The sequence below is a fragment of the Pseudonocardia benzenivorans CB1190 genome (assembly GCF_000196675.2).
GTDB classification, from domain to species: domain Bacteria; phylum Actinomycetota; class Actinomycetes; order Mycobacteriales; family Pseudonocardiaceae; genus Pseudonocardia; species Pseudonocardia benzenivorans.
In genome coordinates this window covers 514567-743468 of record NC_015312.1, presented here as the reverse complement: position 1 = coordinate 743468, position 228902 = coordinate 514567, and the positions used below count along the sequence as shown (strand labels likewise).

Genomic DNA, 228902 nt, shown 5'->3' with positions numbered 1-228902 from the left:
TAGCCGAGCGGCCCGACCGTCGGCGACACGAACGCGGCGACGTTGCCGGAGTTGCCCTTGCGCGCGTACCGCGCGGCGTGGACCTGGTCGTTCAGCACGACGAGCGCACCGAGCCCCCGGGCAGCGGCCGACGCCGCGGTCGCGACGGCCGCCGTCAGGTTCGCCGGGCCGTCGGCGCCGGGCTTGCTCGCGTTGCGGATCGCGCCCGTCACCACGAGCGGCACGTCGGAGTCCCACAGCAGGTCGACAGTGAACGCGACCTCCTCGAGGGTGTCCGTCCCCGACGTGACGACGACGCCGTCGAGCCGCTCGTCGCGGACGAACGCGACCAGCTCGTCGTGGAGCCGGACGGTGTCGTCGACCGTGATGTCGGGTGACGCCTTGGTCATGACGGTGCGCGCCTGCGGGTCGGCGATGTCGCGCAGCCAGGGCGCGGCGTCGAGCAGGTCGGCGGCGCCGAGCCGGGGCGTGGCCGTCCCACCGCCGTCCGCGGTGGCGGCGATGGTGCCGCCGCAGGCGGCGATCCCGATGCGGGGCAGCCCCATCACGCGTACCGGGGGCCGGTGGTGATCGCGTCGGCGATCCTCCGCGGAACGACGCGCCCACCGACCGGGTCGCCGACGAATGCACCGTCGCGCGCGACGACCTTGCCGCGCAACAGGGTCAGCTGCGGCCACGCACTGACCGTCCAGCCCTCCCAGGGCGTGTAGTCGGACTCGTGCAGGTCGGTGTGGGTGATGGTGCGTTCGACGCCGGTGCGCAGGCCGAGGATGTCGGCGTCGGACCCGACGGCCAGCAGGCCCTTGCGCGGGTAGAGGCCGTGGATCTTCGCGGCGTTGGCCGAGGTGGCCTCGACGTACTGCTGCAACGTCATGCCGCGCTTGGTGACCATCTCGGTGTAGAGCAGGGCCATCCGCGGCTCGAGGCCGGTGTTGCCGCCGACGACGTCGTCCACCCGACGGCCCTGCGTCTTCACGGCGTAGGTCGTGGCCTGCGCGTCGGTGGCGAAGCAGGACAGCACGCCCTCGCCGATCCCCGACCAGAGCCGTTCGGTGTCCTCGTGGTCCTTGAGCGACGGGTAGGTGTGGTACTTCATGCCGTCGGGCTCGCGGTAGTCGTGGTAGGTGTGCAGCGCGTACTGGTGCAGGGTCTCGCCGAACACCGGGCGGCCCTCGGCGCGCGCCTCGGCCATGGCGTCGACGCCCGTCTTCGCGCTGACGTGGGCGAAGTAGATCGGCGCGTCACCGACCTTGTGCGCCAACCGGATCGCCCGCCGGAACGACAGGTCCTCGGACAGCGAGTTGTGGACCTCGTGCAGGTTCGTGTACTCCATGCGGTCGTCCGCGAGGAGCTTGCGGTACATGTGCTGGACGATGTCGTCGTCCTCTGAGTGGATCATCGTGATGCCGCCGTTCGCGGCGGTGGTCTCCAGGACCTCCTGCAGCGACCCGAAGTCGACCATCAGCGGGATGCCGCCGATCGGGGCGCTCGGGAAGACGTTCGTGGTGAAGACCTTGAAGCTCGGGAAGCCGGCCTCGATCGCGCCCGGCATCTGGGCCAGCAGCTCACGGCCGACCTCGCCGCGCAGCACCACGTGGAACGAGAAGTCGATCGGGCTGACCTCCTCCCAGCGCCGGGAGAAGCGCTCGATCCCGTCGGGGATCGCCTCGCCGGGGTTCAGCCACACGAAGTCGATCAACGTCGTCGTGCCGCCGATGAGCGCCGCGGAGCCGACGACGTCCGGCCCGAACGAGACCGCCGGCTCGTGGCCCTCGTGCTCGATCGCGAGGTCGCAGTGCACGTGCGGGTCGATGCCGCCGGGGACGAGCGTCAGCCCGGAGACGTCGACGCTCTCGCGGGCCTCAGGGAGGCCGCCGGGTGAGGTGAGCATCGAGATGCGGCCGTCGGCGATGCCGACGTCGAGCGCGGAGGTCTCGGTCGGTCCGACGACGAGGCCGCCGGTGAGCGCGAGGTCGAGCATGGTCACTCCTTCTCGTACGGGGCCGAGCCTCGTATCGGGTCGAGTCGGTCGTGAGTGGCGATGGTCGCTCCAGCGACCATCGGCACTCACAGGGGTGTTTCGGACAGGGTCGCGTCGACGATCGCGTGCTTCTCCACGCGTGCACCGCGGAGCTCGCCGAACAGCGCGCCGTCCTTGACGATCAGCACGCGGTCGCAGAGCTCGGCCAGCTCCTCGGGCGACTCGCCCGCGGCGACGACGGCCGCGCCCCGGTCGGCGGCGTCGCGCAGCTGGCGGTAGATGTCGAAGCGGCCGCCGACGTCGACGCCCTGCGTGGGTTCGTGCAGCAGGATCAGGTCGGGGTCGCCGGCCAGCCACTTGGCGAGGACCGTCTTCTGCTGGTTGCCGCCGCTGAGGGTGTTCATCTCGCGGTCGACGCCGCCGTGCAGGACCCCGAACCCGTCGACGAGCTCGCGCACCCAGGCACGCTCGGCGCCTTCGCGCAGCAGGCCGCCCCTGAAGAACCGCTGCATCCGTGGCAACGCCACGTTCTCCCGGATGCTGACCTCGCCGATCACGCCGAGGCGGGCCCGGTCGGCGGGGATCAGCACGATCCCCGCCGCGATCGCCGCGCGCGGGTCGAGCCCGGCGACGTCGACCCGCCGGCCACCGAGGGCCACGGTTCCCGAGCCGGGCCGCGCGCCGGCCAGTACGTAGGGCAGCTCGTCGAAGCCCGATCCGGCCAGCCCGGTGACGCCGAGGATCTCCCCGCGCGCCACCGTGAACGAGATGCCGCGCAGGACGGCACCACCGATGTCGTCGAAGGTCGCGGCGACCTCACCGGTCACGTGGTGCGTGTCGGGGGCGGCCGCGGCGAGCTCGTGGCCGACGATCAACGCGACGATCCGGCGCTCGTCGAGGGCGCCGGTCGGTTCCGTCGCGACGAGCCGGCCGCCACGCAGCACCGAGATGGTGTCGGTGAGCGTGAGGACCTCGTCGATGCGGTGCGAGACGAACAGCACCGCGTCGCCGCCCGCCACGAACCCGCGGACCGCGTCGAACAGCCGCTGCACCTGGTCGCGCGGGAGGTAGACGGTCGGCTCGTCGAGCACGAGCAGCCGCCCGCCGGGTGGTCCCTCCACCGAGGCGAGGGCCCGCACGATCGCCACGATCGCCTGTTCGACGGGCGGCAGCTCGCGCACCGGGGTGTCGAGCCGGACCGAGACACCGAAGCGGGCCAGTTCCTCGCGGGCCTTGCGGGCCTCGTGGGCCCACCGGATCTGCCCGATCCGGCCGGTGTCGAACGCGACGACGGCGATGTTCTCCAGGACGCTGAGGTCCTGGGCGAGCCCGAGCCCCTGGTGGACGAACGCCAGCCCGCTCGCCCGCGCCGCCGTCGGACTCACCGGCAGCGCGAGCTCCGCACCGTTCGACGTGACCGTCCCGGACTCCGGGGTGTTCACGCCCGCGAGGGTCTTGATCAGCGTCGACTTCCCGGAGCCGTTGTGCCCCAGTAGCCCGTGCACCTCCCCGCCGTGCAGCGTCAACGAGACGCCGTCGAGCGCGGTGGTCGGGCCGAACCGCACGGTCAGGTCGGCGACCTGCAGGACGACGGTCATTCCGCGGCCTCCGGCGGGTCCAGGAAGAACGACCGCAGCCGGGCGACCTCGTCGTCGGTGAAGAACACCGAGTAGTGGGCCAGGATCGTGCGGTGGTTCATCAGGGTCGCGGCGTGCTGGCGGCCCGCCTCGATGTGGCGGACCAGCGTCTCGTGGCTCTCGATCGCCTTGGTCATGTAGTCCGACCTCCGCACCGGCGTGTCCATGTTGGTCGCGAGGTAGTTGCGCGCGGCGTTGCGCACGACGTCGTTCTGCACGGCCAGGAAGTTGCTGCCCGCCACCCGCGACACCCCCTCGTGGAACGCGGTGTCGGCCTTGAGGAAGTGCTGCATCCCGCGGGCCGCCCCGTCCTTGAGGTCCTGCACGAGCGACCAGAGCTGCGCGACGCCGTCCGGGTCGACCCCGGACCGCGTCGCGGCCAGCCCGGCGAGGCTGCCCTCCGTCACCATCCGGAAGAAGATCAGCTCGTAGAGCGTGACCTGCCCGACGTTGAGCAGCGCCTCCATCGGCCGGTGCAGCAGCTCGGTGGAGAACGCCACCACCTCCGGGCCCCGCCGGTCACCGGGCCGGGACCGGACCATCCCGTTGCTCTGCAGGACGCGCAGCGCCTCGCGCACGGTGGAGCGCCCGACCCCGAACTGCCGCATCAGCTCGCGTTCCGACGGCAGCCGGTCGCCCGGTCGGATCGCGCCGGAGCGGATCGCCTCGTCGAACTGGGCGACGATCGCCTCGTATGCTCTCACCGGCTTGACCTGGCTGAAGGGGCCCGGGTCGCTCATGCGCGTTCCTGTCCGTGTGGGGGTGCTACTCGCCGACACCCCACAGCTTCTTGTATCCGCTCTCGTAGTCGACGCCGTACCAGGTCGACTCGGGCGCGGAGAGGTCGATCCGGCCGATGTTCTGGGCCGTGAACATGCGCAGCCCGACCTTCTCGTCCTCGAGCGGCGGGTTGCCGCCGACGATGCGGATGAACTGGTCGGCGAGCGCCCAGCCCTCCCACGCCTGCGGGGAGCCGACGTCGGCGGCGACGGTGTCGCCGTCCTTGAGGTTCTGCATGATCGACTTCGTGGCGTTGAAGCTGACGAGCTTGACGTCCTTCTTGCCGGAGGTCTTGATCGCGGGGACGGCGAAGGTGGCCATGCCGTCGTAGACCGGGACGACGTACTTGATGTCCGGGTGGCTGCCCAGCGTCGAGTTGACCTGCGTCGTGATCTTCGTCTGCCAGTCGGCGACGGGCACGTCGTCGACGGTCAGCGAGCAGTTCGGACAGGCCGCCTTCAGCGTGTCCTGGAAACCGCCGACGATCGCCTTCGAGTTGCTCACGTCCGAGGCCGAGATGAACTCGACGCCGACCGCCGCACCCTTCGCGTCCGAGACGATGAAGTTCGCCATCGCGGCGCCGGCATCCGTGTAGGGGTAGGTGACCTGCGCGGCGACGTTCTTGGGCAGCTGCGCGCCCGGGTCGCCGTACTGCACGACGACCACCTTGATGCCGGCGTCGGCCGCGGCCTGGATCGGGCCGGCGACGAGGTTCGGGTCGATCGCGTACAGGGCGATGACGTCGGCCTTGTCGGCGATCGCGGCCTGGATGCCGCGGGTGTACTCGGTGACCGAGCCCTTGCCGTCGTACGTCTTGACGGTGGCGCCGACCAGCCCGAGCGCCTGGGTCGTGGCCGCGTCACTGACCTGGACGAGCGGGATCGACGACGAGATGTCGATGATCCACAGCTTCTTGCCCGCGGCACCGGCCGGATCGACCTTGTCGGCATCGGTGAGGCCGAACGTCGGCGGCGCGCTGAGCGCCGTCGTCGCATCCGTCGCCTTCTGCACCGCGGCCGGGTCGGCCGCCGCGGACGAGCCGTTGCTCGACCCGCCCTGCCCCCCGCACGCGGCGAGCACGGTCAGCGCGGCGGCGGTGGCGAGCGCCCCGAACGCCCTCGTGGCGGTGCGGCCACGCCGCGGCGGTCTCTGGATCTGCTTCATCGCTGCTCCTCACCCGGGACGCGGGACTGCGGGGACGTGCTCCGACGGACCGGCGCGGCGCCGGCGTCGGGGATCATGTGCGGCGCCTGGCGAGCAGGCTCAGTGCGACGGCGGCCAGCAGGATCGCGCCGTAGAAGACGTCCTGGACCCACGACGGCGCGCCCAGCAGCTGCATCCCGGTCACGCCGGTGATCAGGAAGTAGACGGCGATGACGGTCCCCCAGACGTTGAGCCGTCCAGGGGTGACCGCGGTGGCACCGAGGAAGATCGCCGCGAACGCGGGGAGCAGGTAGGGAGCGCCGATCGTCGGGCCGGAGGCACCGAGCGACGCGGCGAGCACGACGCCGGCGAACGCACTGACGACACCCGAGACGACCAGCGCCGTCACCCGGACCCGGGACACGCGGATGCCCGAGAGGCGGGCGACGTCCCGGTTCGACCCGACGAAGAAGAGGTACCGCCCGCCGGGTGTCCACCGCAGGACGTACCAGGCGACCAGGGCCATGCCGATCGCGACGTAGAACGGGGTCGGGATCGCGAACACCGAGCGCTGGCCCGCGGCGACGAACCCCGGGTCCAGCCCGGAGATCGTCGAGTTGGAGATCGCATAGGTGACGCCCCCGAGCAGGGTCGCCATCCCGAGCGTGGCGATCAACGACGGCACACCCGCGGCGACGATGAAGAACGCGTTGAGCAGCCCGACGACCAGGCCGACCACGAGCGCCACGAGGACCGCCACCCAGATCGGCAGGCCGAGCACGGCGTTGAAGTACCCGACGATCGTCAGGGAGAGACCGAGCATCGACCCGACCGACAGGTCCCACTCGCCCGCGATGACCGGGAACATCAGGCCCAGCGCCAGGATCAGCAGAACCGCCTGGGAACCGAAGATGTTCCCGATGTTCTGCGCGACGAGGAACCGGCCCGGGGCGAGCAACGTGAAGGCGATGATCAGGGCCACCCACACGAGGACGAGGCCGTACCGCGTCCCGATCTCACGGGCGCCGCGCAGGGCCACCGGCGCCGCACCGGCACCTCCGGTGTCCGCCGCCGGCCGCTCCGTCGTCGCGTGCGCCGCCCCACCGTCGTCCACAGGCCACTCCCGCCGTGCGATCTCGACAATGTCCACTGGTCTGACCAGTGGCCTACTATGTCGGGGTCTGCGCGGCGCCGTCACCGGCCATTCGGGTGTTTGATCCCCCGTGGCCGTCCGTCGTCGTCGAGGGTTCCGGCAGTCGGCGGCCGCCCCGGTGACCGGGCGAGCAGGATGGACGGCGAGCCATCAGCCGACCGGGACCGCCGCGGCGGGAACGACGACCTCGACCCTCCCGGTCACCACGTCGTAGACCAGTCCCGACACCAGGTGGCCGGGCCGCCGGATCGACTGCCGGGCGATCTCGACGTCGGCCCGGACCGAGGTGAACGGATCGCCGAGGGCCGACGCGTCGACCCCGTCGAGCGGGGTCTCGAAGTAGGCCGCCACCGCGTCGTCGTGCGGGTCGAGCAGGGACAGACCGCAGTGGGTGTGGTGCAGGATCACCAGGTTGAACGGTCCGCCCGGTCCGCTCGCCATGTTCGCCCTGGCGCCGACCCGGTCGAGGACCGCCATGTCGCGCAGCGCCGCCGGGGTCAGGCGCCCGCCCGCGTTGCGGATCACGACGGCCTCGCCGCGTTCGAGGCCGAGTACGCGTTCGGGATCGACGCGGGGGTCGACGCAGCCGACGACCATCAGCCGCCCCCGCGGCGCCATCGTCGGTGCGGGGCCGGCGGCGAACTCCCCGGCGGCGAAGTCGGCGTTGCGTTCGACCAGATCGGCGATGTCGGTCATGACGTCTCCAGGTGTGGTGGATGTCCAGTCGGTCCAGTTTCTGGACTGACCCGTGCCGGTACGGTAGCAGCGTGAGTCCAGATTCGATACCGACTCCGCGGGACTGCACCATGTCCGACGCGCTGGAGATCCTCGGCGACCGCTACTCGCTGCCGATCCTGCGCGAGCTGATGTACGGCTTCCACCGGTTCACCGACCTCGCCGCGCTCACCGGGGCGCCGCGCACGCTGCTCACCGGTCGGCTGCGCAGGCTGGAGGAGGCCGGCGCGATCACGCGGACGCAGTACTCGCAGCACCCGCCCCGCTTCGAGTACCACCTGACGGCCGCCGGGGCCGATCTGCTGCCGGTCATCCTCACCCTCAAGGAGTGGGGCGAGCGGCACACCGGCGATCACGAGGCCAAGACCGTGTTCGTGCACCGCTGCGGGGCGGCGCTGCATCCCGTCGTGACCTGCGGCGCGTGCCGTGAGGACGTCCGGCCCGGCGAGTTCGTCGTCGAGGACGGGCCCGGCGGTGGGCACCCTTCGGCGACCGACGGCACCGACCACTGAGGAGACGGCGACGGCGCTGCGCGCCCCGGGCCGTCCGGCCGGTTCAGGCGTCCGGTCGGACGCGCGGCGCCGGCGTCGGTGCCTGGGCGCGGGCCCGGACGTCGACGGCCGTGCGGTGCACCGTCCAGCCGAGCGCGACCAGGCTGACCACGGCGACCACGGCCGTCCAGACCAGGGAGGGCGCACTGTCCCATGCGGTGTGCAGGGCGACGGCCAGGACGAACGCGCCCACGGACATCCAGGTCCGACGGGCCGCCCACCCCGACTCGGCGGCCGCGTACAACGCCGTGGCCGTGATGCCCGTCCAGGCCATGTGCGCTGCCGGGCTCATGATCCCGCGCAGCAGCAGGACGTCGACGGTCGCCGTGACGCTGCCGTGCGACTGCACGAGCGTCGTGAAGGCGTAGCCCATCGTCTCCAGCGCGGCGAACCCGGCGCCCGCCGCGACACCGATCAGCAGGCCGTCGGCACGCGTCCGGTAGCCGGCCGCGAAGATCAGCACGAGGACCGGGACGAGCAGCTTGCTGGTCTCCTCGATCAGCCCGACCCCGGCCATCGGGACGAACCCGAAGGACCGCTGGACGTCGTACTCCAGGAGCCCGGCGACGACGGTGCCGACGACGCCACCGACGAGGGCGGAGATCCCGATCGTGGCGGCGTCGACGTCGTAGGGCAGGCGGCGGCCGTAGACGAACGCGATGAACGACGCCGGCACGATCGCCGCGCCGAGCAGGAGGGCCGACGGGACGAAGTTCGGGTTCCCGGTGGCGACGAGCGTCCGCTCGACCACGACGAACAACACGACGCCCGCCGCGAGGACGACGACCCACCCGTGCCGGCGGGCGAGCGAACCAGATGCTCCCGGACGGGTGTCCCCGCCGGCGGAGACGGACATCGGGGGTTCCTCCTCGGATCGGCACCGTGAACCGACGATCACACCAAAACGGTCCGATCCTGCTCCACACGGCACCGCCGGCAACACCCGGCCGTGCGCACCGGAATGGCCGCCCAGGCCTCTCACCTGCAGCTTCACTGCAACAGGAATGTTCTGGAGACAACGGCCGAGCCGTTCCCCCGGCGCCCGCGGGCCCCTACCGTCGACGCCACGAACCAGTCCGGCCCCCATCGACGAAGGGCGAACGATGAGCGCGACGCACTCCCACGAGCACACCCACGGCGACGCCAGCCACACCCACGAGCACGGCGCGCACGACCACCGGCACGTCGAGCACACCCACTCCCACACCCACGACGGCGAGACCCACGAGCACACCCACGTGCACGACGCCGCCGCAGAGCAGGTCCACGAGCACGCCCACTGAGCCGTGGGCGGGCCGGGCGGGCCGGGCGGTCCTCCCTCGTGAGTGGCGACCATCGCCGCTCGGACTGGTCGGGCGACCCTCGCCGCTCGCGGTGGTCCGGGCGACCGCGTCCGTCGTCGCTCGGTCACGATGAGGTGGTGACCTGGACCTCGCCCGCCCCCGCCGACGCACCTGCCGCGCCGATCACCGACGGCCCGATCACCGGCGCCGAACGGCCGATCCTGGAAGGCCTGCTGGCGCGGCAGCGCGCGTCGCTGCTCAACGTGTGCGCCGGGCTGACGGCCGAGCAGCTGGCCGAGCGCGCGCTGCCGCCGTCGACGCTGTCGCTGCTCGGTCTGGTCCGGCACCTGGCCAAGGTCGAGCGGGTGTGGCTGCGGCAGCGGCTGGCGGGCGAGGACGTCCCTGCCCTCCACGGCGGCCCCGGGGACCCGGGCGACTTCGCCGACGCGCAGCCCGCGTCCGCCGAACGCGACCTCGCGACACTCGTCGCGGAGTGGCCGCGGGCCGACGCCGCGCTGGCCCGTGTCCCGATCGACCACGAGATCGACTTCCGCGGGAGGGCGATGTCGGCGCGGGCGGTGCTGCTGCACCTGGTCACCGAGTACGCCCGCCACCTCGGGCACGCCGACCTCCTACGGGAGGCGATCGACGGCGTCACCGGCCGCTGAGCCGTTACGACACGCCCGCCCGACGGCCCAGCAGCTGCAGCGTGTCCTCCGGCGTCAGCGGGTGGAACATGCCGGCACGGACGTCGCGGTAGGCGCGCTCGAGCGGCGAGGACCGGAAGAACGCCCGGCCGCCCGCGACCTCCAGCGCGATGTCGACGATCGTCCGGGCCTCCGTGACGACGTGCCGCTTCGCGGTCATCACCGTCGCGAGCGTCTCCTCGTCGGCGGGTGGGTCGTCGCCGATCTCGGCGACGGCGGAGTGCAGCGCCCACCGCGCGACCCGCAGCCTCGCGTGCATCTCCCCCACGCCTCGCGTGGAACCGGGGCGTGCGAGGCGGGTCGCCTCCTCGACCGCACCACGGGCGACGCCCAGGTACGCGGCTGCGGCGACGGGCGCGAAGTGCATCGCGGCGACCAACAGCGGACCGGCGAGCACGCCGTACGGCCGCGTGCCGAGGACCGCCGCGGCGGGGACGAACACCCCGTCGAAGACGATGTCGTGGCTCGCGGTGCCGCGCATCCCGAGCGTGTCCCAGGTCTCGACGATGCGCACGCCCGGCGCGGACAGCGGGACGGTCGCGTGCAGGACGACGGCGTCGGCTCCCTTGCCGAGCGTCGCCGACGTGGAGATCGCGCCGGCCCCGGGGGCCTGGCTGCAGAACGTCTTGCGGCCGTCGAACCGGTAGCCGCCCTCGACCTCGACGGCCGTCGTCGACGGGCACACCCAGTCCGAGCCGCCACTGGTCGCGACCACGAGCCCGTCGGCGATGCGGCGCAGCGCGGTCTCGGCGCCGTCGGCACCGCGGCGCTGCCGCCAGCACTGCACGAGCGTGAGGTAGAGGTGCATGGCCGCGGCGAGGCCCGCCGCGCCGGACCGCGCGCCGAGCTCCTCCTCGGCGAGTACGACCTGGCGCATCGACGCGCCGAGCCCACCCAGCTCGACGGGGACGGCCAGGCGCAGGTACCCGGATTCGGCCATCTCGGCGTAGGCCTCGGTGACGAACGTGGCGTCGAGGTCGTGGGCGGCGTCGTGGGCGGCGGCGACCGCTCCGACACGGGCGGCGAGGGCGCGCACGTCGTCGTCGGTGATTGCGGTGGCAGGAGTGGTGATGGTGGTTGTCATACGGTGAGGATCGGGCGACCCCGCAACCGTCGATAGTTCCCAATCTGTACCGGTCGGAGGAGCATGTCCTCGTGTCCCGATACGGTCAGTACTGTCCGATCACCCGGTCGCTCGAGGTGCTGGGCGACCGGTGGACGCTGCTGGTGGTCCGCGACCTGCTCGTCGGCGCGACCCGGTTCAACGAGCTGGCCCGCGGCCTGCCGGGGATGTCGCGCGGCCTGCTCTCCAAGCGGCTCGACCAGCTGCAGCGGCACGGGCTCGTCGAGCACGTCGGCGGCGAGTACCGGCCGACGCCGGCCTGCGAGGAGCTCCGCCCGATCGTCTTCGGGCTCGCCGAGTGGGGCGCGCGCTGGGCGTTCGGCGAACCGCGCAGCGACGAGCTCGATCCCGTCGTCCTGATGTGGTGGATCCGCGCGGGGATCGACCCGGCGCCGTTCGACGGCCGCCGCGCGGTGCTGCACGTCCTGCTGCCCGACACGCGGCGGCAGCGGTTCTGGTTCGTCGTCGACCCGACCGACGTGTCGCTGTGCATGACCGATCCCGGTCACGACGTCGACGTGACGCTGCGGTCGTCGCTCGGGGTGCTCTACCAGGTGTGGGAGGGCCGCATCGCGCTCGACGTCGCGACCCGGACCGGGCTCGTCGAGCTCGACGGCCGCCGCGACACCGTCGCCCGCATGCGGCGCGCGCTGCGGCTGAGCCCGGTGGCGCCGTTCGTGCGCCGCGCGGCCCGGACGCCCGCCGCCCGGATCCCCGCCGATGCGGTGCCGACCGCGCGGGTGCCCGCCGACCGGTGACGACGACTCACCCCGGCCCGGACCGTGCGTGCCGGGGCGGGCGGCCACGACGTCGGCGCTTCTGCGCGTACATCGCCTCGTCGGCGGCCCGCCACGCCCCGGGGAAGCCGGTGACGATGCTGTAGGGCGCGTGCCCGAAGGAGCCGGAGATGCCTGCCGCCTCCAGCGCGCGACCGGCACGGACGACGAGGTCGGCGGCCTGGTCGGGGGTGCAGCCGACGGCGACGACGCCGAACTCGTCGCCCCCGAGCCGGGCCAGGACGTCGCCCGAACGGACGGTGCCGGCGAGTGCCCGCGCGGCCGCCCGGATGTAGCGGTCGCCCGCCTCGTGACCGAAGGTGTCGTTGATCTCCTTGAGGTTGTCCAGGTCGATCACGACGACGCTCGCCGAGTCGCCGAACCGGCGGAACCGCTCCTCCTCGTGCCCGAGGAAGCGGTCCCAGCCGCGCCGGTTGAGCAGGCCGGTGAGCGGGTCGACCTCGGCCTCCCGCCGGGCCATCTCCAGCGCGCGGGCCGCCGAGGTCGCGCCGAGATCGGCCTCCAGGACCGCCGAGAGCAGGCTCGACAGCAGGTCGAGCAGCGGCAGGTGGGCGCGCATGGCGTCGGGCTTGGGCGCCGGGTCGAACCCGCAGACCGTCCCGAACAGCGTCCCGTCGGGCCAGACGATCGGCGTCCCGACGTAGGCGCCCAGCTCGAGCGGCAGCGCGGCCGCGATCCGCGCGTAGGCGGGGACGAGGGAGACGTCGGGCGCGATCCGGGGGGCCTCGCCGGACGCCATCCGGCTGCAGAGCGTCTGCGCGAACGGCAACGACCGGCCGCCCTCGAGCTCGTAGGCCTCACCGCGTGCGGTGAGGATCAGCTGGCGGTCGTCGACCAGCCGAGTGACCACCCAGGCACCCATCGGCAACGCCGTGCACAGATAGTCGATCACGCGTGCACAGGCCGTGTCGAAGCTCCTGGTCGGCTGCAGCGGCGCCGCCACCTGCGGTGACGCGCCACTGTGCGGACCGGTGGCCATCGGCCGCCATCTAACCCGGCACGATCCCGCGGATCCACCCGGACGAGTGGCAAGCCACACCGAATGCCGTTGACCCTCGCTCCGGCGCGACCTGACCGGTGCGGCGGTGCGGTCGCGGGTCCGGCCGGCACCGGGGGTTCTCCCGGTGTTCATCGGACCGACGCCTCGTGTCCGCCGGCGGCCGGTCGCGGAGCCCCGCCGGGACCGGGAGGATCGCTCCGCGCCGGGGCCGGCCGGACGGTCGGGGGGTCCGGACGCCCGGTCCCGGCGCCCTACCGGCGCTCGTCCGCGCTGTGGATCCCGCAGTCGGGTGCCACCAGCAGATCGCCGGACGCGGTCGCCGGGCCGTTCACCAGTACCGGGCAGCGGCATCCCAGACCGAGCGCCTCCTCGGTCCCCGGCCTGGAACCGATCGGGATGCTCTTCCCATCGGCGACGAGCTCGACCGTGCTCTCGGGTATCCCCATACGGGCACAACGAGGACGTTGAGACACGCGTCACCACGAGACGCCCGATCGTGTGGCGTGTCGAGCCGTCAGCGCGACGACAGCCGCGCCTCCGGACGAGTGGGCTCGAACAGCTCCACCGGGTTGCCGGACGGGTCGTCGACCAGCACCTGACGGCCGCCGACGCCGGACACGACGTCGTTGCGGAAACCGACCCCGGCCGAGCGCAGCGACGCGACCGCCGCGTCGAGGTCCTCCACCTCGAGGGTGAACCGGTTCCAGCCACCGGGGGCGGGGACCCGGCCGTCCGGCATCGCCTGCCCGCCACCGCCCGGGCCGCCCGGGGCGCTGAGCACGAGCCGCAGCGCGCCGCGGGTCAGCATCGCGAACGTCGGAGCGGGATGCATGATCTCGGTGAACCCGAGGTGCCCGCAGTAGAAGGCGATCGCGTCGTCGACGTCGTCGACGATGTAGCGGACGCTGACGGACGCCATGGCCGTCCTCCGTTCCCGGCGGAGTGCCGACGCTAGTGACCGCCCCGCGCGACGGCAACGTCTTCTACCGTCGGCGGCATGGCCCCTGACGCGACGCCGCCGGACAGCACGACCGGACGTCCCGCCCTGGTGGCGGTCGGGCACGTCTCCTCCCCGCTGACCGACACCGACGCGGCGCCGAAGCAGGGCGACGAGGGCGGGCCGCAGGCCTGGGTCGTCCTCGACGACCGTTATCGCGAGGCCGCGCGCGACCTCGCCGCGGGCTCCGAGGTGCTGCTGCTGACGTGGTTGCACCGCGCCGACCGGGCGACGCTCGTCGTGCATCCGCGCGACGACCCCGAGGCGCCGCTGCGCGGGGTGTTCGCGACCCGTTCGGCGGACCGGCCGAACCCGATCGGCGTGCACCGGGTGACGATCACCGCCGTGGAGCCCGGCCGGTTCCGGGTCCGCGACCTCGAAGCCGTCGACGGCACGCCGGTGCTCGACGTCAAGCCGGTCCTGACCGGCGAACGCTGAGCCCCCGTGGCGCGCCCGCCGCGTCAGGGCCGGGGCCGGGGCGGGTCGGGGGCGGGGGGGGGACACAGCCGCGGTCCGGATGGCACGCTCGGGTCGCCATGACCGTTCACGCCGACCCGTCGCGCCCGCGCGCGGCGTCCGCATCCGGGGCGGGCCGGTGAGGGCGCGCACGTCGTCCGGGCTCGGCCTGGCCGTCGCGTCGGCGATCTCGTTCGGGCTGTCCGGGCCGTTCGCCAGGGCGCTGATCGACGCGGGCTGGTCGTCGGCCGGTGCCGTGCTGGTGCGCATCGGCGGGGCCGCCGTGGTGCTGCTCGTGCTGCTGGCGGTGACCCGGCCCGGCGTGCTGGCCGCGCTGCGGGCCGACGGCCCGGCGCTCGTCGTCTACGGCGTGCTGGCCGTCGCCGGCGTACAGGTGGCGTTCTTCAACGCCATCCGGTACCTGCCGGTGAGCGTCGCGCTGTTGCTGGAGTACCTCGGACCGGTACTGGTGATCGCCTGGGTGTGGCTGGTCCGCCGGACGCCGCCGGGCCGGCGCACGGTCGTCGGCGGCCTCGTCGCGATCGCCGGGCTGCTGCTCGTCGTGCAGGTGTGGTCGGGCGGTGCGCTCGACCCGGCGGGGATCGCGTGGGGGCTGGCCGCGGCGGCCTGCCAGGCGTCGTACTTCCTGCTCGCCGACCGCGCCACCCGGACACCGCCGACCGTGCTGGCAGGTGTCGGCATGACGATCGGCACGGCGGTCGTCGCGGTGCTCGGGCTGCTGGGTGTGCTGCCGGTGGTCGTCACCACCACGACCGCGGAGCCGGTGGTGCTGGCCGGGCACGACGTCGGGTGGCCGGTCGCGGCGACGCTGCTCGTCGTGGTGTCGACGGTGGTCGCCTACCTCACCGGCGTCGCCGCGATCACGCGGATCGGCGCCGCGCGCGGGTCGCTGGTGGCGCTACTGGAGGTCGTGGCCTCGACCGTCGCGTCCTGGCTGCTGCTGGGCGAGCTGCCGGGGCCGTGGCAGCTCGCGGGCGGGGTGCTGATCCTGGCCGGCATCGTCCTGACCCGGTCGGGACCGACGGCCGTCGCGGCGGACCCGCCGCCGGTCGCCGAGGCCGTCGACCGCCCCGTCCACCGGTCCGACGAGCGGGCACCCGGATGAGCCTCCGCAGCCGCACGACCACCGGCGTCGCGCTCGGACTCGTCTCGGCGCTCTCGTTCGGGGTGTCCGGGCCGGTGGCGAAGGCGTTGATCGAGGCCGGCTGGTCGCCAGCGGGCGCCGTGCTCGTCAGGATCGGCGGGGCCGCGGCGGTGCTGGTGGTCGTCCTCGCCGTCGCCCGGCCCGGGGTGCTCGCCGCGGTGCGCGCCGACGGCCCGGCGCTGCTGCTCTACGGCGCGTTCGCGGTGGCGGGGGTGCAGGTGGCGTACTTCAGCGCGATCCGCACGCTGCCGGTGAGCATCGCCCTGCTGCTGGAGTACCTCGGACCGGTGCTGGTGATCGGCTGGGTGTGGCTGGTGCGCCGCCGGCCGCCCGACCGGACGACGCTCGTCGGTGCGGTCGCCGCCGTCGTCGGGCTGGTGCTGGTGCTGCAGGTGTGGTCGGGCGGGGTGCTCGATCCGGGTGGTGTCGCCTGGGGACTGTTCGGCGCGGTGTGCTGGGCGTCGTACTTCCTCGTCGTCGACCGGGCCGGGACGCGGACCCCGCCGCTGGTCCTGACGGGCGTCGGCATGGTGGTCGGCACCGTGGCCGTCGTGCTGTGCGGGCTCGTCGGGATCACCCCGATCGTGCTGGCCGTGCCCCCGACGGCTCCCGTGCTGCTGGCCGGGGCCGACGTCGGCTGGCTCCTCCCGGCGGTGACGTTGGCGCTGGTCTGCGCCTTGATCGCCTACCTCGCCGGGGTCGGGGCGGTGTCGCGGATCGGGGCGACCCGGGGCTCGCTCGTCGCGCTGCTGGAGGTCGTCTTCTCGACGCTGATCACCTGGCTGCTGTTGGGTGAACTGCCGGGGCCGTTCCAGCTCGCGGGCGGGGCGCTGATCCTGCTGGGCGTCGTCCTGACCCGGAGCGCGCCGGTCGCCGACCGGCCCACCGTCCCCGCGGCCGGCGGCTGAGTCCGCCGCGCCACCGGTCCGGTTGACGCCTTCCCCATTCGGGTAGTCCGTGGCGCCGGTCGCCTACAGGCGGTGACCGCGGACCTGGAGGACGGAATGACCATCACCGGAATCCTGACGGCGATCGTGATCGGTCTGATCATCGGCGCCCTCGGCCGTCTCGTGCTGCCCGGCAAGCAGCGCATCCCGATCTGGCTGACGATCCTCATCGGCATCGTGGCCGCGTTCATCGGGACCGCGATCGCCCGCGCCATCGGCATCCCGACGCAGACCTCGGGGATCGACTGGCTGGAGTTGCTCGTGCAGGTCATCGTCGCCGCGCTCGGTGTGGCGCTCGCGGCGTCGCTCTACGGCCGTCGCCGCTCGCGACTGCGCTTGTGACCGCATGAACAGCACGTGAGCGAACCCTGAGCGGGCCGCCGATCCCGGGATCGGCGGCCCGCTCAGCGGATCCCGCGCCCGGCCTCGCGCGCCGCGTCCAGGAACGCCTCGACGGCCGGGAGCATCCCGTCCCGGTGGTAGGCCACGCCCAGCCCGAGCAGCGGTTTCGGCCCACGGATCGGCCGGTACACCACGCCGTCGCGGGCCAGCCGCTGTGCCTGCGACGCGATGAAGCCGATCCCGACCCCCGCACTCACCAACGCGATGATCGACTGCGCGGGATGCGCCTCCATCGCGATCGTGGGGCTGAAGCCGGCGTCCTGGCACAGCGTGACGATCGTGTCGTAGAGCTGTGGAGCGATCTGGCGCGGGAACATCACCAGCCCCTCACGGGCCAGGTCGGCGATCTCCACCTCCTCCTGCGTGCAGAGCCGGTGCCCGGCCGGCAACGCGACGTGGAACGGCGGGCGGGCGACCTCCTCCGTCGCGATCCGCGGGTCGTCCAGTGGCGGGTGCACGAGCCCGACGTCGATGTCCCCGATCCGCAGCGCGCGCTCCTGCTCCGCCGTCGTCAGCTCGCGCACGACGAGCCCCATACCGGGCAGCCGCCGCCGGAACACCGCTGCGACCTCGGGGAACATGACGTAGAGCGCCGGTGACGTGACGCCGACGGTCAGCTGCCCGATCTCCCCGCGGTCGGTGCGCTGCGCGAGCGTCACCGAGAGGTCCATCTGCCGCAGCGTGCGCCGGGCCTGCTCGAGGAAGACCTCCCCCGCCCTGGTCAGCGCGACGGACCGCTTGCTGCGGTGCGCGAGCCGGACGTCGAGCTCGCGTTCGAGCCGGACGATCTGCTGGCTCATCGCCGGCTGGCTGATGTGGCAGCGCTCGGCGGCCCGGTGGAAGTGCAGTTCCTCGGCGAGGGCGACGAAGCACTGCAGCCCGAAGCGGTCCATCCGGTCAGCATTCCCTGATAAGCAGCATGGATCAATTGATCCGAACAAAGAGTTGGAGACGATCACTGCAGGCATCTACCGTCGTCGCAACCCAGACGGACGGTGCAAAGGAGTTCAGGAATGCAGCCCGAGGACCCGGGTGCCATCACGATCACCGGCGTCGAGACGCTCGTGGTCAACGCGGAGATGCGCAACTGGATCCTGGTGAAGGTCCGCACGAACGTCGACGGCCTGTACGGCTGGGGCGAGGCGAGCCTGAACTGGAAGACCCGGTCGGTCGTCGGCGCGATCGAGGACCTGACGCCGATGATCCTCGGCCGCGACCCGCGCGACGTCGCCCAGTGCGTGCGCGTCATGACCAAGCACAGCTACTACCGGCTCGGTGTCATCGGCGCGACGGCGATCAGCGGCATCGAGCACGCGCTGTGGGACGTCTTCGGGAAGTCGGCCGGGCTGCCCGTCTGGCGGCTGCTCGGCGGCCGCACCCGCGACGCCGTCCGCGTCTACACCCACCTCGGCCTCGGCGACATGACGTCGGTCTACGACACCGTCGACATCGGGGTGATCCGGGAGAAGGCCTCGAAGGTCGTCGAGGCGGGCTACGACGCGCTCAAGGTCGTCATCGTCCCCTACGGCCACCACCTGACCGTCGCGGCCGAGCGCCGCCACGTCGACGCGATGATGTCGACGCTGCGCGACACCGTCGGCCCCGACGTCGACGTGATGATCGACTTCCACGGCCGGACGGCGTCGGTCGCCGCCGCCCTGCAGTACATCGAGGTCCTCGCGCCCTACGACCCGCTGTTCTGCGAGGAGCCCGTGCAGCCCGGTGACACCGAGGCGCTGCGGGCCGTCGCGGCGCGGTCGCCGTCACCGATCGCGACGGGCGAGCGGCTCGTCGGGCTGCGGGAGTTCCTGCCGGTGCTCGCCGCGAAGGCCGTGCACGTCGCCCAGCCCGACCTCAACCACACCGGCGGCCTGCTCGAGGGCACGCGCATCGCCGCACTGTGCGACGTCGAGGGCGTCGGCGTCGCGCCGCACAACCCCAACGGTCCCGTCGCGGGCGCGGCAGCGCTGCACTTCGACGTGGCGACCCCCAACTTCGTGATCCAGGAGGAGATGAGTGGCGCGGTGAGCTGGTACGACGACGTGGTCTCGACACCCATGCGCCGGGTGGGGAGCCACTGGCAGGTGCCGACGGCCCCCGGCTTCGGCATCGAGGTCGACGAACGGGAGGCGGCGAAGCACCCCTACCGTCCCGAGGTGCCCCACAGCAGCTCCGCCGTGCTCGCCGACGGAACGGTGGTGGACTGGTGAGGCCCGCGCCCCGCTCCTTCGCCCACCCCGGCGGCCTGCACAACCAGACGCCCAAGCGCGTCGTGTTCGGCCCGGGCAGCGTGGCCGGACTGCGCGACGAGGTGGCCCGGCTCGGCGCGTCGCGCGCGCTCGTCGTCACGACACCGGGGCGCACCGAGCTGGGCGACCGGCTGGCGGGCGAGATCGGCGACGCCTGCGCCGGGCTGCTGCCCGAGGCCGTCAGCCAGGTCCCGATCGAGCTCGCCCGCCGCGGCCGGGACAAGGCCGAGAGCATGGACGCCGACTGCCTCGTCGCCGTCGGCGGCGGCGCCGCGACCGGGCTGTGCAAGGGCATCGCCTACGAGTCCGGGCTCCCGATCATCGCCGTGCCGACGACGTACTCCGGCTCGGAGATGACCGGCTACTGCGGCATGACGATCGACGGCGTCAAGCGCATGCACGAGAGCCAGGCGATGCGCGCGTCGACGGTCGTCTACGACGCCGAGCTGTCGCTGGGCCTGCCGGCCGCGGTGAGCGCCGCCAGCGCGCTGAACGCGCTGGCGCACTGCATCGACGTGGTCCCGCTGTCCAGCGTGAGCCCGCTGATCCTGCCGGCCGCGATCGAGGGCGCACGCGTCATCACCGCGACGTTGCCGCGGCTGCTCGCCGACCCGTCGAGCCTGTGGGCGCGCAACGAGATGCTCTACGGCGCCTACCTCGGCGGGGCCGCGCTGACCGGCGGGTTCGCGTTGCAGCACGCCGTCGCGCACATGCTGGGCGGCAGCTTCGGGGTCGAGCACGGCATCGCGCACGCCGTCGTGCTGCCCTACGTCACCGCGGTGCTCGTCGAGCGCGCACCGGCCCCGCTCGCGCGGGTCGCCGAGGCCGTCGGTACCGACGACCTCGCCGGGTTCGTCTGGGACCTCGTGCACGACGTCGGGCTCCCGGTCACGCTCGCCGACGTCGGGCTCGACGCGAGCGACCGGGCCCGCGCGATCGAGATCTCCGTGTCGGCCGACGACCACTCCGACGACGCGTTCCTGCACCCCGACACGCACGACCAGAACCGCGCCGGCAACCCCGTCCCGGTCACCGGCGACGTCGTCGCCGAGATCATCGACGCCGCCGCCGCGGGCGAGCGGCCGAGGCGACGGCGATGAGGGTCCTGCTGGTCGGCGAGGCGGCCGAGCACGAGGCGGACCTGCGCCCGCACCTCGACCCCGCGGTCGAGGTCGTCGCGCTGCCCGCCGAGGCCGCCACGACGGACGCCCACGACGACGCGATCGACGTCGACGACGTCGTCGTGTCCCTCAGGCTGCGCCGGAACGGGGCGCCCCTGCCCCCGTTCCGGCTGCTGCACGTCCCCGGCGCCGGGCTCGACGGCATCGACCTCGACGCCCTCGACCCGCGCACCACCGTCGCCAACGTGTACGAGCACGAGATCCCGATCGCCGAGTTCGTGCTGGCCCGGCTGCTGGAGTGGGAGATCCGGGCCGCGGACATGCAGGCGGCGTTCGGGCCCGACACCTGGGCGCGGACCTACCGGCGCCGCGCCGAGCACGGCGAGCTGCACGGTCGCTCACTGGGCATCGCCGGCTACGGCCGCATCGGCCGCGCGATCGCGGCCAGGGCGGCGGCCTTCGGCATGCGGGTCGTCGCGGTCGACGACCACGCCGCGGGCCACGACCACGCCCAGGTGCTGCCGACCTCGCGGCTTCCCGACGTGGCCGCCGGCGCGGACCGCTTCGTCGTCGCGTGCCCGCTGACCGACGACACCCGCGGCATGGTCGACGCCGCGCTGCTGGACCGCATGCCCTCGGACGCCGTCCTCGTCAACGTCTCGCGCGCCGAGATCGTCGACGAGGACGCCCTGTGGCACGCGTTGCGCCACAACAGCATCGGCGGCGCCATCCTGGACGTCTGGTACCGCTACCCCAGCCCGGCCGACCCGACGCCCGCGCCGGCCGCGCACCCGTTCTGGGAGCTCCCCCACGCCTGGTGCACCCCGCACTCGTCGGCCTGGACCCGCTCCCTCGCGCGACGCCGCTACGCGGTGATCGCCGACAACGTCGAGCGGCTGGCGTCGGGGCGTCCGCTGCGCAACACCGTCCGCACCGGCGTGGAGGCCGACGCGGACAGGGCCTGCTCGAGGAGGAGCACATGACCACACCAGCGACGACCGCCACCCGGGAAGAGGTGTGGGCCGAGTCGCGCAGCCGGCTCATCCCCGCCACCGTCATCGGCAGCCTGATCGAGTGGTACGACATCGCGATCTACGGGCAGGCCGCGGCGCTGGTGTTCGGGACGCTGTTCTTCCCCGAGTTCTCCAGCACCGCGGGCCGCGTCGCCGCGTTCGCGACGTTCGGCGTCGGCTACTTCGCCCGCCCGCTCGGCGCGGCGATCTTCGGCCACCTCGGCGACCGGTACGGCCGCCGCGTCTCGCTCGTCGGGACGCTGCTGCTGATGGGCATCTCGACCGTCATCATCGGCTGCCTGCCCACCTACGCCTCGATCGGTCTCGCCGCGCCGATCCTGCTGGTCGTCTGCCGGCTGCTGCAGGGCGCGGGCGTCGGCGCCGAGTACGTCGGCGCGGTGACGATGGTCGCGGAGTTCGCGCCGCCCAAGCGGCGCGGCTACTACGCCTCGCTGCCGGCCTGCGGCGTGTTCCTCGGCATCGGGCTCGCGGCCGCCGTCAGCGCCGCCGTGGCGACCCTGCCCAAGGACCAGCTCATGACGTGGGGCTGGCGGATCCCGTTCCTGCTCAGCATCCTCGTCGTCGGCACCGGACTGTTCCTGCGGCTGCGGGTGCCCGAGTCGCCGGTGTTCGCCGACCTCAAGAGCGCCCGCGCCCGCACCAAGGTCCCCGCACTGACGCTGATCCGCGCGATGGGCGGCCGGCTGCTGCTGGTGATGGTCGCCAACACCGTCCTGGCGTTCAACATCTACGTGATCCAGACCTTCGCGCTGGGCTACCTCGCCGACCGCGACGTGGCCAAGAGCACGACGCTGATCGCCCTGCTGCTCGGCTGCGCCGTCGGTGCCGTGGCGATCCCGCTGGTGGGCAAGCTCTCCGACCGTGTCGGGCGCAAGCCGGTCTACCTCGTCGTCGCGGTGCTCTGCGCGCTGACCGCGTTCCCGTTCTTCTGGCTGATCGACACCGGCAACACTGTGTTGATCATGATCGGGTTCGCGCTGGCGTTCGGCAGCATCCTCGCGATGTTCGGCTCGCAGGCCGCCTACTACGCCGAGCTGTTCCCGGCCGCGTACCGGTTCAGCGGCTTCGGCCTGGGCCGCGAGATCCCCGGTGCGGTGCTCGCCGGGCCCGCACCGGTCATCGCCGTCGGGCTGCTCGCGGCCGCGGGCGGCGTGCCGTGGCTGATCGCCGGGGCGATGGCGCTGCTCGCGATCGCGACGATCGCCGCGCTCGCCGCGCTGCCCGAGACCGCCGGGATCGACCTCACCCCGATCCACGAGGCCGACGACGAGGCCGCCCACGTCTGACCGTGAGTGGCGATGGTCGCTGGAGCGACCATCGCCACTCACGGGTCAGCGCAGCTCCGGGAACGTGACCTCGGAGATCGCGACGCGGTCCGACGCCGGCTGGGTCCCGACCGGCGCGCCCGGCACCGACGACGTGATCGTCAGGGTCACGGTGTCGGTCTCGGCCGCCGGGAACCGGACGGTCTGGGCGGCGCGGCGGGTCGGCGAGGGGTCGAGCGAGACCGCGGTGGGCGGTCCGTCGCGGGTGTCGACGGTCAGGCCGCTGATCCGCCGGTTCTGGGCGTAGCGGTCCGAGCCGTCCGCCTGGTCGGTCTTCGCGTAGCCGGGCACGATCGTGAGCTGCGAGACCCGGCCGGACCGTGGCAGCCGCAGCACCAGCCGGTCGCCGACCCCGTCGCCGTCGCAGCGCCACGCGGTGTCCATCCGCCCGTCGACGGCGTTCCCCGCGTCGAACGACGTCGGCGTGCCGTCGGCGGCGCGGCTGGGCGCGGACGTGCAGGAGGCCGTCGCGACCACCCCGCCCGCGATCGCCGCCGGTCCCGTCGACACCGGACCGGCGCCGGCCCCGGCCGCGCTCGCCTCGCCGGCGACGGCCACCGTCGGGCCGCCGTCGCGCAGCAGCAGGACGCCTGCGACCGCGGCCGCCAGCACCAGCACGACGGCCACGGTGGTCGCGGCACGGACGTCGCGCGATGCGGTCACGGCGGGCTCCTGTGCGGCTCGGGGGGCGCGGCTCGGGGGGCGCTGCTCGGGGCGGCCCGACTCTACGTCTCCCACCCCCACGACGGGGTGACGACGACCACGTGACGCGGATCGGCCCCGAACGGGGCGGACAACTCCGGTGCCGCGAGGCAGGATCGGGGCAGGCGAACGACGGAGGTCACCAACGGTGAAGACCACAGCTGCCGTGCTGCACGAGGTGGGCAAGCCCCTGCAGATCGAGGAGCTCGATCTGGCCGACCCGGGCGAGCACGAGGTTCGCGTCCGCTGGACGCACACGGGCCTGTGCCATTCCGACCTGCACGTGCTGCAGGGTGATCTCGGCGCATGGCTGCCGATCGTGCTCGGGCACGAGGGCGCGGGCATCGTCGAAGAGGTCGGGCCGGGCGTCACCCGGGTCGCTCCCGGCGACCACTTCGTCGCCTCCTTCCTCCCGACCTGCGGCACGTGCCACTGGTGCGCCATCGGCCGGCAGAACCTGTGCGACATGGGCGCGGCGACGATGCGCGGCCACCTGCCCAGCGGCAACTGGCCGCTGTCGGGCAAGGCCGGGCGCTACGGCGCGATGTGCATGATCGGCGCCTTCTCGACCCACGGCGTCATCCACGAGAGCTCCGCGGTGAAGATCGCGCCCGAGTTCCCGCTGCAGGTCGCGGCGCTCGTCGGGTGCGGTGTGCCGACCGGCTGGGGCTCCGCGGTCAACTCCGCGAACGTGCGGCCGGGCGACACCGTCGTCATCTACGGCATCGGCGGCATCGGCATCAACGCGGTGCAGGGCGCGCGGCTCGCGGGCGGGCGGCACATCATCGCCGTCGACCCGGTGCAGCTCAAGCGCGACACCGCGATGAGCCTCGGGGCCACGCACGCCGTCGCGACCGCGGAGGAGGCCAAGGAGCTCGCCAAGGACCTCTCCCGCGGTGTCGGGGCGACCTCGGCGATCATCACCGTCGGCAACGTCACGTCCGACGTCGTGGACGCGGCGTTCGAGGCGATCAGCAAGGACGGGACGGTCGTCATCACCGCGCTGGCGCCGTTCGCCGACCGCACGATCACGCTGTCGGGCACCGAGGCCGTGCTGTGGCGCAAGACGATCCGCGGCAGCCTCTTCGGCGACTGCAACCCGACGACCGACATCCCCCGGCTGCTCGAGCTCTACCGCGACGGTTCCCTCAAGCTCGACGAGCTGATCACCCGCACCTACACCCTCGACCAGATCAACGAGGGCTACGAGCACCTGCTGGCCGGCGAGCTGGTCCGCGGCGTCATCGTGCACGAGCACTGAGCCGAGCACCGGGCCCGGACGGAGCCGAGATGGTGGCGGCGCCCCCGCCGCCGCCACCATCCGGCCGCCGACGACCTCAGCAGGGCATCGTCAGCAGCGCCCGGCCGTCGACCGTGCGGATCTCGACCTCGGCCAGGTCCGCCCGCTGGATCGCCGTCGCGCCGTCGACGACGGCGCGACCGCTCGGGGTGGCGCCCCAGGTCGCCGCGACCTCGGTGCGCCCGTCGCGGGACATCGCGTACGCCTGGTACGCCGCCGCTGCGGGGAGCCCCGCGAGCTCCAGGTGCAGGCTGGTCCCCCAGGTGCGCGCCGAGAGCGCGCCCGTGCCGCTGGCCCCGATGCCGGCGGCCGCCGCCATCGCCACGTTCTCGGGTCCGCCGACCATCGACGGCACCGTCGCGACACCCACGCCGACCACCGCGGCGACCGCCGCGGCCGCGGTCAGGACCTGCCAGCGCCGCACGTGGCGGCGTTCCGCCCGACGCTCGGTGCGGACGGCGTCGAGCGTGCGGCGCAACAGGTCCTCGGGCGGGGCGACGAGGCCCTCGTGGGCCTCCTCCACGGTCAGCCGGCCGAGCAGACCGGGCAGCGGCGCGAGCGAGGCGATCTCGGCGCGGCACTCCGCGCAGGTCAGCAGGTGCCGGTCGACGGCCGCGTGCTCGGCGGGCGACAGGCTTCCGAGCAGGTAGGACCCCAGCTCGATGCGGAACGGGTCGTCGTCGGTCATTGAGCCGCCCCCAACTCCTCCAGCGCCAGCCGCAGCGCCCGCAGCGCGTAGTAGGTGCGCGACTTGACCGTTCCCTGCGGGATGCCCAACCTCGCGGCCGCCTCGGCGACCGACCGTCCCTCGTAGTACGTCTCGACGAGGACCGCGCGGTGCTCGGGGGTCAGCCGGTCGAGGGCCGCGGCGACGGTCCAGCGCTGGACCGCCTGGTCGAGCGCGTCGTCACCCGGAGCCGCGACCGCCTCGAGGTACGCGTCGTCGGCGACGGTGCGCGGGCGGGCCCTGGCAGCCCGCCACTGGTCGGTGACGAGGTTGCGCGCGACGGTGAACAGCCACGCTCGCAGCGCCGCAGGCTCGGTGTCGAGGAGGTCGGCGCGCCGCCAGGCGCGCACGAGCGTCTCCTGCACGATCTCCTCGGCACGGCCGGGGTCGCCGGTGAGCTTGAGCGCGTAGCCGTGCAGCGGCCCACCGAGCTGCTCGTAGAGCGCCCGGAGGTACTCCTCCGCCGGGTCGGGCGGGCGGCGCAACGCGGTCACCTCCCCACAGACGAACAGCCGGTCCGATCGGTTCAAGCCTGCTCCCTCCCGGCCGATCCCTGGGCCCTGCCCCGGGGGAGGATGGGCGGCGTGGCCGGGGCGGGGCTGGACGAGCAGGTGGCACTGGTCGTCGACACGGTGCGCCGACGCGCCCCGCGCGCCCGGGCCGGGGTGCGGCTGGTCACCGTCGACGGGTTCTCGGGCTCCGGCAAGTCCCGGTTGGCCGACGCCGTCGGGCTCACGCTCGTCGCACCCGTGCTGAGCCTCGAGGAGCTCTACCCCGGGTGGGACGGGCTGGCGGCCGCGGTGCCGCTGGCCGTCGACTGGATCGCGCGCCCGCTGGCGCAGGGCCGTCCCGCGCGCTGGTGGCCGTGGGACTGGACGCGTGGCGCGCGCGCCGGCCCACGCGAGCTCGCGCCCGCACCGGTGGTGCTGCTCGAGGGGTGCGGTGCCGGCGCCGCGGCGCTGCGCCCGTTCACCGACACGGCGGTCTGGGTCGACGCGGCCCCCGACGTGCGCGAGCAGCGACTGCGGGCCCGCGCCGACTGGCCCGGGTACGCACCGTTCCGTGCCCGCTGGGCGGCGCAGGAGGACGCCTGGCACGCCACGGAGCGGACCGCGGAGCACGCCGACCTCGTCGTCCGTACCTGAACAGGGCACGACTGCAACCGGTCGGGCGGAAATGCGCCGGGCCCCGCCGCGGGTGCGGCACCATCCCCGCTCGTGACGACGACCGAGCGCCCGGCTCGCCTCAACTCCCTCCACGTGTTCGCGGGCCTGCTGGTGGTCGCGCTCGTCCTCCGGTCGAGGATCACCGAGGCCCTCGCGGCGCCCGTCGTGCGGACGGTCGCGACGGTGTTCGTCGCGATCTGTGTGCAGGCGCTGCCGTTCCTCGCGCTCGGTGTGCTGGTGTCGGGGGCGATCGCCGCGTTCGTGTCGCCCGCCGCGCTGCGCCGCGTGCTGCCCCGGCGCCCGGGCGCGGCCGTCCCGGTCGCCGGCCTCGCCGGGCTGGCCCTGCCGGGCTGCGAGTGTGCATCGGTCCCGGTGGCGCGCAGGCTGATCGGGCAGGGTGTGCCCGAGGCCGCGGCGCTCGCCTTCCTGCTGGCCGCGCCCGCGGTGAACCCCGTCGTCCTGGTCGCGACGGCGGTCGCGTTCCCCGGCGAACCGGGCATGGTCCTCGCGCGGGCGGCGGGGTCGCTCGCGACGGCGTGCGTCATGGGCTGGCTGTGGCAACGGGCCGGCAGGGCGGAGTGGATCGCGGCACGGGTACGGAGCCCTGCCCACGCGGGCGGCGGCCGGTGGGCGGTGTTCGCCGAGTCGGCGCGGCACGACCTCGTGTCGGCCGGCGGCCTGCTCGTCGTCGGGGCGCTGGTCGCGGCGGTCCTGTCGGTGCTGGTCCCGACGTCGTGGACGGTCGGGCTGGCCGATCGGTGGCTGCTCGCGGTGCTCGTCATGGCCGTGCTCGCGGTCGTGCTGGCGCTGTGCAGCGAGGCCGACGCGTTCGTCGCCGCGTCGCTCTCGGCGCTGCCGCTGGTGCCGCGGCTGGTGTTCCTGGTCGTCGGGCCGGCGGTCGACGTCAAGCTTGTCGCGCTGCAGGCCGGGACGTTCGGCCGGGGGTTCGCGGCCCGGTTCGCGCCGGCGACGTTCGTCGTCGCGGTGCTGTGCGGGGTCGCCGCCGGAGTGCTCACGCTCGGGGTGCGGTGATGCGTCGTGAGACCCAGCACGCCGTGCTGTTCCTGCTGGGCGGGGCGCTCGTGCGGATCGCGGCCGACGAGACGTTCCTGCGCTACGTCCGCCCCGCGCAGCGCTGGTGGCTGATCGGCGCCGGCGTCGTGATGATCGGGCTCGCGGTGGTGGCGACGGTCCGCGACGTCCGCGGCCGTACCGTCCCCGGCGCCGACGGCCACGACCACCGGACCGGCCCGTCGCCGTGGCTGCTCGTGCTGCCCGTCCTGGTCGTCGCGCTCGTCGCGCCGCCCGCCCTCGGCGCCGACGCGGTCGCCCGGCAGCCGACGACGGCCCCCGCGGACCTCGCCGCGCCCGCGTTGCCACCGGGACCGGCCGAGCTGGGGATCGGCGAGGCCGTCGCTCGCTCGATCGATGGCACACTCGGCGACGGCCGCGACCTCACCGTGACGGGGTTCCTCGCCCACCGCGACGGTGACGTCGTCGTCGCCCGGCTCACGATCTCCTGCTGCGCCGCCGACGCCCGACCGCACACGGTGCGGTTGCGCGGCCCGGGGCTGCAGGGGGCCGCGGCGCTGCCCGTCGACACCTGGGTGCGGGTGCGCGGCACGGTCGTGGCGCAGGCGGCGAAGGACAACCGCTGGTCGCCCGATCTCGAGGTCGCCGAGCTCACCGTCGTCGCCCCGCCGGACGACCCGTACGAGCTCTGATCCGGGTCAGTCGGTGCGCGCCCCGACCCGCGCCGACACCGCGGCGGCCCCGACGGCCAGCAGCGCGCCGAGCGCCACCCCGGTGACGACGACCGTGCCCGAGCCGGGGAGCCCGCCCTGGGTGATCGCCCGCACCACCGTGCCGACCGGCGGCACCCGCGACTGCGTCCCGGTCACGACGACGACCGTGCCCGCTGCCAGCAACGACCAGCCCACCTTGCCGATCAGCGGCCGCGCACACAGCAGCCCGACGGCCGTCCCGGTGAGCGCGCACGCCAGGTGGGCGCCGAACCCCAGCGCCAGGACGGACAGCGGATGCGGATAGTGCGTCGTCACCATCGGCCACACCACCGACAGCGCGGAGAGGACGACGTCGCCCGCGACCGCCAGCAGCAGCACCCCGCCGACGACGCGCCGCACCCCGCCCGCGGAGACCACGGTGACGTGCCGCTGGACCGGGTCCTCGGTGTTCGCGACGACGATCCCCAGCCAGGCCGCGATCGGGTACAGCGCGAGCGCCGACGCGGCCCAGGGCGCGGGCAACGGCCCGGGGTCGCCGCCGAAGAGCACGGCGAGGAGCACGGCCTGGCCGACGACCGGGACGATCGCCCGCTGCGACCGGTAGAGGTCCGACAGCAGGAACCGGGAGACGGCGACGGCGCTCACCGGTGCGCCTCCTGCGCGTGGCGCCCCGCGGCCACCGGCCGGTCGACGGGCTCGCGGCGCACGGCCAGCACCGTCGCCCCGCGCGCGATCGCGGCGGCCAGCACGGCGTCGCCCTCGCTCGCGGGGACCCGCAGGCGCAGCCGCCAGGACGCCGGTCCGGGGCCCGGCACGACGCGCGTCTCCGCGCCCGGCGGCAGCGTCCGGACGGCGGCGCGCGGATCACCGTCGCCCGCGAGTTCGATGACGGTGATCTCGTCGGCCACGGGCGCGGGCTCCTCCGGGCGCAGCGTCCCCGCCTCGACCCGGTACACCTGGGCGCCCGCCAGCCGCGGTCCGTGCGCGGTGTGGTCGGCGACCAGCACGACGGTGCCTGCCGCGGACATCGCGTCGAGCCGGGCGGCGAGGGCCGGCGACGCGTCGGCGTCGAGACCGGACCAGGGCTCGTCGAGCACGACGAGCCCCGCCCCGCAGGTCAGCGCCTGCGCCAGGCCGACCTTCTGCGCGTTGCCCTTCGACAGCTGCAGCATCGGCGTGGCCGCGCCCGCGGTGAAGCCGAGGACGGCGAGCAGCTCGGTGGCCTCACGGACGGCGTCGGGCCCGGCGCCGTGGATCGCGGCGAGGTGGCGCAGGTACACCCCGACGGGCATGCGCTGCTGGGCGGGGAGCCGATCGGGCACGTAGCCGACGGTCCGCGGCCGCCCGACGACACGTCCGGCCGTCGGCGACGACGCCCCCGCGGCGATGCGCAGCAGCGTGGACTTGCCCGAGCCGTTGCCCCCGCGCAGCACGACGGGACGGCCCGGCCGCAGGTGCAGGTCGATCCCTACGAGGACCTCCGACGACCGCCTGCCGTACCGCTTGCGCACCCCCTCCAGGCGCACGCCCTCGACCTCCATGACCGTCATCGTGCCCCGGGCCACACCCGGCCGGAACCGCGGAACCGCCGGGCGGGCGTCCGGTGCAGGGAACGGTCAGAGCGTGAACTGGATCCGGTCGATCGACGCGCTGATCGGCGCGAACAGCTCGCGGCGGACCCGGTTGTGCTCCTCGTCGGCGTCGTAGCGCCGGTAGGCGTCCTCATCGGGCAGGTCGACGGTGATCGCGAAGTTCGCGTTGCCGTCGCGCAGCCCGAGGTCGACGCCCGTGCGCACATCCATCTCGACCCCGTCGATCGAGAGCGCGCGGATGGCCGCGAGGGCCTCCTCGATCTGCTCGACCGTGACGCCGTCCTTGACCTTGCCGACCACCACGTTTCGGATCACCCGCTCACGGTGCCACAGCGTCCCGGGGGTGGGGACAGCCCCACCCCCGGGAGTCGGGAAGCCCGCGCCGACGACGCCTGCTGGCCCCGCTGTCCTCGCCGCTCCCCGGCGACAGGCTCGACGCATGACGACGCCCACCGCCACGCCGCCCCGCGATCGGGCCGCGGCCGCCCACGGCCGAGGTCGCGACGTGCTGCTCGACCTGATCCGCAGCGGCGCGATCGCGCTCGTCGTGGTGCAGCACTGGCTCATGCCGGTGATCACCCGTGACGGCGACGCGCTCGTCGCCGGGAACGCGCTCGCGGCGCCCGGCGCCTGGGTGTGGACGTGGGCCGGGCAGGTCATGCCGCTGGTCTTCTTCGCCTCCGGCGCGGCGGGCGCGATCTCGTGGGCGCGTACCCGCGACCGGGGTGGCGACGCCGCAGGCTGGCTCGTCGGCAGGGTCCACCGGCTGGTGCTGCCCGTCGCGGCACTGGTCGTGGTGTGGCTGCCGCTGCCGGTCCTGCTGCTCGCGCTCGGGGTGCCGGGGCAGCCGGTGCACCTCGCGGCGAGCACGGTGCCGCAACTGCTGTGGTTCCTCGTCGTCCAGCTGGTCCTGGTCGCGCTGACGCCGCTGACGGTCGCGCTGCACCGCCGGTTCGGCCTGGCCGTGCTCGTCCCGCTCGTGGTCGGCGCCGCCGCGATCGACGCCCTGCGGTTCGCGGGCGTCCCGCTCGTCGGCTACCTCAACGCGGTCCTCGTCTGGGTCGCCGTGCACCAGGTCGGCGTCGCCTACGCCGACGGCCGATTCGCCACGCCGGGCCGCCGCGGGGCGGCGCTCGTCGGGTTCACCGGCCTGGCCGCGACGGCCGCCCTCGTCGGGTTCGGGCCCTACCCCGCGTCCATGATCGGGATGCCCGGGGCGCCCGTCTCGAACATGAGTCCGCCCACGCTGTGCCTGGTGACGCTGGCGATCGCCCAGCTGGGTCTGCTGCTCGCGCTGCGCCCCGCGCTGGTCCGGTTCGCGTCGTCGCGACCCGTCGCCGCCGGGCTGGCCGTGCTCGCCCCCCGCACGATGACCGTCTTCCTGTGGCACATGAGCGCGCTGGTCGTCGGCGTCGGGGTGCTGACGCTGGGCTTCGGCTCGCACACGCCCGACCCGTTCGGCCCGGTCTGGCTGGCCGGTGCACCGCTGTGGATCGCGGGGCTGCTGGTGGTGCTCGTCGTACTGGTCCGCGCGTTCGGGTCCCTGGAGACGCGCTCGGCCGCGGCCGCCCGCCGGGGCGCGTCGCCCGCGGCCGTGTACGCGGGACTGGTGCTGGCCGCGGCCGGGATGCTCGGCCTGGCCGCACGCGGCTTCGCCCCGCACGTCGACGCCGGGCTGCTCGCCGTCGTCGCCGAGCCGGCGGCCTGGTCGGCGCTGGTGGCCGTCGGCTACCTGCTGGCGACCCGCCCGTTCCCTCGCGTCACAGTTCCGCGCGCCGGGACGCCAGCGTCTCGGCGAGCTGCGCGAGCTTGACGTTGAGCGACTGCGACGCCGACCGCAGCACGTCGAACGCCTCCGCGGCGCTGATGCCGCGCCGCTCCATCAGGATGCCCTTGGCCTGCCCGATCACGTCCCGGCTGGCCAGGGCCTCCTTCAGCTGCGCCGCCTCCAGCTCGGCGGCCGTCACGGCCTTCGTCCCGACCAGCGCCGTCGACGCGTGGGCCGCGAGCACCAGTGCGATGTCCGGGTCGGCGGCGGTGAACCCGTCCGGCGCGAACGAGTAGAGGTTCAGGGCGCCGAGCCGCGGGATCTCGCCGCCGGGGAACAGGCCCACCGCCAGCACGCTGCGCACGCCCGCCCGCGCCGCCGCGGGTCCCCACGCCGGGAACTCCGCGCCTGTCGCCAGGTCGGCGCTCGCGACGAGGCCCAGCCCCGGCGTGCGGGTGGCCTCGACGCAGGGACCCTCGTCGAGCCGGTACTGCAGCTCGTCGAGCCGCGAGGCCAGTGAGTCCGTCCCGACCGGGGTGTGGAACTGCCCGTCGGAGTCGCGCATCGTCACGCTGACGAGATCGGCTCCGGCGACGACGGCCCTACCTGCGTCGACGACCCGCGTGAGGACCTCGTGCACCGTCGAGGCCTCGAGCAGCCGTTCGGCCAGGCGGACGAACTGCCCCGCCAGCAGCCCGCTCGACGCCCCTTCGAGGCCCTCGACGAAGGCGTACCGGTCACCGGCCCAATCGTTCTCGGTCGCCACGCCACTCCTTCGTCGTCCCGTCGGGGGAACACATGTTGCGACGGCCGTCACCGACTGACAAGCCGCCCGTCCGACCCGGCACCAGGATGCCTGGTGCCGCGCCCGCTACGTTGCTGCCCGTGACCGTACGCACTGTCGGCGTCGAGGAAGAATTCCTGCTCCTCGACCCGGACTCCGGACGTCCGAGCGCCGTGGGCGGCGTGGTGCTGCGCCGGGCGGACGACGACGGGCCCGAGCTCACGGCCGAGCTGCACGCCGAGCAGCTCGAGACGGGTACCGACCCCGCCCGCACGCTCGACGAGCTCGACCGCGGTCTGCGCGCGGCCCGCGCCGCCGCGGCGTCGGCCGCCGCGACCGCGGGCACGGTCCCCGCGGCGATCGCGACGTCGCCGCTGCCCGCGGAACCCACGCTGTCCGACGGGCCCCGCTACTGCCGGATGGCCGAGCGCTTCGGCATCACCGTCGCCGAGAGCCTCACCTGTGGGTGCCACGTGCACGTCGCGGTCAGCTCCGACGAGGAGGCCGTCGCCGCGCTCGACCGGGTCAGGCCGTGGCTCGCGCCGCTGCTGGCGCTGACCGCCAACTCCCCCCTGTGGCAGGGCGAGGACTCCGGCTACTCGGCCTACCGCCAGCAGGTGTGGTCGCGCTGGCCGTCGGCCGGGCCGACGCCCGCGTTCGGCTCGGTCGCCACCTACCGCGAGACCGTCGAGACGATGGTGCGCAGCGGGACCGTCCTCGACGAGGGGATGGTCTACTTCGACGTCCGTCCGTCGGCGCAGCACCCGACGCTGGAGATCCGGGTGGCCGACGTCTGTCGCGACCCCGCCGACGCCGTGCTGCTCGCCGCGCTGGCCCGGGCGCTCGTCGAGACGGCCGTGCGTTCGTGGCGGGCGGGCGAGCCCGCGCCGCAGGCGCGCGTCGAGGTGCTGCGGCTGGCGTCGTGGCGGGCGGCCCGGTCGGGTCTGGACGGCTCCCTGCTCGATCCCCGCACCTGGCGCCCCGCCCCGGCGCCCGACGTGCTCGACCTGCTGCTGCGGCACGTCGGCGACGCGCTCGACGAGGCGGGCGACACGGCGACGGTCAAGTCGCTGCTCGCCGACGTGCAGTCCCGCGGCACCGGCGCCGTGGCCCAGCGTGCCGTCCTCGCCCGCGGCGGCGACCTGCGCGACGTCGCCCTCTCCGCCACCCTGTGAGCGGCGGCCGGGTCGGTGGCGCAGGCCGCCCCCCTGTGTGCAGGAACGGCACTTTCCCGCAGTCCAGCTGCGGGAAAGTGCCGTTCCTGACGTTCGGGGCGCACGCCCCCGCGGGCCTACGCCGCGGCGGCCGACGCCCGGGCGCGCAGCGAGTCCGGCACCCGGAAGCGCTCGCCGTACTTGGCGGCGAGCTCGTCGGCACGGGCGACGAAGCCCGCGACGCCACCCGGGTAGCCCTCGACGTACTGCACCACGCCCCCGGTCCAGGCCGGGTAGCCGATGCCGAAGATCGAGCCGATGTTGGCGTCCGGCACCGTCTCGAGCACGCCCTCGTCGAAGCAGCGCTGCGTCTCCAGCGCCTCGATGACGAGCATCCGCTCCGACAGCTCGTGCAGGTCGACGTCGTGGTTCGTCGCGCCGAACTCGGTGCGCAGCCCCGGCCAGAGCCCGGCGCGCCTGCCGTCCACGTACTCGTAGAACCCGGCGCCGCCCGACTTGCCGGGGCGCCCGAGCTCCACCAGCCGATCGACGATCGCGTCGGCGGGATGGGCCACCCACGAGTCCCCTGCGGCGGCCTTCGACTCGAGCCGGATCTTCTGCGGCAGGGTGAGCGTCAGCTCGTCGAGCAGCTGCAGCACGGGCGCGGGGTACCCGGCCTGCGACGACGCCTGCTCGATCGTCTGCGGGTCGATGCCCTCGGCCAGCATCGCGACGCCCTCGTTGATGAACGTCCCGATGACGCGGCTGGTGAAGAAGCCGCGGCTGTCGTTGACGACGATCGGGGTCTTGCGCATCCCGAGCGTGACGTCGAACGCCTTCGCCACCGCCGCGTCGGACGTCCGCTCGCCACGGATGATCTCCACGAGCGGCATCTTGTCGACGGGCGAGAAGAAGTGCAGGCCGATGAAGTCGCCCTGGCGGTCGAGGCCCGCGGCGAGCTCGGTGATCGGCAGCGTCGAGGTGTTCGAGCAGAGCAACGCGTCGGGCTCGATCACCTTCATGGCCTCGCGGAAGACCTCCTGCTTGAGCGCCACCGACTCGAAGACGGCCTCGATGACGATGTCGCAGCCGGCGAGGTCGTTGTAGTCGTCGGTCGGCGTGATGCGCTGCAGCAGCGCCTCACCCTTCTCCAGGGTGGTCTTCCCGCGCTTCACACCCTTGGCGACGAGCCCCTCGGAGTACGCCTTCCCGCGGGCGGCGGCCTCCAGGGAGACGTCCTTGAGCACGACCTCCCAGCCCGACAGGGCGCACGAGTACGCGATGCCCGCACCCATCATCCCGGCGCCGAGGACGGCGACCTTGCGCGGCTGCCACTTCTCGAAGCCGTCGGGACGCGAGCGGCCGCCGTTGATGGCCTGCAGGTCGAAGAAGAACGCCTTGGTCATGTTCTTCGAGACCTGACCGACGACGAGCTCGACGAAGTAGCGCGACTCGATGCGCAGGGCGGTGTCGAAGTCGACCTGGGTGCCCTCGACGGCCGCCGCCAGGATGTTGCGCGGGCCGGGCATCGGAGCGCCCTTGAGCGTCTTGCGCAGGTTGGCCGGGAACGCCGGGAGGATCGCGGCGAGCTTCGGCTGGGCCGGGGTGCCGCCGGGAACCTTGAAACCGGGCTTGTCCCAGGGCTGGGCCGCGTCCGGGTTGGCGGCGATCCAGGCGCGCGCCTTCTCCAGCATCTCCTCGGGCGTCGACGCGAGCTCGTCGACGATCCCGATCTCCAGCGCCTTGGCCGGCTTGTGCCGCTGGCCCTGCGCGAGGACCTGCATGAAGCCGTTCATGATCCCGAGCATGCGGGTGATGCGGGTGACGCCACCGCCGCCGGGCAGCAGGCCCAGCGTCACCTCGGGCAGCCCGTAGACCACGCCGGGCGCGTCGAGGCCGATGCGGTGGTGGCAGGCGAGCCCGATCTCCAGGCCGCCGCCGAGCGCGGTGCCGTTCATGGCGGCGACGACGGGCCTGCCGAGCGTCTCCAGCTTGCGCAGCTGCGCCTTGATCTCGGTGACGTTCTCCATCACCGCGCCGGCGTCGGACGGCTGTGCCGCCGAGAGGGCCTCGAGGTCGCCACCCGCGAAGAACGTCTTCTTGGCCGACGTGATGATCACGCCGGCGAGCTCGTCCTTCGCCGCGACCAGCGCGTCGACGGTCGCACCCATGGCCGCCTTGTAGCGGTCGTTCATGGTGTTGGCGCTCTTGCCGGGGTCGTCGAGGGTGACGACGGCGATCCCGTCGGCACCCTTCTCCCAGCGGACGGCCTGCTGCTCGCCGTTCTCCACAGAGGTCATCTCACACACGCTCCACGATCGTCGCGATGCCCATGCCGCCGCCGACGCAGAGCGTGGCGAGGCCGCGGCGCAGGTCCCGGCGTTCCAGTTCGTCGACGAGGGTGCCGAGGATCATCGCGCCGGTCGCACCGAGCGGGTGTCCCATGGCGATGGCGCCGCCGTTGACGTTGGTGATCTCGTGGGAGATCCCCATGTCGCGCATGTAGCGCAGCGCGACGGCGGCGAAGGCCTCGTTGATCTCGAAGAGGTCGATGTCGTCGACGGTGAGCCCGGCCTTGGCGAGCGCCTTGCGGCTCGCGGGCGCGGGACCGGTGAGCATGATCGTCGGGTCGGCGCCGGAGAGCGCCGTGGCGACGATCCGGGCGCGCGGGGTCATCCCCGCGGCCGCGCCGGCGGCCTCGGTGCCGATCAGGCAGAGGGCGGCGCCGTCGACGATGCCGGACGAGTTCCCGGCGTGGTGCACATGGTCGATCTTCTCGACCCAGTGGTAGCGCTGCAGGGCGACCGCGTCGAAACCACCCTCGGCGCCCATCATCTCGAACGAGGGCTTGAGCCCGGCCAGGTTCTCCAGCGTCGTGCCGGCCCGGACGTGCTCGTCGCGCTCCAGGACGGGCAGACCGTTGCGGTCCTTGACCGGGACGACCGAGCGGGCGAAGTAGCCGTTGGCCCAGGCCTTGGCGGCCCGGGTCTGCGACTCGACGGCGAAGGTGTCGACGTCGGTGCGCGAGAAGCCCTCGAGCGTCGCGATGAGGTCGGCGCCGATGCCCTGGGGCACGAAGCCGGTGTCGTAGGCCGTCTCCGGGTCCATGGCCCAGGCTCCGCCGTCGGACCCCATGGGGACGCGGGACATGGCCTCGACGCCCCCGGCGAGGACCATCTCCTCCATGCCGGACCGCACCTTCTGCGCGGCGGTGTTGACGGCCTCGAGGCCGGACGCGCAGAAGCGGTTGAGCTGCACACCGGCGACGGTGTGCGGGAGCCCGGCGGCGATCGCGGCGGCCTTGGCGATGTCGCCGCCCTGGTCGCCGATCGGGGACACGACGCCGAGCACGACGTCGTCGACCGTGGCGGGGTCGAGCCCCGGGAACCGGTTGCGGAGCTCGTGGATCAGGTCCACGACCAGGGAGATCGGCTTGACCTCGTGCAGCGAGCCGGAGGCCTTGCCCCGGCCACGTGGGGTCCGGATCGCGTCGTAGATGTAGGCCTCGGGAATCTGGCTCATGCGGACCTCTCGTCTGAGGACGGCCCTCTCGGCTGAGGACGGCTCTGTCGGCACCATCTTTGTTACAGCAGCACTGTCACATAGGTCAAGGTCGTCGTAGCCTCCTGACATGGCAGTGCACCCGACCGCGCGCCCGACCGCGCCCGCGAGCCCGCCCGCGAGCCCGGAGACGAGCCCGGCCGCCGAGCCGGCCGACGCGGGCCCGGCCGCCGAGCTGACCGTCGACCAGCTCGCCGAACGCACCGGGATCAGTGTCAGGACCATCCGCTTCTACGCAGGTCGCGGTCTCATCGGGCCGCCGCGGCTGCGCGGCCGGACCGGGCTGTACGGCCCCGAGCACGTCGCGCGACTGGAGCTGATCGGGGAGATGTCCGCGCTCGGCTTCACCCTCGCGGCGATCGAACGCCATCTCGGCCGGGTGCCCCACGACGCCGGCCCCGAGGACCTCGCCCTGCACCGCGCACTGCTCACGCCGTGGGTCCCCGAGCACCTCGAGGACGTCTCCCGCGACGAGCTCGACCGGCGCGCCGGCCGCCCGCTCGACGACGCCGCCGTCGCCGACCTGCAGACCCTCGGCATCGTCGAAGTCCTCGACGACGGCACCGTCCGGCTGCACGGCGCACTGGGTCCGGGCCTGGACATGCTCGACTCGGGCCTGCCTCCGACGCTGTTGCGCGACTCCCAGGCGCTGATCGCCGCTCACACCACCGCGCTCGCCGAGGACCTGATGGAACTGTTCCAGCGGGAGGTCCTGCAGCCCTACCGCGACGCCGGACGTCCTGCGGCGCAACGGGTCCGCCTCGCCGCGGCCCTCGCCCGACTGAAGCCGATCACCGTGCAGGGCCTCGTCGCCGCCTTCGGCCGCGCGGTCAACCGGACGATCCGCGACCAGGTGGGCTGACCCGGACGCCGTCGGGACCGGGCGCCGGCACGCCCCGGCCGGAGACCGTGTCGATCAGAGGCCGTGTCGATCAGAGGCCGTGTCGATCAGAGGCCGCGTCGATCAGAGGCCGCGTCGTCAGGCCGTCGGACGCAGCCAGATCCCGTTGCGCGTCTGCACGAGGTCGAGCTCCCGCGGGTCGCGGCAGCGACCGGCCCGGCGGTGCGCGTCCCACAGCGCGGCGTCGTCGTACACCGCGCCGCACCCGCCCGTCCGCCGGCAGCAGTGCGCCCTGTCGGCGCCCACCCACTCGACGCCGCAGCAGTGCATCCGCAGGATCTCCGTCGCCACGACACTCCCCCCGACCAGCGGCCCGAACACATGTTCGCACGCCGCCCGCGGGCGGGCAACGGCCGGTCGGCGGCGCCGGGCCGGTCGGCCGACGCGTCGGGCCCGGCCGCCGGTATACGTTCAGCGCGTGGAGATCCTGCGAGCCGCCGGCGTCTTCGCCGTGCGCGACGGTGAACCCAACCAGTACCGCGAACACGTCCGCTCCGCCGCGCTGTCCGTCGGCACCTACTGCATCCCGGTGGGCGGCAAGGACGGCCAGCACCCGCACGTCGAGGACGAGGTCTACATGGTCGTCCGCGGCCGCGCGACGCTGCGCACCCGGGACGGCGACCACGAGGTCGGGCCCGGCAGCGTCGTGTTCGTCCCGGCCGGCGAGCACCACCAGTTCGACGACGTGAGCGAGGACCTCTCGATCGTCGTCGTGTTCGCGCCGCCGGAGGGCGCGCGGTGACCGAGCCGTTCGTCTTCCCGGTGACGGTGCGCTACCTGGAGGTCGACGCCCAGAACGTCGTCTTCAACGCCTGGTACCTGGCCTGGTTCGACGAGGCCATGGCCGCGTTCCTCGCCCACCGCGGGCTGCCCTACCCGCAGATGCTCGGCCAGGGCTACGACGTCCAGCTCGTGCGCTCGGAGATCGACTGGCGGACCGGGGTCGGCTGGGGCGACGAGATCGGCGTCGCGGTCTCGACGGCGCGGTTGGGCCGCACCAGCTTCGTCCTCGACTTCGACGTCCGCCGCGGCGACGAGGTCACCTGCGCGGGCCGCACGACCTACGTCGTCATCGCGACCGACGGCTCCGGCAAGCGCGAGATCCCGCCCTTCGTCGCGGACGCACTCGGCACGCCGGACCCGCTGCGCCCGCTCTGACCCCGCGAGCGGCGCCCGCGGCGGGCCCGGGGCCGCTCAGCGTGCCGGGAGCACCCGGTTGCGCACCTCCGGCAGGGCGAGCCGCGCACCGTCGGGGCCGGGGAACGTCGCGGTGATGACGACCTCGTCGCCGTCCTCGAGGTAGGTGCGGGTGGTGCCGTCGTCGAGCGCGACGGGGTCCACACCGCCCCAGGACAGCTCGAGGAAGCTGCCCCACTGCTCACGGCGTCCGCCCGAGACGGTGCCGGAGCCGAGCAGGTCGCCGGGGCGCAGCGACGCACCGTTCGACGTCAGGTGCGCGACGAGCTGCGCGGGCGTCCAGTACAGGTCGGCCGCGGGCGGCGACGAGACGAGCGTGCCACCCACCCGCACCTCCATCGTCACGTCGAGCCCGCGGTCGGCCTTGCCGCGCAGGTACGGCAGCGGCTCCGGGTCGCGCGGGGGCGGGTCGACCCAGGCGCCCGCCAGCGCGTCGAGCGGGGTCACCCAGGCCGAGATCGCCGTCGCGAAGGACTTGCCCAGCATCGGTCCGAGGGGGCGCGACTCGAAGGACTGGATGTCGCGCGCGGACCAGTCGTTGAGGAGCACGACGCCGAACACGTGGTCCAGCGCCTCGTCGATCGGTACGGGCTCGCCCGCGGGGCGGGGTGGGCCGCCGCACACGAACCCCAGCTCGGCCTCGACGTCGAGCTGCCGCGTCGGCCCCCAGTCGCCTGCCGCGCGCTGCCCCCGCGGGCGGACGACGGGCGTCCCGCTCACCACGACCGTCCCGGCCCGGCCGTGGTAGGCGACGGGCAGGTGCCGCCAGTTCGGCGCCGTCCGGGCGGTGCCGGGGCGCAGGATCTCGGAGCCGTTCATCGCGTGCTGCTCGCAGGCGTAGAAGTCGACGTAGTCGGCGACGGTGAACGGCAGCACCGGCGTCACCCCGTGGGGCGGCAGCAGGAACGGCCCGATCCGGGCCGGGTCGGCGAGCCGCTCGCGCAGCCAGCCGAGGACGTCGCTCCACGCGCCTCGACCTGCCGCGAGCAGCGCGTCGAGCGTCGGGTGGGTGAGGAGGTCGGCGAACGCGGTGTTCTCGGTGGTCGCCAGCGCACCGACGTCGAGGAGGCCTTCTGGCGTCGGTGCCGCGATCCGCGACGGCCCCGGACGACCGACCCCGGCGACGACCCCGATCCCGAGCGCCGCCCGCGATGATCCCATGGGCCGAGACGCTAGCGGCCCCTGCGGCCCTTGGGCCGAGCCGTTACTCGGATGTGAACGTGTAGCGGTGCTCGCCCCGGGCCGTGCGACTCCCCGTCGGGAGTCCCGGCCGGTCCGACGAGCTCGCCGGTGCCCGAGCCACGCACGACGAACACCACCGGCCGGGTCGCCGACGGCGGTGTGCGGCAGCACGAACCGGCTACCGCCGGGTGACGCGGGCGAGGTACTCGGCGACCCACCCGTCGGTCGCACGCGTGCTCCACAGCCGCAGGACGGCCTCGTCGTCGTCGGCGTAGCGGTCGGCGCGTTCGCTCGCCTCGCGGCGCAGCGCGGCCTTGGTGACGGCGAAGGTGTCGGCCGGGACGTCGTCGGCCATGGCGCGGGCCGCGGCGACGGCCCGGTCGCGCAGCTCGCCGGGGTCGACGATCTCGTCGACGAGCCCGAGACCGTGCGCGTCGGCGGCCGTGTAGGTGCCGGCACCGGTGATCATCCGGCGGGCCGTCGTCTCGCCGACGGCGAACCGCATGGCCTCCAGCGCGATCCGCGGGAACGGGACGCCGACCTTCAGCTCCGGGACGCCGATCCGGCCCTTGCCGTCGGCCATCAGCACGACGTCGGCGCACGCGGCGAGGACGCAGCCGCCCGCGATGGCGTGCCCGTTGACCGCGGCCACTACCGGCTTGGTCAGGTCGAACACCGCGCGGAAGCTGTCCGCGAGCGCAGGCAGGAACTCCTCGGCGTAGGGGGCCCCGCCGTCGAGGAACCGCTTGAGGTCCACCCCCGCGGAGAAGGAGCCACCGCCCGCGGTCAGCACGACCGCGCGTGCGGGATCCGAGGCCAGCCCGCGAAAGGTCTCCGCCACCGCCCGGCACAGCTCGATGTCCATCGCGTTGACGGGCCCGTGGGCCATCGTCAGGACCGCGACGCCGTCGTCGTCGACTCGCTCGATCACCCCCGGAACCTAACCCGACGGGCAGCCACGATGAGGCACGCGTGATCCGGGTCGCTAGGGCAACATGACAAGCTGCCAGCGATGCGGCCGTGATCCGCGTCGAACCGAGCAACCGGGAGAGTCAGCCATGTCGCAACAGGTCCGCGCGGTCGTCGCCCACTCCAAGGGCGCACCCGTCTCGGTCGAGACGATCACGATCCCGGATCCCGGCCCCGGCGAGGCGGTCGTGCAGATCCAGGCGTGCGGGGTCTGCCACACCGACCTGCACTACCGCGAGGGCGGTATCAACGACGAGTTCCCGTTCCTGCTGGGCCACGAGGCCGCGGGCATCGTCGAGGCCGTCGGCGAGGGCGTCACCGAGGTCGCCTCCGGCGACTTCGTGGTCCTCAACTGGCGCGCGGTCTGCGGCGAGTGCCGGGCCTGCCGCAAGGGCAAGCCGTGGTACTGCTTCGCCACCCACAACGCCTCGCAGAAGATGACGCTGGCCGACGGCACGGAGCTCTCGCCCGCGCTCGGGATCGGCGCGTTCGCCGAGAAGACGCTGGTCGCGGCCGGCCAGTGCACCAAGGTCAACCCCGAGGCCCGGCCCGCGGCGGCCGGCCTGCTCGGCTGCGGCGTGATGGCCGGGCTGGGTGCCGCGATCAACACCGGCGGGATCGGGCGCGGCGACTCCATCGCGGTCATCGGCTGCGGCGGCGTCGGCAACGCGGCCATCGCGGGCGCGAACCTCGCCGGGGCGACCACGATCATCGCCGTCGACGTCGACCCCACCAAGCTGGAGTGGGCCAAGGGCTTCGGCGCGACGCACCTGGTCAACTCGCGCGAGGTCGACGCCGTCGAGGCGATCAAGGAGCTCACCGGGGGCAACGGCGCCGACGTCGTCGTCGACGCGGTCGGCCGGCCGGAGACCCTCAAGCAGGCGTTCTTCGCCCGCGACCTCGCCGGCACCGCCGTCCTGGTGGGCGTCCCGACGCCGGACATGACCTTCGAGGTCCCGATGATCGAGATCTTCGGCCGCGGCGGCGCGACGAAGTCGTCCTGGTACGGCGACTGCCTGCCCACCCGCGACTTCCCCGCCTACATCGACCTCTACCTGCAGGGCAGGCTCCCGCTCGACAAGTTCGTGTCCGAGGAGATCGGGCTCGACGCCGTCGAGGAGGCGTTCCACCGCATGGAGCGCGGCGAGGTCCTGCGGTCGGTGGTGGTGCTCTGATGCCGCCCGTCGACCACGTCGTGACCTCGGGGACGTTCTCCCTCGACGGCGGCACGTGGGACGTCGACAACAACGTGTGGATCGTCGGCGACGAGAACGAGGTCATCGTCGTCGACGCCGCCCACGACCTGGAGAAGATCACCGAGGCGGTCGCGGGTCGCCGCGTCGTGGCCGTCGTGTGCACCCACGCCCACGACGACCACGTCAACCAGGCCCCCGCGCTGGCCGACCGGTTCGACGCGCCGATCCTGCTGAACCCGGCCGAGGCCCCGCTGTGGGAGATGACCTGGCCGGACCGCAGGCCCGACCGCGAGCTGAACGACGGCGACGTGCTCACCGCGGGCGGGGTCACGCTGCGCGCGATCACGACGCCGGGCCACTCCCCCGGCTCCACCTGCCTCTACGCCGAGGACCTGGGCACCGTCTTCACCGGCGACACCCTGTTCTCCGGCGGCCCGGGCGCGACGGGCCGCTCGTTCTCGTCGTTCGACACGATCATCGACTCGATCCGTGGCCGGCTGCTGACGCTGCCCGGCGACACCGCCGTGCGCACCGGCCACGGCGACTCGACGACGATCGGCACCGAGCTCCCGCACCTCGAGGAGTGGATCACCCGCGGCTCGTGACCGTGCGTGGCGATGGTCGCCCTGGCGACCATCGCCGCGCACGGCCGTCACAGCAGGTGCACCGGTTCCAGCGCCAGCACCGGCCGCGCCGCGGGCCCGTACCAGGCCCGCAGCACCCCGCCGTCGAGCCGGGCCTGCGGCTTCGGACGGGCGCCCGCCCGCGCGGGCCACGGCGACGCGACGCAGTACGCGACCACCTCCTGCACCGCGTTGATCGTCGCGTAGGTGGCGGTCGCGACCTGCCGGTCGCCGGTCTCGCCGTCGAGCAGCCGGGGCGCGGCCGACCCGCCGACGACCGCGTCGCCCCGCAGCACGACGACCCGCCCGCCGTCGGCACGCACGCGCAGCCCGGGCGGGACGACGTCGTCGAGCCGTGTGGCGAGTGCGAAAGCCAGGTCGCGAGGGGTCACGACGATCACCGTACGAAGGTTTCCGCACGTCGGCAGGCCCTGGCGCTCGAAAGTGCGACGCCAGGCGGACCGGTCGTTCTCCGACCGTCACCGTCCGTGTCGCGACCGGGCCAGCGGCGCGACGAGCAGCAGGAACACCGTCCCTGCCGCGAAGGCCGCGCCGAAGCCGAACGGACCGGCCACCGCTCCGAGAGCGACCGCGCCGAGGCCCGTGCCCGCGTCGTAGGCGATGTTCCAGATCGCGCTGGCCCGGCCGTAGCCGGCCGGCCTGCCGAGCGCGAAGAGCTGCACGAGCGAGTCGTTCTGCACCAGGCCGAACCCGACGCCGACGGCCGCCGCACCCGCGACGAGCAGCAGCGGCGCGCCGCCGAGCAGCACGGCGACGACCTCCGCCGCCATCCCGGCCGCCGCGACCGCGACCCCCGGCAGCTGCAGCCGCCCACCGAGCCCTCGGGCGTCGGCGAGCCGTCCGGCCAGCCACCGACCGCCGAGCGAGCCGGCGGCCGTCGCGAACAGCGCGATCGTGGCGGCCGTCGCGGTGCCGGTGACCGGGACGAACGTGATCAGCCCGCCCTGCGCCGTGGAGCACGCGAGCATCGCCAGGAACGGGCCGGCCTCCCCCCGCCGCCGCGGCGCGGCCCCGACCGCCTCCGCCGGCCCGGAACCCGCGACCGGGCGCACGCGGCCGACCCGCAGCAGCGGCATCAGTGCGGCGCCGAGCAGCGGCAACGCGCCGCCGACGAACACCGCCGTGAACCCGAAGACCTCGACGACGGCCACACCCGCCGGCAGCAGCACCAGCAGCGGGAGCCCGACGGCGAGCCCGAACCGGCTCGCCGCGCGCGCGTGCTCGGCCGGCGCGACGAGCTCGGCGACCAGCGCGCTGCCCGCGACGGTGACCAGCCCGAACCCGATGCCGCGCAGCGTCGACACCGCGAGGACCGGCCCGAGCGCGGCCGAGAGCGCGAACAGCGGCGACGGCGCGCCCATGAGCACCATGCCCACCCCGAGCACCCAGCGGTGCCCCAGGCGGCGCAGCAGCCACGGCGTCGCGCTCTGCGTCGCGACGGTGACGGCCATCAGCACGCCCGTCGTGATGCCCGCGCCCAGCGGGCCCGCACCACCGCGCGTCGCCCACAGCGGGACGACCGGCAGCAGCAGCGAGTACCCACCGAAGGCGAGGACCGTCGCGACCAGCAACAGCCGGAAGGCGGCGCCGTCGATTCCGGCTCTCACCCCGCGGGCCGCCAGGTTCGCCGGTCGGTGACGATCGCGGTGACCAGGTCGTTCGGTGTGACGTCGAAGGCCGGGTTCCACGCCTGCGTCGCCGGCAGCGTCAGGCCCTTGCCGAGCACCTCGCCCGCGTCGCGCTCCTCGATCTCGATGGCGGCGCCGTCGGGGGTGGCGGTGTCGACGGTCGACTCCGGCGCGGCGACGACGAACGGGATCCCCGCCCGGGCGGCGGCCAGCGCGAGCGGATAGGTCCCGACCTTGTTGGCGACGTCGCCGTTCGCGGCGATCCGGTCCGCGCCGACGACGACGGCGTCGACCAGGCCACGGGCGATGATCGAGCCCGCGGCCCCGTCGACGACCAGCCGGTGCGGCACGCCGATCGCGGCGAGCTCGACCGTCGTGATCCGGGCGCCCTGCAGCACCGGCCGGGTCTCGTCGACGACGACGTGGGCCACCCGGCCCTGTTCGTGCAGCGAGCGCACCACGCCGAGGGCCGTGCCCCACTCGACGCAGGCGAGTGCACCGGCGTTGCAGTGCGTGTGCAGCCGCAGCGGATCGCCGCCGCACAGCTCGCGCAGCAGCGTCGCGCCGCGCTCCCCGATGGCGTGGCAGGACCGGACGTCCTCGTCGCGGACGGCGAGCGCCGCGGCGAGCACGGCGTCGGGTCCGCCGTCGGCCGCGGCGAGCGCCCGGCGGACGCCGACGGAGAGGTTGACCGCGGTCGGCCGGGCCGCCCCGATGCGCGCGGCGGCGTCGGCGAGTGCGTCGCCGTCGAGGGTGCGGGCGGCCAGCGCGACCCCCATCGCCCCGGCCACCCCCAGCGCGGGGGCGCCGCGGACCACGAGGCGGCGGATGGCGTCGACCATCCCCTCGACGGTCGTCACGGACACGGTGCGCAGCCGGGGCAGCGCCGTCTGGTCGAGCAGCTCCACGTGGTCGTCGACCCAGGAGATCGTCGGGGGTAACACCGCAACAGCCTAGGCTCGCGCTCGTGGCCGGGCCCTACGCGGACGAGGACTTCCCGGCCGATCCCTATCCCGGCACCGTGCCACCGACGTCGTACGTGCACGCCGACGGCGTGGGGTACGCGCTGGTCCGCGGCCGGGTGCAGGACGAGCCGCTGGACGGCTGGCTGGCGGCCCGCGGCGCGGCGCCGACGACGGGCCGGCTGCCGGTGCTGGCCTACGGCTCGAACCGCAACCCCTCGAAGATCAGCTGGCTGCGGGCGACGCTCGGGCTCGGCGCGGAGCCTGTCGTCGTGCTCCGGGTGCGCACCCGCGGGCTGGCCGCGGTGTGGGCGTACGGGCTGCGCACCCGTGACGGCGCCCGGCCTGCGGTGCTGGCCGCGGTGCCGGGCGTCGAGGAGGACCACGTCGTCTGGCTGGCGACGCCGGAGCAGGTCGCCGTCCTCGACGCCTGCGAGGGCGCGGGACCGGGCGGCGACGGCCGCTACCGCCTCGCGAGGCTGCACACCGGCGAGATCCGGACCCGCGACGTCGGCAGCGGGCCGACCCGCGTCGACGGCGTCCTCGCCTACCTGGGGGGAACCCCGGCGCGGCGCCCGCTGCTCGTCGACGGCGCCATGGTGCGGTGCGCCGACGTCCCCCAGGAGGCGGCCCGGGCACTCACCGGCGTCCCCGCGGTCGGCGACGGCGTGGTCGCGACGACGCTGCCGCCGCGGACGCGCTGACGCCGCCCGCTACGCGGTCGCCGACTGCTACACGGTCGCCGCCACCGAGCTGGACACCGCGCCCGGGAGCGGCTTGCGCGAGCTCTCCTTCACGATGACGACGGCGGCCAGCGAGACGATCGCCGCCACCGCCAGGTAGGCGCCGGGGATCGCGTTGTTGCCGGTCTTGTCGACGAGCAGCGCGAGGATCGCGGGCGCCGTCCCGCCGAAGATCGACGTCGAGATGTTGTAGCCGATGGAGAAGCCGCCGTAGCGCACCTCGGTGTGGAACAGCGCCGGCAGCGTCGCCGACATCGTGCCCAGCAGCATGACCAGCAGCAGCGCCAGGATGACCAGGCCGAGGACCGTGCCCCACGCCGTCGCCGTGTCCAGCAGCATGAACGCCGGGTACGACAGCACGATGAACCCGATGCACGACGTCACGATCAGCGGCTTCCGGCCGATCCGGTCGGACAGCGCACCCACCGGGATGATGACGAACATGATCACCAGCATCATGCCGAGGACGTAGAGCAGCGCCGGTGTCGCGGCCAGCTTGAGCGAGGTCTGCAGGTAGGTCGGCATGTAGAACAGCACCGTGTAGACGGCGACGTTGTAGAACAGCACCAGCCCGATGCACACCAGGATCGGGCGCCAGTGCCGGGTGAGGACGTCCTTGAGCGGCGAGGCCGAGACCACGGACCGCTCCTCCAGCGCCCGGAAGGCGGGGGTGTCGTCCAGCCGCGACCGCAGCCACAGCCCGACCAGGCCGAGCGGACCGGCGATCAGGAACGGGATGCGCCAGCCCCACGCGTGCATCGCGGCGTCGGACAGCGACACCTGCAGGATCGTGACCAGGCCCGCGGCCAGCACGAACCCGCCGGTGGTGCCGAACTCCAGGAAGCTGCAGTAGAAGCCGCGCTTCTTGTCCGGCGCGTACTCGGCGATGAACGCGGCGGCGCCGCCGTACTCCCCGCCCGTCGCGAAGCCCTGGACGAGCCTGATCAGGATGAGCAGCACCGGGGCTCCCCAACCCGCGACGGAGTAGGTCGGCAGGCAGCCGAGCAGGAAGCTCGCCGCCGACATCGTGACGATCGTCATCGCCAGGACCTTCTTGCGGCCGATCCGGTCGCCGAGCGGTCCCAGCACGATCCCGCCGAACGGCCGGACCAGGTAGGCGACCGCGAACAGCGCCAGCACCAGACCCACGTTCGAGCTGGAGTCACCCCCCAGGATGGCGGCCGCGATGTAGACCGTCACGTAGCTGTAGATGCCGTAGTCGAACCACTCGACCAGGTTCCCCATCGCCGCCGCGCCCACCGCCTGGCGGACCGTGGACTCCGACACCTCGCTCTGTACCTGCGTGCCGCTCTGTACCTGCGTGCCGCTCTGTACCTGCGTGCCCGCCGCGCCGCCGTGGTCCGGGTCGTCCTGCCGATGCTCCGCGTCACCGGTCGTCGTCATGGCGTACCTCCCCCGAGAATCGCCCGACGCTAGGCACGGTGATCTCGACCCGCAACCGGAAGCACGGGAGCGGGCCGGGCGAACGACGGCGATCGGGCTCGAGCCACGGGGCTACCCGCCAGGGGCCGGCCCACACAGGGGAACCGGTCAGGAACCGGCGCCGGGACGCAGGGCGGCGGGCGCCGACGGGATCGCACCCGCGGGCAGCGGGATGCGGTAGAGCCGGGCGGCGTTGGCGCCGAGGATGGCGTGCCTGCCCAGCTCGTCGAGGTCGGCGTAGCGGCCGCACAGCTCCTCGGGGAACCGGAACTCGACGAGCTCGCGCACCAACCGCGCGGGCCGGATCAGCGGGTAGCCGCTGCCGAACAGCATGCGGTGCACCCCGAACGCCTCGAGCAGGGCCCCGAACGCCCGGGCGGCGTCGACCCGGTGCAGCCGCAGGCCGGCGAGCAGCTCGGTGAGCAGGACGTGCACGTTGGGCAGCCGGGCGAGCCGGCACAGGCTCGCGGTGGGCATGCAGGCCGCGCCCAGGACGAACTGGACGCGCGGCAGCGCGGCCGCGAGGTCGCGCAGCTGGACGGGATCGAAGCCGCCCTGGCCGGCGGACCGAGCGGGCGAGCGCACGGGCAGCGCCGACCCCGCCCGGACGGGATGTGCCCAGTCCGGCCAGCGCCGCGGCCGGGCCGCCGCGGCGGCGACGTCGGCCCGGCGCGGGATGGCCCAGCCGGGAACCCCCGGCCAGGAGGGCGTCGACGGTCCCACGCCGAGGTGCACGACGGTCGCGCCCGACTGCTCGGCGCGCGCGAGCACGCGGCGCAGCCACGGCTCGCCCAGGGGGATCCGGGTTCCGGGCCGGTGCGCGGGCGCGAGATGCAGACCGCGCAGGTCGGCGTTGCGGACCCGGGCGGCGAGGCCCCGCGCGCCCGCCGATCCCATGGCCGGGTCGACCTCGCCGGTGAGGACGAAGCGCCCGGGGAGGTCCTCCGCGAGCTCGGCGTGCCACGCGGTCGGGCTGAAGCCCAGCACGAACAGGTCGTCGAGCGTCAGCGGCTGGAGGACGGCACTGTCGACGTGCCCGCCGATCACGTCCGCCAGCAGCCCCTCACCGGTGACGCGGGCGAACTCGTCGACGTCGACGGCCTGCGGCTGGCGGTCGAGCAACCGGTGCCGCCGGTAGAGCTCGGCGACGTAGGCCTCACCGGACGGACCGGCCTGGTTGGACGGGCTGCCGTCCCAGGCGTGGACCTGGGCGTCGATCACGACGTAGTCGGCGGTCGCGCTGCGATACATCGTGGTCCCCTCCCGCTCCGGGTCGCCGGCGTTCCGGTGGTCGCGCGACCCGTCCCGCCCCGTCGTGAGGTCCGGGGCGGGACGGGGGTCGGATCAGCCCATCGACGGGCCGAGTCCGAGCGACTGCGGGGTGCTGGAGTCGGGCGACGGCTGCGGGATGCCGTCGTCGAGCGGGCCGTACTCCGTCATCAGCGCCTTGTTCCACGGTGTCTGCTCCTCGGCCACCAGCGAGTTGGTGGTGAGGATCAGGCCCGCGACCGAGGCGCCGTTCTGCAGCGCGGACCGCACGACGCGCAGCGGGTCGATGACGCCCAGCTCGATCATGTTCCCGTAGCGGCCCTCGAGCGCGTCGAAGCCCTCGTCGACGCCCAGGTCCGAGACCTGCTTGACGACGTCGGCGCCGTCGTAGCCCGCGTTCGTGGCGATGAGGTGCACCGGCTCGGTGAGCGCCCGCCGGACGATCTCGACGCCGATCTGGTAGTCGCCCGAGACCTGCAGCCGGTCGAGCGCGGCCTCGGAGTGCAGCAGCGCCGAGCCACCGCCCGCGACGATGCCCTCGGCCATCGCGGCCCGGGTCGCCTGCAGCGAGTCGTCGACGCGGTGACGGATCTCCTTGAGCTCGGCGTTGGTCGGGGCGCCGACGGAGATGATCGCGGCCTTCCCGGACAGCCGGGCGATGCGGTCGGAGAGCCAGTCCTCGTCGGTACCGATCGTGGCGCGCGAGAGCTCGGCGCGCAGCTGCGAGAGGCGCCGCTCGACCGCCTCCTTGGCCCCGTGGCCGCCGATGATCGCGGTGTTCTCGTTGTCGGCGCGGACCTGCGTCGCCCGCCCGAGGTGTTCGACGGTGATCTGCTCCAGCGAGAACGACGACGCCTTCGAGTGCACCTTCGCGCCGGTCAGCGCGGCCATGTCCTCCAGCAGGTGGATCCGCTTCTCACCGAAGCCGGGGGCCTGGATGGCGGTGACCTTGAGGTGGCCGTTGACGTGGTTGTGCACCAGCATCTGCAGCGCGGTGCCCTCGACCTTCTCGGCCACGATGACCAGCGGCTTCGGGTCGCGCATGACGCGCTCGAGCATCGGCATCAGCTGCCGGACGTCGGTGATCTTCTCCGCCGACAGCAGGATGTAGGGGTCGTCGAGCACGGCGAGCATCTGGCCGGGGTCGGTGACCAGGTACGGCGAGACGTAGCCGTTGTCGAACTCGAAGTCCTCGACGAAGTTGACCTCGAGGCCGAGGACGTTGCCGTCGTCGACCGAGATCACGCCGTCGTCGCCGACGGTGTAGAGGGTCTTCGCGATGACCGTGCCGATGGTGTCGTCGTCGTTGGCCGAGATGGCGGCGACGCGGGAGAGGTGCTCCAGGCTGTCGACGGGGTGCGCCACCGTCGACAGGTGCTCGACGATCGCCGCGACGGCCATGTCGATGCCGCGCTTGACGAGCACCGGGTTGCCGCCGGAGGTGATGGCCTTCATACCCTCGCGGACGATGGCCTGCGCCATGACCGTCGCCGTCGTCGTGCCGTCGCCGACGATGTCGTTGGTCTTGATCGCGGCTTCCTTGAGGATCTGCGCGCCCATGTTCTCGAACGGGTCACGCAGGTAGATCTCGCGCGCGATGGTCACACCGTCGTTCGTGACCTCGGGCGTCCCGGTGATCTTCTCCAGGATGACGTTGCGCCCCTTGGGGCCCAGCGTGGACTTGACGGCCTCGGCGAGTTGGTCGACGCCTGCCTGCAACAGGTCGCGGGCTTCCTGTCCGAACTTCAGTTCCTTGGCCACTAGGCCCTCCTGGACTCAGATCTCTACGTCTGCGCGGGGTGAGAGAAGTTGTGGAGCGGCCCGGGTCGCCGGCCGCACCGGCGTGCGCGGTCGGCGACCCGGGGATGGTGACGCGAGGCGCCGCTGGACTAGCGGGTCACCTCGGGCGGGAGCATGTCGCCGATGAACTCGGCGGCCTCCTCCAGATTCCCGAACATGACGGTCCGGTCATCCATGTGGATCATCTTGCCGTAGTGCGTGGACATGTTCTCCTCGAACTCGGCGGCGTCGTAGAAGCCGGGCTCCTCGCCGAGCGCCTCGGAGATCTCGTCGTAGACGAAGTCCATGCGGCCCACGCAGTCGACCCGGATCATCGACGGCAGGTGCGTCACGGTGACGTTCTCCTGCTTCGCCATCACATCCGCGACGACGACCCCGACCTGGTTGTTCATCAGGGTGACGCCGGCCTTACCGGACGCGGTGTTGTCGGCCTTGAACGGGCTTTCTGCGGTCTTGAAACTGGTCACAGGTTCAGCTCCTTCGGGGCTTCCAGTCCGAGGTCGGAGACGATTCCGGCGAACCGGCTCTTGGCGCGGTCGAGGCTGTCCTCGAATCGCGGGGGCTTGGCGTCGGGCAGCGACCAGATCGGCTGCAGGGTCCGGGCCGCCTCGAGTGCCTGCGGCACCCACTTGGCGAGCCAACCCTGCAGGAGCTGCTTGTTGTGGTCGGCGAACTCGCGGTCCTGAACCAGCGGACCGAAGCAGGCCTGGGTCCAGCGCAGGTCACGCTGGGCGTAGTCGTACTCCGCGGCACCCATGACGGTGGGGGTGACGAAGTCGCCGTTGCCGGCCGCGACCTGCATGACCAGGTTCGACCGGAACAGCTCGCCGATCAGCGGCTCGAAGACGACGTTCGTGGCGAACATCATCTCGCCCCAGTCGTCGTCGACGGCCGTGAGGGCCTCGGTCACCTTGCGAACGCCCTGCCAGACGTCGTCGTTGTTCCACGCGTCGAGGTGGGCGCTCCCGTCGAACCCGTCGATCTCCTCGCTCAGGGTCAGGTTGTAGAGCGCGAGGTCCTGGGCGAACCGGATCTTGTGCATGCTGTTCACCGCGATCGCGGTGTTGTGCATGTTCGTGGGCGCCGAGCGGTTGCAGGCGGCGAACACGTACAGACCGAGGATGTGCTCGACGTGCATCCAGGCGCCGACGTTGCGCTCGACGAAGTTGACCCAGTTGGGGGTCCAGTTGTCGAAGCCCTTCAGCACCCGGGCGTTCTCGATGTTCTGGTTGACCTGGCGGACGACGTTCGCGTTGTAACGGTAGAACGTCATCTCCCATTCTTCGTTGGGGTCACGGAACTCGTGCCAGCCGTGGGCCGGCCAGTCCGCGACGTGACGTCCGCCGGAGCCGATGCCGCGCTCGGGCTCGGGCTCGTCGACGCCCCAGGCCTTGAGCTTGGTCCAGGTCAGCGGGTAGCCGCGGGAGCCGTCCGCGAACCCGTAGATCCAGCCCTGGGACAGGTAGTGGCGCGGGTCGGGCTGGACGTCGACGGTGACGTCCTCGTAGTGGGTCTGCTTGCGCTTCGCCGGCTTGTAGTAGTTGTAGCGACGGGCGCTCGCACCGGAGTCGGGGAATTCCTGGGCGCCGGCTTCGGCGTCGGTGAAAGTAGGCTTCGGAACACTGCGTTCCGGACGTTGAGTGGTCGTCATTGGCCGTCCTCGCCTCCTTGTTCACCGGTGGTGGTGAACTTGTCGTAGAAGATGTTCTGCTCAGACACTCCGAGTGCCGTGAGCACCGGGATCGCCGCGTCCACCATCGGCGGCGGTCCACAGACATAGGCATCCCGGCCCGAGAGGTCCGACTCGAGCCGCTTCACCACGTCGGTGATCAGCCCGGTCTCGCCGCTCCAGTCGTCGCCGTCCGCCGGCTCCGACAGGGCTGGGACGTACCGGAAGTTGGGAAGCCGTTCCTCCAACTCCCGCAGTTCCTTCTCGAAGCACAGGTCCCGCTGGCCGCGGGCCCCGTAGTAGAAGACGGCCTCACGCTCGACGCCACGGTCCGCCATCGATCGCAACAAACCGAGCACCGGAGCCAGTCCGGCCCCGCCGCCGACGAAGATCAGCGGAGAGGAACGGCTCTCGCGCAGCGTGAAGGTGCCGAACGGGCCCTCCACGTCGAGCCGGTCGCCGACCGAGACCTTGGTTGCGAGGAACTCCGAGAACAGGCCATCGGGGTAGATCTTGATGACGAACTCGAAGTGGCCCTCGCGGCCCGGGACGTTAGCCATGGAGAACGAGCGGCTCTCCTCGGTGCCCGGCACCATGAGATCGAGATACTGCCCCGGGAAGAACTTGATCTCCTCGGGTTCGACGAGCTTGAGAACCAGGTGCCGCATGTCGTGGGTGACCTCCTCGTTGGAGACCACCTCCGCGACACCCTTCCGCAGCGGGAGGCCACCCCGGATGATCTCCTCGTCGTAGTTGAGGAGTTCGATCACGAGGTCCTCGTACGCGTGCGCCCGGCACAGGAGGGTCGAACCCTCCTCCTTCTCGTAGTCCGGGAGCGCGAACGTCGAGTACGAGTCGTAGTCGATGTCCTCGCCCTCGAGCACGAAGGACTTGCAGGCGGCGCACTGACCTTCCTTGCAGCCGTGCATGAGCTGGACGCCCTGCTCGGCGGCGGCACGAAGAATGTTCTGGTCCTCGTCGACCTCGATCTCGATGCCCACCGGCTCGAACCGCACGATGTGCTTTTTGCCCATGACTTCCTTTACCGGTCGACCTGCTTCATGTACTGAGTTCGGCCTGGCAGAGGAAGGGCCGACGGTGGCGCCGCCGGCCCTTCCCCCTCACCTGACCCGCGCTCAGGCGTTCTCAGGTGCCGGACGTCCGGCGGGCCCCTGACGGATGTAGTCAGCGTGGAACGCCGCCTTGCCGGCGTCGTCCATCTCGTTGATCAACACGTTGGGGCTCTGCAGCGGAGGACACCGCCGCATGTGGTCCAGAGTCCACATCTTGCTGGGGTCGAGGTTCAGATGCGGCTGCGCCGTCATCGTCTTGCCGTCGTCCCGAACGAAGCCCATGTCGGACACGACATCGGCCCAGTTCCAGCCGTGGTACAGGGTCTCCCACTCGCGGTGGCCGACCAGGCGACCCATGTTCGGGGTCTCGCGACCCTGGTACGTCGGGCGGAAGGCCTCGACGTCCGTCCAACGGCAGACCTCGTGGCAGTACGTACGGGTGACCCCGTCGACGTCGGCCATGACCATGTCCTCACGGACCAGACACGGGACCATGCAGGTCCAGCAGCGGGCCGGGTAGACGTAGTCCACGTCCTCGAAGACGATCGGGTTGTGCCCGTTCGGCGTGGCGAGGCGGTTGTAGTTCTCCCACCACTTGCCGTACTTGTCGTACCAGCCCGGGTACTTGTACTCGAACCACTCGAAGTCCTCGTCGGTCATGCCGTCGATGCGCCAGTAGTTGGCGAGCCAACCGGTGGCGAAGAACTGCGCGACCTCGTGGACGTAGCCCTTCTCCCAGATCTGCTTCCACGACTCTTCGATCAGGTCGTGCGGGATGACCAGGCCGTACTTCTCGAGCGGGATCAGGTAGGCACGGTAGTAGTCGTCGTAGATCCAGCGACGCCACATCTCCGCGTAGGACTCACGGTCCTTGCGGCGGTCCTTCGTGCCGTACTCGATGAAGGTACCGATGGCCGCGTCGACGACACGGTGGTTGTTCCACCACGCGTAGCGCAGGTCGCGCTCGAGCAGCTGGCGGTTGTCCTCGTCCGACAGCGCCATGAGCAGCGTGGCGTAGCCGTTGGAGATGTGCCGCGACTCGTCGGACTGCACCGAGTGGAACACCGTCGGCAGCAGGTAGTCGCCGTTGGCGGCCGCCTCGGCCGGCATGGCCACGAACAGCGTGTTGGTGAACGCCGTCTCGGCCACGATCGTCAGGTAGATCGACGCCGCGGTGATCGCGTCACCCGTGATGAACCCCTCGGCGAACTGACGGCCGATGGTGCCGCAGTAGTCGCTGTGGAAGTTCCGCAGGCTGTTGTTGAAGCCCGCCGGGTCGATGTAGTTGTTCATGTACAGGCGCTTCAGGTTCTGCTGGATCGTCGAGTGACGCACCTCGTCGATCATCTGAATGGCCTGGCCGTTGTGCAGCTCCGGGTTCGGAACCACGTGGAAGAGCATCGGCATCGACCGGGCCGCGGAGACCTCGGGCAACGGGATGATGCTCAGGAACAGCTTCTGCCACTCCAGCCAGCGCTCCTGCACCTGGCGGAACATGTTGCCGCGGATGGCACCGTCGGAGGCGCCGTAGACGCGGTGGTCCTTCTCCTCCTGCATGGGGAAGTACGACCGCAGGACCTGCTTGAGCGGGTCCTTCTTCGCGGCCTTGCGGAAGGTGTAGTCGGTTCCGTACTTCATGTACGGCTCGTGGTACTGCGGCTCCCAGGAGAGTTCCTGGATCTTCTGGTGAGCCTTAGCCAGACTCTGCCGACTCACGTCGTCTCCTCACGTGGTGGGTGTTCAGGGTTCGATGCGTGGACCGCACTGACCCCACTGCCCTCGCAACCCCTGCGGGCCTTCCGGCGTGGACGCGCCGGCGGGCCGTCTGCGATCGCGAGCCCGGGCGTTCACCGGGAGACAGCGCGGGCGCCCTCGGTGGCGGCTCGGACACGAGCGGTTGTGATCAGGGTTCGCGGGTCCCCGAACGCAGTGCCTCTCGTGCCGGGAATCACACCCCCGCAGGGCCTGACCTGCGGTCTCAATATGAGACGGTGGGCAGTTCGGGGGGCCCTATCGTTCGTGGCGTCCGGGCGGTACCGTCCGGATCGATGGCTCCTGCCACAAGAACGTGGCGGGTGGCTGCGTCCAGGAGGGCAACCGGTTGGTCCACTCGACGGAACACTCGACCCCCCACTCCTCGCAGCCGGCGACGGACGCCGGAAGCGAGGAAGCCAAGGTGCCCGTCGGCGCAGCCGCCGCGCGTGTGGCGGAGGCCCGGTCGGCGTTCCTGACCGACGAGAGCGTCGAACCGGGCGTCGTGCGCGCCCCCATCCTGGCCTCGTGGACGCGGTCGCGGAACTTCCAGGTTCCGGTCGACCACCTCGATCTGCCGTACGAGACGGCGTTCGACTCCGACTCGCTGCTCGCGCGCGCCGCCGGCCCGATCCTGGCCGAGATGAGCGACCAGCTCGCGACCGAGCCGGTGAGCGTCATCCTGTGCGACGACGACGGCGTCGTCCTCGACCGGCGCAGCACCGACACCAAGCTCAACCAGGGGCTCGACCGCATCTGGCTCGCCCCCGGCTTCAGCTACGCCGAGCGCTACGTCGGCACCAACGGCATCGGCACGGCCCTGGAGGGGCGCGGCCCGGCGCTGGTCTTCGGCCACGAGCACTACGTCGAGCACCTCGAGGACTTCGCCTGCGCGGGGGCCCCGATCCGCCATCCCGTCAGCGGCAAGCTGCTCGGCGTCATCGACCTGACCTGCTGGCGGCGCGAGGCGAACCGGATGATGGTCGCCGTCGCGACCAACATCGCGCGACGCATCGAGGAGACGCTGCTCGACCACTCCGGCCGGCGCGAGCTGTCCCTGCTGCACGACTACCTGGCCGCCTGCCAGCGCAACCGCGGCGCGGTGTTCGCCATCGGCGACGACCTGCTGATGATGAACGACCAGGCCCGGCAGCTCGTCGATCCGGCCGACCAGAGCTCGCTGTTGTCGCACGCCGCCGAGGCGCTCTCGACCGGCCGCCGTCGCCAGCTGCTCGTCGACCTGCCCAGCGGCGCGATCGCCCGCGTCCAGACCCGGCCGAGCTGGGGTGAGCACGGCGTCCACGGCGGCGTCCTGCACGTCCAGCTCGTCGCGGCGGAGGCGGCCCCGACCCGGTCGCTGAGCCTGCCGCCGCCCACCGCGCTGCCGGCCGCCGTCGGCTCCGGCCCGCTGTGGACCAAGTGCGTACAGGCCGTCGACCGGCACCTGCAGGCGCGGGAGTGGCTCGTCCTCGAGGGCGAGGCCGGCTCGGGCAAGCGCACCCTGGCGCGCGCCACCCACCAGCTCCGCAACCCGGCCGCCCACCTGCGGGTCATGGACGCGCAGGACTTCGGGCCGCGCTGGCTCGCCGACGTCCGCGAGGAGCTCGAGACGGGCAACGGCGGCACCCTGGTGCTCTGCCACGTCGACACGCTGCCGCCCGACGCCATGCGTGCGCTGGCCGACGCGCTGGAGCCGCACCGCGAGTCGACCGACCCGGAGCGGCCGTGGCTCGTGGCGACGGTCGACCGCGGCCGCGAGGACACCGCCGCGGACATGATCGAGCTGCTGGACTCGTTCCCGCGCACGATCGAGGTGCCGCCGCTGCGTCACCACATCGAGGACGTCGCCGAGCTCGTTCCGCACCTGATCGCGCGGCTGACCCGCGGCTCGGACCTCACGTGCTCCCCGGAGGCGATGCGCGTCCTCATGCGCAACCGCTGGCCCGGCAACGTCGAGCAGCTCTACCAGGTGCTGCGCAAGATCGTGGCGCGCAAGCGGTCCGGCACGATCGCCCCGGCCGACCTCCCGGCCGAGACCCGCGCGATCACCCGCCGCGTCCTCACCCCGCTCGAGGCGATCGAGTGCGACGCGATCGTCGACGCGCTGCTCGACACCGACGGCAACAAGGCCGAGGCGGCCCGCCAGCTCGGCATGTCGCGCGCGACGATCTATCGCAAGATCCGCGGCTACGGCATCTCGCTGCCGCAGCTGGCCGACTCCCGCTGAGCGAGTGTCCGACGGACCGCCGTCGATGGGCTCGGTGATCCGGGCGGTTCGTGGCACGGCGAACGCCGGGTCGGCACAACGGGCCTGATCGGGCCCTGCGACAACGCGGCCACGGGCCGCCCGGGCGCCGACCGCGGCGCGTGATCCGTCAGACGGCCCAGCCGCCAGGTTCGTCCTGCTCATCCGATTCCGGGCGCGCACCGCCGAGCGTTGACGAAAGTCTGTACAGACTTCTAAAGTCTGCACAGGCTTTCTCACGACGAGGTGGACATGCCTGGGCCGAGCTCGGACGGTTTCCCCGCAGGTGCCGTGATCACCGGTGCCGCGGAGGCCGGTGTCGCCTTCGACTGCGGCATGGCGGCGATCGACCTGGCCGTCGAAACGGCCTTGCAGGCCCTCGACGACGCCGGGCTCACCGCGGCCGACGTCGACGCGCTGCTCGTCGCGAAGGGCGCCGATCTCGTCCCGGCCGACCGGCCGACCCTGGAGCTCGCCGAGCACCTCGGGCTGACCCTGGACCGGACCGACACGACGCTGGCCGGCGGCGCGTCCCCGGTCGTGCAGATCATGCACGCCGCCGAGGCCGTCGCGGCCGGCCGCTGCCGCACCGCGCTCGTCGTCTACGCCAGCACACAGGCCTCCTCGCGGTCGCGCCGCCTCGGGGGACACGCCCGTCCCGCCGCCCACCGCTCGGCGCAGCTGGAGGCCGCGGCCGGGCTGCTCTCGCCGATCGGCGTCAACGCGCTCGCCGCCGCCCGGCACATGTACGAGTTCGGCACCACGCTCGACCAGCTCGGGATGGTCGCCTACTCCGACCGGTCGTGGGCCACGCGCAACCCCGCCGCCCTCAGGCGGGAGCCGCTCACGCCCGAGCAGATCGCCGCGTCGCCCCCGATCGCCGAACCCCTGCGGCGGGCCGACTGCTGCCTGATCACCGATGGTGCGGCCGCGGTCGTCGTCGAACGGGCGGGACGCCGCGACGCCCGGCCGGTCACGCTCGCCGGCTGGGCCGAGGCACACCGGCAGTACTCGCTGTTCGGCGCCGCCGGACTCACCCACACCCTCGCGGCGCGGACCGGACCGGCGGCCCTCGACATGGCCGGCATCGACGTCGACGACGTCGGCCTGGTCCAGCTCTACGACGCCTTCAGCATCCTGCCGCTGGTCCTGCTCGAGGACCTCGGGTTCTGCCCCAAGGGCAAGGGTGGTCAGCTGCTCGCCGACGGTGTCACCCTGCCCGGCGGGCGGCTGCCGATGAACACCCAGGGCGGCTCCCTGTCGCACTGCCACCCCGGCTACTACGGGCTGTTCCTCGTCGTCGAGGCGGTGCGGCAGCTCCGGCGGGAGGCCGGTGACCGCCAGGTCGACGCCGACTGGGCGCTCTGCCACGCGGCAGGGGGCGGCGCCTTCGGCGGTTCCCAGGCGACGCTCGTGCTGGGGGCTACATGAGCGCGGTCGACCTCGACGGCTGGTTGGCCGACCCGCGCGGCGGGCCCTACTGGGCGGCGCTGCAGGACGGCCGGCTCGTGACGCCCCGCTGCCGCAGCTGCGGGCACCGCACGTCCTACCTGCGGTGGGTCTGTCCGGCGTGCGGTGCCCGCGGCGAGGCCGACTGGGCGGAGACGTCCGGCGTGGGCCGCGTCCACTCGGTGACGACGCAGCACCGCGCGCCCGCCGGCTTCGACCTCGAACCGCCCTACCAGGTGGCCCTCGTCGAGCTCGACGACGGACCGCTCGTCCTGGCTCCGGTGCCCCCCGGAGCTGTGGTCGCCATCGGCGACACGGTCCGCGTGACGACGCGGGACGTGCCCGGGCTCGGCCGCTTGATCTCCGTCGGTCCCCGGTCCTGACCCGCCGTTTCCCCCGCAACACCGCCACGTCCGCTCTCCCACGTCCGGGCCCCACGCCCGGGCGACCCGCACACGCCCGTCCGTCCGTCCCCCATCGGCGCTCCTGGAGGCCACTCGATGAAGACCATGACCAGACCGCGATACCGGCTCGCGATCGCGGCCGTCGCGGCGGCGACCGCGCTGACGGCCTGCGGCGGCGGATCGACCGGTGCCGACGGCGGGCTGCCGAGCAACGTCAGCTTCGGGGGCGGGGCCTCGGGAGCGATCTACGGCGTACTGGCGACCGGGATGGCCGAGATCGTCAACACCAACCTGCAGGGGGTGAACGCCCGCGCCGAGGCCACCGCGGGAGGCCTGCAGAACACCCGGCTGGTCCGCGACGGCGAGCTGACGTTCGGGCTCACCGACCCACGGGTCGTGTACCCCGCGGTGCGCGCCTCCGGCGAGTTCGCCGACGAGCCACCGGCCGAGGACCTGCGGTTCGTCATGAACGGCTATCCGAGCCTGTACCAGGTCACCGCGCTGGACCCGAACATCCGCTCGATCGGCGACCTGCGCGGCAAGCGTGTCTGCACCGCCGCCGGGATCCAGACCGCGATGCTCGGCGAACTGCTGACGCCGTACGGCCTGGCGGTCGGTGACCTCTCGCTGTCCAACCTGGAGTGGACCGAGTGCGCCGACCGGATGAAGGCAGGCGACATCGACGTCATCGGGTACGCCGGTGGCCCCGGGGCGGCCGTGCTGATCCAGGCGTTCGCCGGGTCGCCGACGGCGCACATCGTCGGCATCGACCCCGACAAGGCCACGGCGATGAGTGCCCAGTTCCCGTGGTGGAAGCCGTCGACGCTGCCGGCCGGCACGTACGACGGCCAGACCGCCGAAGTGCCGACCGTGGAGATCTCCGGCGGCACGCTCGTGACCCGCGCGGACACCAGCGAGGAGCTCGTCCACCAGTTCCTCACGGCGCTGGAGTCCCACTTCGACCAGTTCTCGAAGGTCCACCCCCTCGCGTCGTACTACAGCCTCCCCGGCACCGCGACGAACACGATGAGCGACGTCCTGCCGACACATCCCGGTGCGGCCCGCTTCTACCGCGACAAGGGAATCCCCGGCTACTGACGGAAGGACGCGCCATGCAGTTCGGTCACCTGTTCTGGCAACAGACGCCCGACTTCTCGATGCCCCACGACGTGCGGCTCAACCAGGTCCTCGACCTCGCCACGGGCTGCGAGGACGCCGGGTTCGACAGCATCTGGTTCGCCGAGCAGCACTTCACCAACTACGGCTACTCCCCCAACCCGGTGCTCATCGCGACCGCCGCCGCGCAGCGGACGCGCCGGGTGCGCATCGGGCTGTCCATCGTCGTGCTGCCGCTGTGGAACCCGGTGCGGCTCGCCGAGGACCTCGCGCTGCTCGACATCTTCAGCAACGGGCGGCTCGACGTCGGGATCGGCAAGGGGTACCAGCACATCGCGTTCCGCGGGCTGGGGGTGGACATCGACACCCGCCAGGCGCGTTTCGAGGAGTCGCTCGACGTCCTGCTCCGGGCATGGACGACCGACGAGCTCCAGCTCGCCGGCCCGACCTGGGTCACCCAGCAGGCCGTCAACGTCCTGCCCAAGCCGGTGCAGCGACCCCACCCGCCGATCTGGGTGGCCGTCACCAGCGACGACAACATCCGGTGGGCCGCCACCACGGACTTCCACGTGTTCGGCTCGGCGAACTGGGTCACCAACCAGCGCGGCCTCTCCGACCATGAGCTCTACCTGCAGGAACGCCGGGCCGCAGGGCGCTCCGACGACCGCTGGAGCTACGCGCTGAACCGGCAGACGCGCGTGCTGGCCCAGGGCGAGGACCGCGACGAGGCCTGGCGGGTGTTCGCCGACCGGTGCCGCTACACCTTCCGGCTCGCCCGCAGGCTGCGTCGCGACACCGTCCGGTACGAGCGCGGGATCGTGCACTCCGACGTGATCGAGGACGAGCCGACCGACGCCGAGCTGCGCGAGCGCACCCTCTTCGGCACCCCGGACGAGATCGCGGAGCGGGTCGTCAAGCTGCATGCGACGCTGGACACCGACCTGATCATCACCCAGATGGACTTCGGCGGCGCGCCCCACGAGGAGGTGCGCCGGTCGGTCGAGCTGTTCGGGACGGAGGTCATCCCGGCGGTACGCAGCGCGTTGCCCGCGGAGACGAGGTGATCACCTACGCGGACTACCTCCGCCGCGCGGCGCGCCGCTGGCCCGAGCGGACGGCCGTCGTGTCACCGTCCGCGTCGGTCACCTTCGCCGGGCTGCTGGCGAGCGCCGAAGGACTCGCCACCGGGCTGCGGGCGCGCGGCCTCGGCGTCGGGGACCGGGTGGCCGACCTGCGCGAGAACAGCGTCGAGAGCGTCGTGACCGACTTCGGGTGCGCGCTGGCCGGCGTCACCCGCGTCTCGGTCAACCCCCGCTCCTCGGACGAGGAGATCGCGTTCGTCCTGCGCGACAGCCGCCCGTCCCTGCTGCTCGCGGACGGTGCGAGCGCCCGCCGCGCCGCCGCGGCGGGCCTGGACCGGCTCGTCGGCGTTGTGCTCGACGAGCTGCCGTCGGCCACCGGCCCGCGCGCGGAGGCGGTCGTCGTCCGTGACGAGGACGTCCTCGCCCTGCGCTACACGGGCGGGACGACGGGCCGCCCGAAGGGAGCGCTGCGCACCCACGGCCACCAGCTCTGGGTGGCCACCAACGTGCTGCTCGACCTCTGCGACCTCCGCGAGTCCGACGTCCTGCTGCACACCCAGCCGCTCTCGCACGGCGCCCACGTGTTCGTCCTCCCGTGCGTGATGCGCGGAAGCACCCAGGTCGTGCTGCCGCGGTTCGACCCGGCCGAGGTCGTGCGCACGATCGCGGAGCACGGCGTCACCGTCGTCAAGTGCGTGCCGACCGCGCTGCACCGGCTCCTCGACCACCTCGACCTGGAGCCGGCCGCACTCGGGACGCTGCGCCAGATCATCTACGGCGCGGCGCCGATCCCGGAGGTCGTGCTGACCCGCGCGCTCGACCGGTTCGGCCCGATCCTGTCGCAGACGTACGGGCAGACCGAGGCACCCGCGACGGTGAGCGCGCTGACCGTCGAGGACCACCGGCGCGCGATGAACGGCGAGAGGCACCTGCTGCGCTCGGCCGGCCGGCCGTACAGCACCGTCGACGTCCGCATCGTCGACGGCGAGGGTCGTGAGCTGCCCGCGGGCGAGACGGGCGAGGTCTGCGTCCGGGGCCCGATGACCATGTCGCGGTACTGGGAACGCGACGGGTCGCCCGTCGACGACGCGGGGTACGTCCGCACCGGCGACGTCGGCTACCTCGACGCGGAGTCGTACCTGTACCTGGTCGACCGCAGCCGCGACGTGATCATCTGCGGGGGCTACAACGTCTACCCGCGCGAGGTGGAGGAGGTGCTCTACACCCATCCCGGGGTGTCCGAGGTGGTGGTGGTCGGCCTCCCCGACGCCGAGTGGGGCGACCGGGTCGTCGCCGCCGTGGTGCCGCGTGGCACGCCGGACCTCACCGAGCTGCTCCGGCACTGCCGGGACCGGCTGAGCACGTACAAGGTCCCGCGCGAGATCCGGCTGGTCGAGAGCCTGCCCAAGACCGCCGCCGGCAAGCAGCTGCGGCGCGAGGTCGCGGAGGTCCTGCGCGGTGGACATGGCTGACCCCCGCACCGAACGCACCCGGCTCGACGCACCGGGCGGAGCCGTGGCGGCCTGGACGACCGCCGCCGACCACGACGCGCCCCCGCTCGTCCTGCTGCACTCCCTGGGCCTCGACGGCCGCGTGTTCGCCCCGGTCGTGCGCGTGCTCGCCACGCGCCGCCGCTGCCTGGCACTCGACCTCCCCGGGCACGGCGGCACGGGCGCCGACCACGGGTTCGACCTCACCGACGCCGCGGCCCGCGTCGCTGCCGTGGTCTCCTCGCAGGCGCGACCGGTCGACCTGCTGGGGGTGTCGCTCGGCGGCGTCGTCGCGCAGCTCGTCGCAACCCGGGTACCCGCGGCCGTCCGCCGGCTCGTCCTCGCGCACACGTTCGCGTACCTCCCGACCGGCGACGCCCGGCTCGCCGACCAGCGGCGCCGGGTCGCGGCGCTGCCGGACCCGGCGTTGTGGGCCGCGTCCCGGGCCGACGCGGTACTGAGCTCGGACGCACCGCGGGAGTGCCGCGACCTCTTCGTGGCGGCCGCCACGGCGATGGACCCGGCCCGGTTCGTCGAGGCCGCCGCCGCCGTCTACACCGTCGACCTGCGAGCGGACGCCGCGCGGATCGAGCGGCCCGCGCTCGTCGTGGCGGGCCGGCACGACGACCGCGTGCCGGCCGCGGCGACCGACGCCCTCGCCGCGCTGCTCCCCGACGCCCGGGTGACGACGGTGGACGGCGGGCACCTGTCCCACCTCGACCGGCCCGGCGAGTTCGCCGCGACCGTCGCGACCTTCCTCGACCAGGAGTGCCGAGCATGAGCAGCGCGGAACCGGACGTCGTCGAGACGCGGGCCGACGACGTCCCGGCCGAGGCGGTCGCCCGCGAGCGGCCGCGCTGGCGGCAGGTGACGTTCGTGGCCCTGGCCGTCCCGTACACCCTGTTCCACCTGTGGATCGCGTACAAGGGCTGGCCCGCGCCCTTCCAACGCCGGGCGCTGCACATCGGCGGCGGGTTCGCGCTGCTGTTCCTGTGGTTCCCGATCGCCGTCGACGGCCGCCGCCGCGCGCTGCGTACCGCGCTGGACGTCCTCGACGTGTGCATCGCGGTCTTCGCCGTGGCCCAGGCCGTCCACCTGTTCCAGTCGGCGTCTCGGCTGCTCACGAAGACGGGTCTGGTCGACCGCACCGACGCGATCCTCGGCGTCGTCACGGTGCTGATCGTGCTCGAGGGGACCCGTCGGGTGCTCGGCTGGGGACTCACGATCCTGGGCGGCCTCGCACTCGCCTACATCTTCCTGGGCCACTACCTGCCCGGCGCCGTCGGCCACGGCGGGTACTCCCTCAACCGCGCGGTGTCGACCATGTACCTCGGCACGGACGGGATATTCGGGACGCCGACGGGCGCCTCCGTGGACTACGTGTTCATCTTCCTGTTCTTCGCGGTCGTGCTGGAGCGCGCCGGGGCGTCGGCGGCGCTGTCGTCGTTCGCGACGGCCGCCTTCGGCCGCTTCCGCGGCGGCCCGGCGAAGGTGGCGGTGGTGGGCTCGAGCCTCTACGGGACGATCTCGGGCTCGTCCGTGGCCAACGCCGCGTCCATCGGGCCGTTCTCCATCCCCATGATGATCCGGTCCGGCATCCGGCCCCGGGTGGCCGCGTCGATCGAGTCCGTGGCCTCCGTCGGCGGCCAGTTCGTGCCGCCGGTCATGGGCGCCACCGCGTTCATCATCGCCGAGCTGCTCGCCAAGCCCTACGGGGAGATCATCGCGGCGGCCGCGATCCCGGCGGCGATCTACTACGTCGCGACGTTCCTCTACGTGCACTCCTACGCCCGCGCCCAGGGCATCCCCCCGATCGGCGCCGACGAGATCCGCACGGCCCGGCACACGTTGGCGCAGAACTGGTTCCGGGTCACCCCGCTCCTGGTGCTCATCCTGCTCGTCGCGGTGCTGAAGCTCCCGGCCGGACTCTCGGCGCTCTACGCCGCGGGCCTGACCATCGTCCTGGCCCTGACCCTGCCCGAGGTCCGGCGGCACGTCCTGCGGTTCGGGCTCGCCGTCTGCCGGGCGACGAGCCTGCTGACACTGCCGGTCGTCGCGGCGATCGCCACGGCGGGCATCGTCGTCGGAGCGCTCAGCCTCACCGGGATCGGAGACCGCCTGGCGAGCCTGCTGGTCGCCGTCTCCGGCGGGAACCTGCTCGTCCTGCTGATCATCACGATGGTCGCCGCGCTCATCCTCGGCGCGGGGCTGCCCACCGTCCCGACCTACATCATGCTGGTGGTGCTGCTCGCGCCGGCGCTCATCGAGCTCGGCGTCCCGCCGCTCGCGGCGCACTTCTTCATCTTCTACTACGGGGTGCTCGCCGACCTCACGCCGCCGACCGCGGTCACCGTCGTCGTGTCCGCGGGGATCGCGGGTGAGAACCCGTGGAAGACGATGCTCACGGCGACGAGGGTGGGCATGTTCGCCTACATCGTCCCGCTGCTGTTCGCGCTCTACCCGACGCTCGTCCTGCAGGGACCGTTCTCCCTCGCGGAGACCGGGCTGACGGTGCTGTCGACCGTGGTCGGCGTGGTGGCGACCGTCGCGGCGACGCAGGGCTGGCTGCTCGGCCGGCTGCCGACGTGGGCGCGGGTCACGATGATCGCGCCGGTCGTCCTCGTGCTGCTGCGCTCGGTCATACTCTCTGCGGTCGCCGGCGTGATCGTCGTGGCCGTGGTCCTGCTGTCGCGGCGACGCCGACCCGTCGACGTCCACGCGGCTACGGTCGAGCGGTGACGAGGGAGGGCGTGCGGTGACCGACGGGCGTGCGCCGGAGGCCCGGCGGCGGAAGGTGGCCGAGGTGGTCGCCCGGGAGCTGACGCTCTCGATCCTCGACGGCGAGCTCCCCGCCGAGGCACCGCTGCCCACCGAGCGGGAGATGATGGACGATCTCGGTGTCGGCCGGCCCGCCCTGCGTGAGGCCCTGCGGCTGCTCGAGGACCGGGGCGTACTGGAGATCCGCCTGGGCCGCAACGGTGGACCGGTCGTCCGCCATCCCGGGACGGCCGACTTCGCGGCGCCGCTGGCGCTGGTCCTGGCGTTCCAGCGGGCGACGCTCGACGACATCCTCGTCGCCCGTGAGGCGATCGAGCCGGCGGCGGCCGGGCTCGCGGCGCTGCGCCGCCCCGACGAGGCGGTCGACGAGCTGCGGCGATCGGCGGCACGCATCCTCGAGGCACCCGACGACCACGACGTGATGCTGCGGGAGAACGCCTTCTTCCACGCCCGGATCGCCGACCTGTCCGGCAACGCCGTGCTGCGCGTCTTCATCGACTCCGTCAAGTCACTGCTCGAGGACGCGAGCCTGACCGTGGACTACCCGGCGTCACGTCGGCAGGCACTCGGCCACGCCCACGACGCGATCGTGGAGTCGATCGCGGTCCGCGACGCCGCCGCCGCGACCGAGGCGATGCGCGTGCACCTGGTCGAGGCCCGCTCGTACTGGCGCGACCACTTCCCCGCGCTGCTCGACCGGACGGTCCGGCAGAGCCTCTGACACCCGGGCCGCACCGGGCGCCTCCCCTCGTTAAGGTCGACCGCATGCTGGAGATCGGGGGGATCAGCAAGAGGTTCGGCCAGGTCCAGGCGCTCGACCGGGTCACCTTCGCGGTACAGCCGGGCGAGCTCTTCGGGTTCGTCGGGAGCAACGGCGCCGGCAAGACGACGACGATGCGGATCGTGCTCGGCGTGCTCTCCGCCGACGCCGGGGAGGTCCGCTGGAAGGGCAGACCGATCGACGCGGACGTGCGTCGCCGGATCGGCTACATGCCCGAGGAGCGCGGGCTCTACCCGAAGATGAAGGTGGGTGAGCAGCTGGAGTACCTCGCCCGCCTGCACGGCCTCGGCGCCGCCGACGCGCGCGCCGCCGTCGAGCGGTGGACGGCACGGCTGGGCGTCGAGTCACGAATCCGCGACGAGGTGCAGAAGCTCTCGCTGGGCAACCAGCAACGGGTGCAGCTCTCGGCGGCGCTCGTGCACGATCCCGAGGTCCTGGTCCTCGACGAGCCCTTCTCCGGGCTCGATCCCGTCGCCGTCGAGGTGATGAGCGCCGTGCTGCGCGAGAAGGCCGACGCGGGGGTGCCGGTGATCTTCTCCAGCCACCAGCTCGACCTGGTCGAGCGGCTGTGCGACCGCGTCGGCATCATCGCCGGGGGCCGGATGGTCGCCGTCGGCACCGTCGACGAGCTGCGCACCGGTTCCGTCGAGCGGATCGACGTCACCGGTCCCCCGCCGGGGTGGGCCGACGGGCTCGCGGGGGTGCGGGTCGTCGCCGCCGCGCCGGGGACGACGCGCGTCGAGCTCACCGGGGCCTCCGACCAGGACGTCCTGCGGGCTGCGCTGGCCGCCGGGCCCGTTCACGAGTTCGGCCCGTTCCGGCCACCGCTCACCGAGCTGTACCGCGACGTCGTCGCGGCGCCCGTCGCCACCGAGGAGCAGTCGTGACCGCCCCGCTGACGCCCGGCCGGGCCGTCCTGCTCGTCGCCCGCCGCGAGTTCACCACCCAGATCCGGTCGAAGAGCTTCGCGATCGGGCTCGTCGTCACCATCGTCATCTTTGCGATCTACATCGCGCTGTTCAGCTTCATCGGCAGCCAGAGCTCCAGCAACACCCTCGGCGTCACCTCGTCGACGGTGTCGCTCGAACCCGCGCTGCAGGCCGCGGCCCGGGCAGAGGACCGCACGCTCACGATCACGCAGGTCGACCGCGCCGCGGGCGAGGCCCAGGTCGCCGACGGTGACCTCGACGCGCTGTTCGACGGCGGGCCCGGCACGTACTCGTTGCTGGGCAAGGACACCGTCGACTCCGACCTGCAGCGGCTCGTCTCCACCGCCGTGCAACAGACGACGCTCACCCAGGCGCTCACCGCCGCCGGCCAGGATCCGGCTGCCGTCGCGGCCCGCGGGGCCGTCGCGATCGACACCCAGGTGCCCGTCGATCCCGAACGCGGGCAACGCCTCGTGCTGGCCATCGTCGTCGCCGTGCTGCTGTTCATGTCGCTGATCGGATACGGCAACGCGGTCGCGCAGGGCGTCGTCGAGGAGAAGTCCAGCCGCGTCGTCGAGCTGCTGCTGTCGACGATCCGACCCGTCCACCTCTTGAGCGGCAAGGTCCTCGGGCTGGGACTCGTCGGGCTCGTGCAGCTGCTGATCCTCAGCGGGATCGGGCTGGTCGGCGCGCTGGGTGTCGGCATCCTGACGATCCCGACCGCCGCGGCGGGCGCACTCGTCTCGGCCGTCGTGTGGTACCTGCTGGGGTTCTTCCTCTACGCGTCGATCTACGCGGCCGCGGGCTCGCTCGTCTCGCGGCAGGAGGAGCTGCAGTCCACGGTCGCGCCGATCATGTTCCCGCTGTTCATCCCGTTCATCTTCGCCGTCAGCGTGCTGCCCAACGACCCGCGCAACACCCTCGGCGCGATCCTCTCGTTCATCCCGCTGTTCTCGCCGACGCTGATGCCGGCCCGCGCGGCGATGGGCGTCGCGCCGATGTGGCAGGTGCTCGTGGCGATCGCGCTGACGGTGCTGGCGATCGTCGGCGTCGTGCTGCTGGCCGCACGGATCTACAAGAACTCCGTGCTGCGCACCGGCTCCCGTGTCGGGCTGCGCGAGGCCCTGCGCACCCGCGCCTAACCCCGTGAGGGGCAACGGTCGCCATGGCGACCATTGCCACTCGCGAGAGTGTGGGCGGCGCACCACGTCGCGAGGGCGTCGTCGAGGGTCCGGGGGTGGCTGCCGGAGGGGCCCGCCCACGCCACGTAGCCGTCCGGGCGGACGAGCAGACGGCGGCCGGTGAACTGCGGGTCCTCGGTCGTCGCGACGACGTGGCGCGCCCCCGGCACCGCGTCCCCGGCGACGCCGAGGTCCAGCAGCAGGGCCGCCCCGTCGTGCTGCAGGTCGCTGACCCGCGTGTGGTCCGGAGTGCGCAGGTCGAGATCCGGCATCCGGGAGCCGACCGGCGGCGGGCCCTCGATCGGGTAGCGGATGTCGAGCCCGCTGACCATGCCGGCCAGGTAGCGGTTGGCCTCGGGCAGCGCGGCGATGCGCGCGAACAGCTCGCGCATGTCGACGGCGTCCGTGCCCGGCGTCGGGGACATGATCAGACGCTGCGCGCGGACCGACCTGATCACCGACTCGGCGACGGGGCGGCGCTCGGCCTCGTAGCTGGCGAGCAGGCCCTCGGGCGCGGCCCGGGTGAGCTCTGCCGCCAGTTTCCAACCGAGGTTCATCGCGTCCTGCACGCCCAGGTTGAGCCCTTGCCCGCCCAGCGGCGGGTGGATGTGCGCGGCGTCGCCCGCGAGCAGGACCGGCCCGCGCCGGTAGGTCGCGGCAATGCGCGTCGCGTCGCCGAACCGGGTGGCCCACCGGACGCGCCGGAGCCGCGCGTCGGGCCCGTGGACCGCCGCCAGCGCGACCCGCACCTCCTCGGGGTCGACGGCCCGGTCACGCTCGGGCTCCACGGCCGGACCCGCGATGCCGAAGACGACCCGGAACGCGTCGGCGCCCGGCTCCATCAGCGAGTTCGCCATCATCCAGTAGCCGCCGGCGATCCGCGTGTGACCGGCGATGTGGCCGATGGTGCGCGGGATCGTGTCGGGCACGACGTCGAGCTCGACGTCGGCGCTCACCGCGGACATCGTCGCCGGGTGGCCGGGGAAGTCGATCCCGGCGAGCGACCGGACCCGGCTGTGCGCCCCGTCGGCACCGACGACGAAGCGCGCCGCGACCGTCGTGGTCGTGCCGTCGGGGTCGCCGATCGTGGCGACGCCCGCGGCGCCCTCGGGGCCCTGGACGGAGAGCGCGACGAGCTCGGCGCCGCGGCGTACGCGGACGCCCATCTCGTCGAGCCGCTCGGCCAGAACGGCCTCGACCCGGTCCTGCGGGATGGCCATCCCGCCCGGGTGCCGGGTGGCCCACGCGGCGACGTCGAGGTCGAGCGGTAGGCCCGCGAAGTGGCCGGTCGCGCCCTCGCGCGGGAGTGCCCGCGCCTCCATGGGCGCGTACAGGCCACGCATGTCCAGGACCTCGCACGTCCGCGCGCTGATCCCGCCGCCCCGGGACTGCCCGTGGGGCTGTGGTGCCCGGTCGATGATCTCGACCTGAACGCCCCGCATGCCCAGCTCGATCGCCAGCATCAGACCGGTCGGGCCGGCTCCGACGATCAGTACGTCCGTCTCCAGGATTTCCACACCTGGAGGATAAGTAAACCGAGTGCAGAATTCAACCGGGTACAGTTCGGCTGTGGCGGAACCCGGACTGCGGGAGCGGAAGAAGGCCCGGACGCGGACGGCGATCTCCGAGGCGGCGATCGCGCTGTTCCTCGAGCGCGGGTACGACGACGTCTCCGTCGCCGAGATCGCCGACGCCGCCGAGGTGTCCAAGCGGACCCTGTTCGCCTACTTCCCCACCAAGGACGCGCTCGTCCTGCACCGCTTCGCCGACCACGCCGACGACACGGCCGTCGCCGTCCGCGAGCGGGCGCCCGGCGAGTCCCCACTGGCGGCCCTGCGTCGTCGCCGCCTCGCGGCGATCGATCGCCGCGACCCGGCGGCCGGGGTGAACGACCACCCGGGCGTCGTCGCGTTCTACCGGCTCCTCGAGGCCACGCCCGCCCTGCTGGCCGGCATGGTGGCCTACACCCAGGCCTCGGAGGCGGCCCTCACCACCGCACTGCACGACGCGGCACCCGAGGCCGGGCCCACCGTCGCCGCCGTCGTCGCCGCACAGGTCGTCGTGACCGAGCGGGTGCTCGGTGAGACGTCGCAGCGCCGGATCCTCGCGGGCGCGAGCACCGAGGACGTCGTGCCCACCGCGATCGCCGAGACCCAGCAGGCCTACGACCTGCTCGAAGGGGGCTGCGCGCCGTTCGCCCGCCCCTCGTCGTGAGCGCCGGGGTCCGGCCGGGATCGCGCCGGAGCCGCGTGCTCGTCCGCGCGCTCACCGATGCGAGCGGGGACAGACGGTCGCAGCGCGGCAGGCTCGAGATCCTGTGACAGCACGCCGTGGCGTGTGGGCGGCCGACCGTGAGGGTGACCGACGTCGGGCGCGCGTCGCCCGGGAGCGCGCGGCTCCCGGGCACGGCGGGGCACGCGCTGCTCCCCGACGCGCTCGACGGGTCGAGGCGCTCGTGTACCCGACCGACGACGGCGCACGGCTCGGCCGGCCGCGCAGTCGCAGCGCGGCGCAGGGCCCAGGCGATCGGCCGGCGGCTGCCCGACGAAGGGGTCATCCCTTGCGACGCTTGGGCTTCCACTCGGTGAAGCCCGCCCGGGTCGCGGCCTCCGGCGAGGAGAACCAGGCCTCGGCCTTGGTCCGGCCGTAGTACGGGCTCTCCGGGGTGTGAAAGAGCATCGACCCGGCGTTGCCCTTGATCGTGTACTCGGGGCCCGGCGCGGAGCCGTCGGGCAGCGGCGCCGCCGAGCCCGGTCCGTAGGGGGCCCCGGGTGCGGACTCGGCCTCATGCACCGCGACCGGCGCCGAGGCGAGAGGCTGCGCCGCAGCCGTGCCCGCGCCCTTGCCGCGCCGGGTCGACGCGGAGGTCGCCTTGCCCGACCCGGCCCTGCCGGACGGGGCCCTGCCGGACGCCGACGTCTCGGAAGCGGCCGCACCGGATGCACCCGTGCCGGACGCGGTGTCGTCCGGGGCGGCCTTGCCCGACGCGGCCCTGCCGGCAGCAGCCGTGCTCGACGCGCCCGTGCCGGACCCCGCCGTGCCGGACCCCGCCGTGCCGGACCCCGCCGTGCCGGACCCCGCCGTGCCAGACCCCGCCGTGCCAGACCCCGCCGTGCCGGACCCCGCCGTGCCGGACCCCGCCGTGCCGGACCCCGCTGTGCCGGACGCGGCCTTGTCAGAAGCACGCGTGCCGGACGCAGCCCTGCCGGACGGACCCTTGGCGGCGGAACCGCGGTCGGAGGCGGGCTCCGGCGTCCGGGACGCGGCAGCCGCGGGAGCGGCACTCTTCGCGACGCCGTCGTCAGCGGCCGCCGTCTCCGCCGCCGCAGCCTTCTTCACGGCGGCCTGCTCGGCCGCCTTCTCCGCGGCCGTCTTCTCCGCCGCCGTCGGCTCCACGGCCGTCGTCTCCGCGGCCTTCTCCGCCGCCGCGGCCTTCTGCACCGCGGCCTGCTCGGCCGCCCTGTCGGCAGCCGTCTTCTCCGCGGCCGTCTTCTCCCCGGCCGTCTTCTCCGCGGCCGTCTTCTCCGCGGCCGCCGTCTTTCCAGCGGCCGACTCCTCGGGCGCCGGCCCTTCCCCGACCGACTCCCCCGCGGCCGGCGCTCCCGACGCCGTCTCGTGCGCGGCTCCGTCGGTGTGCTGGTCCCCGGTGCGTCGGTCCGCGGCCGGTGCCGTCGCGGTCGGCACCGCCGAGGTCGCGCGCAGCGGTGTGGCCGCGTTCTCGGACGCCGCCCGCGACGTGGGCTCGGGTGGCAGCAGACCGGCCGGGGACGGAGCACCGGAGGCCGTGGCGGCCACGCCGTCGCCGGGGTTCGGCGGGGCGGGGGTCGTCGTCGAGAAACGTCGGTACGCCAGCCAGCCGCCGCCGGCACCGATCAACAACGCGGGAATGATCCACCGGCGTCGGCGCCGGTTCGACTCGTCGGCCATGGGTGCCTCCGTTCCGGACGTCACCCGAGCCTAAAGGGGCGGTGATCGGCTCCTTCAGCCGCGCGCGGCTTTGACCCGCTCGTAGCGGGCGAGAGCCTCGTCGCGCTCGGCCCGGTGGTCGACGATGGGCTGGGGATAGCCGTCGGGGACCCCGTCGGGCAGCTTCCACGGCTGGTGGACGGCCCTGCCGGGGACGTCGGCGAGCTCCGGGACGAAGCGTCGGACGTAATCGCCGTCGGGGTCGAAGCGTTCCCCCTGCGTGACCGGGTTGAAGATCCGGAAGTACGGCGCGGGATCGGTGCCGCTGCCGGCCGTCCACTGCCAACCGTGCTGGTTGGATGCCAGATCACCGTCGACCAGCAACTGCATGAAGTGCCGGGCGCCCCACCACCACGGTAGGTGCAGGTCCTTGACCAGGAAGCTCGCGACGATCATCCGCAGCCGGTTGTGCATCCACGCCTGTGCGCGCAGCTGTCGCATCCCGGCGTCGACGATCGGGAAGCCCGTTCGCCCCTCGCGCCAGGCCGCGAACAGCTCGTCGGCCCGCTTCCCGGAGGCGCTGGGCAGCGCGTCGAACGCCCGGTCGTAGTTGTGGCGGGCGGAGTCGGGCCGCCGGAACAGGACGTCGGCGTAGAACTCGCGCCACGCCAGCTCGGTGCGGTACGTCTCGGCGGAGCCGGACCGGTGGCGGGACAGGTCGTGCAGCATCGTCCGCGGGTGGATGCAGCCCCATTTCAGGTACACCGACATCCGCGAGGTGCCCTCGACGTCGGGCCGGTTGCGGTCCTCGCCGTAGCGGTCGACGGCGTCGGACAGGAACGCCTTCCACTGCCGGTGCGCGGCGTCCTCGCCGGGGTCGGGCAGGGCGGCGTCGAGGGGCTCGTCGTCGGGGATGCGCACCGCGCGGGGGCCGGAGCCCTCGTCGGAGGGGTCGATCCACCGGACGGTCGCGGCGGAGGTGTCGGCGGGGCCCCGCCGGCGTTGCCGGGACCAGGTCCGGCGGAACGGGGTGAAGACCCTGAAGGGGTCCCCGTCGTCCTTGGTGACGCGGCCGGGCGCGACGGCGTAGGGCGACCCGGTGCGGACGAGCTCGCGGCCGTCGACGGCCAGCGCCTCCTCGACCGCCTGGTCGCGGCGGGTCCCGTAGGGCCCGAAGTCGGCCGCGACGTGCACGGTGCCGGCGCCGACGGCCGCGGCGACGCGGGGCACGACGTCGGCGGGATCGCCGCGCACGACGAGCAGCCGGCCCCCGAGCGCATCGTCCAGCGCGCGCAGGCAGCCATAGAGGAACGTGCGGCGGGCGGGACCGGACGGGTCCAGCAGCGCAGGGTCGAGGACGAACAGCGCGAGGGCCGCGGGACCGCTGTCGGCCGCGGCGAGGAAGATCGGCTGGTCCCGGACGCGCAGGTCACGCCGGAACCACACGACCGAGTCGGCACCCATGCGCCGACGCTAGCGGCGCACCGGGAGGGTCGCGCGGCGAACGCCGCCGGCCCGGTCGTGAGTGGCGATGGTCGCCCCCGGCGATCATCGCCACTCACGGGGACGTCAGCGGTCGCTCATGTCCACGTAGTTCCGCTCGGTCGGCCCGGTGTAGAGCTGGCGCGGGCGGCCGATCTTGGTCTGAGGGTCGCTGATCATCTCCCGCCAGTGCGCGATCCAGCCGGGGAGCCGCCCGAGCGCGAACAGCACGGTGAACATCCGGGTGGGGAAGCCCATGGCCCGGTAGATGACGCCGGTGTAGAAGTCGACGTTCGGGTAGAGCTTGCGCTCGATGAAGTACTCGTCGGCGAGCGCCTTCTCCTCGAGCTTCATCGCGATGTCGAGCAGCGGGTCGCTCACACCGAGCGCCTTGAGGACCTCGTCGGCGTTCTGCTTGACGATCTTCGCGCGCGGGTCGTAGTTCTTGTAGACGCGGTGCCCGAAGCCCATCAGCTTCGCGCCCTGCTCCTTGTTCTTCACCCGGTCGACGAACGCGTCGACGTTGCCGTCCTCGACGTCTTTGATGCGGCTGAGCATCTCGAGCACGGCCTGGTTGGCGCCACCGTGCAGCGGGCCGAACAGCGCGTTGACGCCGGCGGAGATCGAGGCGAACAGGTTGGCCTGCGACGAGCCGACCAGCCGGACCGTCGAGGTCGAGCAGTTCTGCTCGTGGTCGGCATGCAGGATCAGCAGCGTGTCGACGGCCTTGGCCATGACCGGGTCGATCTCGTAGGGCTCGGCCGGGAAGCCGAACGTCAGCCGCAGGAAGTTCTCCACCAGACCGAGGGAGTTGTCCGGGTAGAGGAACGGCTGGCCGACGGACTTCTTGTACGCGTACGCCGCGATCGTGAAGACCTTGGCCATGAGGCGCACCGTCGAGAGCTCGACGGCGTCGTCGTCGAACGGGTCGAGGCTGTCCTGGTAGAAGGTGGACAGCGCGCTGACGGCGCTGGAGAGCACCGGCATGGGGTGCGCGTCGCGCGGGAACCCGTCGAAGAAGTTCTTCAGGTCCTCGTGCAGGAGGGTGTGCCGGCTGATGTTGCTGGTGAACGTGTCGAGCTGGGCCTGCGTGGGCAGCTCCCCGTAGATCAGCAGGTAGCTGACCTCGAGGAAGCTCGACCGCTCCGCGAGCTGCTCGATGGGGATGCCGCGGTAGCGGAGGATCCCGGCGTCACCGTCGATGTAGGTGATCGCGGAGGCGCACGCGGCGGTGCTGTTGAAGCCGGGGTCGAACGTGGTCAGACCCGTTTTCGCCAGCAGTTTGCTGACGTCGAACGCCGCGGCGCCCTCGGACGCGGCGTGGACCGGCATCTCGTAGTCGCCGCCTGGATAGTGCAGGACGGCGCTGTCGCCGGCGGACTCGGTGGCCATGTGGAGGTTCCCTCTCACAATCGTCATGTGCGGTGTCGTGTCAACCCACCGCCAACGCTAGACCGCTCCGACGGATCCGCAGCGTTCGACCGAGATGGACGTGCGTCACTCCGCGGTCGTGGACGAGCCCGCGACGGGACCCCGATATGTCCAGAACTCCCGGAACATGAGCACGACGACCACGACCCCGACGACGACGGCCACGCCGCCGATGGTGGCCGCCGGACCAGGGCCGACGGCCGCCGCGGCGGACCCGTGCCAGAGGTCGGCGAGCCGCGGACCGCCCGCCACGACGACGATGAACACGCCCTGCATCCGGCCGCGCATCTCGTCGGTCGCGACCGACTGCAACATCGAGTTCCGGTAGACCGAGCTGATCAGGTCGCCCCCGCCCGCGACGGCGAGCAGCACGACGGCGAGCCACAGCGAGCTCGTCAGCCCGAACAGCGCCACCCCGACGCCCCAGACGATCACCGCGAACGTCACCGCCATGCCCTGGCGGCGGATCCGTTGCAGCCAGCCGGAGAACAGCCCCGCGGCGACCATCCCGACCGGGATCGCCGCGAACAGCAGGCCGAGCGCGATACCGCCGCCGGGCGGGTCGCCGAAGGTCTTCTCCGCCATCTCGGGGAACACCACGCGGGGCATCCCGAACCCCATCGCGACCAGGTCGACGAGGAACGAGACCAGCAGCACCTTCTTCGTCGAGACGTAGCGGAAGCCTTCGAGGACGTTGCGCAGGCCGGCCCGGCGCCGCGTGCCGACCTCGCCCGGCGGGACGGGCGGCAGCATCCACGTCGCCCACAGCGTCGCGAGCAGGGCGCACGCGTCGATCAGGTAGAGCGTCGAGAGCCCGACGACCGGGATCAGCACACCGGCCAGCAGCGGCCCGACGACGGCGCCGAGCTGGAAGACCGTCATGTTCAGCGCGTTGGCCGCGGGCAGCTCGTCGGCCGGGATCAGCCGTGGGATGACGGCGTTGCGGGTGGGCTGGTTCATCGCGAGCATCGCCGACTGCACCGCGAACAGCGTCAGCACCACCCAGACGTTGCCGACGCCGGTCGCCGAGGTGACCCACAGCGCCAGCGACGTCGCCGCGATGCCGGCCCCGGTGAGCAGCAACAGGATCCGCCGGTCCATGACGTCGGCGATCGCGCCGCCCCACAGCCCGAACAGGACGAGCGGCACGAGGCCGAACAGACCCGTCAGGCCGACGTAGGCCGACGATCCCGTCAGCTGGTAGATCTGCGTCGGCACGGCGACCACCGACAGCTGCGCGCCGATGACGGTGATGACGCCCGCGCCCCAGAGCCGCCGGTAGGCGGGCGTGCGCAGCGGCGTCGTGTCGGCGAGGACGGCCCGCACGACCGCACCGAGTCGCCGCGTCGGCCCGGGCGCGAGCCGGCGGGTCGGCGGTTCGGACCCGTTGGTGCGCAACCGATCGGTCGGGCCGGCCGGATCCCCGCCCGACGGCGGCGTCCGCAGGTCGCGGGTGGCGGGCTCCGGACCGGAGCTGCGCCGGGAGGTCTCCTCGGGGCCGGGCACGATCACCCGGCCAGACTGACACGAACGCGCCTGATCGTTCCCGAGCCCGGGCACCGCCAACCGCCCGAGAGGGCACGAACCGCCCAGGGAGCACCTGGTCGCACGACCGGTGAGACCGACGTCACGCCCGCCCGGCCCGTCGCCGGCGCGATCACGGGGCGAGCCGGCGCACCCGCCACGAGTGGTCGTCGCCGTCGCGCTCGAAACGCAGCCGGTCGTGCAGCCGGTCGTGGCGGCCCTGCCAGAACTCCACCCGATCGGGGACGATCCGCCAGCCGCCCCAGTGCGGCGGGCGCGGGACCTCGCCGGGGAACCGACGGTCGGCGGCGACGACCGCGTCCTCCAGCGCGAGCCTGCTGGCCACGACGCTCGACTGCGCCGACGCCCAGCCCCCGAGCTGCGAGCCGCGCGGCCGGGTGGCCCAGTAGGCGTCGGACTCGGCCGTCGACACCTCCTCGACGCCGCCGCGCACGTGCACCTGCCGGTGCATCGCGTAGAGCGGGAACGTCGCCGAGGCGACGCGCGTCATGCGGATGTCGTGGCTCTTCGCCGACGTGAGGTTGGTGTAGAGGACGACCCCCCGCGCGTCGACCCCCTTGCACAGCACGGTGCGCGACGACGGCACGCCTGCCTCGTCGGCCGTCGCGAGAACCATGGCGTTGGGCTCGGGGAGGCCCGCCGTCGCCGCCGCGGCGAGCCAGGCGACGAGCTGCTCGTGCCACGTGGGGGCGAGGTCGCGGACGTCGAAAGGGGGCATGTCGTAGTCGACCCGCATCGCGGCGAGCCCGCCCGATGTGGACGGATCAGGCATTCGTTCCCTCTCCACACGCTGAGAATCCACCTGTCGTCGCAGGTGAGCGACCCGAATGGACCGATCCGGTGATCGAGGCCACCCGAGCCCCAGGTTGCCTGTCCGCCCCGCGCGCAGGCAGGGTGACCCCACCACGGTAACCATGCCGACCCGGACCGTGGGAGGCACCGCGGCCGGACCACCTGACCGGTCGCGATCGCGCACCGGCACGGCCCGCGCCACCCGGCGGCGGCCACCGGCGCGTCGCCGGGGACGACGTCAGAGGAGGTCGCGTGGCCACAGCGCCCACCGCGCCGTCAGGACCGGAGACGACGAACGGTTCCACACCCCCGCCGCCCCCGCCCGGCTTCAAGTCCGGGCTCGAGGGCCACGTCGCGTTCCGCACCGAGATCGCGGAGCCCGACAAGGACGGCGGCGCCCTGCGCTACCGCGGCGTCGACATCGAGGACCTCGTCGGCAACGTCACCTTCGGCGACGTCTGGTCCCTGCTGGTCGACGGCCGCTTCGGCTCCGGGCTGCCGCCCGCCGAGCCCTTCCCCATCCCGGTCCACACCGGTGACGTCCGCGTCGACGTGCAGGCCGCGCTGGCGATGCTGGCGCCCTACTGGGGTTACCGCCCACTGCTCGACATCGACGACGAGGAGGCCCGCGACCAGCTGGCCCGCGCGTCGGTCATGGCGTTGTCCTACGTCGCGCAGTCGGCCCGCGGGATCGGCGTGCCCGCCGTCCCGCAGAGCCGCGTCGACCAGGCACGGACGATCACCGAGCGGTTCATGGTCCGCTGGCGCGGCGAGCCCGATCCCGCGCACGTCGCGGCCGTCGACGCCTACTGGGTCTCGGCCGCCGAGCACGGCATGAACGCGTCGACGTTCACCGCCCGCGTCATCGCCTCGACCGGTGCGGACGTCGCGGCGTCGCTGTCCGGTGCGATCGGCGCGATGTCCGGCCCGCTGCACGGCGGCGCGCCCGCGCGCGTGCTGCCGATGATCGCCGAGGTGGAGCGGACCGGCGATCCCGAGGCCCTCGTCACGGGGATCCTCGACCGCAAGGAGAAGCTCATGGGCTTCGGGCACCGCGTCTACCGGGCCGAGGACCCACGGGCCCGCGTGCTGCGCCGCACCTGCCGCGAGCTCGGTGCGGCCCGCTACGAGGCGGCCGCCGGGCTGGAGGAGGCCGCGCTGCGGATCCTGCGCGAGCGCCGGCCCGACCACCCGATCGAGACCAACGTCGAGTTCTGGGCCGCGGTGATCCTCGACTTCGCCGAGGTGCCGCCGCACATGATGCCCGCCATGTTCACCAGTGCCCGGACCGCGGGCTGGTCGGCGCACATCCTCGAGCAGAAGCGCGAGGGCAAGCTCGTCCGGCCGTCGGCGCAGTACATCGGTCCGGGCCCGCGCCACCCCGAGGAGGTCGAGGGCTGGGACCAGGTCGGCAAGCAGCACTGAGCCTGCCGCTGGAACGCGGACCCTCCGCCGGCCGTCGTCGTGGGCGCCCGCGACGACGGCCGACCGGCCCGACGCTCTGCGCCCGAGATCCGGAACGTCGGGGTCTGCAGGTAACGGCCGTCACTCCGGGCGGGCGGCGGAGGCCCCCGCGCGACCGGGCTCGGCCCGCGGTTGTCAGACTGGGGGTCGTGACGTCCTCGACCAGCACCGACCTGCAGATTCCCGCCGACCTCAAGCCCGCGGACGGGCGCTTCGGATGCGGGCCCTCGAAGGTCCGGCCGGAACAGTTGGCCGCCATCGCCGACGCGGCGGCGGTCATGGGCACCTCCCACCGGCAGAAGCCCGTCAAGTCCCTCGTCGGTCGGGTGCGCTCCGGCCTGCGCGAGCTGTTCTCGCTGCCCGACGGTTACGAGGTCGTCCTCGGCAACGGCGGGTCCACGGCGTTCTGGGACGCCGCCGCGTTCGGCCTCGTCCGGCAGCGCTCGCTGCACCTGGCCTACGGCGAGTTCTCCGCGAAGTTCGCCGACTCCACCAAGGGTGCGCCCTTCCTGCAGGACCCGATCGTCGTCTCCGCGGAGCCGGGCAGTGCGCCCGAGCCCACCACCGACGAGTCGGTCGACGTCATCGCATGGGCCCACAACGAGACCTCCACCGGCGTCGCCGTGCCGGTCGTCCGTCCCGAGGGCGCCACCGACGGTCAGCTCGTCCTGATCGACGCCACCTCCGGCGCCGCGGGCCTGCCCGTCGACGTCACGCAGGCCGACGCCTACTACTTCGCCCCGCAGAAGGGCTTCGCCTCCGACGGCGGTCTGTGGATCGCGCTCATGAGCCCGGCCGCCCAGGACCGGGTCGCCGAGCTCGCCGCGGGCGACCGGTGGATTCCGCCGTTCCTGTCGCTGGCCACCGCCGTCGACAACTCGGTGAAGGACCAGACCTACAACACGCCCGCCGTCGCGACGCTGATCATGCTCGTGGAGCAGATCGAGTGGCTGAACGGGCTCGGGGGCCTCGACGCGGCCGTCGCCCGGACGGCCGACTCGTCGGGCCGGCTCTACGAGTGGGCCGAGAAGTCCGCGTTCGCCACGCCGTTCGTCGCCGAGCCGAAGCACCGTTCGCAGGTCGTCGGCACGATCGACTTCAACGACGACGTCGACGCGGCGGCGGTCGCGAAGATCCTGCGCGCCAACGGCATCGTCGACACCGAGCCGTACCGCAAGCTGGGCCGCAACCAGCTGCGCATCGGCATGTTCCCGGCCGTCGACCCCGACGACGTCTCCGCCCTGACCGCCTGCATCGACCACGTGGTCGAGCGGCTGGGCTGAGCGCCCGCTCCGGCCTGATGCCGGGCGACCTCATCGGTCGCCCGGCATCGTCGTCTCCGAGGCACATTCCGTCACACTGCGTGGTCACTCCCGTAACACGAGCCTCAGCTTTACCAAATGGTCACGGCGTGACACGCTGATCACGAACCCCACGGGGGGAACGGCGCATCGTGGCAGGAACCGGCGTCCACCTGGGAGATTTCCGGTCCGGCGCGCCTCCACGGCAGGTTGCGATTCGGCAACTACCGTCACCCGGACGGGGAGAGCGGAGAACGGGGGAGGCCGCCGATGCGGGCGTTGCGGGTCGTCGGGATCACCGAGGACGGCGGGGTCGTCCTCGAGGACCCCGGGCGCTCCGAACGTTTCACCGTGCCTGCTGACGAGCAGCTACGCGCTGCCGCCCGCGGCGACCTGACCCGGCTCGGCCAGATCGCGATCGAGTTGGAGAGCCAGTTGCGACCACGCGAGATCCAGGCACGCATCCGCGCCGGAGCGTCCGTGGAGCAGGTCGCCGCGGCGGCCGGCGTTCCGCTGCAGAAGATCGAACGCTTCGCCTACCCGGTCCTGCTGGAGCGATCACGGACCGCGGAGATGGCGCAGGGGGCGCACCCGATGCGTGCCGACGGCCCCGACGTCCGCACCCTGGGCGAGACCGTCGCACACACCTTCGGCCTGCGCGGACAGGACTACCTCGAGGCCGAGTGGGACTCCTGGCGGGGTGAGGACGGCCGCTGGGTCGTCGCGCTGAGCTGGCGGGCAGGCCGTTCGGACAACCGCGCGCACTGGACCTACCAGCCGGGTGCCCACGGCGGCACCGTCACCGCGCTCGACGAGCACGCCAGCGACCTGATCGAGGGCCTGCCGCTGCGTCCGCTGCGCACCGTCGGCCCCGTCATCGAGCTGGGCGGGCGTCCCGACGACGAGGAGCCCCTGCACGAGCCGGCCGAGCCCGAGATCGTCCGGGCCGCGGTGGGCGCGCCGCTGCGGGAACGACCGATCCCGGTCGCGCCCGAACCGCGGCACGATCCCCGACCCGGCCGGCCCGCCACGCCCGAGCCCCGGCGCTCCCAGGAGACCGCCGGCCGGACCGAGCCCGCGCGTTCGACGCCGGACCTGCCCGCCGAGCGCCCGGGTTCGACGACGGCGCGCACCCCCGAGCCGCCCGAGCGGGCCGCGGTCTCGCGTCCCGCTGCCGGGAGGCCGGCCCCCGAACCGGCACCGGTCGCCGAGCCCGCTCCCGCCGAGGAGCCCGCCGGCGCCGCCGCACCGACCGACACCGACGAGCCCGCCAGCACCGAGCCGACCAGCACCGAGCCGACCAGCACCGGGGCGAGCGGCGACGGGGCGACCAGCGACGAGACGATCAGCACCGAGGTCGTCGAGACGCCCCGGACCGCGGACGCCGAGGCCGACGACGCCGTCGAGGCCGGGCCGGACGCCGCGCCGCACGTCGCGGGGAAGGCCGCCACCGAGCAGGTGCCCGATGCCTCAGCCGTCGAACCCGCGGCCGTCGACGCCGGAGCCGACGCGGTGTCGACGCCTCCGTCCCAGGCTCCGGACGACGGTCCGGGCGAGGCCTCGGGTGCGGCGGCCGCCGCCGCGGAGACCGCGCCGCCGGCCGAGCCCGACGGGGCCAAGGCCGATGCCCGCACCGAGGGCCGGCCGGCCCGTCGCACCAAGAAGGGCAAGCCCGTGATGCCGTCGTGGGACGAGGTCCTGCTCGGGGTCCGCGGCCAGCGCTGACCGGCTCTCTCAGGGCTCCAGCAGCGACACCAGCAGGCACACCCACGCGCCGACGAGCCCCGCCGCCACGCCGATCGCGACCCACCGCCACAGCGGCACCCGGCGCATCAGCCACAGCGACGGGGCCAGCCCGGCGGCGACCAGGATGTCGGCGGCCACCCAGAGCGCACCGAACGCGTCGCGCACCGCCGTGCTCAGCACCACGACCACGACCGCGGTGAACACGGCGAAGAAGGCCGAGATCGGGAGCCCGGTGGCCCAGGGCGTCGGTTCGCGAGGCACCGCGGCGGCCCGCGGCGCCGGGATCACCGGGCGGTTCGCCAGCCGCCCGCTGACGATCTCGACGCGGCCGGTGACCGGGTCGTGGAAGTCGACGGGCCTGCCGAGCGCCTCGGCGCAGCGGCCCGCGAGCTGGCGGCCCCGCATGCGCACGAGGTCGCGCTGTTCCTGCCCCAGCGCGACGTCGGTGCGCGCGGCGACCTCACCCCACTCCTCGAGCGCCGCGCGCAGCTCGGCCGGCAACGCGGGATCCCCCGGGCGCCGCCCGCTGATCTCGACCCCGCCCCCGTCGGCCACGCGCACGTGATCAGACTATGCGGCGTGAGGCCACCGCGGTCGGACCGTCAGCCGGTCGGCGGTGTGCCGCGGGTCGCGTCCCGCGGTGCGACGGCGCCGAGGGGTGTCGCGACGACGCCCGAGCGCCTCGTGCGGCCGCGGTGGGCGAGCGGCGCCGGCAGGTTCCGCCGGGGGCGTGGCACGCGCGTCCGCGACACGGATCGCTGCGTCCCGCGCCGCTGCCGGACCCCCCGGAACCTCGTCTCAGGGCGCCGCGACGGCGTGGAACGCGACCGCCGCGGCCGTCGCGACGTTGAGCGAGTCCACCCCGGTCGCCATGGGGATCCGGACGCGCAGGTCGGCGGCGGCGAGCGCCTCGGGCGTCAGCCCCGGCCCCTCCGCGCCCAGCAGGAGCGCGACCCGCTCCCCCACGAGACCTGCCGCCCCGATGGGCGTCGCCTCGGCGGCGGGCGTCAGCGCCGCGACACGAAACCCGTTGTCCCGCAGGACGTCCAGCGCGCCGGGCCACGGCCCGGTGAGCGGGGCGAACGGTACCCGCAGCACGTGTCCCATCGACACCCGGACGCTGCGCCGGTACAGCGGATCGGAGCAGCGCGGCCCGAGGAGGACCGCGTCGACACCGAGGGCGGCGGCGTTGCGGAAGAGAGAGCCGAGGTTCTCGTGGTCGTTGACCCCCTCGAGAACGGCGACGACCCGCGCCCCCGCAGCAGCTCGGCCGGGTCGGGCTCCGGTGCCCGGTCGGCGACGGCGAGCACCCCGCGGTTGAGGTGGAAGCCGACAGTGGTGGCCATCGTGTGCGCGTCGGCCTCGAAGGCGGGGACGTCGACACCGGCGAGGTCGTCGGACAGCTCGGCGAGCCTGCGCGGCACACCGAGCAGCGAGCGCAGCGGGTAGGGGGAGTCGAGCAGCCGCCGGACGACGACCACGCCCTCGGCGATCACGAGGCCGCGGCCACCGGGCCGGTCGGGGCGGCGGTCGGAGTGCGTGAGGTCGCGGTAGTCGTCGATCCGCGGGTCGGCGGGGTCGTCGACCTTGGTGATGGTGGCCACGACGCGAGATCGTCGCAGGTGGCCACGAGCCGCTCGCGATCCGTCATCCGGTCAGCCGGTACCGGTCTCCCCGACCGTGTGACACGGTTGATGACCGCTCGTGACCACGGACGGCGCTGGTGGGGCGCGTCCGGGTCCGGGGATCGGAGGCAGTGACCGCATGGGCCAGGGCGTCGACCGGACTACGTTCAGTCGACGGGACCGGCAGCGCTACCGGGTGAAGGTCCATCGCTGCCTCGACGCGCTCGCGACGATGCTGCGCGAACACCCGTTCGCACACGACGAGCCGATGACCGGCATCGAGGTCGAGCTCAACCTCGTCGACAAGGACCTCCGTCCCGCCCTCACCGGCCGGGACGTCCTGCAGGCCATCGGGTCGTCGGAGTTCCAGACCGAGCTGGGCCGCTGGAACCTCGAGCTCAACCTGCCGCCGCGCCCGCTGCCCGGCGACGAATGGCGCCACCTCGAGCACCAGCTCCTCGACGAGCTCGCCGTCGCGCGGGCCAAGGCCCGGGACTGCGCGTCGCAGCTCGCGATGATCGGCATCCTGCCGACCCTGCGCCGCGAGGATCTCGTCGGTGACGCGATCTCCCAGGACGAGCGCTACACCGTGCTCAACGAGCAGATGCTCACCGCCCGGGGCGAGCCGATCCGGGTCGACATCACCGGTGACGACGCCTCCGGCTGTCACGCCGTCGCGCCGGACCGGCTCGTCGCCGACTTCGACACGATCATCCCCGAGGCCGCCTGCACGTCGATGCAGCTGCACCTGCAGGTCTCCCCCGACGACTTCGGCTCGTACTGGAACGCCGCCCAGTGCCTCGCCGGGGTGCAGCTGGCCGTCGGGGCGAACTCCCCGTTCCTGCTCGGCTCCCGGCTGTGGGCCGAGACCCGGATCCCGCTGTTCGAGCAGTCGTGCGACGTGCGCAGCCCCGAGCTGCACAACCAGGGCGTCCGGCCACGGGTGTGGTTCGGCGAACGCTGGATCACCTCGATCCTGGACCTCTTCTCCGAGAACGCCCGCTACTTCCCCGGGCTGATGCCGCTCACGCACGACAGCGACCCGCTCGCCGACCTCGACGCGGGACGGGTACCCGGACTCGACGAGCTGCGGCTGCACAACGGCACGATCTGGCGCTGGAACCGGCCCGTCTACGACGTGTCCGACGGTGCGCCGCACGTCCGCGTCGAGAACCGGGTGCTGCCCGCGGGCCCGACCGCCGTCGACATGGTCGCCAACGCGCTGTTCTTCTACGGGCTGCTGCGGGTGCTCGTCGAGGCCGACCGCCCGCTGTGGAGCTCGATGTCGTTCGAGGCGGCCGAGGAGAACTTCACGACGGCGGCGCGGCACGGCCTCGACGGCCCGCTGTACTGGCCGGGGTCGGGCTGGATCCGGCCCGACGAGCTGGTCCTGCGCAAGCTGCTCCCGCAGGCGCAGGAGGGCCTGGCGAAATGGGGTGTCGGGGGCGAGGTGATCGACCGCTACCTGTCGGTCATCGAGCGACGCTGCACCACGAGGCGGACGGGCAGCGTCTGGCAGCTCGACGCCGTGGCCGCGCTCGAGCGTCGCGGTGCCGACCGGCAGGCCGCCCTGCACGGGATGCTCGCCCGCTACCTCGACGGCTCCGACGCCAACGAGCCCGTGCACACCTGGCCGCTGCCCGCCTGACCGTTCGCGGGCGCGACGGGTTCCCGCGAACCGGCCCGCGCGTGCCGCGGACGGCCGTAGCGTCCGTCCGGCCGCCAGACCTGCCCGGTGCGCGCCCCGGCGCGCCGGCCGTCGTCGCGGCCGGGGAGGCGCACGCGTGGGCAGGTTCCGGCTCTTCGCCCGTCCCGACGACGAGCGCGCCCGTTGGGCCCCGGGCAGCCCCGCGGCGCTGACGTCGCGTGCCGCGACACGTGGGCGGCCTGGTGCGGGCGGCGGGCAGCCGGTCCCGCCCGGGGCCGCGGCGCCGTGGCCGGCGGGCCCCGCGGCCACCGACGGACAGCGACCGTTCCCCGGGCCGGGCGGCCCGTGGCCGGCGGGACCCGCGGCCGGCGACGAGCGGAGATCGTTCCGCACGGCCGACCACTGGCCGACGCCGCCCGCGAGCACCGACGAGCGGGAACCGAGTCACGCGCCGCGCGACCCGTGGCCGACACCGCCCGCGACCGAGGACGAGCGGGAACGGTTCCGCGCACCCGGCAGCCCCTGGCCGGGCCCGCCCGCGACCGCCGACGAGCGGGAACCGTTCCGCGCGCCGAGCGATCCGTGGCCGTTGACGCCCGCCGTCGACCGTCGCCACGACGGCGCATGGTGGCCCGGCAGCGGCGGTGCCCGACCCGCGCCCGAGAGGAGGTCGGCACGCTCACCGGGCGGCGGTCGCCCGTCCGGAGCATGGGCGGCCACACGGACCGGGCCGGGAACCGGTGCGGGACGGGCCGAGCTGCCCCGGCCGCCCCGGGTCGAAGGAGGGCCGGCCGAGCCGCCCGGCAGGACGGGCGAGGCGGCGGCCGAGCCGTGGCCTCGCGATTCCCGGCGATCCGGCCCGTGGTCCGCCGAGCCGTGGCCCGGCGACTCGTGGCCCGGCGAGGCGTCCGGGCCGGTGGTCGAGCCCGGTTCCGGACCGCGGGACCCGGCGCCCGATCCATGGCCCGATCCATGGCCCGATCCATGGCCGGACCCGTCGGCGGTCGAGGCCGCACCCGGATCCCGCCGAACTCCGTCACCGCTGTCCTGCGCCGCCACCGCCGCGGGCGCCGGGCCATCGGCTTCCGCCGTGCCCGACGACCCGCCGACCGACCCGGTCGGCTTCCCTGCCGTCGACACGCATCCCGCGGCGGTGCGGCCGGGCCCGCCGGACGCCGCCCCGGGACCGCCCGGCCCGTCGGACCGCGGCGCGGGACAGCCCGTCCGTACGGACGCCGCGCCGGAACGGCCCGGCCCGGCGGACGCAGCGGCGACCGGGGTCCGTGCCGCGACACCGGACGACGCCCGCGACGGTGTCATCGGCGGGTCGGACCGGGCGTCACCGCAGGGCATCGACCCGGCGCTCGCCCGGGCGGTCGCCGCCGCGTTCGCCGCCGACTACCTCTCCTGGGACGAGGACGACCCGGGCCGGCGCGGTGACGCCCTCGCCGACCACCTGCCCGAGACGCTCGCGTCGGCCGTCCGCGGTGCGCGGGGACCGGGCTGGTCGGGCGAGGGCAGGCAGCGCAGCGAGATCGCCCTGCCCGGCGCCCTGCACGACGACAGCAGCGACGCCCGCCTGCTCGTCGACGTCCGGGTGCGCGTGACGCCGTACGCCCGCTCCGGGACGCCCGCGCCGGCCGGCCCCGCCGCGAGGAGCCCCGACCCGCTCGGCTCCCCCGCCGCCGCGCCGGCCCCCAGCGCGCCGGGCTGGACGGGGCTGCCCGCGCGCTGGGTGCGGATCAGCGTCCCGGTGCGCGTCGACGGGGACCGCCTCGTCGTCGACCCCGACGAGGAACTGCTCGCCGCAGGCGGGGAACCGCCCGTCACGCCGTGAGGGCCCCGGCCTGATGGCCGGGGCCCTCACGTGTCCCGAACTGACGCGCCGCTCCCACCACGAAGCGACGCCATGAAGTTAGCCTAACCTTGCCTCTAGGCGCAAGCCTCGACCTTCGCCCGGGTGGCGCGACTCCGGCCGCGCACGGCGAGCACCACCGCGACCAGCACCACCGAGACGACGGTCAGCACCCCGCCGAGCAGCAGCGGAGCCCGTCCTCCCCAGTGTTCGGCCACCATCCCCAGCAGCGGTGCACCCAACGGCGTGGAGCCGAGGAACAGCAGCATGTACAGCCCCATGACCCGACCGCGGACCGCCGGATCGGCAGAGAGCTGGACGAAGGAGTTCGCAGCCGTCGTGAACAGCAGCGCCGAGAACCCGACGACCACGAGCACCGCACCCGCGGCCGCGTACGTCGGCATCAGCGAGACGACGACGAGCAGCAGCCCGAACGCGATGCCGGCGATCACGACGACCCGCACACGCGGTGCCGCGGTCCGGCGGGCGGCGAGCGTCGCGCCGACGACGGACCCGACGGCGATGAGCGTCGTCATCAGGCCGTAGGACTCCGCGGTGCCGCCGAAGACGTTGCGCGCGAGCACCGGGATCGTCACCGGGAAGTTGATCGCGAACGCCGACACGAGGAAGACCATCGCGAGCACGCCGATGAGCTCGGGCCGGGCACGCACGTAGCGCAGTCCCTCGCGGACCTGCCCGGGCGCACGGCTCACACGAGCGGCCCGGAACAGCCGGTCGGGCCGCATCAGCGCCAGCGCGACGATGACGCCCGCGAAGCTCGCCGCGTTGATCAGGAAGACCCAGCCGCTGCCGACGGCCGCGATCAGGACACCCGCGACGGCGGGGCCGGCGATGCGGGCGAGGTTGAACGTCAGCGAGTTGAGCGCGACGGCGTTGGTCACCTGGTCGGGGCCGACCAGCTCGGAGACGAACGACTGCCGCATCGGCATGTCGAGCGCGGAGAAGCAGCCGAGCACCAGACAGAAGACGTAGACCTGCAGCAGCGCGGCCATGCCCGTCACCACCGCGAGACCGAGGACGAGGGCGCACAGCCCCATGCCGGCCTGCAGCAGGATCAACGTGCGCCGCTTGTCGACGCGGTCGGCCAGGACGCCGCCCCACAGCGACAGCAGCAGCGTCGGCGCGAACTGGAGTGCGGTCGCGATCCCCAGGGCCGTCGGGTTGCCGTGGGACAGGTCGAGCACCAGCCAGTCCTGCGCGATGCGCTGCATCCAGGTCCCGACGAGGGAGACCACCTGCCCACCCGCGTAGAGCCGGTAGTTCGGGACCCGCAGCGAGGCGAAGGTCCCACCGCGGCGCTGCTCGCCGGGGGGTGGCGGGGGCGGAACGGCGGGCGGCGGGGTGGGACCGGGGGTGTCGACGACTGCGCTCATTCTATTGCTTATCGTACAACAACTAGTTCGCGCGCGCCGCTCTTCTCCGGCGCGAGCGACGCCGCTCTCCGTCCCGTGGCTAGTGGATCAGCGCCTCGATCGGCCCCACCGCGAAGTAGGCGACGAATGCCACCGCGACCACCCACATCAGCGGGTGCACAGTCCGCGCCCTGCCCGTCACGGCCGCGAGGAACACGTAGCTGATGAAGCCGGCGCCGATGCCGTTGGCGATCGAGTACGTGAACGGCATGACGACGATCGTCAGGAAGGCGGGCAGCGCGACCCGGAACTCCGTGAAGTCGATCTCGGTGATCTGCCGCATCATCAGCGCCCCGACGATGACCAGCGCGGGCGCCGCGGCCTCGATCGGGACGACCGAGTAGAGCGGCGTCAGGAACATCGCGGCGAGGAAAAGCACGCCGGTCACGACGTTGGCCAGCCCCGTGCGCGCGCCCTCCGCGATGCCGGACGCGGACTCGACGAACACCGTGTTCGACGACACCGACGCCGCACCGCCCGCGATCGCGCCGGTGCCCTCGACGAACAGCGCACGCCCGACGTTGGGCAGCTTGCCGTCCCGGCTGACCAGACCGGCCTGCTTGCCGAGCCCGGTCATCGTGCCCATGGCGTCGAAGAAGTTCGCCAGCACGAGTGTGAAGACGAGCAGCGCCGCGGTGATCGCGGGCAGCCGGGTCCACGCCCCGAACGAGACGTCGCCGACGAGCGAGAGGTCCGGCAGGCCGAACACCGAGCCGGGCAGCGCCGGGTACCCGAGGTTCCAGCCCTTCGGGTTGGTCCCGTTGGAGGGGCCGACCTTGGCGATGGCCTCGACGACGATGGCGACGACCGTGGTCAGGACGATGCCGAGCAGGATCCCGGCCCGCACCCGCATCGCCACGAGCGCACCGGTGACCAGCAGGCCGACGACGAAGACGAACGTCGGCCAGGAGGCGATGGAGCCGTCGATCCCGAGACCGACGGGCACGGTCGTGTTCGCGGCGTCGGGCAGCCGGCGCACGAAGCCCGAGTCGACGAGCCCGATGAACGCGATGAACAGCCCGATGCCGACACCGATCGCGGCCTTGAGCGAGGGCGGCACGGCGTTGAACACGGCCGTCCGGAACCCGGTGAGCACCAGGATGACGATGATGATGCCGTCGACGACCACGAGGCCCATCGCCTCCGGCCAGGTCACCTGCGGGGCGATCGTGAACGCGACGAGCGCGTTGATGCCCAGGCCGGTGGCCAGCGCGAACGGCATGTTGGCGACGAGACCCATCAGCAGCGTCATCACGCCGGCGACGAGCGCGGTGGCCGCCGCGACCTCCGGCACCGACAGCGTGTTGCCGAGGACGTCGACCTTGGCGCCGGGACCCGTGGGGCTGAAGCTGCCGAGGATCAGCGGGTTCAGCACGACGATGTAGGACATCGTCACGAAGGTGACCAGGCCGCCGCGGACCTCGCGGCCGACGGTCGAGCCGCGTTCGGTCAGCTTGAAGAAGCGGTCGAGCCCGGACCGGGGAGCGGCGTCGACCGACGCCGCGTCGTCGGCGGGGGCGTCGGCGAGGGCGTCGGTGGGGGCGTCGTCGGGGCGGGCTGCGGTGGCCGGCTCGTCATCCGGCTTCGGACGCGTCACGCGGACACGGTAGAGCCGGGCCCGGCCGTCCGCTGGATGCGCACGACCGCCGCGCCGATCCGTGATACTGATGTCATGCAGAACCCGCCCGAGCTGCCGCCACGGCTGTCCGACATCGGCGTGATCGCCTCGGTGGGCACCCTGCTGTGGCTGGCGGGCGCGGTGGGACTGCTGGTGGCGCACATCGTCGGCGGCAGGCCGTTGGACCTGTGGTTCGGCACGTGTGTCGCCGGCGTCGTACTCGGCGGGATCGGCTACGCGATCTTCCGCTGGCAGCGGTCGGCCGCCCGGCGCGGGACCCGCACCGCGCAGCAGGGCCTGCACTGAACCGGTCGGCCGGCGTCCCGATCTAGGGTGGGCGCCATGACGAGCCCCAGCGACCGTCCGACCGCCGTCGTCACCGGCGCCAGCTCCGGGATCGGCGCCGCCACCGCACGTGCCCTCGCGGGTGCGGGCTTCCACGTCGTGCTGGGCGCGCGGCGCGTGGACCGGTGCGCGGAGATCGCCCGGGAGATCGACGGCACCGCCGTCCGCCTCGACGTCACCGACCCCGAGTCGGTGTCCGCGTTCGTCGCCGCCGTGCCCGAGTGCCGGCTGCTGGTCAACAACGCGGGCGGCGCCAAGGGCCTCGAGCCCGTCGCGGACGCCGACGAGGACGCGTGGCGCTGGATGTGGGAGGCCAACGTCCTGGGCACGCTGCGGATGGTGAAGGGCCTGCTGCCGGCGCTGGTCGCGTCGGGCGACGGGCACATCGTCACCGTCACCTCGATCGCGGCGCTGGAGCCCTACGACAACGGCGCGGGCTACACCGGGGCGAAGCACGCGCAGGCGATGCTGCATCGCACGCTGCGCGGCGAGCTGCTCGGGCAGCCGGTGCGGCTGACCGAGATCGCGCCGGGCATGGTCGAGACGGAGTTCTCCCTCGTCCGGTTCGCGGGCGACGCCGAGAAGGCCGACAACGTCTACCGCGGCCTCACCCCGCTCACCGCCGAGGACGTCGCCGAGACGATCGTGTTCGCCGCGACGCGACCCTCACACGTCAACATCGACCTGATCGTGCTCAAGCCGCGGGCGCAGGCGTCCGCGATGCGGGCCTACCGGGAGGAGTGAGGTGCGCGCCGTCGTCTACGAGCGGACCGGCCCGTCGTCGGTGCTGCAGCTGCGGGAACGGCCGCTGCCCGAGCCCGGCCCGGGTCAGGTGCGCGTCCGCGTCGCGGTCTCCGGGGTCAACCCGACCGACTGGAAGGCCCGCGCCGGCACCACCGGTGCGCCGCTGGCCGCACCGAAGGTGCCCAACCAGGACGGGGCCGGGACCGTCGACACCGTGGGCGCGGGCGTCGACACGTTCGGGCCCGGCGACCGCGTGTGGCTGTGGGACGTCGCCTGGCAGACCGACGAGGGCACCGCGCAGGAGTACGTTGTCGTGCCGGTGGAGCGGGTCGTCGCGCTCCCCGACGGCGAGTCGTTCGACACCGGGGCCTCGCTCGGGATCCCGGCGCTGACCGCGCACCGGGCGCTGACCGCGCACGAGGACGGCCCGGCGCGGCTGGCACCGGGTGCGCTCGACGGCAGGGTCGTGCTGGTCACCGGCGGCGCCGGGGCGGTGTCGCACGCCGCGATCCAGCTCGCCGTCTGGGCAGGCGCGACCGTCCTGACGACGGTGTCAGGCGCGGCCAAGGCCGCGCTGGCCCAGGCCGCCGGCGCCCACCACGTGATCAACTATCGCGAGGAGGACGTGCCCGCCCGCGTCCGCGAGATCAGCCCGCGCGGGGCCGACGTGATCGTCGACGTGGCGGTCGTCGCCAACATCGGCGACGACATCGCCGCGATCGCGCCCGGCGGCACCGTCGCGGTCTACGCCGTCGACACCGACGAGCCGCTGACCATGCCCGTCCGTCCCGCCATGACGCCCAACCTGCGGCTGCAGTTCGTGCTCACCTACACCGTGACCAACCAGCAGAAGGCCGACGCCGTCGCCGCCGTCTCGGCCGCGCTGGCCGACGGCGCGCTGCGCGTCGGCGAGGAGCACGGACTGCCGATCACCCGTTTCCCGCTGGCCGAGACGGCCGCGGCCCACGATGCCGTCGAGGCGGGCACGGTGGGCAAGGTCCTGATCGACATCCCGTGAGTGGCGCCACAGGGCCGACAGGACCTCACAGGGCCGACAGCGCCTTCCACTGGCTCCACGACAGGGTCCAGTCCCAGATGTCGCCGTCCTTGGCCGAGAGCTGGACCGGGGTGCCCGTCACCTCGACGGGGTCGCCGTAGATCGCGGTGTCGTAGTAGGCCTTGGCGTTGTCGATCGAGAGGTTGACGCAGCCGTGGGTCACGTTCGACGAGCCCTGCGCACCCGTCGAGGCCGGGTTGGCGTGGATGAACTCGCCGTTGTTGCTGATCCGCACGGCCCATTTCTCGACGACGTCGTAGCCGTACTGCTCACTGACCATCCGCTTGTCGGTGAACTTCTCGCTCACGACGTGGATGCCCGAGCGGGTGTTGCGGTTCGGGTCCGACCCCAGCCCGTAGGAGGCCGGGTAGCTCGCGACCTGCTTGCCGTCGCGCATGACGACCATCTGGAAGGAGTTCACGTCGGCCTTGACGACCTGCGCGCGCCCGATCGTGAACGACGAGCTGACGTCGGCCGCGCCGTACGCGCCGCCGCCGTACGGGACGCCGAACAGCTTCGCCTTCACCGTGACCTTGGTGCCGGGCTTCCAGTACTCCTTGGGCCGCCAGTGGACCCGGGAGCCGCCGCTCTCGTCGGGCAGCCAGCCCCACGCGCCCTCGGTCGGCACCGACGTGGTCACCGACAGCGCGCGCTCGACCGCGGCCCTGTCGTCGACGTGGCCGTTGAACTGGATGGCGATCGGCGCGGCGATACCGACGGTGCGGCCGTCGCCGATGTTGACGGTGCCGCGGACCTGCTTGGCCGGGGTGACGGTGCTGAACCCGCCCGCGAGCGGGACCTGCTTGCCGTCGGTCCCGGTCGCGGTGCCCTTCCACGAGTACGTGGCGCCGTAGGCGAGCGGCGCGCTCGTCGACCACGACGCCCGGTCGGCCGCCAACGTCCCCTTGACCGCCTTGCCCGCGGGGTCGACCAGCGAGACCTGGTCGAACGTGCCGTCGGCGACCGCGACCGACGCCGTCGTCCTCGGGTCGACGGCGGTGGCCTCGGCGGCCGGGGTATAGGTGATCGCTGCCTTGGGACCGAGGATCGCGAGCGGGCCGCCTCCGGAGTCGGCCGGGCCGCGGCCCGCCGCGGTGGCCGCCGTGACGACTCCCATGGACCCGACCGCCACGACGGCCAGGACCAGCAGGATTCTGCGCATTCGATCCCCCATTGCGACCTTCCTCCCCCAAGTTCGAGGACGTGCGGCCTCCCGTGCGGTTGCGTGTGCGACGGGGAGTGGGGCCGACGGTCACCCGGCCCGAACGACGAGGCTACGCGTCGGGACCGACGGTCGCGGGTGTCGCCGACGGGGTCACGGCAGGCGGCAGCCGACGAGCACGGGCTCGGGGTGCAGGTCCACGCCGAAACGGTCGAGGACACCGGCGCGCACCTCCGCTGCCAGCGCCAAGAGGTCCTCGGTCGTGCCGTCACCGCGGTTGGTCAGGGCCAGGACGTGGCGGCCCGAGAGGGCGACCCGACCGCCCGGACCGGCGTGCCCGCGGGCGAATCCGGCGTGCTGGATCAGCCACGCGGCCGAGAGCTTCACCCGATCGGACGCGGCCGGCCACCGCGGCATGCCCTCGGTGTCCGGACCGCCGGGGACGGCGCCCGCGTCGACGACCGGGTTGGTGAAGAACGACCCCGCGCTCCACGTGTCGTGGTCGGCGGCGTCGAGGACCATGCCCTTCGACCGGCGCAGGTCCAGCACTGCCGCGCGCGCGGACGCGGCCGGGACCCGCTGCCCCTGCCGCGCGCCGAGCGCCGCTGCGAGCTCGGGGTAGCGCAGCGGCGCACTCCCGGGCCCGCCCGGCAGCGCGAACCGCACCCGCAGGACGACGGCGGCGTCGGTGTTCTTGAGGACGCTCGTGCGGTACCCCAGGCCCAGCTCCGCCGCAGGGACGTGCTCGCGGACGGTCCGCGCGGCGCGGTCGTAGAGGTCGACGTCGACGAGCAGATCGGCGACCTCGACGCCGTAGGCGCCGACGTTCTGCACCGGCGTCGCCCCCGTGCGGCCCGGGATGCCCGACAGGCACTCCAGCCCGCCCAGCCCGCGGTCGACGGTCGTCGCGACGACGTCGTCCCAGTCCTCGCCCGCCTCGACGGTGAGCAGCACGCTCCCGTCGGGACGGATCGCGGTGTCGAGCCCGCGGCTCGCGACCCGCACGACCGTCCCGCGGAACCCCGCGTCGGCGACGACGACGTTCGATCCCCCGCCGAGCACGAGCACCGGCTCGCCCGCCTCGTCCGCCGCGCGGACCGCGTCGACGACCTCGGCGGCCGACGACGCCACGACCACCCGGTCGGCCGGCCCACCGAGACGCAGCGTGGTCATCGGCGCGATCGGCTGCTGGGCGGACTGGCGGGCGGGGGCGGCCACCTCGGGAACCGGCACGACCGCCGAGGGTAGCCTCCGCCCATGGCGCGCCAGATCACCCATCGGACCATCGCGGAGTTCCCGGCCGAGCGGGTGTACACGGTCATGGTCGACCCCGAGTTCCTGAAGGCACGGCTCGAGCGTCTCGGCGGGCCCGGTGCGGCGCTGCTGGAGCACCACGTCGACGACAAGGGCGCGCGCTACCGGCTCCGCCACGGGGTCGACGCGGACGCCGTGCCGCCGATGGTCCGCAGCCTGGTCAACGGCGATCTCGTCATCCAGCGCGACGAGACGCTCGTCCCGGACGGGCCGGGCCGCTACTCGGGAACGGTCGCGGTCGCGATCCCCGGCACGCCCGCGTCGGCACAGGGCGGCATGCGGCTCGCCGACCTCGGTGAGGGCACCAGCGAGTTCGTCGTCGACGCGGCGGTGACGGTGAAGGTCCCGCTGATCGGCGGCAAGATCGAGAGCATGGTCGCCGGGCAGATCGAGGGGCTGCTCGGCACCGAGACGGCGTTCACGCTCGAGTGGCTGCGGCAGCACTCCTGAGCGCGGTGCCCGGGCGCCTGCGGGCGACGGACTCGCCGACCCACACGAGGAAGCCGACCGCCGGGAAGATCATGCCGACGATCGACACGCCCGCCCAGCCGTGCGCCGCGTACATCGCCGCCGACAGCCCCGACCCGACGGCGCCACCGACGAAGTAGCTGGTCATGTACGCCGTGTTGAGCCGGCTGCGGGCGTCGGGCGCGAGCGCGTAGACGACGTTCTGGTTCGTGATGTGGCTGCCCTGGGTGGCGAGGTCGAACACGATGATGCCGACCGCCAGCCACAGCAGCGAGTGCGCACCGAGACCGATCAGGGCGAACGACGCCGCGGCGATCGCGAGGAACACCCCGGTCGCGCCGTGGGTGTGCCCGCGGTCGGCGAGCCGGCCCGCGAACCGCGCCGCGAGCGCCCCGGCGACGCCGAACAGCGCGAACAGCCCGATCTCGGCGTCGGACAGGTCGAACGGCGGCGCCGCGAGCAGGAAGCCGACGCTCGTCCACAGCACGCCGAACGCCGCGTAGCCGGCCGCACCGTAGATCATCCGCAGGCGCAGCAGCGGCTCGCGGCGGATGAGCCCGAAGACCGACCCCAGCAGCCGGGGGTAGCTCATCTCCACGGTGGGCGCGAGCACCGGGAGCGTGCGCCAGAGCGTCACCGCGCACGCCGCGCTCAGCACCGCGCCGAGCACGAAGATCGCGCGCCAGCCCAGCCACTCGGCGACGAGCCCCGACACCACCCGCGCGACCAGCACACCGACGAGCAGCCCGCTCATGACGGTGCCGACCGTGCGGCCCTGCTCCCCCGGCCTGGCCAGCTGCGCGGCGAACGGCACCAGCACCTGCACGGCCACCGACGTCACGCCGACGACGGCCGCCGCCACACCCAGCACGGTCAGCGCGGGGGCGGCCGCCGCGAGGACGAGGCCGGCCGCCGCGACGCACGTCAACCCGACGACGAGCCGCCTGCGCTCACGGAGGTCACCGAGCGGGACGACCGTCGCCAGGCCGATCGCGTACGCGATCTGCGTGACCGTCAGGACCGCGCCGACGGCACCGCTGGACGCGTGGAAGTGCTCGGCCAGCGTGGCCTCGAGGGGCTGCGCGTAGTACAGGTTCGCGACGATCGCGCCGGTTGCGAACGTCATGGCCGCCACCGCGGTTCGACGTCGACGGTCGGTCAGGCCTTCCTCGGGGGTCACGATCCGAGCGTGCCTCGCGGGGGCGGCGTGTGCAGGCGCACGGCGGTGTGAGATCGACCGCGTGGCACGATCGGGCCGTGGAACCCCCCGCCTCCCGACGCTACGTGATCACCTTCAGCTGCCCCGACCGGACGGGGATCGTCGCCCGTATCGCGGGATTCCTGGCCGACGCCGGAGCCTGGATCGTCGAGGCCGCCTACCACGCCGACGCCGAGCAGAACTGGTTCTTCACCCGCCAGGTCGTGCGCGCCGACTCCGTCCCGTTCGACGCCGACGAGCTGCGCTCCCGGTTCGCCGAGGTGGCCGACGAGTTCGGCCCCGACGCGACGTGGCGGGTCACCGACACCGGCGTCAAGAAGCGCGCGGTCCTGCTCGTGACGCGGGAGCCGCACTGCCTGCACGACCTGTTGGGCCGGGTGTCGGCCGGGGAGCTGCCCGTCGAGCTGACCGCCGTGATCGGCAACCACGAGACGCTGCAGCCCGTCGTCGCCGCCCACGGGGTGCCGTTCCATCACGTGCCGTTCCCGGGGCCGCGGGAGGAGCGCCGGGAGAGCCTGAAGCTGGAGGCGTTCGAGGAGCTCCGCAAGCTCGTCGACGAGCAGCAGCCCGACGCGATCGTCCTGGCCCGGTTCATGCAGGTCCTGCCCGCGCACCTGTGCGAGCAGTGGGCCGGGCGGGCGATCAACATCCACCACAGCTTCCTGCCCTCGTTCGCCGGCGCCCGGCCGTACCACCAGGCCCACGCGCGCGGCGTGAAGCTCATCGGCGCCACCTGCCACTACGTGACCGCCGACCTCGACGCCGGCCCGATCATCGAGCAGGACGTCATCCGCGTCGACCACGCCGACACCGCCTCGGACATGGTCCGCAGGGGCCGCGACATCGAGCGCCTCGTCCTGTCCCGCGGGCTGCGCTGGCACCTGGAGGACCGCGTCCTGGTGCACGGCAACAAGACCGTCGTCCTGCGCTGACCCGTCCGCAGGCACGCCCTCCACACGCCTGCGCGCCCTGCCTCATGCCCGTGCCCGCATGCCCTGCCTCATGCCCTTCATGCCCACATGCAGGAACGGCACTTTCCCGCAACTGGGTTGCGGGAAAGTGCCGTTCCTGACGTTCGTGGGGCGCCCGCGGGTCAGGCCGCCGCGGCGTGCTCCGGGGCCGGCTCGAGGGCCAGCTCCAGCACCTCGGCGACGTCGGCCACCGGGTGGATCCGCAGCTCACCGCGCACCGACTCCGGCAGGTCGTCGAGGTCGGGCTCGTTGCGCTTCGGGATGATCACGTCGGTCAGGCCGGCGCGGTGGGCGGCCAGCAGCTTCTGCTTGACCCCGCCGATCGGCAGGACCTTGCCCTGCAGCGTGACCTCGCCCGTCATGCCGACGCTCGACTTGACCGGGCGTCCGCTCGCGAGGCTCGCGAGGGCGGTGGTCATCGTGACACCGGCGCTCGGCCCGTCCTTCGGGACGGCGCCCGCGGGGACGTGCACGTGCAGCTTCTTCGAGGCGAGGTCGCCTGCCAGCCCCTTCGACCGCAGGTAGGACAGCGCGATCGAGACGGACTCCTTCATGACGTCGCCCAGCTGACCGGTGAGGATCAGTCCGGGGTCGCCGTCCATCTTGGTGGCCTCGATGAACAGCACGTCGCCACCGGCACCGGTGACCGCGAGGCCCGTCGCCACGCCCGGGACGGAGGTGCGCTCCGCCGACTCCGGGGTGAACTTCGGCCGGCCCAGGTACTTGACGAGCGTCTCGGCGTCGACGTGGATCGGCGCCTCCTCACCCGAGTCGAGCCCGACGGCGACCTTGCGCAGGACCTTGGCCAGGCCCCGCTCCAGCTGCCGCACCCCGGCCTCGCGGGTGTACTCGGCGGCGATCATGCCGAGCGCGACCTCGGAGAACTCGACGTCCGACGGCTCCAGCCCGGCCTTCTCGATCTGCCGGGGCAGCAGGTGGTCGCGCGCGATGGCGACCTTCTCCGCCTCGGTGTAGCCGTCGAGCGTCACGACCTCCATGCGGTCGAGCAACGGGCCGGGGATGGTGTCGTAGGCGTTGGCGGTCGCGAGGAACAGCACGTCGGACAGGTCGAGATCGACCTCGAGGTAGTGGTCGCGGAACGTGTGGTTCTGCGCCGGGTCGAGCACCTCGAGCAGCGCGGCCGTGGGGTCGCCACGGAAGTCGCTGCCGACCTTGTCGATCTCGTCGAGCAGGACGACCGGGTTCATCGCACCGGCCTCACGGATGGCGCGGACGATCCGGCCGGGCAGCGCGCCGACGTAGGTGCGCCGGTGGCCACGGATCTCGGCCTCGTCGCGCACACCACCGAGTGCGACGCGGACGAACTTGCGGCCGAGGGCGTGCGCGACCGACTCACCCAGCGACGTCTTACCGACGCCGGGCGGGCCGACGAGGGCCAGCACCGCGCCGGAGCCACGGCCACCGACCTTCGCCATGCCCTTGCGGTCGCGCCGGGAGCGGACGGCGAGGAACTCGATGAGCCGCTCCTTCACGTCGTCGAGGCCTGCGTGGTCGGCGTCGAGCACCGCGCGGGCGGCGACGAGGTCGTCGGAGTCCGTGGTCAGGGTCGTCCACGGGATGTCGAGGACGGTGTCGAGCCAGGTCCGGATCCAGCCGGACTCGGGGCTCTGGTCGGACGCCCGCTCCAGCTTGCCGACCTCGGTCAGCGCGGCCTTGCGGACGTGCTCGGGCAGGTCGGCGGCCTCGACGCGGGCGCGGTAGTCGTTCTCGCCCTCGGGATCGTCGTCGCCGAGCTCCTTGCGGATGGCGGCGAGCTGCTGGCGCAGCAGGAACTCCCGCTGCTGCTTCTCCATGCCCTCGCGGACGTCACCGGCGATCTTCTCGGTGACCTCCTGCTCGGCGAGGTGCTCCTTCGTCCAGTCGAGGAGCAGCTCGAGCCGGCGGGTCACGTCGGTCTCGGCGAGCAGCTGGGACTTGCGCTCGACGTCGAGCCACTGGTTCCAGCCGGCGGTGTCGGCGAGCTCGGACGGGTCGGTGATCTGCTGGACGCCGTCGATGATCTGCCAGGCCCCGCGCTGCTGCAGCATCGAGACGACGAGCGCTTTGTACTCCTTGGCCAGCTCGTGGGTGCGGCCGGTGACCGGGGACTCCTCGATCGGCTCGGCCTCCACCCACAGGGCGGAGCCCGGTCCGGTCACCCCGGCACCGATGCGGGCCCGCGTCTCACCGCGGACCACGGCGGCACGTTCGCCGCTGGGCAGCCGCCCGACCTGCTCGAGGACGGCGACCACACCGATCGCGGCGTACCTGCCGTCGAGCCTGGGGACGACGAGGACCTTCTTCTCCGTGGCGTCACCGTTGGCGACGTCCACGGCTGCCTGAACCTCCGGCGCGTCGAGACGGATGGGAACCACCATGCCGGGCAGCACCACCGAGTCGGTCAGCGGAAGCACCGGCAGCTTCAGCGTCTGTGTCATGTCCCGACCAACGCTTACACCGTTGAACTCATTCCAGCGTTCAAGTAAGTCTGCTGACAGCGAACGCGGGAACCTTGAGCGGTGTCGACTCAACCCACGGGGCGAGCCAGGTCCTCCAGGACCTCGGCGCCGGGCAGCGACGCCACCAGGGCACCCGGGACCGCGAGCTTGCTGCCCCGGATCCCGCTCCCGACGACGACGTGCTCCGCCGCCGCCACCTCCGGCGCCACGAGCAGCGGCCACTCCTCCGGCAGTCCGACCGGCGTGATCCCGCCGTACTCCATGCCGGTCAGCGCCACGGCGTCGTCCATCGGCGCGAACGACGCCCGGCGCGCGTCGAGCCGGCGACGCACGACACCGTTCACGTCGGCACGGGTCGTCGCCAGCACCAGGCAGGCGGCGTAGCGGACGTCGCCGCCACGCTTGCCGGCCACGACGACGCAGTTCGCCGAGGCGTCGAGCGGGGACCCGTAGGCCTCGCAGAAGGCCGCGGTGTCGGCCAGTGCGGGGTCGATCTCCGCGACCCCGACGGCGGCCGCGGACGCGGCGTCGAGGGACTTGAGCGCGTGCGCGACGGGATCGGCGAGCAGGTCGGGCCGGTCGAGAGCGGGTACGGCGACGAGCGATCCGAGGACCGACCAGCTCACCGCTCACCGCGCCCGATGCCGGCGACGGCCGGCTTGACGTCGACGAGGTACACGAGCGTCGCGACCAGCCCGGCCAGCCAGAAGATGGTGAACTGGCCGTAGAGGCCCTGGAACGCGAGGATCACTCCCGCCAGCGACGGGAACCGGATCACCGAGATGACCGGGATCAGCAGCAGGAACAGCGACGACGCGCCGACGATCCCGAGCCACGCGTTCTTGGAGAGCTTGCCGGCCAGCTCGAAGGCGTCCTTGCGCGCCCTCGCCGCGTGCACGAGGGCGTACGCCGAGACCACGGCGACGACGATGCCGATGACGCACAGCACCACATAGTCGGGGCGGAGGACGCTCACGGGCGCCAGACTACGTGCGTCGGGCGATTCGTGACACTCCCGCCCCGTTCGCCGCCCGACCGAGCCCGGGGCCGACCCGCACGACGGCACGACGACGCCCCCGCAGCCGTGGCGGCGGGGGCGTCGTCGGATCGCGCGTCCGGAGGTCGAGCCCGGATCAGGAGGTCGTGTCGCGAGGGGTCGCCGGCTTCACGGCGGGCTTCGGCGTGCTCTTGGCCACCGTCTTCGGCGCGGGCTTCGCGACGGCCTTCGCGGCCGCCGGCTTCGGGGTGGTCCGGTTGGCCGTGCGTCGAGCGGCGGTGCGGGTGGCGTGCGCGGCCTCGGCACCGACCTCCTCGACGGTCTCGGCCAGACCCTCGCCCGCGTCGGCGACGGCCTTGCCGGCGTCGGCAGTGGTGTCGGCGACCGTCTCGGCCGCGGACTCCACGACCTCGTCGGTGGTCCTGGCGACCTTCTCACCGGTGGCCCGGGTCTGGCGGGTCACGGTGGCGAGGGCCTTCTCGGCGGCGTCGTGGGCGTCGTCGACGAGCTCGTCGACACGCGCGTCGAGCTTCTCGCCGTACTCCCCGAGCGCGCTCAGGGCCTGCTCCACCTGAGGCTGCTTGCGGATGCGACCCCAGGTGACCTCACCGCGACCGGCGAGCTCGGCGTAGTAGGCGGCGACCTGCTCACGCACGGCCTCCACGGCCTTGCGCAGCTCGTCGCCGGTGAGCCGGGCCCGCAGGCCGTCGAGCTCGGCGGGCAGGTCGAGCACGCGCTGCTGCACGACGTCGGCCCGCTTCTCGGCGCGGGTGCGCGCCTCGGTGGCGAACCTCGTCACACCGGCGACGGCACGGTCACCCGCACCCAGCACGGCGAGCAGCGGCGTCTTGGCGGCCTCGGCCCGCTCGGCGGCGTTCTTGGCAGCCTGCTCGCGGACCTTGCGGACGTCCGCAGCGGTCGGCAGCGACACGGCCATGTTGATCACTTCCCCTGTTCTTCGGTCGTCACGGTGTCCGCGGCGGGGGCGACGGCGACGTCGCTCTCCCGTCGGAAGGACTGGTAGATGTCGAGGAGCACCTGTTTCTGGCGCTCCGTGAGCAGCGGGTCGGCGAGCACGGCGTCGGTGACGGCGCTCGCGGGTCGTTCGTCGAGGATCCCGGCCTTGACGTACAGCGCCTCCGCGGAGATTCGCAGCCCCTTGGCGATCTGCTGCAGGATCTCCGCCGACGGCTTGCGCAGCCCGCGTTCGACCTGGCTGAGGTACGGGTTGCTGACGCCGGTCACCTTGGCGAGCTGGCGCAACGACACCTGCGCCGACTCGCGCTGCGAGCGGATGTAGGACCCGATGTCGTCGACGGCCTGCCCCACAGCCTGGCCGACCTGTTCGACGGCCTTCTCCACCTTCTCGGCGGATTTGTCGGCCTTGGTCATCGGTGTCCACCCCCGTCCGTGTCTTCGACGGTACCCGCGAGTGCTAGCTCTTGCAAGCAGACTGCTTGCGCAGGTCACGTGGCATGTGTCACCGCTCCGAGGCCGCGGATAGGGTCCGCCGGGTAATGCCGGGACGGCCCGGACAGGACGGGGAGGAACCGTGACCGCACCGCTGCCGGGAACCGGCGAGGAAGAGGTCTTCGCCCCACCCGCCAACCCGCTGGAGCCGCTGCGCGGACAGGCCCGCGCGTTCGGCGCGGTCGCCGTCGGCGGCGCGATCGGCGCGATCGGCCGCTGGGCCGTCGGGCTCGCGATCCCGACGCCGCCCGGCAGCTTCCCCTGGGCGACGTTCGGGATCAACGTCCTCGGCTGCTTCCTGATCGGGGTGGTGGTCGTCGCGGTGACCGAGCTGACCGACCCCCACCCGCTCGCCCGGCCGTTCCTCGCGACCGGCATCCTCGGCGGCTTCACGACGTTCTCGACCTACTCCGTCGACGCCCAGCACCTCGTCGCCGCGCACCGGATCGGCTCCGCCTTCGGCTACCTCGGCCTGACACTCGTCGCCGCGGTGATCGCGGCATGGGCCGGCCTCGAGGTGACCCGGCTGGTGTACCGGCGGCGCATCGCCGCCCGGAGGACGGCGCGGTGAACCCCGGACTCACGGCGCTGCTCGTCGTCGCCGGGGCGGTCGTCGGGGCGCCGGCGCGCTACCTCACCGACCGGCTCGTCCAGTCACGCCACGCCACCGGCTTCCCGTGGGGCACCTTCGCCGTCAACGCCGTCGGCTCCTTCATCCTGGGCCTCACCCTGGGGTCGACGGCGAGTCCCGCGGTGATCGCGCTCGTCGGCACCGGGTTCTGCGGCGCGCTCACCACGTACTCGACGTTCGCCTACGAGACCGTCCAGCTGACCGCGGGCGGCGGGCGGCTGTTCGCCGTCCTCAACGCCGTGGGCTCGGTCCTCGCCGGTCTCGGTGCGGCCGGTCTCGGCCTCGCGCTCGGCTCCCTGACCTGAAGGCTCCGGCGCGAGGCGACCTGCCCTAGCGACTCGCGACCCTCCGGTACCGGGCCGCCGCCAAGGGCAGGAAGATCGCGACGATCGCCAGCGACGACAACGCCGCGTACAGCGCCGCGTGCTGCGCGGGCCACGCCGTCGACTCCGCGAACCCGGGCAGCTGGGTCGGGTTGCCGAACAGCTCCCGGCTGGCCCGGGCCACCGCGCTGACCGGGTTCCACTCCCCGACCGGCTGCAGCCAGCCCGGGAAGCCCTGGACCGAGACGAACGCACTGGACACGAAGGTCAGCGGGAACAGCCAGATCAGTCCCGCGCTCTGCGCGACCTCGACGTTGCGCGCCATCAGGCCGACGAGCACGCCGATCCACGACATCGCGAACGAGAACAGCAGCAGCAGGCCGTACCCGGCCACTGCGTCGAGGAAGCTCCCCCGGATCCGCCAGCCGACGATCAGCCCCGTCAGCGACATGACGACCAGCGTGATCAGCGTGACCCCGAGGTCGGACACCGTTCGCCCGAGCACGACCGCGACCCGCGACATCGGCAGCGACCGGAACCGGTCGATGATGCCCTTGCCCAGGTCGTTGGCCATGCCGATCGTCGTGAAGAAGACGTTGAACGCCACGGTCTGCGCGAAGATCCCCGCGACGAGGAACTCCCGGTACTGCTCGCCGCCGAGACTGCCCGCGAACACGAGCGCGAACAGCACCACGAACATGATCGGCTGCACGGTGAGCCCGATCAGCGCGTCGGGCACGCGCTTCATCCCGACCCAGTTGCGCCAGGTGATGACGGAGCTGTCGCGCACCGCCTGCGTCAGCGCGGTCACGCGCTCGCCCCCTCGTTCTTCTTGTCGCGACGCCGACGCCTGCCCCTCTGCGGCGGCGCCGCCGGCTCCTCCTCGGCGAGATGGCCCGTGAGCTGGAGGAACACGTCGTCCAACGTCGGGCGCTGCAGTCCGACGTCGAGCAGCTCGACGCCCTCGCCGTCGAACCGCCGCAGGGCCTCGACCAGGGCCTTCGTCCCGCCGCTGACCGGCACCGACACCTTGCGGACGTGCTCGTCGACCAGCGGCTCGGCGGTACCGACGTCGGCGAGCACCTGCGCGGCGAACCGCACCTGCTCCGGCCTGCCGACGACGACGTGCAGCCGCTCGCCACCCACCTGCGACTTGAGCTCGTCGGCCGTGCCCGCGGCGATCGCGCGCCCCCGGTCGATGACGACGATCCGGTCGGCCAGCTGGTCGGCCTCCTCGAGATACTGGGTGGTGAGCAGGACCGTCGCCCCGTCCGACACCAGCTCGGAGATCATCGCCCAGGTGTCGAGCCGCCCGCGCGGGTCGAGCCCGGTGGTCGGCTCGTCGAGCACGACGACCTGCGGCGCGCTCACCAGCGCACCCGCGAGGTCGAGCCGGCGACGCATACCGCCCGAGTACGTCTTCGACGGGCGTTCCGCCGCCTCGGTGAGCTTGAACCGGGCCAGCAGCTCCGCCGCCCGCGCCCGTGCCGCGGACCGCGACAGACCGTAGAGCCGGCCGACCAGGTACAGGTTCTCGGCGCCGGTGAGGTTCTCGTCGACCGCCGCGTACTGGCCCGACAGCCCGATCGCGCGCCGCACCTGCTGCGGCTCCTCGACGACGTCGAACCCCGCGACCGTCGCGCGCCCGGCATCGGGCCGCAGCAACGTGGTGAGGATGCGGACCGTGGTGGTCTTCCCCGCGCCGTTGGGCCCGAGCAGACCGAGCACTGTCCCGGTGGGGATCTCCAGGTCCACCCCGTCGAGGGCACGGGTCGCCCCGAAGGCCTTGGTCAGTCCCTCGACCCGCACCGCCGCCACACTCATGCGGCGGAGGGTAGAGGGGACCCCCGACAAAGTCCTCCCATTTGTCCGAGGGTGCCCGGCCGGGCGCCGCGCCCGACCCCCCGACCCGAGCCGGCCCGACCCGGCCCGGCCGCAACCCCACGGCTCCCGAACGCCGTCCGCGCGACCCTGAGGTTGCGCTCGGAAGTGAGGCCGCAACCCGAGCGTCCTCTCGAGCCCGCAGGACGACAGTGAGGTTGCGCCCGGACCCGGCGCGCACGTCGACGCTCCGCCGGACCCGGCAGGACGACGGTGGCCTGCGCGTCGTCAGAAGAAGATCAGCTGCGAGACGGCGTAGATGACCAGCCCGGCCAGCGCACCGACGACGGTGCCGTTGATCCGGATGAACTGCAGGTCGCGCCCCACCTGCAGCTCGATCTTGCGTGAGGTCTCCTCGGCGTCCCAGCGGGCGACGGTGTCGGTGATCAACGTCGTGATCTCGCCGCGGTAGTGCCGGACGACGTAGCCCGCGGCGTCGGCGATCCAGCCGTCGATCTTGCCGCGCAACTCGGCGTCGGACGCGAGCCGGTGGCCGAACCCCTGGATGCCGTCGCGCACCCGGGTGCGCAGCGCGCTGGAGGGGTCGTCGGCGGCGTCGAGGATCATCCGCTTGACCGTGCCCCACGCCTGCCCGATGAACGCCTGCACGTCCGGGTGGTCGACGACCTGCTGCTTGACCTGCTCGGCGCGGGCGATCGTGGCCTCGTCGTTCTGCAGGTCGCCGGCGAACTCGATGAGGAACGTGTCGACGGCCTTGCGCATGGGGTGCTCGGGATCGGTCTTGACCGCCCAGGCGAAGTTCTGCACCTCGGAGAACACCTTGTCGGCCAACATCTCGTCGACGAACCGCGGCGTCCAGCCCGGTGCCCGCTCGTGGACGATGCGCAGCACGGTCGACTGGTTGGCGGTGACCCAGTCGTAGGCACGGTCGCAGACGAGGTCGACGAGACGGTGGTGGGCGCCGTCGGCCAGCACGCCTTCGAGCACCTTGCCCAGCGGCGGCCCGATCGGCTTCTCCAGCAGCTTGCGGACGAGCACCTGCTCGATGACGTCCTGGACGTCCTCGTCGCGCAACACGGTGACGATGCCGCGCGCGGCTGTCGCGAGCTCGGCGGTGAGCCGGTCGGCGTGCTCGCGCTGGGAGATCCACGACGCGACCCGGGAGGCGATGCCGACGCGCTCGAGCTTGTCGCGCACGACGCCCTCGGACAGGAAGTTCTCGCCGACGAAGTCGCCGAGGCTGTTGCCGATCTGGTCCTTCTTGGTCGGGATGATCGCGGTGTGCGGGATCGGCAGCGAGAGCGGCCGCCGGAACAGCGCGGTGACGGCGAACCAGTCGGCGAGCGCGCCGACCATGCCCGCCTCCCCCGCCGAGCGCATATAGCCCCAGCCGGCACCCACGTGGAGCTCCAGGTAACGCCCGACGAGGAACACGATCGTCGCGCCGACGAGGAAACCCGTGGCGACGAGCTTCATCCGCCGCAGGTCGCGGCGCTTGACCGAGTCGTCGAGGGGCCCGAACGCACCCAGCGGCACGCGGGGGGCCGGCGTCACCGACGTCGCCGTGGCCGCCGGCGGCGCGGGCAGCGCGGGCTGCTCCTGCGAGGTCTGCACGGATCCATAGTGCCCGCCCGGGCCAGGGTGGGGCGGCAGGGTCGCTCAGCGGATGCACGAGGTCGTCCGGGAACGGACGCGGCGACACGATCATGACTCTGGCCGGGGCCGCCGGTGTTCCGCCGGCCCCGGCCACGTCGAGGTGTGGCCGCGCGGCGGGGGAGAAATGCTCCCCCGGGCGCCACACCGGTGCACCCGGCCGTCCCGGCGCGGTGAGAACCACCGCGGCAGCGGGACGTCGAGCCGGATGCGGCTGCGGTCGACCCGGTCAGGACCGGGACCGCGCCCCCTTTGCGACGGCTGCTGCGGGCCGCTGGGCGCCCGGCTGCTCGTCGCCTCCCGAGGCCCGCCACCGCACCGCGGCGATGACGGCGTCGATCACTGTCGCCGCATCGGGCACCGAGTAGCCGGTGAGCCCGGGCGCGACTCGCCAGTGCACCCATCCGTCGGGCCGCTCGCTCGGCGGCGCGACGACCCCGATGCCGTCGGTGTGCAGGACGACGTCGGCGTGCAGGCTCAGCTCGGGCGGCAGCCCGAAGCCCGCGGTCATCGGGAACCACCAGGTGCCGATCGTGGTCGCCGCCACGGGGACGACGAGCCCGCGGGCGCGCAGCGTGGCGCACACGCGGCGGCCCAGCTCGTCGGGCACCTCGACGACGTCGAGTACCTCACCGGTGCTCAGCAGTACGTCCGAGCCCGTCCCGGGAATCAATGGCCATCCGTGATCCGCGTACTCGCGGGCGGCTGCCCTCAGCTCCGCGCCGTACACGGCGCGATAGCTGTCCCACCGAGACATCGTCCGTCCTCCTGCCTGCTCCCGGAATGGCACCTGCGCGGCACCGTCCTGACATGTCGTGCAACGCAAGGATGCGACATCGGGAACGACACGAAACCCGGCTCGCGGTGACCGAGCCCACATTCGAGACGAGCGGGTCGACGCCTCCGCGAGTGGCGCCGGCCGACCAGTCGCCGACGGTCGACCGGTTGGGACGGGCGGGTCGGCGGCTACTCCGTTCGGGAGTGACCCGGTCGTCGCTCCGCTCGCCGGTTCGCCGGCCGGACGACGCAACCCCCGCCGGCCCCGGGTCGCGCCCGCGGGCACGGCACCGGCCGGAGACCCCCTGAACGCGGCGATGCCGACGTCCCGAAGGACGCCGGCATCGTGGTGCGATCCCGAGGGATCGGGTGGAGCGAGACGATCAGATGGGGCGGACCGAGTCGGCCTGCGGGCCCTTGGCGCCCTGGCTGGCCTCGAAGTCGACCCGCTGGTTCTCCTCGAGGGTACGGAACCCGTCCGTCTGGATCGCCGAGTAGTGGACGAAGACGTCCGGTCCGTTGTCGTCGGTGGCGATGAAGCCGAAGCCCTTCTCGGCGTTGAACCACTTGACGGTGCCCTGCGGCATGCGTTTCTCCCACACGTGAAGCGAATCCGGCCGGCACCGTGCCGGCCGGAGGCTGCGCGGACGTCGCCGACGCGGGAGGGTTGACCCCTCGACCGTCGACCGCGCCCACCGTCACTCTCCACGGACGCTTCACAACGATCGAGGAAAACACGACTGCAACCGGCGGGAACCGTATCACGGGCCGCGTGAGCTGCGACGACGGCTCGACGCGCCGGAGCATGGGCGTGTTCGCCGTGGCCAGGGCCGGTCGCGACGGCGTCGACCCACGGGCGTGATCACCACTCGTGGCCGTCGGGGCCGGATTCGTGACGGTCCGTCACCGCATCCCTCGTTCGTGAGCAATTCGCCGAACTCGTACGCCGTCGAGTGAACTCCACCCGATCCGGTCCGCGACGGACGGCGGGTCGCGCGGCGCGCCCGGGCCCACACGAGCAGGCCCACCCTGTCAGGTGACCGTCGTTCAGGGGTTCAGATCCGTTGGCGTTGCATTCCGTGACGATCAGCAGCGTTGTTTCCCGGGCGCCGGAGATCCGCACCCTGGTCCGCCGTAAAGCGTCGACGCATCATTCCGGACGACTCGTTCCCGCACTTCTCGTCAGGAGGAATCGGTGCGCTCCCGCAGATTGGCAGCCTCGCTCGTCGCCCTCGCGGCCGGCTGCTCGGCCGTGGTGTTGGGCACGGGGGTCGCCTCGGCCGAACCCGAGCAACTGCCCGCCGTCCCCGCCGTCCCCGCCGTCCCCGCCGTCCCCGCCGTCCCCGCCGTCCCCGCCGTCCCCGCCGTCCCCGCCGTCCCCGCCGTCCCCGCCGTCCCCGCCGTCCCCGCCGTACCCGCGACCCCGTTGGGCACCCTGCTCAACGGCGTCCTCGTCACCGTGCAGGGGCTCGTACCCGGCCTGCTGGGTGGGCTCGTCCCGGTGCCGGCGGTCCCCGCGGTGCCGGCGGTGCCGCCGGTGCCGGCGGTGCCGGCGGTGCCGGCGGTGCCGCCGGTCCCCGCGGTGGCCCCGGACGCCGCCGACCAGCTGCCTCCGGTCCCGTCGGTACCCGAGGTGCCTGCGGTTCCGACTCCGCCGCTACCCACGGACGTCCCGGCGGTGCCGCCGGTCCCCACCGACATCCCGGCCGTCCCGCCGGACCCGTCGCTGCCGACCGACGTCCCCGCAGTCCCCCCGGTCCCGACCGACGTACCGGCGGTCCCCGCCGTGCCGCCGGTCCCGACCGACCTGCCCGCCGCGCCGCCGCTGCCGACCGACGCCCCCGCCCTGCCGACCGACGCCCCCGCGCTGCCGACCGACGCCCCCGCGCTGCCGACGGACGCGCCGGCCGTCCCCGCGGGAACGGCCGGGAGCTGAGCGAATTCCGTCCCGGCCCGAGGAGGCGAAAGGAAAGCGAATTCCACACCGGCGGACGCCGACGAATACCGACGCACCGCCGCACGGAAACATGGGTCGACGGCAATCCGAATGCACTCGGGGTGGCGACGCGCACTGCGTCGCCACCCCGCCTCGTCCCCCCGAGGCGTCACTCCGTGTCGCCGCATCGGCGACGACGGACCACGCAGCGTCACGTCAGGGGGGCCACCTCAGGAGCGCAACCTCAGGAGCCATCCGCCTCGGTCGGCACCAGGCCCGCCTCCAGCGCTCTGAACGCCTCGTCGAGCAGCGACCGCAGGTCGTGGTCCGTGGTCAGCCACGTCTCGTAGGCGGCGAGCGCGGCCCCGAGGCTCGCGTGGCCGACCGTCAACGGCACGAGGTCGTCGGGCGTGGTGCCGAGCCGCGCGGCCACGAAGTCGGCGACGACCTGGCGCCACGCGGCGTACCGCAACGTCGAGTAGGCCTGCAGCGTCGGCGTGCCCAGGATGAGCCGGAGCCGCTGCCGGTGCCAGGGCTGCTCGTCGGGAGCGACGTCGTTGAAGTCGAGGACGACCTCGCGCACCGCCCGCATGACCGGCACGTCCGGCGGCAGCGCGGCGAACGTCGAGCGCATCCTGGTCAGCTGCTCGTCGAACGCGCCCCAGGGCACGTCGTTCTTCGAGGCGTAGTAGCGGAAGAAGGTCCGGCGGCCGATGCCGGCGGCCTGGGCGATGTCGTCGACGGTCGTGGCGTCGAACCCACGCTCGGCGAATAGGTCGAGCGCGATGTGCTCGATCTCGAATCGCGACGTGACGGGCCGGCGACCCGCGCGGCGGGTTCCCTCCTCGGCGACAGCGGACATCGTCACAGCATGTCACGCACCGCGTGCCGGATCATGAGATCCAGCCGGGGACGACCGGCTCGCCGCCGGGGACGCAGGCGCGCGCACCGCCGGCCCCCGTGACGACGGCGGTGAACCCCGCGTCCGGATCGGCCTCGATCCGGCGCACGAGGCCCGCGGGCAGCACGACCGTGTCGCCCGGCGCCAGCGGGACGTCCTCGCCCTCGTCCACGCCCCCGAGGTGCACCGTCGCCCCGCCTGCGACCGCCCGCCAGATCTGCTCCGCGTCCATGACGTGCACCGGTCCGGACGCGCCGGGCGCCATCTCGACCTGCCACAACGCCTGGGCCGCACCGCCGAGCGTCGGGGAGGCGAAGGTGGTCATGACGGCGTTGGGCGTCTCGGTACGGCGCGCCTCTCCATCCCGTACGACGGCACCGCGGACGGCGGCACTGCGGACCTCGGCACTGCGGACCTCGGCACTACGGGCCTCGGCACTACGGACCTCGGCACTACGGACCTCGGCACTACGGACCTCGGCACTGCGGACCTCGGCACTGCGCGCGACGGACATCGGGACCTCCTATAATCGACAACTACGTTGTCCATACCGTAAACGAGGTTGTCGATGTCGTCCAGTCCGATGCGGCGCGCCCACGTCCCGATGAGCGGCGCCGAGCTCGCACTTCGCCTGCTCGCCGCCTTCCGCGGCCTCGTCGACGACCTGCACGCCGAGCTGGCCGGGCGCGGCCATGCCGAGGCACGCCCGTTGCACGGCTTCGCCCTGCAGGCCGTCGGGCCCACGGGGGCCACGGCCGTCGAGCTCGGCGAGCGGCTCGGCGTCAGCAAGCAGGCGGCCGGAAAGACGATCGACGCGCTGGAGGAGCGCGGCTACGTCCGCCGCGACGCCGACCCGGCCGACGCCCGGCGCAAGATCGTGACGGTGACGCCGCGCGGCCACGAGCTGCTGGCCCTCTCGGCGGAGATCTTCGAGCGGCTCCGTGCCCGGCGCGCCCAGCAGGTCGGCGACGCGATGCCCGCCTTCGAGGCGGCGCTGCGCACGCTCGCCCCGGACGTCGCGATCGGCCTGGACTCCCCCGGCTGGTTCGGCCGCTGAGCGCGGCACACCTGCAGCACCCGTCCCGCCGGTGCGGGACCGCGAACCGCCGGGTCGGCGGTCACCCCCTCGGCGAGGTCGCCGGCCAACACTTCCCGTCGGAGTACAGGGGCCGGGTGTCGACGGGCAACCCCGGCGGCGGGTCGTACTCGATCGTCACCGGGCGCGCCGAGGTCAGCGAGTCCTCGCACGCCGCGACCCGCGAGTCCGTGCCGCCGCCGACCCAGAAGGCGACGTGCGCCTTCTTCGACGCACCCCACTCCTGGACGCACGGCGCGCAGTCGTCCTCCATGACGAAGTAGCGCCGCAGGGTGGGCGAGTACACGACGCCGCCGACGGGGATCTCGCGGACGTCGGTGGCCATCGTGATCGGGTCCTCGAAGGTGCCGGAGCCACCCGCCGTGCGGTGCCGGTCCGACGGATGGGCGATGTCGGTGCTGCCCGGCGGGTCGTTGTCGGCGGCCGAGTAGAAGGTGACGGTCGCCTGCACCTGAGCGGCGGCGTAGGCACGGCTGGGGGTCGGGGCGGGAGGCGTCGTCGCCGCCGCCGACCCGCCGTCCTGCCCGCCCGCCGAGCACCCGGCGGCGACCAGCCCGGCGACGACGATCACCGCCGCCCTGCCGAGCCACGACCGCCACCGCGGCCGCGCGCTGTCCTGCGTCGAGCTCATCGCCTACTGCACCGTTCGTCGGGGTCCTCGCAGACCTGCCGGCCGCACCTCTGCCCCACGTACACGGATCGGCCGGACCGACGGTTCACCCTGCGCAGGATGCCATCCCGTCGCCGGTCAGGCCGCCGAAGGCTCCCGTCCGGACCGTTCGCCGACGCACGACGGAGAGGCCACTGGCCACTCCCACCGACCGCAACGCGCGCGCACGACCCATTGCTCTGTTCGGGGTAGTCATGATTAGTCGATGACACATCGTAGTGACGTGGTCGCGCTGACGTGCGGCTGCGGCACTCGCCACCGGCCCGCCTGCCCCACGAACCTGAGAACGTTCTCAGTCTTGACGTCGGGCAATGAAGATCGCTTCTAGCTGCTGTAACGCCGACGGCCTCGCCGCCGAACTCGTCGACGGACCCGCAAGAAGCGTGGGTTCAGGGGGAGTCCGTGCGATACGCGTGCCCGGCGCCACGGTCTATCGGGCACTTCCGCCTAATTCGCCCATAAGGGCAGTGCTTACGCTGTTTGGAGGCAGGATGGCGCTACGGCACGTCGCGGGCGCCGCCGCCTCCGCCCCGCAGCCCTCGGGACGTCACCGCCGTCCCGACGGCCTGGAACGAACGGAACGTGACATGAGCGGCGACAGGGAACCCATCCCCGAACCGGGCCGAGCAGAGCACGGCAGCGGCCCGGTTTTCGTCGACGGAACCGGCAGGCGCAGCAAGCGGGTCAAGCGGGTCGCCTACGTGGCCGCGTCGGCGTGTGCCGCATACATGGCCGTGGTCGGCGTCAGTCTCGCCGCCCACCAGGAGACCACCCTGTTCGCGCTGCCGGGGTCCGGTTCGGTCGCGGCGGGTGATCCCGAATCCGCCGGAATCCTCTCCGAGCAGGAGGTCGTCGGACCGGGTGCGGCACGGCCCGCGACCCGGCCACCGGTCCCGCTCGGTGCGGCGCTGGCGCGCGCGATCGCGCCCGTGGCGTCAGCGGGCGCCCTGGCCCCGACCGCGCCGGCGGCGGTGCTCGCACCGCTGATCGCACCGGTCGCACCGGTCGCACCGGCCGCGCCGGTCGCGGCACCGGCGGTCCCGCCCGTCGCCGCGCCGGTGACGCCCGCACCGCCGGCGCCCCCGCCCGGTACGACGCCGCCGCCCCCGAACACCGAGGGCGGTGCCGACCCGGCGCCCACCGATCCCGGGACCGGGTCCGGTCACACCGATACACCGCCACCGCCACCACCGCCGCCACCGCCGTCCGATCCGGTCGACCCGCCGCCGGCCACGCAGCCACCTCCACCGCCCGTCACGAGCGATCCGTCCCCGCCCCCGCCGCCCAGTGAGCCGCCGACGACCGAACCGGCACCCACCACGACGGTCGCCGCGGACGGTGCCGTGTGAGCCGGTCCGGCAGGCTCCTCGGCCGCGGCCGCGTGCCCCGGCCGAAATGGGTCTTCCTCGTCGTCGCGATGGCGATGGTCGCCTCGGTCCTCGCGCTGAACGGCCTGGTCAACCCGAAGGTCGGCACCGACGCCGAGCGGCAGGCCCCGCACGGCCCCGAGGAACGCGTGCCGCTCTCGGTCGTGCAGGGCGGCTCGGTCGTCGACGCCACCGCCGGTAGGCTGCGCAGCCTCGGCTACCCGTCGAAGACCGTCGCCCTCACCTTCGACGACGGCCCCGACCCGCAGTGGACCCCGCAGATCCTCGACGTCCTGCAGCGCTATGAGGTGCCGGGCACGTTCTTCGTGCTCGGCTCGCTCGGCGCGCAGCACCCCGACCTGCTGCGCGAGATCGTCGACTCCGGCTCCGAGATCGGCATCCACACCTTCACCCACCCCGACCTGACGACCGTCTCGACGGACCGCCTCGGCCGGGAGCTGAGCCAGACCCAGCTCGTCATCGCGGGCGCCACGAACCGGGTGAGCTACCTCGTGCGGCCGCCGTACTCGTCCGAGGTCACCGCCTTGGACAACAGCCAGTTCGACGTCGTCCGGGAGCTCGGCGACCGCGGCTTCGTGACGGCGTTCACCGACATCGACAGCCGCGACTGGGAACGCAAGGGCGTCGACCCGATCGTCGCCGCGGCGACGCCGGCGAACGGCGCGGGCGGCGCCATCCTGATGCACGACGCCGGCGGCGACCGCTCCGAGACCGTCGCCGCTCTCGATCGCCTCATCCCGGACCTCAAGGCCCAGGGCTACACCTTCACCACCGTCAGCAAGGGCGTCGGCCTCCCGCCTGCCGACCAGGTCGCCTCGACGAGCGACCGCAACCTCGGGCTCGGCCTCGTCACCGGGGTCACCGTCGCGACGTGGATCGTCCGGGCGATGGAACTGGCCCTGCTCGTGCTGGGGCTGCTCGTCATCGTCCGGCTCGTCCTGGTCCTCGCGGTCGCCGTCGTGCACGCCCGTCGTTCGCGGCGGGCGCGCCGCGCCGCGTCCCGGACCGAGCCGGTCTCCGAGCCGGTGTCGGTGATCATCCCGGCCTACAACGAGAAGGAGTGCATCGCCGCAACCGTCCGCGCGGTCGCGGCCAGCGACCACCCCGTGGAGATCATCGTCGTCGACGACGGCTCCACCGACGGCACCGCCGACATCGTCGAAGCCCTCGACATCCCCGGCGTCCGGCTCATCCGGCAGGTCAACGCCGGGAAGCCGGCGGCGTTGAACGCCGGCATCCGCGCCGCGTCGCACGAGATCGTCGTGATGCTCGACGGCGACACGATCTTCGAACGCGACACCGTCCGGCTGCTGGCCCAGCCCTTCGCCGACCCGACCGTCGGCGCGGTCGCGGGCAACGCCAAGGTCGCCAACCGCACGAAGCTCGTCACCCGCTGGCAGCACATCGAGTACGTGATCGGGTTCAACCTCGACCGCCGCATGCAGGACGTCTTCGGCTGCATCACCACCGTGCCCGGCGCCGTCGGGGCGTTCCGCCGCACCGCCCTGCTCGACGTGGGCGGCGTCAGCGACGACACGCTCGCCGAGGACACCGACCTCACAGTGGCCATGGGCATCGGGGGCTGGCGGATCGTCTTCGAGGAGCGGGCCCGCGCCTGGACCGAGGCGCCGTCGACCTTCGGCCAGCTGTGGCGCCAGCGCTACCGCTGGAGCTACGGCACCATCCAGTCGCTCTGGAAGCACCGGCGTGCGGTCGCGGCGAGCGGCGCCTCCGGCCGGTACGCGCGGCGCGGGCTGCTCAACCTCGGCATCTTCCAGGTCCTGCTGCCGCTGATCGCGCCCCTGATCGACATCCTGCTGGTCTACGGCCTGATCTTCGACGACACCGTCCGCACGCTCGTGCTCTGGGGTGCCGTCCTGGCCATCCAGACCGTCGCCGGCATCGTCGCGTTCCGGCTCGAACGCGAGAAGATGGCGATCCTGTGGCTCCTGCCGCTGCAGCAGTTCGCCTACCGCCAGCTCATGTACGCCGTCCTCATCCAATCCGTCGCGACGGCTGTCACCGGCATCCGGTTGGGCTGGCAGAAGCTGCGCCGAATCGGCCAGTTCGAGAACGTCCCGACCGCCGAGCGCGAGCGCGCCCTCGCGACGGGCGGCGCGCTGCCGGTCGCACGCGACGAGGAGGTCGCCGAGCAGGCCCACTGAGACCTGCTCCGTACTCCTTTTGAGGCATAGCGCCCTACTCCGATCACTCTGGGTGGAAAAGCTCACATCGGACTCGGGCAACCTTCCGGGCGGTGAGACGTCGCTGAAGGTGCGAGAGCGGTACGACCGCCCGCACCCGGAAGTGACCACAAAACCGGCTTCGAGCTGCTGTAACACGCGAAGGTTCGGCACCGACAAGCCTCGTGGGGGCCGCTCGACGACGAGCCTGCGCCGCGCGTCGGCGCCGAGACCCTCGTGGGAGCAGACCATCATCCGCCGACCGAGGTCGTCCGAGGACCGACGTCATTCACCCGACTGGAGGCAACTGGTGCCACGCTGCGTGGTCACTGCGCGTCTCGTCGGGGCGGCGGCTGCCCTCGTCGCCCTCCTGACGGGCTGCTCGTCCGGGACGCCGCCCGCGGTGACCACCACGTCGGCGCTGCAGGCCGGGTTCTCGGTCACGCCCTACGTCGACGTCTCGGCGTCGAACCCACCGATCACCGCGATGTCCGACGCCGGCGCGGGCAACGACGTCGCGCTGGCGTTCGGGCTCGCAACCGGCGGTGCCTGCACCCCCTCGTGGGGCGGGACCCGCGCCGTCGACGACCCGCCGTTGGTCGCGCAGCTCGCCGAGGTGCGTGGCCGCGGCGGCAGGATCACCGCCGCGACCGGCGGGGCGACCGGCGCCTACCTCGAGAACACGTGCGGCTCCGCCGCCGACCTCGCGACCGCCTACGGCAGGCTCCTCGATGCGACCGGCGCCACCCGGCTCGACGTCGACATCGAGACCGACGTCCCCGTCGACCGGGTCGCCGAGGCACTGCACACGATCCAGGCGGCCCGCGGCGTCGACGTGAGCCTCACGCTGCAGGTCGAAGGGGCCGACGACGGGATCGACGAGCGCGGCCTCGAGACCGCCCGGGCCGTCGCCGACGCCGGGGTGCGCTTCGAGGTGAACCCGCTCGTCATGAACTTCTCCTACGACGGCCCCTGGCTGCAGGCGATGTCCGACGCGACCGGGGCCGTCCGGGCGCAGCTGGGGACCATCTCGCCGACCCCGGGCCTCGCGGCGACCATCATGATCGGACGCACCGACACGGGCGCCGTCACGACCCTCGACGACGCCCGCGGCCTCGCCGCGCGGCTGCCCGGCCTGGGTGTCCAGGACGTCCGGCTGTGGTCCCTCGGCCGCGACAACGGCGGTTGCCCCGGCGCACCGGACGCGCGCCCCGACTGCAGCGGCGTCGACCAGCAGCCCTTCGCCTTCACCCGGCTCCTCCGCGACGCCGCGAGTGCCCCGACCTCCCCGAACGGACGAACCGGATCATGAACGACGACGTGGAGTCCACCGTGGTCATCCGGCCGGTCGACGACGTCGAGTCGACCGTCCTCATCCGCCCGAACGGTCCGGTGTTCGTCGACGGGACGGGCAGACGCCGCAAGCGCATCAAGCTCGCGGCGTACGCGGCCGCGGCGACCTGCGCGCTGTACATGGCCGTCGTCGGGGTGAGCCTCGCCGCGCACCAGGAGACGCCGCTGCTGCCGCTGCCGGGGCTCGGCAGCGTCGCCGCCGGCGACCCCGAGACCGCCGGCATCCTCGAGGCGCACGACGCCGACGACCCGCGGACCCCACAGCCGCCCCGCCGGACGGACGCCGCCTCGCGGGCGGTGGCACCGGTCGCGTCGTCGCTCGCGCCGACGACGTCGCCGGCCCCGACCTCGGCAGCGCCGACGACCACCCCCGTGGCCACCCCGACCCGAGGCGGGAGCCGGCCGACCCGCACCTTCGGACAGCCGAGCCGGACACCATCACCACCTGCGGACCCCGAACCCGACGCCGCGCCTGCGGGCACGCCGTGAGCCGCCCCGGCCGGAAACCCGGCCGCGGACGCGTCCCCAAGCCCAAGTGGGTGCTCCTCGCGGTCGCCGTCGCGATGATGGGGTCGATCCTCGCCCTGAACGGCTGGGTCAACCCCAAGGTCAGCGCCGACGCCGAGCGGCAGGCGCCGCGCGCGCCCGTCGACAAGGTGCCGGTCTCCGTCCTGGACGGCGGCTCCGTCGTCGACGCGACGCACGGCCAGGTGCACAGCATCGGCTACCCCTCGAAGACCGTCGCCCTCACCTTCGACGACGGCCCCGACCCGCAGTGGACCCCGCAGATCCTCGACGTCCTGCAGCGCTATGAGGTGCCGGGCACGTTCTTCGTGCTCGGCTCGCTCGGCGCGCAGCACCCCGACCTGCTGCGCGAGATCGTCGACTCCGGCTCCGAGATCGGCATCCACACCTTCACCCACCCCGACCTGACGACGGTGTCGCAGGACCGCCTCGCGCGCGAGATCGACCAGACCCAGCTCGTCATCGCCGGCGCGACCGGACAGGTCAGCTACCTCGTCCGACCCCCGTACTCGTCGGAGGTGCTGGCGCTCGACAACAATCAGTACTCCGTGGTGCGCGAACTCGGCGACCGCGGGCTGGTGGCGGCGTTCACCGACATCGACAGCCGCGACTGGGAACGCAAGGGCGTCGACTCGATCGTCGCCGCGGCGACGCCGGCGAACGGCGCGGGCGGCGCCATCCTGATGCACGACGCCGGCGGCGACCGCTCGGAGACCGTCGCCGCGCTGGAGCGGCTGATCCCCGAGCTCAAGGCCCAGGGCTACACCTTCACCACGGTCACCAAGGGCGTGGGTCTGCCGCCCGCCGACCAGGCCGCCTCGACGAGCGACCACAACCTCGGGCTCGGCCTCGTCACCGGCGTCTCCGTCGCGACGTGGTTCGTCCGCGTCTTCGAGATCGCGTTGCTGGTCCTCGGCCTGCTCGTCATCGCCCGGCTCGTCCTCGTACTGGTCGTGGCCGTCGTGCATCGACGGCGGGCCCGCCGGGCCGAAACGCATCCCCCGATGGCGCCGGTCACCGAGCCGGTGTCGGTGATCATCCCGGCCTACAACGAGAAGGAGTGCATCGCCGCAACCGTCCGCGCGGTCGCGGCCAGCGACCACCCCGTGGAGATCATCGTCGTCGACGACGGCTCCACCGACGGCACCGCCGACATCGTCGACGCCCTCGACATCCCCGGCGTCCGGCTCATCCGGCAGGTCAACGCGGGCAAGCCGGCCGCCCTCAACAACGGGGTGCGCGCGGCGTCGCACGAGATCGTCGTGATGCTCGACGGGGACACGATCTTCGAGGTCGACACGGCGCGGCTGCTGGCCCAGCCGTTCGCCGACCCGAGCGTCGGCGCGGTCGCGGGCAACGCCAAGGTCGCCAACCGGACCAGCCTGGTCACGCGCTGGCAGCACATCGAGTACGTGATCGGGTTCAACCTCGACCGGCGCATGCAGGACGTGTTCGGCTGCATCACGACGGTGCCGGGCGCGGTCGGGGCGTTCCGCCGCACCGCCCTGCTGACCGTCGGGGGTGTCAGCGACGACACGCTGGCCGAGGACACCGACCTGACGATGGCGCTCGGCATCGCCGGCAAGCGCGTCGTGTACGAGGAGCGCGCGCGGGCGTGGACGGAGGCGCCGTCGACCTTCGGCCAGCTGTGGCGCCAGCGCTACCGGTGGAGCTACGGCACCATCCAGTCGCTGTGGAAGCACCGTGGCGCCCTGCGCACGCGCGGGCCCGGAGGGCGCTATGCCCGGCGCGGGCTGCTCAACCTCGGCATCTTCCAGGTCCTGCTGCCGCTGATCGCGCCCCTGATCGACATCCTGCTGGTCTACGGCCTGATCTTCGACGACACCGTCCGCACGCTCGTGCTCTGGGGTGCCGTCCTGGCCATCCAGACCGTCGCCGGCATCGTCGCGTTCCGGCTCGAACGCGAGAAGATGGCGATCCTGTGGCTCCTGCCGCTGCAGCAGTTCGCCTACCGCCAGCTCATGTACGCCGTCCTCATCCAGTCGGTGTCGGCGGCGCTCACCGGCATCCGGCTGGGCTGGCAGAAGCTGCGCCGCATCGGTCGCTTCGAGAACGTCCCGCCGCAGGACCGCGACCGCGCGCTGTCCGCGCCCGCCGCGCACGCGTCGCCGGACCCTGACCCGGAGGCCCCGTCGTCGGCACCCGCTGCGCACGCTCCGAGATCCCCACATCCGGCGCAGGTACCTGTGTCCGCACGCGCCGGGCAGGTGCGTGTTCCGAGGCGTCCGATGCCCGGTCCCTCCGCGCCCGAGCCGCGGCGTCAGGTCGCATCCACGCCCGGCCCGACGCCGGTCCGCGCCACGCGCGTCGCCGCGCCGCCCGTTCCTGCGCCGCCCGTTCCTGCGCCGCCCGTTCCTGCGGCTCGCGTCCCGGCGGCTCCCGTCCCCACGCCACGTGTTCCGGTGGCGCCCGAGCCGCCGCTGCGACGGCCCACGCCCGCACGCCTCCCCCGTCCGCGCCACGACGCCGGCGAACCGCTCACCGTCGCGATGCCCACCGTGGCGCCGTCGCCGGGCGAGCCGCCCACGACGCAGCTGCCGTCGGTCACGCCGCGCCCTGACGTCGCCGGCGGCGGTGCCGGGACCGGCGACCGCGGTCTGCCCCGACCCCGGCGGGCCACCCCCGCACGACCGCGCTAGCTAGACGCCCGGTGCCCGGGCGTTCGCGGACCCGGGCGTTCAGCCCGAGAAGCAGCGGCCGCCGGAGTAGAGCGGCGTGCTCGACACCGTCCGGCCCGGCGGCGGGTTCAGCTCCACCGTGACGCGGCCCTCAGGTGTCAGCTGGTGCTGACAGGCCGTGACGCTGCTGTCGTTCCCGTTGGGCATGAAGAGGTCGAGGTGCGGGACGCGTCCGTCGCCCCATTCGGCGATGCACGACTCGCAGTCGTCCTCCATCACGAAGTACTTCTGCACCGTGGGGACGTAGACGAGCGTGCCGACGGCGATCTCCCGCGGGTCGCTCGCCAGGGTCAGCGGATCGGCGTAGGTGCCGGTGCCGCCTGCCTGCGAGTGCCGCGCGTTGGGGTGCGCGATCGCGCGGCTGCCGGGCGGGTCGTTGTCGTAGGCGGAGTAATACGTGATCACGGTGCTGAACGGACGGCCCGCCGGTCCGGCCGCCGGTGCCGTCGTCGTGCGGGGCCGGGCGGCGGCAGGTGCCGACGTCGCGGCGCTCGTCCGTGGCGCCGACGTCCTCGGGGCAGAGGTCGGGGCGGAGGTCGGAGCGGAGGTCGGAGCCGTGGTCGGGGCCGGCGCCGTGGTGGGTGCCGTCGTCACCGACGGTCCCGGGACCGCAGGCAACGGCAGCTCCTCGACCGCGCAGGCCGAGGCCGCGACCAGGCTGCAGGCGAGCACGACGACCCGCGCGGCCCGCAGGCCCACGCGGAGGCGTCGACGTCCGTTTTCTCCCATCACCGCGCTCGATCCAACCAGGTGCCCATCGACGGCTGTCACCCGATGGGGTCACGGTCACGCTGAAATTTGCCTGAGAGGCAATTTTGCCGATCAGGCAACGATGTGCGTACGGTTCGTCGTGTGAGCGGGCTGCGGGAGCGGAAGAAGAGTGCGACGCGGGTTGCGCTGAGCTGGGCCGCGGTCCGGCTCGTCGTCGAGCGGGGGTACGACGCCGTCCGCGTCGAGGACATCGCCGCCGCAGCCGATGTCTCGGTCCGCACGTTCCGCAACTACTTCCCGACGAAGGCCGATGCGATCGCGTTCCGCCACCGTGAGCGCATCGAGCAGCTGGCCGACGCGTTGCGCGCGCGACCCGTCGACGAGCCGCTGTGGGACGCCGTCCGGTCCGCCGTGCAGGAGCGGTTCGCGCTCGGCGTCGAGACCGACGGCGCGCCGCCCGACCGACAGTGGATCGACGGTGTCCGGGTGATGGTCGAGGAGCCCGCACTGGCCGGCGCGCTGCAGAAGGCCGTCGCCGGAGCGCAGACGGCGCTCGCCGAGGCCGTCGCCGCACGGACGGGCACCGACCCGCGGCGCGACCTCTACCCCACTCTCGTCGCCGCCGCCGTGGGCGCGGTCGTCTCGTCGGCGTCCGAGCTGTGGCTGCGCGCGGACCCGCCCGTCCCCTTCGCACCGCTGCTGCAGGAGGGCTTCGACCGGCTCACCGCCGGACTACCACCGACCTCGGGGAGCACATCATGATCGACGTCGTCATCGCGGGCGCGGGCCCGAACGGGCTCATGCTCGCCTGCGAGCTCGTCCTCGCGGGCGCGCGGCCGCTCGTCGTGGAACAGCTGCGCGAGCCCGCGACCGAACCGAAGGCCAACGGCCTGGTCGGGCAGGTCGTACGGCTCGTCGACCGGCGTGGGCTGCACGCCGCGCTGGCCGGGACCGACGAGCCGCCACGGCCGGCTCCCGGATTCGTCTTCGGAGCCCTGCCGCTCGATCTCTCGCGTCTCGACGACCAAACCCTGCATCTGCTGCCGGTGCCGCAGCGCCGGCTCGAGCAGGTCCTGCGCTCGCGCGCCGTCGAACTCGGCATCGAGGTCAGGTGGGGTGCGGGGGTCACCGGATACACCGAGACCGCCGACGGCGTACGGGTCGACCTCTCGCCCGGATCAGGAGCGGTCGAGGCCCGTTTCCTCGTCGGCGCCGACGGCGGGCACAGCACGGTCCGGCGCCTCGCCGGCATCGGTTTCCCCGGAGTGACGAACGACGACTCCGTCTCACGCTCGGTGCACGCCGAGGTGCCGGCCGGCTGGGTGCACGAACCGACCGGCTCCCTCGACGTCCCCGGCTTCGGCCGGGTGCCGGGGTTCCGGCACCTGCGCACCGAGCGCGGTCTCGTCGTGTTCGCCCGGCTGCCCGGCAGGCCGCCGGCACTGACGACGGTCGAGTGGCCCGCCGCCGACGATCCCGTGCCCGACGGCCCGCTGACCCTCGCCGAGATGGCGGCGAGCCTGCGCCGCGTGCTGGGCGCCGACGTCCCGCTGACCGCGCCGACCGGCGACGGCCCGTTCCTGCTGCGCCGGCTGGTCGGGCAGAACTCCCGCATCGCCGAGCGGTACCGCGCCGGACGGGTCTTCCTCGTCGGCGACGCCGCCCACGTGCACTGGGGGATCGGCGGCCCGGGCCTCAATCTCGGGCTGCAGGATGCGGTCAACCTCGGCTGGAAGCTGGCCGCGGCCGTCAACGGGTGGGCACCCGCCGGCCTGCTCGACAGCTACGAGGTCGAACGGATGCCCGCCAGCAGGCGCGTCGTGATGTCGACGCAGGCCCAGACCGCGCTCGTCGCCCCCGGACCCGAGGTCACCGCGCTGCGCGAGTGGACGGCCGAACTGCTCGCCGACGGCGCGAACGCGCGGCGCGTCGCCGAGATGATGGCCGGTGCCGACGTCCGCTACCCGACGCGCAGCGACCACGAGCTCGCCGGCGGCTTCGCGCCCGACCTCATGGTCGACGGGGTCCGGCTCGCCGAGCTGTGCCGCACCGCCAGACCGCTGCTGGTCGACGGCACGGGCACGCTCGCTGCGGTCGCCGAACCGTGGTCGGATCGTGTCGACGTCGTCGCGGGCCGGCTCGACCTCACCGGGACCGGGACGACGGCCCTGCTGGTACGACCCGACTCCTACGTGGCGTGGGCGTCGTCGGACCCGGCACCGGCCGCGGCGTCTCTGGTCGACGCGCTCGTCGACACCTTCGGAGCGCCGTCGCGGGCAGGCGTCGGCGCGACCGGCGGCCGACCGGGCTGATGCGCGGTAGCTCGTCCGATCCGAACGTCGGCTCCGGCGGCCCCGGTCGTCTCGTCGAGCCCGCCATGCGCCTCCCCGACCCGACGACGCCGCGGGCAGCGCCTCTCCTACGCGCTCCACCAGGGCGACGCCCTCGACCTCGTCCGCGCGGCGACGAATGCAACCACGCCGGGAAGGAGCCGGTCCGCGACGAACGCGTGACCGAAGCCGCACAGGGTGACGCGGGGAGAAAGTGTGGCCAGGGGCGGGGTCGAACCGCCGACCTTCCGCTTTTCAGGCGGACGCTCGTACCAACTGAGCTACCTGGCCTGGCCGCCGGCAAAGCCGGGAACCGGAGAGTGAAGCGACCCAGACGGGACTCGAACCCGCGACCTTCGCCGTGACAGGGCGACGCGCTAACCAACTGCGCCACTGGGCCTTACGTACTGCGACTACCGTACCCCCAACGGGATTCGAACCCGCGCTGCCGCCTTGAAAGGGCGGAGTCCTAGGCCGCTAGACGATGGGGGCTGGACTCCGCTGGCGGCGTCCTGACCTCCAACGGCTGTCCGTTGGGAGCGACGAAAGCATATGACAGCCCCCCACGCCCCTTTTCACCCACCCCCCTCCAGCCCGTTCGGGCTGCTCAGGAGCCGTACGGGGGGCCGGCGGGCCGTCAGCGGCTGACCGGCGGCGGCTGGTCCGGATTGGACGAGATCAGGCCGAGCATGTCGAGCAGCAGCCGGAGGTCCTCGGAGTCCTCCGAGTTCTCGGCGACGACGAGTCTTGCCTTCTGGACCTGGTCGTCGGAGACGCGGTAGGCGTCGGCGGCGGTGCGCGGGCCGGGGATCGCTCCCGACGCACCCTGCCTGACGTCCCCGAACTCCCGTCGAGCGCTACCGATGGTCATCGACGTCTCCCCGTTCCGTCGCGCCTGGTCCCGGCGCTGCGCGGCGGGCGCACGTGCACCCGCCCCCGCCTCCGCCGGGCACACCGGCAGGACCGGGCCGGGAACGCCCCCCGTATCGGCACCTGGCGACCACCCCCGTGGCCGTGACCAAGACGTTACCGATGGCAGGCTGCCGACGCATGCCGCTGCCCGGGTGAGGGAGACGATCGACGGTGCGTCACGAGCCACACCGGCTCGGCGGCGGGCGCGTACCCCCACCCCGTATGCTCGAAACGGAGCAGCCGGGAGGTCGCCATGCCCTCGTACACCGACAACCGCGAGGCCCACCTGCGACGACTGCGTCGCGTGGAGGGCCAGGTCCGCGGCCTGCAGCGGATGGTCGCCGAGGACACCTACTGCATCGACGTGCTGACCCAGGTGTCCGCCGCCACCAGGGCGTTGCAGTCGTTCGCGCTCGAGCTGCTCACCGAGCACATGTCGGGATGCCTGGTCGATGCGGCCCGGGCCGGCGACGAGGAGGGCGAGGCGAAGGTCCAGGAGGCCGCCGCCGCGATCGCCCGGCTCGTCCGGTCCTGACGCACGGACACCCATCCGGTCGCGGCGGCGACGGCATTCGGAAAGACCCAGGAAGAGCGAGGACCAATGAGCATCGAGACCCCGTTCCGCACCGACGTCATCGTCTCCGGGATGACCTGCGGGCACTGCACGGCGTCGGTCCGCGAGGAGGTCGGTGAGCTGGCCGGCGTGCGCGACGTCGAGGTCGACCTGTCCACCGGCCTGGTCACCATCAGCAGCGACCGCGAGCTGCCGCTCGACGAGATCCGCGGCGCGGTCACCGAGGCGGGCTACACGCTCGCGGACTGACCCCCCGGCCGGGGCGGGCCGGACCTAGGCTGCGCGCATGGCCGCCGACGGTGTTCCTGACGACGGGTCCCGCCCCGCACGGCCACGCCACCGCGTCCCGCCCGGGACGACCCGCGCGAACGACCGGACAGCCGACCGCACGGCCCTGCGGGCCGGTCGGAGCCGCGCCTCCGGCGGACGTCCCCCGCGGTCGGGCGACGCCCTGCCCGCGCACGATCCCGAGCTCGACTCCTACCTCGCGGCGCTCGCCCCGGACCCCGACGGCCCGCTGGAGTCGACGGGACGCTTCGGCACCGCGCAGGTCTTCCAGCTGAGGCTGCCACCACTGAGGGTCGAGCAGCTGCGGCGGGTGGCGGAGGAACGCGGCGTCTCCCCGGGCTCGCTCGCACTCGACTGGGTGATCGAGCGCCTGGACCGCGAGGACATGCCGACGGGCCCGCTCGAGCGGGTCCGCGACGAGCCGGCCCGGCGTCCCCGGTTCCGCCGCCGCAAGCCCTGACGACCGTCGCCCACCGGTCGCAACCCCACCGCTGCAGATCGCCCCCGTCGACGACCATGAGGTTGCGCCCGACATCCGACGCGCAACCTGAGCGCTCCCGACCGGCTCGCCGACGACCCTCAGGTTGCGCCCGACACTCGACGGGCAACCTGAGCGCTCCCGATCAGCTCGCCGACGACCGTCAGGTTGCGCTCGGCCGGCACGGTGCGGGCGGGACCGGGCGAGGGCGGAGGACCGGGCGAGGGGCAGAGGGCTCGGCGAGGGGCAGAGGGCTCGGCGAGGGGCGGAGGCTCGGGGAAAGCAGAGGGCTCAGCGGCCGCCCGAGACCACGACCGAGGACGCGCCGTCGCCGGCCAGGCAGGGGCTTCCCGCCAGGGCGTCGGTCCGCACGGCGCCGGCGAGGGCGCGGTACCCGGCGGCGGACAGGTGCAGACCGTCTCCGGAGTCGTAGGCGGGGGCGAGCCGATCGGGCCGGGCGGGGTCGGCGACGGCGGCGGCGAAGTCGAAGACGCCGTCGGAGTGCGCGGGGCCCTGGCCGAGCACCCAGGCGTTGACGGCGGTACGCGTCGCCTGCCCGGCCGCCGTCCCGCGCGGGCCGGTGCGGGAGGGCGTGATCGTCGTCAGGAAGACGCGGAGGCCGGCCGCCCGGGCCTGGTCGGCGAAGCGGACGAGCCCGGCCTCGATCTGGTCGGCGGCGCGGCCCTCGGCGATGTCGTTGGTACCGATGTGCAGCACGACGTCGGTGACCCCCGCCGCGGCGGCGACGTCGAACCGGAAGCGGGTCGCGGGCGAGTCGCCGACGCCGAACGCGTCGGCGAGCAACTGGTTGCCCGAGATGCCGGCGTTGAGCACGGACATCTGCGCGGCGCCGACCTCGGTGGCGAGCCGGGCGGACAGAGCGTCGGACCAGCGGTCGTTCTCGTCGGGGTCGCTGCCGAGGCCGTCGGTGATCGAGTCCCCGACCAGCACGACGGCGTGCTCGGCGCGGGGCACGAGCACGTCGAGACCCGTCACGACGAACCAGGCGGTCACGGGCGTGCCGAACGCGGCGCCGGACGTCGAGTCGACGTGGTTGCCGGGGGCGCTGACCCACGAGGTCTGCAGTGCCAGCGGATGGGTGGCCACCCGATCGGGCTCCTGCGGGAGGAAGACGCTGACCGAGACGGGCAGGCCCGCCTGCGCGACGAACGGCACCGGATCGCTGACGATCTCCGCCCCAGCAGGGATCGTCACCTCGGCGCGTCCGTCGAACAGGACCGGCCGCGGGGCGCCACCACGCGTTCCCGCGCCCGTTCCCGTCGTGGCCGCGGACGCCGCGGCCACCACGAGCGGGACCTGCCCGTAGCGGTTGGACAACCGGACCCGGATCTCCGAGCCGGTCGACTGCGGGCGCAGCACCATCCGAAGCGTGCGGCCACCGAAGCGGCCACCGGCGGCAGCGGCCTCCGGGCCCGGCTGCGGGCTGGTCTGCCAGGCCGTGACCCAGGCGGGGCCGCAGGCCGGGTCGCCGGCCGGAACCTGCCCGGCCTCGGCCGAGGCCGTCCCACGCACGGTCCCGGCGACGACGACCCCTGCCACGACGGTGACGAGCACGGCGATCGCGGCGACGACGCGTCTGCGGGCCGTGAGGTCCCGAACCCTCGCACCCAACGTCGTCTCCTCGTCGCCCACGTCCCGCGAGTGCGGGACGTCCTGCCGGCCTATCGCCGTGCCCGGACCCGTCGTGACCCTCGACCGTCACCCCTTCGAGTGCTGCGCGAACCGTTACGAGTCCAGCAACGAGAGATCCCTCGGTGGAGTGAGTGATCCGTTCGAGTGATGACCCTCAGTGATGGCTCTCCTGATCCGACGATCAGGCAGAGGCGGCCTCGGAGCGGTCGCGCGACTAGGGTCTGCACGGAACTGCGAGTGAGTCGAGGAGGACCGCCGGTGGGCGCTTACGACGACATCTTCCGGGCCAGCGTCGAGGACCCCGAGCGGTTCTGGCTCGACGCGGCGGCGGCGCTGGACTGGCACACGGCGCCGACGACGGCACTCGACTCGTCCAACCCGCCCTTCTACCGGTGGTTCCCCGACGGGGAGCTCAACGTCGCGTACAACGCGCTGGACCGCCACGTCGACGCGGGCCGGGGCGACCAGGCCGCGCTGATCTACGACTCGCCCGTCACGCAGTCGCAGCGGAGCTACACCTACGCCGAGCTGCGCGACGAGGTCGCGCGCTTCGCCGGGGTCCTCGCCGGGCTGGGCGTGGGCGTCGGCGACCGCGTCGTCATCTACATGCCGATGGTCCCCGAGGCCGCCGTCGCGATGCTGGCGTGCGCCCGGATCGGCGCCGTGCACTCGGTCGTCTTCGGCGGGTTCGCGCCCAAGGAGCTGGCCGTCCGCATCGACGACGCCACCCCGAAGGTCGTCGTGTCCGCGTCGTGCGGCATCGAGGGCAAGCGGGTCATCGAGTACAAGCCGCTGCTGGACAAGGCCATCGAGCTGGCCGCGCACAAGCCCGACAGGCAGGTGATCCTGCAGCGCCCGCAGGCCGCCGCGGCGATGGGCGACGCGGACGTCGACTGGGTCGAGGCGATGGCCGGTGCCACCCCCGCCGATCCGGTGCCGGTCAAGGCGACCGATCCGCTCTACATCCTCTACACCTCGGGCACGACCGGGAAGCCGAAGGGCGTCGTGCGCGACGGCGGCGGCTACGCGGTCGCGCTGGCCTGGTCGATGCCCAACGTCTACGACGTCGGCGCCGGCGAGACGATCTTCACCGCGTCCGACGTCGGCTGGGTCGTCGGGCACTCCTACATCGTCTACGCGCCGCTGCTGGCCGGGGCCACGACGATCCTCTACGAGGGCAAGCCCGTCGGCACCCCCGACGCGGGCCAGTTCTGGCGGGTCGTCGCCGACCACGGGGTGAAGAGCCTGTTCACCGCCCCGACGGCGTTCCGGGCGATCAAGAAGGAGGACCCGAAGGCCGAGCACCTGCGCGACCACGACGTCTCCAGCCTGAAGTACCTCTTCCTCGCCGGCGAGCGTCTCGACCCCGAGACCTACCACTGGGCGTCGGACACCCTCGGCATCCCCGTGATCGACCACTGGTGGCAGACGGAGACGGGGTGGCCGATCGTCGCCAACCCGGCGGGCATCGAGCTGCTGCCGATCAAGCCCGGCTCGCCGACCCGCCCGCTGCCCGGCTGGGACGTGCAGGTCCTCGACATCGCAGGCAAGCCAGTCGAGGCCGGCACGGACGGCGCCATCGTGGTCAAGCTGCCGATGCCGCCGGGCGCGCTGCCGACGCTGTGGAACGACGACGAGCGCTTCGTCCGCTCGTACATGGCCGCGTTCGACGGCTACTACCTCACCGGCGACGGCGGCAACATCGACGAGGACGGCTACGTCTACGTCATGGGCCGCACCGACGACGTCATCAACGTCGCGGGCCACCGGCTGTCCACGGGCTCGATGGAGGAGGTCCTCGCGAGCCACCCCGACGTCGCCGAGTGCGCGGTCATCGGCGTGGCCGACTCGATGAAGGGCCAGATCCCGCGCGGGTTCGTCGTACTCAAGGCGGGTGTCGACGGCGCCGCCGAGGGCTACGAGGACACCCTGCGCGCCGAACTGGTGCAGCTGGTGCGCGACCAGATCGGGGCGGTCGCCTCGCTCAAGGACGTCGCCGTCGTCGCGGCGCTGCCCAAGACCCGCTCGGGAAAGATCCTGCGCAAGACGATGCGCGGCATCGCGGACGGCAACGACGAGCCGGTCCCCAGCACCATCGAGAGCGCCGAGGTGCTCGACGCGCTGCGACCGATCCTCCGCAAGGACTAACGGAGAATGCGCCGGACGCCGCCGAGTTGCTCGGCGTCCGGCGCAATTCTCCGGATCCGGTAACGGCGCACCGGGCCGACACGGATGGGCAGGCACGGTCCCGGGCCCCTACGGGATCGCGTCCGTCCACCGGAAGGCTGTACCCCGATGCCCGCGCCCGCGCTCCCCCGTGCCGCGGCCCTCGCCGGACTGCTCGGTGTCGTCCTCACCCTGACGATCGCCGGCGCCGCCGAGGGCAGGTCCACGCCGTCGTGCGCCCGATCCGGCTGTCCCCACGCCGGTTCCGTCTCCGCGCCCACACCCGCCACGCCCACGCCGCACACTCCCGAGCGGTCCGGTCCGGCTGCACCCGCCGCGCCCGCCCCGTGAGCAGGCGGCCGGTCGCGAGCCGCGCGGGACGCCGCACAGGGCAGGCGTGCCTGGTGTGAGGCTGACCTCACTCCCGCGGCCGTCGTGGCAGGGCGCACGATGTCGGCCATGAAGGTCGTCGTGGACTTTGATCTGTGCGAGAGCAACGCCGTCTGCATGGGCATCGCGCCCGAGGTCTTCGAGGTACGGGAGGACGACTTCCTCTACATCCTCGACGAGCACCCCGCCGAGGAGCTGCGCCCCAAGGTCGAGGAGGCCGTGCGGAGCTGCCCGAAGGCGGCCATCCGCATCGAGGAGGACTGAGGCCGGGCCCGGCCTTGCCGGGCGGCGCGACGCGGGTCAGGATCGCGACGGATCGCACGTCGTGACTGGAGGCCGTCGATGACCGTCGGACACACCGAACTGACCCCGTTGGCGTTCCTGCGCCGCTCGTCGGAGGTCTACCCGGGGAAGACGGCGATCGTCGCCGGCGAGCGCAGGTACACCTACGCGCAGTTCGCCGCGGAGACGACGCGGGTGGCGCACGCGTTGCGCGGCTCGGGCGTGCAGGCCGGCGACCGGGTCGCCTACCTGCTGCCCAATGTGCCGGAGATGCTCGTCGCGCACTTCGCCGTGCCGCTCGCGGGTGCCGTCCTCGTCGCGATCAACACCCGGTTGTCGACCGAGGAGGTCCGCTACATCCTCGACCACTCCGGGTCGAAGGTGCTGGTCGTCGACGCGGCGCTGTACCCGGTGGTCGCCCCCCTCGTGGGAGAGCTGGCGACGGTCGAGGAGATCATCACCGTCGTCGACCCGGCGAGCCCCGGCGACGGCATCGGCAGTGGCACCACCTACGGCGACCTGCTCGCCCGTGGCTCCGACGACCCCCTGCCCTGGGAGGTCGACGACGAGAACCGGGCGATCTCGATCAACTACACCTCGGGGACGACGGGCCGCCCCAAGGGCGTGCAGTACACCCACCGCGGCGCGTACCTGAACTCGTTCGGCGAGGTCGTGCACTCCGCGCACACGCCCGACACCGTCTACCTGTGGACGCTGCCGATGTTCCACTGCAACGGCTGGTGCACCCCGTGGGCGGTCACCGGGATCGGCGGCACCCACGTCTGCCTGCGCGAGGTCCGGGGTGATGTCATCTGGAAGCTGATCAGCGAGCACGGCGTCACGCACCTCAACGGCGCGCCCACCGTCGTCACCACGATCATGAACGCGGCCGAGGCGGTGAAGCTCGACTACCAGCTGGTGATCACCACCGCGGGCGCCCCGCCGTCGCCGACGACGATCCTGCAGATGGAACGGATGGGCTTCCGCATCGTCCACGTCTACGGGCTCACCGAGACCTACGGCCCGTACTCGGTCAACCAGTACCAGCGCGCGTGGGACGAGCTCGACGCCGAGGAGCGCGCGGCCCTGCAGGCCCGCCAGGGCGTCGGCATGATCCAGACGGACGCGCTGCGCGTCGTGGACGAGCACATGGTCGACGTGCCGCGCGACGGCGCGACGATGGGCGAGATCGTCATGCGCGGCAACAACGTCATGGCCGGCTACTACGACGACCCGGAGGGCACCGAGAAGGCGTTCGCAGGCGGCTGGTTCCACTCCGGCGACCTGGGCGTCGTGCATCCCGACGGCTACGTCGAGCTGCGGGACCGGGCGAAGGACGTCGTCATCTCCGGCGGCGAGAACATCTCGACGGTCGAGGTCGAGCAGGCCGTCGTGTCGCACCCGGCGGTGCTGGAGGCGGCCGTCGTCGGCGTGCCCGACGAGCAGTGGGGCGAGCGGCCGAAGGCGTTCGTCGTGCTGAAGGGCGGGCAGCAGACCACGCCGGACGAGGTCATCGAGCACGTGAAGTCGAAGATCGCGCGCTACAAGGCGCCCCGCGACGTCGAGATCGTCGACGAGCTGCCCAAGACCTCGACGGGCAAGGTGCAGAAGTTCGAGCTGCGCGAGAAGGAGTGGGCCGGGCACGGGAGCCGGATCAAGGGCTGACCGGTCGGTCGGTATCCGGTCGTCCGCGGATGCACCACACATCTGGGACAAACGCCGCCCGATCCGGTTAGCGTTGCTCAGCGTGGGTGGGGAACTGGGCGCGCGCCGGGCGGTCGTCGGAGCCGTCGCGGTCTCGACGGCGTCGGTGCTGCCCGTCTTCCTGACCGGTGCGCTGGCCGTCCAGATCTCCGGTGAGCTGGGCTTCGACCCGGCGGGCCTCGGCCTGGTCGTCGCGCTCTACTTCGGGGCGAGCGCGGTGGCGTCGCTGCCGGTCGGCTGGCTGGTGGAGCGGTTCGGCCCGACGGCGACGAGCCGCATCGCCGTCGTCGGCGCCGCGACGCTGATGCTCGCGGTCGGGTTCGGCGCCCGGTCCTACGGCCTGCTGGTGGCCCTGCTGCTGTGCAGCTGCTGGTGCAATGTCATGGGGCAGCTGTCGTCGAACCTGACGCTGGCCCGGTTCGTGCCGGAGCGGCGGCTCGGCCTGTCCTTTGGGTTCAAACAGTCGTCCGTCCCGGCCGCGACGCTGCTCTCCGGCCTCGCCGTGCCCGCGATCGCGCTGACGCTCGGCTGGCGCTGGGCGTTCGTCATGGGCGCCGGGCTGGCGCTGCTCGCCCTGCCGCTGACGCCGCGGAGCCGGGAGCCCTACGTCCGCACGAAGGTCGATCCGGCCGACCGCGCGACCGGCGCGCTCGCCGTCATCGGCGCGGGCGCCGGGCTGGGCGCGGCAGCGGCGGGCGCGCTGGGGGTGTTCCTGGTGGCCTCGGCCGTCGACCAGGGCGTGGACCCGGGCCTCGCCGGCCTGGTGCTCACCATGGGTAGCGTCGTCGGGCTCGTGCTTCGGCTGCTGCACGGCTGGCTCGCCGACCGTCGGACGGGCGGGCACATCGCCGTCGTCGCGGCCAGCATGGCGCTGGGCGCGATCGGGCTCGGACTGCTGGCGGTCCCGGGGCCGGTGCCGCTGGTGCTCGGCACGGTACTGGCGTTCGGGCTCGGCTGGGCGTGGCCCGGGCTGCTGCAGTTCGCCGTCGTCCGGCTCAACCCGGCCGCACCCGCGGCGGCGACGTCGGTCGTGCAGGTCGGCGTCTACGCGGGGGCGTTCCTCGGCCCCGTCGTCTTCGGGTTCCTCGCGACGCACAGCGGTTTCGGGGCGGCCTGGGCCGTCGGCGCGGGGACGATGGTCGTCGCGGCGGCGGCGATGATCCTCGGCCGGCGGATGCTGGTGGCGCACCGGGTGAGCCGGGAGGCGCGGCTCGCGGCCGCCGTCAGTTGAGCCTCGCCGCCAGGGCGATCGCGTCCCGCGGGGCGTGCACCTTCATGTCGTTGTCGAAGTAGACGTACACGTCGCGGCCGGGCACCGGTGCCATCGGCGGCGCCACCGTGAACTCCCCCGTCGGCGACTCCCCTGCCGCCCACCGCCGGATCCGTGCCGCCCACGAGTCCAGCGCGGCGTCGGAGTACCCGCTCGCGTACAGCTCGACGTCGCCGTGCAGCCGGACGTAGGCGAACCCGGCGGTCATGTCCTCCAGATGCGGCCACGTCCCCGCCGTGTCGGCGACGACGAGCGCGACGTCGAGCTCCCGCAACAGCGCGACGACGGCCGGGTCGGCGAAGCTCGGGTGCCGCACCTCCAGCGCGTGCCGGACGGGCCGGTCGGCGTCGGTGCTGGTCAGGGCGCGGCCGTCGAGCCGCTCGTCGTGCTTCTCGGCGAGCGCCGCCGCCTCGGCGGTGCTCCGCGGCAGGCACCGCAGGAACGTCTCGACGCGCTCGCGGTCCCACCGCATCCGCGGCGGCAGCTGCCACAGGACCGGCCCGAGCTTCGGGCCCAATGCGAGCAGGCCCGACGCGAAGAAGTTCGCGAGCACGACCTCGGGGTCGCGCAGCTGCTTCATGTGCGTCACGAACCGTGGGCCCTTGACCGAGAACACGAAGTCGTCGGGGGTCTGCGCGGCCCACAGCCGGTAGCTCTCCGGACGCTGCAGCGAGTAGAACGAGCCGTTGATCTCGATGCTCGACACCGCCCGCGACAGGTACTCCAGCTCCCGGCGCTGGGCGAGACCCTCGGGATAGAAGACGCCGCGCCACGGCGGGTAGCGCCAGCCCGACGTCCCGATCCGGATCCCGGTCACGGCGACGGAGTATCCCCGCGCGGCGCCGGACGCGGCCACCGGGAGAGGATGGCCGGGTGGCGGATCTGCGGAAATCGGTCGGTGCGGTGCTCGACTGGCCCGTCGGGCACGCCGCGGCGGCGGTCGTCGCGGCCGACGGCTCGACGCTCGCGACGGCGGGCGAGACCGGCCGGTCGTTCCGGCTCGCGTCGGTGACCAAGCTCCTCACCGCCTACGCGACGCTCGTCGCCGTCGAGGAGGGCGCCGTCGAGTGGGACCAGCCGGCCGGCCCAGAGGGCTCGACGGTCCGGCACCTCGCCGCGCACGCGTCGGGGCTGGCGTTCGACTCCGACGCCGTCCAGGCGGCACCCGGGGCCCGACGCATCTACTCCAACACCGGCTTCGCCGTCCTCGCCGAGACGATCACGGCGGCGAGCGGCATCCCGTTCGCCGACTACCTGCACGAGGCGGTCTGTGTGCCGCTGGGCCTCGGTGGCACCCGGTTGGAGGGGCATCCCGGGTCCGGGGCCGTCTCCACCGTCGACGACCTCGCCCGGTTCGCCGCCGAGCTCCAGGCACCGACGCTCGTCGCGGGATCGACGTTCGCCTCCGCGACCGAGGTCGCGTTCCCGGGTCTCGACGGCGTCCTGCCCGGCTACGGCCGGCAGAAGCCCAACGACTGGGGGCTCGGGTTCGAGATCCGCGGGCGGAAGTCGCCGCACTGGACGGGCACGGGCAGCTCGCCCGCGACGTTCGGGCACTTCGGGCAGTCGGGCACGTTCCTGTGGGTCGACCGGGACGCCGGCGCGGCGTGCGTCGTGCTGACCGACCGCGACTTCGGCCCGTGGGCCGTCGAGGCGTGGACGCCCTACACCGACGGGGTGCTCTCGGCACTGGACTGATCTGCGCGCGCCGGCCGACCCCGCTGCAGCGTCGGGCGCGGTCTCGCTAGATTCCCGACGGGCGCTCCACGACGACGGCGCGCGTCCGTCGCCCGCGGCCCCGACACGACCTCGGCACGACCTCGTCCACCCCGATCACGGAAGGCTGACGCCGTGCCCCGATTCGTCCTCCCGCTGCTGATCCTCGGCGACGTCGCGATCTGCGTGGTGCTCTACCTGGCCATCGGCTGGCCGGGGCTGCTCGTCGCCATCCCGTTATTGATCATGACGATCGTCGTGACGGTGGTGCTGCAGGGCAGCCGGATGCTGCGCGAGGCCGCGGCGGCCCGCCTGCAGGGGCGCTACCGGGTGGCCGGTGAGGAAGAGGACCCCGGCTGGTCCGGGTCCGGCCCCGCCGACTGGGACGACGCCTTCGACACGTTCGCGCCGGGGCGCCCGACGTGGGACCACTCCGGGCAGCCCCACCACGACCCGCACCACCCGGCCGGGTCCCCGTGGCCGCCGTCCTCGTCCGACCACCACGGCCATTCGCACTCCCACGGGTACTCGCACTCGCACGATCCCGGCTCGTGGTCGTCGTCGGACTCCGGGTCGAGCTGGTCGGACTCCGGGTCGAGCTCGTCGGACTCCGGGTCGTCGAGCTCGTCCTCCGACTGACCCCGGACCGACCGACCCCGGATCGGGCTGCCGCCCGGGAATGAACGCGCGGACCGTCGTGTTGACCAGGCTGTCCGAGCCGGGCGAGCCGAGTCCCCGGGCCTCGAAAACAACCGCCGCCACGGAATACCGTCAGGCTGGAGCCGTGGTGCGCCACTCGCCGCGAGGCGACCGGCGTCCGGTTCGGACACCCTCCCCCACCGGGAACAATCCGGCGGGCAGGAGGGTTGTAGGAAGCGTCCGGATCGGGTGACACCGTGTCCCCGGGTCCCACATGAGAACCGCCGCCGAGAGCGGCCTGCGCGCCGAGAGGCGACCGGCACCCGGTTCGGACGTCCCACACCTCCCGACGTACGTGAGAAGGACGGCATGAAGGGCGACCGGGTAGAGATCGTCATCGACGCGGGGAGCGGCACCACCCGCACCTACGACGTCGTGGCGACGCGTGCCGGGCGCCGGGTCGAGACCGTCCACGGCCGGGGCGTCGTCGAGGTCAGCGAGGTCACACGCGGCGGCACCACCGTCCGCACGGCCCGCTTCCTGGCCAACCGCGTGCTGGCACTCGTCGAGCACCCGGCCGCCGACGTGCCCGTCGCCGAGGAGATCACACCCGCCCTCCGCTCGGCCTGACCCGCACGACCAGGCACACTTTTCCCACGATGTCCTCCACCCGAGCCACCGACGCGCGCCGCGAGCGTCCCGCCGGTGACCCCCACGGTCCCGCCGTCCCTCCGGACACCGAGTCCGGCCCCCCAGGGGACGGCCGCCCGACCCGCGCCCGGCGTCCGCGCCGCCGCGGGTCCCGGGGCCGGAGCGCACCCTCCGGGGGCAACGCGCCCGGCCCCGCCGACACACCCTCCGGCGACCCCGCCCGGGGCGCCGCACCGACGGCGTCCCCCGCGCAGGGGCGCAACCGGTCCGCCCGTACGGGCGAGCCGACCGCGCCGCCGCTCCCCGACGAGGTCCTCGCCGATCTCGAGGACCGCATCCGGGCCCTCCCGCCCGACGACTCGCACCGCCTCGGCCGCAGGCTGGCCGGCGCCCGCCGCTCCGGGAACGGGACGGCGCAGGAGGCCGTCGCGCACTCGGTCGCGACCGCCGAGCACCGCCTCGAACGCCGACGCGCCGCCGTGCCGCGGATCGTCTACCCCGAGGCGCTGCCGGTCAGCGCCCGGCGCGACGACATCGCCGCCGCCATCCGCGACCACCAGGTCGTGATCGTCGCCGGCGAGACCGGCTCCGGGAAGACCACGCAGCTCCCCAAGATCTGCCTCGAGCTGGGCCGCGGCGTCACCGGGATGATCGGTCACACCCAGCCGCGGCGGCTGGCCGCGCGCACCGTCGCCGCCCGCATCGCCGAGGAGCTGGGCACCGAGCTGGGCGACGTCGTCGGCTGGAAGGTGCGGTTCACCGACCAGGTCGGCGACCGCACGATGGTCAAGCTCATGACCGACGGCATCCTGCTCGCCGAGCTGGCGGGCGACCGCATGCTGCGCCGCTACGACACGCTGATCATCGACGAGGCGCACGAGCGCAGCCTCAACATCGACTTCATCCTCGGCTACCTCACACGGCTGCTCCCGCAGCGTCCGGACCTCAAGGTCATCATCACGTCGGCGACGATCGACCCGGAGCGCTTCGCCCGGCACTTCGCCGCCGACGGCGAGCCGGCCCCGATCGTCGAGGTCTCCGGCCGCTCCTATCCGGTCGAGATCCGCTACCGGCCCGTCGTCGACCCCGACGACCCGGACGCCGATCCCGACCGCGAGGAGCTCGACGCGATCGGCGACGCCGTCGCCGAGCTGCAGCGCGAGGGCCCCGGCGACATCCTCGTCTTCCTGCCCGGCGAACGCGAGATCCGCGACACCGAGCAGGCGCTGGCCGCGCTCTCCTTGCGCAACACCGAGATCCTGCCGCTCTACGCCCGCCTCACGACGGCCGAGCAGCACCGCGTCTTCGCCCCGCACCCGGGCAACCGGATCGTGCTCGCCACCAACGTCGCCGAGACGTCGCTGACGGTCCCCGGCATCAGGTACGTGATCGACACGGGCACGGCCCGCATCTCGCGGTACTCGCGGCGGCTCAAGGTGCAGCGGCTGCCGATCGAGAAGGTGTCGCAGGCCTCGGCCAACCAGCGCGCAGGCCGTTGCGGCCGCACGTCCGACGGCATCTGCATCCGGCTGTACTCCGAGGACGACTTCGACGCGCGCCCCGAGTTCACCGACCCGGAGATCCTGCGCACCAACCTCGCGTCCGTGGTGCTGCAGATGATCGCACTCGACCTGGGCGAGATCGCCGACTTCCCCTTCGTCGAGCCCCCCGACCCGCGCTCGGTCGCCGACGGTCTGGCGCTGCTGCACGAGCTCGGCGCCCTCGAACCCGGCCGGCGGTCCCTGACGTCGATCGGGCAGTCGTTGTCCCGCTTGCCCGTCGACCCACGGCTGGGCCGGATGCTCGTCGAGGCGCACCGCGCGGGCTGTCTGCGCGAGGTACTCGTCATCGCCGCCGCACTGTCGGTGCAGGACCCGCGTGAGCGGCCCACCGAGCAGCGCCAGGCCGCCGATGCCGCGCACGCCCGCTTCGCCGCCGACGGCTCCGACTTCCTCGCGTTCCTGCGGTTGTGGGACTACCTCGCCGAGCAGCGGGAGGCCTTGTCGGGCAATCGGTTCCGTCGTCGGCTGCGCGAGGAGTTCCTGCACTACCTGCGGGTGCGCGAATGGTGGGACCTGCACGGCCAGCTGCGCCAGGCCGCACGCTCGGCCGGGATGGCGCCGACGGAGGGCGACGACGACTGGCCCGCCGCGGCCGACCGCATCCACACCGCCGTGCTCTCCGGGCTGCTCTCCCAGGTCGGCATGCTCGACCCCGTCGACGAGAAGGCCGGCAACGAGAAGGCCGGCAACGGGCGGGACCGCCGCGCGCAGCGGGAGTACCTCGGCGCGCGCGGGGCCAAGTTCGCGATCTGGCCCGGATCGGCGTTGGCGCGCAAGAACCCGCGCTGGGTGATGGCCGCCGAGCTCGTCGAGACCTCGCGGCTGTGGGCGCGGACCGTCGCCCCCATCAAGCCCGAGTGGATCGAGCCGCTCGCCGGACATCTCGTCAAGAAGACGCATTCCGAGCCGCACTGGTCGCGCAAGCGCGGCTCGGCCGTCGCGACCGAACGGGTGACCCTGCACGGCATCCCCGTCGTCGCGAACCGGACCGTCGACCTCGGCCGCATCGACCCCGAGCTCGCGCGCGACCTGTTCATCCGGCACGCGCTCGTCGAGGGCGACTGGGAGACGCGGCACCGGTTCTTCCGCGCCAACCGCGAGCTGCTCGACGACGCCGAGGACCTCGAGCACCGCGCCCGCCGCCGCGACCTCGTCGTCGACGAGGAGGTGCTCGTCGCGTTCTACGACGCGAGGGTCCCGTCCAAGGTCGTGTCGGGCAGGCACTTCGACGCGTGGTGGAAGCGCGAGTCGCGCCGCGACCCGCACCTGCTCGACTTCACCCCCGAGTTCCTGGCGACGTCGACCGCCGCCGAGGTCGACCGTGCCGCCTACCCGGACCACGTCGAGGCGGGCGGGCTCACCCTGCCGCTCTCCTACGCCTTCGAGCCGGGGCGCCACGACGACGGCGTGACCGTCGACGTGCCCGTCGCCGCCCTCCAGCAGATCGACCCGACGCCGTTCACCTGGCAGGTGCCGGGGCTGCGCGAGGAGCTCGTGACCGCGCTCATCAAGACACTGCCGCGCACCCTGCGTCGCCAGTTCGCGCCGGCGCCCGACCACGCCCGCGCCGTGCTGGCCCGACTGCAGGTCGGCGACGAGCCCCTGCTCGACGGGCTGGAACGCGAGCTGGGTCGCATGCGCGGCATCACGATCCCGCGCGACGCCTGGGAGCTCGACCGCCTCCCCGACCACCTCACCGTCACTTTCCGGGTGATCGACGAGAACGGCGCCGAGCTGGCCCGGGGTACCGACCTCGACGCGCTGCGCGACCGATTGGCCCCCAAGGTCCGCGAGGAGATCGCCGCCGCGGGCGCCGGCGTCGAACGGACCGGACTGACGACGTGGTCGATCGGCGACCTGCCTCGCGAGCTGGCGATCCGCCGGGGGCGCAACGTCGTCACCGGGTATCCGGGGCTCGTCGACCGCGGCGCGAGCGTCGACGTCCGGGTCTTCGCGACCGTCGCCGAGCGCGACGCCGCGCACCGCCGCGGGCTGCGCCGGCTGCTGCTGTCGGAGACCCCGTCACCGGTGCGGCAGGTGACCCGCGAGCTCGACAACGCCGCCAGGCTCACGCTGTCGCGCAACCCCCACGGCAGCGTCCCCGCGCTGCTCGACGACTGCGTCACCGCCGCCGCCGACCACCTGGTCGCCCGCGCCGGCGGACCCGTCTTCGACGAGGCCGGGTACGACCGGCTCCGGACCATCCTGCGGGCCCATCTGGCCGGGACGACGGTCAAGACCCTCGACGCGGTCCGCGTCGTGCTCGACCACTGGCACCGGGTGCAGGCGATGCTCGCCGACATGACCGCGCCGCCGCTCGCGGCGGGGGTGGCCGACGTCCGCGCCCAGCTGGCCGAGCTCACCGGGCCGGGGTTCGTCACGGCCGCGGGGCCCACCCGGCTGGCCGACGTGGCCCGCTATGTCCAGGGCATCGCGGTGCGGCTGGAGAAGCTGCGCGTCGACCCCGCCCGCGACGCCGCCTGGACCGCCGAGGTCCGGGTGGTCGCCGACGAGTACGACGCCGACCTCGCCGGCCTCCCCGCGGGCACCGACCCGCCGCCCGAGCTGCAGGAGGTGCGCTGGATGATCGAGGAGCTGCGCATCTCGCTCTACGCACACCCCATGCGGACGCGCCGTCCCGTCTCGATCAAGCGCATCCAGCGCGCCCTCGACGACGTCCCCGCCTGATCCCGGCCCGGCCGTCCGCTGGGCTCGACGGGGGATCGACCCGGGTCACGCCTGCCAGGGTGCCTCCTCGCGGGCGGAGACCGCGGCCGCCACGCACACGGCGAGCAGCAGGACCAGGACGACGGCCAGCGCGAGGCGCACGGTCGCGTGCAGGACCAGCAGCGCCCCGACGGTGGCGCCGAGGAACATCGTCGCCATCACCACCAGCCGGCGCAGCCCGGACTCGGCGAACTTGTCGTGGTCGGCGGTGATGCCGATGAGCGTCATCGTCAGCAGCGTCGTCATCATGTCGGGGACGGCCATCCGACGGGCGGTGACGTTCTGCACCGCCATGGCGATCGCCGCGATCCCGACGACGATCGTCCCGGCGACGGGGCCGTCCTCGCGCAGGTGCACGAAGAGCGAGATGACCAGGCACACGCCGATGAGCAGGCTCTCCACGGCGACCGCGTTGCGCAGCAGGAGCGGCCGGCTCCGGCCCCACCGGTCGACCAGTCGGCCCGCGAGCACAGCCCCGACGACGAAGCCGGCCAGCGCGCAGGCCGAGTTGCGCAGCGAGAAGCCGGGGGCCCCGGCGATGGCGAACCCGATGAAGACGACGTTGCCGGTCATGTTCGCGACGAACACCCGGCCGAGGGCGAGGATGCTGATCGCGTCGATCAGGCCGGAGACGAACGTCAGGACGAGCAGCATGGCGGGCAACGGCCCATGACGCTCGTCCGCGAGGAAGTTGGGCCGGTCCACTGTGGCAGTGAACCAGCGGCATCACCGCGCGGACAGCCCCGCACTGTGCGAGCCTTTCCGGATGGCCGAGTACGCGCACCTGGGCGAGGCGCTGGGGACCGACTTCTTCTCGGTGCGCGAGCAGTTCACCGCCGAGCAGTGGGACCGCTTCGCGACGACCCGCACGTTCGTCGACACGGAGGTGCTGCCCGGGGTCGGGGACCTCTGGGAGCGCGCGGAGCTGCCGTGGAAGCTGATCCGCAGGCTGCCCGAGCTGAGGATCGTCGGGGAGGACATCCAGGGGTACGGGGCCGCGGGCATGAGCCCGACGGCGTGCGGGCTCGTCCACATGGAGCTGCACCGCGGCGACGGGTCGCTCGGGACGTTCCTCGGCGTGCACGCGGGCCTGGCGATGCAGGCGATCGCGATGTGCGGGTCGGCGGAGCAGCGGGAGCGCTGGCTGCCGTCGATGTCCACGATGGACAGGATCGGGGCCTTCGCGCTGACCGAGCCCGACCACGGATCGGACTCCGTCGCGCTGGAGACCTCCGCGCGCCGCGACGGCGACCACTGGGTGCTCGACGGCCGCAAGCGCTGGATCGGCAACGCCACGATCGCGGACGTGGTCGTCGTCTGGGCCCGGGACACCGACTCCGGCGAGGTGCAGGGCTTCGTCGTCGAGACGCCCACCGAGGGATTCGCCGCCACGGCGATCACCGGGAAGCTCTCGCTGCGGTCGATCCAGCAGGCCGACATCACGCTCACCGGTGTGCGGGTGCCGGACGAGAACCGGCTCGTCGAGGCGCGCACCTTCGCCGACTGTGCCCGCGTCCTGGCCAACACCCGGGGGATCTGCGCCTGGATGGCGCTCGGCCACGCGACCGCGGGATACGACGCCGCCCTGCGCTACGCGATGGAGCGCACCCAGTTCGGCAAACCGCTCGCGTCGTTCCAGATCGTCCAGCAGCGGCTGGTGCACATGCTCGCCGACCTCACCGGGATGCAGCTGTACTGCATGCAGATCGGCCGGCTCGCCGACGCGGGACGGCTCTCGCCGACGGTCGCGGGCCTGGCCAAGATGAACAACACCCGGGCGGCCAGGCGCATCCTCTCGGAGGCGCGCGACCTGCTGGGCGGCAACGGGATCCTCCTGGAGCACCATGTGGCCCGACACTGGGCCGACATCGAGGCCGTGCACACCTTCGAGGGGACCGAGACGATCCAGACGCTGATCGTCGGCCGGGACGTCACCGGGATCGGCGCGTTCAGCTGACGGGCAGTCCCGCGGCCTTCCACGCCTGGAAGCCGCCGTCGAGATCGGTGGCGTTGTGCAGGCCGAGGTCCTGCAGCGATGCCGCGGCGAGGCTGGAGGAGTAGCCCTCCGAGCAGAAGACGATCCACGTCACGTCGTGATCGGTGGCCTCGGGGATGCGGGCGTCGGACGCCGGGTCGAGGCGCCACTCGATGTGGTTGCGCTCGATGACGAGAGCGCCCGGGATCGCGCCCTCGGCGTCACGCTGCCACTGCGGGCGGGTGTCGACGAGGATCGCCCCCCGCTCGCGCAGGTCGGCGGCCTCCCGCGGTCCGACGCGGCGCAGCCGCGCCCGGGCGTCGGCGAGCACGTCGTCGATCGTGCGGGTCATCCCACCCCCTGGGTCGAACCGGGCTCGGTCAGCTCGGAGCGGGTGCGCCGCAGCCGCCCGCCCGTCACGTCGTAGTACGACATGGCCGTCAGGGGCGGAGAGTACGCGTGGACGCTGACGGCGGCGTCGGCCGAAGGGTTGGACACCTCGTGGACGTGCCCGAGCCCGAAGCCGACCGACCGCCCGGCGTGCAGGGTGCGGGAGCGCAGACCGCCGGTCGACGCGGCCCAGAACTCCTCGGTCAGCCGCCCGGAGACGACGGTGAGCGCACCGAGCGACCCGGCGTGGTCGTGCAGCTCGGCTGCCTGCTCGGTCGCCCAGCTGATCAGCCACACGTCGACGAAGTCGTCGCCGTGCAGCCGCCGGTACCAGCGGCGCAGCGGGTCGATCTGCACCTCGTGCAGCCCGGCGCGCACCTCGGAGGCGACGCGGCGGGTCAGCGCGGTGAGGTCGGCGAGCTCGTACCCGGCAGGGCCCGGGAGCGCGCGGGCGGGCAGGGCGGGGCCGGGGGCGTGCAGCAACACGGTCGTGCTCCAGTGCGGGAGGTCGAACGGGGGGCCGGGATCAGATCCGGCGCCGACAGCACTGGTCGAACGAGTCCGCGCGGCGGTCGCCCCAGATGGGGCCGAGGAACGCCGCGGGATTCATGCCGGGAGTTCAGCACAGCGACGACGGAGAGTGCCACCTCGTCCCAGCTCGCGGGACCGACGCGCCGCCACGGATGGGAAATGTCCGACATGACCATCACGTTCCGTGACCGGCGCCACGATCCCCCTGGGACGGGGCGACGGTGATCACCTCGTCGAGGCCGGCCAGCCGCAGGATGCGCCGCGCCGCGCTGTCCGCCGGGCTGACGACGGTCACGCCCGCACCGGCGGCCCCGCCGCGTTCGGTGAGCTCGGTCAGCAGCGCGACGCCCGCGCTGCTGACGTAGCAGTCCGCCGCGAGCTCCAGCACGAGCGGGGTTCCGGCCGAGACGCGTTCGAGCAGCTCCGACCGGACCTCCTGGACACCGGCGAGGTCCAGGTCGCCGCTCACCTCGACGTGGACGGGCCCCGCCCCGGACCGGATCCGCGGCACGGGGACCGGGGCCCGCTGCACCCGCGGCGACCAGGCGCGCCGCGCCCCGGCGCCGACCTGGACCTCGACGGGCTCCGGCGGCATCCGGAACGTCACGACGGTCCCTGCCGGGCCCGCCGCGACGTCGACGTCGCGGGCGAGCTCGCGGATGAGCGCCAGCCCCCGGCCGCGGTAGCCGGGATCGGCCGGCGGCGGGCGCCATTTCCCCTCGTCGGCGACCCGGACGGTCACGGTGGCGTCGGACGTCAGGTCGAGGTCGACCCGGACGATCCCGCCCGCGCCCGGTGGGTAGGCGTGCTCGACGGCGTTCGTCGCCGCCTCCCCCAGCGCGAGCTGCAGATCGGTGAACGCGGCCTCGTCGACCCCGGCCTGGGCGCACCACCGCGCCACGACCCGGCGCAGCCCGGCCAGCTCCTTCGGCTCGGCCGCCAGCTCGAGGCGCAGCGGTGCCGGCAGCAGCCGGGCGAGGACCAGCGCGGTGTCGTCGGGCACGGCGCTGCCCTCGGACATGCGGTCGAGCAGCGCGTCGGCGCTGGGCTCCGGACGCGTGCCGACGAGCCCGCCGAACACCGCGGCCAGCCGGTCCATGCCGTCGTCGATGACCTCGTTGCGCCGTTCGAACAGGCCGTCCGAGCAGAGCAGGATCGTCTCGCCGGGGTCGAGCCGGTCGTCGGCCTCGACGAAGGGCGGACGGCCGAAGACGCCGAGCGGGGTGCCGCGGCCGTCCGCGAGCAGGCGCACGCCGTCGGGGCCGCTGACGAGCGGTGGCGGATGGCCGGCGCACGCGTAGCGGAGGTCGCCGGTGCGGCAGTCGATCGTCGCGCAGACGACGGTGCTCGCCATCGCGCCCTCGACCCGGCGCGCGAACAGGTCCAGCTGCTCGAGCGCGTCGGCGGGCTGCTGGCCGTTGACGAGGTTCGCGGCGAGCGCGCTGCGCAGCTGGCCCATCACCGCGGCCGCCGCCGGCCCCCGGCCCACGACGTCGCCGACGACCAGTGCGAACCGTTGGTCGCCGAGGTCGAGCACGTCGAACCAGTCGCCACCGGCCTCGGTGCCCTCCGTCCCGGGCTGGTAGCGGGTGGCCATCGCGAGCCGCTCGGTCTCGGGCAACCGCTGTGGCAGCAGGCTGCGCTGCAGCGTCACCGCGACCTCGTGCTCGGCCTGGTGCAGCCGGGCCCGCATGACGGCCTGCGCGCACTGCCCGCCCAGCGTCAGCACGAAGCTGCGCCGTTCCGGGGTGAACCGGGGCCGGTCGGCGAAGCGGAAGCCCAGCACGCCGATCGTCCGGCCGCCGACGAGCAGGGGGATCGCCGTGTGCGCGGGCCAGGGCCCCCCGACCGGGTCGACCGACCAGATCGGCTCGCCGGAGCGGACCGACGCGGCCAGCGGGTGCGCGGCGCTCGGCGAGAGGAACTCCGCGGCACCCTCGGGCCAGCCACGCCCGCTCACCGAGCGCAGGACATCGGACTCGTCGGTCAGGCAGACGACGACCGCCTCGGCCTCGAGTGCCGAGAGCCCGTGGTCGACGATCACATCGGCGACCGACTGCAGGTCGGTGGCCCGGGCGAGCGCCGTCGCGACGTCGGAGAGCCGTTCGGCGACGCGTCTGCCTTCCGTCTCGGCCACCAGCAGCGACGAGCGGTCCAGCGCCTGCGCGGCCAGCTCGGCAACTGCCGTCGCGGCCTCGCGGTCGCTCGGCGAGAAGGTGCGCGCCTCCCGGAACGCGACGGCCACCACCCCGACGTTGCGCTGACCGACCGCGAGCGGCAGCAGGCCGACGGCACCGAAGCCACCCGGCCGGCCCTCGACCAGCTGCGGCCACCGTTCCCGCACCTCGGCGGGGGTCGACAGCCAGATCGGGGCACCCGACTCGACGACGCGCGACACCGCGCCCGAGTCCGACAGCGGGACCGACGACCAGGCCCGCTGCGCCGACAATCCCCACCCCGACCGGGTGAGCACCTCCAGCCGGCCGTCGCGCAGCTCCCAGACGCCGACGACGGGGGCGCCCAGCAACGTCTCCATGTGCCGGGCGGCGATGCGCGCGACCTCGGCCGGGGTGGCGGCCGCGGACATCTCGGCGGTCGCCCGGTGCAGCAGCCCCAGCCGTTGCGCCGACGCCCGTTCGAGCTCCAGGAGCCGGGCGTTGTCGATCGCGACGCCCGCCCGGCGGCCGATCTCGGTGAAGACCTCGCGGTCGTCCTCGGTGAACGCGGGCGAGCCCTCCGCGCGGGCGACGCCGAGCAGCCCCAGCATCCCGCCGCGCGCCGTCAGCGGGACCGCGAGCACCGAGTGCATCCCGAGCCGCCGCCACATCGGCTCGGGATCGTCGTCGACGAACAGCTCGCGCGGGTCGAACACCCGGGCTTCGTGAGAGCTGAGCGTCTCGCGGCGCAGCGCGGGCGAGCTGACCAGGTCGAACAACATCGCCTCGGCGTCGCGGTGGGCGGCGGCGACGGCCGTGACGACCAGCGCGTCGTCGCTGCCGCCCTCGTGTGCCCTGGCGTGGTCGGCGAGACCCTCCGCGACGACGTAGCGGGCCAGCGCGGCGAACCGTCCGGACGCGGTGAGCTCGGCGTCGAGCGCATCGCCCAGGACGGCGTAGAGCCGGTGCCGACGCTGCTCCCGGTGCCGCTCGTCGATGTCCAGGCAGCCGCCGACGTAGCCGGTGTCGCGGTCGCCCGCCGAGATCGGGGCACCCCGGTCGAGCACCCAGCGGTAGCCGCCGTCGCGGTGCCGCAACCGGAACTCGACCTCGAACGGCGCGGCCGCCTCCACCGCGGCGGCCGTCACCGCGCGGTGGCGGGCGCGGTCCTCGGGGTGGATGCGTTCGCGCCAGTCGGCGAGCTCGGTGACCGGGTCGGTGACGCCGGTGAAGTCCAGCCAGCCACGGTTGACGAACACCCGGTGGCCGCCGGCGTCGTCGACCCAGATGAGCGCGGGCGTGGCGTCGGCGGTGGCCCGGAACTGGAGCTCGGCGGCCCGCCGGGTGCGGCCGAGGTGCAGGTGGTTGGCGACGCGGGCCAGCAGCTCCCGCGGGGAGAACGGCGTCACCAGGTAGTCGTCGGCGCCCGCGGCGAGACCCGACACGGCCGCTTCCTCGCCCGCCTGCGCCGACAGCAGCACGACGGGCAGACCCGCGGTCCGGGCGTCGGTGCGCAGCGCCCGCAGCAGCCCGATGCCGTCGGTGCCCGGGAGCGCGACGTTGGCGACGACGAGGTCCGGCGGCTCCGACAGGGCCGACTCGAGCGCCTGCTCCGCGTCGGCGACGGCGTGCACGGTCCAGCGCTCGGCGAGCAGCCGCAGCAGGTGGTCACGGGTCGCCGGGTCGCTCTCGGCGACGAGGACCCGTTCGTGGCTGCTGGGGAACGGCTCGGGCGCCGCGGGCAGCCGCACCGAGCGGCCGGACTCGCGGACGACGACGAGGACCCCGCCCACCGTGCCGTCGGTGTCGCGGACGGCGCTGTAGGCGTGGTCGCGCAGCACCTCCTCGTCGAGGCCGCCGCGACGGACCGTCACCGCGTCGTCGCGCCGTTCCCGGGCGACCCCGGTGCGCAGCACCGCCCGCAACGTCGGGCCGTAGCGGCGCCAGGCCCCGTCCGCGACGTCCTCCGCACGCCTGCCGAACACCCCCGGGTGCAGGTCGCCGAGACCGTCGGCCATCGCGTCGTTGTAGAAGACGACCAGCTCCGGGCCCCAGCAGAGGATCATCGGCTGCGGCGACGACCGGATCGTCGCGAGCGCGTGCGTCAGCGCCGCGGGCCAGGCGGACTCCGGCCCCAACGGGGTCGACGACCAGTCGGTCCGCGCGTGCAATGTCGCGACGTCGGGTAGCACGCCACTCGCCGGTGGGCCCGACGGCTCGGCCACCGGCACCTCCCTGGATGAACGACGACTGGAGAACGACGACACACCGGAGACCACAGATTGCCATCTCCCGCCGATCCCGGCACGGCGGCCCGCTCGGGCCGGGCCGGTCACCGCCGCGCGGTTCCGCCCGCGAGGACCCGCCCGGTAGGAACGACGGGATGAGCACCCAGGAGCACATCGTCGAGGGGCGCCGGGTCACGTTCCCGGTCCGCATCCGTGACGCGGCGGCGTCGGCCGCGGTGTACCCCGTGCGTGCCGACCGGGTCCGGCCGCTGGTCACCGGGACGGGTCTCGACGTCGCCGCAGCGGCCGGGCGCACCCTCGCCGTGCTCGCATTCGTGCGCTACCGCGTGAACGACCTGGGGGTGTACGACGAGGTCGGGCTCGCGGTGCCGGTCCGCCGTCGCGGGCGGCTCGGTGCCCACGTGCTGCACCTGCCCGTCACCGCGACGTTCACGATGGCCGCCGGGCGCGCCCTGTGGGGGCTGCCGAAATGGCTCGCGACCGCCGAGCTGTCGGTGGAGCCGAGCCTGACGACGTGCCGCCTCGACGCCGCGAGCGGCCGGGTCCTCGACGCGGCCCTGCGGACGTCGTCACCGCGACTGCCGTTCACCCTCCCCGCCCGCGTGACGACGCTCGCGCCCCGCGGCGACGTCGTCCTGCGCTCGGTCGCGCGCGGCACGGCGCGGGGCGTGCGGCTCGGCCACAGCGCGGGCCTGCGGATCGGCGACGGGCATCCGATGGCCGCCGACCTGCGCGCGCTCGACCTGCCCCGGCGGCCCCTGGTGACCGTCGGGATCGAGCACCTGGCGTTCGAGATGGCGCCCGCGGTCGCGCTCCCCCGCTGACCGCTACCGGTGTGCGGCCAGCCAGTCCCGCAGGTCGGCGAGGGGCCGCTCCCGCTCGGGCTCGTTGTAGATCTCGTGCCAGAGGCCCTCGTACCAGCGGACGGTCACGTCCGGGGAGCCGATGAACGTCTGCAGCCTGCGCGTGCCCTCGGGATCGGTCAGCTGGTCGGCGGTGCCGTGCTGGACGAGCACCGGCAGCCGCAGCGACCGGGACCGTTCCGGCAGTGTCGCGAACCGTCCCACCAACCGCGACGCCAGGCCCAGCGTCGGGTTGCCGTGATGGTTGAGCGGGTCCGCCTCGTAGTCGGCGACGACGGCCGGGTCCTTGCTGATCTTCGTGACGTCGATCCCCGACGGGCGGATCGTCGGCAGCACCTTCGCGACCTGCGTCAGGACCGCGACCAGCGGCTTCGGCGCCGCGTCGCTCGCCAGCGCCGGCGCCGAGAGGACGAGCCCGGCGAGCACGTCCTGGTGCTCCAGCGCATAGGACAGCGCGATCTGACCGCCCATGCTGTGCCCGAGGACGAACACCGGCAGGCCCGGCCGGCGGGCGACGACGACCTTGCGGAACGCGTCGAAGTCCGACAACCAGTCCGCGTAGTCGTCCAGGTGCGCGCGCCGTCCGTTGGACCTGCCGTGGCCGCGGTGGTCGAGGGCGTGGACGGCCCAGCCGTCGGGCACGAGCGCGTCGACGACGTTGCCGTACCGGCCGCCGTGCTCGCCCAGCCCGTGCGAGACCAGGACGACGCCCGTCGGCTCGGCCGGCTCGGTGCCCTGCCAGAACAGCTCGACCCCGCGGGCGCCCGGCAGCCGACCCTCGACGTGCCGAGCCCCGCCCCGGCCGGTCATCCGCCCTGCCCGTCCACCGCCGCGGTCGACGGCTCGAGGGCGACGTCGTGGGTCACCGTCGTGCCCGGCTCGACCGTGACCGTCGCGGACGACGCCGTGTGCCCCGCGGCGGTGACCGCGACGGTGTAGGCGCCCGGGGCGAGGTCGCCGACGCGGTAGTCGCCCGTCGCCGCGGACTGCGTCGACTCGACGACCTCGCCCTCGTCGACCAGCACGACGTTCGCCCCGCCCAGCGGGCGGCCCGCCGCGTCGCGAACGACGCCCGCGAGCGCCGCCGACGACGCGAGCACGAGCGTCGCCTCCCCACCGTCGCCGGCGCGGACCGTCGTCACCGCGGGCTGGTGGCCCGACGCCGTCGCGATGACGACGTAGTCGCCCGGCCGCGGCGCGACGAGCTCGCCACGACCGTCGTCGCCCGCCGCAGTGGTGGCGAGGTCGTGGCCCTGGTCGTCGAGGAGCCGGACCGTCGCGCCCGCGACGGGAGCACCGTCGCGACCGGCCGTGCGGAACCGCACGGTCGCCGGGGGCACCGGCTCGTCCGGCTCCGGGAGCGGCGGGACCGGGGCCATCGGCACGTGGGGGGTCGGGGGGCCCAGCTCGACGACCGGCGCGGCACCCGGCCGCGGGTTGGGGTCGGCGAACCCGAGCGTGCGCAGCAGGGACAAGTCGACGGCCGCGTGCTCCGCGGCCCGGCTCGCCGGGTCGGCGCGGCCCCCGAACAGGGACCGCACCCCGGCCCCCGCGAGCCCGGCCGCCGCCTCGCCGGAGCCCGGGGTCGGGCCGGGAGCCGCCGAGCCGGGAGTCGCCGAGCCGGGGGCGCCGTTCACGGCCGACGTCGGCGACTCGTTCCCGGCGGGCGCGGCAACGGACGCGCCGAAGGCCGGGGCCGGCTCCCGCGTCGTGGTCGTTGCGCGGCTCTCGTTGCTCTCGGAGTCGTCGACGTCCGCCCAGTCGGCCCACCCGGCCAGGGCGTCGTCGGTGTCCGGCCGGGTCGGGGCGGGGGTGGCAGCGGCGGCGTCCGCGGCCGGGCCGGCAGACATCCGCTCGATCGCCGGGCCCGTGGCGAGGCTGGCGATCGACGCCCCGGTCGCGATGGCCGGCCCGGACGACGGGGAGACCCCGCCCGCCCGGTCGGAGCGGGTGGTGTCCGAGCGGGCTGTGACCGGACGCGCGGTGTCCGGACGGAGGGCGGCCGCGACGGCCGCGGTTCCCGTGGCGGCCGCCACGGCAGTGGTCGTCGCGGAGCCGCTCTCGGTGGTCTCCGCCGAGCTGGACCCGGCCTCGCTGGACTCGGCGGCGCTGGACTCGGCGGCGCTGGACTCGGCGGCGCTGGAGGCTGTGCGCGCCGGTACCGGTGCGCCGGAACCGGCGCCGCCCAGCCCGGGACCGCCGCTGCCGGAACCGTTCGCGGTCTCGCGACCGGGGGCCCGGTGCGGCTCGGGCGCGCCCGCTGCGGCTGCGGTGTCCGGCCGGCCGAGGCCGGCGGTCGCCGCGAGGCCCTCGACCCGGTCGACGGGCGCACCATCCGCGACGTCGGATACGGCTCCGACCGGACGGGCGCCGGTCACGTCGGCGCGCTCCGCATCGGCGGCGCCGGCGGACTCGGCACCGTCGGCAGCCGCGGCCCCCGGCCCCTCGGTGCTCGACGACGCGTCGACCGGCCCGTCGGTGGACGCCGTGGCCGGGCGGTCGCCGGATGCGGAGGACGGCTCCTGCTCGGATGCCTCCGTCCCGGTCGACCGCCGCCCGATGACCGCGGCAGCGGCCGCGGCCAGCCCGGCCGCGCCGGGAAGCACGATCTTCGCGACGCGGCCGGTCGTGGTCGGCGGCCCGGTCCCGGAGCCGGCAGTGCACTCAGCGGCTCCGGCGTCGGACGGCACGGGCTCCGCAGCGGCGGACGCCGCCGGAAGGTCCGGGTCCGACCGAACCGCAGCAGCACCCGCCGACGGCGGGGCAGCCGTCGCCGAACCGTCCGAGGAACCCGGCCCTGCACCGTGCTCGCCCACGCCGGGCCCGGCGGGCGGCAGCGTGGTCGCCACATCGTGCGCCGCGACGCCGCTGCCGGGGACCCCCGTCGAACCCGTAGCAGCCGGCCCGGCACCACCGGCCGCCGGCGCCGTCCGCGACGTTCCGGTACGACGGGATGCGTCCCCGGCGAGATGCCCCGCAGCACCGGCCGCGGCGATCCCGCCCACGAGCGCGGCAGCCGTCCCCGCTCCGCGCGGCGTCGGGTCGGCGGCTGCGTCGGCGCCCGGGGAGGGGCTCCCCCCGGTGACGGTCGCGGCGTCGGCGGAGCTGCCCGGCTCGCGCCAGGCCGTGGCGGACGATCCCGCCGACGTCGGCGTGTCCCGGCCGGTACCCGAGGGGCTGCGGCCGGTCTCGTCGCCGGGCTCACGCCAGGCGGCCGTCGGAGCAGGCTCGGAGCCCTTGGCCGCCAACGGTTCGGCCGCCCGGACGGTCCGCGCGACGGGGCGCGGCGCGGGCAGCTCGGACGCCGGGCCCACCGCGCTGTGCGCGCCCGGACGGCTGCGCGTCGCGGCCGGCGCCTCCGACGCGGCGTTCTCGGTGCCGGGGCCGTCGCCGCCCCGGTCGGCCTTCTGCCGGTTCGGCGAGGCCTTCTCCCGGCCCACCGGGGCGAGCCATCGCCAGTCGGGCTGTTCGCGGTCCGGGTCCGGCACGGGCTCGGACACCGCGGGCAGGACGAGGGAGCCGTCGGGGATGCGACCCCACGGCGGGCTCACGTCGCCCGGCTCGACCGTGACCGGCTCGACGGTCTCGGAGGCACGGGCGGCGGCGGGCAGCGGCGTGACCGTCCGCGGCTCGGGCACCTGGGTGCGCGGCCGCGGGCTGGGCGCGGGCGTCACCGCGGGGGCGGTGCCCCGACCGGCGGTCGCGGCCGTCGCGGTGTCGGCGGTGGTGTCGACGGCGGCCGTGTCCGAGGAGGCGCCCGCGGGTGCCGACGTCGGCGCAGAGGCGGGCGTGGCGTCGACGGCGCCGGCCGCGGCCTCCGGCTCCGGGACCGGGGGCGGCGCCTGCTCGGCGGTCGCGGGCTCGTCCTGGCGGTCCGCCGACTCCGCCTTGAGCCGCACGAGGTCGCCGACGGTGCGCGGCCCGTCGGAGGGGCTCTCGCCCCGCGTGGTGCGCAGCATGAAGAACGCGACCAGCCCGCCGACGACGATCACGCCCAGCAGGATCAAGCCGATCTCGGTCATCGAAAACTCTCTCCCGCCAGATCGGTCGGCACGGCCCACCCGAAGCGGCGACCGTAGCACCGCGTGCGGACCGTTTCCGCTGTGCCGCACCGTTCCGGGGACAGGTCCACGCGGTCGGGCGCGTCCCGACCGAGCCCCCGCACGGCGCGTGTCGACGGACTCGGCGACGATCGTCGCCTGCAGCCGCCGACGACGGGGCTCCGAGCCCTCTGGAGGACCACGCGTGAACCGTCCCGACGACGATCTCGCCGCCCTCGCGGCCGCCCACGGCGTCGCCACCTCCTACCGCGACGGGGAGCGCCGGGAGGTGGTCGTCGACCCGGAGGTCGTGGTGCGGGTGCTGGGCCTGCTCGACGTGGACGCGACGACCCCCGCCGCCCGCCGCGCCGCGCTGGAGCGCCGGGGCGCGGTCGCGGCCCTCCCGGGGACGATCGCGATGCGTCCGGACCGCGCGCGTGCCGTGCCCGGCCTGGGCACGCTCACCGACGAGTCGGGCGCCGTCCGACCCGTCGACGGCGAACTCCCGACGGGCCTGCCGCTCGGGTACCACACCCTCGAGCTCGACGGACGTCGGTCGACCGTCGTCGTCGCCCCGCCCGCGCTCCCGGCCCCGCCGCGCACCTGGGGCTGGATGCTCCAGCTCTACGCCCTGCACTCCGCACGCTCCTGGGGCATCGGCGACCTCGGCGACCTGCGCGAGTTCGCCGACTGGACCGGCCGGGCCCACGGCGCCGACGCGGTGCTGCTCAACCCGTTGCACGCCATCACTCCCGTCCCGCCGGTGCAGCCGTCGCCGTACACCCCGTCGAGCAGGCGGTTCGTGACGCCGTTGGCGTTGCGCGTCACCGATGTCGACGCCTACGCCGCCGCCGACGCGGCCACCCGCGCGGAGGTCGACGCGTTGCGCCCGGAGACCGTCGGCGACCGCATCGCCCACGACCGGGTGTGGGCGGCCAAACGATCGGCCCTGGAGCTGCTGTGGCGCTCGACCGGCTCCCCCGGACCCGCGGACGCGGACGACGAGCTGTGGGAGTTCGCGACGTACTGCGCGCTCGCCGAGCGGTGGGGCGGACGCTGGACGCTCTGGCCGGCGGGCCTGCGCGACCCACGCGACCCACAGGTCGCCGCCGCCCGCCGCGAGCTGGCGCCGCGGGTGGCGTTCCACGCCTGGCTGCAGGAGCAGGCGTCGCGCCAGCTGGGCCGGGCCCGCGCCGCCGCCCGGGACGCGGGGATGCGGATCGGCCTCATCGGGGACCTCGCCGTCGGCTGCGATCCCGAGGGGGCCGACGGCTGGGCCCTGCAGGACGTCCTCGCTCTCGACGTGACGGTCGGCGCCCCGCCGGATGCGTTCAACCAACGCGGCCAGGCGTGGGGCCTGCCGCCGTGGCGGCCCGACCGGCTCGACGCCACGGGCTACGCCGCATACCGCAATCTGTTGCGCGCCTTGCTCACCCATGCCGACGGCCTGCGCATCGACCACGTCGCCGGGCTGTTCCGGCTGTGGTGGGTCCCGCCCGGTGACGGCCCGGACCGCGGTACCTACGTGCACTACGACGCCGACGCGATGCTCGCCGTGCTGACGCTGGAGGCCCACCGGGCGGGCGCGGTCGTCGTCGGCGAGGACCTGGGCACGGTCGAGCCCGAGGTCACCGAGGCCCTGCAGGAGCGCAACATGCTGGGTTCGACGGTCATGTGGTTCGCCCGCGACGAGGACGCGCCGGGGGAGCCGCTCCTGGCCCCGGGACGCTGGCCCGAGCAGGCCGTGGCGACGATCTCGACGCACGACCTGCCGACGGCCGCGGGCTTCCTGCGGGGCGAGCACGTGCGGGTCCGGGCCGACCTGGGCCTGCTCGACGACGTCGCCGCCGAGCAGGCCCGCGCCAGGGCGGACCGGGCGGAGCTCGTCGCGCTGCTCGTCGCGGAGGGTCTGCTCGAGGCCCCCGACGCCGGCGAGGACGAGATCATCGTGGCGATGCACCGGATGTTGGGGCGCAGCCGGTGTCGGCTCGCGCTCGTCTCCCCGTACGACCTCGTCGGCGAGGTCCGCCAGCCGAACCTGCCCGGCACCGTCGACGAGTACCCGAACTGGCGGCTGCCGCTGGGCTCCTCGCTGGAGGACCTGCGTCAGGACCCGCGCATCGCCGCGGTCGTGCCGATCCGCGAGTGATCCACAGACTTGTCCACAAATGGATCCGTCTGTGGACAACTCATGGGGACAACTCATGGGGACTCGTGGGGGCTACTCGTGGGGCCCACCCACGCGGGACGGACTCACGGCGTGAACCCGAGGGCGCTCGGCTTCCCGTCGGCGAGCGCCGCGAGGTGCGCATCCAGTGTCGTCATGCCGGGCAGGTCGCGCCCCTCGGCCATGCCCGCGAGCAGCGCCGCCTCGGCCCGTTCGACCTCTTCGGCACCGGGGATGGCCGCGGCGAACCGCTGGGCCGGACCGACGACGAGCCCGTCGTCGTCACCCACCACGAGATCGCCCGCCTCGACCCGGACCCCGCCGAACGTGACCGGTTCGTCGATGCGCCCGGCGTCGAGCGTCGTCCCGGCCATCGGCGTCGTGCCCCGTGCGTAGACGGGCAGCCCGACGGCCGGGAGCCCGGCCCGGTCGCGGCAGTAGCCGTCGACGACGATCCCCGCCAACCCGCGGCGCCGCGCCTCCGTCGCGAACAGCTCGCCGGAGACGGCCCTGGTCCCGCCGTTCGTGGCGACGACGAGGACCGAACCCGGTGCGGCCGCACGGATCGCGACGAGGAGCGGCAGGTGGTCGTCGTGCGCGACGACGGTGACCGCCGGCCCCGCCAGCCGCACCCCGGGGACGAGCGGACGGATCGCGGGGTCGACGACGGCCAGTGACTTGTCGGCGTCGCACACCGACGAGACCTGCAGGGTCCGGAGCCGGTCGAGGAGGGCGGGGAGATCGGTCATGGGTTCATCGTGGTCGTACGCGGCTCACCGCGCAGCCCCCCGACGCGTGCGGCGCGCAGCGCGCTCCGACGCATCTTCCCGGCGTCGTCGCGCAACGGTTCGTCGGTCTGCTCGTAGGTCCTGGGCTGCTTGTAGCGGGCGAGCCTGGTGGCGAGGTGCGCGCGCAGGTCGTCCTCGACGTCGGCGAGCGGGCGCGCCAGCTGCACGATCGCGTGCACGGTGTTGCCCAGGTCGTCGTCGGGCAGCCCGATCACCGCACTGCTGGTCACCGCCGAGTGCTCCGACAGGGCCGCCTCCACCTCGGCGGGGTACACGTTGGCACCACCGACGAGGATCATGTCCGACCGCCGGTCGGCGAGGTAGAGGTAGCCGTCGGCGTCGAAGTGGCCCATGTCCCCCAACGACTCCCAGCCGTCCTTCGTGCGGGCCTCGGCACCGAGGTAGCGGTACGTGGGCGCGTCGCCGTCGGGACGCATCCAGATCTCGCCCACCTCGCCGGGCGGCAGCGGCGCGCCGTCGGGGCCCCACACCTGCATCGACCCACGTTGCACCCGGCCCACCGAACCGGGCCGCGAGAGCCACTCGACGCCGTCGATCATCGCCGCGGCCTGCGACTCGGTGCCCGCGTAGAGCTCGACGGTCGTCTCCGGTCCGAACCACTCCAGCCAGGCCCGCTTGACGTGCACCGGGCACGGCGCCCCGACGTGCAGCACGGTGCGGATCGACGTCAGGTCCGCCGCCGCGCGGACCTCGTCGGGCAGCCGCAGCATCCGGCCCATCATGGTCGGCACGACGTAGAGCCACGTGACGCCGTGGCGGGCGATCATGTCGAGGGTGCCTGCGGCGTCGAACCGGCTCATGATCACGACGTGCTGCCCCTGCAGCAGGGCCATGAGCGAGAACATGAAGGGCGCGTTGTGGTACAGCGGCGCCGTGACGAGGAAGACGCCGTCGCGGTCGATCCGCAGCGACGGCGCGCGCGCCAGCACCGCCTCCGCCGTCGCCTCCTGTCCGGCGACGATGATCTTCGGACGTCCGGTGCTCCCGCCCGACGTCGGTGCCTTCCACGACGGCCCGACCACCGGGGGCAGCGGCTCGGCCGACGCCTCCGACACATCGTGGTCGACCGGCAGCCACGGCCGCCCGTCACCGGGGTCGACGCCGACGACCAGCGCCGGGTCGGCCAGCGCGACGATCGCCTCCAGCTCGCCGGCCGGGAGCTTGTGCGACACCGGCTGCGGGACCGCACCGAGCTTCCACGCCGCGACCGACGACTCCAGGTGCCGCGCCCGGTTCGCCACCGCGATCGAGACCATCGAGCCCGCGGTGACGCCTCTCGCCGCGAACGCGCGGGCCAGCCGGTTGGTCCGGTCCTCGAACTCCGCACGGGTCAGGGTCGTGTCGTCGTCGGTGACGGCGGGCGCGTCTGGGGCCTCCTCGGCCAGCCGTCGCAGCGTCTCGCCCAGTGAGGTCCGCACCCCGCCACGATCACCCATGGCCGGGGTCGTGGGCAATCACAGCGTGCCTTGACATCCGGTCGGGTGCGACGTTGTGTCGGGGCCATGTACAAGCTCATCGCCACGTGGTCGGCGCCGTCCGCGGAGCAGCTCGACGAGTTCGAGACGCACTACGAGGAGGTGCACGCGCCGGCCGCAGCCGCGGTGCCGCACCTGCGCCGCATCGTCCTCACCCGGACCGCCGACGGGCTCGAGGGCGCGACGCCGGGCTTCCACCGCGTCGCCGAGATGTTCTTCGACTCGCCCGAGGCGCTGGAGGAGAGCAGCACGTCGCCGCAGTGGGCGGCCATGCGCGCCGACGCCGGGGGGATGATCGAGCGGTTCGGCGTGACCCTGACCGTCGCGCTGGGCTGGGAGTCCGAGCTCCCGGTGGGCGGCTGAGATGGACCTGCAACTGACCGGCAAGCGCGCCGTCGTCACCGGTGGGAGCAGCGGGATCGGCCTCGCGGTGGCCGATGGGCTGGCCGCCGAGGGGGTCGACGTCGCCGTCGTCGCCCGGCGCAAGGAGCCCCTCGACGCCGCTGTCGACCAGGTCGCCCGGCACGGCACCCGCGTGCTGGCCGCACCCGCCGACACGGCCGACGACGACTCCGTGCGCGGCATGGCGAAGCAGGTCCTGGACGAGCTCGGCGGTGTGGACATCCTCGTCAACGCCGCGGCCCGGCCCGCAGGCCTCATCCCGCAGCGCGAGCTCGCCGACCTCACCGACGACGACGTCCGCATCGAGCTGGAGACCAAGCTGCTCGGGTACCTCCGCTGTGCCCGCGCGCTGTCGCCGTCGATGATCGAGAGCGGCTGGGGCCGGATCGTCAACGTCTCGGGCCTCAACGCACGCCAGTCCGTCTCCGTCGTCGGCTCGGTGCGCAACATCGCCGTGGCCGCGATGTCGTCCGCGCTGGCCGACGAGCTGGGGCCCAAGGGGATCAACGTCTCCGTCGTGCACCCCGGCATGACCGTCACCACGGGCACCGAGGAGCTCATCGCCTCCCGCGCCCGGCAGCAGGGGATCGACGAGGCGACGATGCGCGCCCGCGCCGAGGCCGGGACCCGCATCGGCCGGCTCGCGACGGCGGCCGAGGTCGCCGACGTCATCGTGTTCCTGTGCTCGCCGCGGGCCGTCGCCATCGCGGGCGACACGATCGCGGCGGGCGGTGGCGCGCGCGGCGTGACGTACTACTGATCGGGCAGGATCGGGGGATGGAGTCCACCCGCCTCGACCGGTGGCTGTGGTCCGTGCGGCTGACCAAGACCAGGTCCGACGCCGCGGCGGCCTGCCGCGGCGGACACGTGCGTGTCAACGACAAGCCGGCCAAGCCCGCGACGCCGGTCAAGGTGGGCGACCACATCCGCGCCCGGGTCAACGACCGCACCCGCATCGTCGAGGTCACCCAGGTCATCGAGAAGCGGGTCGGGGCCCCGGTCGCGGAGCAGTGTTATGTCGACAACACTCCGATCGCGCCCATTTCCGACGCCGTTCCGGTGGCTCGCCGCGACCGCGGCGCCGGACGTCCCACGAAGCGTGACCGGCGCGTCCTGGACGAGTGGCGCCGCGGCCTCAGCCCACCCTGACCGCGGGCACTCTGCGGTGACCACCAAGATGGGGTCATGTACGACGCGTTGTACCGCCATGTCCTGCGCCGGGTCCCGGCCGAGCCTGCGCACCGCGTCGGCTTCGCCCTGATCCGCGCTGCGGCCGGTCCCGCGCCGTTCGGCCGCCCGTGGGCGGCGCTGCGTGGGCCGGTCGATCCGGTGCTCGCCTCCCGGGTCATGGGCATCGACTTCCCCGCACCCCTGGGCCTCGCCGCGGGATTCGACAAGGACGGGGAGGGCGCCCGCGCCCTGTGCCGTCTCGGGTTCGGTTTCGTCGAGGTCGGGACGGTGACGGCCCGCGCCCAACCCGGCAACCCGACGCCGCGGCTGTTCCGGCTTCCCGACGACCACGCCCTGGTCAACCGCATGGGGTTCAACAACTCCGGCGCCGAGGTCGTCGCCGCGCGACTGCGCGCCCAGCGCGCCGCTCGCGGCGAGCGCGTCGTCATCGGCGTGAACATCGGCAAGAGCAAGGCGGCCGAGCCCGACGAGGCCGTCGCCGATTACACGCGCAGCGCCGAACTGCTCGGCCCGCATGCCGACTACATGGTCGTCAACGTCAGCTCGCCGAACACGCCGGGCCTGCGCGACCTGCAGCAGGTCTCGGTGCTGCGGCCGCTGCTGGCCGCGGTGCGCGAGACCCTCGACCGGGTCTGCGCCACGGTGCACGTGCCGCTGCTCGTGAAGATCACGACGGACCTCGCCTCCGAGGACATCGACGCCGTCGCCGACACCGCCCGCGAGCTGGGGCTCGACGGGGTCGTCGCCACCAACACGACGGTCTCCCGCACCGGCCTGGCCACACCCCCGGCCGTGCTCGAGCAGATCGGCGCCGGCGGCGTGTCGGGCCGCCCCCTGTCCGCGCCGGGGCTCGCCGTCGTGCGCCGGCTGCGCGAGCGCCTCGAGGGCACCTTGACGATCATCTCGGTCGGTGGCATCGAGACCGCCGAGGACGCGTACGCCCGGATCCGCGCAGGCGCCTCGCTCGTGCAGGGCTACACGGGTTTCATCTATCGCGGCCACCGCTGGCCGGTCCGGATTCATCGCGATCTCGCCCGGCTGATTCGTGCCGACGGTTTCACCTCGATCGCCGACGCCGTGGGCGCCGACGCCCGGGCCTGACCGGCCGGAGCTCTCGGGCCCGATCGCCGCCGGGCCGTAAGCAACGCGGAGAACGGCCGGCGCAGAAATAGAAATAGGCCCCAACCATCAAGGCTGGGGCCTATTCCACATTTGATGCCGGCAGTGACCTACTCTCCCACACCCTGGCGAGTGCAGTACCATCGGCGCTGGAGGGCTTAGCTTCCGGGTTCGGGATGGGACCGGGCGTTTCCCCTCCGCCATGACCACCGACAACACTATCCAAACAAAAACCCGACCCCCCACCCCCAAACAACAGGGCAGAGACCCGAGACAGAACACCAACCCACCCCACAATCAGGGGAGTTGTGTGCTCAGGGTCACACAGTGGATGCGAACAACACGTTGTGGCAAGCCCTCGGCCTATTAGTACCAGTCAACTCCACCCCTCACAGGGCTTCCATCTCTGGCCTATCAACCCAGTAGTCTGCTGGGGGCCTTAACCACGCAAGGTGGTGGGAGACCTCATCTTGGAACGAGCTTCCCGCTTAGATGCCTTCAGCGGTTATCCCTTCCGAACATAGCCAACCAGCCATGCCCCTGGCGGGACAACTGGCACACCAGAGGTTCGTCCGTCCCGGTCCTCTCGTACTAGGGACAGCCTTCCTCAAGTCTCCTACGCGCGCGGCGGATAGGGACCGAACTGTCTCACGACGTTCTAAACCCAGCTCGCGTACCGCTTTAATGGGCGAACAGCCCAACCCTTGGGACCTACTCCAGCCCCAGGATGCGACGAGCCGACATCGAGGTGCCAAACCATGCCGTCGATATGGACTCTTGGGCAAGATCAGCCTGTTATCCCCGGGGTACCTTTTATCCGTTGAGCGACACCCCTTCCACCAGGAGGTGCCGGATCACTAGTCCCGACTTTCGTCCCTGCTCGACCCGTCGGTCTCACAGTCAAGCTCCCTTGTGCACTTACACTCAACACCTGATTGCCAACCAGGCTGAGGGAACCTTTGGGCGCCTCCGTTACCCTTTAGGAGGCAACCGCCCCAGTTAAACTACCCACCAGGCACTGTCCCTGAACCAGATCATGGCCCGAGGTTAAGACACCCAATTCGACCAGAGTGGTATTTCAACAACGACTCCACAACCACTGGCGTGGCCACTTCACAGTCTCCCACCTATCCTACACAAGCCGAACCGAGCACCAATACCAAGCTGTAGTAAAGGTCCCGGGGTCTTTCCGTCCTGCCGCGCGTAACGAGCATCTTTACTCGTAGTGCAATTTCGCCGAGTCTCTGGTCGAGACAGCGCCCAAGTCGTTACGCCATTCGTGCAGGTCGGAACTTACCCGACAAGGAATTTCGCTACCTTAGGATGGTTATAGTTACCACCGCCGTTTACTGGCGCTTAAATTCTCCGCTTCGCCCCCGAAGGGACTAACAGGTCCTCTTAACGTTCCAGCACCGGGCAGGCGTCAGTCCGTATACATCGTCTTGCGACTTCGCACGGACCTGTGTTTTTAGTAAACAGTCGCTTGGGCCTGGTCTCTGCGACCGGCTGCCCCTAGCCCGCAAGGAGCTTCAGAGCCTCCGGCCCCCCTTCTCCCGAAGTTACGGGGGTATTTTGCCGAGTTCCTTAACCAGAGTTCACTCGATCGCCTCGGTATTCTCTACCTGACCACCTGTGTCGGTTTAGGGTACGGGCCGCAACAGCACTCGCTAGAGGCTTTTCTCGGCAGCATGGGATCACCCTACTTCGCCTCAATCGGCTACGCATCACCTCTCACCCACGACATCAAAGTCAGACACCCGGATTTACCTGGATGTCGGGCTACAGGCTTGCACCAGGACAACCAACGCCTGGCGGGACTACCCTCCTGCGTCACCCCATCGCTTGCCTACTACCGGATCGGGTCCCACGCTCCCCCCACAACCATCCCCGAAGGGACAGAAAGAGGTTCGGATGGTCAGCATCACCGGCCTCGACACGGACGCACCATCACGGGCACGGGAATATCAACCCGTTGTCCATCGACTACGCCTGACGGCCTCGCCTTAGGTCCCGGCTCACCCTGGGCGGATTAACCTGGCCCAGGAACCCTTGGTCATTCGGCGGCAGAGGTTCTCACTCTGCATTCGCTACTCATGCCTGCATTCTCACTCGCACACCCTCCACCCCTCGATCACTCGGAGGCTTCACCGGATGCACGACGCTCCCCTACCCATCCCAACGACTACACCACCCACCAGGGACAAACCCCGACAGGCCGGCGGATCAAAGCTGGAATGCCACGGCTTCGGCGGTGCGCTTGAGCCCCGCTACATTGTCGGCGCAGGACCACTTGACCAGTGAGCTATTACGCACTCTTTCAAGGGTGGCTGCTTCTAAGCCAACCTCCTGGTTGTCTGGGCGATCCCACATCCTTTCCCACTTAGCACACGCTTAGGGGCCTTAGCCGGTGATCTGGGCTGTTTCCCTCTCGACTACGAAGCTTATCCCCCGCAGTCTCACTGCCACGCTAGAAATACCGGCATTCGGAGTTTGGTTGACTTCAGTAAGCTTGTCGGCCCCCTAGGCCATCCAGTGCTCTACCTCCGGTACCCACCACGCGACGCTGCACCTAAATGCATTTCGGGGAGAACCAGCTATCACGGAGTTTGATTGGCCTTTCACCCCTACCCACAGCTCATCCCCCAGGTTTTCAACCCTGGTGGGTTCGGGCCTCCACCACGTCTTACCGTAGCTTCACCCTGGCCATGGGTAGATCACTCCGCTTCGGGTCTACACCCCGCGACTACACGCCCTATTCAGACTCGCTTTCGCTACGGCTACCCCACACGGGTTAACCTCGCCACGAAGCATAACTCGCAGGCTCATTCTTCAAAAGGCACGCCATCACCACCACAACCCAAAGATCGCAGCACGGCTCTGACGGCTTGTAGGCACACGGTTTCAGGTACTCTTTCACTCCCCTCCCGGGGTACTTTTCACCTTTCCCTCACGGTACTAGTCCGCTATCGGTCACCAGGGAGTATTTAGGCTTAGCGGGTGGTCCCGCCAGATTCACAGCAAATTCCACGAGCTCGCTGCTACTCGGGAATACGGTCCATCACAGGCTGCATGTTTTCGCGTACGGGGGCTCTCACCCACTACGGCGACCCTTCCCAGAAGTCTTCCACTAACACACAGACACCACGATCCGCAGTCCGGCAGAACCACGACGACCACATCCCACAACACCGCATCCGCAACCCCTGCCGGGTATCACACGAACACGGTTTAGCCTCATCCGCTTTCGCTCGCCACTACTCACGGAATCACAATTGTTTTCTCTTCCTGTGGGTACTGAGATGTTTCACTTCCCCACGTTCCCCCTTGCACCCTATGAATTCAGATACAAGTGACACCCCATGACGGGTGCCGGGTTTCCCCATTCGGACACCCTCGGATCACAGCTCGGTTGACAGCTCCCCGAGGACTATCGCGGCCTCCCACGTCCTTCATCGGCTCCTGATGCCCAGGCATCCACCGTGTGCCCTTACACACTTGACCACAACAAGATGCTCGCATCCACTATGCAACACTCAACACACAACCACACCCCGAAACCAAGAACCCACCACACCCACACCCCGACCACGTCAGAGCAACACCCAGCACCACAGCACCGAGCACCAGGGATGCGTTAGGGAACCACGCCCAGGAGCGGACCAGAAAAAACAACCCCAACCACCACAACGGCGGCCCGAGTGTCTCCTCAGGACCCAACAGTGTGCCGAACCCCCCCCAGAAAACCCGGGGAAAGCCATCGAATCAGCAGAAAATGTTCCACCCAGCCACACCACACACCCAACCCCCAAACCAGGAGCCGGCGCGCTGTTCACGGTGCGGAATCAGATGAAAGGAGAACCAACCCTCAACACGCGGACACACAGTCCACACACTCGGCCTGGTCACCTCACCACACGGTGAGCTCCTTAGAAAGGAGGTGATCCAGCCGCACCTTCCGGTACGGCTACCTTGTTACGACTTCGTCCCAATCGCCAGTCCCACCTTCGACAACTCCCTCCCACAAGGGGTTAGGCCGTCGGCTTCGGGTGTTACCAACTTTCGTGACGTGACGGGCGGTGTGTACAAGGCCCGGGAACGTATTCACCGCAGCGTTGCTGATCTGCGATTACTAGCGACTCCAACTTCACGGGGTCGAGTTGCAGACCCCGATCCGAACTGAGACAAGCTTTAAGGGATTCGCTCCACCTCACGGTCTCGCAGCCCTCTGTACTTGCCATTGTAGCATGTGTGAAGCCCTGGACATAAGGGGCATGATGACTTGACGTCATCCCCACCTTCCTCCGAGTTGACCCCGGCAGTCTCCCATGAGTCCCCGGCATAACCCGCTGGCAACATGGAACGAGGGTTGCGCTCGTTGCGGGACTTAACCCAACATCTCACGACACGAGCTGACGACAGCCATGCACCACCTGCACACCAACCACAAGGGAAGCCCTATCTCTAGGGATGTCTGGTGCATGTCAAACCCAGGTAAGGTTCTTCGCGTTGCATCGAATTAATCCACATGCTCCGCCGCTTGTGCGGGCCCCCGTCAATTCCTTTGAGTTTTAGCCTTGCGGCCGTACTCCCCAGGCGGGGCGCTTAATGCGTTAGCTGCGGCACAGAGACCGTGGAATGGCCCCCACACCTAGCGCCCAACGTTTACGGCGTGGACTACCAGGGTATCTAATCCTGTTCGCTCCCCACGCTTTCGCTCCTCAGCGTCAGTATCGGCCCAGAGACCCGCCTTCGCCACCGGTGTTCCTCCTGATATCTGCGCATTTCACCGCTACACCAGGAATTCCAGTCTCCCCTGCCGAACTCCAGTCATGCCCGTATCGACCGCAAGCCCACAGTTAAGCTGCAGGTTTTCACGACCGACGCGACAGACCGCCTACGAGCTCTTTACGCCCAATAATTCCGGACAACGCTCGCACCCTACGTGTTACCGCGGCTGCTGGCACGTAGTTGGCCGGTGCTTCTTATCCAGGTACCGTCACTCACGCTTCGTCCCTGGCGAAAGAGGTTTACAACCCGAAGGCCGTCATCCCCCACGCGGCGTCGCTGCGTCAGGCTTCCGCCCATTGCGCAATATTCCCCACTGCTGCCTCCCGTAGGAGTCTGGGCCGTGTCTCAGTCCCAGTGTGGCCGGTCGCCCTCTCAGGCCGGCTACCCGTCGTCGCCTTGGTAGGCCATCACCCCACCAACAAGCTGATAGGCCGCGGGCCCATCCCCCACCGAAAAAACTTTCCACCACACACCATGCGATCCGTGGTCATATCCGGTATTAGACCCAGTTTCCCAGGCTTATCCCAGAGTGGAGGGCAGGTCACCCACGTGTTACTCACCCGTTCGCCGCTCGTGTACCCCGAAAGGCCTTACCGCTCGACTTGCATGTGTTAAGCACGCCGCCAGCGTTCGTCCTGAGCCAGGATCAAACTCTCCAACAAAATCCCTGACAAAACAAACACACACCCACCCCGAAACGGGGGTCCCGAAAGTGAGCGCAAAACAAACTGGCACAAACCGCCAATCCGAAAAACAAGCTCGACACACTGTTGAGTTCTCAAAAGACACCCGCACACCATCGACCAACCCTCGAAAGGGCCGGAGTCCCGGGGCGCCCGCAACAACATACTCTCCGAAGAGAGCCGCCTTGCGGGAGGTGGTCAGCGGGCCTGGTGACCGTTCCCCTCGGGGCCCGTTCTGTCCGGCGTCTCGCTGACGAAGAGAAAGTTACAGGAGCCCGTGAGGGCCCTGCAAATCGCCCCCCTCAACACACTCTGACCTGCGAGAACAGGCCCGAAATCGGGCCGATTCGGGGCCTCTCATGACCCAGGTCACGTCCGTGATCGTCGATCTCCCGGGGTCGCGACGCGACGCTCGGCCGATCGTCGCAGGTCAGCGGGGCGGTGATCGTCGAAAAAAAGTTCAGCCGCGCCCGATGTAGGGCATCGTGCGGGCGGCAATCGTCATGAACTGGACATTCGCCTCGAGGGGCAGGCCCGCCATGTAGAGCACCGCCCCGGCGACGTGCTGGACGTCGAACGTCGCCTCGGCGGCGACCGACCCGTCGGCCTGGCGCGCCCCGGTGGAGAAGCCGGCCGTCATGTCCGTCGCGGCGTTGCCGATGTCGATCTGGCCGCAGGCGATGCCGAAGGGCCTGCCGTCGAGGGACAGGCTCTTGGTCAGGCCGGTGACCCCGTGCTTCGTGGCGGTGTACGCGGCGCTCCACGGCCGTGGCACCTGCGCGGAGATGGACCCGTTGTTGATGATGCGGCCGCCCTGCGGCGACTGCGCCCGCATCTGCGCGAACGCGGCCCTGGCACAGAGGAAGGAGCCGGTGAGGTTGGTGCGCACCGTCTCGAGCCAGGCCTCGACCGGCAGCTCGTCGGGCGTCGCGGAGGTCCCGAAGGTGCCGGCGTTGTTGAACAGGACGTCGACGCGGCCCCAGCGCTCCCGGACGGCGTCGAACAGGGCGTCGACGGATCCCGGGTCCCCGACGTCGGTGACGACGGTGAGGCCGTCGGCACCGTCGAGCGTCTCGACGAGGGGCCCTTCGCGACGCCCGGCGAGTGCCAGCCGGTACCCCGCGTCGCGGAACGCCCGCGCCACGACCCGCCCGATCCCCGAACCCGCGCCCGTCACCACCACGACAGGGCCGTCCGACACCGTCATCGATCTCCTGCCCGTGAGCGTCGTGACCGCCCGGCGACCGCACCGGCGATCTTGTCCTCACAGACTGGCGTGGCGGCTCGCGTCGCGCCACCCCTTCGACGGCTCCGGACGGATCCACCCCTCCGGACCGGCGAGAACTGTTTCAATGGAGCCATGACCGCTCCGCCCCCGCCGTCCGGATCGTGGGATCCCGGCGGCCGACCGGGTCCACTCACCTCCGAGGACCGGAACTGGGCGATGGCCGCACACGTCGGCAGCATCGTGACGGCGTGGTTCGCCCTCGGCCTCATCGCGCCGCTGGTCGTGCTCCTGCTCCGGGGCGCCGCCTCGCCGTTCGTCCGGCGGCACGCCGTCGAGTCGCTGAACTTCCAGATCAACGCGTTCGTCCTCACTATCGTGTTCGCGCTGCTGATGTTCGTGCTCGTCGGCTTCATCCTGCTGCCGGTCTACGGCGTCTTCTACCTCGTCTGCGTCGTGATCGCGACGGTCAGGGCGTCGAACGGCGAGGAGTACCGCTACCCGCTGACCGTCCGGCTCGTCTCCTGAGCGCCACGGGCAGGGGCGCGGCGACGGCCGGCACCGGGCGCGTCGGCTGGTTCGACTGCGCGGCAGGGGCGGCCGGGGACATGCTGCTCGCCGCTCTCGTCGACGCGGGCGCCGATCTCGACGTGGTGGCCGAGCACGTCGGAAGGCTCGGTGTCGAGCCGATGACGTTGCGTCGCACGCTCGTCGAGCGGCACGCCATCGGCGCGGTGAAGATCGACGTCCTCGCCCCGGCCGATGCCGAGCACCGGACCTGGAAGGGCGTCCGCGCGCTGCTCGACGCGGCGGACCTGCCCGGGCCCGTCGCCGCGCTGGCGCACGACGCGTTCGCCCGGCTCGCCGCGGCGGAGGGCCGCGTCCACCGCATCGACCCGCAGGACGTGCACTTCCACGAGGTCGGGGCCCTCGACGCGCTCGCCGACGTCGTGGGGGTGGCGTCGGCGTTGCACCTGCTCGAGCTCGACGAGCTGCACGCGAGCCCGGTCGCGCTCGGCAGCGGGACGAGCCGGGGCAGCCACGGGCTGATCCCCGTTCCGGCCCCCGCGACGCTGGAGATCCTGCGCGCGGCGCAGGCGCCCTGCTACGCAGGTCCGTCGCCGCGCGAGATGTGCACCCCGACGGGCGCGGCACTGCTCGCGGCGGCCGTGACCACCTGGGGGCAGCTGCCGCGGATGGTTCCGCGGGCCATCGGCGTCGGCGCGGGATCGCGGGACCTCGCCGAGGTGCCCAACGTCGTCCGGCTGGTCGTCGGCGACCGGGCCTGAATCCCGTCGGGATCAGGCAGTCGGGGTCAGACAGTCGGGGTCAGACGTTGGCCCCCGCGGCGGTGATCGGCCACCGGCCGACGATCGCGCCACCTGCCGACACGACGTACTCGCGCGCGAGGTTGGCCGCGGCGCAGACGTGGTTGGGCGCCATCGCGAGCCGCTCACCCAGCTCCGGCAGCGCGACGCCCTCGGGGAACGCGACGACGGCGTGGTGCTCCGAGAGCAGCACGACGCGCGCCTCCGGTACCGACGGCACCCGGCCCGCGCCCGTCGCCCACACTGGCCGATCGGCGCCGAGGACCTTGCCGCCCGCATCGAGCACGACCCGGCCGGCCTCGCGGGACACGACGGTCCCGACCGCGGTGAGGGCCACGTCGTCCCAGCCGCAGGTGCCGAGCTCGACCTGCTGCGCGTCGTTGAACACGTAGACGCCCGGGCGGACCTCGGTGAGCACGGTCGGGTCGCTCGCGGCGAGCGTCGGCGTCGAGCCGCCGCTGACCTCGAGCACGTCGAAGCCGTTGCCCCGCAACAGCTCGGCCGCCTTCGCGAGGGCCGCGGACTCGTCGGCGGCCGCACCGGCGGCAGCACCCGGTGCATAGCCGTGGCCGGGGAAGGTGAAGACCCCCGCGACGCGCAGCCCGGCGCGGTCGGCCGCACGGGCGACCTCGGGCGCGCGCTCGGGCGCGACTCCGCTGCGTCGCATCCCGCTGTCGATCTCGACCAGCACCGATGCGCCGGTCCCCGCCAGGGCGAGGCCCAGATGCCGGGCGGCCTCCGGCGAGTCGACGCCCACCCGGAGGTCCACCCGCTGCGCGAGTGCCCGCAGCCGCGCGCCGCGAGGGCCTGCGGCCCAGACCGGATAGGCGACGAAGAGGTCCGTCGCCCCGGCGCGGCAGAAGATCTCCGCCTCGGAGACGGTCGCGACCGTCAGGCCCACCGCGCCGGCCTCGACCTGGCGACGCGCGATCTCGGGGCTCTTGTGCGTCTTGACGTGCGGCCGTAGCCGCAGCCCGGCCGCGCGGGCGTGCTCGGCGGCGCGGTCCAGGTTGCGGGTCAGGACGTCGAGATCGACGGCGAGGTACGGGGTGGCCGGCTCGTCGGTCATGAGCCCATCGTGCGTGATCGTCGAGAGGTTCCGGGCATCGGATGCGGCCGCTAACATCGACTGATGCCGATCAATCTGGTGCAGACGCCCGACCTCGGCTCCGCCGTCGCGTTGTTCCGGTCCCTCGGCGACCCGACGCGGCTGGCCATCGTGACGCGCCTGGCGGCGGGCGAGGCCCGGGTCGTCGATCTGACGAGGCTGCTCGGGCTCCCGCAGTCGACGGTGTCGTCGCACCTGGCGTGCCTGCGCGACTGCCGGCTCGTCACGTACCGGGCCCAGGGACGGCAGTCGTTCTACTCGCTGAGCCGACCGGAGCTCGTCGAGCTGCTGCGCAGTGCCGAGGGCCTGCTCGCCGCGACGGGCGCCGCGGTCGCGCTGTGCCCGGTCTGGGGCGACGAGGGGCGCGGCGAGGATGGGCGCGGCAAGGATGGGCGCGACACCGACGGGCGCGCCCAGGAGGCGGCGTCGTGACCGTCCTGCCCGGCCACCGGCGCGACGTCCTGACCCGCCGGATCCGCCTGCTCGTCGCCACGACGATCACCTACAACGTCGTCGAGGCGGTCGTCGCGATCGCGGCGGGGACGGTCGCGTCGTCGATCGCGCTGGTCGGGTTCGGGCTGGACTCGGTGATCGAGGTCAGTTCGGCGGCAGCCGTCGCCTGGCAGTTCGCGGGTCCGGACCCGCAGCGCCGGGAGCGGGTCGCACTGCGCCTGATCGCGGGCTCGTTCGTCGCGCTGGCCTGCTACGTGTCCGTCGAGTCGATCCGTGGGCTCGCGGGCGCGGCCGAGCCGGAGCGCTCGCCGGTCGGCATCGCGCTCGTCGCGCTGAGCGTGCTGGTGATGCCGTTCCTGTCCTGGGCGCAACGCCGGGCGGGCCGGGAGCTCGGCTCGTCGAGCGCGGTCGCCGACTCGCGGCAGACGCTGCTGTGCACCTACCTGTCGGCGGCGGTGCTCGCCGGTCTGCTGCTCAACGCGACGCTCGGCTGGTGGTGGGCCGATCCGGTGGCGGGTCTGGTGATCGCCGTGCTCGCCCTGCGCGAGGCGCGCAACGCCTGGCGCGGGGAGCTGTGCTGCGCGCCGACGGCCGGTCGAGCGGCCGCCGACGACTGCGACTGCTGCTGACCCGCTGCGCACGTGAACGGGCCGCTCACCGGTCGTCGTCCGGTGAGCGGCCCGTCGGGTCGCCGCCGCCGTGGATGCCCCCATGACCCACGGTGGCGGCAGGCTCTGTGGCCGGTCTGCGATCAGCTGTGGTGGTAGCTGCTCGAGTGGTCGTAGCTGTGGCACGAGTCGTCGCGGCTGTCGTGGCACTTGCTGTAGTCGTCGTAGCACTTGTCGTCGTAGTCGTCGCACTTGCTGTAGTCGTCGTGGCAGTGCTTGTTGTAGTCCCAGTCGTGCTTGTAGTCGTCGCTGCAGTGCTTGTTGTAGTCCCAGTCGTGGTTCTTGTGGCTGCTGTACGAGGAGGAACAGTGGCTCTTGAACATTGCGGGCCTTCTTTCCGGAGTGTGGGGCCGGATCGGTGTTCGTCCGGTGCAAGAAGAATGCCTCCGGGACGCAGCCGGTTCGACCGAGCAGCCCCTACGACCCCGTGCCCGTGACCCCCCTTTCCGAGCGGGGGACAACCCCACCCGGGGTGCGCCTCATGCCGCGGACACGGCGGGGCGGGCGAACAACGCGCGGACGGCGGGCCGCGTCGCCGCCCACAGCAGCCCGAGGAGTACGAGCCCCTGCACGATCTGCTCGGCGCGAACCCAGACCGGGTACTGCCCCGAGAGCACGAGATAGCCGATGCCCGCGATGCCGACCACGGCCCGCAGCAGCACGCGCCGCCACGCCCCACGCCGACCGGCGCGAAGACGCCTGATCAGGAACGTGTGGACGACGGCGACGATCACCACGACGACCGCGCGCGACCACGGACCCGCGCTCAGCCCGTCCCGGATGCCGGCGAGGTCCGCGCCGGACGGCAGGTCCATCCGGGCGAGCTGGTAGTCGACCAGGCTCTGGCGGAACGCGATGACAGCGCGGTGAGCACCGCCGGGAGCGCGAGGTCGAGCAGCAGGAGTGTGATGACGCGCCACAGTCGGGAGCGGGTGTCCACCGGCTCTGTCATGGCTCGATCATCGGGCGGTCGGCGACGCACCGTGGGGGCCGGCCGTCACTGAACGACCATGACACATGTCAGTCCCGGACAATTGCAGAAATCGTTCGAATATGATATGGTTGCAATTCGCCGGGTTATTGTCGACGGTATGCCGACAGATTCCTGGTCCGCGGCCGATCCCGATGTCGTGGCCTTCCTCCATCACCTTTCCGAGGGCGCTGCCGACGCGTTCGCCCCGACATTCCTCAGCACCGACCCGGCCGGCGCGACCGTGGTCACCCGGGAGGCGCTCGCCGCCGCCCTGCCCGCGCGGGCGCAGCTGTTCGCCCGGGCCGGGGTCGGGCCGCTGCGGCTCGACGAGGCGCGGCAGATCGTGCTCGACGACCGGCACCTCCTCGTCGCGACGAGCTGGCAGGCGTCGTCGCTACGCCTCGACGCCACCTACCTGCTGCGCCGCGAGCCCGCCGGCCTCCAGGTCCTCGTCTACCTCAACCATCACGACGTCCGGGCCCTGCTCGCCGACCGGCGATGAGTTCGGGCGCCCGGGACGGTCACGTGTCGAAAGGACGGACGACCGGAAGGAGCCGACCATGGGCAGGGTCCTCGCGAGCATCACCACGTCGGTCGACGGATACGTCACCGGCCCGGACGCCGGTCCCGACCGCGGGCTGGGCGTCGGCGGGGAGCGCCTGCACTACTGGGTGTTCGGCGGCCCGTGGACCTATGAGAACGAGCCGACGGGCGCGCCGGATCCGGTCGACAAGAGCTACCTCGACGACGCCATGGCCGACCTGGGCGCCGTGATCTGCGGGCGCAACACCTATGACTCCGCCGGTGCATGGGGTGGCCGGAACCCGTGGCCGGACGGGCCGCTGTACGTCGTCACCCACCGTGTCGAGGACCAGCCGGACCCCGATTCCGGGTTCGTGTTCGTCGACGGGTTCGACGCAGCGCTCGCGCGGGCCCGGGAGTCGGCGGGCGACCGCGCGATCAACGTCATGGGCGGGGCCGCGACGATCCGGCAGGCCCTGGCCGGCGGACACGTCGACGAGCTCGGCATCTCCGTCGCACCCCTCGTCCTCGGGGGCGGGACCCGGTTGTTCGAGGGGTTCACCGGGGACCTCGACCTCGAGCGCATCGACGTCCGGGTCTCACCCTGGGCCACGCACCTGCGATACCACGTGGTGCGCTGACGCGTTGGGTCCCGGACGTGCGACGGCCCCGCCTCCCCGAGGAGGCGGGGCCGCTCGGCCGGTCGGGCGTCAGAGTGCGGTGGCGATGCCGTTCGCCAGCGCGCCGACCTGCTGGACGATCTGCTGAGCGCTGGCCACCGGACGGCCGAGGTTCGACGCCGGAGTCTGGTGACCGCGCCGGTCGGCGTTGCCGTTGCCGTTGCCGTTGCCGTGGTTGCCGTCGCGGTCCCGGTCGCCGCCGTTGCGGTGGTCGCTGCCCGGGCTGCGGCCGTCGTTCCCGCGACCCCGGTCGTCGTTGCCCCGCCCGCGGTCGTCGTTGCCCCGGCCCCGGTCGTCGTCGCCCCGGCCCCGGTCGTCGTCGCCCCGGCCCCGGTCGTCGTTCCCGCGACCCCGGTCGTCGCCACCACGGCGGTCGTCGCCACCACGGCGGTCATCGGAACGGCCGCCGCGGTCATCCCAGCGGGCAGCGCGATCGTCGTTCCCGCAGCCGCCTCGATGCCGGTCGGACTGCTGGTGACCGCCGCGGTTCCACTGGTCGTCGTCCCAGCGGCCGTGGTTCCACGGGCCGCCGTCGGAGTCGTCGTCGCTCCAACGGTCCCAACCGCCGTTCCAACTGACCCACTGCCAGTCGCGGTGCTGCTGGTGCACGTGGCCGCGGTGGTGAGCGTGGTGGTGACGAGCGTGGTGGTGGCCCCGGTGGTCGCCGGCGCGGTCACGGCCGTCACGGTCACGCCCGTCCCAGCGTCCGTCACGGTCCCGGCCGTCCCAGCGCCCGTCACGGTCCCGGGAGTCCGAGCGGCTGTCCCCGCCGCGCGGGTCCCCGCGGCCGTCGCGGGTGCGGTCGCCATGACCACGGTCCCGGTCGCCGTCGTGCCGGTCCCAGCCGCCGTTGTGCCGGTCCCGGCCGTCGTGGGAGCGGCCGTCACGGTCCCGGCCGTCGTGGGAGCGGCCGTCGCGGTCCCGGCCGTCGTGGGAGCGACCGTCGCGGTCCCGGCCCTCGTGGGAGCGACCGTCGCGGTCGTGGCCCCTGTCGTTCCGGCCGTCGTCCTTCGAGACGGGGCCGGACTGCGTCGACCCCGGGCCCTTCCCGCCCCGGTCGGCGTTCCGGTCGCCGGACCTGTCCTTGCCCGCCGTGTCGTGCGCCCTCGAGTCGGTCCAGCTGCGGTCGGTCGGCTTCGAGTTGTCACCGCGCCGCGTCGCGCCCTGGTGGGTGAACCGCGGGTCCTTGGGGTCCACGGTCGCGGTACTGGCGATCTTGTCGCCGGTCACCGGCTTGTGGTCGTGGTCGTGATCCTCGTCGGCCTGGGCGGCGGTGTTCGCGAGCAGGAGCAAGCCGCCCGACATGGCAGCGACATAGGCGCCACGGAGCAGGTTCTTGTTCACCTCTGGTCCTTCCAAACACGGACGGCCGATCAACTGCGGACGTCTGCTTGCACAGGTGTGGGAGACACGAAAAGGGGGAGCAGCATCTCCGTATCGGGTCGATCGTTGCCCTTTGTGAGCCCGTTACCAACGCTGTGCAGGTTGCGCCGTACGGCCTCCGAGATTGGTCGGAGATCGACGCAACCTCGGGCGGTCCCGCACGTCACAGCGCGTCCCGTCGATACGGTCCGGATCCCGGGAAACACGGACGGTGATCAGCGAGAAAATTTCGCCGAATCCGCGGGCCGGCGGCGCAGAAACGCGACCGCAAGCACCTCCTGCGCTGTTCGGCAGATATGGCACGGCCGAAAGGCCCAGTCGAACCGGTCATCGGGTACGTAATCCCCTGTACGGTGGCGCCGAGAACCCGACCGAGGAGTGCCGTGATCCGTGACGCCGCGCGGCGCCCGCTCGCCGCGGCGCTGTTGCTCGCGGTCCTGGTCACGCTCGGCATCGTCGGCCGGACGTCGGCCCCGGCGCCGACGCCCGCCGAGCGGTACGGCGCCGCGGCCGCCGGGACACCCGCGCGCGCCGACCACGGCCGCCGCGCCGTCGTCGACACCGGCCCGAAGCGCGCTTCATCGGCGGCGGCGACGAGCTGGCACGTCGACCTGGCCCCCGCGCCGGGGGCCGCGGTATCCGGGCACCTGCGGTCGGGGACGACGGCACCCGCGTCGCCCGCACCCGCGGCCGTCGACGCGATCTCGTCCGTCGACGCGCGCGCACCTCCGGGAGCGGCGGCCTGAGCCGTCCCGCCCGTCATCCCGCCGCGCGTCGCGGCGGGCTCCTCCCGAGGTCTCCCCGTGTCCAGAACAAGTCGTCCCCTGCTGTGGCGCGCCCTTGCCGCGCTCGGCATCGTCGGCGGTGCCACCGCCCTCGCCCTCACCGGCTCCCCCACGCTCGGTCTCGACCTGCGCGGCGGAACCCAGATCGTCCTCGAGACCCGCGACGCCCCCGACGTCGTCGCGGACGCCGCCGCGACCGACCGGGTGCTGGAGGTCCTGCGCGGCCGCGTCGACGGTCTCGGTGTCGCCGAACCGTCATTGACGAGGTCCGGCGAGGACCGGATCGTCGTCGAGCTGCCGGGCCTGCAGGACCCGGCCGAGGCCGCCGACGTCCTGGGACGCACCGCCCAGCTGACCATCCACCCGGTGCTCGCGACCACCGCGGGCGAGGCCACCGTCGACGAGACCGGCGCCCCGATCGTCGTCGGACCGGCCGCGTTGGTCGGCGAGGACGTCGATTCGGCGCGCGCCACGTCGGGCGTGCAGGGGGTGCTGGGCTCCGTCGTCGACGTCAGCTTCTCCGCCGAGGGCGGCGACCGCTGGCAGGCCCTGACCGCGCAGACCGCGTGCGCGGCGCCGGGCGACCCTGCGCGGCGGATCGCCATCGTCCTCGACTCGCAGGTCATCTCCTCACCGCAGGTCGACCCGTCGATCGGCTGCGGTGTCGGGATGTACGGCGGGAGCACGCAGATCAGCGGCTCGTTCAGTCAGGAGCAGGCGTCGGAGCTGGCGGTGCTGATCCAGGGCGGGGCGCTGCCGGTACCGGTCGAGATCATCGAGCAGCGGACGGTGGGTCCGACGCTGGGTGCGTCGGCGATCGAGGCGAGCACGCTGGCGGCCCTCGTCGGCACGGCGCTGACGGCGCTGTTCCTGCTGGTCGCCTACCGGCTGGCCGGGCTCGTCGCGGTGGTCGCGCTGGCCGGCTACGCCGTCGTCGCGTACGCCGGGCTGATCGCGCTGGGTGCCACGTTGACGCTGCCGGGCCTGGCCGGGTTCGTGCTGGCGATCGGGATGGCCGTCGACGCGAACGTGCTCGTCGCCGAACGGGCTCGCGAGGAGTACGCACGCCGGCCGCGGCTGGAACGGGCGTCCGAGCTGGGGTACCGGGGCGCCTTCACCGCTGTCGTCGACTCGGCGGTGACGACGCTGCTCGCGGGCGCCCTGCTGTTCTGGCTGGCCTCCGGACCGGTCCGCGGGTTCGGGGTGACGCTGACCCTCGGCGTCGTCGTGTCGCTGTTCTCCGCGCTCGTCCTGTCCCGCCTGCTGACGATCTGGCTGCTGCGCCGGGGTGCGGTCCGCCGCCGGCCCAGGTGGACGGGCCTCGCGACGATCGGCCCGGTGCGCCGCCGCCTGGAGCGGGTGAGCCCGGACATCCTCCGGCCCGCGGGCCGGCTGCTGGCCTGCTCGGCGGTCGTCGTGGTCGTGGCGCTCGCAGGGATCGCGCTACGCGGGCTCGACCTCGGGGTGGAGTTCACCGGCGGCCGCTCCGTCGAGTTCTCGACGACGAACCCCGTCGACGCCGACGCCGCCCGCGCCGCGGTGGCCGAGGCGGGGCTGGGCGGGCTGCCGGTGCAGACCACGGGCGACGGCGGCATCGCCGTGCGCGGCAACGACATCGACGACGCCGACGTGGCCGCCCTGCGGGCCTCGTTGGCCGCGGCGGGCGGGGGTGCGCAGGTCGAGCAGGACGAGCTGATCGGGCCGAGCCTGGGCGCCGAGCTGGCCCGCGGCGCGCTGATCGCGCTGGGCGTGGCGCTGCTCGCCCAGCTCGTCTACCTGGCGATCCGGTTCCGCTGGACGTTCGGCGCGGGTGCGGTCGCGGCGCTGGCCACCAACGTCTCGATCGTCGTCGGGTGGTTCGCGTGGACCGGGCGCACGATCGACGGCGTCTTCGTCGCGGCGCTGCTCACGGTCATCGGGTACACGGTGAACGACTCCGTGGTCGTGTTCGACCGGATCCGCGCCGAGCGCGCCGGGCGCCGCCGCGAGCCGTTCCACCGGGTGGCCGGCTCGGCGGTGCTGTCCACGTTGCCGCGCACCGTCAACACCGGCCTGTCGACGCTGGTCATCCTGGGCGCGCTGCTGGTGCTGGGCGGCGAGACGCTCGCCGACTTCGCGCTGGCGCTGATCCTGGGCATCGTCGCCGGGACGGTCTCGACGGTGACGGTCGCGGTGCCGCTGGCGATCGTCCTGCAGCGCCGCTTCGGCGACCGCGACCGCGCGCGGCCCGGCAACCGGCCCTCGGGCAGGACCGGCCCGCCGCGGACCCGCCCGGACCGCCGGTCGGACGGGGCGGTCGTCTGACGCCGGCGAGTGGCGTTACCGGCCATGGCACTGGCCGGCGCGGCGACGCCACTCACAGGCCGATCGCCGTCAGTAGCCGTTCGCGGTGGGCGTCCCGGTCGCCGAAGAGCACGGCGTCGGTCGCGGCCCGCCGGAAGTGCAGGTGGGCGGGATGTTCCCAGGTGAACCCGATGCCACCGTGCACCTGGATGTTCTCGGCAGCGACGTAGCGGTAGGCCTGCCCGCACGTCATGGCGGCGGCCGCGACGGCCGCGGGCAGCTCGGCCGGGTCCTCGGCGGCGCACGCGACCGCCCACGCGACGGCCGAGCGGGCCGCCTCCACCTGGACCGCCATGTCGGCGCAGCGGTGTTTGATCGCCTGGAACGTGCCGATCGGGCGGCCGAACTGCAGCCGCTCCCCCGCGTAGGCGACGGCGGCGTCGAGCGCGGCGGCGGCCCCGCCGAGCTGTTCGGCGGCGAGCGCGACGACGGCCCTGTCGAGCACCCGGGCGACGAGGTCGCCCGCGTCGCGGCCCACGCCGATGCGCCGGGCGGGAACGCGGGCGAGGTCGACGCGGGCGAGCGGGCGGTTGGGGTCGAGGGTCTCGAGCGGGGTGCGGGTCAGCCCGTCGGCGACGGCGTGCACGGCGAACAGGCCCAGCTCGGCTCCGGCCCGCGCGACGACCAGCAGCAGGTCCGCGGTCGCGCCCTCGACGACGAGGGTCTTCGTGCCGGTCACCCACCAGCCGTCCGCACCGGGCACGGCGAGCGTCGCGACGGCTCCGGCGTCCCAGCCCGAGGGGTCCTCGAGGTGGGCGAGGGTGGCGGTGGCGGCGCCGCTGAGCAGGTCGGGCAGGAGGTCGGGCGCGTCGCCGCACGCGGTCAGCACACCGACGCCGAGGACCGCCGTGGAGAACCACGGGAGCCTCGACGGCACCCGGCCGAGCTCCTCGGCGACGACCGCGAGCTCGCGCACACCCGCGCCCGCCCCGCCGAGGTCCTCGGGGACGTCGAGAGCGACGGCACCGATCTCGGCGGCGAACCGTCGCCAGACGTCGGGGTCCCAGCCGCGGTCGCCGCGCAGCTCTGCGAACACCGCGTCGACGGGCAGGTGCCGGTCGAGGAACGCGCGCACGACGGCGCGCAGGTCCTCGGCGTCGGGATCGGGGGTGAACCGCATGCGAGCTCCCGTCAGTCGTCGTCGGCGGCCGCGGCGAGGACCTCGGCGAACCGGTCGTGGGCCCGCGCGCGCAACGTCGGGCGGATGTAGGGCGGGAAGAGACCGTCGTCGGGCTCGGTGCCGCGCAGCAGGGCTTGTGCGAGGTTGACCTTGTGGATCTCGGTCGCGCCGTCGGCGAGTCCCATGTGGAACGACTCCATGACCCATTTCCCGAACGGCAGCTCCGTGGAGATACCCAGCGAGCCGTGGATCTGGATGGCCCGTGACGACGCGTCGAGCAGCACCTTCGGCATCGCGGCCTTGACGGCGGAGATGTCGGCGCGGACCTTGCGGTAGTCGTTGTAGCGGTCGATCCGCCAGGCGGTGCGCAGCACGAGCAGCCGGAACTGTTCGAGCTGGATCCACGTGTCGGCGATCATCTCCTGGACGAGCTGCTTGTCGGCGAGCCGTTCGCCCTTGGTCGTCCGTGAGACCGCGCGCCGCTTCATCATCTCGAACGCCGAGCCGACCAGTCCGACGGTGCGCATCGCATGGTGGATGCGACCGCCGCCGAGCCGGGTCTGCGCGACGGCGAACCCCGCGCCGCGCTCGCCCAGCAGGTTCTCCGCGGGCACCCGCACATCGGTGTAGCGGAGGTACTGGTGCGTGCCGACGGGCTCCTCGTGGCCCCAGACCGAGACGTCGCGGACCCGTTCCAGGCCCGGGATGTCGGCCGGCACGACGAACATCGACATGCTGCGGTGGGGCGGCGCGTCGGGTTCGGTGACGGCCATGACGATCAGGAAGTCCGCGAACAGCGCGTGGCTGGAGAACCACTTCTCCCCGTTGATGACCCACTCGTCGCCGTCGAGGACCGCGGTCGTCCGGAAACCCGTGGGGTCGGACCCGCCGTGCGGCTCGGTCATCGAGAAGCAGGACACGATCTCGTTCGCGACCAGCGGTTCGAGAAAGGTCTTCTTCAGGTGGTTCGTGCCGTAGTGGGCGAGTATTTCCGCATTGCCCGAATCGGGCGCCTGGCAGCCGAACACGACCGGGGCCGAGTGCGAGCGGCCGAGCCGCTCGTTGAGCAGCGCGAGCCGCAGCTGGCCGTAGCCCTTGCCGCCGAGCTCGGGCCCGAGGTGGCAGGCCCACAGGTTCTTGTCGCGCACGACCTGCTGCAGCGGCTTGATCAGTGCGTTGCGCACCGGGTCGTGGACGTCCCAGGCGTGCGTGACGACCTCGTCGACCGGCTCCACCTCGGTACGGACGAACTCGTCGACCCAGTCCAGCTCCTGCGCGACGTCGGGGTCGGTCTCGAAGTCCCAGCCCATGTGTGTGCCTCTCAGCGGGTGAGCACGGTGCACGCGGAGATGCCCGGCGCACCGTAGACGTGGGTGAACCCGACGCGCGGCCCGCCGGGGACCTGGTGGTCGCCGGCCTCGCCGCGCAGCTGCAGGGCCGTCTCGTAGACCTGCCGGAGCCCGGAGGCGCCGATCGGTTCGCCGTTGGCGATGCAGCCGCCGTCGGTGTTGATCGGCAGCCGGCCGTCGAGCGCGGTGCCGCCGGAGGCGATCAGCTCCTCCTGCGCGCCGTGTTCGCAGAGCCCGGTCTCGGCCATGTGCATCAGCTCCGCGCCGGACTCCGTGTCCTGGACCTGGGCGACGTCGACGTCGGCCGGGGTCAGTCCGGCCTGGGCGAACGCGGCGGCAGCGGCGTCGACGGTGGGGCTCTGCGCGGCGTCGAGCGCCAGCCACGGGCTGAACACCTCGAACGACCCGTAGCGCCGCGACCGCAGCGCGGCCCCGCTGAGGTAGACCGGGTTGTCGGTGTAGTCGGGCGCGCGGTCGGCCCGGCAGACGACGAACGCCACGGCCCCCTCCCCCGGCGAGCAGTACATGTACTGGGTGAGCGGATGGCTGATCATCGGCGCCGACGCGATCTCCTCGGCACTGATCTCCTTGCGCCGCCATGCGTTCGGGTTGAGCGCGCCGTTGCGGAACGCCTTCTCGGCGATCGCCGCGAGCACGTCGGTGCCGATGCCGTGGACGTGCAGGTAGCGCTGGATCTTCAGGCCGAAGAACTGGGTCGTGAGCATCAGGCCGGTCTCGCCGTACCAGTCGCCGATGCCGTGGGAGGCGGGGTCGGTGTTGAAGGCTCCCCGGGGGTGCTTGTCGAAGCCGACGACGAGCCCGACGTCGTGCAGGCCGGCCCGGATGGCGGCGTCGGCGCTGATCAGCGCGCTGCCACCGGTCGCGCAGCCGTTGGCGACATTCATGAACGGCAGGCTGGTCAGGCCCAGCTCTGACACGAGCGTGTCCGGGTCGCCCGCCGACCAGCTGCCGCCGAAGCCGAACTGCATGTCCCCGAAGCCGAGACCGGCGTCGGCGAGCGCCGCGCGGACGGCGTGGACGGCCTGGGCCCGCCCCGACACCCCCTCGGTGCGGCCGAAGGGGTGGATGCCGATGCCGATGATCGCGAGGGCGGGCGCGTTCACGAGCGACCTGCCGGCGCGAACGCGAAGGTCAGGACGGGCTCGCCCGCCTCGTCGACGCGGAACGGGATCATCTCCAGCCGCACGGGCATGCCGATCTCCAACCGGTCGGGGTCGTGCTCGGTCAGTCGGGCCTCGACGATCAGCTGCCCCGGCAGCTCGACGTAGCCGACGCCGTAGGGTGCGAACTCCTCCGGCCCCCGGTAGGGCGTCTTCGGCCGGAAGCCCTGGACGGTGAACGACCAGAGCGTGCCCTCGCGGGCGAGCGCCACGTCGGCCATCGCCGTGCCGGTGCAGCGGGGGCAGCCGCCCTGCCGGGGGAACGTGTGGGCGCCGCAGTCGTCGCAGCGGCTGCCGAGCAGCGCGGTTCCGTCGGGGGTCTCGGTGAACAGCGAGTCGTCGACCGTGCGCGGCACGGGCACCTCCTGGAGGGTCACGGGGCCGCCGTCCCGCCGCCGTCGACGGCGAGCAGCGTGCCGGTGGTGAACCCGGCCGTCGGACCGCAGAGGTAGAGCGCGGCGCCGACGATCTCGGCCGGGTCGCCGCCGCGGCTCTGCGGCCAGTCGGCGGTCAGGCGGTCGAAGTAGTCCATGTCCCAGCCGGCCGAGATGTCGGTGAAGAACGGTCCGGCGAGGATCGTGTTGACGCGCACGGTCGGGCCGTACTCCTGCGCGAATCCCTTGGTGAGGACGTTGAGGCCCGCCTTCGCGGCGGCGTAGGGCAGGTCGTTCGCGGTGGGGCGGATCGAGGCGATCGAGCTGATGTTGAGCATGACGCCGCCGCCCGCGGCGACCATCCGCTTCCCCGCGGCGGCCATGAACCGGAAGGGACCCTTCAGGTTCACCCCGATCACCTTGTCCCACAGCAGCTCGGTGACCTCGTCGAGGCTGGGGTACATCGGGGCCATCCCGGCGTTGTTGACGAGGACGTCGACGACGCCGAGCTCGGCCTCGACCTCGTCGAGCAGCGTGCCGACCCGTTCCCAGTCGGCGACGTGCGCGCCGTGGGCGGTGACCTTCTGCCCGGTGGCGTCGGACAGCTCCTCGGCCAGCGCCTCGCAGGCGTCCTTCTTGCGGCTGACGACGGCGACGTCGGCGCCCGCGGCCGCGAAGGCGATGGCGATCTCCCGGCCGAGGCCGCGGGAGCCGCCGGTGACCAGCGCCGTCCGCCCGGCGAGCGGCTTCTCGACGGCACGCGCGGCGGCGACGGCGTCGGCGACGCTGCGGGGCTGCGGTCGGCTCGTCGCACTCCCTTCCGACGACGTCATCGCGGGATGTCCCGCCAGGGCACGCCGCGGTCCCCGCGCGGCTCGGGGGGCAGGCCGAGCAGGCGCTCGCCGATGATCGTGCGCTGGACCTCGTCGGACCCACCCGCGATCCGGTAGCCGGGTGCGCCCAGGACGTGCTCGGTCCAGCCGAAGAGCTCGTCCCCGGTGTCGGCGACGAGCCGGTTGCCCAGGATCGTCGTCGCGGCCTCGGAGACCAGCGACAACCCCTGCGCCCACACGAGCTTGCGCAGCGACCCGATCGGCCCCGGTGCCGCGCCGGCGAGCCGGGCCTCCCGGTCGCGCTGGGCGGCGACCGCGGCCAGCTTCTCGTGCACCCAGACGTCGGCGAGCAACCTGCGGACGTCGGGGTCCCCGGTGCGGTCGAGCTTCCGCGCAGCCGCGAGGAGCTGCGCGAAGCCGCCGCCGACGCGGGCCTCGGACCCGGAGTGGCCGCGTTCGAAGCCCAGCGTCGCGAGCGCGACCGTCCAGCCGGCGCCGACGTCGCCGAGCCGCAGCGAGTCGGGGATTCGGACCTCGTCGAGGAACACCTCGCAGAACGACGAGCCGCCCGACATCTGCCGCAGCGGCCGGACCTCCACGCCCGGGGTGTCCATCGGCAGCAGGAACGCGGTGAGCCCCTTGTGCTTCGCGACATCGGGGTCGGTGCGGGCGATCAGCTCGCCCCAGCCGGCGAACTGCGCGCCGGAGCTCCACACCTTCTGCCCGGTCACGACCCAGCCGTCGCCGTCGCGGACCGCACGCGTGGCCAGTCCGGCGAGGTCGGACCCGGCCGACGGCTCGGAGAACAGCTGGCAGGCCAGCTCGTCACCGCGCAACAGACCGCGAACCAGCCGGCTCTTCTGCGCGGGCGTACCGAACATCCGGACGGTCGGGGCGATCAGCGACACGCTCACCGACGCCAGCTCGTGCTGGCCCGGGGTCTCGACGCCCGCCTCCAGCTCGGCGAACACCTCCGCGTGCCGCTCGCTCAGCCCCGCGCCGCCGTCCTCGACGGCCCAGGTCAGCGCCCCGTACCCGGCGTCGAACTTGGTCCGCTGCCAGTCGCAGATGCGGCCGAGCAGCTCGCGCTCGCGCTCGGGCGGGAGATCGTGGAACACCGAGACGTCGGTCCGCTCGGCCTCGTCGGCGCGCCGCGGGGCCGCGTGGGCGAGCAGCCAGGAGCGGGCCGTCTCGGCGAAGGTGTCGAGGTCGGGCGCGCCCACTGCGCCATCGATCGTGCTCGTCATCTGCTCCTCCGCTGGGGAACCGGGACCGGGACGCGCAACGCGTTGGCCCACAGCAGGCTCAGCTGGGTCACGGCGGTGTCGAGGTCGAACTCCTCGTCACGGCTGACCCAGCCGTAGGCGAACCGGTTGACCATGCCGCCCAACGCGTGCGCGGCGTACCTGGCGTCGACGGCCGGGTCCGCCGCGCCCGCGGACTGCAGCCGCAGGATCGCCCGCCGCGTGCGGTCGACGACGGCGGCGCGCGCGTCGTCGATCAGGCCGGAGAGCCCTGGGCTGACCCCGGGCATCTCCTCCCACAGCACCATCAGCCGCCCGTGCCGCCGGTAGGACTCGAGGTACTGCCGGTTGGTGGACTCGATGGCGGCGTATGCGTCGCGCGGGGCCGGGGCGTCCGTGCGGGGGCGTCCGGGGAAGAACTCCTCGAGCAGCTCCTGGCTGACCGCGAGGAAGATCTCCTCCTTCGACTCGAAGTAGGTGTAGAAGGTGCCGTGCGCGACGCCCGCGTGCTCGGCGATGTCGGTGATCCGGGCGGCGAAGCCGTCGCGCTCGAAGACCTCCTTGGCCGCGTCGACGAGCGCATGGCGGGTACGGCGCCCGCGTGGGGTCAGCGAGGCCGTCGCCTCGGCGTCGGTGCTGCTCACAGCGGGATGTTCCCGGGTCGGCCGCGACCGTCACCCGCGGCGGCGAGCGTGCGGACGATCGCAGCGCGGGTCTCCGCGGGCTCGACGATCTCGTCGACGAACCCGTCGGCGACGGCCTCGGCGAGCCCGCCCGTGGTCTCGCTGTGCCGGGCGGCGAGAGCGGACTCGGCCTCCGCGCGCGCGGCTCCTTCGAGCCCGGCGAGTTCGCGCCGGTTCAGGACCCGGACGGCGGCGACGGGGCTCATCACGTCGACGACGGCGCCCGGCCAGGCGAACACCCTGGTCGATCCCAGCGAGGCGCTGTTCATCGCGATGTAGGCGCCGCCGTAGGCCTTGCGCGTCACCACGGTCACCCGCGGCACCTCGGCGCAAGCGAAGGCGTGCAACAGTTTCGCGCCGCGGCGCACCACGCCGTCGAGCTCCTGGGCGCCGCCGGGCAGGTAGCCGGGCACGTCGACGAGCACGACGAGGGGGACGCCCAGCGCGTCGCAGGTCCGGACGAACCGCGCCGCCTTGTCCGAGGACGCCGCGGTGAGGCAGCCGCCCAGCCGCAGCGGGTTGTTGGCGAGCACCCCCACCGAGCGGCCGTCGATGCGGCCGAGTGCCGTCACGACGTTCGGCGCCCACCCCGGGGCCAGCTCGACGGCGGGCGCGTCCAGCAGGGCGTCGACGACGGGTCGCACGTCATAGGCCCGGCGCACGTTCGACGGCAGCAGCGCACCCGGGTCGACCTCGCCGCGCAGCACCGGTCCGCGCCGCCGACGGTCCGCGAGCAGCGCGGTGATCTCACGGGCGCGCTCGAACGCGGCGCCGACCGTCGGGCTGGTCACGTGCGCGACGCCGGACTGCCGGGCGTGCACCTGGGGGCCGCCCAGCGAGAGCGCGTCGACGTCCTCGCCGGTCACACTGCGGACGACGTCGGGTCCGGTGACGAAGACGCGGGCGTCCGGACCCAGCACGACGACGTCGGTGAGCGCGGGGCCGTACGCGGCGCCGCCCGCCGAGGGCCCGAGCACGACGCTGACCTGCGGGATCCGGCCGCTGGCCCGGGTCATCACCCGGAAGACCCGGCCGATCGCGTCGAGGCTGCGGGCGCCCTCGCGCAACCGCGCCCCGCCCGACTGCCAGATGCCGACGACCGGTTCGCCCGCGGCCAGCGCCGACTCGTAGCCGGCGACCACGAGGGCGCACCCGGCGCTCCCGAGCGCGCCACCCTGCACGCGCGGGTCGGTGGCGAACACTCGGGCGGCGACGCCGTCGAGCGTGCCGCGCCCGGCCGCGAGCCCGTCGACGGCGACGACGTCGCGCAGGCTGCCCGTGTCGCACAGCGCCCGCAGCCGCTCGACCGGGTCGCGCTCGGCGGCGTCGACGGCGTACTCGACAGCGGCGCTCATGCGTCGGGCCGTTCGACGTCGGTTCGGGCGCGTTCGAGCGCGCTCTCGACCGCCTGCACCTGACGGACGGCCTCCGCGTCGAGCCCGGCGGCGAAGTCGCAGGTCTCGCCGTCGGCGAAGTTGGCCTTGATCCCCGTGACCGTGCCCGCCGGTGCGGCGGCCAGCGCCGCGGCCCGGGCGAGGACGGCGTCGAGGAACCCGGGGCCGTCGTGCACGGACGAGACGAGCCCGATCGCCGCGGCGCGCTCGGCGTCGACCCGCTCGTCGAGCAGGTACATCTCACGCGCCCGGCCCCAGCCGACGATCCGCGGCAGCGACCACGTGCCGCCGAAGTCGCCGGTGAGCGTCACCCCGAGGAAGGACGACTTGAACACCGCGCTCCGGGTGGCGAACCGCAGGTCGGCGGCGCAGGCGAGGGACAGCCCGGCGCCGGCGCACGGACCGTTGACGGCCGCGATCGTCGCCTTCGGCATGTCGTGCAGCAGCAGGCTGGACCGGTGCAGGTTCTGCAGCGCCGCGGTGCGCTCGGCCGTCGGCAGGTCGGGTCGGAAGTCGTCGATCGCGGCGAGGTCGCCCCCGGCGCAGAACGCCTTCCCGGCCCCGGTGACGACGACGGCGCCGATCGCGTCGTCGGCCGCGGCCGCCTCGAGGGCGACGAGCAGCCCGCCGAGCAGCTCGTCGGTCATCGCGTTGTATCGGTCGGGCCGGTTGAGCGTCACCACCCGCACGCGACCGCGCGTCTCGACCAGCACGGTGTCGGTCATCGTCCGCCCCCCTTCGTCGCCACCGTACGATTTTCTGATTCCGACGTCAACTTCGAACTAACTTGACGTCGACGTCGAGTCCGGATTGACTTCCGGGCATGACGGGACCCCTGTCCGGAGTGCGCGTCGTGGAGCTGGCGGGCCTCGGGCCGGCGCCGTTCGCCGGGATGATGCTGGCCGACATGGGCGCGGACGTGATCCGTGTCGACCGGGTCACCCGCGACCACGAGGTCGCCGAGTCGACCGCGCTCAGCGAGGTCATCGAGCGCGGTCGGCGCAGCATCGCGGTGAACCTCAAGGACGAGCGCGGCGTCGGCGTCGTACTCGACCTGGTCGCGACGGCCGACGCGCTCATGGAGGGCTTCCGGCCCGGTGTCGCGGAGCGGCTCGGGATCGGACCGGCGCCGAGCCTGGCCCGCAACCCCGCGCTCGTCTACGGCCGGATGACGGGCTGGGGGCAGACCGGCCCGCTCGCGCGCACCGTCGGCCACGACGTCAACTACATCGCCCTCACCGGGGTGCTCGACTCGATCGGCCCCGCGGGCGGCGGCGACCCGGTGCTGCCGCTCAACCTCGTGGGCGACTTCGGCGGCGGTGGCATGCTGCTCGCGTTCGGGCTCGTGTGCGGCATCGTCTCGGCCCGCGCCACCGGGCGTGGCCAGGTCGTCGACGCCGCGATGGTCGACGGCGCGGCCCTGCTCATGGCGCCCTACCTCGCGCGCGACGAGTGGGGTCCGCGCGGCACCAACATGGTCGACGGCGGCGCCCACTTCTACGGCGTCTACGCCACCGCCGACGACCGGTACGTCGCCGTCGGTGCGCTCGAGCCCCAGTTCTATGCCGTCTTCCTCGACCGCGTCGGCCTCGCGGGCGCCGAGCTGCCCGAGCAGATGGACCGGGAGGCGTGGCCACGGCTGCGCGAGCGCGTCGGCGCGATCTTCCGCACCCGTACCCGTGACGAGTGGTGCGCGGTGTTCGCCGGTGCCGAGACCTGCTTCGCCCCCGTGCTGAGCCGCGACGAGGCGGCCGCCGACCCGCACCTCGCGGCCCGCGGCACGATCGTCACCCGCGACGGGCTGCGCCAGCCCGCGCCCGCCCCGCGCTTCGACGCGACGCCCGCGACGCTGCCGCCGCCGCGCCCGCGGCCCGGCGAGCACGGCGACGCGGTGCTGACCGAGCTGGGCCTCGACGCCGCCGAGATCGCGACGCTGCGCGCCGCGGGGGTGATCGGCTGACCCGCGCGTCACTGCCGCTCGGCGGACTCGGCATCGGCGGGGACGGGAGCCGGCTCCGCGAGGGTCGCCGCGTCGACGACCTCCCGCACGACGCCCAGCTCCAGCACCAGCGCACGGCGCGCGAGCTTGGCCGCGAACGCCGCGTTCTGCTCCAGCAGCAGGACCGTCATGTCGTACTCCTGCTGGATCTCGCGCAGGAAGTCGGTCACGGTCACGACCGCCGACGGCGACAGCCCCAGCGACGGCTCGTCGAGGACGAGCACCGACGGGAACGCCATCAGCGCCCGACCGATCGCGAGGAGCTGCTGCTCACCCCCCGACAGCAGTCCCGCCCGCACCGATGCGCGTTCGGCGAGCCGGGGCAGCCGCTCGTACAGCGTCGCCCGGCGCGCCTCCCAGTCGTGCTTGCGGCGCACGCTGAACGCACCCGCCCGCAGGTTGTCGGCCACCGAGAGCTGGGTGAACACCATCCGGCCCTCGGGCACGTAGACGACCCCGGCTCCGACCGCCGCGACGGCCGTCCGCGGCACCGGCGTGCCGTCCAGCAGCACGTCGCCGGTCGAGCCGACGAGCCGGGCGACGGCCTTGCCCAGCGAGCTCTTGCCGCCGCCGTTGGCACCGACGACGGCGAGCGTCTCGCCGCGCTCGATCCCGAACGAGACGCCGCGCACCGCCAGCGCCTGCCCGTAGCGGACGGCGAGGTCGCGGACCTCCAGTTGAGCGGTCACGAGCTCAGGTAGTTCCGCGCGAGCACGTCGTCACGTGCGAGGTCGGCCGGTGTCCCCGTCGCGACGAGCCGTCCGGCGTCCAGGACGACGATCCGGTCGGCCAGCCGCAGGGTCCGGCCGATGTCGTGCTCCACCATGCACACGGTCACTCCCGAGTCGTGGACCTGCTCGATCAGCGACGTCACGCGGTCGCGGTCGGTGTCGTCGAGGCCCGCGAGCGGCTCGTCGAGCAGCAGCAGCCGGGGCGTGCGCACCAATGCCATCGCGATCCCGACGAGCTTGCGGGTGGCCAGGCTGCAGTCCTCGACGAGCGTGTCCCGCACGTCGGCGAGGTGCAGCAGGTCCTCCACGCGGCGGACGGCAGCGCCGTCGCGACCGCGCGTCGCCAGTTCGAGGTTCTCGGCGACCGTCAGGCCGGTGAAGCCGCCGACGTTCTGGAACGTGCGGACGAGGCCGCTGCGCGCGACCCGGTGCGCGCGCCCGCCGCGCAGGGGCGCGCCGCCCCATCGCACCTCGCCCGACGTCGCCGGCACGAACCCGGTGACGACGTTGAACAGGGTGGTCTTGCCCGCGCCGTTGGGCCCGATGATGCCGACGAGCTCGCCCGGTGCGATGTGCATCGTGACCTCGGACAGGGCCCGGACCCCGCCGAGCACGCACGACACGTCGTCGACGTCGAGCAGCGGTTCGGGGCCGAGCGGCACGGCAGGGTTCGCGACCACGGCTCCGTTGCGCGCCTGGGTCATCGCCCCACCCCCGCCGGTTCCGGCGTGGCGTCGACCGGCCCGTCGGCGGGCGGCGGCGCCTTCGGCCGGCGCGCGCGGTCCCACAGCGTGGCCAGGCCGCCGACGATGCCCGCGGGCTGCAGCAGCGCGACGACCGCGAGCAGCGCGCCGACCAGCACGGTCCGCAGCACCGGGTCCATCTCCACAATCGCGGGCAGCGACGCCAGCAGCGCGACACCGACGAGGGCACCGGTGATCCGCCCGACCCCGCCGATGATGAGCATGCCCAGCAACAGGATCGACTGGTTGACGCCGAGCGTGTCGGGGCTGATGAACCCGTTCATCGGAGCCCAGAACACGCCGACGAGCCCGGCGAGCGTGGAGGCCAGGACGAACGCGACCGCCTTGTACGTCGTGGGGTTGAAGCCCAGGCCGCGGGTGCCGTTCTCGTCGGCGCGCACGGCCTTCATCCGCAGCCCGAGGTGGGAGTTGCGGACGAGGACGACGACCAGCATCACGACGACCAGCACCGCGACGAGCCAGAGGGTGAAGTAGCGGTAGACCGAGAAGTCGAACGGCATGTCCGAGCCGACGCCCCAGTCGATCGTGAGGCCCGACGAGCCGCCGAAGAACCCCGGCACGTTGGCGATGAGCTGGATGAGCAGCTCGCCGAACGCGAAGGTGATGATCGCGAACGAGAAGCCGGACGACCGGCCGACCGCGGGCAGCCCGATCAGCGTGGCCAGCACCGCGACGATCAGCACCGCGATCGCGCCCGCGACGGGCAGCGGCAGCCCGGCCTTCTGGTAGAGCAGCACGGTCGCGTAGCCGCCCGCGCCGAAGAACGCGGCGTGCCCGGCCGGCATCATCCGCAGGTCGCCGACCAGCAGGTCCAGCCCGACGACGAGCGCACCGTAGGCGAGGAACGCGTTGAGCAGCAGCACCCTGTTCTCGGGCACCACGAACGCCAGCACCAGCAGTACGGCCCCGACGACGAGCACACCCGCGCCGTGCCGCAACCGCCTGCCCGACATCGCACTCCCACTCGTGGTCATCCGGCTCGCACCTGCCTGCGGTTGAACAGACCCGCCGGCGCCACCAGCAGGATGACGATCATGAGGACGAAGCCGTAGGCGTTGGTCAGCCCGGCCTCGACGTAGCGCGTGCCCAGTGCCTCGAGCAGGCCGAGCATCATCGCGGCGACGAACGTGCCCTCGATCGAGCCGAGCCCGCCGATGATCGCGACGACGAAGCCCTTGAGCAGGAAGCTCAGCCCGGTCGCGGGCGTGATCGGCACGACGAGCGCGATGCAGATGCCCGCGACGGCGGCCAGCGCCCCGGCCACGACGAAGGCGTAGAGCCCGACCCGCCTGGCCGGCAGCCCGACCGTGGAGGCCGCGAACTCGTCGTCGCCACAGGCCCGCAGCGCGAGACCGATCCACGTGCGGCGCATCGCGAACGCGGTCACGACGACGACCACGATCGTCACCCCGATGACGACGAGCCTGCCGACGGGCAGCTGCTCCTCGCCGATCAGCGAGACCGTGCCCTCGATGCGTGGGCCGCTGCGCGGCGTCGCGGTGAAGGTCCGGACGAAGAACGCCTCGGCGAACAGCAGCAGGCCGAGCGAGAAGGCCAGGCCCTGCAGGTGGTTGCCGATCGTGCGCCGGAATCCGACGACGTAGAGGATCGCGGCGACCCCGCCCGCGACGAGCAACGCGAGCGGCAGCGCGAGCCCCGCCCCGAGGGCCCCGGCGAACAGCACGAACGCGTACGCCCCGACGGTGATGAACTCACCGTGGGCGAAGTTGAGGATGTGCGTGACGCCGAAGGTGAGCGTCACCCCGAGCCCGACGAGGGTGTAGAGCCCGCCCTGCATGATGCCGAGCAGGATCGTCGTGACGAGTGCGTCCACGGCTCAGCCCGCCGGGACCGCGGTGTCGCGCACGGCCTGCTCGACGACGAACCGCTGCAGCTTGCCCATCGAGTTGCGCGGCAGCGCCTCCGGCCAGGCCATGACGACCCGGGGAATCTTGTAGTCCGCGAGCCTGTCGCGGCAGAAGGCCCGAAGCTCGTCCTGCTCGACGGTCTCCCCCGGCTTCACCACGACGACCGCGACGATCTGCTCGCCCCACTTCTCGTGCGGCGCGCCGAGCACGACGGTCTCGAGCACGCCGGGGTGCTGCGCGACGACCTGCTCCACCTCGGCGGCGTAGACGTTCTCGCCGCCGGTGATGATCATCCCGTTCTTCCGGTCGACGATCCGCAGCCTGCCGTCGGGGTCCATGACGCCGATGTCGCCGGAGCGGATGAGGTCGCCGGTCCACGAGGCGGCCGTCGCCTCCGGGAGGTTGAGGTAGCCCGAGGAGCAGGCCAGGGTCCGCAGCAGGATTTCGCCGCGCTCGCCCGGGGCGCAGGGCCGGTCCTGGTCGTCGACGACGAGGATCTCGCAGCCGACGGTCGGGTAGCCGACCGTGCCGTCGAGCACGGTCTCGGGCGACTTGAGCTCGAACGTCGCGAAACCGCCCTCGGTCCAGCCGTAGGTCTCCGAGATCTCGACGTTCGGGAAGATCTCGTAGGCCTGCTTCAGCAGGACCGGCGAGACGGCGGCACCCGCTGTCATCATCCGCTTCATGGCGGGCAGCGGCGTGCGGCCGCGACGCTGCCACTCCTCGGAGATCATCGTGGTCATCGACGGGACGAGGAACGCCGCGGTGGAGCGTTCGGCGAACTCGTCGCACGCGACGGCGGCGTCGAAGGCGGGCATGATCCGTACCCGGCCGCCGATCATCCAGCAGCACAGCGCGAAGCTGCAGTACGACATGTGGAACAGCGGTCCCGGCACGAGCATCGTGTCGTCCGGGCCGAGCCGCAGCTGCCAGCCCCACCGGAAGCAGTTGACCAGCCAGGTGTCGTTGGTCATCGTGGCGCCCTTGGGCAGCCCGGTGGTGCCGGAGGTGTAGAACACCGCGGCCACCCGCTGCCCGACCGCCGGGTCACCGGTGGGGTCGGGCAGCGGCGCGTCGCCGTCGACGGCGTCGAGGTCGAGGACCGCGACATCGTGCTCGACGAGCGCGGCGACCTCGCGGGCCGTGTCCAGCAGGGACCCCGCGGCGACCAGGACCGTCGCGCCGGAGTCGGACACGATGTGCGCGATCTCCGGCAGGGCCAGCCGGGTGTTGACGGGCACCGACGCGACCCCGGCGACCATGGCCGCGGGGTAGATCAGCAGCGCGTCGAGCCCGTTGGGCAGCAGCGTCGCGACCATGCGGCCGTTGCGCCCCGCCGGCGTCCCCGACAGCGCCGCCGCCAGATCGGCGACGCGCTGCCACACCTGCGCGAACGTCCACGACCGTTCCGGGGTCGTCGGCGTCGCGAGCACCGTCGCGGCGAGGGCGTCGGGCCGGGACCGGGCGCTCATGCCCAGCATGTCGGCCACCGAGTACTGCATGTGCTGCTCCTCCGGGCTGCGTTGCGACAGGTGCTGCGTTGCGACAGGTGCTCGTTCCTGCTGGATCGAACGGGTCAGCTGATGCCGAACGTGACGACCTTGCCGCCGGTCGGCGAGAGGATCCCGGCGCCCATCGGGCTGGTGTTGGCGCCCGTGGGGTCGAACGACACCTGGACGACGCCGTCGTAGGACGCTCCGCGCAGGGCCGCGGCGACCTTGTCGACGTCGTCGGTCGTGCCGGCCTTCTCCATGGCCTGGGCGAGCATCGCGATGTAGTCGTAGTGCGTGAACGGGAACCAGGTCACCTTCGCCGGGTCGACCTTGTACTCGGCGGCGTAGCGGTCGATGAAGGCCTTCACCTTGTCGGTGCTGGGGAAGGCGGGGTCGGCACCCAGGACGAGCCACGCGTAGTTGTCGATCTTGTCCGCGCGCTGCTGCCCCGGCAGGGCCGAGATGCCGCGGGTGATGAAGTTCTTGGTCAGGCCGGCGTCGAGCGCCGCGTCCATGATCGCGGCGGCGCGGCCGTCGCCGTTGTAGCCGATGAACAGGCCGTCGACACTGCCCCGCGGGATCTGGTTGACGACGGCGGCGAAGTCGGTCGAGGCCGGGTCGAAGAAGATCTTCTGCGTGACCTCGACACCGTTCTGCGCGAACGCCGGGACGTAGGAGTCGGCGAGGGTGCGGCCGGTGTCGTCGTTGTTCATCAGCATCGCGATGCGCTTGATGTCGGGCAGCGCCTTGGTGACGGCCGGGATGTACCCGTTGTTGACCATCTTGTCGTCGGAGGCCGAGAGCTTGAAGAACGGCTTGTCGGGCTTGACGTAGTTCTGCATCGACGTGGTCACGGACAGCGCCATGACGTTCCCGGTGCGCTCGGCGGCGGTGACCATCGGGGGGATCGCGGGCGACATGTCGCCGCCGATCAGGTAGTGCGCGCCGAAGCCCGTGATGAGGTCCTGCGCGTTGCGCGCCATGTTGTCGGGGTTGCTCGCCATGTCGGCGGACTTCAGCTCGAAGGTGCACTTCTTGCCGGCGACGGTGAAGCCCCGGGCGTTGATGTCCTTGACCGCCATGTCGATCGAGTTCTGGCCGTCGATTCCGAACGCGGCCGCGGCACCGGTGGTGCTGAAGACCGAACCGAGCTTGACGACGCAGTCGCCCCCGCTCGCCGACCCTCCGTCGCTGCCGCCGCAGGCGGACAGGACCAGGGCCCCGGCCAGGGTGACGCCGACCGCGGCGACACGGGTGGGACGCATTGCAGACTCCTTCGTCCGAGGGGGTCCCGCATGCGATTCCGGTCGGTCGGTGTCACGACCCGGGCGTCGATGCGGTTCACGCTGGGAGGATGCAAACAGATGTTGAAGTCGACGTCAAGTCCGAGTTATGCCGCGGGGCCGCACCGCCCACGCCCACGCCGGACCGCCCCGGCCTGCGGTGACGTCGCCCGGGGTCACAACAGGGCTGCGCTCAGTCGCGGCTGACGACGAGCGAGCTGTTCTGGCCGCCGAAACCGAACGCGTTCACCTGGACGATCCCGATGTCGGCCTTCGCGGGCTCGCCGACGACGACCCGGAACAGCGGGCCGTCCTCGACCTCGGCCGTCCCGCCCACCGGCGGCAGGGCCCCGGCCTCCATCGCCTGGAGCCCGACCAGGACGCCCATCGCCGCCGAGGCGGCCCCGGTGTGCCCGACACTGCCCTTGATCGACGTCACGAGCAGCGAGTCGCCGCGGTCGCCGAACACCTCGTTGATCGCGGCGATCTCGACCGTGTCGCCCTTCGGGGTGCTGGTGGCGTGGGCGACGATCGCGTCGACCGCGTCTGACCCGATCCCCGCGTCGGAGTGGGCCCGGCGGATGGCCTCGGCCTCCCAGCGCCCGCTCGGGTCGGGCGAGGACGGGTGATGACCGTCGGAGAGCGAGGCGTAGCCCCGGACCATCCCGTGGATGTGGGCTCCCCGCGCGACGGCCCGGTCGAGCCGTTCCAGCACGAGCACCGCGGCACCCTCGCCCTCGACGATGCCGGTGCGCCGCCGGTCGAACGGGAGCATCGCCATCGTCGGGTCGGGGGTGCCCTGCGACATCCCGTACGACGTCTGGGCGTGGTAGAGGATCTCGCAGAGGCCGTGCTCGGTGCCACCGGCGATCATGACGTCGGCCCGGCCCGCCTCGATCATCTGCGCGGCGGTGCCGATCGCGTCGTTGGCCGACGCGCAGGCAGACGACACCGTCAGCAGCGGGCCGTGCAGCTTCCACCGCAGCGCGAGCTGGCCCGCGGCCATGTTGGGCCAGGCCTTGATGTTGAGCTTGCGATGGATGGCTTGCGGCCCCTCGAGATCGAGCGCACGCTGGGCCTCGGCGAGCGACTGGACCCCCGACATCGTCGTCCCGAGGACGACGCCGGTCCGGAGCGGGTCGAGCTCGGCACCGTGGTCGGCGACGGCCTGCGCCGCCGCCGCGATGGCGTACTGGGCGAAGACGTCGGTGCCGTCGACGACGCGGTCGTCCATCCAGGCCGTCGGGTCGAAGTCGGGGATCGTCGAGACCCAGGCGTAGCGGCCCGAGTCCGGATCGGCCCACGGGGCCTGCACGATCCGGACGCGTCCGGCCTGCATCGCGGCGGTGAAGTCGTCCGCGCTCTGACCGAGCGGAGAGACGATCCCGACCCCGGTGATGGCGACCTGCTCCATGCCGAACCTCTTCCGCCGAGCCATGCCTCGAGCCAACTCCGACGAATCCGACCTTGCATGAACTCGACGTCGAAGTCAATATCGGTGGCAGCCGCGCAGCCCGCCCGTCGACGGGGGCCGGAGATACGATCACGCGGCCCGTGCGGGGCCACACGCCCCGCAACGGCCGACGTCGGGGGAGAGGTGCCAGCCAATGACCGAGACGGCCGAGACCGCGGCGGCCGATGCCGGAGCGCCGCCTGCCAGGAGAGCGGTGCCTGCGACGGCCCGCGGCCGTCGCAGCCGCCAGGCGCTGTTGGACGCCGCCCGCATCGTGTTCGCCCGCGACGGGTTCACCGCCGCCCGGATCACCGACATCGCCGACCAGGCCGGCGCCGCGCACGGCAGCTTCTACACCTACTTCAAGTCCAAGGACGAGATCTTCCTCGCGCTCATCGAGGAACTCGAGGAGGACCTGCGCGTCAGCGGCCGCGGGGAGAGCGCGGCGAGCGACGACGCCTACGCGCGGATCCTGCGCGCCAACACCGAGTACCTCACGGCCTACTACGACAACCGCGGGATCATGGTCGTCTGGGAGCAGGCGGCGACGCTGAACCCCGAGGTCGCCGAGCTGCGCAGCCAGGCCTCCGACCGGGCCGTCGCCCGGGTGGTGCGCGCGATCGAGCGGATGCAGGCCGCGGGTGAGGTCTCCCCCGCGATCGACGCCCGCTACGCCGCCACCGCGCTGACCGGGATGATCAGCAACTTCGCCTACCGCTGGTGCCTGCGCGACGAGGACTTCGAGCTCGACCGGGCCGCCCAGCAGCTGAGCCTGCTGTGGGCCAACGCGCTGGGCATCCCGACGCCCTGACCGCCGACGGCCCCTGGCAGCCCGCCCGCGCACCCGCCCCGCCGGCGTGCCCGGGCGCTGCCCGGCGTCCCGCTACTTCGCCTGACCCGTCACCGTGATCTTCTGGACCGCCAGCTTCGGCACCGTCATCGACCCGCCCATCGTCGTCTCGTAGGTGTAGGACCCGAGCACGGTCACCTCGGCCGTGAACAGGTCCTTGTTCACCAGGTCGCCCAGCGTCGCCGCCGTGTCCGCGGTCAGGACCGTGTTCGTGTCGTAGTCCGCGTACCCGTAGCTGACCTTGTGCGCCACCCCGTCGACGTTCGCCCGGAACCCCGTCGGCCCGGTGGCCGAGTCGAACTGGGTGACCTGCCCGTAGACGACGACGGACTCGCCGCTGTGCGCGTCCGGGCTCCGCGCGATCAGTGCCCACTCCCGCGCGGTGATCGCCTTCGCCGGAGCGGGTGGGGGCTTGACCGTCGTCGTCACCGGCGCGCGGGTGGGCGCGGGGACGCTCACGGACAGTGCGATCGAGGTGTCGCGCGGCGCGGTCGTCAGCGCGGCGGGGTTCTGCAGCAGCACGGTCCGCTGCCACAGCTCGCCCGTGAACGACGTCGAGACGTTGCGGAACCCGGCGGAGTTCAGCGCCGCGACCGCCTGGTCGGCGCGCATGCCGACGACGTTCGGCACCGTGGCCGACGTGCGCGGCGCGTCCGGTCCGCCCGCGGCCGGGCCCCCGGCGGTCGTCACGACGACGATCGTGGCCGCGATCGCGGCGAGGACGACGCCGATGACGAGGAACGGCAGCCACGCGCGGCTCCTTCTCGGCGCCGGGGGCGGGGCCATCTGCGGCGGCATCGGCAGCTGCATCGGTGGTGGTGTGGGAGCACCGCCGAACCACACCGGAGGGGCCTGCCCCGGGATCGGCACCGTGGTCGGCGGCCCGCCCGGGGGGACGGCCTGTTGACCGGGATCGACGGACATGACCGCTCCAGGTGAGGTCGGTGGGGAGACGACCTCCGTCGTTCGCGCCGGATCAGCGGGGCGTTACGCCCGCCGAGGCCGGATCGGCACGACGGACGCGAACACCGCGATCTGCCCCGGTCCCGGTGCGGGTCCGGCACGGCGGATCCTCGCGGCCCACCTCAGCCGGCGGCTCCCGCGAGGATCGACGTCGCGCGGCGGACCAGTGGGGGGATCAGCTCGCCGCGCTCTGCCATCCGCGGGTCGGTGCTCTCCCCGCGCAACCAGCGGCTGTGCAGCTGCTGGAGCACGACGATCGTCTTCCACGCGGCGAAGGCCTCGTACCAGGCGCTGTCGCCGACGTCGTGACCTGTGCGCTCGGCGTAGCGGTCGACGATCTCGCGGCGCGTCGGGAGTCCGATCGCCTCCAGACCGGGTGGGGTGACCGCGCGGGCGTCCGGCGGGTCCGAGGGATCGGGCCAGTAGTTGAGCAGGATGCCGAGATCGACCATCGGGTCGCCCAGCGTCGCCATGTCCCAGTCGAAGACGGACACGACCGTGTCGGGCTCACCCGCCGCGAACTGGCAGTTGTCGACCTTGAAGTCGTTGTGCAGGACCGCGGTCCGCGACGAGGTCGGCATCGTCGACGTCAGGTGCTCGCCGATGCCGTCGATGCGGCCGGCGAGCGCGCCCGCGTCGCCACCGACGCGTTCCCATCGTCGTCGCCACCCGGCGACCTGGCGCTCCAGGAAGCCGTCGGGCTTGCCGAGGCCGTCGAGACCGCACGCCGCCGGATCGACGAGATGCAGGTCGGCCAGTGCGTCGACGACCGCGAACCCGATCCGCCGGGCTGCGTCGGGCTGGTCCGCCATCGACGACGGCACCGCCCCCCAGACGACGACACCCGGCCGGTACTCGACGACGAGGAAGTCCGAGCCGATGACGGCATGGTCGTCGCAGAACGCCAGCGCGCGTGGCGCCCGCGGGAACGCCCGCCACAACGACGCGAGCGTCGTGTGCTCCCGGCGCATGTCGTGCGCGCCCGGTGCGATCTCGCCGAAGGGCGGCCGCCGGACGACCAGCCGCCTCTCGCCGACCGTGACCCGGTAGGTCAGGTTGGCCGAGCCGTTGGGGAACTGCTCGACCGCGAACGGCCCCGCCAGCCCCTCGACGTTCCCGCGCAGGTAGCGCTCCAGCGCGGCCCAGTCGAGCTCCTCGCCCGGCCGGACGGCCGCGACCTCTGCGGGCTCCTCGTTCACCGCGCTGCCTCCTGCGTCGTCGGGTCGAAGTGGAAGCGCGCCAACAACCGCGCGCCGCAGGCGAGCTCGGTGGTGTCGGCGCGCTCGACGGCGACGGCCACCGCGACCTGGACCGCGCCTGCGCGTCCGGGCGTGGCGTCGTCGATCCGGGCGTGCAGCCGCACCCGCGTGCCGACGGGAACCGGGTCGCCGAACCGGACGTCGTCGAGGCCGTAGTTGACACCCGTCGACGCGCCGGGGACCGCGAAGAGCTCGGTGAGCGACGCGGCGGCGTAGGAGAGGACGAGCGTGCCGGGAACGCCGCCGTCCCAGGCACGGTCGCCGGTGACGCGGGCGAACGTCCGGACCCGGTCGGGGTCGATCCGGATCCAACCGCCGGCACCGAGGTCACGGCCCACCGCGGCGACGAGCTCGTCGGCCGTCGCGAAGACCCGGGTCACCGGCCCTCGAAGCGCGGCCGCCGCTTCTCGACGAACGCCGCCACGCCCTCGGCGACGTCGGCGCTGCCGTTGACGACGTCGACGGCGAACTCGGCGTCCCCCAGCGCGTGGTCGAACGACGTGCCCGCCGCCCGCAGCATCAGCTTCTTCGCGACCCGCACGGCCAGCGGCGCCCTGGCCGCCAGCGCCGCGGCGAGCGCGGCGGTGTGCTCGCGCAGCGTCTCGTCGGGCACGACCTCACCGACCAGGCCCAGCTCGCGGGCACGTTCGGCGTCGTAGATCTCACCGAGCAGGGTCATCCGCAGCGCGGCCTCCATGCCCATGGCGCGCGGGAACAGCCACGCACCGCCCTCGTCGGGCAGCAGCCCGACGCGCCCGCTCGTGTCGCCGAGCCGGGCGCTCGCCCCGGCCACGCGCAGGTCGCACAGCAGCGCGAGGGTGAGCCCGCCCGCGACGGCGACGCCGTTGACCATCGCGATCGTCGGCTTGTCGAGGCCGTGCAGCAGGCGCCCGACGCGGTGCATCCCCTCGCGCATCACCATGGCGTGGCCCAGCTGGCGGCGGTGCGCCTCCTCGACCTCGTCGGTGTTGCGGACGTCGCCGCCCGCGCAGAACGCCCGGCCCTCGCCGGTGATCACCAGCACGCGGGTGTCGTCGTCGGCCTGGTAGCCGGCCAGCACGTCGACGATCTCGTCGCACATGACGGTCGTGTAGGCGTTCAGCGCCTCGGGGCGGGCGAGGGTCAGCCAGCCGACCCGGTCGACGGTCTCGTAGCGGATCGTGCGGTAGCTCATCGAGAGCTCTCCTCGGGCTCGCCGGCGTCGACGACCGCGATGAGGTCACCGCTCTGCACGACGTCGCCCACCGCGACGGCGACCGACACGACAGTGCCCCCGGTCTCGCTCACCACCGGTATCTCCATCTTCATCGACTCGAGGAGCACGATGGCCTGCCCGCCGGCGACGCGCACGCCCGCGGTCGCGCTGACCTCGAGAACGGAGGCGACGAGCTCGGCCCGGACCTCCTCACGGATCGTCGCGGTCACGAGTGGTCCTCCACGGGCCGGAGGCTACGCACTAATTGATTTCGACGTCAAGTTCGGTTAGCGTCCGCTCGTGACCACGACGTCCGAACCGGCCGCCGCGCGCGCCGCAGACACGTTCTTCACCGCTGCCGCGGCCGGCGACTGGGACGGCATGCGCGCCGCAGTCGCCGAGGGCGCGGTGTTCTGGCAGAACGTCGACGGCGGCGAACGCGACGTCGAACAGGTCATCCGCTACACCGGAAAGCTGCGGCGCACCGGCGGGTTCTCCTACGCCGACGTGCGGCGGCTCGTCGCACCCGACGGTTTCTGCGAGCAGCACACCGTCCGGTTCCACGACGCCGCCGGCACGACGACCGCGGAGTACGCGGTCTGCGTCGTGGGCCGCGTCGACGAGACAGGCCTGATCACCCGGCTCGACGAGTACCTCGACGGGTCGCCCCGCTGACACCCCCTCTCGGAAGGCACGCCATGGGAGACCTCTGCGCAGGCAGGACCGTTCTTGTCACCGGCGCGGGCCGCGGCATCGGCCGCGCGCACGCGGTGGAGTTCGCCCGGCAGGGCGCGCGCGTCGTCGTCAACGACCCGGGTGTGGAGGTCGACGGAACGGGCGGCTCCCCCGAGCCCGCCGACGCCGTCGTCGCCGAGATCCGCGCGGCGGGCGGCTCGGCTGTCGCGTCGTATTCCGACGCGGCCTCCACCGACGGTGCCGACGCCGCGGTCGCGACCGCGCTGCGCGAGTTCGGCGGACTGGACGTGCTCGTCAACAACGCGGGCATCCTGCGCGACCGGATGCTGGTCAACACCGCCGACGAGGAATGGGACGAGGTCCTGCGCGTCCACCTGCGCAGCGTCTTCGCGTGCACGCGGGCGGCGGCCCGGCACTGGCGGGAGCGGTCGAAGGCCGGCGACCCCGTCGACGCGCGCGTGATCAGCACGTCGTCGCCGTCCGGGCTCTACGGCAACGTCGGCCAGACCGGCTACGGCGCGGCCAAGGCCGGGATCGCCGCGCTGACCGTCATCGCCGCGACCGAGCTGCAGCGCTACGGCGTCACCGTCAACGCGATCGCGCCCGGTGCGCGCACCCGGATGACCGAGAACCTCGCGGTGCTCGACGGGGTCACCGGGCCCGGCTCCGACTTCGACGAGATGGCACCCGAGAACGTGGCCCCGCTCGTCGTCTGGCTCGGCTCGACTCAGTCGGCCGGGATCACCGGCCGGGTGTTCAACGTCTGGGGCGGGCGGATCAGCGTCGCCGAGGGCTGGAGCGCCGGACCGTCGGCCGACAAGGGCGCCCGCTGGGACGCCGAGGAACTGGGCGAGGTCGTGCCGGACCTGGTGGCGCAGGCAGCGAAGAACGCCGACATGTGGGGCAATCGCCCGTGATGCCGCAGATTCTGTGCGCCGACGCGAACCTGACCTGCCTCATGCCGGCGGAGCGGGCCGCGACGTTCTGAAAGCTCGCGAGTGGCGATAGTCGCTCCGGCGACTATTGCCACTCACGGAGTTCGCCGGACGCCACCCGGTCGCGGAGCACGAACTTCTGGATCTTCCCCGAGGGCGTGCGCGGGAAGGTGTCGACGAAGTACCACAGCTTCGGCGTCTTGAACGGCGCCAACCTGCTGCGGCAGAACGTGAACAGCTCGTCGGGGGTGGGCGGGTCGGTCGGGTCGGCCGACTGGACGACCGCGCCGACCTGCTCCCCCCACTTCGGGTCCGGGATCCCGATGATCGCGACCTCGGCGACCTTCTCGTGCTCGAGCAGCAGCTCCTCGACCTCGAGGGGATGGATGTTCTCGCCGCCGCGGATCACGAGGTCCTTGAGCCGTCCCGCGATCCGCAGGTACCCGCGCTCGTCCATGGTCCCGACGTCGCCGCTGTGCAGCCAGCCGTCGGCGTCGATCGTCGCGCCCGTCGCGTCGGACATGTTCCAGTAGCCCATCATGTTCTGGTAGCCGCGGGCGCAGATCTCGCCCTCGGCACCGACCGCGACCGGCGCGCCCGAGGGGTCGGCGATCTTGACCTCGACGTGCGGCATCGGCCGCCCGAGCGTCTCGGCCTGGTCGTCGTCGGAGTCGGTGGGGAAGGTCTGGGTCAGCACGCCGTGCATCTCGGCCTGCCCGAACAGGATCGAGAAGTCGCAGCCCCAGGTGGACTTGGTGCGCCGCACCAGGTCGGCCGGGACCTTCGCGCCGCCGCACATGACCGTGCGCAGGGCCGACACGTCCCGCGCCGGCCGGTCGGGATGGTCGAGCAGACCGAGCAGGATCGTCGGCACGGTGAGGATCAGCGCGCCCCGCTCGGTCTCCATCAGCTCCAGCACCAGTGCCGGGTCGAACTGCGGGACCACGACGTGCACGCCGCGCCGGGCCAGCGTGCCGATGCTCGCGAGCACCCCGCCACCGGTGTGGAACAGGGGGATCGGGTTGATCCAGGCGTCGCCGTCGCGGAAGCCGGCACGCTCGGCGGAGAGCCGCGAGGCGTTGACGACGCCGAGGTTGTGCAGCAGGGCGCCCTTGGCGAATCCCGTCGTCCCGGAGGTGTAGATGATCAGGTTCGGGTCGTCGGGCGAGACGTCGGGCAGCGGCGTCGAACGATCGCCGCTCGCGACGAACGCGTCCCAGTCGGCGAAGCAGATCGTCTCGCGCAGGTCGGGCAGCTCGTCGCGGACGCTCTCGACGATGCCGGTCATCGAGACCCCGCGGTGCTCGGTGCCGTGCACGATCCCGACGCTGCCGGACTGGCCCAGCGCGTAGCGCAGCTCCTCGGTGCGGTACTGCGGATTGATCGTGACGACGACGATGCCCGCGAGCGCAGCGCCCATCTGCAGCAGCACCCACTCGGCGCGGTTGGACTCCCAGACCGCGACGCGCTCCCCGGGCCGGAAGCGGGCCAGCAGCGCGGCGGCGACAGACTCGGCCGCGTCGAGCATCTCGGCGTAGGTCCAGCGACGGCGCTGCGCGGGGTCGGCCGGCCCGTCGACCAGCCCGATCCGGTCGGGCACCTCGGTGGCGACGCGGCGCAGCAGCGCGCCGACCGTCGTCACATCGAGATCGACGTCCGTGGTGGCGGGCCAGTAGGAGGCCGCAGGCAGTGCCACGGCGGGCTCCGAGATCGACTGGTCCGAGATCGACATCCGCGTCGTCCTCCGCTCGACTGGGGGGCGGCTCGACGCTATTGATATCTGACCTCGACGTCAAGTTCGAAAATGGAGACGTCATTTCGCCGGTCGACGAACCGTCACCGGCCTACGGTCGAGTCAGTGTCAGGGTGGGATTGCCGCTGTTGCGGTGGTTGGGATCCTGGCCGGTGGTGATCTGGCTCCTACGGTCGGTGCCGCCCCTGTGTGGGGTTGGAGTGCATGCGTTGTGCCGATCACCGCTGGTCAGGGCCGACCGGCGTGACTTGATAGGAGCGTGGCCGCGCCCCCACTGAGACGTGTCCGCCGGCCGGCCCAGCCGTCCCTCCGAGATGAGAAGAGGTGACGCCACCCATGGTGGTGCTGGGAGTCGACGTCCACAAGGACACCCACACGACGGTCGCGGTCGACGAGATCGGCCGCGAGATCGGGCAGAAGACCGTACCCGCCCGCGATCGCGGCCATGCCGCCTTGGTGCGCTGGGCCCGGGCACACCACCCGGGCGGGCGGATGTGGGCGATCGAGGACTGCCGCCACGTCTCGACCCGGCTGGAACGGGCGCTGCTGTCCGCGGGTGAGCGGGTGGTGCGGGTCCCGCCCAAGCTGATGGCCGGAGCCCGGGCCGCTGCCCGCACCCGGGGCAAGTCCGACCCGATCGACGCGCTGGCCATCGCCCGCGCCGCGCTGCGCGAGCCCGACCTGCCCGCCGCCGAGCACGACCGGACCTCGCGGGAGTTGAAGCTGCTGGTCGACCATCGTGAGGACCTCGTCGCCGAGCGGACCCGGATGCAGAACCGGGTGCGCTGGCACCTGCACGAGCTCGACCCCGACCTCGACATTCCCTCCCGCGGCCTGGACCGGCTGCGCGTGCTGGACCGGTTGCTGGCCTGGCTGGGCCAGCACCCTCCGGCGCCGCAGTCGCAGATGGTGGCGCGGATCGCCGCCGAGCTGCTGGCCGACATCCGCGCGGTCACGGTGCGGGTCAACGCGCTGGAGCGGGAGCTGTCACGGCTGGTCGAGCAGGTCGCGCCGCAGCTGCAGGCCGTGCCCGGGGTGGCCGGACTGACCGCGGCAAAAATCATTGGTGAGGTGGCGAACATGTCCCGGTTTCGGTCCGAGGCCTGTTTCGCCATGCACGCCGGCGTGGCGCCGATACCGGCATCGTCGGGGCGCACGAACCGTCACCGCCTCGCCCGCGCCGGGAACCGGCAGCTCAACGCTGCGCTACACCGGATCGCGGTCACCCAGGCCCGCCTGCCCGACATTCCCAGCCGCACCTACTACCAGCGACGGCTCGAGATGGGGAACACGAAGATGGAAGCCCTGCGCGCCCTCAAACGACGCCTCGCCCGCGTCGTGTTCAACCTCCTGCACACCACCACAAGCACAACGACCGGTCCCCAACCGGTCGCCGCTTGACATAGGAGCAACGCATGACCGACCAGGGCGAGGCCGATCTCTCGGTCATCGGTGCCGCACTGTCCGACCGTGGCCGCTGCCGCATGCTGATGGCGCTCGACGACGGCCGGGCGTTACCGGCGAGCATGCTCGCCGCGGAGGCCGGCGTCAGCGCCGCGACCGCCAGTGCGCACCTGAAGCACCTGCGCGCGGCCGGGCTGCTGGAGGTTGTCGCGTCGGGCCGCTACCGCTACTACCGGCTCGCGGGCGACGAGGTCGGGCGGCTGCTCGAGCAGCTCGCCCGGCTCTCGCCCGCACAACCGATCCGGTCGCTGCGCGAGGGGACCCGCGCGCACGCCATGCGACTGGCCCGGTGCTGCTACGACCACGTCGCCGGACGGCTCGGCGTCGCGCTCACCGACGCGCTGCGCGACCGTGGCCACCTCGTCGAGGAGCCCGGGCTCGACGTGCCGCGCCCACGCGGCCGGTTCCCCGACGACGCCACCTACCTGCTCACCCCGGGCGGCCGCGAGGCGTTGACGGCCATCGGCGTCGCGGTCCCCGAGGCCGTCGGCGTCCGCTGCTGCACCGACTGGACCGAGCAGCGCCACCACGTCGCGGGACCGCTCGGGCGGGCGCTGCTCGACACCCTCGTCGACCGCGGCTGGGTGCGCCGCACGCCGCGTTCGCGGGCACTGCGTCCCACCGACGACGGCCGGGCCGCCCTCCGGGAGCACTTCGGGGTGCCGTGGCCGCCACCGGTGGGGGTGCGCCGGCTCCCGGCCTGACCCCCGTGCGCCGCGCGGCCCGGTGACCAGGGGCCGTGATCCCGCTACCGTTCCCTGGTCCACCGGCTCCCGGTCGCCGGTGGCGCCGCGAGGTGGCCGGAGGACCCGATGACGCGCACCGAGCCCGCGCCCGCTGCGGCAGACGCGCGCCCGCAGCCGGCCGGACCGATGCACTCACCGGTCCCCCGTGCCGACGGTGCCCGCTGGGTCGCGCTGCTCGCCGTCTCGTTCGGGGTGACGGTCGTCGTGACCCGGCTGTACCTGAGTCTCTCGGGCTGGCCGCAGATCGGCGGCGACGTATACCACCTGGCCCACGCGCTGTGGGGCGGGCTGCTGCTGATCGTCGGCGGCGTCCTCACGCTGCTGTGGGGCAACCGCTGGGTGCAGCCCCTGACGGCGGTCCTCGTCGGCGCGGGCTCCGGGCTGTTCGTCGACGAGGTCGGCAAGTTCATCACCCAGCGCAACGACTACTTCACCCCGCTCGCCGCGCCGATCATCTATCTCGTCTTCCTGGGGGTGCTCGCGGTCGCGGTGCTCGCCCGCCGTGCCCACCTGACGAACGGGCGCACCCTCGCCTACAGCGTGACCGTCGCGCTCAAGGCGGTCGCCGACGGCCCGCTGCGTCCCGCGGCCCGCCGGGAACTGTTGCGCGACATCGACGCGCTCGCGGCCGACACCTCACGTCCGGATCTGGCCGACCTCGCCACGCGGGTTCGGCCGGTCGTCGAGAACGCGCCCGTCGTCGCTGCGCCGCAGCGCATGCATCGGGTGCTCGGCGTGCTGACACGGATCGAGCGCGCCGTGCTCCCACGCTGGCTGCACCGGGTCGTGCTGATCCTCGGATCGGTGCTGATCGGGCTGCTCTCGCTGGTCGGCCTGGCCGTCTTCGTCGCGCTGGCCACCGGTGACCCGGACGCGACGATCATCATCGACGACGAGACCGTCCCGCCCGGCAGCCGTCCGCCCGCGCTGGTCATCGCCTCGGCGGGCGAGACCGTGGTCGGGCTGATGCTCGTCGTCGCCGCGGGCGCGCTGCTCATCGGGCGCGACCGCTTCGGGCTGCGCGTCGGACGGCTGGGGCTGGTCCTCGGGCTCGCCGGGGTGAACGTCGTGCTCGGCTACATCGACGCCGACCTGGTCGTCGCCGTGGTCGTGCTGGAACTGGCCCTGCTGGGTCTCTACCACCGCTACCGGCTGCGGTTCCTCGAGAACCGGTCGATCACTGACGACCCGCCCGGCTAGCGTCCGCGCCGTGCCTCGGTACCAGCTCTACCTCTGACGACCGTCGTCGGCGAGAACGGGCGCGGCAGGTCGACGCTCCTGCAGGTCCTCGCCTGCACCCTCGCCCCCGACCGCCGAGGGCGGCCGGCGCGACAGCGAGGCCGCGGCGCCGGGAGCTGCTCGCGGACCTGCACGACGGGCCACGGCTCGACCTCGCGGCGGCGACCCGCCTGCCCACGGAGCGTTCCTAGCGGGCCGCGCCGATCGCATGGGCGGCACCCCAACCGTCCGCCCGGGCGACGACGCGGCCGCCCGCCAGCCGCACTCCGGCCTCGGTCATGTCCGACACCGAGGCCACCCCCGCCGCCGCGGCGAGCGCGCCGTCCTCGTCGAGGACGATCCGCAGCCCCGGCGGCAGCAACGTCGGGAAGATCGGGCGCAGCGCCGACGCGAGCTCGGTGACGACGAGCCGCGCGAGCATCCCGGCCTCGTGCCGGTCCGCGGTCACGACCGCCGCGGTGATCTCGGTACCGGGCGGTGCGGCGCGGACGACGTGTTCGAACGCCTCCAGCCGATGCAGCCCCAGCACGACCACGAGCCCGTCGCCGGAGAAGGTGACCTGGTTGCCGCGCAGGGCGTCGTCCACCACCGGGGGCTGCCACGGCTCGTCGACCGGGCGCGGCGCGGGGGCGTAGGCGGCGAACGCGGGCTCGGTCCAGGCGTCGTCCAGGTCGGCGTCGGCCAGATGCTCGCAGGCGCGGACGACGGTGAAGGGCTCGCCGAAGCCGGGCGCGGCGACGGCGAGCCGCGCCGCGCCCTGGAGCAGGGTCAGCGCGGTCTCGGCGACCCGGACCATCCGCCGGTCCTCGCGGCGCCGCAGCGTCTGTTCGAGCGCCAGCCCGACGACGATGGCATTCAGCGCCTGGAGCTGCGCGAACGGGGTGCGGAGCCGCTCGTCGGCGGCGATCTCCTGCTCGAGGCCCGAGGCGAGCCGGACGGGCCCGCGATGCTCGTCGACGGCCAGCGGCAGCCGCGCGAGCCGGCCGCGGGCGAGGGCGGCGAGCGCCTGTGCCGCCGTCGACGGCGCCCGGCCGGGTGGGCCGTCGGGCTCGGGAACGGCGGCGGCGTCGGAGGCGAGCACGGCGAGGTAGAGGGCCCGCTTGCTCGGGAAGTTGGAGTAGACCGCGCCGCGGGTCAGATCGGCGGCGGCCGCGATGGTGTCGACCTTGGCGTCGCGGAAGCCCTTGTCGCCGAACTCCTCGCGGGCAGCCTCGAGGACGCGGGCCCGGTTGCGTTGCTGCATCTCGGAGCGGGACAGCCGTGCCATGGTCCTCCACTCGCTTGCTCCCGATGTCGACCGACGATACCGTCAACATTCAGATGATGTGAACATCTGTAGTGAACATTCTAGAGGTGCTGCCGCCGTGACCGTCGTCGAGATCGACCTGTCCGATCCGGAGTCGTCGCGCGATCCGGCAGCCACCTACGGCGCGGCCCGCGAACGCTCGGCGGTCGCCCGGCTCGTCGCCCCCGGGATGCCGCCGATGTGGGCGGTCACCCGCTACGCGCCGGCCCGCGCCCTGTTCACCGACCCGCGCCTCGCCCTCGGCGAGGCGACGTTCGCCCTGCTCCCGACGCTCGTCGCGGCCGAGTACCTGCCCTACCTGCGCACGATGCAGCAGATGGAGGGCCCCGAGCACGCCCGGTTGCGGAGCGCCGTCTCGCCCGCGTTCACCCCGGCGAGGGCGGCGGCGTTCCGCCCACGGGCGGAGGCGATCGTCGACGCGGCGCTCGCGCGCGTGGCCGCCGGGCGCGTCGATCTCGTCGAGGTCGCGCGACCGCTCCCGATCGAGATCATCTGCGCCCTCGTCGGCGTGCCCGAGGACGAGCGGGCGCCCTGGCACGAGTTCGGTGCAGCGGTCGCCACCGGGCACGGCCCCGCGTTCGTCGAGGCCGTGCCACGGATCATCGAGGCCGCCCGCGCGGCCGTCGAGGCCGCTCGCGCCCGCCGCGGCGACGACGTCCTCTCGACGCTCGTCCGCACTCCCGACGGCCCCACGGACACCGAGCTGGTCACGCTCGTCTGGCAGCTGCTCCTCGCGGGGCAGGTCCCGGCCCTGCTCGTCCCCAACGCCGTGCACGCGCTGCTCACCCACCGCGGCTCGGCGGCCGCACTGCGCGCCGACCCCGCCCTGCTGCCCAACGCCGTCGAGGAGCTGATCCGCTGGTGCGGACCCCAGCTGCTGTCCCTGCCGCGGATCGCACAGGAGGACGTCGAGCTCGACGACGTCACGATCGGCAAGGGCGACATGGTGGCCGCGGCGCTCGTCGGCGCCAACCGCGATCCGCGGGTCTTCACCGACCCCGACGTCCTGCGCCTCGACCGGCCGAACGCGAACGCGCACCTCGGGTTCGCGCACGGTCCGCACTTCTGCCTGGGCGCGGGCCTCGCGCGGATGCAGACCGAGGTGACGCTGCGGGCGGTCCTGCGCCGCGCCCCGCGGCTGCCGGAACCCGACGAGGCCGCCCGCCGCCCCGACCCGGGAACGTGGCGGCTGACCTCGCTGCCCGTCCTGCTCGACGCCCCCCGGCCGGGTGCGCCGCGACTACGGTGAACCGCCCACCCTCGATCCGCGCCGGCGCGGGGCACCACCCTCGGGCCGGGAGCCCGGCCGATCCACCGAAGTCGGCGACGTCGGACGGGGCCCGGGTCGAGTCGCGGGGGGCGACGACATCTTCTTCGCCGTGGCCGCCGCCAGGTCGCGGCGAGCGGCGGCGAACCGGTACGAAGAAGTCCATGACCGCTCCCCCACAGTCCCGGCGCGCCGTGCAGTTCTCCCGCTTCGGACCCCCCGACGTGCTCGAGCTCGTCACCGAGCCGCTGCCCACCCCCGGGCCGGCCGACGTCGTCGTGGCCGTGGCCGCGGCCGGGGTCAACTTCGCCGACACCATGGTCCGGCGCGGCGAGTACCGCCGCGACCAGCAGCTCCCCGACGTGCCGGGGGTCGAGGCCGTCGGCACCGTGGTGTGGGCCGGGCCGGGGTCGGGGCACGTCGTCGGCACGACCGTCGCGGCGTTCCTGACCGAGGGCGGCGGGTACACCGACCACGCCGTCGTCGCGGGCCGGCGCGCCTACCCGGTGCCCGCCGACGTCGCGCCCGTCACCGTCGCCGCCGGGTTCCTGCAGGGCATCACCGCCTGGTACGCCGTCGACCGGCACGGCCGTACCCGCCCGGGCGAGACGGTCCTCGTCACGGGCGCGACCGGTGGCGTCGGCGGGCTCGCGGTGCAACTGGCCGCCGACCTCGGCGCCCGGGTGATCGGCACGGCCTCGACCCCGGCGAAGCGCGAGCGGGCCCGCGAGCTCGGTTGCGCGGGGGCCGTCGATCCCGCGGACCCCGACCTGCGTGGCACGCTGCGGGACCTGACCGACGGGCGCGGCGTCGACGTGGTGGTCGACATGGTGGGGGGCCCGGTGTTCGCGGCCGCCCTCGACGCGCTGGGGCACAACGGGCGCTACGTAGTCGTCGGCTCGTCGACCCAACAGCCCGCGGTCTTCGACGCCCGGCGGCTGATGCCGAGGGGGCAGACCGTCAGCGGGTTCATCCTGCGCCGGATCATCGACGCCGACCCCGCCGAGCCGGGCCGGGCGATCACCCACGTCCTCGACCGCGTCGCGGCCGGAGCGGTCCGCCTGCGGACCGAGACCTTCCCGCTGGCCGACGCCGCGCACGTGCACACGCTCCTCGAGGAGCGTCGGACCGTCGGGAAGATCTGCCTGGTCCCCTGATCCTGGGCGGCTCGCCCGGCTCGGGGTGCCGTGCCTGCTGCCGAGCGTGCTCATGTTCCTGCCCGCGGCGGCGTTCGCCCGGGTGGTGGCCCGGCGTCCGGCGACGGACGGCCGGACCACACCGGCGGTGGGGTAAGGTTCGGCTGCGGGCCGTGGCCCGCACTGCGGACGTAGCGCAGCTGGTAGCGCATCACCTTGCCAAGGTGAGGGTCGCGGGTTCGAATCCCGTCGTCCGCTCAGGCTCCCGCCGGGTCGAGCCCGTGGGCGCCCCGAGGTCACGCCTCGATGATCGTCACCGTCGCCGCGGTGCCGTCGACCTCGATCAACGCCCCGTCCGGGATGCGGCCCGTCGCGTCCGTCGCCGACACGACGCACGGGATGCCCAGCTCACGGCTGACGATCGCGGCGTGCGAGAACGGCGCTCCCACGTCGACGACGACGGCCGAGGCCGCGACGAACAGCGGCGTCCACGACGGATCGGTGATCGGCGCGACCAGGATGTCGCCCGGCTCGAGGGCCGACGGGTCGTTGGGGTCGGTCAGCACTCGGGCCCGGCCCCGCGTCACGCCCGTGCAGCCCGAGACGCCCTGGATGGTCTCCCCTGCGACAGCCGCCGTGTGCGACCGGGCGTCGCGACGCTTCCACTCCGAGAGCGGCGGCGCCTCCCCGACGACGCCGCGTCGTCGGAGGCGCCGCACGGCGGGGTCGCGGCACTGCTCCCCGCCGTCGGGGGCCTCACCCGGCTGCGGCCGCTGCGCGAGCTCGCGATCCGCCGGCTCGCCGCGCTGCAGCCGGCAGCCCGGCCCGCGACGCGTGTGCACTCCTGGGCGCACGCCCGCGTCACGTGGACCGACGGCGCCGTGTCCGAGGGCTGGCTGCGCGCGCAGGACGGCATGGACTTCACGGCGGCGGCCGCGGCGGCCGCCGCGCGGCACCTCGCCGCCGGGGACGCGCGGCCGGGTGCGTTCACACCCGCGGCGCTGTTCGGGCCGCGGCTCGCCGAGGAGGCGGGCGGGACCTTCCTCGACCTGGGGTGACGCCCGCGGACCGCGGCACCGGAGGCGAACCCCTCAGTCGATCCCGAACTCGCGGATCTTGCGGTACAGGGTGTTGCGGCCGATCCCGAGCGCCCTGGCCGCGCGGGTCCGGTTGCCCCCCGCGGCGCGCAGCGCCTCCACGACGGCGTCGCGCTCAGCCGACTCCATCCCGGTCAGCGTCCGCCGGGGTCCGCGCAGCTCGGGCGGCAGGTCGGCAAGCTCGACGACACCGCCGGCCGCCCGGCGCGCCATGGCGACGACCGTCGTCCGCAGCTCGGCGAGATTGCCGGGCCAGTGCCAGGCCATCAGCCGCTCCCACGCGGCCGGCGCGAACCGCGTCGTCGACTCCGGTTCCGACAGCTCCGCCAGCAGGTCCCTGACCAGCGCGGGGAGGTCGTCACGGCGCTGGGCCAGGGTCGGCAGCCGCACGGTCGTCGCGACCTGCCGGACCGCCCCGACGACGTCGTCGGATGCGGCGTCGAGATCGGCCGTGATCGCGAGCGGGCCGCCGAGGTCGGCGAGGGTGCGCAGCTGCGCGGCCGTCGGACCCGGTCGCTCGTGCACCCGGCGCACGACGACGCCGCGCCCGGCGGCGAGCGCGGTCCGCGCGGCGTCGAACCAGCCGTCGTCGGTCGCGGGCTCGACGACCAACGGATCGCCCGCGCCGCCGCGCCGCAGCACGTCCCGCGCCGTCCGGAGCTTGCCGGTACCCGGGTCACCCGTCAGCGCGGCGATCTCGCGGTGCCGCACGACCGCCGCGAGCTCGCGCTCCACCTCGGACCGGGCACCACGCTCGGGCCGGACGGGTGTGCGCTCCGGCGACGGGACGGCCGGCACCAGCCGCACGCTGTATGCGGGCCGTAGCCCCGGGATCGGTTCGACGAGTGCGTCGCGCGGGCCGTCGACCAGCGGGACCCGCATCCGGGTCGGCCGGCGCGGCCCGTGCTCGGCCAGGTACTGCCACAGCAGCGGATGCAGCTCGGGACCGGTGTGGGCGAGCCCGAGCCGGTTGGCCAGCACCGTCTCCTCGTCGACGACGAGCGCCGCGGCACCCGCCCGGTCGACGGCGAGGTACGCCTCGACGAGCCGTATGCGCCGCTCGCCGGCCTCCTCCAGGATGCGGCCCTCGATCTGACGCCCGATGTCCCCGGTCATCACCGACATCAGCGGGTGGACGTCGCGCGTCGCGCAGGTCAGGGAGAACGACCCGATCATCCGCCCGGTGAACGGCTCGACGATCGGTGTCCCCGCGCACGTGAGGTCCTCGAGCAGCGGGTTGTAGTGCTCCGGGCCGCGCACCAGCACCGGTCGGCGCTCGACGAGGACGGTGCCCAGCCCGTTCGTGCCGACCGAGGGCTCGGAGAAGTCGAAGCCCTCGGCCGCGCTCGCCCGGTCCATGACGTCGCGCTGTCGCCGGACGGCGACGTGCCGCAGCACGATGCGGCCGGTCGCGTCAGAGAGCACCATCGCGACCGGCACCTCCCCGAAGCTCTCCGCGAGCCGGTCGATGACGGGTTCGGCGGCCCGGCGCAGGACGGGCAGCACGTCGTGGGGCTCGCGGTAGTCGAGGTGGTCCGGCGCGACGGGGACCGCGTCGGCGATGCAGCGTCGCCAGCTGTTCTCGATCACGGGTGGGACGCCCGCGCGACCGGGCGGCTCCGCCAGGAGGCCGCCGTCGAGCAGCGCCAGCCGGCTGCGGCGGGTGCGCTCGAGTTCCGCCGACGACATCGCCGGCAGGTGCCTGACCTCGTTTCGACGCATCGTTGCCCCGTGGTCGGTCTCCGTCGGACGCCCCCGCGCGCCCGATCACCCCACGGTGCCTCACGAAGGGCCGCCGGGCCAACCGGAACCCTGCGCCTCCGACCGTTCCGAAACGGAACACCTCGGCCCCGACGCGCCGCGTCACAGTGAGCCGTGAGTCACACGAGCGCGAGGAGGACACCGCGATGACGACGACGACGTCGCTCCAGTCGGACGCGCTGCGGGAGCTGTACGCGGACTGGGCATCGATCATCGCGACGACACCCGGTCTCACGACGCGGCTGACCCGCAGCCTGTTCGACGAATGGCACCAGCCGACCCGCGAGCCGGAGGACGTCACCTACCGCGAGGAGACGATCGGCGGCGTCCCGGGCATCTGGACGCTGCCGACGGGCGCGGACACGTCGCGGGTGCTGCTGTACACCCACGGCGGCGGGTTCGTCGTCGGTTCGGCGGCGAGCCATCGCAAGCTGGCCGCGCACGTCGCGAAGCAGCTGGGGGTCACCGCGTTCGTGCTCGACTACCGGCGCGCACCCGAACATCCGCACCCGGCCCAGGTCGAGGACGGCGTCGCCGCCTTCACCGGCCTCGTCGAGCGTGGCGTCGACCCGGCCGCGGTCACGACGATCGGTGACTCGGCGGGCGGCAACCTGGCCGTCGCGATCCCGCTCGCGCTGCGCGAACGGGGCCGGCCGCTGCCGGGCGGGGTGATCGCCCTCTCCCCCTGGCTGGACATGGAGAACTCCGGCGAGACGCTCGTGACCAACGACGCCACCGACGCACTGATCTCCGTGCCGATCCTCGAGTCGATGATCGCCGCGGTGCTCGCCGAGGGCCGCATCGACCCGCGAACCCCGCTCGCCAACCCGCTGCACGCCGACTTCGCCGGCTTCCCGCGGCTCTACGTCGACGCGGGCGCGGCCGAGTCGCTGCTGGCCGACGCCACCCGGCTCGTCGAACGCGCGCGGGCCGCGGGCGTCGACGCCACCCTGTCGGTCGCCGACGGCATGCAGCACGTCTTCCCGTGCCTGGCGGGCAACGCGCCCGAGGCCGACGAGGAGATCGCCAGGATCGCGCGCTGGTACCGCGCCTGACCGGCCACCCCCGACGAACGCCGTCCCGATGAACGCCGTCCCGAGGACGCCGGCACGACAACGCGAGGAGAGAACGTCATGAGCACGAACCCCACACCGGACGTCGACGCCGTCGTCGTCGGTGCCGGTTTCGGCGGCATCTACATGGTCTACAAGCTCCGCGAGGAGCTCGGGCTCACGGTGCGCGCCTTCGAGAAGGGCGACGGCGTCGGCGGGACGTGGTACTTCAACAGGTACCCGGGAGCGAAGTCCGACACCGAGGGTTTCGTCTACCGCTACTCCTTCGACAAGGACCTGCTGCAGTCCTACGACTGGTCGACCCGATACCTCGACCAGCCCGACGTCCTCGCCTACCTGGAGCACGTCGTCGAGCGCCACGACCTCGGTCGCGACATCCGGCTCGGCACCGAGGTCACCGGCGCGACCTACGACGAGGACAGCGCGCTCTGGAACGTCACGACGAGCGGCGGCGACACCGTCACCTGCCGCTACCTGGTCAACGCGCTCGGGCTGCTGGCCCGGACCAACATCCCCGACATCCCGGGCCTCGACTCGTTCGCCGGCCGGCTGGTCCACACCAACGCCTGGCCCGACGACCTCGACCTCACCGGCAAGCGCGTCGGCGTCATCGGCACCGGCTCGACGGGGACGCAGTTCATCGTCGCCGCCGCGAAGATCGCCGGACATCTGACGGTCTTCCAGCGGACACCCCAGTACAGCGTGCCGTCGGGCAACGGGCCGGTCGACCCGGCGGAGGTCGCGCGCACCAAGGAGAACTTCGACGCGATCTGGGCGCAGGTCCGCACGTCTGTCGTCGCGTTCGGGTTCGAGGAGAGCACCGTCGAGGCGATGAGCGTCCCGGAGGAGGAACGGCGCCGCGTGTTCCAGGAGAACTGGGACAAGGGCAACGGCTTCCGGTTCATGTTCGGCACGTTCTGCGACATCGCGACGAACCCCGAGGCCAACGAGGCTGCCGCGGCGTTCATCCGCTCGAAGATCGCCGAGATCGTCGACGACCCGGAGACTGCCCGCAAGCTCACCCCCGACGACCTCTACGCCCGGCGACCGCTGTGCAACGAGGGCTACTACGAGACGTTCAACCGCGACAACGTCGAGCTCGTCTCGATCAAGGAGAACCCGATCGAGGCGGTCACCCCCGCCGGCGTCCGCACCGCCGACGGCGTGGAGCACACCCTCGACGTGCTCGTCCTCGCGACGGGATTCGACGCCGTGGACGGCAACTACCGGGCGATGGACCTGCGCGGCCGCGGCGGCCGGCACATCGACGAGCACTGGCAGGACGGGCCGACGAGCTACCTCGGGCTGTCGAAGGCGGGCTTCCCGAACATGTTCATGATCCTCGGCCCCAACGGCCCGTTCACCAACCTGCCGCCGAGCATCGAGTCGCAGGTCGACTGGATCGGCGAGCTCATCGCCACCGCCGAGCGCACCGGCGCACGTGCGGTCGAGCCGACGCCCGAGGCCGAGGCGGGGTGGACGGCGACCTGCGCGGAGATCGCGAACGCGACGCTGTTCCCCCGGGCCGACTCCTGGATCTTCGGCGCGAACATCCCGGGCAAGAAGAACTCCGTGATGTTCTACATGGCGGGCATCGGCGCCTACCGGCAGAAGCTCGGTGAGGTCGCCGACGCCGGGTACGAGGGCTTCGCCCTGGAGCCGGCGAGCTGAGCAGCCCGGCGCCGTGCCGACGGCACCCCGCCGCATGCCGGTGATGATCTCGGGGTACGAAGGACACGTGGGCATCGACAACAGTGACCTGCGGCTGTGGTGGCCCGACCTGCCGGCCACCACGGCCGACGCGGAGTTCGACGCGGCGGCGGAGGCCGACGCGACGGACGCCGCGCCGGTCGACGCGCTGATGGCGCCGGGAACCACCGCCTCCTGAGGGCGCTGCCCGGCCCGGCCCGAGATCGGTCAGGAATCGAGAAGCCGCGCCGCCCAGGTCCTCCCTACCGTTTTCTCATGACCTCCATCGACTCCGTCGTCATCGAGACCACCGACCCCGCCGCCACCCGCGCCTTCCTCACCGCACTCGGCCTCGACGGCCGGCTCGCGGTCCGCGGGTCCGACGCGCCCACCGACGGCTTCCGCGCGTGCACGCTCTCGCTCGTCGTCGGCCGGCCGAGCACCGTCGACGCCCTCGTCGCGAGCGCGGTCGCGGCGGGTGCGACCGTCGTCAAGCCGGTCGAGAAGACCTTCTGGGGCTACGGCGGCGTGGTCCGCGCACCGGACGGCACGATCTGGAAGATCGCGACCTCGAAGAAGAAGGACACCGGGCCCGCCACCCGGGAGGTCGACGAGATCGTCCTGCTGCTCGGCGTCACCGACGTCAAGGCCAGCAAGCGGTTCTACGTCGAGCACGGGCTGACGGTCGGGCGGAGCTTCGGCGGCAAGTACGTCGAGTTCTCGACGCCCGGCGCACCCGTGAAGCTCGCCCTCTACCCGCGCAAGGCGCTCGCGAAGGACGCCGGTGTCGACATGGCGGGCTCGGGATCGCACCGCATCGCCATCGCCGGTGACGGCGACGGCTTCACCGACCCCGACGGGTTCGTCTGGGAGTCTGCACCCGTCACCAGCAGCCCGAACTGACCCCGCCCCCCGGGAGGTGCGCCATCGACGTCACGACCGAGGACGTGCTGGCCGTCCACCAGCTCTACGGCCGGCAGAGCCACGCGATCGACTCCGGGCGGGCCGCCGACTGGGCGGCGACCTTCACCTCCGACGGGGAGTTCCGCTCCCCCAGCTATCCCGAGCCGTCGACGGGCACCGCCGAGCTCACGGCGTTCGCCGAGCGCTTCCACGCGGCCTGCGTCGAGTCCGGTGAGGCGCTGCACCACGTCATCAGCACGGTCGACGTCGCCGCCACCGGCCCCGACGCGCTGACCAGCACCGCGTACCTGCAGATCGTCGGCACCCCGCGGGGCGAGTCGTCGCGGCTGCTGCGCATCACCACGATCGTCGACGAGCTCGTCCGCACCCCGGGCGGCTGGCGGATCCGCCGCCGCGTCGTGCTGCGCGACGGGTGACCCGGCTCAGGTGACCGCGCGGTCGACGCGGTAGCTCAGCCGGCCCCGCGTCGCCGCGACGACCACGATCGCGACGATGCCGAACCCGACCAGCTCCGGGAGCAGGCCGTACTCGGTCAGCAACGGAGCCGGGAACATCGGCGCGACGATCTTGTTGGCGAAGGTGTTGAACGACGCGTGCATCAGCATCGTGATCAGCAGGCTGCCGCCCACGTTGTTGAACACCCACGACATGACGACGGTCAGCGCCGTGATCATCGCGACGAACATCAGCACGTTGCCGAGCGAGAGCGGCGTCCACACCCCGGTCCAGAACAGCGGGAAGTGCCACACCGCCCACACCACGCCCAGGACGACGCTGCCGACGAGCGGGCCGCGTGCCGCCTGCAGCCTGGGCAGCGCGAACCCGCGCCAGCCGGGCTCCTCACCGAGCGGGCCGCCGAGGACGAACGTCGACACGAAGGCCAGCGGGTAGCCGAGCGCCATCGCCGCGGTCACCGGCTGGTACGACGTCACGGCCCCGGGCAGCACGACGGCCCCGACGATCTCGCTCGCCGGAATGACCAGCAGCACGAACACGTACCAGCGGAACTTCACGCGCCACTGCAGGTAGCGGCGCAGCAGCCGCCTCGGCCCCTCCGGGCCCTCGGCGACGCGGGCCATCACGAACGCCGCCATCGTCGGGCCGGTGAACGTCGCGGCGGCGATGAGGAGGGCGTCGGCGATCGGCGGGAGGTCGTACGGCAGCGCGCCCGTGCCGGTCCGGGACAGCACGACGGGCAGCTCCACCACCCACGACCCGGCGAAGGCGAGCACGAAGAACGACACGAGCGGATGGCGGGCCAGGACACCGTCGCCTGCGCCGCCCGGCCGCGCGGCCACCCCCGAGGTCGTCATGCGAGGAGCTCCCCTGACCCCGGAAACCGCACGTCGTCGCGGTGACGACTCGCTGTCCGGGAGCTGCAGAGTAGGGATCGGACCCCTCGCCGACGTGCGAGTTCACCTGATCGTGTCAGGCGCGGAACGGTCCGTCGGCCCGTCAGCCCGGGAGCTTCTTGCGGACCTTCCGTGTCTTCTTGCGCAGCCGGGTGCCGTGCCGGCTCGCCTCCTTGCGTGCCGTCGACGCCGCGTCCTGCATCTCGCGCACGTGGAAGCCCTTGCGCAGCCCCCGCCGGACGTCGGCCTGCCGCGGCAACATCAGCGTGAACGCGTACCGCCACAGCTTGACCGCCAGGAAGGCCAGCGGGATCCCGAGCGGGAGCAGGATGATCGTCACGCACAGCACGATCGCGACGACGGACAACAGCAGCCCGACGACCATCAGCAGGACCGCGCCGATCCCTCGCAGAACCCTCATCACGACTCCTCGGTGACGTCCCGGATACCCGCGACGAACACGGCGCACACGTCGGACCGTCCTGCCTTCTTGCGAAGCGTTGGCCTTCGGCTGGACATCGGCTGGTGGTCGGCTCCCTAGCGTGGACGGCGTGATCGACACGCTCGGACCCACCCGCGACACCCCGGTCGACGGCCCGCTGTTGCCGCCGGCCCTGGGCCGCCCCGCCGTCGGCGTCGCCGCCGCATGCGCCGCGCTGCTCGCCGCCCTCGCCGTCGTCGTGGCCGGGACGTCGACGGCCACCCCCGTCGACGCCTGGGCGCAGCGGATCGTCGCGACCCACCACGCGCTGCACGGCCAGTGGCCGAGCCTGGCCGTCGTCGCCGGCGAGCCGGTGACCGTCGTGGCCGTCGCCTGCGTCCTCGCCGCGTGGTGCGCACGACGGCGGCGATGGCGCTCCGCGGTGCTGGCGGTGCTGGCCCCGGGCCTGACCGGTCTGCTGGAGACGGGACTCAAGCCGCTGGTCGGACGCACGATCGCCACCGGCGCGCTCTCCTTCCCCAGCGGGCACACCGCCGGCGTCACCGCGCTGGGCCTGTCCGTGACGCTCGTGATCGCCGGGGGTGCGCAGCAGCGTCGCGAGCTGTGGGTGCTGGTGGGCACGTTCCTCACCGGCGCGGGCGCCGTGGCCGTCGCCGTCGGGCTCGTCGCCGAGCACGCCCACTACCCGACCGACACCATCGGCGGGTTCTGCCTCGCCGCTGCGACGACCGTCGGGTGCGCACTCGCCGTCGACCGCGTCGGCAGGGCGGCGCCGCACGCACGCCGGTGGCGGTCACCGCGACCGTCGCGGTGACCGCCATCGGCGGTGCTGCTCCCGTGCCGCCTCAGCTCAGCGGGCGCCGGTACGTCTCGGGGAGCGCCACCAGGCAACCGATGCTGACCAGCAGCATCGCCGCCATGTAGAGCCCGAGGCCGACCCCGCCCCACGTGGCGCTCAGCGGAGCGGCGATCAGCAGGATCACCGCGCCACCCGCGACGCCACCGAGGTTGTAGCTGACGCCGGCGCCCGTGTAGCGGTAGCGGGTCGCGAACATCTCCGGCAGGTAGGCACCCAGCGGGCCGTAGGCCAGTCCGATCAGCGCGAGCAGCACCACGACCGCCGTCCCGACCGCCAGCGGCGTGCCGACGTTCATCAGCGGGAAGAGCACCAGCGACCAGGCCGCCAGGCCGATGCAGCTCGCCAGGACCAGGCCCCGGCGCCCGATGCGGTCCGACCACACCGAGGCCAGCACCGTCGTCACACAGGCGGCCGCCGCGGCGAGGACGTCGATCAGCAGGATCGTCGACATGCCCAGGTGCAGGGTGGTCGTCGCGTAGGTGGTCAGGTAGACCGAGCCGACGGTCATGGCGCCGAAGATGCCGGTCGTGACCCCGATGGCCAGCAGCATCGTGCGGGTCTGCCGACGCCACACCTCGAGGAACGGGGCGCGGGTCGTCTCGCCCCGGCTGCGGGCCCGGGCGAAGACCGGGGTCTCGCTCGTGTGCAGCCGGACGTACAGCCCGACCGCGATCAGGCCGGCGCTGAGCAGGAACGGCACCCGCCAGCCCCACGTGACGAACGCGTCGCTCGTCTCGCCGATGCTGAGGTTGACCACGAGGAACGTCAGCGACGCGAGTACGAACGCGACGCACGCCCCGAGCTGCGGGTACATGGTGAGCCGGCCGCGACGCCCGTCGGCGGCGTTCTCGGAGGCGAACAGCGCGGCCCCCGCCCACTCCCCGCCGACCGCGAAGCCCTGCGCCGCCCGGAAGAGGACCAGCAGCACCGGCGCCACCCACCCGATGGTGGCCGCGCCCGGCATCACCCCGACGCCGACCGTGCACAGCCCCATCAGGGTCAGCGTGAGGACCAGCGTGCGCTTGCGGCCGAGCCGGTCCCCGATGTGCCCGAACACGGCCGAGCCGAGGGGCCGGAAGACGAAGACGACGGCCAGCGTGGCGAGCGCGGCCACCGCGCCCATCGTCGGGCTCAGGTTCGGGAAGAAGACCTTGTTGAAGACCAGCGCCGCCGCGGTGCCGTAGATGAAATAGTCGTAGAACTCGATCGTCGTACCCGTGAGACTCGCGAGCGCGACCCGGCGGTCGGTGCGTTCGGGCGGCGGGGTGTCCGGGGCGAAGGTGGGCGACGGCGCGGCGTCGGTTGCGAGGGTGGTCATTGCGGGCCTTCTTCCTGGTCTGCGCGGCCGGGGCCCGACCGCTGCTGAACCCAGGCTCGCCCCGCCCACCGTCGCCGGGGATCGGTCGGCCGGTGGGATGGCCGGCGGACCCGCACTCCACCGATCGGCCGACGCCGCGCCTGCGCGACCAACGTCACCGCCGTGTCGGGAGCGGGTCGGCGGCCGAGGTCGCCGACAGGTCGTAGTCTGACCGGGGCGCTGCGGCGCCCGCGGGGCCTCTAGCTCAACCGGCAGAGCAGCGGACTTTTAATCCGCGGGTTCGGGGTTCGATCCCCCGGGGGCCCACTACGTCGACCTGCAGCACGGTGCCCGCCGCCGTCGGGGATGTTGCCGAGCTTCTTTGCTGTCGACGTGGACCAGCTCGCCCGGTGCGGGGTGTTCGTAGCGGCGTACTCCTGCGCCGGTGGCGCGGTCGGGCTCGATCAGGCGGGCCATCCGGTAGCGGCGCAGCACGGCGTGAACCGTGGAAGTGGCCAGCCGCAGCAGGCCGGCGATCCGGGTCGAGGTGCGGTGTGGGCTGTGGTGCGGGCGGCAGGAGCGGTCGGTCGTGCCACATCGCGGCAGCAGAAGCCCAGCACCACGTGCGGACCTATGGGGCGATCACGGTCGAGCTCCTGTTCGGAGATGGTGTCTCGGTCTCCTGACGTACGCCGGGGGCCGCCGAAGCCACTGCGGTGCCGGCGGTGCTGCGACGCCGCTCCGTTGCCGCGCTCAGTGATGGTCACGGTGAGTTCCGGGTCCCGAAGCGCCGGTCCGCCCCCGCGACGGGGACGGGACCGGCCCCGGTCCGTGCTCAGTCGACGATGGTGACGACGCCGCTCGGGGCGTCGAGGACCTCAACGGTTCGAGCAGCGGCGCGGTCGATGTGCACCCGCGGCTCGGCGGGGAGGCCGTGCTCGTTGTACGTGCCCGGGCCGTAGAACTGGCCGTAGCTCAGGACGACCCCGCTCTCGGCGAGGACCGAGGACTCCAACTGCTTCACGGCGACGGAGTCGGGGCCGTCAGGCAGCTCCCACGCGACCGACTGGACGAGGATCCTCGGCGACCCGGCCGCCCGGGCGGCCTCGATGACGTTCTGGTTCCCCTCGGTTCGGATGCGCGCGTTCAGGTCGCCGTAGGCAGCGATCTGGTTCACGTCGTCAGGCAGGTCTGTGAGCTCGTTGAGGATGACATCGGGACGGAAGTCGACGACGGCGGCGATGAGGGCCTCGCGATCGAACACGTCGACGACGGCCGGCTCCGCACCGAGGTCTGCGATCTGGTCAGCCTTGCTCGCGGACCGGGTCATGCCGGCCACCGTGTGTCCGGCCTCGACGAGGAACGGGACCAGCCGTCGGCCGATCACTCCGGACGCGCCGGCGAGGAAGATTCTGGACATGGGTTTCCTTTCTCGATGATCAAGGACGGGGGGTTCGGCCGTGGCGCGCCAGACGTGTCCGGGCGACGAGGCTGACCAGGGCGAGCAGGATCGTGAGCACGGTGTAGCCGACCACCGCCGGGATCTCGCCCAACGGCGCGACGAGCTGCCCTTCGACCACGATCGGAACCCCGAAGGCGGTGTAGGCGACGACGTAGACGGCCGCGACGACCGCGGCGCGCCCACCGGGAGCGACCTGGGGGATCAGCAGCTGAAGTGCGGCAGTGAACGCAGACCCGAACCCGACGCCCGCGATGGCCTGTCCGGCGATCATGAGTGCCAGGCTCGGAGCGAGGATCCCACCGATGATCGCTCCCGCGCCGAGGACGGAGGTGAAGATGCCGATCGACATCGCCGTGGGGGAGGGAACTGCGGCGAAGAGCAACCCGACGGCGGTTGCGACTGCTGGTGCGATGAAGCCGGCGAATCCCCCGACGAACGCGCTCTCCAGGTGGAAGACGCTGCGGACGATGTTCGGTGCCAGCCCACCGGAGAGCCCTGCGAGCATCCAGACCGCCGCGACGACGGGGGCGGAGGAGTAGAACTCCCGGCGCGCAGCTGCGGGCACCGAGATTCGAGGTATCAGCGAGCGCACCACTCCCGGGCTGCGGGTCACGGTCTCACCCGACGCGAAGACAGTGATGCCGCCCAGCGTGGTGAGCACGATGAGCACGGTGAAGATGATGGTGTTCGCGGCCGAGGTGAGCTGGATGGCCAGTCCCGCCAGCAGCGACCCCAGGGCAAGACCACCGGTGAGGCTGATGCCGGCGAGGATGGTGCCCAGCCTCTTCCGCCCATTTGGCGCGAACTCGACGATCGCAGCCGTGAACGCCGATGTGGCGGCCCCGCTCGCGACGCCCTGGACGATTCGCCCGGCGATGACCCATTCCACGTCGGTGCCGACGAGGAAGAGGGTGTTCGAGACGAGCTGGACGATCAGGGCCGCGATCAGCACTGGACGTCGGCCGACATGATCGGACAGTGCGCCCAGCGTGAGAGCCGCGACGAGGAACCCGATCGCATAGACGGCGAACGCCACCGTGAGCATGGCTGGTGTGAAGTCGAAGGCCTGCTCGTAGGTTACGAGCAGCGGGGTCAGTGCTCCGGCGCCCAGGTAGAGGCTCATGAAGGCGACAGCCGTGCCCACCATGGCGACGCCCGACGGAAGCTGTCGTCGGCCGGCCGGGATCGCGTCGGCGGTCGGCACTCGGACGGATGTCACTGACTCTCCTTCGGCTGCGACGAGGCCTGTCCTCGCCGTCACCGACGCTATCGAGATGTGGTCCTTTCTTTCAGGCCAATTCAGGGCCAGAATCCCGGACCACTTGGAGCGCCGGTCAAGAACCGGAGCCACCGGTGCAGGGCCACCCGCGCGCAGGTATCCGGCGTCAGGGGGAGGGCAGGATGCGGCACAGCGCCTGCAGCGCGCCCGGCCACGCACTCTCGGAGACATTGGAGAAGTTCACGACCAGCGCATCAGGCCACGACGGGTGACCGTCGGCGGCCGGGTGCCGGAACTCTGCCAGTCCACTCACGACCAGCCCTTGCCGTCCCGCAACGCGCAGTACCCGCTCCTCAGAGCCCACAGGTAGTGCGAGGACGGCCTGCAGCCCCGCGGCCATGCCGATGACGTGCACCGCGGGCGCAGCATCCGCGATCCTCTCGATCAGCACCTCACGACGATGCCGGAGTCGGCGCCTCCTGCTCCGGACATGCCGATCGAAGGCGCCCGACTCGAGGAACTCGGCGAAGACGAGCTGATCGAGGGTGCTGACCGTGTCGACACGTCCCTTCGCCTGCGCCACCGCGGGCAGGAGGCTGTCGGGGACCACCGCCCACCCCAGTCGCAGCGCCGGTGCGACGGACTTGCTCGCCGTCCCGAAGTAGACGACATGATCGGGGTCGAGACCCTGCAGCGCCCCGACAGGCACTCGGTCGTACCGGAACTCACCGTCGTAGTCGTCCTCGAGGATCACGGCCCCCGTCCTGCGGGCCCAGTCGACCACAGCCGTTCTCCGCTCCGTGGACAAGGCATACCCCGTGGGGAACTGGTGCGCCGGCGTCAGCAGGACGGCGGCGGCGTCGGCGATGTCGACGAGCTGATCGACCCGGGCCCCGCACTCGTCGACGTCGACGGGCCGGGTGCCGACACCTTCGTCGCGCAGCAACTCACGGTAGATGTCGAGTCCGTAGGACTCGACTGCCACGGTCTCGCCGCCTTCCGCGGCGAGCGCTCGCGCCAGCACCCCCAGCCCATGATGGAAACCCGAGGTGATCACGATCCGCGCCGCATCAGCGTGCACCCCGCGGGCGCGGGCGAGGTACTCGGCGAGCGCCTCTCGTAGTTCCATCCGTCCGAGCGGGTCCCCATACCCGTAGGTGCTGTGCGGAGCGTTCGCGAAGGCGCGGCGGGCCGCCGCCAACCAGGGCGCTCGGGGGAACTCGGCGTAGTCCTCGGCGCCCGGCTCCAGCCCTCGTGACGAGCGGCGTCGCGCGGTCGGTGCCGATGCTCCCGAGGGTCCGCGGCGCGACGGCACGCGCGTAGCGACACGCGTTCCGGAGCCGGGCCGGGCCGCGAGCCACCCTTCTTCGACGAGCGCGGTGTAGCACTCTGTGACGGTGCTCCGTGCTATGCCGAGATCGGCGGCCAGGACCCTCGATGCGGGAAGTCGGGTACCGGGCGCAAGCCGTCCGGTGCGGACGGCGTCGCGCAACGCATCGGTCAGGCCTGCTCTGAGTCGTGGCCCATGAAGGTCGAGATGAAGGTCGATGCCCGTGACCGTGACGGTGTCAGCCCGTCGAGTGGCCTGACTCCGTCTCACGGAAATGGACTCTAACCACGAGGCGCCGCTACGTGATGGCGCTGTTGCCCGCGCTGAGCCGCCTCCCCTGGGCCGACGTGGGATCACGACGAATCCGGCGACGACGCCGCGATCTTTCGATCCGCGGGGTCGGGGTTCGATCCCCCGGGGGCCCACAAGGTCGACCTGCACGTTCACCCCAGTTGCAGGAGCGCAGCCGGGGCATCTCCAGGAGGCTCACCGTCGTCGCCGGGCCGATGCGCAGGCGACGCACGTCTCGGCCGCAGGCAGTGCGTCGAGCCGTTCTGGTGGGATCGGGCCGCCGCAGCGCGCGCAGCGTCCGTACGTGCCGTCGGCGAGCCTGCGCTCCGCCCGCTCGACTGCCTCCAGGTCGCGGAGCGCCCCGGCGAGCAAGCCCTGCAGCTGGGCCCGCTCGAACCCGATCGTCACGCCCTCGGGGTCGTGCTCGTCGTCGTGGGTGGTGAGGGCCTGCTCGTCGGCCAGCGCAGCAACCTGCCGGGTGAGCCCCGCGATCCGCGCCTCGGTGTCGGCACGCCCGGCGGCGAGCCGCGCGACAGGGTCGACGTGAGGCGGACGCTCGTCGTCGGCGTCGGGTCCGTCCATGCCCTCAGGGTCCGGCACGGGCGCGCCAGGCGCCGGGCGGGCGCCCGTATGACGCCCTCCTCGCTCGGCGCTGTGGCGGCGCCCGGGACTCTCACGCGTCCTCCATCGGACCGGCGGCACGGCGATCCACCGACGGGTTCCCCCGGCCGATCCCCCCGGCGCGGCTGATCCGCGCCGGATCGGCCCGGCACCATCCCGTGGTCATCGACCAGAAAGTGGTGCCCGACATGAGTGGCTACAACGCAGTCCTGGCGCGGAACCCGGAGCAGGCGCCGAAGCCGATCGGTCCGTACGCCCAGACCGTCGCCTTCTCGCACTACAACAACCTCTCGGCGCAGCTCCCGATCGACCCGGCGACCGGCGAGCTCGTGCCGGGCGGCGCGACGGAGCAGGCCAAGCAGGTCCTCGCGAACATCGGGGCCGTTGTCGAAGGGATCGACCACGTCATGGACGACGTGGTCCGGCTCTCCGTGTTCGTCACCGACATCGGCGATGTCGATGCCGTCGATGCGGTGATCGCGACCGCCTTCACCGACTACGTCCCCACCCGCACGACCGTCGCCGTCGCCGCGCTACCGCTCGGCGCCGCGGTGCAGATGGATGCGCTCGTGTCCAACGGCGAGGGCACGATCCCGAACGCCCCGCAGGCCGGAGACCTCGTCAAGGTCGTCAACGACACGGACGGGGCGCCGCAGAGCCCGGCGTCCTCGCAGACGGTGGCGTTCTCGCACTACAACAACCTCGCGGCGCAGCTGCCCGTCGATCCGGCGACGGGCGAACTCGTGGCCGGCGGCGTCGCCGAGCAGACCAGGCAGTGCCTGGCCAACATCAAGGCCGTTCTGCAGGGGATCGACGTTCCGGTCGACGACATCGTCCGGGTCACGATCTTCCTCACGAACCTCTCGGACATCGACACGGTGGACGAGGTCTACACGACCTTCTTCCCGGATTCGGCCATCGCCCGGGCTGCGGGCTACCTGCCGGCCCGCACCGTGGTCGAAGCGTCGGCCCTGCCCCACGGCGCTCTCGTGCAGATCGAGGCGGTCGTCTCGCACGGCGACGGCACGCCGCCGCAGGCCGTGGAGGACCGGCACGGGATCGTCATCCGCGCGAACGACACGGACGCGGCGCCCCGCAGCCCGTTGTCGACGCAGACCGTGGCCTTCTCGCACTACAACCACCTGTCCGCCCAGCTGCCGATCGATCCGGCGACCGGCGAGCCGGTCGCCGGGGGCGTCGCGGAGCAGACGCGACAGTGCCTTGCCAACATCAAGGCCATTGTGGAGAGCATCGACCATGCGATGGACGACGTCGTCAAGGTCAACCTGTTCCTGACCGACATCGCCGACGCAGCCGCCGTCGACGAGGTCTACGCCACGTTCTTCCCGGGTGGCGTGCCCGCTCGTCGGACCGTGGGCGTCTCCGCCCTGCCGGCCGGTGCCCTGATCCAGGTCGATGCGGTCGTGGCGAACGCCGAGGGAACCCCGCCGGTGGCGTAGCCACCCCGGCCCCGCCCCGTGGCTGTTGCGACGTCGCCGGCCACGGAGGCCGGTGCGGCGGAACACGTCGGTGGCGATCCGGACCCGGAAACGCGCCGACTCCCGGGGATTCGGCTTCAGTGCTTCGGCGAGCAGCGGAAGAAGTACTCCACGGCCAGACGCTGATGCAGTTTCGGAATCTTGACGGCCAGCGGCATCTCGACGGCCTTCAGGAACGGGTGGCGCGGCTCTCGGCCGACCCAGTGGTACGACGTCGGCAGATATGCCTCGACGGTGAAGAACTGTCGCAGGCTGGCCAGGAACGCATCCGTGGGTCGCACGTTGCTGTACGGCCAGTATATTCGCTTGTCCCGGTGACCGAAATTGACGTACGAGGCGAGGAACACGCCGTCGTCCGCCACCGTACCGGCGATCTCGGCCAGCTTCTGGTCCTGATGTGCACCGACGTACTCGAAGACCCCTTGCGCGACGACGAGGTCGAACCGCCGCCCACGGAAGTCGATGGGCCCGTCCAGGAAGTCCGCCTCGATGAGATTGTCCGCGGGCTCCTGGATCGCGATGTCGATCCCGAAGTACTCGATACCGGGGTCGAGCAGGCGCGCGAGCGTGGCCGGGCCGCAGCCGACGTCCAGGAGCGTCCGCCGCCTGCCCGCAGCGATCTTGTTGATGAGCCGGGCGGACTTCTCCAAGCGGTAGTGCGGCGCCGCGTAGTTGCGGTTCTCCACCGCCCAGAAATCCCTTTTATGAAGCTTCGTCCGATCGACCGCTTCGTGGAGTCCGCTATTACCCAGGTCTTCAGTCACACTCTCTCCAGAAGTCCCGATCCGGACAATCCTTCGCAACCCGGCGCACATTCACGCGGTAGCCCCACACAATACGACGGGTGCGTTCATCGAGAAACAGAAACCGCCGGCAGAAATTCGCCCGGGCGGAGTGATCAGGTTTTCGTCGTGGTCGGTCTCTGCCCCGTGATCACATTCCCGGCGGGCGCCCGGTCCCGAAACTCGGAGGCACGATCGACGACGTGGCCCAGGACTCGGCGGAGCGGGTGCGTGGGCTCGGCCGACGTCGGCGTCCCCCACCGCGCGGAACGTGCCCGTGGTCGGGAGGCTCGACGAGCGCCGGGGAGGCGGTCCGGCCCGCATCGGCGTTGTCGGTACTACGGCCTCCGCTCACCGGAGGCGTCGAGCCCGAACGCGGCCGCGCGGACCAGCGCGATACTGGCGTCCACCTCACGGATCGCCTCTTCGAGCCGCTGCCGGGCGACCCCCGTCGTCCCGTCGACCACACTCCCGAGTCGCAGCCCGACCGCGAAGAGCTTCTGGACGACGCCGTTGCCGAGGTCGGTGGCGATGCGCAGGTCCTCGTCGGCGACGGCGCCCGCCACCAGATCGGCGATCGACATCTGTCCGGCGGCGGAGGCGGGCAGCAGTCCCAGGCACGCATCGCCACCGCACCGCGGACACCGTGCCGTGGTCGCGACACCGGCAGCCAGTTCCAGCATGACCTCGGACGAGATCGGTTCGGAGCAGCGCGGACACCTGGCCGACCCCCTGCAGTTCGGCACGGGCTCATCCGGCACCTCGCCCGTGACGGCCGCCGTCTCGGCGAGCAGCCGCCACCTCTTGGCCGCGACCTGGTGGTCGAACCGCACCGGAGGCCGTCGGTTGGTCGCCAGGAGCTCGTTCTGCCGGGCTGCCTCCTCGTACGCGGCACTGAGCCTGCGCGCGATCCGGCCCAGCTGCCGACGGAGCTCGATCGTTCGGTCCCGCGCATCCCGCACTCGCTGCACTGTGCCGTCCGGCTCGATGGCCCTCACCCTCCTCATCCGGGCCCGCCAGCCTCTCTCCCGGCATCGACCCACGTCAACGCAGCCATTCGGGTGTGCGCCAGGCTGTCGGAGCCTCCGTCGCCCCCGGTTCGTACCAGCGGATCCGGCCGCGTGAGCGATGCGCCCGCCGTCCGGGGCACCCGCGCCCGACATCGCGCACCCGGCATCGACCACGACCCGACGGGCCGAGGTGTGGTCCGCGCTCGATCTCGATCCCCGGCGAGCGTCCTCGACCGCTCGGCCATCCGCCTCATCCGTGC

General features: G+C 73.0%; 212 protein-coding genes, 5 tRNA genes, 3 rRNA genes and 2 pseudogenes (1 of these 222 running past the window's edge). 103 read left to right on the top strand and 119 right to left on the bottom strand.

The features are described from left to right. The 7 genes from PSED_RS03535 to PSED_RS03505 all read right to left on the bottom strand — a co-directional run. On the bottom strand, positions 1 to 545 hold the 5' portion of the coding sequence (locus PSED_RS03535; RefSeq protein ID WP_013672891.1) for an asparaginase. 463 nt of this gene lie to the left of the window's left edge; only the first 545 of its 1008 coding nucleotides appear in the window; it begins with the start codon at positions 543 to 545; the stop codon falls past the left edge of the window. Beyond that, positions 545 to 1981, bottom strand: coding sequence for an amidohydrolase family protein (locus PSED_RS03530; protein ID WP_013672890.1), 1437 nt, complete (start codon positions 1979 to 1981; stop codon positions 545 to 547). The genes PSED_RS03535 and PSED_RS03530 overlap by 1 nt, the downstream gene beginning before the upstream one ends. A gap of 86 nt (positions 1982 to 2067) precedes the next feature. Continuing rightward, positions 2068 to 3579, bottom strand: a complete 1512-nt coding sequence (locus PSED_RS03525; protein ID WP_013672889.1) for a sugar ABC transporter ATP-binding protein — start codon at positions 3577 to 3579, stop codon at positions 2068 to 2070. Continuing rightward, the gene (locus PSED_RS03520) at positions 3576 to 4358 is read right to left on the bottom strand and encodes a FadR/GntR family transcriptional regulator (RefSeq protein ID WP_013672888.1); all 783 of its coding nucleotides are present in this window, start codon (positions 4356 to 4358) and stop codon (positions 3576 to 3578) included. Before PSED_RS03520 ends, PSED_RS03525 begins: the two co-directional genes overlap by 4 nt. 25 nt (positions 4359 to 4383) lie before the next feature. After that, positions 4384 to 5562 carry a sugar ABC transporter substrate-binding protein gene (locus PSED_RS03515; RefSeq protein WP_013672887.1) on the bottom strand — a complete coding sequence of 393 codons (1179 nt, stop codon included), beginning with the start codon at positions 5560 to 5562 and terminating at the stop codon, positions 4384 to 4386. 73 nt (positions 5563 to 5635) lie between these two features. Beyond that, a complete protein-coding gene (locus PSED_RS03510) occupies positions 5636 to 6655 on the bottom strand; it encodes an ABC transporter permease (protein WP_013672886.1) in 1020 nt (339 codons plus the stop codon). Between the two features lie 189 nt (positions 6656 to 6844). Then, positions 6845 to 7390: a carbonic anhydrase gene (locus tag PSED_RS03505; RefSeq protein ID WP_013672885.1), complete on the bottom strand. Its 546-nt coding sequence runs from the start codon at positions 7388 to 7390 to the stop codon at positions 6845 to 6847. A gap of 110 nt (positions 7391 to 7500) precedes the next feature. Between PSED_RS03505 and PSED_RS03500 the strand changes: the two genes are divergently transcribed. Then, a complete protein-coding gene (locus PSED_RS03500; protein WP_013672884.1) occupies positions 7501 to 7941 on the top strand; it encodes a winged helix-turn-helix transcriptional regulator in 441 nt (146 codons plus the stop codon). Between the two features lie 43 nt (positions 7942 to 7984). On the opposite strand, the gene PSED_RS03495 is transcribed toward PSED_RS03500, so the two are convergent. Next, the gene (locus PSED_RS03495; protein ID WP_013672883.1) at positions 7985 to 8836 is read right to left on the bottom strand and encodes a PrsW family intramembrane metalloprotease; all 852 of its coding nucleotides are present in this window, start codon (positions 8834 to 8836) and stop codon (positions 7985 to 7987) included. A 247-nt stretch (positions 8837 to 9083) separates the two neighbouring features. Here PSED_RS03495 and PSED_RS03490 point away from each other — a divergent pair, with 247 nt between their 5' ends. Both PSED_RS03490 and PSED_RS03485 read left to right on the top strand, forming a co-directional pair. Continuing rightward, complete coding sequence (locus PSED_RS03490; protein ID WP_013672882.1) at positions 9084 to 9263, top strand: zinc transporter Slc39a7; 180 nt, start codon at positions 9084 to 9086, stop codon at positions 9261 to 9263. A gap of 137 nt (positions 9264 to 9400) precedes the next feature. After that, positions 9401 to 9931, top strand: a complete 531-nt coding sequence (locus tag PSED_RS03485) for a DinB family protein (protein WP_041760395.1) — start codon at positions 9401 to 9403, stop codon at positions 9929 to 9931. A gap of 4 nt (positions 9932 to 9935) precedes the next feature. Here PSED_RS03485 and PSED_RS03480 read toward each other — a convergent pair whose 3' ends face one another. Then, positions 9936 to 11054, bottom strand: coding sequence for an acyl-CoA dehydrogenase family protein (locus PSED_RS03480; protein WP_013672880.1), 1119 nt, complete (start codon positions 11052 to 11054; stop codon positions 9936 to 9938). Positions 11055 to 11125: 71 nt separating this feature from the next. Between PSED_RS03480 and PSED_RS03475 the strand changes: the two genes are divergently transcribed. Further along, the gene (locus PSED_RS03475) at positions 11126 to 11851 is read left to right on the top strand and encodes a winged helix-turn-helix transcriptional regulator (protein WP_013672879.1); all 726 of its coding nucleotides are present in this window, start codon (positions 11126 to 11128) and stop codon (positions 11849 to 11851) included. Between the two features lie 7 nt (positions 11852 to 11858). On the opposite strand, the gene PSED_RS03470 is transcribed toward PSED_RS03475, so the two are convergent. The 3 genes from PSED_RS03470 to PSED_RS03460 form a co-directional block, all read right to left on the bottom strand. Then, entirely contained in the window at positions 11859 to 12869 is a 1011-nt protein-coding gene (locus PSED_RS03470; RefSeq protein ID WP_013672878.1) for a sensor domain-containing diguanylate cyclase, read from the bottom strand. Positions 12870 to 13141: 272 nt separating this feature from the next. Then, entirely contained in the window at positions 13142 to 13336 is a 195-nt protein-coding gene (locus PSED_RS03465) for a hypothetical protein (protein WP_013672877.1), read from the bottom strand. A 68-nt stretch (positions 13337 to 13404) separates the two neighbouring features. Next, positions 13405 to 13809, bottom strand: coding sequence for a VOC family protein (locus tag PSED_RS03460; RefSeq protein ID WP_013672876.1), 405 nt, complete (start codon positions 13807 to 13809; stop codon positions 13405 to 13407). Positions 13810 to 13887: 78 nt separating this feature from the next. Between PSED_RS03460 and tsaA the strand changes: the two genes are divergently transcribed. The 4 genes from tsaA to PSED_RS03440 all read left to right on the top strand — a co-directional run bounded on the left by tsaA (position 13888) and on the right by PSED_RS03440 (position 16797). Further along, positions 13888 to 14325, top strand: coding sequence for a tRNA (N6-threonylcarbamoyladenosine(37)-N6)-methyltransferase TrmO (gene tsaA, locus PSED_RS03455; protein WP_013672875.1), 438 nt, complete (start codon positions 13888 to 13890; stop codon positions 14323 to 14325). A gap of 157 nt (positions 14326 to 14482) precedes the next feature. After that, a complete protein-coding gene (locus tag PSED_RS03450; protein ID WP_013672874.1) occupies positions 14483 to 15469 on the top strand; it encodes an EamA family transporter in 987 nt (328 codons plus the stop codon). After that, entirely contained in the window at positions 15466 to 16416 is a 951-nt protein-coding gene (locus PSED_RS03445) for an EamA family transporter (RefSeq protein WP_013672873.1), read from the top strand. Before PSED_RS03450 ends, PSED_RS03445 begins: the two co-directional genes overlap by 4 nt. A gap of 96 nt (positions 16417 to 16512) precedes the next feature. After that, the gene (locus tag PSED_RS03440; protein WP_013672872.1) at positions 16513 to 16797 is read left to right on the top strand and encodes a GlsB/YeaQ/YmgE family stress response membrane protein; all 285 of its coding nucleotides are present in this window, start codon (positions 16513 to 16515) and stop codon (positions 16795 to 16797) included. A 62-nt stretch (positions 16798 to 16859) separates the two neighbouring features. Here the strand turns inward: PSED_RS03440 and PSED_RS03435 are convergent, their stop codons facing one another. Then, positions 16860 to 17750 (bottom strand): LysR family transcriptional regulator, encoded by an 891-nt coding sequence (locus tag PSED_RS03435; protein ID WP_013672871.1) that lies wholly within the window; start codon positions 17748 to 17750, stop codon positions 16860 to 16862. A 120-nt stretch (positions 17751 to 17870) separates the two neighbouring features. Between PSED_RS03435 and PSED_RS03430 the strand changes: the two genes are divergently transcribed. The 4 genes from PSED_RS03430 to PSED_RS03415 are packed head-to-tail and all read left to right on the top strand — an operon-like array spanning position 17871 to position 22547. Next, positions 17871 to 19067 carry an enolase C-terminal domain-like protein gene (locus PSED_RS03430; RefSeq protein ID WP_013672870.1) on the top strand — a complete coding sequence of 399 codons (1197 nt, stop codon included), beginning with the start codon at positions 17871 to 17873 and terminating at the stop codon, positions 19065 to 19067. Further along, a complete protein-coding gene (locus PSED_RS03425) occupies positions 19064 to 20206 on the top strand; it encodes a maleylacetate reductase (protein WP_013672869.1) in 1143 nt (380 codons plus the stop codon). The genes PSED_RS03430 and PSED_RS03425 overlap by 4 nt, the downstream gene beginning before the upstream one ends. Further along, complete coding sequence (locus tag PSED_RS03420) at positions 20203 to 21210, top strand: NAD(P)-dependent oxidoreductase (protein WP_013672868.1); 1008 nt, start codon at positions 20203 to 20205, stop codon at positions 21208 to 21210. The genes PSED_RS03425 and PSED_RS03420 overlap by 4 nt, the downstream gene beginning before the upstream one ends. Next, a complete protein-coding gene (locus tag PSED_RS03415) occupies positions 21207 to 22547 on the top strand; it encodes an MFS transporter (RefSeq protein ID WP_013672867.1) in 1341 nt (446 codons plus the stop codon). Before PSED_RS03420 ends, PSED_RS03415 begins: the two co-directional genes overlap by 4 nt. A 45-nt stretch (positions 22548 to 22592) precedes the next feature. On the opposite strand, the gene PSED_RS03410 is transcribed toward PSED_RS03415, so the two are convergent. Continuing rightward, positions 22593 to 23249 (bottom strand): NADase-type glycan-binding domain-containing protein, encoded by a 657-nt coding sequence (locus PSED_RS03410; protein ID WP_013672866.1) that lies wholly within the window; start codon positions 23247 to 23249, stop codon positions 22593 to 22595. A 187-nt stretch (positions 23250 to 23436) separates the two neighbouring features. On the opposite strand from PSED_RS03410, the gene PSED_RS03405 reads away from it, so the two are divergent. Further along, positions 23437 to 24549 (top strand): Zn-dependent alcohol dehydrogenase, encoded by a 1113-nt coding sequence (locus tag PSED_RS03405; protein ID WP_013672865.1) that lies wholly within the window; start codon positions 23437 to 23439, stop codon positions 24547 to 24549. Between the two features lie 76 nt (positions 24550 to 24625). On the opposite strand, the gene PSED_RS03400 is transcribed toward PSED_RS03405, so the two are convergent. Both PSED_RS03400 and PSED_RS03395 read right to left on the bottom strand, forming a co-directional pair. Next, the gene (locus PSED_RS03400; protein ID WP_013672864.1) at positions 24626 to 25276 is read right to left on the bottom strand and encodes an anti-sigma factor family protein; all 651 of its coding nucleotides are present in this window, start codon (positions 25274 to 25276) and stop codon (positions 24626 to 24628) included. Next, a complete protein-coding gene (locus PSED_RS03395; protein WP_013672863.1) occupies positions 25273 to 25845 on the bottom strand; it encodes a sigma-70 family RNA polymerase sigma factor in 573 nt (190 codons plus the stop codon). The genes PSED_RS03400 and PSED_RS03395 overlap by 4 nt, the downstream gene beginning before the upstream one ends. A gap of 54 nt (positions 25846 to 25899) precedes the next feature. Between PSED_RS03395 and PSED_RS03390 the strand changes: the two genes are divergently transcribed. The 3 genes from PSED_RS03390 to PSED_RS03380 all read left to right on the top strand — a co-directional run bounded on the left by PSED_RS03390 (position 25900) and on the right by PSED_RS03380 (position 28205). After that, positions 25900 to 26460, top strand: a complete 561-nt coding sequence (locus PSED_RS03390) for a uridine kinase family protein (protein WP_013672862.1) — start codon at positions 25900 to 25902, stop codon at positions 26458 to 26460. A gap of 72 nt (positions 26461 to 26532) precedes the next feature. Beyond that, entirely contained in the window at positions 26533 to 27513 is a 981-nt protein-coding gene (locus PSED_RS03385; protein WP_013672861.1) for a permease, read from the top strand. Beyond that, positions 27513 to 28205 (top strand): TIGR03943 family putative permease subunit, encoded by a 693-nt coding sequence (locus PSED_RS03380; protein ID WP_013672860.1) that lies wholly within the window; start codon positions 27513 to 27515, stop codon positions 28203 to 28205. The genes PSED_RS03385 and PSED_RS03380 overlap by 1 nt, the downstream gene beginning before the upstream one ends. Before the next feature lie 6 nt (positions 28206 to 28211). Here the strand turns inward: PSED_RS03380 and PSED_RS03375 are convergent, their stop codons facing one another. From PSED_RS03375 to PSED_RS03365, 3 genes are all read right to left on the bottom strand, one after another. Continuing rightward, on the bottom strand, positions 28212 to 28871 hold the full coding sequence (locus PSED_RS03375) for a hypothetical protein (RefSeq protein WP_013672859.1): 660 nt from the start codon (positions 28869 to 28871) through the stop codon (positions 28212 to 28214). Continuing rightward, positions 28868 to 29767, bottom strand: a complete 900-nt coding sequence (locus PSED_RS03370) for an ABC transporter ATP-binding protein (protein WP_063821927.1) — start codon at positions 29765 to 29767, stop codon at positions 28868 to 28870. Before PSED_RS03370 ends, PSED_RS03375 begins: the two co-directional genes overlap by 4 nt. A gap of 75 nt (positions 29768 to 29842) precedes the next feature. Next, on the bottom strand, positions 29843 to 30133 hold the full coding sequence (locus PSED_RS03365; RefSeq protein ID WP_013672857.1) for a Dabb family protein: 291 nt from the start codon (positions 30131 to 30133) through the stop codon (positions 29843 to 29845). 124 nt (positions 30134 to 30257) lie between these two features. Between PSED_RS03365 and PSED_RS03360 the strand changes: the two genes are divergently transcribed. Further along, positions 30258 to 31631: an acyltransferase family protein gene (locus tag PSED_RS03360; protein WP_049803295.1), complete on the top strand. Its 1374-nt coding sequence runs from the start codon at positions 30258 to 30260 to the stop codon at positions 31629 to 31631. Here PSED_RS03360 and PSED_RS03355 read toward each other — a convergent pair. Continuing rightward, positions 31579 to 32352 (bottom strand): GAF and ANTAR domain-containing protein, encoded by a 774-nt coding sequence (locus PSED_RS03355; protein ID WP_013672855.1) that lies wholly within the window; start codon positions 32350 to 32352, stop codon positions 31579 to 31581. The genes PSED_RS03360 and PSED_RS03355 overlap by 53 nt on opposite strands. 119 nt (positions 32353 to 32471) lie before the next feature. Here PSED_RS03355 and PSED_RS03350 point away from each other — a divergent pair, with 119 nt between their 5' ends. Beyond that, positions 32472 to 33545, top strand: coding sequence for a carboxylate-amine ligase (locus PSED_RS03350; RefSeq protein WP_041759236.1), 1074 nt, complete (start codon positions 32472 to 32474; stop codon positions 33543 to 33545). A 116-nt stretch (positions 33546 to 33661) separates the two neighbouring features. On the opposite strand, the gene PSED_RS03345 is transcribed toward PSED_RS03350, so the two are convergent. Both PSED_RS03345 and PSED_RS03340 read right to left on the bottom strand, forming a co-directional pair. Then, positions 33662 to 35824 carry a 3-hydroxyacyl-CoA dehydrogenase NAD-binding domain-containing protein gene (locus PSED_RS03345; RefSeq protein ID WP_013672853.1) on the bottom strand — a complete coding sequence of 721 codons (2163 nt, stop codon included), beginning with the start codon at positions 35822 to 35824 and terminating at the stop codon, positions 33662 to 33664. Position 35825: 1 nt separating this feature from the next. After that, positions 35826 to 37046: an acetyl-CoA C-acetyltransferase gene (locus tag PSED_RS03340; RefSeq protein WP_013672852.1), complete on the bottom strand. Its 1221-nt coding sequence runs from the start codon at positions 37044 to 37046 to the stop codon at positions 35826 to 35828. Positions 37047 to 37155: 109 nt separating this feature from the next. On the opposite strand from PSED_RS03340, the gene PSED_RS03335 reads away from it, so the two are divergent. Next, entirely contained in the window at positions 37156 to 37947 is a 792-nt protein-coding gene (locus tag PSED_RS03335) for a MerR family transcriptional regulator (protein ID WP_013672851.1), read from the top strand. Between the two features lie 117 nt (positions 37948 to 38064). Here the strand turns inward: PSED_RS03335 and PSED_RS03330 are convergent, their stop codons facing one another. After that, positions 38065 to 38277 (bottom strand): FDXHR family putative zinc-binding protein, encoded by a 213-nt coding sequence (locus PSED_RS03330; RefSeq protein WP_233899284.1) that lies wholly within the window; start codon positions 38275 to 38277, stop codon positions 38065 to 38067. 127 nt (positions 38278 to 38404) lie between these two features. Here PSED_RS03330 and PSED_RS03325 point away from each other — a divergent pair, with 127 nt between their 5' ends. Then, positions 38405 to 38728 (top strand): cupin domain-containing protein, encoded by a 324-nt coding sequence (locus PSED_RS03325; RefSeq protein ID WP_013672849.1) that lies wholly within the window; start codon positions 38405 to 38407, stop codon positions 38726 to 38728. Continuing rightward, positions 38725 to 39144, top strand: coding sequence for an acyl-CoA thioesterase (locus tag PSED_RS03320; protein WP_013672848.1), 420 nt, complete (start codon positions 38725 to 38727; stop codon positions 39142 to 39144). Before PSED_RS03325 ends, PSED_RS03320 begins: the two co-directional genes overlap by 4 nt. A 36-nt stretch (positions 39145 to 39180) precedes the next feature. Here PSED_RS03320 and PSED_RS03315 read toward each other — a convergent pair whose 3' ends face one another. Beyond that, positions 39181 to 40344 carry a fumarylacetoacetate hydrolase family protein gene (locus PSED_RS03315; protein WP_013672847.1) on the bottom strand — a complete coding sequence of 388 codons (1164 nt, stop codon included), beginning with the start codon at positions 40342 to 40344 and terminating at the stop codon, positions 39181 to 39183. Between the two features lie 199 nt (positions 40345 to 40543). Further along, a complete protein-coding gene (locus PSED_RS03310; protein ID WP_013672846.1) occupies positions 40544 to 41296 on the bottom strand; it encodes an enoyl-CoA hydratase/isomerase family protein in 753 nt (250 codons plus the stop codon). Positions 41297 to 41423: 127 nt separating this feature from the next. Here PSED_RS03310 and PSED_RS03305 point away from each other — a divergent pair, with 127 nt between their 5' ends. Next, positions 41424 to 42509 carry an S-(hydroxymethyl)mycothiol dehydrogenase gene (locus PSED_RS03305; RefSeq protein ID WP_013672845.1) on the top strand — a complete coding sequence of 362 codons (1086 nt, stop codon included), beginning with the start codon at positions 41424 to 41426 and terminating at the stop codon, positions 42507 to 42509. Then, positions 42509 to 43135, top strand: coding sequence for an MBL fold metallo-hydrolase (locus PSED_RS03300; protein WP_013672844.1), 627 nt, complete (start codon positions 42509 to 42511; stop codon positions 43133 to 43135). The genes PSED_RS03305 and PSED_RS03300 overlap by 1 nt, the downstream gene beginning before the upstream one ends. A gap of 47 nt (positions 43136 to 43182) precedes the next feature. Here PSED_RS03300 and PSED_RS03295 read toward each other — a convergent pair whose 3' ends face one another. The 3 genes from PSED_RS03295 to mtnA all read right to left on the bottom strand — a co-directional run bounded on the left by PSED_RS03295 (position 43183) and on the right by mtnA (position 45746). Continuing rightward, on the bottom strand, positions 43183 to 43545 hold the full coding sequence (locus PSED_RS03295; protein ID WP_143770342.1) for a hypothetical protein: 363 nt from the start codon (positions 43543 to 43545) through the stop codon (positions 43183 to 43185). 87 nt (positions 43546 to 43632) lie between these two features. After that, the gene (locus tag PSED_RS03290) at positions 43633 to 44781 is read right to left on the bottom strand and encodes an MFS transporter (RefSeq protein WP_013672842.1); all 1149 of its coding nucleotides are present in this window, start codon (positions 44779 to 44781) and stop codon (positions 43633 to 43635) included. Beyond that, the gene (gene mtnA, locus PSED_RS03285; protein WP_013672841.1) at positions 44778 to 45746 is read right to left on the bottom strand and encodes an S-methyl-5-thioribose-1-phosphate isomerase; all 969 of its coding nucleotides are present in this window, start codon (positions 45744 to 45746) and stop codon (positions 44778 to 44780) included. The genes PSED_RS03290 and mtnA overlap by 4 nt, the downstream gene beginning before the upstream one ends. Positions 45747 to 45769: 23 nt before the next feature. Here mtnA and PSED_RS03280 point away from each other — a divergent pair, with 23 nt between their 5' ends. Then, positions 45770 to 46468 (top strand): hypothetical protein, encoded by a 699-nt coding sequence (locus PSED_RS03280; RefSeq protein ID WP_013672840.1) that lies wholly within the window; start codon positions 45770 to 45772, stop codon positions 46466 to 46468. A 27-nt stretch (positions 46469 to 46495) separates the two neighbouring features. Here PSED_RS03280 and PSED_RS03275 read toward each other — a convergent pair whose 3' ends face one another. The 7 genes from PSED_RS03275 to PSED_RS03245 form a co-directional block, all read right to left on the bottom strand. Continuing rightward, positions 46496 to 47911, bottom strand: coding sequence for an MFS transporter (locus PSED_RS03275; protein ID WP_013672839.1), 1416 nt, complete (start codon positions 47909 to 47911; stop codon positions 46496 to 46498). Between the two features lie 147 nt (positions 47912 to 48058). Continuing rightward, positions 48059 to 49201 (bottom strand): amidohydrolase family protein, encoded by a 1143-nt coding sequence (locus PSED_RS03270; protein WP_013672838.1) that lies wholly within the window; start codon positions 49199 to 49201, stop codon positions 48059 to 48061. A 93-nt stretch (positions 49202 to 49294) separates the two neighbouring features. Then, positions 49295 to 50980: a chaperonin GroEL gene (groL, locus tag PSED_RS03265; RefSeq protein WP_013672837.1), complete on the bottom strand. Its 1686-nt coding sequence runs from the start codon at positions 50978 to 50980 to the stop codon at positions 49295 to 49297. 128 nt (positions 50981 to 51108) lie between these two features. Further along, the gene (gene mimD / locus PSED_RS03260) at positions 51109 to 51486 is read right to left on the bottom strand and encodes a propane 2-monooxygenase effector subunit MimD (RefSeq protein WP_013672836.1); all 378 of its coding nucleotides are present in this window, start codon (positions 51484 to 51486) and stop codon (positions 51109 to 51111) included. Then, on the bottom strand, positions 51483 to 52670 hold the full coding sequence (locus tag PSED_RS03255; protein ID WP_013672835.1) for an aromatic/alkene monooxygenase hydroxylase subunit beta: 1188 nt from the start codon (positions 52668 to 52670) through the stop codon (positions 51483 to 51485). Before PSED_RS03255 ends, mimD begins: the two co-directional genes overlap by 4 nt. Then, positions 52667 to 53722 carry an FAD-binding oxidoreductase gene (locus PSED_RS03250; RefSeq protein WP_013672834.1) on the bottom strand — a complete coding sequence of 352 codons (1056 nt, stop codon included), beginning with the start codon at positions 53720 to 53722 and terminating at the stop codon, positions 52667 to 52669. Before PSED_RS03250 ends, PSED_RS03255 begins: the two co-directional genes overlap by 4 nt. A 102-nt stretch (positions 53723 to 53824) precedes the next feature. Continuing rightward, complete coding sequence (locus PSED_RS03245) at positions 53825 to 55462, bottom strand: ferritin family protein (RefSeq protein WP_041760377.1); 1638 nt, start codon at positions 55460 to 55462, stop codon at positions 53825 to 53827. 475 nt (positions 55463 to 55937) lie between these two features. On the opposite strand from PSED_RS03245, the gene PSED_RS03240 reads away from it, so the two are divergent. From PSED_RS03240 to PSED_RS03190, 11 genes are all read left to right on the top strand, one after another. Further along, on the top strand, positions 55938 to 57740 hold the full coding sequence (locus tag PSED_RS03240; RefSeq protein WP_041760376.1) for a sigma-54-dependent Fis family transcriptional regulator: 1803 nt from the start codon (positions 55938 to 55940) through the stop codon (positions 57738 to 57740). A 270-nt stretch (positions 57741 to 58010) separates the two neighbouring features. Then, entirely contained in the window at positions 58011 to 59189 is a 1179-nt protein-coding gene (locus PSED_RS03235) for a thiolase C-terminal domain-containing protein (RefSeq protein WP_013672831.1), read from the top strand. After that, complete coding sequence (locus PSED_RS03230) at positions 59186 to 59590, top strand: Zn-ribbon domain-containing OB-fold protein (protein WP_013672830.1); 405 nt, start codon at positions 59186 to 59188, stop codon at positions 59588 to 59590. The genes PSED_RS03235 and PSED_RS03230 overlap by 4 nt, the downstream gene beginning before the upstream one ends. A 126-nt stretch (positions 59591 to 59716) precedes the next feature. Continuing rightward, on the top strand, positions 59717 to 60709 hold the full coding sequence (locus PSED_RS03225) for a TAXI family TRAP transporter solute-binding subunit (RefSeq protein ID WP_158511287.1): 993 nt from the start codon (positions 59717 to 59719) through the stop codon (positions 60707 to 60709). A 14-nt stretch (positions 60710 to 60723) separates the two neighbouring features. Further along, a complete protein-coding gene (locus PSED_RS03220; protein ID WP_013672828.1) occupies positions 60724 to 61791 on the top strand; it encodes an LLM class flavin-dependent oxidoreductase in 1068 nt (355 codons plus the stop codon). Then, entirely contained in the window at positions 61788 to 63281 is a 1494-nt protein-coding gene (locus PSED_RS03215; RefSeq protein WP_013672827.1) for an AMP-binding protein, read from the top strand. The genes PSED_RS03220 and PSED_RS03215 overlap by 4 nt, the downstream gene beginning before the upstream one ends. Continuing rightward, positions 63274 to 64080 carry an alpha/beta fold hydrolase gene (locus PSED_RS03210; protein WP_143770339.1) on the top strand — a complete coding sequence of 269 codons (807 nt, stop codon included), beginning with the start codon at positions 63274 to 63276 and terminating at the stop codon, positions 64078 to 64080. Before PSED_RS03215 ends, PSED_RS03210 begins: the two co-directional genes overlap by 8 nt. Then, positions 64077 to 66038, top strand: coding sequence for a TRAP transporter permease (locus PSED_RS03205; RefSeq protein WP_013672825.1), 1962 nt, complete (start codon positions 64077 to 64079; stop codon positions 66036 to 66038). The genes PSED_RS03210 and PSED_RS03205 overlap by 4 nt, the downstream gene beginning before the upstream one ends. 16 nt (positions 66039 to 66054) lie before the next feature. Further along, on the top strand, positions 66055 to 66798 hold the full coding sequence (locus PSED_RS03200) for a FadR/GntR family transcriptional regulator (RefSeq protein ID WP_013672824.1): 744 nt from the start codon (positions 66055 to 66057) through the stop codon (positions 66796 to 66798). Between the two features lie 44 nt (positions 66799 to 66842). Further along, positions 66843 to 67745 (top strand): ABC transporter ATP-binding protein, encoded by a 903-nt coding sequence (locus PSED_RS03195; protein ID WP_013672823.1) that lies wholly within the window; start codon positions 66843 to 66845, stop codon positions 67743 to 67745. Continuing rightward, the gene (locus PSED_RS03190) at positions 67742 to 68929 is read left to right on the top strand and encodes an ABC transporter permease (RefSeq protein ID WP_013672822.1); all 1188 of its coding nucleotides are present in this window, start codon (positions 67742 to 67744) and stop codon (positions 68927 to 68929) included. The genes PSED_RS03195 and PSED_RS03190 overlap by 4 nt, the downstream gene beginning before the upstream one ends. Here the strand turns inward: PSED_RS03190 and PSED_RS03185 are convergent. Then, complete coding sequence (locus PSED_RS03185; RefSeq protein ID WP_013672821.1) at positions 68926 to 70485, bottom strand: FAD-dependent monooxygenase; 1560 nt, start codon at positions 70483 to 70485, stop codon at positions 68926 to 68928. The genes PSED_RS03190 and PSED_RS03185 overlap by 4 nt on opposite strands. 52 nt (positions 70486 to 70537) lie before the next feature. Between PSED_RS03185 and PSED_RS03180 the strand changes: the two genes are divergently transcribed. Next, complete coding sequence (locus PSED_RS03180; RefSeq protein ID WP_013672820.1) at positions 70538 to 71182, top strand: TetR/AcrR family transcriptional regulator; 645 nt, start codon at positions 70538 to 70540, stop codon at positions 71180 to 71182. 339 nt (positions 71183 to 71521) lie between these two features. Here the strand turns inward: PSED_RS03180 and PSED_RS03175 are convergent, their stop codons facing one another. The 5 genes from PSED_RS03175 to pdxH all read right to left on the bottom strand — a co-directional run bounded on the left by PSED_RS03175 (position 71522) and on the right by pdxH (position 78104). Further along, positions 71522 to 72895: a sunset domain-containing protein gene (locus PSED_RS03175; protein WP_013672819.1), complete on the bottom strand. Its 1374-nt coding sequence runs from the start codon at positions 72893 to 72895 to the stop codon at positions 71522 to 71524. Positions 72896 to 72949: 54 nt separating this feature from the next. After that, on the bottom strand, positions 72950 to 74338 hold the full coding sequence (locus PSED_RS03170) for a cryptochrome/photolyase family protein (RefSeq protein WP_013672818.1): 1389 nt from the start codon (positions 74336 to 74338) through the stop codon (positions 72950 to 72952). Positions 74339 to 74443: 105 nt separating this feature from the next. Next, the gene (locus PSED_RS03165; RefSeq protein WP_013672817.1) at positions 74444 to 75748 is read right to left on the bottom strand and encodes a citrate synthase; all 1305 of its coding nucleotides are present in this window, start codon (positions 75746 to 75748) and stop codon (positions 74444 to 74446) included. A gap of 105 nt (positions 75749 to 75853) precedes the next feature. Continuing rightward, positions 75854 to 77299 carry an MFS transporter gene (locus tag PSED_RS03160; RefSeq protein ID WP_379653008.1) on the bottom strand — a complete coding sequence of 482 codons (1446 nt, stop codon included), beginning with the start codon at positions 77297 to 77299 and terminating at the stop codon, positions 75854 to 75856. A 145-nt stretch (positions 77300 to 77444) separates the two neighbouring features. Then, complete coding sequence (pdxH, locus tag PSED_RS03155) at positions 77445 to 78104, bottom strand: pyridoxamine 5'-phosphate oxidase (protein ID WP_013672815.1); 660 nt, start codon at positions 78102 to 78104, stop codon at positions 77445 to 77447. Positions 78105 to 78376: 272 nt separating this feature from the next. Between pdxH and PSED_RS03150 the strand changes: the two genes are divergently transcribed. The 3 genes from PSED_RS03150 (at position 78377) to sepH (ending at position 82614) form a co-directional block, all read left to right on the top strand. Then, complete coding sequence (locus PSED_RS03150; RefSeq protein WP_013672814.1) at positions 78377 to 79549, top strand: citrate synthase 2; 1173 nt, start codon at positions 78377 to 78379, stop codon at positions 79547 to 79549. A 188-nt stretch (positions 79550 to 79737) separates the two neighbouring features. Beyond that, complete coding sequence (gene serC / locus PSED_RS03145) at positions 79738 to 80871, top strand: phosphoserine transaminase (protein WP_013672813.1); 1134 nt, start codon at positions 79738 to 79740, stop codon at positions 80869 to 80871. A 288-nt stretch (positions 80872 to 81159) separates the two neighbouring features. After that, on the top strand, positions 81160 to 82614 hold the full coding sequence (gene sepH / locus PSED_RS35250) for a septation protein SepH (RefSeq protein ID WP_013672812.1): 1455 nt from the start codon (positions 81160 to 81162) through the stop codon (positions 82612 to 82614). A gap of 9 nt (positions 82615 to 82623) precedes the next feature. Here sepH and PSED_RS03135 read toward each other — a convergent pair whose 3' ends face one another. Together PSED_RS03135 and PSED_RS03130 are read right to left on the bottom strand one after the other, a co-directional pair. Continuing rightward, positions 82624 to 83196: a DUF2537 domain-containing protein gene (locus PSED_RS03135; protein WP_013672811.1), complete on the bottom strand. Its 573-nt coding sequence runs from the start codon at positions 83194 to 83196 to the stop codon at positions 82624 to 82626. A 237-nt stretch (positions 83197 to 83433) separates the two neighbouring features. Next, a pseudogene (locus PSED_RS03130) lies at positions 83434 to 84239 on the bottom strand (TrmH family RNA methyltransferase). Between the two features lie 160 nt (positions 84240 to 84399). On the opposite strand from PSED_RS03130, the gene PSED_RS03125 reads away from it, so the two are divergent. After that, positions 84400 to 85908 (top strand): glutamate-cysteine ligase family protein, encoded by a 1509-nt coding sequence (locus PSED_RS03125; RefSeq protein WP_013672810.1) that lies wholly within the window; start codon positions 84400 to 84402, stop codon positions 85906 to 85908. Positions 85909 to 86998: 1090 nt separating this feature from the next. After that, positions 86999 to 87745, top strand: coding sequence for a hypothetical protein (locus PSED_RS03120; RefSeq protein ID WP_013672808.1), 747 nt, complete (start codon positions 86999 to 87001; stop codon positions 87743 to 87745). 95 nt (positions 87746 to 87840) lie between these two features. Here PSED_RS03120 and PSED_RS03115 read toward each other — a convergent pair whose 3' ends face one another. Together PSED_RS03115 and PSED_RS03110 are read right to left on the bottom strand one after the other, a co-directional pair. Next, on the bottom strand, positions 87841 to 89157 hold the full coding sequence (locus PSED_RS03115) for an MFS transporter (RefSeq protein WP_013672807.1): 1317 nt from the start codon (positions 89155 to 89157) through the stop codon (positions 87841 to 87843). Positions 89158 to 89236: 79 nt separating this feature from the next. Next, entirely contained in the window at positions 89237 to 90649 is a 1413-nt protein-coding gene (locus PSED_RS03110) for an NCS2 family permease (protein ID WP_049803596.1), read from the bottom strand. Between the two features lie 219 nt (positions 90650 to 90868). On the opposite strand from PSED_RS03110, the gene PSED_RS03105 reads away from it, so the two are divergent. Genes PSED_RS03105 through PSED_RS03095 form a run of 3 tightly spaced genes read left to right on the top strand, consistent with a single transcriptional unit; the run spans position 90869 to position 92921 of the window. Then, positions 90869 to 91120: a DUF2530 domain-containing protein gene (locus PSED_RS03105; RefSeq protein WP_041759229.1), complete on the top strand. Its 252-nt coding sequence runs from the start codon at positions 90869 to 90871 to the stop codon at positions 91118 to 91120. Between the two features lie 36 nt (positions 91121 to 91156). Then, positions 91157 to 91903 carry an SDR family NAD(P)-dependent oxidoreductase gene (locus tag PSED_RS03100; RefSeq protein ID WP_013672804.1) on the top strand — a complete coding sequence of 249 codons (747 nt, stop codon included), beginning with the start codon at positions 91157 to 91159 and terminating at the stop codon, positions 91901 to 91903. A gap of 1 nt (position 91904) precedes the next feature. Continuing rightward, positions 91905 to 92921, top strand: coding sequence for an NADPH:quinone reductase (locus tag PSED_RS03095; RefSeq protein ID WP_013672803.1), 1017 nt, complete (start codon positions 91905 to 91907; stop codon positions 92919 to 92921). A gap of 25 nt (positions 92922 to 92946) precedes the next feature. Here the strand turns inward: PSED_RS03095 and PSED_RS03090 are convergent, their stop codons facing one another. Beyond that, positions 92947 to 94122 carry a L,D-transpeptidase gene (locus tag PSED_RS03090; protein WP_103383647.1) on the bottom strand — a complete coding sequence of 392 codons (1176 nt, stop codon included), beginning with the start codon at positions 94120 to 94122 and terminating at the stop codon, positions 92947 to 92949. A gap of 153 nt (positions 94123 to 94275) precedes the next feature. Continuing rightward, on the bottom strand, positions 94276 to 95355 hold the full coding sequence (locus PSED_RS03085; RefSeq protein ID WP_013672801.1) for a UDP-N-acetylmuramate dehydrogenase: 1080 nt from the start codon (positions 95353 to 95355) through the stop codon (positions 94276 to 94278). A 24-nt stretch (positions 95356 to 95379) separates the two neighbouring features. On the opposite strand from PSED_RS03085, the gene PSED_RS03080 reads away from it, so the two are divergent. After that, positions 95380 to 95886: a DUF2505 domain-containing protein gene (locus PSED_RS03080; protein ID WP_013672800.1), complete on the top strand. Its 507-nt coding sequence runs from the start codon at positions 95380 to 95382 to the stop codon at positions 95884 to 95886. On the opposite strand, the gene PSED_RS03075 is transcribed toward PSED_RS03080, so the two are convergent. After that, positions 95855 to 97030 (bottom strand): MFS transporter, encoded by a 1176-nt coding sequence (locus PSED_RS03075; protein ID WP_013672799.1) that lies wholly within the window; start codon positions 97028 to 97030, stop codon positions 95855 to 95857. The genes PSED_RS03080 and PSED_RS03075 overlap by 32 nt on opposite strands. Before the next feature lie 158 nt (positions 97031 to 97188). On the opposite strand from PSED_RS03075, the gene purU reads away from it, so the two are divergent. Then, positions 97189 to 98055 carry a formyltetrahydrofolate deformylase gene (purU, locus tag PSED_RS03070; protein WP_041760365.1) on the top strand — a complete coding sequence of 289 codons (867 nt, stop codon included), beginning with the start codon at positions 97189 to 97191 and terminating at the stop codon, positions 98053 to 98055. Between the two features lie 161 nt (positions 98056 to 98216). On the opposite strand, the gene lon is transcribed toward purU, so the two are convergent. The 5 genes from lon to PSED_RS03045 all read right to left on the bottom strand — a co-directional run bounded on the left by lon (position 98217) and on the right by PSED_RS03045 (position 102942). Beyond that, on the bottom strand, positions 98217 to 100532 hold the full coding sequence (gene lon / locus PSED_RS03065) for an endopeptidase La (RefSeq protein WP_013672797.1): 2316 nt from the start codon (positions 100530 to 100532) through the stop codon (positions 98217 to 98219). 89 nt (positions 100533 to 100621) lie between these two features. Then, on the bottom strand, positions 100622 to 101179 hold the full coding sequence (locus tag PSED_RS03060; protein ID WP_013672796.1) for a YbaK/EbsC family protein: 558 nt from the start codon (positions 101177 to 101179) through the stop codon (positions 100622 to 100624). Beyond that, complete coding sequence (locus PSED_RS03055) at positions 101176 to 101529, bottom strand: DUF2516 family protein (RefSeq protein WP_013672795.1); 354 nt, start codon at positions 101527 to 101529, stop codon at positions 101176 to 101178. The genes PSED_RS03060 and PSED_RS03055 overlap by 4 nt, the downstream gene beginning before the upstream one ends. Before the next feature lie 157 nt (positions 101530 to 101686). Continuing rightward, on the bottom strand, positions 101687 to 102487 hold the full coding sequence (locus PSED_RS03050; RefSeq protein ID WP_013672794.1) for a hypothetical protein: 801 nt from the start codon (positions 102485 to 102487) through the stop codon (positions 101687 to 101689). A gap of 5 nt (positions 102488 to 102492) precedes the next feature. After that, a complete protein-coding gene (locus PSED_RS03045) occupies positions 102493 to 102942 on the bottom strand; it encodes a helix-turn-helix domain-containing protein (protein ID WP_013672793.1) in 450 nt (149 codons plus the stop codon). A 160-nt stretch (positions 102943 to 103102) separates the two neighbouring features. Between PSED_RS03045 and crcB the strand changes: the two genes are divergently transcribed. Both crcB and PSED_RS03035 read left to right on the top strand, forming a co-directional pair. After that, the gene (gene crcB, locus PSED_RS03040; protein WP_013672792.1) at positions 103103 to 103591 is read left to right on the top strand and encodes a fluoride efflux transporter CrcB; all 489 of its coding nucleotides are present in this window, start codon (positions 103103 to 103105) and stop codon (positions 103589 to 103591) included. Beyond that, entirely contained in the window at positions 103588 to 103956 is a 369-nt protein-coding gene (locus PSED_RS03035; RefSeq protein ID WP_013672791.1) for a fluoride efflux transporter FluC, read from the top strand. The genes crcB and PSED_RS03035 overlap by 4 nt, the downstream gene beginning before the upstream one ends. A gap of 25 nt (positions 103957 to 103981) precedes the next feature. On the opposite strand, the gene PSED_RS03030 is transcribed toward PSED_RS03035, so the two are convergent. The 5 genes from PSED_RS03030 to PSED_RS03010 form a co-directional block, all read right to left on the bottom strand. Then, entirely contained in the window at positions 103982 to 104785 is an 804-nt protein-coding gene (locus PSED_RS03030; protein ID WP_013672790.1) for an ABC transporter permease, read from the bottom strand. Then, positions 104782 to 105798 carry a daunorubicin resistance protein DrrA family ABC transporter ATP-binding protein gene (locus tag PSED_RS03025; RefSeq protein WP_013672789.1) on the bottom strand — a complete coding sequence of 339 codons (1017 nt, stop codon included), beginning with the start codon at positions 105796 to 105798 and terminating at the stop codon, positions 104782 to 104784. The genes PSED_RS03030 and PSED_RS03025 overlap by 4 nt, the downstream gene beginning before the upstream one ends. Before the next feature lie 285 nt (positions 105799 to 106083). Continuing rightward, positions 106084 to 107430 carry a DUF445 domain-containing protein gene (locus PSED_RS03020; RefSeq protein ID WP_013672788.1) on the bottom strand — a complete coding sequence of 449 codons (1347 nt, stop codon included), beginning with the start codon at positions 107428 to 107430 and terminating at the stop codon, positions 106084 to 106086. A gap of 268 nt (positions 107431 to 107698) precedes the next feature. After that, complete coding sequence (locus tag PSED_RS03015) at positions 107699 to 108226, bottom strand: bifunctional DNA primase/polymerase (protein ID WP_013672787.1); 528 nt, start codon at positions 108224 to 108226, stop codon at positions 107699 to 107701. A gap of 403 nt (positions 108227 to 108629) precedes the next feature. Beyond that, on the bottom strand, positions 108630 to 108833 hold the full coding sequence (locus PSED_RS03010) for a cold-shock protein (RefSeq protein ID WP_013672786.1): 204 nt from the start codon (positions 108831 to 108833) through the stop codon (positions 108630 to 108632). A 608-nt stretch (positions 108834 to 109441) separates the two neighbouring features. On the opposite strand from PSED_RS03010, the gene PSED_RS03005 reads away from it, so the two are divergent. Next, complete coding sequence (locus tag PSED_RS03005) at positions 109442 to 110182, top strand: highly repetitive protein (protein WP_013672785.1); 741 nt, start codon at positions 109442 to 109444, stop codon at positions 110180 to 110182. 244 nt (positions 110183 to 110426) lie between these two features. Here PSED_RS03005 and mftR read toward each other — a convergent pair whose 3' ends face one another. Beyond that, on the bottom strand, positions 110427 to 111044 hold the full coding sequence (mftR, locus tag PSED_RS03000) for a mycofactocin system transcriptional regulator MftR (protein WP_013672784.1): 618 nt from the start codon (positions 111042 to 111044) through the stop codon (positions 110427 to 110429). A gap of 31 nt (positions 111045 to 111075) precedes the next feature. Continuing rightward, positions 111076 to 111597 (bottom strand): cupin domain-containing protein, encoded by a 522-nt coding sequence (locus tag PSED_RS02995; RefSeq protein ID WP_013672783.1) that lies wholly within the window; start codon positions 111595 to 111597, stop codon positions 111076 to 111078. Between the two features lie 54 nt (positions 111598 to 111651). Between PSED_RS02995 and PSED_RS02990 the strand changes: the two genes are divergently transcribed. Further along, on the top strand, positions 111652 to 112140 hold the full coding sequence (locus PSED_RS02990) for a MarR family winged helix-turn-helix transcriptional regulator (RefSeq protein ID WP_013672782.1): 489 nt from the start codon (positions 111652 to 111654) through the stop codon (positions 112138 to 112140). Between the two features lie 61 nt (positions 112141 to 112201). Here the strand turns inward: PSED_RS02990 and PSED_RS02985 are convergent, their stop codons facing one another. Further along, on the bottom strand, positions 112202 to 112810 hold the full coding sequence (locus PSED_RS02985) for a hypothetical protein (protein ID WP_013672781.1): 609 nt from the start codon (positions 112808 to 112810) through the stop codon (positions 112202 to 112204). Between the two features lie 626 nt (positions 112811 to 113436). Here PSED_RS02985 and PSED_RS02980 point away from each other — a divergent pair. From PSED_RS02980 to PSED_RS02960, 5 genes are all read left to right on the top strand, one after another. Beyond that, positions 113437 to 114198, top strand: coding sequence for a hypothetical protein (locus PSED_RS02980; RefSeq protein ID WP_049803289.1), 762 nt, complete (start codon positions 113437 to 113439; stop codon positions 114196 to 114198). Next, positions 114195 to 116402 carry a bifunctional polysaccharide deacetylase/glycosyltransferase family 2 protein gene (locus PSED_RS02975; protein ID WP_013672779.1) on the top strand — a complete coding sequence of 736 codons (2208 nt, stop codon included), beginning with the start codon at positions 114195 to 114197 and terminating at the stop codon, positions 116400 to 116402. Before PSED_RS02980 ends, PSED_RS02975 begins: the two co-directional genes overlap by 4 nt. Positions 116403 to 116742: 340 nt before the next feature. After that, entirely contained in the window at positions 116743 to 117732 is a 990-nt protein-coding gene (locus PSED_RS02970; RefSeq protein ID WP_049803288.1) for a glycoside hydrolase family 18 protein, read from the top strand. Next, positions 117729 to 118262 carry a hypothetical protein gene (locus PSED_RS02965; protein WP_013672777.1) on the top strand — a complete coding sequence of 178 codons (534 nt, stop codon included), beginning with the start codon at positions 117729 to 117731 and terminating at the stop codon, positions 118260 to 118262. The genes PSED_RS02970 and PSED_RS02965 overlap by 4 nt, the downstream gene beginning before the upstream one ends. Next, a complete protein-coding gene (locus PSED_RS02960) occupies positions 118259 to 120958 on the top strand; it encodes a bifunctional polysaccharide deacetylase/glycosyltransferase family 2 protein (protein ID WP_013672776.1) in 2700 nt (899 codons plus the stop codon). The genes PSED_RS02965 and PSED_RS02960 overlap by 4 nt, the downstream gene beginning before the upstream one ends. 39 nt (positions 120959 to 120997) lie before the next feature. Here the strand turns inward: PSED_RS02960 and PSED_RS02955 are convergent, their stop codons facing one another. Further along, positions 120998 to 121402, bottom strand: a complete 405-nt coding sequence (locus PSED_RS02955; RefSeq protein WP_013672775.1) for a ricin B lectin — start codon at positions 121400 to 121402, stop codon at positions 120998 to 121000. Here PSED_RS02955 and PSED_RS02950 point away from each other — a divergent pair. The 3 genes from PSED_RS02950 to PSED_RS02940 are packed head-to-tail and all read left to right on the top strand — an operon-like array spanning position 121395 to position 124020. Then, complete coding sequence (locus PSED_RS02950; RefSeq protein ID WP_158511286.1) at positions 121395 to 121853, top strand: hypothetical protein; 459 nt, start codon at positions 121395 to 121397, stop codon at positions 121851 to 121853. The two genes, PSED_RS02955 and PSED_RS02950, sit on opposite strands and share 8 nt — an antisense overlap. Then, positions 121850 to 122470, top strand: coding sequence for an acyl-CoA-like ligand-binding transcription factor (locus PSED_RS02945; RefSeq protein ID WP_013672774.1), 621 nt, complete (start codon positions 121850 to 121852; stop codon positions 122468 to 122470). Before PSED_RS02950 ends, PSED_RS02945 begins: the two co-directional genes overlap by 4 nt. Then, positions 122467 to 124020, top strand: a complete 1554-nt coding sequence (locus PSED_RS02940) for an FAD-dependent monooxygenase (protein WP_013672773.1) — start codon at positions 122467 to 122469, stop codon at positions 124018 to 124020. Before PSED_RS02945 ends, PSED_RS02940 begins: the two co-directional genes overlap by 4 nt. Positions 124021 to 124255: 235 nt before the next feature. Here the strand turns inward: PSED_RS02940 and PSED_RS02935 are convergent. From PSED_RS02935 to PSED_RS02920, 4 genes are all read right to left on the bottom strand, one after another. After that, positions 124256 to 124329 (bottom strand) — tRNA-Phe (locus PSED_RS02935). Between the two features lie 35 nt (positions 124330 to 124364). Continuing rightward, positions 124365 to 124438: transfer RNA gene (locus PSED_RS02930), tRNA-Asp, on the bottom strand. A gap of 19 nt (positions 124439 to 124457) precedes the next feature. Beyond that, positions 124458 to 124530: transfer RNA gene (locus PSED_RS02925), tRNA-Glu, on the bottom strand. Positions 124531 to 124675: 145 nt separating this feature from the next. After that, entirely contained in the window at positions 124676 to 124909 is a 234-nt protein-coding gene (locus PSED_RS02920) for a hypothetical protein (RefSeq protein ID WP_013672772.1), read from the bottom strand. 294 nt (positions 124910 to 125203) lie between these two features. On the opposite strand from PSED_RS02920, the gene PSED_RS02915 reads away from it, so the two are divergent. From PSED_RS02915 to PSED_RS02905, 3 genes are all read left to right on the top strand, one after another. Then, on the top strand, positions 125204 to 125485 hold the full coding sequence (locus tag PSED_RS02915) for a metal-sensitive transcriptional regulator (RefSeq protein WP_013672771.1): 282 nt from the start codon (positions 125204 to 125206) through the stop codon (positions 125483 to 125485). A gap of 66 nt (positions 125486 to 125551) precedes the next feature. Beyond that, a complete protein-coding gene (locus PSED_RS02910) occupies positions 125552 to 125773 on the top strand; it encodes a heavy-metal-associated domain-containing protein (RefSeq protein WP_013672770.1) in 222 nt (73 codons plus the stop codon). Positions 125774 to 125810: 37 nt separating this feature from the next. Continuing rightward, positions 125811 to 126272, top strand: coding sequence for a hypothetical protein (locus tag PSED_RS02905; protein ID WP_013672769.1), 462 nt, complete (start codon positions 125811 to 125813; stop codon positions 126270 to 126272). 309 nt (positions 126273 to 126581) lie between these two features. Here the strand turns inward: PSED_RS02905 and PSED_RS02900 are convergent, their stop codons facing one another. Beyond that, entirely contained in the window at positions 126582 to 127922 is a 1341-nt protein-coding gene (locus PSED_RS02900; RefSeq protein ID WP_013672768.1) for a GDSL-type esterase/lipase family protein, read from the bottom strand. Positions 127923 to 128201: 279 nt separating this feature from the next. Between PSED_RS02900 and PSED_RS02895 the strand changes: the two genes are divergently transcribed. The 4 genes from PSED_RS02895 to PSED_RS02880 all read left to right on the top strand — a co-directional run bounded on the left by PSED_RS02895 (position 128202) and on the right by PSED_RS02880 (position 133716). Then, the gene (locus tag PSED_RS02895; RefSeq protein ID WP_013672767.1) at positions 128202 to 130091 is read left to right on the top strand and encodes a propionyl-CoA synthetase; all 1890 of its coding nucleotides are present in this window, start codon (positions 128202 to 128204) and stop codon (positions 130089 to 130091) included. A gap of 477 nt (positions 130092 to 130568) precedes the next feature. Beyond that, entirely contained in the window at positions 130569 to 130763 is a 195-nt protein-coding gene (locus PSED_RS35245) for a ferredoxin (protein ID WP_041759223.1), read from the top strand. Positions 130764 to 130841: 78 nt separating this feature from the next. Next, positions 130842 to 132446 carry an acyl--CoA ligase family protein gene (locus tag PSED_RS02885; RefSeq protein ID WP_013672764.1) on the top strand — a complete coding sequence of 535 codons (1605 nt, stop codon included), beginning with the start codon at positions 130842 to 130844 and terminating at the stop codon, positions 132444 to 132446. Between the two features lie 82 nt (positions 132447 to 132528). Next, positions 132529 to 133716: an MFS transporter gene (locus PSED_RS02880; protein WP_013672763.1), complete on the top strand. Its 1188-nt coding sequence runs from the start codon at positions 132529 to 132531 to the stop codon at positions 133714 to 133716. On the opposite strand, the gene PSED_RS02875 is transcribed toward PSED_RS02880, so the two are convergent. Next, positions 133709 to 134611 (bottom strand): DUF72 domain-containing protein, encoded by a 903-nt coding sequence (locus PSED_RS02875; RefSeq protein ID WP_013672762.1) that lies wholly within the window; start codon positions 134609 to 134611, stop codon positions 133709 to 133711. The two genes, PSED_RS02880 and PSED_RS02875, sit on opposite strands and share 8 nt — an antisense overlap. A gap of 17 nt (positions 134612 to 134628) precedes the next feature. Here PSED_RS02875 and PSED_RS02870 point away from each other — a divergent pair, with 17 nt between their 5' ends. The 4 genes from PSED_RS02870 to hrpA all read left to right on the top strand — a co-directional run bounded on the left by PSED_RS02870 (position 134629) and on the right by hrpA (position 141011). Continuing rightward, positions 134629 to 135453: a serine hydrolase domain-containing protein gene (locus tag PSED_RS02870; RefSeq protein ID WP_013672761.1), complete on the top strand. Its 825-nt coding sequence runs from the start codon at positions 134629 to 134631 to the stop codon at positions 135451 to 135453. A 153-nt stretch (positions 135454 to 135606) separates the two neighbouring features. Beyond that, on the top strand, positions 135607 to 136110 hold the full coding sequence (locus PSED_RS02865) for a hypothetical protein (RefSeq protein WP_013672760.1): 504 nt from the start codon (positions 135607 to 135609) through the stop codon (positions 136108 to 136110). A gap of 369 nt (positions 136111 to 136479) precedes the next feature. Further along, positions 136480 to 136740: a DUF8836 family protein gene (locus PSED_RS02860; protein WP_013672759.1), complete on the top strand. Its 261-nt coding sequence runs from the start codon at positions 136480 to 136482 to the stop codon at positions 136738 to 136740. A 29-nt stretch (positions 136741 to 136769) separates the two neighbouring features. Then, positions 136770 to 141011, top strand: coding sequence for an ATP-dependent RNA helicase HrpA (gene hrpA / locus PSED_RS02855; RefSeq protein WP_013672758.1), 4242 nt, complete (start codon positions 136770 to 136772; stop codon positions 141009 to 141011). Between the two features lie 45 nt (positions 141012 to 141056). Here the strand turns inward: hrpA and PSED_RS02850 are convergent, their stop codons facing one another. Continuing rightward, a complete protein-coding gene (locus tag PSED_RS02850) occupies positions 141057 to 141755 on the bottom strand; it encodes a YoaK family protein (protein WP_013672757.1) in 699 nt (232 codons plus the stop codon). A gap of 61 nt (positions 141756 to 141816) precedes the next feature. Here PSED_RS02850 and PSED_RS02845 point away from each other — a divergent pair, with 61 nt between their 5' ends. Continuing rightward, complete coding sequence (locus PSED_RS02845) at positions 141817 to 143007, top strand: acyl-CoA dehydrogenase family protein (protein WP_013672756.1); 1191 nt, start codon at positions 141817 to 141819, stop codon at positions 143005 to 143007. On the opposite strand, the gene PSED_RS02840 is transcribed toward PSED_RS02845, so the two are convergent. From PSED_RS02840 to PSED_RS02830, 3 genes are all read right to left on the bottom strand, one after another. Next, complete coding sequence (locus PSED_RS02840; protein ID WP_013672755.1) at positions 143000 to 143377, bottom strand: rhodanese-like domain-containing protein; 378 nt, start codon at positions 143375 to 143377, stop codon at positions 143000 to 143002. The genes PSED_RS02845 and PSED_RS02840 overlap by 8 nt on opposite strands. Beyond that, entirely contained in the window at positions 143374 to 143901 is a 528-nt protein-coding gene (locus tag PSED_RS02835) for a cysteine dioxygenase (RefSeq protein ID WP_013672754.1), read from the bottom strand. Before PSED_RS02835 ends, PSED_RS02840 begins: the two co-directional genes overlap by 4 nt. Before the next feature lie 220 nt (positions 143902 to 144121). After that, on the bottom strand, positions 144122 to 148327 hold the full coding sequence (locus tag PSED_RS02830) for a SpoIIE family protein phosphatase (RefSeq protein ID WP_013672753.1): 4206 nt from the start codon (positions 148325 to 148327) through the stop codon (positions 144122 to 144124). A 158-nt stretch (positions 148328 to 148485) separates the two neighbouring features. Between PSED_RS02830 and PSED_RS02825 the strand changes: the two genes are divergently transcribed. Then, on the top strand, positions 148486 to 149175 hold the full coding sequence (locus PSED_RS02825) for an acetoacetate decarboxylase family protein (RefSeq protein ID WP_013672752.1): 690 nt from the start codon (positions 148486 to 148488) through the stop codon (positions 149173 to 149175). 3 nt (positions 149176 to 149178) lie between these two features. On the opposite strand, the gene PSED_RS02820 is transcribed toward PSED_RS02825, so the two are convergent. Both PSED_RS02820 and PSED_RS02815 read right to left on the bottom strand, forming a co-directional pair. After that, positions 149179 to 150024 (bottom strand): alpha/beta hydrolase, encoded by an 846-nt coding sequence (locus PSED_RS02820; RefSeq protein ID WP_013672751.1) that lies wholly within the window; start codon positions 150022 to 150024, stop codon positions 149179 to 149181. Next, the gene (locus PSED_RS02815; RefSeq protein ID WP_013672750.1) at positions 150021 to 153236 is read right to left on the bottom strand and encodes a carboxypeptidase regulatory-like domain-containing protein; all 3216 of its coding nucleotides are present in this window, start codon (positions 153234 to 153236) and stop codon (positions 150021 to 150023) included. Before PSED_RS02815 ends, PSED_RS02820 begins: the two co-directional genes overlap by 4 nt. Positions 153237 to 153459: 223 nt before the next feature. On the opposite strand from PSED_RS02815, the gene malQ reads away from it, so the two are divergent. Further along, positions 153460 to 155403, top strand: a complete 1944-nt coding sequence (gene malQ / locus PSED_RS02810; protein ID WP_013672749.1) for a 4-alpha-glucanotransferase — start codon at positions 153460 to 153462, stop codon at positions 155401 to 155403. A gap of 104 nt (positions 155404 to 155507) precedes the next feature. Here malQ and PSED_RS02805 read toward each other — a convergent pair whose 3' ends face one another. Further along, positions 155508 to 156170, bottom strand: a complete 663-nt coding sequence (locus PSED_RS02805; RefSeq protein ID WP_013672748.1) for an RraA family protein — start codon at positions 156168 to 156170, stop codon at positions 155508 to 155510. Then, entirely contained in the window at positions 156167 to 157666 is a 1500-nt protein-coding gene (locus PSED_RS02800; RefSeq protein ID WP_013672747.1) for an AMP-binding protein, read from the bottom strand. The genes PSED_RS02805 and PSED_RS02800 overlap by 4 nt, the downstream gene beginning before the upstream one ends. Before the next feature lie 66 nt (positions 157667 to 157732). Between PSED_RS02800 and PSED_RS02795 the strand changes: the two genes are divergently transcribed. Genes PSED_RS02795 through PSED_RS02780 form a run of 4 tightly spaced genes read left to right on the top strand, consistent with a single transcriptional unit; the run spans position 157733 to position 160399 of the window. After that, positions 157733 to 158068 (top strand): EthD family reductase, encoded by a 336-nt coding sequence (locus tag PSED_RS02795; protein ID WP_013672746.1) that lies wholly within the window; start codon positions 157733 to 157735, stop codon positions 158066 to 158068. Between the two features lies 1 nt (position 158069). Further along, positions 158070 to 158867: an SDR family NAD(P)-dependent oxidoreductase gene (locus PSED_RS02790; protein WP_013672745.1), complete on the top strand. Its 798-nt coding sequence runs from the start codon at positions 158070 to 158072 to the stop codon at positions 158865 to 158867. 17 nt (positions 158868 to 158884) lie between these two features. Continuing rightward, positions 158885 to 159256 carry an RNA-binding S4 domain-containing protein gene (locus PSED_RS02785; RefSeq protein WP_013672744.1) on the top strand — a complete coding sequence of 124 codons (372 nt, stop codon included), beginning with the start codon at positions 158885 to 158887 and terminating at the stop codon, positions 159254 to 159256. A 36-nt stretch (positions 159257 to 159292) separates the two neighbouring features. Beyond that, positions 159293 to 160399: a quinone-dependent dihydroorotate dehydrogenase gene (locus PSED_RS02780; RefSeq protein WP_013672743.1), complete on the top strand. Its 1107-nt coding sequence runs from the start codon at positions 159293 to 159295 to the stop codon at positions 160397 to 160399. A 115-nt stretch (positions 160400 to 160514) separates the two neighbouring features. Here PSED_RS02780 and rrf read toward each other — a convergent pair. From rrf to PSED_RS02760, 4 genes are all read right to left on the bottom strand, one after another. Continuing rightward, a 5S ribosomal RNA gene (gene rrf, locus PSED_RS02775) occupies positions 160515 to 160631 on the bottom strand. 132 nt (positions 160632 to 160763) lie between these two features. Then, positions 160764 to 163918 (bottom strand): 23S ribosomal RNA (locus PSED_RS02770). Positions 163919 to 164347: 429 nt separating this feature from the next. Then, positions 164348 to 165867, bottom strand: a 16S ribosomal RNA gene (locus PSED_RS02765). The 16S, 23S and 5S rRNA genes sit together here, the layout of an rRNA operon. A 481-nt stretch (positions 165868 to 166348) precedes the next feature. Continuing rightward, positions 166349 to 167095 carry an SDR family oxidoreductase gene (locus PSED_RS02760; RefSeq protein WP_013672742.1) on the bottom strand — a complete coding sequence of 249 codons (747 nt, stop codon included), beginning with the start codon at positions 167093 to 167095 and terminating at the stop codon, positions 166349 to 166351. A 153-nt stretch (positions 167096 to 167248) separates the two neighbouring features. On the opposite strand from PSED_RS02760, the gene PSED_RS02755 reads away from it, so the two are divergent. Further along, positions 167249 to 167641: a DUF4870 domain-containing protein gene (locus PSED_RS02755; protein ID WP_041759220.1), complete on the top strand. Its 393-nt coding sequence runs from the start codon at positions 167249 to 167251 to the stop codon at positions 167639 to 167641. Continuing rightward, positions 167563 to 168402, top strand: a complete 840-nt coding sequence (gene larC / locus PSED_RS02750; protein ID WP_267939127.1) for a nickel pincer cofactor biosynthesis protein LarC — start codon at positions 167563 to 167565, stop codon at positions 168400 to 168402. Before PSED_RS02755 ends, larC begins: the two co-directional genes overlap by 79 nt. A 40-nt stretch (positions 168403 to 168442) precedes the next feature. On the opposite strand, the gene PSED_RS02745 is transcribed toward larC, so the two are convergent. Beyond that, positions 168443 to 169510 carry an alanine racemase gene (locus tag PSED_RS02745; RefSeq protein WP_041759219.1) on the bottom strand — a complete coding sequence of 356 codons (1068 nt, stop codon included), beginning with the start codon at positions 169508 to 169510 and terminating at the stop codon, positions 168443 to 168445. Positions 169511 to 169573: 63 nt separating this feature from the next. Here PSED_RS02745 and PSED_RS02740 point away from each other — a divergent pair, with 63 nt between their 5' ends. Both PSED_RS02740 and PSED_RS02735 read left to right on the top strand, forming a co-directional pair. After that, positions 169574 to 169981 carry an ArsR/SmtB family transcription factor gene (locus PSED_RS02740; protein ID WP_013672738.1) on the top strand — a complete coding sequence of 136 codons (408 nt, stop codon included), beginning with the start codon at positions 169574 to 169576 and terminating at the stop codon, positions 169979 to 169981. Beyond that, positions 169978 to 170631 (top strand): cation diffusion facilitator family transporter, encoded by a 654-nt coding sequence (locus PSED_RS02735; RefSeq protein ID WP_013672737.1) that lies wholly within the window; start codon positions 169978 to 169980, stop codon positions 170629 to 170631. Before PSED_RS02740 ends, PSED_RS02735 begins: the two co-directional genes overlap by 4 nt. Positions 170632 to 170753: 122 nt before the next feature. Here the strand turns inward: PSED_RS02735 and PSED_RS02730 are convergent, their stop codons facing one another. After that, positions 170754 to 170993 carry a hypothetical protein gene (locus PSED_RS02730; RefSeq protein WP_013672736.1) on the bottom strand — a complete coding sequence of 80 codons (240 nt, stop codon included), beginning with the start codon at positions 170991 to 170993 and terminating at the stop codon, positions 170754 to 170756. Between the two features lie 156 nt (positions 170994 to 171149). Then, positions 171150 to 171485: a hypothetical protein gene (locus PSED_RS02725; RefSeq protein ID WP_013672735.1), complete on the bottom strand. Its 336-nt coding sequence runs from the start codon at positions 171483 to 171485 to the stop codon at positions 171150 to 171152. A 276-nt stretch (positions 171486 to 171761) separates the two neighbouring features. On the opposite strand from PSED_RS02725, the gene PSED_RS02720 reads away from it, so the two are divergent. Together PSED_RS02720 and PSED_RS02715 are read left to right on the top strand one after the other, a co-directional pair. Further along, a complete protein-coding gene (locus PSED_RS02720; protein WP_132975171.1) occupies positions 171762 to 172145 on the top strand; it encodes a hypothetical protein in 384 nt (127 codons plus the stop codon). A 58-nt stretch (positions 172146 to 172203) separates the two neighbouring features. Continuing rightward, the gene (locus PSED_RS02715; protein ID WP_013672733.1) at positions 172204 to 172806 is read left to right on the top strand and encodes a dihydrofolate reductase family protein; all 603 of its coding nucleotides are present in this window, start codon (positions 172204 to 172206) and stop codon (positions 172804 to 172806) included. Positions 172807 to 172875: 69 nt separating this feature from the next. Here PSED_RS02715 and PSED_RS02710 read toward each other — a convergent pair whose 3' ends face one another. Continuing rightward, positions 172876 to 174189: a hypothetical protein gene (locus PSED_RS02710; RefSeq protein ID WP_013672732.1), complete on the bottom strand. Its 1314-nt coding sequence runs from the start codon at positions 174187 to 174189 to the stop codon at positions 172876 to 172878. Positions 174190 to 174611: 422 nt separating this feature from the next. Between PSED_RS02710 and PSED_RS02705 the strand changes: the two genes are divergently transcribed. Together PSED_RS02705 and secD are read left to right on the top strand one after the other, a co-directional pair. After that, a complete protein-coding gene (locus PSED_RS02705) occupies positions 174612 to 174974 on the top strand; it encodes a hypothetical protein (protein ID WP_013672731.1) in 363 nt (120 codons plus the stop codon). A 57-nt stretch (positions 174975 to 175031) separates the two neighbouring features. After that, positions 175032 to 177317, top strand: coding sequence for a protein translocase subunit SecD (gene secD, locus PSED_RS02700; protein ID WP_013672730.1), 2286 nt, complete (start codon positions 175032 to 175034; stop codon positions 177315 to 177317). A gap of 52 nt (positions 177318 to 177369) precedes the next feature. Here secD and PSED_RS02695 read toward each other — a convergent pair whose 3' ends face one another. From PSED_RS02695 to PSED_RS02655, 9 genes are read right to left on the bottom strand one after another with little or no spacing between them, the layout of a single operon-like run. After that, entirely contained in the window at positions 177370 to 178476 is a 1107-nt protein-coding gene (locus PSED_RS02695; protein WP_013672729.1) for an acyl-CoA dehydrogenase family protein, read from the bottom strand. 11 nt (positions 178477 to 178487) lie between these two features. Beyond that, complete coding sequence (locus PSED_RS02690) at positions 178488 to 179786, bottom strand: acyl-CoA dehydrogenase family protein (protein WP_013672728.1); 1299 nt, start codon at positions 179784 to 179786, stop codon at positions 178488 to 178490. Between the two features lie 11 nt (positions 179787 to 179797). Next, complete coding sequence (locus tag PSED_RS02685) at positions 179798 to 180949, bottom strand: thiolase family protein (RefSeq protein WP_013672727.1); 1152 nt, start codon at positions 180947 to 180949, stop codon at positions 179798 to 179800. Then, positions 180946 to 181362 (bottom strand): Zn-ribbon domain-containing OB-fold protein, encoded by a 417-nt coding sequence (locus PSED_RS02680; protein WP_013672726.1) that lies wholly within the window; start codon positions 181360 to 181362, stop codon positions 180946 to 180948. Before PSED_RS02680 ends, PSED_RS02685 begins: the two co-directional genes overlap by 4 nt. Before the next feature lie 17 nt (positions 181363 to 181379). Beyond that, positions 181380 to 182213 (bottom strand): SDR family NAD(P)-dependent oxidoreductase, encoded by an 834-nt coding sequence (locus PSED_RS02675; protein ID WP_013672725.1) that lies wholly within the window; start codon positions 182211 to 182213, stop codon positions 181380 to 181382. Continuing rightward, the gene (locus tag PSED_RS02670; RefSeq protein WP_013672724.1) at positions 182210 to 183460 is read right to left on the bottom strand and encodes an acyl-CoA dehydrogenase family protein; all 1251 of its coding nucleotides are present in this window, start codon (positions 183458 to 183460) and stop codon (positions 182210 to 182212) included. The genes PSED_RS02675 and PSED_RS02670 overlap by 4 nt, the downstream gene beginning before the upstream one ends. After that, positions 183457 to 184101, bottom strand: coding sequence for a TetR/AcrR family transcriptional regulator (locus PSED_RS02665; protein ID WP_013672723.1), 645 nt, complete (start codon positions 184099 to 184101; stop codon positions 183457 to 183459). The genes PSED_RS02670 and PSED_RS02665 overlap by 4 nt, the downstream gene beginning before the upstream one ends. Further along, positions 184098 to 185495 (bottom strand): acyl-CoA carboxylase subunit beta, encoded by a 1398-nt coding sequence (locus PSED_RS02660; protein ID WP_013672722.1) that lies wholly within the window; start codon positions 185493 to 185495, stop codon positions 184098 to 184100. Before PSED_RS02660 ends, PSED_RS02665 begins: the two co-directional genes overlap by 4 nt. Further along, positions 185492 to 186259: an enoyl-CoA hydratase/isomerase family protein gene (locus tag PSED_RS02655; RefSeq protein ID WP_013672721.1), complete on the bottom strand. Its 768-nt coding sequence runs from the start codon at positions 186257 to 186259 to the stop codon at positions 185492 to 185494. Before PSED_RS02655 ends, PSED_RS02660 begins: the two co-directional genes overlap by 4 nt. 98 nt (positions 186260 to 186357) lie before the next feature. Here PSED_RS02655 and PSED_RS02650 point away from each other — a divergent pair, with 98 nt between their 5' ends. Beyond that, on the top strand, positions 186358 to 187494 hold the full coding sequence (locus PSED_RS02650; protein ID WP_013672720.1) for a CaiB/BaiF CoA transferase family protein: 1137 nt from the start codon (positions 186358 to 186360) through the stop codon (positions 187492 to 187494). 8 nt (positions 187495 to 187502) lie between these two features. Here the strand turns inward: PSED_RS02650 and PSED_RS02645 are convergent, their stop codons facing one another. The 7 genes from PSED_RS02645 to PSED_RS02615 all read right to left on the bottom strand — a co-directional run bounded on the left by PSED_RS02645 (position 187503) and on the right by PSED_RS02615 (position 195086). After that, positions 187503 to 188222 carry an ABC transporter ATP-binding protein gene (locus tag PSED_RS02645; RefSeq protein WP_013672719.1) on the bottom strand — a complete coding sequence of 240 codons (720 nt, stop codon included), beginning with the start codon at positions 188220 to 188222 and terminating at the stop codon, positions 187503 to 187505. Then, positions 188219 to 188968, bottom strand: coding sequence for an ABC transporter ATP-binding protein (locus PSED_RS02640; protein ID WP_013672718.1), 750 nt, complete (start codon positions 188966 to 188968; stop codon positions 188219 to 188221). The genes PSED_RS02645 and PSED_RS02640 overlap by 4 nt, the downstream gene beginning before the upstream one ends. Then, entirely contained in the window at positions 188965 to 190002 is a 1038-nt protein-coding gene (locus tag PSED_RS02635) for a branched-chain amino acid ABC transporter permease (protein WP_202946345.1), read from the bottom strand. The genes PSED_RS02640 and PSED_RS02635 overlap by 4 nt, the downstream gene beginning before the upstream one ends. Continuing rightward, positions 189999 to 190862, bottom strand: a complete 864-nt coding sequence (locus tag PSED_RS02630) for a branched-chain amino acid ABC transporter permease (protein WP_013672716.1) — start codon at positions 190860 to 190862, stop codon at positions 189999 to 190001. Before PSED_RS02630 ends, PSED_RS02635 begins: the two co-directional genes overlap by 4 nt. 3 nt (positions 190863 to 190865) lie before the next feature. Continuing rightward, positions 190866 to 192398, bottom strand: a complete 1533-nt coding sequence (locus PSED_RS02625) for a class I adenylate-forming enzyme family protein (protein WP_013672715.1) — start codon at positions 192396 to 192398, stop codon at positions 190866 to 190868. Positions 192399 to 192472: 74 nt separating this feature from the next. After that, positions 192473 to 193654, bottom strand: a complete 1182-nt coding sequence (locus tag PSED_RS02620) for an ABC transporter substrate-binding protein (protein WP_013672714.1) — start codon at positions 193652 to 193654, stop codon at positions 192473 to 192475. 211 nt (positions 193655 to 193865) lie between these two features. Then, a complete protein-coding gene (locus PSED_RS02615) occupies positions 193866 to 195086 on the bottom strand; it encodes a beta-ketoacyl-[acyl-carrier-protein] synthase family protein (protein WP_013672713.1) in 1221 nt (406 codons plus the stop codon). 193 nt (positions 195087 to 195279) lie between these two features. On the opposite strand from PSED_RS02615, the gene PSED_RS02610 reads away from it, so the two are divergent. Next, complete coding sequence (locus PSED_RS02610) at positions 195280 to 195936, top strand: TetR/AcrR family transcriptional regulator (RefSeq protein ID WP_013672712.1); 657 nt, start codon at positions 195280 to 195282, stop codon at positions 195934 to 195936. 72 nt (positions 195937 to 196008) lie between these two features. On the opposite strand, the gene PSED_RS02605 is transcribed toward PSED_RS02610, so the two are convergent. From PSED_RS02605 to PSED_RS02585, 5 genes are all read right to left on the bottom strand, one after another. After that, on the bottom strand, positions 196009 to 196785 hold the full coding sequence (locus PSED_RS02605) for a PASTA domain-containing protein (RefSeq protein WP_049803283.1): 777 nt from the start codon (positions 196783 to 196785) through the stop codon (positions 196009 to 196011). Positions 196786 to 197060: 275 nt separating this feature from the next. Beyond that, positions 197061 to 198137, bottom strand: coding sequence for a phosphotransferase family protein (locus PSED_RS02600; RefSeq protein WP_013672710.1), 1077 nt, complete (start codon positions 198135 to 198137; stop codon positions 197061 to 197063). Then, positions 198134 to 198577 carry a hotdog family protein gene (locus PSED_RS02595; protein WP_013672709.1) on the bottom strand — a complete coding sequence of 148 codons (444 nt, stop codon included), beginning with the start codon at positions 198575 to 198577 and terminating at the stop codon, positions 198134 to 198136. Before PSED_RS02595 ends, PSED_RS02600 begins: the two co-directional genes overlap by 4 nt. Beyond that, complete coding sequence (locus tag PSED_RS02590; RefSeq protein WP_013672708.1) at positions 198574 to 199371, bottom strand: enoyl-CoA hydratase/isomerase family protein; 798 nt, start codon at positions 199369 to 199371, stop codon at positions 198574 to 198576. The genes PSED_RS02595 and PSED_RS02590 overlap by 4 nt, the downstream gene beginning before the upstream one ends. Then, the gene (locus PSED_RS02585) at positions 199368 to 199622 is read right to left on the bottom strand and encodes a biotin/lipoyl-binding carrier protein (protein WP_013672707.1); all 255 of its coding nucleotides are present in this window, start codon (positions 199620 to 199622) and stop codon (positions 199368 to 199370) included. Before PSED_RS02585 ends, PSED_RS02590 begins: the two co-directional genes overlap by 4 nt. A gap of 70 nt (positions 199623 to 199692) precedes the next feature. Here PSED_RS02585 and PSED_RS02580 point away from each other — a divergent pair, with 70 nt between their 5' ends. After that, complete coding sequence (locus PSED_RS02580; RefSeq protein ID WP_013672706.1) at positions 199693 to 200067, top strand: nuclear transport factor 2 family protein; 375 nt, start codon at positions 199693 to 199695, stop codon at positions 200065 to 200067. Between the two features lie 23 nt (positions 200068 to 200090). Continuing rightward, positions 200091 to 201005 carry an SDR family oxidoreductase gene (locus PSED_RS02575; protein WP_013672705.1) on the top strand — a complete coding sequence of 305 codons (915 nt, stop codon included), beginning with the start codon at positions 200091 to 200093 and terminating at the stop codon, positions 201003 to 201005. 103 nt (positions 201006 to 201108) lie between these two features. Here PSED_RS02575 and PSED_RS02570 read toward each other — a convergent pair whose 3' ends face one another. Further along, complete coding sequence (locus PSED_RS02570; RefSeq protein WP_013672704.1) at positions 201109 to 202755, bottom strand: AMP-binding protein; 1647 nt, start codon at positions 202753 to 202755, stop codon at positions 201109 to 201111. Positions 202756 to 203112: 357 nt separating this feature from the next. Here PSED_RS02570 and PSED_RS02565 point away from each other — a divergent pair, with 357 nt between their 5' ends. The 3 genes from PSED_RS02565 to PSED_RS02555 all read left to right on the top strand — a co-directional run bounded on the left by PSED_RS02565 (position 203113) and on the right by PSED_RS02555 (position 206186). Next, positions 203113 to 204177 carry an IS110 family RNA-guided transposase gene (locus tag PSED_RS02565; protein ID WP_013672703.1) on the top strand — a complete coding sequence of 355 codons (1065 nt, stop codon included), beginning with the start codon at positions 203113 to 203115 and terminating at the stop codon, positions 204175 to 204177. Positions 204178 to 204191: 14 nt separating this feature from the next. After that, a complete protein-coding gene (locus tag PSED_RS02560) occupies positions 204192 to 204944 on the top strand; it encodes an ArsR family transcriptional regulator (RefSeq protein ID WP_013672702.1) in 753 nt (250 codons plus the stop codon). 108 nt (positions 204945 to 205052) lie between these two features. Continuing rightward, the gene (locus PSED_RS02555) at positions 205053 to 206186 is read left to right on the top strand and encodes a hypothetical protein (RefSeq protein ID WP_013672701.1); all 1134 of its coding nucleotides are present in this window, start codon (positions 205053 to 205055) and stop codon (positions 206184 to 206186) included. A gap of 226 nt (positions 206187 to 206412) precedes the next feature. Here PSED_RS02555 and PSED_RS02550 read toward each other — a convergent pair whose 3' ends face one another. Continuing rightward, positions 206413 to 207492 carry a helix-turn-helix domain-containing protein gene (locus tag PSED_RS02550; RefSeq protein WP_013672700.1) on the bottom strand — a complete coding sequence of 360 codons (1080 nt, stop codon included), beginning with the start codon at positions 207490 to 207492 and terminating at the stop codon, positions 206413 to 206415. Between the two features lie 97 nt (positions 207493 to 207589). On the opposite strand from PSED_RS02550, the gene PSED_RS02545 reads away from it, so the two are divergent. The 3 genes from PSED_RS02545 to PSED_RS02535 all read left to right on the top strand — a co-directional run bounded on the left by PSED_RS02545 (position 207590) and on the right by PSED_RS02535 (position 210192). Continuing rightward, the gene (locus tag PSED_RS02545; RefSeq protein ID WP_013672699.1) at positions 207590 to 208780 is read left to right on the top strand and encodes a cytochrome P450; all 1191 of its coding nucleotides are present in this window, start codon (positions 207590 to 207592) and stop codon (positions 208778 to 208780) included. Positions 208781 to 208962: 182 nt separating this feature from the next. After that, complete coding sequence (locus PSED_RS02540) at positions 208963 to 209955, top strand: quinone oxidoreductase family protein (RefSeq protein WP_013672698.1); 993 nt, start codon at positions 208963 to 208965, stop codon at positions 209953 to 209955. 164 nt (positions 209956 to 210119) lie between these two features. Then, positions 210120 to 210192, top strand: a tRNA-Gly gene (locus PSED_RS02535). Between the two features lie 38 nt (positions 210193 to 210230). Here PSED_RS02535 and PSED_RS02530 read toward each other — a convergent pair. Next, positions 210231 to 210521 carry a PEP-utilizing enzyme gene (locus tag PSED_RS02530; RefSeq protein ID WP_233899281.1) on the bottom strand — a complete coding sequence of 97 codons (291 nt, stop codon included), beginning with the start codon at positions 210519 to 210521 and terminating at the stop codon, positions 210231 to 210233. A 51-nt stretch (positions 210522 to 210572) separates the two neighbouring features. Here PSED_RS02530 and PSED_RS02525 point away from each other — a divergent pair, with 51 nt between their 5' ends. Further along, positions 210573 to 210992 (top strand): hypothetical protein, encoded by a 420-nt coding sequence (locus tag PSED_RS02525; RefSeq protein ID WP_049803282.1) that lies wholly within the window; start codon positions 210573 to 210575, stop codon positions 210990 to 210992. Between the two features lie 33 nt (positions 210993 to 211025). Here PSED_RS02525 and PSED_RS02520 read toward each other — a convergent pair whose 3' ends face one another. Next, on the bottom strand, positions 211026 to 212753 hold the full coding sequence (locus tag PSED_RS02520) for a sigma-54-dependent Fis family transcriptional regulator (protein ID WP_013672697.1): 1728 nt from the start codon (positions 212751 to 212753) through the stop codon (positions 211026 to 211028). 185 nt (positions 212754 to 212938) lie between these two features. Between PSED_RS02520 and PSED_RS02515 the strand changes: the two genes are divergently transcribed. From PSED_RS02515 to PSED_RS02495, 5 genes are all read left to right on the top strand, one after another. After that, complete coding sequence (locus PSED_RS02515; protein ID WP_013672696.1) at positions 212939 to 213847, top strand: alpha/beta hydrolase; 909 nt, start codon at positions 212939 to 212941, stop codon at positions 213845 to 213847. Between the two features lie 78 nt (positions 213848 to 213925). Beyond that, entirely contained in the window at positions 213926 to 215536 is a 1611-nt protein-coding gene (locus PSED_RS02510; RefSeq protein ID WP_013672695.1) for a flavin-containing monooxygenase, read from the top strand. Positions 215537 to 215603: 67 nt separating this feature from the next. Next, entirely contained in the window at positions 215604 to 215753 is a 150-nt protein-coding gene (locus tag PSED_RS02505) for a hypothetical protein (protein ID WP_158511284.1), read from the top strand. A gap of 77 nt (positions 215754 to 215830) precedes the next feature. After that, entirely contained in the window at positions 215831 to 216457 is a 627-nt protein-coding gene (locus tag PSED_RS02500) for a VOC family protein (protein WP_013672693.1), read from the top strand. 44 nt (positions 216458 to 216501) lie between these two features. Then, the gene (locus PSED_RS02495; RefSeq protein WP_013672692.1) at positions 216502 to 216894 is read left to right on the top strand and encodes a nuclear transport factor 2 family protein; all 393 of its coding nucleotides are present in this window, start codon (positions 216502 to 216504) and stop codon (positions 216892 to 216894) included. A gap of 6 nt (positions 216895 to 216900) precedes the next feature. On the opposite strand, the gene PSED_RS02490 is transcribed toward PSED_RS02495, so the two are convergent. Further along, positions 216901 to 217791 carry a CPBP family intramembrane glutamic endopeptidase gene (locus tag PSED_RS02490; protein ID WP_013672691.1) on the bottom strand — a complete coding sequence of 297 codons (891 nt, stop codon included), beginning with the start codon at positions 217789 to 217791 and terminating at the stop codon, positions 216901 to 216903. 142 nt (positions 217792 to 217933) lie between these two features. Further along, on the bottom strand, positions 217934 to 218251 hold the full coding sequence (locus PSED_RS02485; protein WP_013672690.1) for a hypothetical protein: 318 nt from the start codon (positions 218249 to 218251) through the stop codon (positions 217934 to 217936). A 130-nt stretch (positions 218252 to 218381) separates the two neighbouring features. Here PSED_RS02485 and PSED_RS02480 point away from each other — a divergent pair, with 130 nt between their 5' ends. Then, positions 218382 to 219086: a phosphatase PAP2 family protein gene (locus PSED_RS02480; RefSeq protein WP_158511283.1), complete on the top strand. Its 705-nt coding sequence runs from the start codon at positions 218382 to 218384 to the stop codon at positions 219084 to 219086. 31 nt (positions 219087 to 219117) lie between these two features. Here the strand turns inward: PSED_RS02480 and PSED_RS02475 are convergent, their stop codons facing one another. Further along, positions 219118 to 220449 carry an MFS transporter gene (locus PSED_RS02475; RefSeq protein WP_013672688.1) on the bottom strand — a complete coding sequence of 444 codons (1332 nt, stop codon included), beginning with the start codon at positions 220447 to 220449 and terminating at the stop codon, positions 219118 to 219120. Between the two features lie 233 nt (positions 220450 to 220682). Between PSED_RS02475 and PSED_RS02470 the strand changes: the two genes are divergently transcribed. Beyond that, positions 220683 to 220755: transfer RNA gene (locus PSED_RS02470), tRNA-Lys, on the top strand. Here the strand turns inward: PSED_RS02470 and PSED_RS02465 are convergent. The 5 genes and pseudogenes from PSED_RS02465 to PSED_RS02445 all read right to left on the bottom strand — a co-directional run. Beyond that, a pseudogene (locus PSED_RS02465) lies at positions 220752 to 221013 on the bottom strand (IS481 family transposase); the annotation flags it as partial. The gene PSED_RS02470 and the pseudogene PSED_RS02465 overlap by 4 nt on opposite strands. 250 nt (positions 221014 to 221263) lie before the next feature. After that, positions 221264 to 221848, bottom strand: coding sequence for an NAD-dependent epimerase/dehydratase family protein (locus tag PSED_RS02460; RefSeq protein ID WP_013672687.1), 585 nt, complete (start codon positions 221846 to 221848; stop codon positions 221264 to 221266). A gap of 19 nt (positions 221849 to 221867) precedes the next feature. Beyond that, positions 221868 to 223241, bottom strand: a complete 1374-nt coding sequence (locus tag PSED_RS02455) for an MFS transporter (protein ID WP_202946344.1) — start codon at positions 223239 to 223241, stop codon at positions 221868 to 221870. A gap of 34 nt (positions 223242 to 223275) precedes the next feature. Continuing rightward, complete coding sequence (gene pdxR / locus PSED_RS02450) at positions 223276 to 224709, bottom strand: MocR-like pyridoxine biosynthesis transcription factor PdxR (RefSeq protein WP_013672685.1); 1434 nt, start codon at positions 224707 to 224709, stop codon at positions 223276 to 223278. Between the two features lie 216 nt (positions 224710 to 224925). Further along, a complete protein-coding gene (locus PSED_RS02445; RefSeq protein WP_013672684.1) occupies positions 224926 to 225312 on the bottom strand; it encodes a TraR/DksA family transcriptional regulator in 387 nt (128 codons plus the stop codon). 227 nt (positions 225313 to 225539) lie between these two features. Between PSED_RS02445 and PSED_RS02440 the strand changes: the two genes are divergently transcribed. Beyond that, positions 225540 to 226811 (top strand): RidA family protein, encoded by a 1272-nt coding sequence (locus PSED_RS02440; RefSeq protein ID WP_041760334.1) that lies wholly within the window; start codon positions 225540 to 225542, stop codon positions 226809 to 226811. Between the two features lie 116 nt (positions 226812 to 226927). On the opposite strand, the gene PSED_RS02435 is transcribed toward PSED_RS02440, so the two are convergent. Together PSED_RS02435 and PSED_RS02430 are read right to left on the bottom strand one after the other, a co-directional pair. After that, on the bottom strand, positions 226928 to 227614 hold the full coding sequence (locus PSED_RS02435) for a class I SAM-dependent DNA methyltransferase (protein WP_233899279.1): 687 nt from the start codon (positions 227612 to 227614) through the stop codon (positions 226928 to 226930). Between the two features lie 356 nt (positions 227615 to 227970). Then, positions 227971 to 228594, bottom strand: a complete 624-nt coding sequence (locus PSED_RS02430; RefSeq protein ID WP_041759208.1) for a hypothetical protein — start codon at positions 228592 to 228594, stop codon at positions 227971 to 227973. Between the last annotated feature and the right edge of the window lie 308 nt (positions 228595 to 228902).

Coding starts and splice junctions, on each gene's coding strand:
- PSED_RS03530 (WP_013672890.1), bottom strand. CDS start 1,981: ATGCTCGACCTCGCGCTCACCGGCGGCCTCGTCGTCGGACCGACCGAG.
- PSED_RS03525 (WP_013672889.1), bottom strand. CDS start 3,579: ATGACCGTCGTCCTGCAGGTCGCCGACCTGACCGTGCGGTTCGGCCCG.
- PSED_RS03520 (WP_013672888.1), bottom strand. CDS start 4,358: ATGAGCGACCCGGGCCCCTTCAGCCAGGTCAAGCCGGTGAGAGCATAC.
- PSED_RS03515 (WP_013672887.1), bottom strand. CDS start 5,562: ATGAAGCAGATCCAGAGACCGCCGCGGCGTGGCCGCACCGCCACGAGG.
- PSED_RS03505 (WP_013672885.1), bottom strand. CDS start 7,390: ATGACCGACATCGCCGATCTGGTCGAACGCAACGCCGACTTCGCCGCC.
- PSED_RS03500 (WP_013672884.1), top strand. CDS start 7,501: ATGTCCGACGCGCTGGAGATCCTCGGCGACCGCTACTCGCTGCCGATC.
- PSED_RS03495 (WP_013672883.1), bottom strand. CDS start 8,836: ATGTCCGTCTCCGCCGGCGGGGACACCCGTCCGGGAGCATCTGGTTCG.
- PSED_RS03490 (WP_013672882.1), top strand. CDS start 9,084: ATGAGCGCGACGCACTCCCACGAGCACACCCACGGCGACGCCAGCCAC.
- PSED_RS03480 (WP_013672880.1), bottom strand. CDS start 11,054: ATGACAACCACCATCACCACTCCTGCCACCGCAATCACCGACGACGAC.
- PSED_RS03470 (WP_013672878.1), bottom strand. CDS start 12,869: ATGGCCACCGGTCCGCACAGTGGCGCGTCACCGCAGGTGGCGGCGCCG.
- PSED_RS03465 (WP_013672877.1), bottom strand. CDS start 13,336: ATGGGGATACCCGAGAGCACGGTCGAGCTCGTCGCCGATGGGAAGAGC.
- PSED_RS03460 (WP_013672876.1), bottom strand. CDS start 13,809: ATGGCGTCCGTCAGCGTCCGCTACATCGTCGACGACGTCGACGACGCG.
- tsaA (WP_013672875.1), top strand. CDS start 13,888: ATGGCCCCTGACGCGACGCCGCCGGACAGCACGACCGGACGTCCCGCC.
- PSED_RS03445 (WP_013672873.1), top strand. CDS start 15,466: ATGAGCCTCCGCAGCCGCACGACCACCGGCGTCGCGCTCGGACTCGTC.
- PSED_RS03440 (WP_013672872.1), top strand. CDS start 16,513: ATGACCATCACCGGAATCCTGACGGCGATCGTGATCGGTCTGATCATC.
- PSED_RS03435 (WP_013672871.1), bottom strand. CDS start 17,750: ATGGACCGCTTCGGGCTGCAGTGCTTCGTCGCCCTCGCCGAGGAACTG.
- PSED_RS03430 (WP_013672870.1), top strand. CDS start 17,871: ATGCAGCCCGAGGACCCGGGTGCCATCACGATCACCGGCGTCGAGACG.
- PSED_RS03420 (WP_013672868.1), top strand. CDS start 20,203: ATGAGGGTCCTGCTGGTCGGCGAGGCGGCCGAGCACGAGGCGGACCTG.
- PSED_RS03415 (WP_013672867.1), top strand. CDS start 21,207: ATGACCACACCAGCGACGACCGCCACCCGGGAAGAGGTGTGGGCCGAG.
- PSED_RS03400 (WP_013672864.1), bottom strand. CDS start 25,276: ATGACCGACGACGACCCGTTCCGCATCGAGCTGGGGTCCTACCTGCTC.
- PSED_RS03380 (WP_013672860.1), top strand. CDS start 27,513: ATGCGTCGTGAGACCCAGCACGCCGTGCTGTTCCTGCTGGGCGGGGCG.
- PSED_RS03370 (WP_063821927.1), bottom strand. CDS start 29,767: ATGGAGGTCGAGGGCGTGCGCCTGGAGGGGGTGCGCAAGCGGTACGGC.
- PSED_RS03360 (WP_049803295.1), top strand. CDS start 30,258: ATGACGACGCCCACCGCCACGCCGCCCCGCGATCGGGCCGCGGCCGCC.
- PSED_RS03345 (WP_013672853.1), bottom strand. CDS start 35,824: ATGACCTCTGTGGAGAACGGCGAGCAGCAGGCCGTCCGCTGGGAGAAG.
- PSED_RS03340 (WP_013672852.1), bottom strand. CDS start 37,046: ATGAGCCAGATTCCCGAGGCCTACATCTACGACGCGATCCGGACCCCA.
- PSED_RS03335 (WP_013672851.1), top strand. CDS start 37,156: ATGGCAGTGCACCCGACCGCGCGCCCGACCGCGCCCGCGAGCCCGCCC.
- PSED_RS03315 (WP_013672847.1), bottom strand. CDS start 40,344: ATGGGATCATCGCGGGCGGCGCTCGGGATCGGGGTCGTCGCCGGGGTC.
- PSED_RS03305 (WP_013672845.1), top strand. CDS start 41,424: ATGTCGCAACAGGTCCGCGCGGTCGTCGCCCACTCCAAGGGCGCACCC.
- PSED_RS03300 (WP_013672844.1), top strand. CDS start 42,509: ATGCCGCCCGTCGACCACGTCGTGACCTCGGGGACGTTCTCCCTCGAC.
- PSED_RS03275 (WP_013672839.1), bottom strand. CDS start 47,911: ATGACGACGACCGGTGACGCGGAGCATCGGCAGGACGACCCGGACCAC.
- PSED_RS03270 (WP_013672838.1), bottom strand. CDS start 49,201: ATGTATCGCAGCGCGACCGCCGACTACGTCGTGATCGACGCCCAGGTC.
- PSED_RS03255 (WP_013672835.1), bottom strand. CDS start 52,670: ATGACGACCACTCAACGTCCGGAACGCAGTGTTCCGAAGCCTACTTTC.
- PSED_RS03250 (WP_013672834.1), bottom strand. CDS start 53,722: ATGGGCAAAAAGCACATCGTGCGGTTCGAGCCGGTGGGCATCGAGATC.
- PSED_RS03235 (WP_013672831.1), top strand. CDS start 58,011: ATGCCTGGGCCGAGCTCGGACGGTTTCCCCGCAGGTGCCGTGATCACC.
- PSED_RS03230 (WP_013672830.1), top strand. CDS start 59,186: ATGAGCGCGGTCGACCTCGACGGCTGGTTGGCCGACCCGCGCGGCGGG.
- PSED_RS03225 (WP_158511287.1), top strand. CDS start 59,717: ATGACCAGACCGCGATACCGGCTCGCGATCGCGGCCGTCGCGGCGGCG.
- PSED_RS03220 (WP_013672828.1), top strand. CDS start 60,724: ATGCAGTTCGGTCACCTGTTCTGGCAACAGACGCCCGACTTCTCGATG.
- PSED_RS03210 (WP_143770339.1), top strand. CDS start 63,274: ATGGCTGACCCCCGCACCGAACGCACCCGGCTCGACGCACCGGGCGGA.
- PSED_RS03205 (WP_013672825.1), top strand. CDS start 64,077: ATGAGCAGCGCGGAACCGGACGTCGTCGAGACGCGGGCCGACGACGTC.
- PSED_RS03195 (WP_013672823.1), top strand. CDS start 66,843: ATGCTGGAGATCGGGGGGATCAGCAAGAGGTTCGGCCAGGTCCAGGCG.
- PSED_RS03175 (WP_013672819.1), bottom strand. CDS start 72,895: ATGGCCGACGAGTCGAACCGGCGCCGACGCCGGTGGATCATTCCCGCG.
- PSED_RS03170 (WP_013672818.1), bottom strand. CDS start 74,338: ATGGGTGCCGACTCGGTCGTGTGGTTCCGGCGTGACCTGCGCGTCCGG.
- PSED_RS03165 (WP_013672817.1), bottom strand. CDS start 75,748: ATGGCCACCGAGTCCGCCGGCGACAGCGCCGTCCTGCACTATCCAGGC.
- pdxH (WP_013672815.1), bottom strand. CDS start 78,104: ATGCCTGATCCGTCCACATCGGGCGGGCTCGCCGCGATGCGGGTCGAC.
- sepH (WP_013672812.1), top strand. CDS start 81,160: ATGCGGGCGTTGCGGGTCGTCGGGATCACCGAGGACGGCGGGGTCGTC.
- PSED_RS03125 (WP_013672810.1), top strand. CDS start 84,400: ATGGGCCAGGGCGTCGACCGGACTACGTTCAGTCGACGGGACCGGCAG.
- PSED_RS03115 (WP_013672807.1), bottom strand. CDS start 89,157: ATGAGCGCAGTCGTCGACACCCCCGGTCCCACCCCGCCGCCCGCCGTT.
- PSED_RS03105 (WP_041759229.1), top strand. CDS start 90,869: ATGCAGAACCCGCCCGAGCTGCCGCCACGGCTGTCCGACATCGGCGTG.
- PSED_RS03100 (WP_013672804.1), top strand. CDS start 91,157: ATGACGAGCCCCAGCGACCGTCCGACCGCCGTCGTCACCGGCGCCAGC.
- PSED_RS03090 (WP_103383647.1), bottom strand. CDS start 94,122: ATGCGCAGAATCCTGCTGGTCCTGGCCGTCGTGGCGGTCGGGTCCATG.
- PSED_RS03080 (WP_013672800.1), top strand. CDS start 95,380: ATGGCGCGCCAGATCACCCATCGGACCATCGCGGAGTTCCCGGCCGAG.
- PSED_RS03075 (WP_013672799.1), bottom strand. CDS start 97,030: ATGACGTTCGCAACCGGCGCGATCGTCGCGAACCTGTACTACGCGCAG.
- lon (WP_013672797.1), bottom strand. CDS start 100,532: ATGACACAGACGCTGAAGCTGCCGGTGCTTCCGCTGACCGACTCGGTG.
- PSED_RS03050 (WP_013672794.1), bottom strand. CDS start 102,487: ATGGCCGTGTCGCTGCCGACCGCTGCGGACGTCCGCAAGGTCCGCGAG.
- PSED_RS03045 (WP_013672793.1), bottom strand. CDS start 102,942: ATGACCAAGGCCGACAAATCCGCCGAGAAGGTGGAGAAGGCCGTCGAA.
- PSED_RS03025 (WP_013672789.1), bottom strand. CDS start 105,798: ATGAGTGTGGCGGCGGTGCGGGTCGAGGGACTGACCAAGGCCTTCGGG.
- PSED_RS03015 (WP_013672787.1), bottom strand. CDS start 108,226: ATGTCTCGGTGGGACAGCTATCGCGCCGTGTACGGCGCGGAGCTGAGG.
- PSED_RS03010 (WP_013672786.1), bottom strand. CDS start 108,833: ATGCCGCAGGGCACCGTCAAGTGGTTCAACGCCGAGAAGGGCTTCGGC.
- mftR (WP_013672784.1), bottom strand. CDS start 111,044: ATGTCCGCTGTCGCCGAGGAGGGAACCCGCCGCGCGGGTCGCCGGCCC.
- PSED_RS02995 (WP_013672783.1), bottom strand. CDS start 111,597: ATGTCCGTCGCGCGCAGTGCCGAGGTCCGCAGTGCCGAGGTCCGTAGT.
- PSED_RS02990 (WP_013672782.1), top strand. CDS start 111,652: ATGTCGTCCAGTCCGATGCGGCGCGCCCACGTCCCGATGAGCGGCGCC.
- PSED_RS02985 (WP_013672781.1), bottom strand. CDS start 112,810: ATGAGCTCGACGCAGGACAGCGCGCGGCCGCGGTGGCGGTCGTGGCTC.
- PSED_RS02980 (WP_049803289.1), top strand. CDS start 113,437: ATGAGCGGCGACAGGGAACCCATCCCCGAACCGGGCCGAGCAGAGCAC.
- PSED_RS02965 (WP_013672777.1), top strand. CDS start 117,729: ATGAACGACGACGTGGAGTCCACCGTGGTCATCCGGCCGGTCGACGAC.
- PSED_RS02940 (WP_013672773.1), top strand. CDS start 122,467: ATGATCGACGTCGTCATCGCGGGCGCGGGCCCGAACGGGCTCATGCTC.
- PSED_RS02920 (WP_013672772.1), bottom strand. CDS start 124,909: ATGACCATCGGTAGCGCTCGACGGGAGTTCGGGGACGTCAGGCAGGGT.
- PSED_RS02915 (WP_013672771.1), top strand. CDS start 125,204: ATGCCCTCGTACACCGACAACCGCGAGGCCCACCTGCGACGACTGCGT.
- PSED_RS02910 (WP_013672770.1), top strand. CDS start 125,552: ATGAGCATCGAGACCCCGTTCCGCACCGACGTCATCGTCTCCGGGATG.
- PSED_RS02905 (WP_013672769.1), top strand. CDS start 125,811: ATGGCCGCCGACGGTGTTCCTGACGACGGGTCCCGCCCCGCACGGCCA.
- PSED_RS35245 (WP_041759223.1), top strand. CDS start 130,569: ATGAAGGTCGTCGTGGACTTTGATCTGTGCGAGAGCAACGCCGTCTGC.
- PSED_RS02885 (WP_013672764.1), top strand. CDS start 130,842: ATGACCGTCGGACACACCGAACTGACCCCGTTGGCGTTCCTGCGCCGC.
- PSED_RS02860 (WP_013672759.1), top strand. CDS start 136,480: ATGAAGGGCGACCGGGTAGAGATCGTCATCGACGCGGGGAGCGGCACC.
- hrpA (WP_013672758.1), top strand. CDS start 136,770: ATGTCCTCCACCCGAGCCACCGACGCGCGCCGCGAGCGTCCCGCCGGT.
- PSED_RS02845 (WP_013672756.1), top strand. CDS start 141,817: ATGGCCGAGTACGCGCACCTGGGCGAGGCGCTGGGGACCGACTTCTTC.
- PSED_RS02840 (WP_013672755.1), bottom strand. CDS start 143,377: ATGACCCGCACGATCGACGACGTGCTCGCCGACGCCCGGGCGCGGCTG.
- PSED_RS02825 (WP_013672752.1), top strand. CDS start 148,486: ATGAGCACCCAGGAGCACATCGTCGAGGGGCGCCGGGTCACGTTCCCG.
- PSED_RS02820 (WP_013672751.1), bottom strand. CDS start 150,024: ATGACCGGCCGGGGCGGGGCTCGGCACGTCGAGGGTCGGCTGCCGGGC.
- PSED_RS02815 (WP_013672750.1), bottom strand. CDS start 153,236: ATGACCGAGATCGGCTTGATCCTGCTGGGCGTGATCGTCGTCGGCGGG.
- PSED_RS02805 (WP_013672748.1), bottom strand. CDS start 156,170: ATGACCGATCTCCCCGCCCTCCTCGACCGGCTCCGGACCCTGCAGGTC.
- PSED_RS02800 (WP_013672747.1), bottom strand. CDS start 157,666: ATGGGTGATCGTGGCGGGGTGCGGACCTCACTGGGCGAGACGCTGCGA.
- PSED_RS02795 (WP_013672746.1), top strand. CDS start 157,733: ATGTACAAGCTCATCGCCACGTGGTCGGCGCCGTCCGCGGAGCAGCTC.
- PSED_RS02790 (WP_013672745.1), top strand. CDS start 158,070: ATGGACCTGCAACTGACCGGCAAGCGCGCCGTCGTCACCGGTGGGAGC.
- PSED_RS02785 (WP_013672744.1), top strand. CDS start 158,885: ATGGAGTCCACCCGCCTCGACCGGTGGCTGTGGTCCGTGCGGCTGACC.
- PSED_RS02780 (WP_013672743.1), top strand. CDS start 159,293: ATGTACGACGCGTTGTACCGCCATGTCCTGCGCCGGGTCCCGGCCGAG.
- PSED_RS02760 (WP_013672742.1), bottom strand. CDS start 167,095: ATGACGGTGTCGGACGGCCCTGTCGTGGTGGTGACGGGCGCGGGTTCG.
- PSED_RS02755 (WP_041759220.1), top strand. CDS start 167,249: ATGACCGCTCCGCCCCCGCCGTCCGGATCGTGGGATCCCGGCGGCCGA.
- PSED_RS02745 (WP_041759219.1), bottom strand. CDS start 169,510: ATGACCGACGAGCCGGCCACCCCGTACCTCGCCGTCGATCTCGACGTC.
- PSED_RS02740 (WP_013672738.1), top strand. CDS start 169,574: ATGCCGATCAATCTGGTGCAGACGCCCGACCTCGGCTCCGCCGTCGCG.
- PSED_RS02730 (WP_013672736.1), bottom strand. CDS start 170,993: ATGTTCAAGAGCCACTGTTCCTCCTCGTACAGCAGCCACAAGAACCAC.
- PSED_RS02725 (WP_013672735.1), bottom strand. CDS start 171,485: ATGGACCTGCCGTCCGGCGCGGACCTCGCCGGCATCCGGGACGGGCTG.
- PSED_RS02720 (WP_132975171.1), top strand. CDS start 171,762: ATGCCGACAGATTCCTGGTCCGCGGCCGATCCCGATGTCGTGGCCTTC.
- PSED_RS02715 (WP_013672733.1), top strand. CDS start 172,204: ATGGGCAGGGTCCTCGCGAGCATCACCACGTCGGTCGACGGATACGTC.
- PSED_RS02695 (WP_013672729.1), bottom strand. CDS start 178,476: ATGCGGTTCACCCCCGATCCCGACGCCGAGGACCTGCGCGCCGTCGTG.
- PSED_RS02690 (WP_013672728.1), bottom strand. CDS start 179,786: ATGGGCTGGGACTTCGAGACCGACCCCGACGTCGCGCAGGAGCTGGAC.
- PSED_RS02675 (WP_013672725.1), bottom strand. CDS start 182,213: ATGACGTCGTCGGAAGGGAGTGCGACGAGCCGACCGCAGCCCCGCAGC.
- PSED_RS02670 (WP_013672724.1), bottom strand. CDS start 183,460: ATGACGAGCACGATCGATGGCGCAGTGGGCGCGCCCGACCTCGACACC.
- PSED_RS02660 (WP_013672722.1), bottom strand. CDS start 185,495: ATGAGCGCCGCTGTCGAGTACGCCGTCGACGCCGCCGAGCGCGACCCG.
- PSED_RS02655 (WP_013672721.1), bottom strand. CDS start 186,259: ATGACCGACACCGTGCTGGTCGAGACGCGCGGTCGCGTGCGGGTGGTG.
- PSED_RS02650 (WP_013672720.1), top strand. CDS start 186,358: ATGACGGGACCCCTGTCCGGAGTGCGCGTCGTGGAGCTGGCGGGCCTC.
- PSED_RS02640 (WP_013672718.1), bottom strand. CDS start 188,968: ATGACCCAGGCGCGCAACGGAGCCGTGGTCGCGAACCCTGCCGTGCCG.
- PSED_RS02635 (WP_202946345.1), bottom strand. CDS start 190,002: ATGACCACGAGTGGGAGTGCGATGTCGGGCAGGCGGTTGCGGCACGGC.
- PSED_RS02625 (WP_013672715.1), bottom strand. CDS start 192,398: ATGCAGTACTCGGTGGCCGACATGCTGGGCATGAGCGCCCGGTCCCGG.
- PSED_RS02620 (WP_013672714.1), bottom strand. CDS start 193,654: ATGCGTCCCACCCGTGTCGCCGCGGTCGGCGTCACCCTGGCCGGGGCC.
- PSED_RS02615 (WP_013672713.1), bottom strand. CDS start 195,086: ATGGAGCAGGTCGCCATCACCGGGGTCGGGATCGTCTCTCCGCTCGGT.
- PSED_RS02610 (WP_013672712.1), top strand. CDS start 195,280: ATGACCGAGACGGCCGAGACCGCGGCGGCCGATGCCGGAGCGCCGCCT.
- PSED_RS02605 (WP_049803283.1), bottom strand. CDS start 196,785: ATGCAGCTGCCGATGCCGCCGCAGATGGCCCCGCCCCCGGCGCCGAGA.
- PSED_RS02590 (WP_013672708.1), bottom strand. CDS start 199,371: ATGAGCTACCGCACGATCCGCTACGAGACCGTCGACCGGGTCGGCTGG.
- PSED_RS02575 (WP_013672705.1), top strand. CDS start 200,091: ATGGGAGACCTCTGCGCAGGCAGGACCGTTCTTGTCACCGGCGCGGGC.
- PSED_RS02570 (WP_013672704.1), bottom strand. CDS start 202,755: ATGTCGATCTCGGACCAGTCGATCTCGGAGCCCGCCGTGGCACTGCCT.
- PSED_RS02565 (WP_013672703.1), top strand. CDS start 203,113: ATGGTGGTGCTGGGAGTCGACGTCCACAAGGACACCCACACGACGGTC.
- PSED_RS02560 (WP_013672702.1), top strand. CDS start 204,192: ATGACCGACCAGGGCGAGGCCGATCTCTCGGTCATCGGTGCCGCACTG.
- PSED_RS02555 (WP_013672701.1), top strand. CDS start 205,053: ATGACGCGCACCGAGCCCGCGCCCGCTGCGGCAGACGCGCGCCCGCAG.
- PSED_RS02550 (WP_013672700.1), bottom strand. CDS start 207,492: ATGGCACGGCTGTCCCGCTCCGAGATGCAGCAACGCAACCGGGCCCGC.
- PSED_RS02540 (WP_013672698.1), top strand. CDS start 208,963: ATGACCGCTCCCCCACAGTCCCGGCGCGCCGTGCAGTTCTCCCGCTTC.
- PSED_RS02520 (WP_013672697.1), bottom strand. CDS start 212,753: ATGCGTCGAAACGAGGTCAGGCACCTGCCGGCGATGTCGTCGGCGGAA.
- PSED_RS02515 (WP_013672696.1), top strand. CDS start 212,939: ATGACGACGACGACGTCGCTCCAGTCGGACGCGCTGCGGGAGCTGTAC.
- PSED_RS02510 (WP_013672695.1), top strand. CDS start 213,926: ATGAGCACGAACCCCACACCGGACGTCGACGCCGTCGTCGTCGGTGCC.
- PSED_RS02500 (WP_013672693.1), top strand. CDS start 215,831: ATGACCTCCATCGACTCCGTCGTCATCGAGACCACCGACCCCGCCGCC.
- PSED_RS02490 (WP_013672691.1), bottom strand. CDS start 217,791: ATGACGACCTCGGGGGTGGCCGCGCGGCCGGGCGGCGCAGGCGACGGT.
- PSED_RS02485 (WP_013672690.1), bottom strand. CDS start 218,251: ATGAGGGTTCTGCGAGGGATCGGCGCGGTCCTGCTGATGGTCGTCGGG.
- PSED_RS02475 (WP_013672688.1), bottom strand. CDS start 220,449: ATGACCACCCTCGCAACCGACGCCGCGCCGTCGCCCACCTTCGCCCCG.
- PSED_RS02460 (WP_013672687.1), bottom strand. CDS start 221,848: ATGTCCAGAATCTTCCTCGCCGGCGCGTCCGGAGTGATCGGCCGACGG.
- PSED_RS02445 (WP_013672684.1), bottom strand. CDS start 225,312: ATGGACGGACCCGACGCCGACGACGAGCGTCCGCCTCACGTCGACCCT.
- PSED_RS02440 (WP_041760334.1), top strand. CDS start 225,540: ATGAGTGGCTACAACGCAGTCCTGGCGCGGAACCCGGAGCAGGCGCCG.